The following is a 228,872-nucleotide window of genomic DNA, read 5'->3' on the forward strand; positions in this document are numbered from 1 at the left end:
CGCAGCTCCGTCGCGCCGGCGACTGAGCGGAAGGAGTTGCGGTCCGCCAGGTCGAGGGCACCGACCGAGGGTTCGGCGCCGGGCTGTGGCTCGTTGTGGCGAAACGCCTGTCGCAGCAGCTCCTCGTGGGTGCGCTGCTCTGGCGTCAGTTCGTCTTCAAGCAAAAAGCGATCTTTCCTGTGTGTTGAATCTGTCACTGTCATATCTACCCGATAGAACGCAGTATGGCCCAGGATTCTTCCCGACTAGGCCGATTGACTAGAATCTACGGCCATGAGCACAGCAGTGAGCACCGATCTTTCCGCACTCGGCTTGAGCTTTAACAAGTGGCAGGATGCGGTCGAAGCCGCGATTGCCACCGACCGCCTCGCAGTCGTCGGCGAGGTTCGCGGCGGCCAGCTGATTCAGTACACCGACCCGTCCGGCGCGCAGCTGAACATCCTGGCTGTGGAGCCGTTTGCCACGTTCGCGGGCTTTGAGTCGGTCACCAGCACCTACGCGCACATTACGCCGCTTAACGACGTTGTCGCGCTGGCCGATGTTGTCGATCCCCGCGGCAACGCCATGGCATCGCTGACGGTGAACCTCGCGCAGGAGCCGCTGCTTGTGGACGATCCCGCGCTCGAGTGGCAGGAACTCTCCGTCACGGCGCTGGGCTTGGCGGTTGACCGCTACGAATCCACCGACGCCTACCTGGCGCTGCACCCGGGCGCTGTGGTGGGCACCGTGGCATCCCCCGGCGCCGAGGCTGTAGCGACCGGCAGCGCCACCACCCCGGATGCGAGCGCTGAGTTTTCGGCCCGCGTGCTCGAGGCGGAGTACCGCACCTCCGCGCTGACCGGCCAGCGCTTCATCCACGTCTCCGTGGATGCCGCCTTCCCGTTCGACGTGTGCCTGCCGGACGGCGAGCTGCCCGCCCGCGATTCCGTGATCGCCGGCACCGCCGTGATGGCGGGCTCCATCCCGACGCCTTCCGGTGGCGGCTGTGGGGGCTGCGGCGGATCCTGCGGGTGCGGCGGCCACTAGACGTTACAAAGGCTTCCCGATGAACTCACCGAACAGGGATCTCTCCCGAGCGTTAATCGGCGCACTTGTGCTCGCTGCCGTTGTGCTGCTGGTGTTCACGCTCAAACTGCCGGGTCTTTTGCTGTCGGCACTGCTGATCATCGGGGCGATCTTGCTCGTGCGGCGCGTGCAGATTGACCCGGAGGTCATGGCCATCCGGTCGTCGCTGCAGTACGCGCGCGACGACATCGCTGAGGTGCTCGACGCCTACGAGCAGCTGCAGCACGGCGCGAGCGCATCCGACATTGCGGACCGCACCTTGCACTACCCCGCCCTGGCGAACCCGGATAATTCGGTGCCACAAGTCAACGAGTTTCTACTCCGCGCGTCTTCCGCCCGGCGCTTCTTAGAGCGCATCGACGGCTACCTGGAGTCCGCATCCACCGACAAGGCGCAGCTGGAGCGCATCCTCACTGTCGCCGACGAGCGCGCCTTCGAGCTACAGGAGGCCTGGGACGACGCACGCCGGGCCGCGAAAGAAATCGGCCCGGCGTAGGTCTTCAATTTTTCTCGGGTTCCCGAGGGCAGCTGTTGCTAGAACGGCAGCGTGATGCCCAGCTGCGGTGCGAAGGCAACCACACCGCCAGCAATCAGGCCGAGTGCAACCAGCACACCAGCGATAATGCCAATGATCTTGCCGGTGTCCTCGCTGGAGCCGTTGTTCTTGGCGTTGTCGGTGGCCTTGTCGCCGGCCTTGTCACCTGGCTTGGTCTGATCCGGCTTGGTCGTCTTCGCGGTCGGGAACTTAACATCGCGCTTGCCCCCATCAGCGCAGGCGGTTTGTGCGTCACCCATAGCGCGGGCGAATTCGTCCGCAAATGCTGGCCACTTCTGTCCAAATGGCGTCGCAGCAAAAGCTTTACGCGCCTGCGCCGCTTTGTCACCCGAAATTTCTAAAGCGTCGATGATATAACCGGGGAGATCTGGGGCGGAGACTGGCTCGCGACTTGCTTCAACCTTGCTGAAGATCAGATCGCCAAGCAAGTCGTCTTCGTCGATAACTTTTCGAAGGCTGGGGTGTACGGACAGCATCTTTGCTTCAAGATATGCCTCGTACGTGTATTGCTTATTGACATCATCAAAGCGGTTCTCTTCCTCAGTGGCCCGCAGCCCCAGCCGTGCATACTGAGCGTCGGCGGGTTCTTTCCCAGCTTCTATCACGCTGACGATCTCTCGAACCTCTGGTGCATTCGCCACCCGATCGCCTAACTCCTTGAAATCCGGGTATACAGATTCGACACTGGCGACGCCTGCTTCCGCAAGTGTAGTGACATTGAACGCTTCCATTTGCTGCTCGAGGTAGCGCTGCTCCGCGTCGGTGAGACGGACGGAACACGTCGCGTCATAGTCCTTGGGCCCAATCTGCGCCGCATCAGCAACCGGGGCGGTGATGAGAGATGCCGAGAGGCCAAGGGCTACAGCCGAGGCGAGAACTTTGCGTTGCATGGAAGACTCCTGTCCGAATGCTGGGAAAAACAACGGCAGTTGAATCATATGCCGACGTGTGACAAAAAGTTCTGGAACCGCGATAAATATTCATCGCGGCGCATTGTTCCGGGCAATAATCCGCGAACTTACAGCTCGTCCGCCAGCTCCCCGCGGTACACGATCGTGGACGGGCCGGTCATGGTGGCCTCGCCGTCGTCGAGCACGACCTCGATGGCCCCGCCCGGCACGTTCACGATCACGGAGCCGTTCTCGATGCCCGCGTCCGCAAGTGCTGCCTGCGCGGCAGCGACGGTACCGGTGCCGCAGGAGCGAGTCTCGCCCACGCCGCGCTCCCACACGCGCATGTGCACGCTGCCCTGATCAAGCTCGGTGAGTACTTCCACGTTGACACCCTTGGGGAAAAACTCCGGGTCGAACTCCGGTGCCACGAGCTCCATGTCCGCAAGATCCGAGGAGCTCATCCCCGGGATCACGCACGCCAGGTGCGGGTTGCCCACGTCCACGCCGATGCCCGCGAATTGCTGCTCGCCCATCGCCGCGGTGGACACACCGGTGACCTCAACGCGGCCCATGCCCACGGAGACAATCGCGTCGGCGCAATCGGCAGAGATCACCCGGATGTGCTTGACACCGGCGCGGGTGTCAACGTCGAACTCGGAGGCGTCTTCCAGCCCCTCGGCCACCAGCACGTGCGCGAACGCTCTGATGCCGTTGCCGCACATTTCTGCGATGGTGCCGTCGGCGTTGCGGTAATCCATAAACCACATGCCTTCGGCTCCCCCGCGGCGCACCACGCGCAACAACCCGTCGCCGCCGACGCCGGCGCGGCGGTCACAGAGGAACGCAACCTGCTCCGGGGTTACGTCGAGCTGGTCGTCTACGTCGATGAGGACAACGAAGTCGTTTTCGGTGGCGTGCGCTTTAAGAAATTTCACGTCAGCGAGTCTAACGCGGCGCCCACAACGTCATCGCCGGCAGCGTCCAGCCACACCGTGCGCGGGTCGCGGTTGAACCAGGAGCGCTGGCGGCGCACGTACCGGCGCGTGCCGGTGATCGTCTGCTCCACCGCCGCGGCCTCGGTGAGCTCGCCGTCCAGCAGCGCCAGCACCTGGGCGTAGCCGATGGCGCGCCCGGCGGTGGAGTCGCGCACGAGGCCGGCATCCACCAGGCCGCGTGTCTCGTCGATAAGCCCCTGCTCAAACATGAGCTTGGTGCGCAGCTCGATGCGCGGGTTGAGCCACTCGGCGTTGGTGCGCAGCCCCAGGATGCGCGTGCCCCAGCGCGGTGCCGCGTTCTTCGGCGGCTGCGAAGCCTGAAACGGTTTGCCGGTCAGCTCGATCACCTCAAGCGCGCGCACCGTGCGTCGCGGGTCTTTGTCCTCGATGATGCGCGCGGCGGCCGGGTCCACCTCGGCCAGCTCCGCGTGCAGCGCGTCCACCCCGATGTCGCTGAGACGGGCTTCATACTTCGCGCGCACGGTGGGGTCGGTGGGTGGGAACGACCAGGCGTCGATAAGCGATTGCACGTACAGCATCGATCCGCCCACCAGCACGGGCACCTTGCCGCGCGCCATGATCTTCTCCACCGTCGCCACCGCGAGCGCCTGGTACTCGGCCACCGAGGCGGTGCGGGTGACTTCCCAGATGTCCAGCAGGTGGTGCGGGATGCCCTCGCGCTCTGCCGCGGGAAGCTTCGCGGTGCCAATGTCCATGCCCTTATACAGCTGCATGGAGTCCACGTTGACCACTTCGCCGCCGAACTCGTGCGCCAGCGCGATGCCGAGCGCGGACTTGCCGCTGGCGGTCGGTCCCACTACTGCAATCGGTTTCATACGCTCCACTCCGCTACGTAGCGTCCCACGCCCAAGGTGTCGTCGTGGTCGATCAGCCGGGCCTCTCTCGGCCGGAGGGCTGCAAGTTCATGCCACAACGCAGGTTCGGGCAAATGCTTATCGACGACCTCCGGTTGCCCACCGCCTAGCCACCCGCACAGCCGCTCGTGGTACTCCGGCGCGCCGTCCACGAGCGCGAGCGGGGCGCGCGGGGTCAACCCCGCCGGGCCGTCGAGCACCACCACAGTCACCGCGTCCGGATCGGGGGTGCCGATTACGCCGCGGACCTCGCGCACCTCCGGATCCCCCAACGCGAAACGCGCGACCAGCTCACCCAAGTGATTGCCCGCGCGCACGGTGATTTCGGGCCCGCCCCAGGCAGCAAAGGACCCGGTGTGGGCGGTGCGCCAGCGATCGTCTAGCGAGCAGACGATGTCGATCGCCCTGCCGTCGGCGGTGCCTGCGAGTGCGCGGACGGCCTTGACAAGGCGTTGCGAAGCTTCGTCGCTAGGCGAAAGCGCGAGTGCCGGCGACCCCGGCACGATCCAGAGGTTGGGTCTCACGCGCACAACCCTACCCAGCGCCCCGTTTGCTCCCCGCAGGGCGTGAAGTGCCGGTAATATCGCACGCATTGCGCAAGGCAGCCGCGACGCGCGGCACAGTGCGGCCACACCACAGGCCGCGGAAAGGATGTCCACCATGACCGATTCGAACTCCACTCCGACCCCGGGCACCAAGGCGCCCTCGCCGGCCGCGATGGCGAAGAAGCCAGGGCCGCGCCCGAGAGCAGCGGCAAAGACCGTCACCCCGGCTCCCCTGCCGGCACGCGAGCCGTCGGATCCGTCCAAGTTCGGTCGCGTGGACGAAGACGGCAACGTTTTTCTCACCCGCGGCGGTCAGGAGCGCCAGATCGGCTCCTGGCAGGCGGGCACGCCCGAGGAGGGCCTGGCGCACTACGGCCAGCGCTACGACGACTTGGTCACCGAGGTGGAGCTCATCGAGACCCGACTGCGCGCCCACCCGGAAGACGCGGATTCGCTGCGCAAGTCCGCGGAAGCGCTCAAGGCTTCACTTACGGACGCTGCGGTAATCGGCGACATCGACGCTGTGGAGGCCCGCCTGGACAAGGCAATCGACGCCTCTGACACCGCGCGCGAGAAGGCGAAAGAGCAGAAGGCGCAGCGGCGCGAGCAGGCGATCGCCCGTAAGGAAGCGCTCGCCGCTGAAGCCGAGGACTTAGCCGAAAACTCCACCGAGTGGAAGGCCGCGGGCGACCGCATCCGCGCCATTTTGGAAGAGTGGCGCGGCATCCGCGGCATCGACCGCGCAACGGACGACGAGCTGTGGAAGCGCTACTCGCGCGCTCGCGACAGCTTCAACCGCCGCCGCGGCTCCCACTTCGCCGAGCTGGACCGCAACCGCGCCCAGGCCAGGAAAATCAAGGAAGAGCTGGTCGAGCGCGCCGAGGCGCTGAAGGACTCCACCGACTGGGGCCACACCGCCCGCGCATACCGCGATCTGATGACGGAGTGGAAGGCCGCCGGCCGCGCCCCGCGCGAGGTGGACGACAAGCTGTGGGAGCGCTTCCGCGCCGCCCAGGACCACTTCTTCGAGGCCCGCAACGCCATCAACGCCGAACGCGACCGCAAGTTCGAGGCCAACGCCGAAGCGAAGAACGCGCTGATTGCGGAGTACGACTCGCTCATCGACCCCGCGAAGGGCCTCGGCGCGGCGAAGGCGAAGCTGCGCGAGCTGCAGGACAAGTGGGACGAAATCGGCTTTGTTCCGCGCGGGCGTGTGCGCGAGTTCGAGGACAAGATCGGCCGCATCGAGCAGCGCGTGTCCGAGGCGGAGGATTCCCGCTGGCGCAAGACCGACCCGGCGCAGCAGGACAAGGTCAACCAGTTCCAGGTCAAGGCCGACGACTTTACCAAGCAGGCCGAGGCCGCCGAGGCCAAGGGCGATGCCACCAAGGCCGCCTCCCTGCGCGAGCAGGCGAAGCAGTGGCAGGAGTTCGCCGACGTCGCCGCCAAGGCCGTCAACGAGGGCTAGTAAGTTAGCGCGAGTGCTCCACCCCCACCTTTTCGTCCCCCGACCAGACCACGGCGACAATGCCGAGGCCGTGGTCGGGGGCTACGCCTTTTCCGCCACCCTGGCCATCCAGGACATCACCGGCCTTGCCACCTCCGGCGTGTCCGCCGCCCACATCGCCAAACGCCTCGAGCCCTCCGCCGAGTCCGAGGCGATGCTGTTCGGCCTGACCTCCTCGCAACACCTGCGACCGGTGACCGACTTGGGCTACCCGGAACTCTTCGCCGAGGACCTCGACTTCCTCGACGCCTGGCTGTTCGTTTCCCTGCCCCTGCTGGAGGATCGCGGAGTGATCGAAGCGAACTTCACGTTCGACTCCGAGCTCGCTCCCCTTCCGGGTGAGCCGGTCCCCGACGCACCGTGGGAAAGCGCACTAAAGCTTCTCGACGACCTGTCGGCCCGCCTTTCCCGCCCCACCCGCCAACTATGGGTGACCCACGCCCTCGACGTGGAGGAGCCGCCGCACGTGCGGGGCTACGGCTACACGCCGGCGTTCCGCGAAGATCAGGGCACGTTTTCCATCTCCGCGATACAGGGCCTGCCTCACGCCGTAGACGCCGAGTTCGCGGTCATCGAGGGACCGGGGTTCTTCTCGCGCCGCAAGGCAGGCGCGGACGAGGTGCAGCAGTTCTCCCGCCTGCTCACGGCGGCGTCGCGCGACTACCCCCGCGGCGAGCTGGTCATGGACACCATCGAGTGGGACCTTCAGCGCATCCGGGATGCCGGTGCAAGGTTGCAGGACCGCGGCGGCGCGCAGCTGACGGGCCTCGCCTACGTCGGCGGCGTGATCGTCGGGTTGTGCGAGGTGGTGCGCTTTCTCGCCGACGACGCGAAAGTATGCGAGCTGGGCCTGGTCTACGTACTGCCCGAGCACCGCGGCCGCGGCATCGGTTCGGCGCTGCTGCGCGCGTCGCTGACCCGCGCCAAAGAGATCTGGGAGGACCTAGAGACCGTCTACTGCTCCTACCCCGCCGACTCGCCCGCGGCGAACGCCATCATGCGCGGGCTTGACGCTGAGGTGGTTTCTACCACCACCGCGTGGCAGGAAAGTTAGGCAGTGCGCTCACCTGGTAAACGCCGATATCGGCGTTTACAGGGTGAGCTGCCACAAAAGCCCAGGTCGCGGATCGGCGGTCGAGCCAAATGCCGATATCGGCGTTTACAGGGTGACCCGCCCCGGCTTGATATCCGTTAGTCCGACGTCTTGCGGTGACGCTCTGCTGCGCGGGCACGGCGGTCGTCGATAAGCAAAGGGTTTTCCTGCTCCCTCGTCGCGGCGCGCTGCGCGAGCGCCACCTCGTCTTTGCCTTGCGCTTCGGCGCGCTTTTTGGCAACGGCTGCCTGTTCTTCGTTGCGCGAAAGGATCAGCGGGAACACCGTGAACACCACGATCACCACTGCAAGGACCACCAGGTAGTAGCCGGGCCCGCGGTTGATGCCGGAGGCGTTGGAGTTGCGCAGCCAGATGCCCAGCACCGAGTAGACCAGGGAGACGGTGGTGACCATCCACGCAGGAACCGCGAGCGCGAATCGCTGCGTGACCACGGCAAGAGTGGTCAGGATGCCCACGCCGACAAGCGAGATCCACGCGAAGACGTACTCCGTGATCGCGGTCTGGGCATCCTTCGCCGCGTCAGTTGCGGCGAGCACCTGCCACAGCGACGCCCCTCCCACGAACGGCAGGAACAGCGCCACCAGGTAGATGGCTACTGCGGCGGCGAGCACCCAGCGCTTCGTACCCATGTCCACGGTGGATGCGGCGTTCTTCTCCGCGCGGGCAAGGGATTCGGTGTTGGGCTGCGTCATGTCGCCCAACTGTAGCCCTAGCTCCCGTAGCAGGCGGAATCTGCCGGTGCGGCGGCGGGCTGGCCGATCGTCGGCAAGCCGAGGCCCACACCGATGGGCGCGGTGGTAGGCACTTCTCCCCTCGCGGAGTTGTCGCCGGCCTTGGTGCGTCGGTGGTGGTGGATGCCGGAGTCCCCGATCAGGTAGTGCGGCTTCGCCTCGGTGATGGTGACGGTGACAATATCGCCCGGGCGGACCTCGCCGTCGATGTTGCCCTCGAGCGCGAAGTGCACCAGGCGCCCGTCGCGAGCGCGGCCGGACATGCGCTGCGTGCGGTCGTTCTTGCGGCCGCCCTCCTGCACCAAAAGCTCCTGGCGCGTACCAACGAGCTTCGCGTTCTCCTCCGCACTGATGCGCTCCTGCAGCGCGTGGAGGCGCTCGAAGCGTTCCTGCACCACAGCCTTGGGGATCTGATCTTCCATCTCCGCTGCCGGGGTGCCGGGGCGCGGCGAGTACTGGAAGGTAAACGCGGAGGTGAAGCGGGCCTTTTCAACCACATCGAGAGTGGCCTGAAAGTCTTCTTCGGTTTCGCCCGGGAAGCCGACGATGATGTCGGTGGTGATCGCCGCGTGCGGCAGCTTCTCGCGCACCTCGTCCAAAATAGCCAGGAACTTCTTGGAGCGGTAGGACCGGCGCATGTCTTTGAGCACCTTGTCGGAGCCGGACTGCAGCGGCATGTGCAGCTGCGGGCACACGTTCGGGGTCTCCGCCATCGCGTCAATGACGTCGGACGTGAACTCCGCCGGGTGCGGGGAGGTGAAGCGCACACGTTCCAAACCTTCGATGTCGCCGCAGGCGCGCAGCAGTTTGGAGAATGCGGAGCGGTCGCGCTCCATGTCGTCGTCGACGAAGTTCACGCCGTAGGAGTTGACGTTCTGGCCCAGCAGCGTCACCTCGGACACCCCCTGGTCCACCAATGCCTTGACCTCGGCGAGGATCTCGCCCGGACGGCGGTCCACCTCCTTGCCGCGCAGGCTGGGCACGATGCAGAAGGTGCACGTGTTGTTGCAGCCCACAGAGATAGACACCCAGCCGGCGTACGCGGACTCGCGCTTCGCGGGGAGCACGGACGGGAAGACCTCGAGGGCCTCCACGATCTCCACCTGGGCTTCATCCTCCACACGCGCCCGGTCGAGCAATGCCGGCAGCGCGGAGATGTTGTGGGTGCCAAAAACAGCGTCGACCCACGGCGCCTTTTCAATGACGGTGTCGCGGTCCTTTTGCGCCAGGCACCCGCCGACCGCGATCTGCATACCGGGGTGCTCGGCCTTGACATTCTTCAGCTGTCCGAGCGAGCCGTAGAGGCGCTTATCGGCGTTCTCGCGCACCGCGCAGGTGTTGAAGACCACCAGGTCGGGCTGCTCGCCTGCACCGGCCGCGACGTAGCCCGCGTCTTCGAGCATGCCGGAAAGACGCTCGGAGTCGTGCACGTTCATCTGGCAACCGAACGTACGCACCTCGTAGGTGCGCGGATTGTTGTTTTGGGTGGTGCTCGCCGTAGTCACGGCGAGACAGTCTAACCAGATGGGCTACAACCGCGAAATGACGTCTGCCAGCCCGTCGATCTGCTCGAACGTGTGGGTGGCCATCACCGTCACCCGCAGCATCGCTGCACCCCGCGGGACGGTTGGCCAGCGGATCGCGGGCACGAAGTACCCGGCTTCGCGGAGTGTGGCGGACGCGTTGACTGCTTTGGTCTCGTCGCCGATTGGCACCGGGATAATCGGGCTGGCCCAGTCGCCCATCCCGAGGTGGCCCGCCAACCGACGGATGTTGCGGTGCAGCGCAGGCACCGGACTGTCCTGTCTCTCGAGCATGCTGATGGCCGCGGAAACCGCCGCGCACGTGGCCGGCGTGGACGAAGTGGAGTAGACGAAGGTGCGAGCTTTCTGCCGCAGCAACGCCGCGACCGGGGCGGAGGTAGCCACTGCCCCGCCCTCGACTCCGAGTGCCTTGGAGGAGGTGGCGACGAGGATGTCCGGATGTTCGTCGATAAGCGAAAAGTGCTCCGTGATGCCGCGGCCTCGAGCTCCTAGTGTGCCGGTGCCGTGCGCGTCGTCAACCATGAGCGCGGCGCCGCGGGCGCGACAGATGGTGAGCAGTTCCGGCACGGGCGCGAGGGTGCCGTCCATGGAAAACAGCCCGTCGGTGACCACGATTGCTTCTCCGGAGCGTTGTCGGAGCAGCTCGTCGACGTGCGCGGGATCGCAGTGGCGGTACACGCGCACCGTGGCACCTTGCGCCTTGGCCAAGCGGCAACCGTCGATGATGCTGGCGTGGTTGCGCTCGTCCGACAAGATCAACGTGTCCGAACCGGCGAGCGCCTGCAGCACACCGGCATTGGCCATGAACCCGGCGGAGAAAAACACGGCGTCGTCGTAGCCGAGGAAACGCGCGAAGTCGCGCTCAACCTGGGTGTGCAGTTTCGTGGTGCCTGTGGTCAGGCGCGATCCGCCGGAGCCCGCGCCGAACTGGTTGAGTGCGTCGGAGGCCGCTTCAGTCACGGCGGGGTGTTCGGCAAGCCCCAGGTAGTTCGAGGAGCTGAACAGGACGTACTCGTGCCCATCGATGGTGGCTACCGGGGTCTGGCCGGTGCCAAAGATTGCGGGGGTGCGCTCAAGGCCTTGGCTGCGCCAGTCCTCGCTGTGTTGCCTGGCGGCATTGTCGAGCCAGCTCATTCGGCCTCCCCAACCAGCACCGGGGTGTGCTCGAGGAAAGTGATCAGGTCTGCGGGCTCGTCGGTGTCCACGACGAACAGGCGGCCGCCGACCGGCGATCCGTCGGGCTTTATGTTGGGCACCCGCAGGTAGCCCAACTTTTTCGAGGCGACGTAGCCGGTGGTGTAGTCCGGATCGTCTGAGATGCACACCTCGGCCAGCACCGCCGGGTGGTGCGCCACTTTGGAGGCCAGCACAAGCGCATCGGTGACGCGGGTCTTGCCGGAGTGCGCCTCGGGGCGCTCGCCTGTAGCGATGGCGGCGTCCATGGAGGTGACCCGCACGCCGCGGGCATGATCCGGTTCGAGGCGCGCACCGGTTGGCGCGTGGAACAAAATGGCGCCCCGCATGTCGCGAACGGTGGTGAGCAGGTTCCACGCTTCGGCGGCGTGCGGGGTCAGCGGGACCAGGGCGTTGATGACGATGTCGCGGGCTTCGGCCGTGTCAGCGCAGCGCGCTTCTGCGATTGGCAACGCCGGGATGCGCTCGACCTCGCGGTCGATCGCGGTGACAGTCACGGTGATTGCATCCGGCTGTCCTTTGCCGTGGGTCATCGCGCGCTTGCTCATGGCGGCGCACACGTCCGGAACCTCATACTTCTCCACGATGCGCTCGGCGCCGGAGATGTGGGTGCCGTCCGCGCTGGATCGCATCTTCACGCTGAACAATGCCATGCGTACTAGTCTAGGAGACCGCCTTGAACACTGTTCAGTGTTTCGGACTACTCCTCACACTCGGCAATGCGCGCGTCCAGTTCTTCGCGCGCGATGCGCAGCGCCATCCCCTGGTTGAAGCCACGCCGGGCCAACGCGCCAACGACGCGGCGCAGGTGTTTGTCGTACTCGGCGCGGTCTGCCGGAGCTGCCTTGACCTTCCGCGCGGACTTTTCCGCCACAGCGCGGGCGGTGTGTTCTTCGTCTTCTTCAGAGATCTGCTCCAGTGCCGCGGCGCGGTCCGCCCCTGAAACGCCCTTGTCACGCAGCTCCATATCCAGCGCTCGGGTGGACTTGCCCCTGCGGGAGGCTCTTTGGCGCACCCACTCGTGAGCGAACTGCGCGTCGTTGAGGAGGCCGGAGCCTGCAAGGTCGTCGAGCACTTCGTCAACAAGCTGCGGCTCAAATTCCGCCCTGATCAGCCGGTCGCGGAGTTCCGTGCGGGAGCGCGCACGCTGATCCAGCAAACCGAGAGCGCGCTTACGAACCGGCGCTAGCGCCTCCTCGTGTTCCCGGTCGAAAAGACCGGTGCCCGGTTCGAAGGCATCGAGCGCCGCCTGGAGCCGGGCAATCTGGTCCGCGTCCGCCAACTACTTCTCCGCAGTTGCCGGCGCGGCAGCATCTTCCTCGTCGTCGAAGTCGATGTTCGGCACCACATCCACCGGCTCGTCCGTCAGCTCATCGGAAGCGTTGGCGTACTTACCCACGCCGAGCGCGCGGAAGATCTTGTCCTCGATCTCGTCGGCCAGATCCGGGTTCTCTTTGAGGAACATGCGGGCCTTTTCCTTGCCCTGGCCCAGCTGGTCGCCTTCGTAGGTGAACCAGGAGCCGGACTTCTTCACAATCCCGTTTTCCACGCCCATGTCGATAATGGAGCTCTCTCGCGAGATGCCCTCGCCGTACATGATGTCGAACTCGGCGATCTTGAACGGCGGGGAGACTTTGTTCTTCACAACCTTCATCTTGGTGCGGTTGCCGATGGAGTCCTGGCCGTCCTTCAGCGTCTGAATGCGACGGACATCGCAGCGCACGGACGCGTAGAACTTCAGGGCCTTACCGCCAGTGGTGGTCTCCGGGGAGCCGAACATCACGCCGATCTTCTCGCGCAGCTGGTTAATGAAGATGGCGGTGGTGCCGGAGTTGTACAGCGCACCGGTCATCTTGCGCAACGCCTGGGACATGAGGCGAGCCTGCAGGCCGACATGGCTATCGCCCATCTCGCCCTCAATCTCGGCCTTCGGTGTCAGTGCGGCCACCGAGTCAATCACGATCATGTCAATCGCGCCCGAGCGCACCAGCATGTCCGCGATTTCCAGCGCCTGCTCACCAGTGTCAGGCTGGGACACCAGCAGGTTGTCCGTGTCCACGCCGAGCTTGCGCGCGTAGTCCGGGTCGAGCGCGTGCTCCGCGTCGATAAACGCGGCGATGCCGCCGCCGCGCTGTGCCTCCGCGATCGCGTGCAGCGCCACGGTGGTCTTACCAGAAGACTCCGGCCCGTAGATCTCCACGATTCGTCCGCGCGGCCAACCACCGATGCCGAGCGCGACATCGATGGCGGTGTTGCCGGAAGAGATGGACTGGATCGGCGGGCGGTTCTCATCGCCCAAGCGCATGACAGCGCCCTTGCCGTAGTCCTTCTCAATCATTGCCAGCGCTGCATCGAGCGCATTCTTGCGGTCATTGCCGGCCGAAGCCGCGGACTTCTTCTTCGTTGCCATGTGGTGTTTCTACCTCCAAGTATTCGGCGGCGCTGGGCGCGTCGCGTGCACAGTTTCTTAGTTAGACGTATCGCTATACCGCTTCGGTTCCATTCAACGCGAAGAAATCTTTCCCAAGCGGAAAACACGGCACACTGTAGAACGCAACGGCGACACGCCAGAGAATACACGCAAACGTGTTCGAAATTCAAAGACACGCCGGGGTGGCGGAGCCGTCGATAAGCAACTGCCCTTCTACGTCCCCGGACGATCGACCCCGAGGCGGCGCTCCTCCGGGACATCGAACGCGTCGCAAAGTCCCCGCCACGCGTCGCGCGGGTCCACGCCGGCGTCGATGAGCTGCGCAGACGTCTGCTCAAACCCGGGCAACACCTGGGTCTGGATGATCCACTGCGCACGCTCCGAGCCGAACTCGTCCTGCACAAGCTGGTGAAACTCCGTCAAACGCATGCGCCCGACAGTACACGCCACCCACCCCGGTACACTCCCGCGCATGAAGAAAAACTCTACGGCGCAGGATATCGCGCTCATTGCGGTCTTCGCCGCCATCGTTATCGTGCTTGGCTTCGTGTCCATTCCCGTCGGCGCCGCCGGCGTGCCTATTGTGCTGCAGAACGCCGCCGTGATCCTCGCCGGGCTGGTGCTCGGGTGGCGCCGCGGCCTCTCCGCCGCCGCAATCTTCCTGCTGGTGGGCCTGGCGCTGCCGGTGCTCGCAGGCGGCCGCACGGTCATCTCCGCACTCGGTGGTCCGACCGTGGGCTACCTGGTCGGCTACCTTGTCTCCGCAGCCGTCGCCGGCGCGATCGCATACACCGCGCCGGCACGCTCGAACAAAACGGCGAACATCGGCATCCTCATCCTCGCCGGCTACCTGGCCCTGTTTTTCCAGTACCTCTGTGGCGTGTTCGGCCTGATGTGGCGCGCTGACATGAGCTTCGGCGCAGCCTGGGCGGCGCAGGTGCCGTTCCTGCTGCCGGACGCCGGCAAGGTCGCCCTCATGATCGCTATCGCGTTCGCGGTGCACCAGGCGTTCCCGGATCTGCGCGCGGCTCGCAAGTAAGCGCCATGCCCCTTATCGATTTCCGCGGCGCCGCTGTCGCTTACGACGGCGAGCAGGTCCTCGCACCGCTGACCGTGAGTCTGTCGGAGCAGCGCATCGGCATCATCGGCTCCAATGGTTCCGGCAAATCCACCACCGTGCGCCTGATCAACGGCTTGATCGAACCGACTTCGGGGCAGGTGCTTTACGACGGGCTCACGCCCGACAAACACGGCAGAGACATCCGCAAGCGCGTTGGTTTTGTCTTCTCCGACGCCGAATCCCAGATTGTCATGCCGCGCGTTTCCGACGACGTTGCATTTTCCCTGCGCCGCTTCAAGCTGCCACGCGAGGAGGTAAAGCGCCGCGTGGCAGACGCGCTCGAACGCTTCGATCTTGCCGATCGCGCCGAGAACTCCCCGCACACTCTCTCCGGCGGCGAGAAGCAGATGCTCGCGCTCGCGTCCGTGCTGGTGATCGAGCCGGACACGATCATCGCCGACGAGCCCACCACCCTGTTAGACCTGCGCAACCGCCGCCGCATCATGCGCGAGTTGATGTCGCTGGACCAGCAGCTGATCGTGGTCACGCACGACCTAGAGATGCTGCGCGGATTCGACCGCGTGCTCGTCATCGACGACGGTGCCTTGGCCTACGACGGCACGCCCGATGATGCGATTGCGTTCTATACCGACCTGATGGATGCGAAGCCGTGATCCGCGAACTCCCCTTAGGCGTCTACATCCCCGGCGACACGTGGCTGCACCGCATGGGAGCGGCGCTGAAGTTCGCGCTGCTGGTCGTTTTCATCATCGCCGTCACTGCCCTGCCCACCCAGCCGTGGCACTCTTTCGCCGCACTCGTGTTTGTGCTCGTGCTCTACGTGTGGGCGCGCATCCCCGCGCGCGTGGCGTGGCGCCAGCTCGTGCCGCTGCTGCCCGTGCTGCTGTTTCTGGGCGTGTTCATGGTGTGGCAAAACGGTGTGCAATCTGCGCTGACGCTGCTGATCGGCCTGCTCGCCACCATCGCCGCGGCGAACCTGCTCACCCTGACCACACCGGTGGAGGAACTGCTGGCGGCGCTGGACCAAGCGTTGGCCCCGTTCGGACGTACGGGTGAATTGATCTCCCTGACCATCGCGCTGACAATCCGGTTAATTCCGCTCACCCTCGCCACCGCGAACGAGGTCCTCGCGGCGCGCAAAGCCCGCGGCGTCGGCTTCTCCTTCAGCGCTTTTGGCATCCCGCTGGTCATCCGCTCCGTGCGCCGCGCCAAGATGATGGGCGAAGCACTCATGGCCCGCGGAGCCGTGGACTAGCTACACTGCCCCCTCCCCATATCCCAAATCCAGCTACTAAGACCCAGCTATTCGGCCCTGAGGGGCGAATAGCTGGATCCTGATAGCTGGAAACGCCTGGAAGAAGCCGTGGAAGGTTGCGCTCGCACTCTGCTATAGAACGACGCTCCGCCCGGCCCCTCCTACGAGGAACCGGGCGGAATGCGTTTAGCGGGCGTGTGCGGTGTTACTCCGTTTACTCCCCGCGCAGCTCGCGCATGCGCTGTGCGACAGCGTCGTCGGAGACATCGCCGCCGACCGGGTTCGAAGAACTAGCAGCACCACCCTGAGCAGCACCACCCTGAGCAGCCTTACCCTGCTCGATGGCCTGCTTCTTGCCGGAGGTCAGCTCCCCTGCCATCTCGGCGCGCAGCTGCTCCAGGCGGCCGTGGCCTGCCATCTGGATGCCGGCCTGCTCAACCTCAGCCATGCGGCCCTCGATGGAGTTCTGCGCGAGCTCGGCGGCGCCCAGGGCGTTGGCGTAGCGGCGCTCGATCTTGTCACGCACCTGATCCAGGTTCGGGCCGGAGGAGGTGATGGAGTTCATGGACTGCATGGTCTCCGAGACCTTCTCCTGCATCTTCGCCTGCTCCAGCTGGGACAGCAGCTTGGAGCGCTCCGCCACCTGCTGCTGCAGGTGCGCCGCGTTGCGCTCGACGGCCTGCTTCGCCTGGGCCGCCTGCTGCAGCGCCTGGTCGTGCAGCTGCTTGGTGTCCTCAACGCCGGACTCGGCGGTCACCAGCTGGGCCGCGAATGCCTCGGCAGCATTCTCGTACTCCTGCGCCTTCTGGGCGTTTCCCTCGCCGCGTGCCTTGTCGGCGAGCTGGAGCGCCTGGCGAGCGTTCGCCTGCAGCTTCTCAACGTCCTCCAGGCGACGGTTGAGCTGCATCTCCAGCTGGCGCTGGTTGCCAATCACGGCAGCCGCCTGCTGGGACAGTGCCTGGTGCTGACGCTGAGCGTCGTTAATGGCCTGCTCGATCTGGATCTTCGGGTCTGCGTTTTCTTCGATCTTGTTGTCGAAGAGCGCCATCAGGTAGTTCCAGAACTTGGTAAAGGGATTCGCCATGGCTAAAGCACCGTGACCTTTCTGTCAGTAGATTGCGTTAATCGCCAACCACTGTAGTCGCGGATTGCCAGCTACGCTTCCGCAGCAGCCGGCGTGGTGCGCTCCAGCTCTTCGGTGAAAGAGTGCAGCGACATGTTCGCCACAGCTTCCAGCAGAACCTCGGAGACCGTGGTGCCCAACGCCTCGCACAACGAGGCCAGCAGCTCCGAGGAAACTTCCTTGCGGCCGCGCTCCAACTCGGAGATGTAGCCGGAAGACACACGCGCTTCCTTCGCCAGCGCACGCAGCGTCACGCCTTTGTCGGCGCGGAATGCGCGCAGCGACATGCCGAGCGCCTCTCGGAACAACGGCTCGCGGGACGAAGCAGGGGCAACCTCGGCCGGGGCAAGCGGCAGGTTTACCGGGGTGTCGTAGAGCAAAGTAGTAGTGGTCATCAATTACTCCAACGACTCGCCGTTTAGTTTTGTTCCCGCACGCACTTCAGCGCTCCAACCAGCACGGCTTCCACCGCCAGGCGGCGGACTTCGTTGCGCTGCCCGGACAGCACACGCACGGGCACCGCAGCTCCTGGCATGAGCGCATACTGGCCGACAGACGGGTCGAGCAGCTCAGCCGCCTGTGACGAGGCAGTCCACTTCGGCCCCGCCAAACCAATCCACACGGTGCCGGCGGGCACACCGTCCTGGCTGTCGGGACCCGCCACACCAGTCAGCGCCACCGCCCAGTCGGACCCGCACACGCGCCGCGCCCCGCGCGCCATCTCGCGCGCAACAGTGGCAGAGACCACACCTTCGCGCTCGATCAGCTCCGCCGGCACATCCGCAAGCGCCGTCTTCAGCTCCGGCGAGTACGTCACCAGGCCCCCGACCAACACATCCGAGGCACCCGGCACATCAGCCAACGTCGCAGAGACCAGACCGGCAGTCAGCGACTCGCAAAAGGCGATGGTTTGGTGGCGGGCGCGGAGCTCGTCGATAAGCAATTGCGCAGTAGTCACTTGTTCACCTTTCCTGCGTCGACCAGATACTGCACGCCCGTGACCACGGTGACCGCGACCGCCAACAACATCACCACGAACGTCGGAGTGTCCATCCACGCGGGCAGCGGGCACAAGTACAACCCAACGGCGAGGGTTTGAAGCGCCGTCTTGAGCTTGCCGCCCTTCGACGCGGGCACCACCTTGCCGCGGCGCAGCATCACCATGCGCCACACGGTAATGCCCAGCTCACGGGCCACAATGACCACCGTCACCCACACCGGCAGCGTGCTGGCGATATTCAGGGTGACCAGCGCGGTGACCATCAGCGCCTTGTCCGCGATCGGGTCGGCAATTTTGCCGAAGTCCGTGACCAGCCCGCGGGCGCGCGCGATGTCGCCGTCGAGCTTGTCCGTGATCATGAGCGCAACGAACAACCCGAACGCCCACCACCAGCGCTCAGACAGCACCAGCCAGGCAAAAACGGGAATGAACAGGATCCTCAGCGAGGTCAAAATGTTCGGGAGGTTCCAATTCGACTGCTTGTCGGGTTGCATCACAACGTCCACCATACCCATGCGGCGCCACGCTCCTAGACTGCCCTTCATGAAGTATTTCGCAGCCACGTACATCTACGGCGAGCAAAAGCTTGTCGACGACACACGCCCCGCCCACCGCGAATTCATCTCCTCCCAGCTGTCGCTGGGCCGAATCGTCGGCTCCGGGCCGTTCGCGGGCGCCGAGCAGGCCCTGATCATCCTGCAGCTGCCGGACACCGCCACCGAGGAGGACGCGGCGACCATCCTGGACGGCGACCCCTACAACGTCGCCGGGGCCTTGGCCGCCCGCGAGATCCGGGAGTGGAACCCGGTGATGAATATCTTCAGCTAGGGGTTACCCCTTGCGGCCGCCACGGGCGACGTCGAGGTGCCCCGTGTCGCGCGAGCCAGTGGCGGTGTGGTCGCCCTTGCCGGAGGTGGCAGGGTCGTCGATCCACTCCACGTGGTGGCCTTCGCGGTCCACCTTGCGACGGTTGCCGTGATCGTCGTAATCGATGTGGTACTTGCCCTCCTCCGGATCCCGGCGACCGGCTTTCACCTCCGCGCGGTCCTTCATCAGCGACGCAATTGCGGTGACCGCAAGCGTGCCCACGATGACGAGCAGCGAGGCAACGGTGCCGACCTCCGGCACGTTCAAGCCCTCGCCGCCGTTGATGAACGGCAGGTTGTTCTCGTGCAGCGCGTGTAGCAGCAGCTTCACGCCGATGAAACCGAGGATGATGGCCAGGCCGTACGGCAGGTAGACCAGCTTGTCCAGCAGGCCGTTGAGCAGGAAGTACAGCTGACGCAGGCCAAGCAGCGCGAACGCATTGGCGGTGAACACCAGGAAGGATTCCTGCGTGATACCGAAAATCGCGGGAATGGAGTCGAAGGCGAACATCACGTCGATGAAACCGATGGACAGCAGCGCCACGAACAGCGGGGTGACGGCCTTCTTGCCGGCTTCCGTGGCGGACACCAGACGGTCCGAGTGGTACGACTTGGTCACCGGAATGACCTTGCGCAGCGTCTTGACCACGAACATGTCGTTCGGGTCCGGGTCTTCCTGGTCGGTGACTTCGTCGTAGACCAGCTTGATGGCGGTGTAGATGAGGAAAGCGGCGAAGATGTAGAACACCCACGCCCAGGCGGAGATGATCACAGCGCCAAGCAGAATGAATACGAGGCGGAACACCAGTGCCATGACAATGCCGATGAGCAGCACCTTCTGTTGGTACGCCCGAGGGATCTTGAACGAGCCCATGATTAGCGCGAACACGAAGAGGTTGTCGACACTCAGCGACAGCTCCGTGATGTAGCCGGTGAAGAACTGCAGCGCATGCTCACTATCCCACAGCCACCAGACGAGCCCTCCGAAGATCGCGGCCATAGTCATGTAGAACAGCGCCCAGCCGCCCGACTCTTTCATCGTCGGCTCGTGCGGGGTGCGCACGTGCGAGACGAAGTCGAAGACGAAAAATCCCAGGATCACCGCCGAGGTGATCAACCAAATGTACAAGGGCACATGCATAAGTAAGCCTCCGGTCAGCGTCACAAAATAGACCGGAGGTCTCCCCCACCGCCGTGGGCGGTCCGGACCGGGGCCATCACTTTACGACGGCACCGTGCTGACGATCCTGGACACTTCCGGGGTACTCCCCTCCAAGCGCGTTACACACTACACCACCCGGCCTACACAACGCGGCGCGGTGTGCCGACCCGCCGGTCTGCGCCGCTCCCGCGCCTCTCCGTGCCGCCCGCGCCTTTCGCGCAAATGCTTACCCCAGGATGCTTACCGCCCCAGGATGCTTACCGCCCGAGGATGCTTACTTCTAAACGCTTACTTGTCGAGATGTCCAGTGCTTCGGCAGGTGCACCACTCGATGGGTAAGCATCCTCGGGTAAGCATCTAGACCCGGTAAGCATCCTCGGGTAAGCATCTAGGGCGGTTATATGTCCGCAGCCTAGAACGCACCCCCGGTCGGGTTGTACGTTGCAGTGACAGTCCGGGTGTCGGCGTCGCCACCGGCATCGGAGCCATCCGCGCCGGAACCGTCCGCGTCACCGGCGCCGTCTTCAAGCTCGACGCCCTTCGGTGCTTCGGCGGGGTCTGCGCCCTTGATCATCCAGATGATGGTCTCCAGCTCCTCGGGCTTAACCAGCACGTCTCGGGCCTTGGAGCCTTCGGACGGTCCGACCACGCCGCGAGATTCCATCAGATCCATCAGGCGGCCGGCCTTGGCGAAGCCTATGCGCAGCTTGCGCTGCAGCATCGACGTTGAACCGAGTTGGGAGGTAACCACGAGCTCGACGGCCTCGAGCAGGTCGTCCATGTCCTTGCCGATGTCGTCATCGATGACCTTGGCTTCGGCCTGCTTATCCTCGGTGACACCCTCGACGTAGTCGGGCTCGTCCTGCTGCTCCTTCGCAGCCTCGACGACCGCCTGGATCTCCTCGTCGGAGACGAACGCGCCCTGGAGGCGCTGCGGCTTGCCGGCGCCCTGCGGGATGAACAGGCCGTCGCCCATGCCGATGAGCTTCTCGGCGCCGCCCTGGTCCAGAATGACGCGCGAGTCGGTCAGCGAGGACGTCGCAAAGGCAAGCCGCGACGGCACGTTTGTCTTGATCAGGCCGGTGACCACGTCCACGGACGGCCGCTGGGTCGCCAGCACCAGGTGGATGCCAGCCGCACGCGCCTTTTGGGTGATGCGCACGATGGATTCCTCGATCTCCTTCGGCGCCGTCATCATGAGGTCAGCCAGCTCGTCCACAACGCACACGATGAACGGGTACGGTCGCATCTCGCGCTCGGATCCCGGAGGTGCGGTCAGCTCGCCCGATTGGACCTTGCGGTTGAAGTCCTTGATGTGGCGCACGCGCGCGGACTTCATGTCCATGTAGCGCTGCTCCATCTCCTCCACCAGCCACTGCAGGGCAGCGGAGGCTTTCTTCGGCTGGGTGATGATCGGGGTGATCAGGTGCGGGATGCCCTCGTAGGGGGTCAGCTCCACCATCTTCGGGTCCACCAGGATCAGGCGGACTTCCTCCGGTGTGGCTCGCGTCAGAAGCGAGATCAGCATGGAGTTCACAAACGCGGACTTACCGGAGCCGGTGGAACCGGCCACCAGAAGGTGCGGCATCTTCTGGATCGAGGAGGCGATGAAGTCGCCCTCGATATCCTTGCCCAGTCCGATGAGCATCGGGTCGTCCTGCGAAGAGACCTTCGGCGAGTCCAGCACGTCGCGCAGCCGCACCATTTCGCGGTCTGCATTGGGAACCTCGATGCCCACGGCGGATTTGCCGGGGATCGGGGTGAGCAGGCGCACGTTGTCGGTGGCCACGGCGTAGGCGAGGTTGGATTGCAGGTTGGTGATCTTGGAGACCTTCACACCAGGCCCCAGCTCCACCTCGTAACGGGTCACTGTCGGTCCGCGGGAGAAGCCGGTGACCTGGGCGTTGACCTTGAATTCCTCGAAGACATCAGTGATCGCCTCGATCATGCGGTCGTTGGCCTCGGTGCGCGACTTCGGCGCGTTGCCTGCGAGCAGCAGTTCGGTCGACGGCAGGTTGTAGTCTCCCTGCGAGATCTTGCGTACCTGTTTCGGCGCGGCCTTTTCTGCTTCGGATTTCGGGGTGGTTGCGGGGATCTTGGAGGCGTCGATGCCGCTGCGCGCCGCGATCGCCTTGGCCATCTGCTCGCGCGAGCTGGCTACGGCGTCGGGGGCAGTTGCTTCTCGACGTCCACCCTCCGGAGCTTCCCGCTGCAGCACCTTCGTCTCGTTGACTGTCTCGTTGTCGCGCTGTGCTGGCTTCGCCTCAGCCGGTTGTGGTGCGGCCGACTTGGCCGATGCGGGCTTGGGGGCTGGTGCCGGAGCTTCCGCCGGGCGCGGGACCACGGCGGTCTCCGCAGTGTCGGCGGGCTCGGCCGCGGGCTGGTCAAAGCTGTCGTGGTCTTCGACCTCGTCGGCGAAGTCGAAGAGATCCAGCTCGTCATCGCCGTCGGCCGGGTAGCTCTCCATCGGGGTCGGGCGGCGCAGTGACGGGCGCCGAGCCGGGCGGTCCGGGCGGTCCGGGCGTGCAGCGTCGGCTGTGCGGCCACGCCCACGTCGAGAAGCTGCACGCGTCGCTGCCCCACCGGAGCCGCGATCGCGGGTGGCGCGGCGCTCGCGGCCTTCCGCGATGTCGTCCAAGTCGTCGGCGACGTGGCTGTACGGATCCAGGTCGTCGTCGGGCGTGTCCGTGTCGGACAGCATCCGAGTGACCAGGTCCTTGATGTAGTCGTACGCCTCGCGCACGGTGATTCCGGTGGTCTTCAGCGCACCGTAGACAATCACCAGGCCAAGCAGCGGGATTGCGACGAAAGAGGAGAATCCGGCTGCGAGCACCCCGCCGGTGAAGGCGCCAAGTGCGCCGCCGGCGAGTTTGCGCTCCTCCCACGCCGCAGGATTGCCGGAGAAGACGTGGATCAGGCCGAGCATGCCAATAGCGATGATGGAAAGGCCCAGCGTGACACGTGTGCGCACTGCGTCGGAGGCACGCACGTTGAGCATCAGTGCGATAGCGATGCCGACCAGGATCACCGGCAGGATCAGCGCACCCGCGCCGATGAGCCAGTGCGTGCCGGTGGAGATGACCTCTCCCACTGGGCCGGCCACGTCGAACCAGACCGAACCGCCGATGACTGCGGCGAGCCCAATGAGAAGCAAACCCCACGCGTCGGCGTGGGTCTCAAACGTGCTGTGGCCGCCGAAGCGGCTTTCCCGCCGCGGTTCGCGGTCTCGGCGATCGCCGTTCGCGGAGCTTTCGGTGCGCTCCTCTGGCATGTCCAGATCGTCCTCCCATTCCTCGTCCCAATCATCACGGCTGCGCCTGGGTCTGCGGGTGGCGGTGCCCTCGAAGTCGGACTCGTGCTTGTCGCGGCGAAAGAACGAGCCGACGCCACGGGCAGCTGCACCCAGCGAATGGCCGACGACTTTATACGCGGATCCCACGCGTTCGTCGGCGGTTTCTGCGGCCACGTTCGACGATGTCGGCGGGTGCGTCATGGACACCGGACCGCCATAGCGGGTGCCGCCTTCTGGGCGGCGCGTTGAAGACCGCGACGAGCGCGGCGCGGTGTTTTTGACAGACATGGGTGTAACTCTAACGCCTTAAGTCACATTTACACCTCACGCCACACCCGCGACGCGCAGTCAAGGGTCACATCTTGATATCGAAACCCTCGAACACCTCTACGGCACCAGTCAGTTCCACCTTGGCGGCGACGCGCCCGGACGCCCACAGCAAGAGCTCGCCGGGATCGCCCGACACGCGCAGCACGTTGTCTCCGCGCTCGGCAACCCCGGCCTTGTCGCCGATGGTCGCAGGCGGCATCGTCGGCGGAGTCAAGATCACAGGCACCGGCGCATTACGAAGCGTCAGCTTGGCAAAGCGCTTTGCCAGCGCAAACAGCTCCTCGTTGATGACTTGGGAGAACTCGCGAGGCTCAACCACTCCCCCACCCCGGCGCACGTCTTCGTGGTGAATGAAGTGCTCGGAGGTGTTCATTGCGGAGTTCAGCGGCTTGAGCCACACGGGCGGGCCAGCAGCCCACTCGCGCACGACATCTTCGTACGGGCGAGCTTTCTGCTTATCCGTCTCCTTCTCGGTGATGCCGGACAGCGCATCCACGAAGATTCCCGGGGCTGCCGCCGGCTTGAACTCCCGGATGAGCAGGTGCACTGCGAGGTCCCGGGTGGTCCAGCCTTCATTCAGCGTCGGCGCACCGGGGCCGACCTGAAGCAGCAATTTGGCGAGGCGTTCACGTTCCTTCTGCGCAAAAGACATGCACTCAAGCCTAGCTGGAAAGGTTCACTCCGGTGCCGCTGGAGAGCTGCAGTTCCAGGTTGTTGTAGCTCCTGATTAGCGGTGCGAACTGTTCGACCTTCGGGTCGAAGGTGATTACCTCTCCGAAACGGCCCCATCCGAGCTTTGTCGCCTGCTTGCCGTCCTTGTAGCACTCATTTCGTCCGCCCTTGGCATTCATGTGGCACATGACAGAGTCGCCCTCGAAGGCGCCCATCACGCGCACTCCCTGCACCTTGATGTTGCGGAAGTTCGGGTCACCGAAACGGATCACGTCGTAGAGTTTCCACGCGGATGCGTAGCCAGGCTCGTACGGCACCTCGGTGCCGGGCGGCAGGGGCCGGCCGCCGGTCCAGTCAACGTCGTCCTGTGCATGAGCGGTTGGTGCGAGTGTCACCGTGGCGGCAAGCAGTGCCGCGGCGGTTTTCGTTGCGATCTTCATGGGCCACATTGTGCACACCTGTCACAAAGGTTACTAGGGCGTGTTGCACGGTTGTTATGAAACCGTACGGTTTCCGGCTACATCTGGGAGGACCCTGACGGATCCTCAGTCACGACCTTGCCGTAGGTATCTCATACCTGTCGTATCGGAATACCCTGAAGACGCGTTAGCCCCCTCGGCTACCACGGGGTGGGCCGAAGGGGCGTCGTAAAGCAAATGCTTAGCGGGACTCGCGGGTGGACGCGATCTCGTCCTCGCTGGCGATGTGGTTGTCCGACGACATCGGCACCACAGTCGGCAGAATCACAGGCTGCCGCTTGTAGTTCTGCTCGATTGCGCGAGAGACCTTGCGGCGGATCTGCTGCACCATACGGAACGGATCGTTTTCGCCCTCGGCGGCCAGATCGCCCATGACGGCTTCAACGCCCTCGACGACTTTCTTGTTGAAGTCGCGGTCGTCGTCGCTGTAGCCCGTGGTGGACACCTGCGGTGCCTCCAGCAGGCGTCCGGTGCTGTCGTCGACCACGCAGGTGATGGACACAACGCCTCCGGACGCCAGCGAGGTGCGGTCCGCCAACACGTCCGGGTCCACGTCGCCCATGGTGGTGCCGTCAACGTAGAGCTGGCCCACCTGGTACTGACCGGCAACCTTAATGTTGCCTTTGTGCATGTCCACTACCACGCCGTTCTGGGCGAGCGCCGTGTTGTTCGGCTTGACGCCAGTGGAGATCGCCAGCTCCTTGTTGGCGCGCATGTGCCGCCACTCGCCGTGCACCGGCATCGCGTTGCGCGGACGCGCCGCGTTGTAGAGCGCGAGCAGCTCACCGGCATAGCCGTGGCCGGACGCGTGGACGTGCGCCTCAGCGTTGGTGATCACGTTCGCTCCGATCTGCGCGAGGTTGTTGATCACCGCGAACACTGCTTCCTCGTTGCCCGGAATGAGCGAGGACGAAAGGATAATCGTGTCACCGTCGTGGATGGTGATCTGGCGGTGCTCACGGCGGGACATGCGCGACAGCGCAGCCATCGGCTCACCCTGGGTGCCGGTAGTGATCAGCACCGTCTTGTGCGGCGCCATCTTCGCGGCTTCCTCGATCGGGATGATCGTGCCCTTCGGAGCCTTGAGCAGGTTCATCTTTTCCGCGATCTCCATGTTGCGCAGCATGGAACGGCCGTTGAAGGCGACCTTGCGGTTGTTGGACACAGCGGCATTGATAGCCATCTGCACGCGCGCCACGTTGGAGGCGAACGACGCGATGACCACACGCTGGCGGGCGTTGGACACCAAGCGTGTCAGCGTCTCCTCAATACCTGCCTCCGAGGCGGAGATGCCCGGAACGGTGGCGTTGGTGGAATCGCACATGAACAGGTCGATGCCCTCGTCACCGAGGCGGGCAAGCGCCGGGATGTCCGTCGGCTTGCCGTCGTATGGCGTCTGGTCCACCTTCACGTCGCCGGTCATCACAACGTGGCCCGCACCAGTCTTGATGGACACGCCCAAGCACTCCGGGATCGAGTGGTTGACGTGCCAGAAGCGCAGACGGAACGGGCCGACGGTGACCTCGGAATCCGTGTTCACGTCGTTGAGCTTCGGACGCTGGCGGTGCTCCTGCGTCTTCGCCTTGATCAGCGCGTTAGTGAACTTGGACGAGTAGATCGGAATATCGCTGCGCAGCTTGAGCAGCCACGGGATAGCGCCAATGTGGTCCTCGTGACCGTGCGTGACCACGAGTGCGTCGATCTTGTCCAGCTTGTTTTCAATCGGGCCGAAGTCCGGCAGCACGAGATCCACGCCCGGCTCGTCCGAATTCGGGAACAGCACGCCGCAGTCCACGATGAGCAAGCGGCCGTTGTACTCGAAGACCGTCATGTTGCGGCCGATTTCGGAAATGCCGCCGAGCGCGTAGATGCGAAGCGTGTCCTTCGCTGGCTTCGACGGTGCGGGCAGGCGCTTGGTCAGATCGGCGCCCTGCATCGACTTCATCGGGTTGCGGCGGCCGCCGCCCTGGCCCCCGCCGTTGCCGCCACGGCCACGGCGACGACGGTTGCGGTTGCTGCCACCGCCGTTGCCGTTGCCCTTATTGTTGTCGCGGTCTTCGCCACCACGGCCACCGCGGGCGTTGCCGCCACGGTTGTTGTTGCCGCCGTTGCCGTTATTGCCGTTGCCACCATCGCGGCCGCCACGGCCGTTGCCGCCGTTATTGCCGTTGTTTCCACCGTCGCGCTCAGCTGGCGCGTCATTGCCGCCGCCGTTTGCAGGAGCGTCGCTCGGTGCCTGGAATACCGGCTGCTGTTCGGTTGCCTCCGGCGGCCCAGCCTTACGCGTCACCTTGCGTGCGCGGTTGCGGGGTTCATTCATATTTATAGGACTCCAGCCTGTGTCATTTCTTCGCGGAGCCGCTCGACCTGCTCATCCGTCGCCGCAGCGACCGGCAGGCGCGGGTCTCCTACTTCGATGCCCTGCAGTCGCAGAGCTGCCTTTGCAAATGTCACGCCGCCCAGCGCGCCCTGTTGGCGCGCGAGCACGTTGAGTGTGTTGGCGTTGATTTCCCGTGCGCGGGCGAGATCGCCGGTCTCGTAAGTAGTCACTAGTTCACGCAGTGCCTTCGGTGCGGCATGCCCCACCACAGAGATCATTCCAGTCGCGCCGACGGCGAGCCACGGCAGGTTCAAGGGATCGTCACCCGAGTACCAGGCCAGCCCGGTCTCCTGGATCAGCGTGGACGCTTCAAGGAAGTCGCCCTTTGCGTCCTTCACCGCTTGGATCGTGTCCACTTCCGCAAGCTTGCGGATGGTGCCGGAATCGATCGGAATGCCGGAGCGGCCGGGGATGTCGTACAGGCAGACAGGAAGATCGGTCGCTTCCGCAACTGCACGGAAGTGCGCCTCCACCCCTGCCTGGGACGGCTTTGAGTAGTACGGCGTGACAACCAGCAGGCCGTCAGCGCCGGCCTCCGCGGCCGATTTCGCCATTGCCGCCGCATGGCGGGTGTCGTTGGACCCCGCGCCTGCGATGATGTGGGCTTTGTCCCCTACCTCTTCGCGCACTGCCTTGAGCAGCGCGACCTTCTCTTCGTCGGTGGTTGTCGGGGATTCGCCCGTTGTGCCTGCGAGCACTAGTGCGTCGATTCCTTGTTCTACCAAGTGGGCAGCGAGATCGCGGCCTGCCACAACGTCTAGTTCGCCGTCGGAATCAAACGGCGTGACCATTGCTACGCAGACGGAGCCGAAGATGTCGGCTCCCAGATCAGCTTTGAGAGATGTGCCCATGGCCCACTAGGATACCTGCCTCCCGGAAGCAATTGCTTATCGACGTTCCCCTTCGGCCAAATCGCCGAAAAGCAGCGGCGCCTCGCGCTGCATGACCTCGAGCACCGCAAGGGCGAGCTGCCGGATCTCTTCGTGCTGGAACCTGCCATTGTGCGCGGCGATGAATTTGCGCCATGCCCGGTAGGTGCCGGTGGCGACCAACTCAGTCGCGGCGGCGGCAGGCACAAGCGCGTCGGCTGCCTCGCGCGAGCGCTTGCGCCTTAAGAGCGCGTTTGGCTCGCCAGCCATCGCCTCCTCCAACGCGTGCAACAGCTCGCCGCGGACAAACTCCGCTTCCTCCACGGCAGCCTCAAACAGCCGTGTCAGCTCCTCGTCGGCGGCAATCGCGGCCGGTATCACCGCGCCGTTTGCCGCGCGCTCGCTGACCGCCAGGCCGTGCCCCCGGACCGCGGCGGCCGCGTCGCGCGAGATACCCCGGATATGCAAGGTGGCGCTGGCGTGTTCCAGCATGTGCGCGCGAGAATCGGCGAGGTCGTCGGCGTGGCGGCGAAGGAGGGCGGCCGGAGGTTCGTCGCTAAGCAAGGCGTAGGCAACCACACCCTCCCCTTTGGTGACGCCCTCTGCCACTGGGACCCGCAGTGCGGTGGCTGCGATGAGTTCAACCTGCATTTACAGCCCGAGGTAGGCGTCGAGGCCGATGGTCAGGCCCGGACGGTTCGCCACCTCGCGCACGCCGGTGAGCACGCCGGGGACGAAAGATTCGCGGCCGTAGGAGTCCTGGCGAATTGTCAGGGACTGCTCGGTGGTGCCGAAGATGACCTCTTCGTGCGCGACCATGCCCTTCATGCGCACCGCATGCACCGGAACGCCATCGATGCTCGCGCCGCGCGAGCCGTCGAGCGCCTGCTCGGTGGCATCCGGCATCTCAGTCAGGCCAGCTTCTTTACGCGCATCCGCGATCCCCTGAGCGGTCTTGACCGCCGTGCCGCTAGGCGCGTCGAGTTTGTTCGGGTGATGGAGCTCCACTACCTCCGCCGACTCGAAGAACGGCGCTGCCTGGCGGGCAAACGCCATAGTCAGCACCGCAGAGATGGCGAAGTTCGGAGCGATGAGTACTCCGACGCCCTCGTTTGCCGCGCACCAGTCGCGGACCTTCTGGTAGCGCTCGTCGTCGAAGCCGGTGGTGCCCACCACGCAGTGGATGCCGTTATTGATGCAGAACTCCAGGTTGTCCATCACCGCGTTCGGGGTGGTGAAGTCGACGATGACGTCCACGCCTTCATTCACCAGCACCTGCAGCGAATCGCCAGCACTCACCTTGGCGGCGAGCTGCAGGTCATCAGCCTTTTCCACACCGGCAACAACGGCGGAGCCGACCTTGCCGGCCGCTCCGAGCACTCCAACTTTGATCATGGGTGTCCTTTCTGTTTGTCTCCGGTGGCCATGGTAGCCCCGCTAGGGTGGGGCTATGACACTCCACAGCCGCAAGTTCAGCCCCACCCGCAGCCGAGCTCTTTGTGCAGCGCTCGCAGTGACCGCTCTGACCGTTGCGGGCTGCGGAGCCGAGACGGGAGACACGGAGCCGTCTGTAGAGCCCGAGACCAGATCAGTGACGACCTCCGCCGCGAGCTCCACTGCACCGGCGTCCACTTCCGCGGCCGCAGACAACACGACAGAGGCGGACACCAAGGACGTCTCCGCAGCGGCAGCCCCGGCAGGCGCACAGTCCGCCACCCAGTTCACCCTGGAAGACACCCACCTGCAGAACCCTGGCCACCCCGAGCTGCAGATCGAAGACGTCCGGGCCGGCTCCCACGAAGGCGTCGACCGCGTCGTGGTGGAGCTATCCGGCACCGGCATACCGAACGTGTTGGCCGGCTACACCGCCGACCCGCGCCAGCAGGCCTCCGGACTTCCGCTTGTGCCCGCCGGCAACGCGTACTTCGAGCTGATTATCCAAGGCGTGCCGTGGTCGATGGGCCTAAGCGATGCCGATTTGGCCAAGGCCGACCCCGCCGGAGTGGCGGCTGGCGGCATCCAGGAGATCGCCGACGGCGGAATCTTCGAAGCGGACGCCCAGTACATCGTGGGCCTTAACGCTCAGCGTCCGTACAACCTGTACCTGTTGGAGAACCCGACCCGCGTGGTCGTGGACTTTCAGAAGTAGGAGGCAACAGTGAGTCTGATTTCCTGGCTCGGACTCGTTTTCGTGGCGTTTCTTGCCATCGGCGGCATCGTGGCCCTGGGCAACACGGCCAAGGAAATCCACGAAAGCGACATGGACGAGGACTCCAAGCGCCGGTGGGGTTTCCTCATGGGGTTTTCGCCCCTGGCCGGGCTGTACGCCTACAAGAGGCGGAATGAACTGTTCGGCCACAGCGAGCGGCCAGCGGATGAGCACAGCGACAATCCGGAACGCAACCGCGGCTCCCGCTAGTTTCTAATTGCGGTCAGTGTGAACGACGGTGCGCGGAACTGCTGACTATGCAGACTCACAAGCTTTAGGGTTGCGTTGTTGAGCGCTACATTGTCCATGACCATGTCCGGCACAGCCACATTTGGCACCGGGCGCGCGTCCGGGATGCCGAGCTGCTGGAGGACAGCGCCGAGATCGCCATTTAAATCCACCGTGACGGGCACCGTCGGCACCCCGGCTACCACGGGCGTTGCGGTGATGCCCGTTACCTCGATACGCACAGGGCCTCGGGAGAGTCGTGTTTCAACTGGACCTGTTGTCAGGTTCCCAAGCCCCGGAAGCCCCGGCAGGTCCAAAGAGAGGTTTCGCGCAACAAGCTCGTCTCCAGTGAGGATGAGTGTGCACGTTGCCCTTCAGCTCCACGTGCTCCCCGCGCGGCAGTCTTTTTCACACTAATGCGCCCCATGGATTCACCTTTCCTGCACGGGAACTCGCGGGGCCGTCAAAGCGGAACTCCACTGATAATCCGCCAAACCCTACCACGGCGAATGCAGCCTAAGCTCGTCTCCATGCTCCCCAAACGGCTCAATGAAGCAGCACTGCCAACACCCTTCGTAGATGAACTGCTCGCACTCACCACCAACCACACCACCGGTTCGCTCGCCTCCGGAGACTGCACCGTGGTCCGTTCCCCCTTCGTTGAGGACGCCCTCGGCGCTGTCGGCAACGGCACAGAGGCGGATGTGGACGAAGCGTTCCGGATCGCCCGCTCTGCGCAAAAGGACTGGGCCGCGAAACCCGTGGCGGACCGCGTGAAGGTCATGGAGCAATTCCACAAGAGTGTTGTTAAACGCCAGGACCTGCTGGCGGATCTGGTGCAGCTGGAGACAGGAAAAGACCGCACCGCGGCGTTTGATGAGGTGCTGGACGTGCTCAACAACGCCCGCTACTACGCCAACAACGCAGCCGGTTTTCTGTCCACCAAGCGACGCGCCGGCGCATTTCCGGTGATCACCTCTACCAAGGAGCAGCGCTTCCCCAAGGGCGTGGTGGGCCAGATCAGCCCGTGGAACTACCCGCTCGCGCTTGGGGTCTCCGACGCTATCCCCGCACTGTTGGCTGGTAACGCCGTGGTGGCGAAGCCGGATTCCACCACCCCGTTTTCTGCCATCATCGCCAAGAAGTTACTCACAAACGCGGGCCTTCCGCACGACGTGTTCCAAATTGTCACCGGTTCCGGAAAGGTTGTCGGCCAGGCGATTGCCCAACAGTGCGACTACCTCATGTTCACCGGCTCCACCGCCACCGGCAAGCTCTTGGGCAAGGTTGTCGGCGAACGCCTCGTGGGCTACTCCGCCGAGCTGGGCGGCAAGAACCCGATGATCATCGCGCCGGACGCCGACATCGAAGCCCACATCGACACGATCGCCACCGCCTGCTTCTCCAATTCCGGCCAGCTGTGTGTCTCCATCGAGCGCATCTACGTGCCTGACGAGGTCTTCGACCGCTTCATCGGCGCGTTCAGCGAGGCCACCAAACGCATCAAACTGGGTTCAGGCCTGAATTGGAACTACCAGATGGGCTCGCTGATCAACCAGAACCAGTTGGACACCGTGCAACGGTTCGTCGATGACGCCGTGGCAAAGGGCGCGACCGTCGTCTCCGGCGGCACACCCCGCCCTGACCTTGGGCCGTTCTTCTTCGAGCCGACGGTGCTCACAGATGTCAGCGAGGACGCCGACCTGCTCACCCAAGAGGTCTTCGGCCCGGTCGTCTACGTCCAGCGCGTCGCAGACACCGAGGAGGCGATCCGCCTGGCCAACAGCACCAACTACGGCCTCAATGCCTCTGTCTTCGGCGCCCCGGATACAGCGTGGGAGATCGCCGAGCAGGTTCACGCAGGCGGCGTGACCATCAACGACGGCTACGCGGCGACCTGGGCATCCGTGTCCACCCCGCTCGGCGGCGTGAAGGAATCGGGCGTGGCCCGCCGCCACGGCCCCGAAGGGCTGACCAAGTACACCGAGGTCAAAAACATCTCCCAGCAGCGGATCATGCCCATGCGCGGCCCCAAACAGATGCCGCGCAGGTACTACGGCGAGCTCATGACTACTGCGCTCGATCTGGGCAAGAAGTTGCGGTTCTTGCCGTGACGTGAAGCGTCGACAAGCAAGAAAGCGGGTGCTCTCACCTCGAGAGCACCCGCTTTTCGACGATTACCTGACGGTTACTCGCCGTCCTCGACCGGAACCAACGAGATCTTGCCGCGGTTGTCGATGTCGCGGATCTCCACCTCGACCTTGTCGCCGACGTTGATGACGTCCTCGACGTTTTCCACGCGGGTGTTGCCGCCCAGGTTGGAGATGTGGATCAGGCCGTCAGTGCCCGGCATGATGGACACGAACGCGCCAAACGCCACGGTCTTGACCACGGTGCCGAGGTAGCGCTCGCCCACCTTCGGCATCTGCGGGTTGGCAATGGCGTTGATCTTCTCGATCGCGGCGTCCGCTGCCTCGCCGGATGCGGCGGAGACGAACACGGTGCCGTCGTCCTCGATGGAGATCTCGGCGCCGGTGTCCTCGGTGATCTGGTTGATGGTCTTGCCCTTCGGGCCGATGACCTCGCCGATCTTGGCCACGGGGACCTTCACGGTGGTGATCTTCGGAGCGAGCGAGTTCATCTCGTCCGGGCCCTCGATGACCTCTGCCATGGTGTCCAGGATGGCGTCGCGCGCGTCGCGGGCCTGGTTCAGGGCGTCTGCCAGCACCTTCGACGGGATGCCGTCGAGCTTGGTGTCCAGCTGCAACGCGGTGATGAACTCGCGGGTGCCGGCAACCTTGAAGTCCATGTCGCCGAACGCGTCCTCCGCACCGAGGATGTCGGTCAGCGCGACGTACTCGGTTTCACCGTTGACCTCGCCGGAGACCAGGCCCATGGCGATGCCGGCCACCGGGGCGGCCAGCGGCACACCCGCGTTGTACAGCGACAGCGTGGAGGCGCACACCGAGCCCATGGAGGTCGAGCCGTTGGAGCCCAGCGCTTCGGAGACCTGGCGGATGGTGTACGGGAAGTCCTCCCGCGACGGGATCACCGGCAACAGCGCGCGCTCCGCGAGTGCACCGTGGCCGATCTCGCGGCGCTTCGGGGAGCCGACGCGGCCGGTCTCGCCGGTGGAGTACGGCGGGAAGTTGTAGTGGTGGATGTAACGCTTGGAATCCTCCGGGTGCAAAGAATCCAGGTGCTGCTCCATCTTCAGCATGTCCAGGGTGGTCACGCCCAGGATCTGGGTCTCTCCGCGCTCGAACAGGGCGGAGCCGTGGGCGCGCGGGATGAGCTCGACCTCGACCTCGAGGTCGCGGATGTCGGTCACGCCGCGGCCGTCGATGCGGAAGCCCTCGGCGAGGATCTTCTCACGCACGATCTGCTTCATCAACGCGTTGTAGGCCGCGCGGATCTCCTTCGACGCCGCCGCGTACTCCTCGCGGTCATCATCGTCGATGTCGAAGTCCTCGAGGAGGCTGTCCTCGATGTCTTCCATGTACTCGTTGGTGGCCTCGTCGCGCTCGGCCTTGCCCTTGATAGTCAGCAGCTTGGCCAGCTTCTTGGACGCCTTCTTCTCCACGGCGTTGAAGACCTTGTCGGAGTACGCCGGGAAGAGCGGAAACTCCTTGGTCTCCTTGGCCATCTCGTCGGCCAGGCCGCGCTGGGCGCGGCACAGCGTCTCAACGAACGGCTTAGCGGCCTCGATGCCCTCGGCGACGGTGGACTCGGTTGGTGCTGGGTAGCCAGCCTCGATCTGCTTGACCACGTTCACGCCGGCGCCAGCCTCCACCATCATGATGGCGACGTCTTCTTCGGTCTTGCGGCCGCGCTTGCGCTCGACCATGCGGCCGGCGACAACCATCTCGAACAGGCAGCGCTCGTGCTGCTCGTGGTTCGGCAAGGCCACCCACTGACCCTCCGGGTGCTTGTCGTCTGCCAGCAGCGCCATGCGCACGCCGCCGACCGGGCCGGAAACCGGCAGGCCGGACAGCTGGGTCGCGGCGGATGCGCCGTTGATGGCAACAACGTCGTAGTACTCCTCCGGGTGCTGCGACATCACGGTGATGACAACCTGCACCTCGTTGCGCAGCCCCTTGACGAAGGTTGGGCGCAGCGGGCGGTCAATGAGACGGCAAGCCAAGATCGCCTGCGTGGAGGGGCGGCCCTCGCGGCGGAAGAAGGATCCCGGGATCTTGCCGGCGGCGTACATGCGCTCTTCCACGTCCACGGTCAGCGGGAAGAAGTCGAAGCCCTCGCGCGGCTGGTTGGATGCGGTGGTGGTGGCCAGCATCATCGTCTCGTCGTCGAGGTAGGTGGTCACGGAGCCGTCCGCTTGACGTGCCAGCTGCCCCGTTTCAAAACGAATGGTGCGCGAGCCGAAGTCGCCGTTGTCCAGGGTGGCTACTGCCTCGGTGATGCCGAACTCCTCGTCCACGTGGACGTCGTACGAGTTCTGTGGCGTGAATTTACTCAAAAGGATCCCTCTCCTTGAAGGTTCGTGGCGATCATCGGTGCCGCCTGGTCGTGTTTCTCATGCAACGGCCAATGATGATAACAAAAAATCGGCGCTGATCACGCCGAACCACCCCGGCGGCCCCGTGCGGATTTGTTCACGGCGCCGCAGCGGAGCAGTGAATTTGTTGCCTCGTAGTTGCCGAATTGTTCACTCTGCCCAGGTTGGGTGTTCGAATAGTGCGGGATCATTCATCGCGCCGTGAACAATTCTGCGCATGGCCGCCAACGAGGACCCAGCCCGGCTCACCCCAGCGCAACCCAGTTCAACGCCGCACGAAAAAACGCCCCACCACGTTGGGTGAGGCGTGCTTCCAGGCGCGTGATTAACGACGCAGGCCCAGGCGACCGATCAGGTCACGGTAGCGCTCGACGTTGTTCTCGCGCAGGTACTTCAGCAGACCGCGACGACGGCCGACGAGCAGCAGCAGGCCACGACGGGAGTGGTGGTCGTGCTGGTGGTCCTTGAGGTGCTCGGTCAGGTTGTTGATGCGCTCGGTGAGCAGCGCAACCTGTGCCTCCGGAGAGCCGGTGTCGGTCTCGTGCAGGCCGTAGTTCTTGAGGATCTCGCTCTTCTTCTCAGTGGACAGTGCCATGAGGTACTCCTTGGTTGTTTCAGTTCGCGTTCTACGGAAAAAGTCTTTGCTGCGCCGTGACTGCCGCGAACCACAGTCGAGTGGCGCAAGACCTCGCAAGAGGTTACACGACCGGGGTTGCCTGAGCCAAAACGCTCAACCGCTGCATGAACTCCTGCAAAAAGCCCGTCGTGTCTACTCGCACGGCCACTGCGGCGTGCTTGTCTGGGTCGTTGAGCCGGGCCTCGTCGCCGATGGTGCGCCCGCGCGTTTCGCCTTCCGTGTCCACCTTCATGTTGACGCCCAGCGTGTCCACCAGGCCCGGGTTGATCGCCGCCGCTACCGCCAGCGGGTCGTGCAGACCGCAACCGCCCAGGTGCGGCGAGGTGGTTTTGTATGCGTCGATGTAGTAGTTCGTGATGTCCGCCAAGAACGCGCCACCGGCTGTGCCCAGCTCGGCCCACTTCGTGGTCTCCGCAGTAGTCAGCAGCGTTTGGAGGGTCACGTCCAAGCCGATCATGGTGACGTTGCGCAGACTGCGGAACATCAGGTCGGTCGCCTCCGGGTCCTGGTGGATGTTCGCCTCCGACCACGCCGTGACGTTGCCCGGCACGGTCAGCGCACCGCCCATCATCACAATCTGCGCGCCGTCGCGGAACACGTTTGACACCTCGATCGCGGCGGCGATTGTGGTGGACGGGCCGGTGGGCACGATCACCAGTTCGTCGCCGTACTTGTGCACCGAATCAACCAAAAAATCCACCGCGGAAGTCTGCTCAACCTGGCGGGCGGCATCCGGGATCTCAACCTCGCCAATGCCGTTTTGGCCGTGGATGAACGCGGAGATCTCCTGGACTTCAAACGAGTCCTTGGCGCGCGCGTGGCCCGGGCCTTCGAACACTGGCACGTCCGTGCGGCCGAACAGCTCCAGAATTGCCAGGGTGTTGCGGACGGATTGCTCAACCACGACGTTACCGTAGGTGCAGGTCACGCCGATAAGTTCGACTTCCGGCGAGGCGAGCGCGTACGCGAGAGCCAGGGCATCGTCGATGCCGGTGTCCAAATCCAGGATCAGCTTGGGGGTCATGCCCCGAGAATATCGCGGGTGCGGGAAACGTCGCGGGACATGTGTTCCAAAAGCTCGTCCACGGAGTTGAACTTGAGCATGTCGCGGACTTTTTCCACGAATTCCACGCGCGCCATGCGCCCGTACAGGTCCGCGTCGCGGTCCAGCACGAAGGACTCCACGCTGCGTCGCGCGTCGCCGAACGTGGGGTTGGTGCCCACGGAAATCGCCGCAGGGTAGCGCACGCCGGGTTCCATGTCGCCGTCGATTTCGCCGTCGTCGATGATGGTCAGCCAGCCGGCGTACACGCCGTCCGCGGGCACTGCGGAGGTGTCTGAGGCGTACTGGTTCGCCGTGGGGTAGCCCAGCTCCCTGCCGCCGCGGCCCGCGCCGCGCTCAATCGGGGCGATGACGGAAAACGGCCGGCCCATGAAGTCTGTGGCCAGGGCGACGTCGCCGCCGGAAAGATGGTCGCGGATGGCAGTGGAACAAATCCGCACTTCGCCCTCGCCCAGCAGTTTGACGATGGTCACGTCCACGCCCGCCCGCTCCCCGAGCTGCGCCATGTCGGTGGCGGTGCCGGCGGCGTCGCGTCCGAAGGTGAAGTTCTCCCCCACCAGCACGTGCTTCGCGCCCAGGGTGGAAACCAACACGTCGTCCATGTACTCCGCAGGCGTCAGGCCGGCCAGTTCTTCACGGAAATCGATGACCACAAGCTCGTCCACGCCCAGGTCGGCGATGTGGCGGGCGCGCTCGTCGAGAGGCATCAGCGCCCGAGGCGCGCGCTCCGGAGCGAAAATGGTCACGGGGTGCGGGTCGAAGGTCATCACAACGCACGGCACGCCGAGTTCGCGAGCGGTGTCCACCGCTTTGGAAATGAGCAGCTGGTGGCCCCGGTGCACTCCGTCGAACACACCGATAGTGACTACCGTGCCGGTTTCCGCGAAGGAATCCGGCACACTCGAAAGCCCGCGCAGAATATCCACGGGGACTTAGGGTACGGCATAATCGCGAGACATGAACGATCCCCTCGCCACTTCCGGAATCGTCGTCGTGGACAAGCCCGCTGGCATGACCAGCCACGACGTTGTCGCACGCCTGCGCCGCTTCTTCGGCACCCGCAAAGTCGGCCACGCAGGCACGCTCGACCCCATGGCAACCGGTGTCCTGGTGGCGGGCATCGAGCGCGGCACGAAGCTTCTGGCCCACCTCGTGGCCGAGGACAAGGTGTACGAAACCACCATCCGCCTGGGCGCGTCGACGACAACGGATGATGCCGAAGGCGCAACCGTCGATACGCATGATGCTTCCGGGGTCACAGATGAGGCGATCCGCGCTGAGGTGGCAAAGCTGACCGGCACGATCATGCAGGTGCCGTCGAAGGTGTCCGCGATCAAGATCGACGGGCGGCGCGCGCATGAGCTCGTGCGCGCCGGCGAGGAGGTGGACATCCCCGCGCGCGAGGTGACCATCCACGCCTTCGACCTCGGCGAGATCCGCCGCGACGGCGAGTTCGTGGACGTCGACGCGCGCGTGCACTGCTCTTCCGGCACCTACATCCGCTCGCTCGGGCGCGACCTGGGTGCTGCCTTAGGTGTCGGGGGGCATTTGATTGCCTTACGACGCGCCCGTGTCGGCGCATTCTCCCTCACCGATGCACGCACCCTGGAGCAGCTCGAGAATTCCGCCGAGCTGTCGCTGAGCCTGGACGACGCCTTGATTCGCGTGTGGCCGGTCCTCAACGTGACAGCAGACGAATACGACGCCCTGGCCATGGGCAAGTGGCTGGAGCCGCGCGGGCTCAAGGGCGTCCACGCGGCGGTGGGTCCGGATGGGCGCGCGGTGGCGCTTGTGAAGGAGAAGGGCAAACGCCTCGCCACAGTGTTCGTCGCACGCCCCTCGACGCTGTAGGGGCCCGCCCTGCCCCGTCTTGCCCCGCCCTGCCCTGCCCTCGGTGCACAAACCCTGGGATCGAGAGCCTGGGTTCGCGCAAAAATCGGCGGATCCCTGGGTCTAGATCCCAGGGTTTGCGCGAGGAGGTGTCAGCCTTCGATCCTGCGCACGGGAGCTACCGCACGTAGGTGGCGGTGACCACGTAGTTGCAGCGCTCGATCCAGCGGCCCTCGAACAACGGCACTGGGGCGGGCCGCGCCAACAGCTGGGAGGTGAAGGACCCGTCGGTGCGCAGCTCGATTTCGGCCTCGTCGAAGTCCAGCCAGCGCCGGGTCATCGGATACCAGCACTTGTAGGTGGCTTCCTTGGCGCAAAACAGCAGCCGATCCGCCCAGGTGTAGCCGTCGGTCTGCAGTCTTTGCACCATCGCTATCTCGGTTTCGCTGGCGATGGAGCGCAGCACCCCGTCCGGAAGCGGCTCTGCCGGCTCCGCGTCCATGCCCATGGAGTGCACGTGGCGGGTGGAGGCAGCCACGGCTGCGCGGAGCCCGTCGGTATGCGTGAGAGAGCCGGTGAACCCCTCGGGCCACAGCGGCATGCCCCTTTCCCCTCGCAGGATGGCCCCGGCAGATTCCACGCCGAGTTCACGCAGCGCCTGGTGCGCGCACCAGCGAGCGTCGCCGAACTCGCCTTTGCGCACGTCCACGGCGGCGCTGACCTCATTACGCTCGTCGGGGTGCAGGTCCTCGTAGCGGGTCAGGTCGACGGTGTCGGTCGAGTCGTCGGCGAGGTAAAACACGCAACGTGCTTCGGGAGGGAACAGCGCAACGTCTTGCATCACTGCTCAACCTCCATGACCGGGTACGGGAACGGCTGCGCAGACGGGTGCTGCTCCCATTCGCGCGGATAGCCGAGAGACGCTTCGATGTGCTCTATTCCGTCGACAGTTGTCACCCCCGGCATGTGCAAGTGACCGTACACGACGGCCTTCGCGTTATAGCGCTGGGCCCAGGTTCGCGTGTGCCGGGTGCCGCACCACAGGGCGATGTCGGACCACTGCATGCGCTGTACCGGCTCCTGCACCAGCGGCCAGTGGTTGATCAGGATCGTGGGGCCGTTGATACGGGAGAGCCGCTTGGTGGTGTACGCCAGCCGGTCCCAGCACCAGGCGCGGATGTCCACGAAGGGGGCAATGGCGACCTCGTCGGTCATCACCACGTTGTTCTCGTGCGCGGCGGCAAGCGCCTCTTCCACGGTGAGGTCGCGGGCGCGGAACGAGTAGTCGTAGAGGGTGAACAGCGGGCAGATGGTCATCCCGCCGAAAACCGGGTAGCGGTCCTCGGGGGTGATCACGCCGATTGCCCGCATGGCCTGCACCAGCATCGTGTATTTCTCACGGCCCCGGTGCCTGTCCGCTGAGCGGCAGAACAGCTCGTGGTTGCCCGGCACCCACACCACGGTGTCGAAGCGTTTAGCCAAATTTTCCATCACTTGGATGATCAGCTCTGGCCGCTCGGCGACGTCGCCCGCCACGATGAGCCAGTCCGACGGGTCGGCCGGCTGGATTGCGTCGATCTTCGGGCCGTTGCGCTTCACCGCCGCGTGTAGGTCGCTGACGGCCCAGAGCGTGGTGGTCATTCCTCTTTCTTACCATCTACGCCAGACACGGCCCACCGCATTGAGCGGAACCTCCACACCACGCCAACCAATCGCGTGGCTACCTGAGCGAGTTGCCCGACCCAGATGCCGGTGAGGCCCCAGCCAAACACCCCGGCGGCCAGGATGATCGGCAGCGCCACCGCCAGCAGCGAAAACAGTGTGAGGTTGCGTAAGAACGCGGCGTCGGCGGCACCAAGCAGCACGCCGTCGAGGGCGAAGACAGCCCCGCCGACCAGGATCATTCCGATAAGCAGCAACCAGGGCACCCGCAGCGTATGAACGACCTCCGGGTCCGCCGTAAAGATACTCTGGATCGGCACAGCGAATAGCGCGAACACGGCGGACAGCGCCACCGCGAAGATCATGGAGTACTTCAGCGCCTGCAGCCCCACGGCACGGGCTTGCTGCGCGCCTCCGCGGCCCAGCGCGGAGCCGGTGAGCGTTTGCGCCGCGATTGCCAACGAGTCCAACACCAGTGTGAGAAAGTTCCACAGCTGCAGCATCAGCTGGTGCGCCGCCAGCGCCACCACTCCGATCCGGCCCGCGACCGCCGCGGCAGCCAAAAGCGAGACCTGGAACGACAGCGAGCGCAAGATCAGGTCCCGGCCCAGCACGAGCTGGCGTTTGATCACGCTCCAGCGCGGCGCCCAGCTTCCGTCGTACCTGGCGTTTTCGCGCGCCAGCACCACCACGAACAGCACGGCGGTAATCCCCATGCCGATCACGTTGGCAATTGCGGAACCGACCAGGCCGAAACGCCCCACTAGAATCGGCAGCAGGATCGCTCCCGGGATCAGCCCGCATAGCGTCAGGTAGAACGGCAGCTTCGTGTTTTGCACGCCGCGCATCCAGCCGTTACCGGCCATGATCGCAAGCGTTAACGGCACGGCGAAAACCGCCACGCGCATCCACTGGGCGGCCCGCACGCTCGTCGCATAGTCGTTGGCGAGCGCCTGGGCGAGGGGTTGTGCGAACAGCCCAACGATAATCGCCAGCAGCGTGCCGACGCCTAGCGCCACCCACGTGGCCTGCACCCCCTCCGCCACCGCTTTGTCGCGTTTGCCGGCGCCGAAAAAGCGCGAGCTGCGCGCAGTGGTGCCGTAGGACAAAAACGTCAGCTGGGTGGTCACCGTGGACTGGAGCGCCGCGCCCGCCGCAAGCGCGGCCAGCTGTGCGGTACCGAGCCTGCCCACCACTGCAGTATCGAGCAGCAAGTAGAGCGGGTTGGCGGCCAAGACGCCGAGCGCTGGCAGGGCGAGCATTAGGATCTCGCGGCCCATCGAACGTTGCTTTGCTGGTTGCCAGTTAGTCATCAGTTGCTTGCGGCTCCGGGAACGCGTCGAGAAGCTTGCGGATTACCTCGTTGCGGCTGCCGGTGGCGGAATATCCGGCGGCTGCCCAGTGGCCGCCGCCGCCCAGCTGCTTCGCCACGGCGGAGACATCCACCACAACCGAGCGCAGCGACATCGCCCATTGTTTCTTCGACTGCTCCTTGAGCACCACGCCGACATCCGTGCCTTCCAGCGAACGGGAGTAATCGATAATCGACTCAACCGCTGTCTGGCTCATGCGCGAGTGGATGCCCACCGGGATCGTCAGCACGGCCACGGACAGGCCCTTCGTGGGCACGATGTGGGTGTTCGCCAGCACCTCGCCCATCAGCTGCAAATCCACGGGCCCCATCGTGTCCATCAGGTCGAGCGCGATCTGGCGGGTGTTCAGTCCGTACTCCATGAGCTCAGCGGCGAAGGTGTGCATGCGCGGTGTGCCCCAGCGGAAGCTTCCCGTATCCGTGACCAAACCGGCGTATAGGCCGTAGGCAATGTCCGGGTCCAGCTCGACGTCGAGGCGGCCCAGCAGCTCGCGGACCATCACCGTGGTGGATTCACTGTCCACAATCAGGTTCATCCCGCCGAAGCCGGGGTTGGTGTTGTGGTGGTCGATCACGATGACCCGGGAGGGATCTTCCATGATCGCCGGCATGAGCGAGCCGGTGCGGTCCGCGGACGCGCAGTCCACGGTGACCACGAGGCCGTCGTCAGGCAGCGGCGCGCCGTACTGGATACGGTCCACACCTGGGATGGTGCGCATGTTCGCCGAGTGCGGAAGCGGCTGGCCAATATAGACCTCCACGTCCTTGCCCAGTTTCTCCAGGCCGAACGCCAGCGCGCAGGCGGAGCCGATCGCGTCCGCGTCCGGCTTGATGTGCGCAACCACCGAAATTTTCTCTGCTGCGCGCACACGGGAGGCGGCGGCCTCGAACTGCGCCGCCGCCTCCGGGAGGTATACCGGTGCCTGCTTAGACATCGTCACCTGTGCGCTTGTAGGGGTCGCTGTCGCCCGCCGGCTTCGCGTTCGCGCGCAGCTTTGCCAGTTCCTCGTCGCGGGCGCGGGCCCGGTTGAGCAGCTCCTCCATGTGGGCGGAGGACTCCGGGACGGTGTCGCGCTCGAAGGAAATGGTCGGAGTGAAACGCACACTGAGCTGATCGCCCACGATCTTGCGGATCTGGCCGCGGGCGCGGTGCAGCGCCTCGGCGGCCTGGTCGTAATCCGGATCGTCGTCGATGTTGCGGCCACGCACCGTGTAGTAAATGGTTGCGTCGTGCAGGTCGCCGGTGACGCGGGTGTCGGTGACGGTGACCAGTTCCAAGCGTGGATCTTTCACTTCCCGCTCGATGGCGGATGCGACGATCGTTTGAATCTGCTTTGCCAGGCGCTGTGCGCGAGGGTTGTCAGCCATGCTCAACTCCTTTGTCCGAAACTTTCAATAGTGTAACCCCCGCCCTGCGCAGGTTCGCGCGGAGCGGGGGTTGGCGTCGATAAGCAATTGCTTTACGACGGGGACGGCGCTGCAGTGCTAGTCGCGCGGCACCTCGACCATCTCGTAGGTCTGGATGATGTCGCCCGTCTGAATATCCGGGTAGGACAGCACCATGCCGCACTCGTAGCCCTTGGCAACCTCGTTGGCGTCGTCCTTCTCGCGGCGCAGCGACTCGATGGTCGCGTCCGGGGTGATGACGTTGCCGTCGCGGACCAGGCGCAGCTTCGCGCCGCGCTTGACCTTGCCTTCGGTGACCATGCAGCCGGCGATGAGGCCGACAGCGGATGCCTTGAAGATCTGGCGGATCTCCGCCTCGCCCAGATCGCGCTCCTCGTAGATCGGCTTGAGCATGCCCTTGAGCGCGCTCTCGACGTCCTCGATGGCCTGGTAGATCACCGAGTAGTAGCGGATCTCCACGCCCTCGGCGTTGGCCTCCTCGGTGGCCTTGCCGTCGGCGCGGACGTTGAAGCCGATGATGATCGCGTCCGACGCCGCCGCGAGGGTGACGTTGGTCTGGGTCACAGCACCGACACCGCGGTCGATGATGTTGACCTGCACCTCGTCGTCGACCTCGATCTTGAGCAGCGCCTCCTCCAGGGCTTCCACCGAACCGGCGTTGTCGCCCTTGAGGATGAGGTTGAGCTGGCTGCGCTCCTTGAGCGCCTGATCCAGATTCTCCAGGGACACGCGCTTCTTACGACGAGCCTGCATCGCCGCGCGCTGACGAGCATCACGCTGCGCAGCAATCTGGCGGGCAACGCGGTCGTCGTCGACCACGAGCAGGTTGTCGCCCGGGCCGGGGACACCGCTGAGGCCCTGGACTTGGACCGGGCGGGACGGGCCCGCCTCTTCCACGTCGTTGCCCCACTCGTCGACCATGCGGCGCACGCGGCCGAAGTTGCCGCCGACGACGATGGAGTCGCCGACACGCAGGGTGCCGCGCTGCACGATGACGGTGGAAACCGGGCCGCGGCCGCGGTCCAGGTAGGACTCGATGGCCACGCCCTGGGCGTCCATGTCCGGGTTCGCCGTCAGCTCGAGCGCCGCGTCCGCGGTCAGCAGCACAGCCTCGAGCAAATCGTCTATGCCGGTGCCCTGCTTCGCCGAGATGTCGATGAACATCGTGTCGCCGCCGTACTCTTCCGGCACCAGGCCGTACTCGGTGAGCTGACCGCGGATCTTGTCCGGCTGAGCCTCCGGCCTATCCACCTTGTTCACCGCCACCACGATCGGCAGCTCCGCCGCCTTGGCGTGGTTGATCGCCTCGACGGTCTGCGGCATCACGCCGTCGTCCGCCGCCACAACCAGGATGGCCAAGTCGGTGGACTTGGCGCCGCGGGCACGCATGGCAGTAAACGCCTCGTGGCCCGGAGTATCCAGGAACGTGATCTTTCGCGGCCGGTCCTCGAGGGTGACCTCGGTCTGGTACGCGCCGATGCCCTGCGTAATGCCGCCGGCCTCGCCGCGACCCACGTTTGCCTTGCGGATCGAGTCCAGAAGGCGGGTCTTACCGTGGTCGACGTGGCCCATGACGGAAACCACTGGCGGGCGGTGCTCAAGTGCCTCTTCGCCGCCTTCGTCCTCGCCGAACTGCAGGTCGAAGGACTCGAGCAGCTCGCGGTCCTCGTCCTCAGGCGAGACGATCTGCACCTCATAGTTGATCTCGGCGCCGAGCAACTGCAGCGTGTCCTCGGACACGGACTGCGTTGCCGTCACCATTTCACCGAGGTTGAACAGCGCCTGAACCAGCGACGACGCCTCGGTGTTGATCTTCTCCGCCAGGTCAGACAGGGTCGCGCCTTGGCGCAGGCGGACGGTCTTGCCGCCGCCGTCGGGGAGACGAACGCCACCGATGACGTTCGGCTTGTGCATCTCCTCGTATTCAGCCCTCTTCTGACCCTTGGACTTACGACGCTTGCCGGGCGCACCACCCGGACGTCCGAATGCACCGGCGGTGCCGCCGCGGCGACCACCGCGACCGCGGAATCCGCCACCCGGACCACCGAAACGGGGACCACCCGGTCCACCGCCACGACCACGGCCACCGCCACGGCCTCGACCGCCCGGGGCGGCCGCCTTCGACGGCATCTGTGTCGGGGACGGACCTGCAGGCATATCCGCCGGGGACGGGCGTGAGCCGCCGCCTTGGCGTGAGCCGCCGCCTTGGCGTGAGCCGCCGCCTTGGCGTGCGCCACCGGGGCGCGGGCCACCCTGACCCGGACCGGAACGGCCGCCACCCGGACGTCCACCACCCGGACGCGGCGGACGCTGTCCGCCACCGGTGTTGGAAGAGAACGGGTTGTTGGCCACACGCGGACGGCCCGGCTTCGGCACCGGACGCGGCATAGCGCCCGGCGTCGGAGCGCCGCCCTTTGCACCCGGCTTGGCAGCCGGCTTCGGTGCGGCCGGCTTGGGTGCGCCCGGCTTCGGCGCGCCAGGCTTTGCGCCCGGCTTCGGGGCACCCGGCTTCGGCGCGCCCGGCTTCGGCGCGCCCGGCTTCGGCGCGCCCGGCTTCGCTGCTGCGGGCTTCGGGGCACCCGGCTTCGGCGCGGACTGGCCACCCGCGGGCTTCGCGCCCGGCTTGGGGGCACCGGGGGCAGGCTTGTCGCCCGCCGGCTTCGACTGCGCGCCAGGCTTCGGGGTGGCAGGCTTCGGCGCCGTTGCCTTCGCACGGTTCTGGCCCGGCTTCTTCAGCGGCGGCTTCTTCGGCCCAGCCTCGCTCTTCTTCTCGTCGGCAGCGTCGTTGCCGCCGGTCTGCTTGGCGTAGTGCGCCTTCATTTTCTTCACGACGGGCGGCTCGATCGTCGACGACGCCGTCTTCACAAACTCACCCTGCTCCTTGAGCGTGGCAAGCAGTTCCTTACTTGTTACGCCGAGCTGTTTTGCCAACTCATGAACGCGTAGCTTTCCGGACACGTATCTCCTCTTCGTTGTTGCTAGGAGCAGTGCCCTTCCGGCTACCTGCCCCTAGACGTGGTCAGTGACATTCATCGCTGATGCTGCTTCATCGTTGCGTACTCATCAGTGTTCAGTCTTTCCTTTTTCGTCTGGGTCGTTTACCTCATCACAATTGCTTTGCGACGACGCAAGGTACGTACGTACATGACCTAGGTCCACCGCAGTGGACAGACGGAGCGCCCGCCCGAAGGCACGGCGTTGTTCCGCCAGCTCGACCGCATCCAACGAGGGCGTGATCCACGCTCCCCGGCCAGGAAGTTTCCTGGCCGGGTCCGCAAGCACACGCCCCGGCACGTCAGGGTCGGCGACAACCCGCAGCAGCTGGGTATCCGGCTGCGCGGTGCGGGTGGCGATGCAGGTTCGGGTGCGGATCGGCTGCTTGCGCGCAACACCCATCCGCGTCCCTTCCTTTCACGCCATCGTCGTCGCCGCACCTGATTGTGCGGACACAAAAGCCGTATAACACTGTACGCCAAAACCCGCTGGATCTATATTTCCAGCGGGTTTCCTGGTTACAGCGGTGTAATTTACTGCGAGCTACTCGGCCGCGTCTGCGTCGGAACGGATGTCGATCTTCCAGCCCGTCAGACGCGCAGCGAGGCGGGCGTTCTGCCCTTCCTTGCCGATGGCCAGCGACAGCTGGTAATCCGGTACGGTCACCCGGGCCGCCTGCGCCTCAAGGTCCAGCACTTCAACGGAAACCACCTTCGACGGGGCCAGGGAGTTGCCGACGTACTTGGCGGGGTCCTCGTCCCAGTCGATGATGTCGATCTTCTCACCGGCGAGCTCGGACATGATGTTGGTGACGCGAGCACCGCGCGGGCCAATGCAGGCACCCTTGGCGTTGACTCCCTTGACGGTGGCGCGCACCGCCACCTTGGACCGGTGGCCCGCCTCGCGGGCAATGCCGATGATCTCTACGGAGCCGTCCGCAACCTCCGGCACCTCGAGTGCGAACAGGCCGCGCACCAGCTCCGGGTGCGTGCGCGACAGGTTCACCTGCACGCGCTTGTCGCCCTTGTTCACGCCCACGACGTAGGCCTTGATGCGGTCGCCGTGCTTGAGATTTTCGCCCGGGATTTTCTCCGCCGGCAGCAGGATGCCGTCCTGCGGGTCTGCCTCGGTGCCCAGCTGGACAATGTTTAGGCCGCGGGCCTCCGCCTGCGCGTCGCGCTGGACGATGCCGGAGACCACTTGCCCCTCAAACCCGGAGTACTCGTCGTAGACCCGGCCGGCCTCCGCCTGACGGAGACGCCCCTTGATGGCGTCGCGCACGGCCACGGAGCCGATGCGGGAGAAGTTCACCGGAGTGTCGTCGTACTCGGAGACGACCTCCCCCTCGGCGTTCAGCTCACTGACAATGACGGCCACATCGCCGGTCTCGGTGTCGATGTCGACGCGCGCCTTGGAGCTGTCGTCCCCCTTGACACCTGCATCCCCCTCCTTGAACTCGCGGTAGGAAAACAGCAGCGCATTTGCGATAGTCGCCAGCAAATCCTCCATGGCGATGCCCTGCTGTTCCTCGATCGCCTTCAGCGCGTTCAAGTCGATATTCACTTGTGTTCCTTTCCTTCCGCCGCAGCGGCCTCAAGCTCTTCAAACGCCCGATCCGCCAGCTCTGACTCGGTCGCTGGCGGGGCATTGAACTCAATTTCTACCACTGCTCCCGACAATTCAGAAACCGGCGAAATACGAACCTCCTCCCCCTTTTTCGTCGCGTGCACCAACGCCACCAGAGTCTCGTTCGCGTCGAGCGGTCCCACGCGCCACTGCTCCCCGCCTACCTTGACCTTGCGGCCGCGGTTGCGGCGGAAGTGCCGCGCCTCGGTTAACGGCAGGTCCACGCCCGGGGTGGTCAACTCCAGGGTGTAGCCGGCGCCGAAGCTGACTTCGCCGCGTTCCTCGGCGTCGTCGAAAAGCGTAGAGAGCTCCTTCGACACCTCCTCGAGGTCGTCGAGCGTCGGATGCTCGTCCGAGTCCAGGGCGATGACCACCTGCGACTTCTTGCCCGCCTTGACCGTGCGGATCTTCTCAATGTCCATGCCGTAGGTGCGCGCAACCGGTTCAACCATGCGCTCGATTGCCTCGTTCGTGGGAAAAGCCATGCCGACCAACCTAGCGTGTAACGTGCAGCGCGTGAAGAAACTCCTCCTGCTGCCCGCCGCCGCGCTTTTGCTCACCAGCTGCACCGTGATGGACGTTGTGGGTCCGCGCGCGAACGGCGAAATCATGGCGCTGGCGAAGCAGGCCTCCGCCGACTGGTCCGGCGGGGACCCCGCACGGGAGCAGTGGCGCGAGATGCGCAAGAAGCAAAGCGAGGAGCTGAAAGGGGAAGCGCGCAGGCTGTGCGGCGTGGACGCTACCGGCAACACCCCCGCCTCCTGCGACGTGAGCTACGGCGACACGGACCTGCCCGCCACGGGTAACGCGGACGCGCTGCTCGGGCACACCGTCGCCGCCGCCGACAAGGTGCCGGCGGAGTCCGTGGACCTCATCGTCGCCCAGGCTATCGACGCACTAACGCTCTCCCCCGTCGACCTCGAGCCTGTCACCGAAACTGTTTCGAATACCGCCGATAAGGAAGCGGCCCGCGACATGCTCGCCCGCGAAAACGCCATGTACTACGGCCTCGGTGTTGCACTCGCCTACGCCGATTTTGATCTGCGCGAGCGCGTCGGCGAGCTGCGCGAGGCATCCCACGAGCGCACCGCGGCGCTCGCCCGCGTGCTGGGCCCTGTCGAAGGCGCGGCCGACGAGGCCCTCGTTCCGGCCGCCGGCTACGACTTTGCCGAGGGTTACGCCGAGCCTGCGAACGCAGAAGAGGCCGCCCAGCTGGTGAGCACCATGCAGGGCGACCTGGTCAAACAGTGGCGCTACACCGCCGCACACGCGGAGTCATCTACCTGGCGCGAGGACGCCATCAGGCTGGCCGCCCACGCGCAGCGGACGTAGGGCGCAAGCAACAACCCCGGGCTACCCCAAACGTTCCGCCACGAGCTCCTGGACCTTCGCCACGATTTGGTCGGCTGGGACCTCGAGCGTCTCGCCGCCGCGGATGCGCAGCTCCACGATGCCGTCGGCGAACGCGCGACCGAGGATGACAATGAACGGCATGCCCAAAAGCTCGGCGTCTTTGAATTTCACGCCCGGGGAGACCTTCGGGCGGTCGTCGAAAAGCACCTCGAGGCCCGCCTCGGACAGCTCGGCGGTGATCCGGTCGCCCGCCTCGAGTGCTGCGGCATCTTTGTTCGCCACTGCCACGTGCACCTGGAACGGGGCGATCTCCACGGGCCAGACCAGGCCCTTGTCGTCGTAACGCTGCTCCGCGATCACCGCGAGCATGCGGGAGATGCCGATGCCGTAGGAGCCCATGGTGGGCACTGCGCGCTTGCCGTTTTCGTCCAGGATCTGCACGTCCATGGCTTCGGTGTACTTGCGGCCGAGCTGGAAGATGTGGCCCAGCTCGATGCCGCGGGCGAGCTCCACGGTGCCGTTGCCGGACGGCGACGGGTCGCCCCCCTTGATCTCGGCGGCCTCGACGTAGCCGTCGACGGTGAAGTCGCGGCCCGCGACCAGGCCCACCACGTGCTTGCCCGGTGCGTCCGCGCCGGTGATCCAGCTCGTGCCGTCGACCACGCGCGGATCCGCCAGCACGCGCACGCCGTTGGACTGCAGCGCGCGCGGGCCGACGTAGCCCTTGACCAAGAAGTCGTGCTTGGCAAAGTCCTCATCGCTGGCCAGCTCAAACGTGGCCGGCTCCAGCGATGCCTCCAGGCGCTTCTCGTCCAGCTCGCGGTCGCCCGGGATGAGCACGCCGACGAGCTGTTCGCCGACCGGCTCGCCGTCTTCATCCAGCGCGCGCGGGTCGTTGACCTTCACCATCATGCATTTGAGGGTGTCGCAGGCTTCGGCGGAGTGGCCGTCGATAAGCACCCCCTGCCCCTTCGCCCACTCCACGAGCGCCGCAATCGTCTCGGAGGACGGGGTGTCGTGCTCGACCGCCTCCGGCAGGCCGTCGTACGCGCGCGGCTCCGGTGCGACGGTGGTCACGGCCTCCACGTTGGCCGCGTAATCGCCCGCGGTGGAGACGACGAAGGTGTCCTCGCCGTTGTCGGAGTACGCCAAAAACTCTTCGGACGCGGAGCCGCCCATCGCACCGGAGGTGGCCTTGCAGATCTCGTAGCGCAGCCCCACGCGGTCGAAGATGCGCTGGTAGGCGGCGCGGTGGTTGGCGTAGGACCGATCCAGCCCCTCGTCGGACATGTCAAAGGAGTAGCTGTCCTTCATCACAAACTCGCGCCCGCGCAGGATGCCGGCGCGGGGACGCGCCTCGTCGCGGTACTTCGTCTGAATCTGGTACAGCGTGACCGGGAAGTCCTTGTAAGAGGAGTACAGGTCCTTCACCGCCGTGGTGAACATCTCCTCGTGCGTGGGGCCGAGCAGCATGTCCGCGCCCTTGCGGTCCTTCAGGCGGAACAGATCGTCGCCGTATTCGGCCCAGCGGTTGGTGGCCTCGTACGGCTCGCGGGGAAGCAGTGCCGGGAAGAGCAGCTCCTGGCCGCCCATGGCGTCCATCTCCTCGCGGACCACGCCCTCGATCTTGCGCAGCGCGCGCAGGCCCAGCGGCAGCCAGGAGTACACGCCGGGGGCGGCGCGACGCACATAGCCTGCGCGCACCAGCAGCTTGTGGCTGGGCACTTCGGCATCGGCGGGATCTTCGCGCAGCGTGCGCAGGAACAGCGTGGACAGGCGTGTAATCATGGTTTGGCAGTTTACCGCTAGGGTTTTGCGCATGCTGATCGTCCTCCCGCCTTCTGAAACCAAAGCCCCCGGCGGCAACGACGCTGAGATGCAGCTGTCGTTCCCGTCGCTCGATCCGGTGCGCACTTTGCTTCTCGACGCTCTCTCGGCCACCGACGTCGACACCATGATGCGCGAGTTGAAAATCCCCGCCGGCAAGCGCGCGGAAGCCGAGGAGAACCTCGCGTTGCGCTCCGCGCCGGTGATGCCGGCGATCCAGCGCTACACCGGGGTGCTCTACGACGCACTCGATGCTGCTTCGCTCTCCACGGACGCGCTGTCGCGCCTGGCCGTGGGCTCCGCGCTGTTCGGTGTGGTGCGGGCGGGCGATCTGATCCCCCGCTACCGGGTTTCCGGCGGCTCCAAGCTCGGCGGGAAGACGATGAAGGCGTGGTGGGGCTCTGCCGTGACGAAGGTGTTGGCCGAGGAAGACTTCGTGGTGGACATGCGCTCCGGCGCCTACCAGCAGCTCGGGCCTGTGCCGGGAGCGCTGACCGTGCGGGTAGAGCAGTCCGCGACCGGCAAGGTGGTCAGCCACTTTAACAAGCAGTACAAAGGCGAGCTGGCCCGCGCGCTGGCGCCGCACGACGCCGCGTCCACTGAGGACGTCGCCGACATTGCCGCCTCTGCCGGCTTCGACGTCGCCCTCGACGGCACGCTGCTCACGATGCGGGTGTAGCCATGGCTTCCAACTACCGCCGCTACGGCCTGGCCGCGCTGATCTACGCCACCGGGTTCGCGTACGTGCTGCTGCGCTGGGACGCGATCCCCGACCCGGTGCCGATACACGTCGGCCCCACCGGCGAGGCGGACGGGTTTGCGCCAAAGACGCTGTTCAGCGCGACTGCGCCGATGATCATCGGCATCGTCGTCTCTGTGGTGATGCCGCTGTTACTGCCGCCGCGGACGTTTGCCCGACGCACCGTCGACGTTCCGGCCGAGGGCGCGTTGCCGTTTTCGGAGACGGCGGCCCGGCGCGTCGAGAAGCTTTGCGGCGCCTCCGCAGACGTCATCTCCAAAATGATCCTCGCGATGGCTGCACTGTTCGCGGTGATGAACATCTCCATGGTGGTGCCGGACGTGAAGCTGCCGTTTTGGCTGGAGATTGTGCTCTGGATCGGCTTCACCGTCTATGTAGTGGTGATCGCGGTGCGGATGACCTCTGCGAAGGACGGCATCGAACCGGACGCGGAGGAGCAGGTGCGCAACGAGAACCTGCGCTACCAGGGCGGCATGGGCACCTACTCTGCGCCGAACGACCCGATGGCCGTCGCGGTGCTGCCGTCGAACCCGGGCAAGATCGCGGTGAACACCGCGCACGCGCCGGGTAAACAGTATCTGCGCCGGGTAGTCGTTAGCGTGGTGGTGCTCGTGGCAGTAACCATGGCCATTGTGGTGACGATGTAACGGACGCGCGCCGCCACGGGGACTTTATCGATTTATCGGTTTATCGGCAGAGTGTGAATTATCGGTTTATCGGTTTCGGTATGCTGACCAGCGTTAACTCGCCGCCTTCTCCACCATCTCCGCTAACGCGAGAAGCCGGCGCACATCGGTCACAAACTCATCTTCTCTGAACAGCAAATCGACCGGAGACGGGCGAAGTAGCTTGACGCCTGCCTTCAGCAGGTTCTTTTCACGGCGACGTTCTTTCCGCAGCGTCTCGTCGGTTGGTTTGAACGTCACTCCGTCGTATTTGTAGTCGCCGTCTATCTCCGTGACGAACATCCCGCGGCGAAGATCCACCTCATAGCCGACGAACATGCCGTTGACGATCCAGTGCTCTGCCACCCGCTCGATCAGAATCGCTCTTCCGTAGGACTCGAACGGCGAGCGCGAGTTGTGCACCGCGAACTTCACTACTTTCCGCAGCGTGTCAATCCCTCGCACCCTGCCCAGCTTCTCCATCTCGGCCTCGACCATGTCCCTGTCCGCGTGGAACTTCAGTATCCAGTCCATGGCGACGAGCCCCTCCCTGAAGCCATGTCGCAGCGCGATTTCGAACGCCGTCGTCAGTTCATCCGTGGCACGCAGCGTGTCGAAGTGCCGGATTGTCGCTGACCGTCTCCTTGCCCGGTGATAGACCGTGTTCGCCGGCTGCTGTTTCTTCGGCGGCGCTTTGCCGTTTGGCAGGATGAGTTCCACTGGCTCGTTCGGGTCGGTCGTCACCACCCACATATCCAACGCTCGTGCTGCTGATCGCCCAGCCAGAGCCGCTTTCCTGGCAGCTTTTCCTGCAGCGATGGCCTGGATCCATCGCTTCTCAAAGAACGCGAGCTCATCAAAGTCGGCTCTCAGCATGCAGTGCTTCGATGACAGAATCACTGCACCTGTATTGTTCGTATACCGACGGCGTAACTTACGTACTATTTCTGTTTGTCTCCCCCGATCCATGCCGCGATCCTGACAGAGGTTCAAGCGAAAAGGAAGAGCGTTTGCTCTTCTGTGGACAACTCACCGGCGGAGTTATCCACAGCTGACGTTCTTGGGAACCTACCCGCCAAATGCCGATATCGGCATTTACCCTCCTGACCCGACCACGACCAGGGCTTTTGACACCGCATCAACGCTAAACGCCGATATCGGCATTTAGGGCAGCCCCGCCCGCCACTACCGCCCCGCGGGTACCGTCGCATCCATGACCACATCTTCCACCATCGACACCGCCCGCACCCTCCTCACCGACGCCTCGCACATCGAGGTCTTCACCGGCGCCGGCATGAGCGCGGACAGCGGCATCGCCACCTACCGCGACGCCCAGACCGGCCTGTGGGAGAACGTGGACCCGCAGGACATGGCGTCCATCGACGCGTGGCACAACGACCCGGACACCATGTTCGCCTGGTACCTCTGGCGCGCCCACCTCGCGCAGCAGGCGGAGCCGAACGCGGGCCACGTTGCCGTCGCTAAGTCGCCGAAGACGACGGTGACCACCCAAAACATCGACAACCTCCACGAACGCGCAGGCAGCAAAGAGGTTGTCCACCTGCACGGTTCGCTGTTCGACTTTCGCTGCTCGCTTTGCGACGAAAACTTCGCCCAGCCCATCGACCTCCCCAAAGAACCCGTGGAGGCAATCACTCCCCCGGCCTGCCCGGTCTGCGGTGGCTCCGTGCGCCCAGGGGTGGTCTGGTTCGGCGAGGCCCTGCCCCAGGCCGAGTGGAAAGAGGCGGAGCGCCGCATGCGCACCGCGGACGCGCTGGTGATCGTGGGCACGTCCGGGGTGGTCTACCCCGCCGCCGGCCTGCCGCTGATGGCGCACGTCCGCGAGATCCCCATCATCGAGGTCACCCCGATGCGCACGGACCTGTCCCACCTGGCCGACGTGGTCATCGAAGACACCGCCGCCAACGCACTGCCTGCCCTTTTGGGCTAGCGCGTAGCCCGGAGCACCGTGAAGGTTGTATTCCGCGCGACCTGCTCCACGGATGCGAATCTGCGCTCCACCTCGCCGCGGTAACGCAGGTGGGAGTTGTGCACCACATACAGCGCACCGCCGGGTGCGAGTAGGCGCACGGAGGCGTCAAGGAGGTGCTGCACGAGGGTGGCGTCGACGGTGGTGCCGTCGTGGAACGGCGGGTTCAGCGCAATCGTGTCGAAGGACGCATCCGGCAGGCGTGAGCCGGCGTCGTCCCACGTCGCCTCCAGCCCAATGGCGCGCGCGGAGAGTACCGCGTCTGCGTCCGCGTCCGTGGCCACGCCGCCCATCCCCCGGGTGACCGAGCCGTTGCCGCAGCCCAGATCGAGCAGGCGGCCAGGCTCAGCCGGCAGGCAGGAGCGAAGCAGCTCCCCGCCCCGGTCCGGCTTCGCGCCGGAGAAGACACCGCCGACGGCGACCAGGCCGTCGCCAAGCAATGGCGCATAGGCCACCTCCCGCGGGCCGGAGGCGACGAGGCAACGGAACTTGCCGCGGCCAAGCGAGGCTGCGACGTCGGTGAATGATTCGCCCAGCACCGTGTTCATGCTGCGTGCGAGGTGCTTGTTGTTCGCACCTAACACGACCCGCACGTCGTCGAAACCCGCGCCCGCGATGGAGCGCGCCAGGTAGTCGAGCCGGGCGAGCGACTTGGGCATCTCCCCGACCGCGACCGCGGAACCGGTTGCGCCGGCCAAGAACTCGTCGAGCCGCACATCACCGGCGATCTCGACGCCCATTGCCGACGCCTCTTGGCTTCGCGCGTAGTCCGAGTCCAAGAACAGCACCGGCGCGCCCGTCGCCACCGCGGCGCGGGTGAGGTCCAGCGTCGGGTCGTGGCAGATGAGCACCGCCTGCCGGTCCCCCTCCCCCAGACCCTGGGAACTAGAGCCTGTCATCGGCCGATTTTTGCCAGCCCCCAGGGTTTGGCTCCCAGGGTATGCAGAAGCGGCGGGCTCGACGGAGGCGACGCCCCCGAACGCCGTGTCCCCGAACGCGACGTCCCAGATCAAGCTATCCAGCGTGCGCAAGGCCTGCGACCTCCCCCACCACGTACACGGCCGGCGCCGCGACGCTCTCGGCCTCCATCACGTCGGCCAAGCTCGCCGCGGTGGCGAAGTACACCCGCTGCGCGTCCGTCTCGCCCTCCTGGATAACGGCGGAGGGCGTCGCACCATCCAAACCGGCCTCCACCAGCGCCGCCGTGATGGCGCGCACGTTGCGCACGCCCATCACCACCACGATCGTCCCGCCGACGCGAGCCAGCGCGCCCCAGTCCACCAGCGACTTTTCGTGTCCCGGAGATAGGTGCCCGGACACCACCGTGAACGCGTGGGTGACTCCGCGCTGGGTCACCGGCACCGAAGCGGCGGCCGGGACCGACACCGCCGAGGTCACGCCCGGCACCACCGAACACTCCAGCCCAGCGGAAGCGCACGCCTGCAGCTCCTCGAAGCCGCGCCCGAATACGTACGGGTCGCCACCTTTGAGCCGCACGACGTGCTTGCCGGCGCGCCCATAGGCAACCAGCATCTCGTTGATGCGCTCCTGCGCCACCTGCCTCGCGTACGGCAGCTTCGCCACGTCCACGACTTCCTTGCCGGTTAAGTCCAAAAAGCTCTCCAGCTCAGCGGCGGGGCCGAGGTGGTCGGCGAGGATGACGTCGGCAGCCTCGAGCGCGCGCAATCCGCGGATAGTCAGCAGATCCCACGCGCCTGGGCCGCCGCCTACGAGTGTGATGTGGCCGGTAGTCATAGCCAATCAGTTTAGGGTGGAGCCATGAATCACCCCCAGCTCGCCCACACGCTCGCAGATGCCTTGCCGGAGCTCGCGCACGCAGAGCCCGGCACGCAGTTTGAGAACCCGCAGCTTGTCGCGCTCAACGAGCCGCTTGCGAAGGAGCTCGGGCTCGATGTCGCGTGGCTCAAATCTGCCGACGGCCTGCAGTTTCTCTCCGGCGGATCCGGCGGCCACGCCATGGCGTACGCGGCGCATCAGTTCGGTCAATTCGTGCCATTGCTTGGCGACGGCCGCGCCCTGCTACTCGGCGACACCGCCGGCCATGAGATCCAGCTCAAAGGCTCCGGCTTGACCGCGTTTTCGCGCCCCGGCACGGACGGGGTGGGCGCGATCGGGCCGATGCTGCGTGAGCACCTCGTCTCCACGTTCATGCATGCGGTCGGCGTGCCCACCACCCGCTCGCTTGCGGTGCTGTCCACCGGCGGCACCGTGATCCGTCAAAACGGCGCGGTTCCGGGCGGCATCGTGGTGCGCGTGGCCAAGAGCCACCTGCGCGTGGGCACGGTGCAGTACGCGGCGACACAGTCGGAGGAGCTAACGCGGAAGGTCGTCACCGCCGCGGGCTTTGACACCGCCGAGGAGATGCTGCGCACCGTCACCCGCCGCCAGTTCGATCTGGTGGCGCACTGGATGCGCCTGGGCTTCGTCCACGGGGTAATGAACACCGACAATGTGGCGCTGTCGGGCGAGACCATCGACTACGGGCCGTGCGCGTTCACCGAGCGTTTCGACGGTACCGCGAGCTTCTCATCCATCGACAGGCAGGGGCGCTACGCGTTTGGCAACCAGCCAAACATCATCGCCTGGAACATGGCGCGGCTGGCGGAGGCGCTCTACCCGCTGCTCGGCGCGGAGAAGGTCGACGAGTACGTCAAAACCGTCCAACCAGCCTGGGACGAAGCGTGGGCGAAGTGGATTGGTAACGACCACGACGGGCTCAACGCCGCGGACGACATCACCACCTACAACCGCGAGCACGGCATCAACGGTGAGCCCGGCCCCATCTTCATCCCCCGCAACCAGATGCTGCAGGAGGCTATCGACGCCGCCGAGCTCCGCGGCGACTACACCGCGTACAACGAGCTGCTCGCCGCGGTGAGTGACCCGTACAACGAAAAAGCCGGGCCCGAATGGATGACCCGGCCTGAAGGGCAGCTGCCCTTTGTCACCTTCTGCGGCACGTAGGGAGCGCTACAGGGTGTTTTCGTCCGTGTCCAGCCCCAGCGTCTTCTGGGTCCACGCCCACTGCTCGTCGTAGGCGGCCTCGTCGCGCTTGAGGGACTTGCCGTAGGTGGGGAACATTTCGTGGAGCTTGTCGCCCCAGTCGATCATGTGCTCGCCGAAGCAGCGCTCCAGAAGCTCGATCATGGCGGCCGGGGTGATGGACGCACCCGGGGAGGCGCCGAGCACGCCGGCGATGGTGCCGTTCTGGTCGTTCACCAGGGCGGTGCCGAATTCGAGGGTGCCGAAGCGCGGGAACGCGGCCGGCTTGATCACCTGCACGCGCTGGCCAGCGACCACGACCTCCCAGTCCTTGCCGTCAGCTGCCGGGTAGTACTCGTGCAGCATGTCCACCTTGCCGTCGAAGTCGCGGAAGACCTCCTGCACCAGGTACTTCACCAGGCCGATGTTGGTGGCGGCCACGCCGAGGTAGGACGGGATGTTGTCCAGGCGGATGGACTTGAACAGGTCCAGGTAGGAGCCTTCCTTGAGGAACTTCGGGCTCCAGCCGCCGTAGGGGCCGAACAGGAGGGATTCCTTGCCGTCGACCACGCGCAGGTCCAGGTGCGGCACGGACATCGGCGGGGCGCCGACCTTGGCCTTGCCGTAGACCTTGGCCTTGTGCTGCTGCACCAGTTCCTGGTTGTCGGTCTTGAGCCACATGCCGGAGATCGGGAAGCCAGCGTAGCCGTGCACCTCAGGCACGCCTGCCTTGCGCAGCAGGTCAAGGGCGTAGCCGCCGGCACCGACGAAGACGAAGCGGGCGCGCACGACCTGCTTGTCGCCGGTGTGGACGTTTTTGACCGTGACCTTCCAGAAGTTGCCTTCACGCTTGATGTTGGTCACTTCGCGGCCGTAGCGGATCTCGGTGCCGTTGCGCTTCGCAGCATCGAGGAACTGCCCGGTCAGGGAACCGTAGTTGATGTCGGTGCCCGCGTTGGTCCAGGAGATGGCCACCGGCTCGGCGTCGAAGTCGCGGCCCTGGGACATCAGCGGCAGCTTCTCCGCGAAGGTTTCGCGGTCATCCGCGAACTGCATGTTAGGGAACATGTGGTTTGCGGAGAGCTTGTCGTAGCGCTTGCGCAGGTAGTTGATCTGGTCTTCGCCCTGTGCGAAAGACACGTGCGGCACGGGGTTGATGAAGGCGCGGGGATCCGTCAGCACACCGTTTTCCACCTGGTAGGACCAGAACTGGCGCGAGAGCTGGAACTTCTCGTTGATGTTCATCGCCTTGGAGACATCGATGCGTCCCTTTTTCTCGGGCGTGTAGTTCAGCTCGCACAGTGCGGAGTGGCCAGTACCGGCGTTGTTGAACGGGTAGGAGGACTCCTCGGCAGGACCGTCGAGCCGCTCGAAGATCATCTGGGACCAATCAGGCTCCAGCTCGTGCAGCATCGAGCACAGTGTCGCGCTCATGATGCCGGCGCCGACGTGCAGGATGTCCACCTCGTCCGCGTACTTTTTACCACCGTTGTCAGACATGCGTAGTCATCCTTTGATGTTTATCGACTTTTGGGAGTGGTGACCATATTACGTCCCCTTCATGCCCAAGGTGCAAAGGCTTGTCGACGACCAAAGATCCGAACCGTTCGCAGAAAAGTATCATCGGCCGCATGAGTGACACCGCGCATCAGCTTGATTGGCAACCCGACCCGCTCGGCGACGGATTCGAGCAGGCCGTCCTCCCCCAGGGCAAGGACCCGGACAGTAGAACCCGCGTGGATGCGGTGCTGGTGCGGGACGTGCGCGCGTCGCAAAGCAAAAGCCCCCAAAAGCCCGCGGTGCTGTGGGTGCACGGCATGTCCGACTACTTTTTCCAGACCCACGTCGCCGACGAGTTCGCGCGGCACGGGTACCCGTTTTACGCGCTGGACCTGCGGCGCTGCGGGCGCGCGCTAAGAAAGGATCAGCGCGCGCACTTCACCCTTGCCATGAGCCGGTATTTCCCCGAGCTCACGCAGGCGTTAGAGATCCTCGCCGCGGAGCACGGTTCGGTGGTGGTGCTGGCGCACTCCACAGGCGGATTGATCGTGCCGCTGTGGGCGGATCACCTGCGCCGCGACAAACCTGCGGAGCATAAGAGGCTTGCCGGCATCGTTTTGAACAGCCCGTGGTTGGACATGCAGTTCCCGAAGTGGCAGGTGGCCGCGCTCAAGCCACTGCTCAACTTCTTCGGCACGATGTTCCCGTCGCTGCCGCTGCTGCAGCGCGGGGAGGGCACCTACGGCAAGTCCATCCACAAGGACTTCCACGGCGAGTGGGAGTTCAATACGCAGTGGAAGCCGATTGACGGGCACCGCAAGTACTTGGGCTGGATCCGCGCGGTGATCAAGGGGCAGGAAAAGATCCACGCCGGGGACGTTGACACTGGCGTGCCGACGCTGACGCTGCGCTCTTCGCATTCCTATCTCGGCGAGGAGTACTCCCCCGCCGCCGACACTGCTGACACGGTGCTGGATGTTGACCAGATTCAGCGCTGGGCACCAACACTGTCGGGCACCGCAGACGTGCAGGTCATCGATGGTGCCCGGCACGACGTGTTCCTGTCCGAGCGCCACGCCCGCGAGGCCGCATTCAAAGCCGTATTTGGGTGGCTCGACGGCCAGGGTTTCGCCCAGTAACGTCGATACGCGAAATACACATATATATAGAGGAGAAGACCATGCCCGCTCACGGAAGCGATTTGCAGGACGCCACACGCTACGACCTGATCATTGTGGGAACGGGTTCAGGAAACTCCATTCTCACTCCCGACTTCGACGACAAAAACGTCGCGATTGTGGAGAAAGGCGCGTTCGGGGGCACATGCCTCAACGTCGGCTGCATCCCCACCAAGATGTACGTACTTGCCGCGGAGCAGGCGTACGCGGCGCGCGAGGCCGGAAAGCTCGGCATCGATCTCGAGTACAAGGGCGCGGACTGGCCCGGCATTGTCGAGCGCGTCTTTGACAACCGCATCGACCTGATCGCCAAGGGTGGTGAGGACTACCGCCGCAACGGCTGCCCCAACGCCACGGTCTACGACGTGGAAGCGCGCTTCGTCGGCCCCAAGACGCTATTGACCGGCCGCGGTGGGACCGAAGAGCTCATCACCGCCGACACGGTCATCCTCGCCGCCGGCGCCCGCCCGTTCATTCCGGAATGGGCACACGATGTCACCTTCCACACCAACGAGGACATCATGCGCCTTGAGCGCCAGCCGAAGTCGCTGACCATCGTCGGCGGCGGGTTCATCGCCATGGAGTTCGCGCACGTTTTTGATGCCCTCGGTACCGAGGTGACCATCATCAGCCGCTCACAATTGCTGCGACAGTTGGACCAGGACCTCGCGGAGCCGTTCAACACACTCGCCGACGAGCGCTACACCGTCCACATGGGCCGCACGGTCACCTCCGCTTCCGAGGACAGCGCGGGCGTCACGCTCACGCTCGACGACGGCACCACTGTCACCTCCGAGTCCCTCCTGATCGCCACGGGCCGCATCCCCAACAGCGACACCCTCGACGTCGCCGCTGCCGGGATCGAAACGCACGAAGACGGACGCGTCGCTGTCGACGAGTTCGGCCGCACCACCGCGAACGGTGTGTGGGCGCTCGGCGACCTGTCGTCGCCGTACCAGCTCAAGCACGTGGCCAACGCGGAGCAGCGTGCGGTGACCCACAACGTGCTTCGTGCCTGGGCGGGCGAAGACGATTCCGCGATGGTGCCGATGCCGCACGATCACGTCCCGTCGGCGATCTTCACCCATCCGCAGATCGCAACGGTGGGGATGACCGAACAGGAAGCGGTGGACGCGGGCCTCGACGTCACGGTGAAGGTGCAGAACTACGGCGACGTGGCCTACGGCTGGGGCCTGGAGGACTCCACCGGCGTGGTGAAACTGGTGGCGGACCGTAAAAGCGGCCAGCTTTTGGGCGCGCATTACATGGGCCCGCAAGCCTCCACTCTGATCCAGCAAATGGTTACCGTTCTCGCATACGGGCTGGATCTGAGGGACTTCCCGCGGTCCCAGTACTGGATCCACCCATCCCTTGCAGAGGTGACCGAAAACGCGATCCTCGGCCTCGACTTGACGTTCAAAGAAGTCTAAACCTTTACTTCACCCCCTCTTTCGGGGGACCACGTCAAAAGGCATGATCTTTTTGACACACCTGGCGAAAAGAGCACGTGAGAGATATTTGGATTAGCCCAATCTTTTCAGCTAACGTCAAGTTTTCCAACCTTTGGTTGAACTTTTGAAAATTTTTAAGCGCCAACTTGCATACGGCTGGAAGTCTTCGGCTATTGTCGGGGCAGACACCGGGACCGAGCCCACCGGGCTTGCTATCGGTCCTAGGAGCTCATGCCCCTGGGATTCTTTGAATTCCACCCGGACGTCGTGCAAGAACTATCAGAGAAGGATTTCGTTTCATGCGTAATTTCCGTAAGGCAGCCCTCGCCGGCGCAACCGCCGTCGCTGTGGCATTCGGCTCCACCGCAGTCGCAACCGCCGAGACCGTCAACCCGGACAACCAGCTTGGTGAGGCCACCGCTGGCGACAGCTCCCTGTCCTCCCGTATTGGCGCTGGCCTTGAGGGTGATCAGACCGCTTACGGCCCGGCCCTGTTCGGCTCCTCCCACGGCGAGGCCGAGGGCGAGACCGAAGCCTACGAGCAGCAGCCGGCATGGGCTAAGCTCTTCCACGCTCTCACGATCTTCACCGCTGTGTCCGCCCTCGTTGGCATGATCGTCGGCCCGGCGTACAACTTCGTCGTCCACGGCCCGTTCAACGTCTAATTGCGGTTTTCCGCGATCTAATCCCCCCATCACACCTGAAAGAAGGATTGCAATGCGTAACTTCCGCAACGCTGCTGTCGCAACCGCGACCGCGATCACTCTCGCCGCTTCCGGCACCTCCATCGCTCTGGCAGAGACCACCGATGCTGCAGACGCTTCCGACCGCAAGGTGACCCAGACTGGTGGCCAGTCCTCCGTGGCATTCCAGGGCACCAAGCAGGACGGCGACAAGAGCTTCGGCGAGGTCATCTCCGACGGCATTAAGGGCGAGGGCTCCTCCCAGTACGTCACCAAGGATGACGCTCAGACCCGCTTCGACATCCGCGACGCTGCTGGCAAGGAGAGCAACGTCGAGAACATGCCGCAGTGGGCACGTCTCTGGGTTGACGGCACCATCGTCGCTGGTATCGGCGCCATCGTCGGCCTGGTCATCGCTGGCATCAACTACGCTTCTTACAACGGCTGGATCCAGCTGCCGAACTTCAACTTCTAAGTTGAGCTTCGCCTGTAGGGCGTAAATGAAAGACCCGCTGCAGCCGTGCAGCGGGTTTTTCCTTTTCCCACAACAACCGAAAGCCCGGCGGAGCAGTGTGAGCTGTCCCGCCGGGCTTTATTGGTTTTCGGTCTTACTCCCCCAGCATGTGCTGCCCGGCGGCGACGTCGGAGTCCGGGATGGTGAGGATCTCGTTACCGTCCTCGGTGATCACGATGGTGTGCTCGAACTGGGCGGTGTATTCGCCGTCGATGTTCTGCACGGTCCAGCCGTCGTCCCACACACGGTACGGCAGCTCGCCCAGGTTGATCATGGGCTCGATGGTGAGCGTCATGCCCGGCTCCAGTATGTCCGTGTAGGCGTCGGAATCGTAGTGCAGCACCACCAGCCCGTTGTGGAAGGTGGTGCCCACTCCGTGGCCGGTGAAGTCCGTGACCACGTTGTAGCCGAAGCGCTTGGCGTAGGACTCGATCACGCGCCCGATCACGTTGATCTGGCGGCCGGGCTTTGCCGCCTTGATGCCGCGCATCGTCGCCTGGTAGGTCCTATCCACCAGGTCCGTGTGCTCCTGCGCCACCTCGCCGGCGAAGAACGTGGCGTTGGTGTCGCCGTGCACGCCGTTTTTGTAGGCGGTGACGTCGATGTTGACGATGTCGCCTTCCTGGATCACCGTGGTGTCAGGGATGCCGTGGCAGACAATTTCGTTCAGCGAGATGCAGCAGGACTTCGGGTACCCACGGTAGCCCAGCGTGGACGGGTAGGCACCGTGCTGAACCAGATAGTTGTGGACGATACCGTCGATCTCATCGGTGGTTTTGCCCGGGGCCACAGCGGCGCCGGCAAGCGCCAGAGCGTTCGCCGCGATCTTCGACGCTTCACGCATCGCCTCGATGGTCTCAGCGGTCTGGATCACCGGCTCGCCGACGTTTTCCTGAACTTCGTCCTTCCATGCGTACTCGGGGCGCTCAATGGTCTTTGGCACCTTGCGCTCTGGGGTGGGTTTTCCTGGGGTGAGTAGGCCTCGGTTATTCATGTCCCCAATGGTAGACCTGCGGTCAAACATGGCCTGAGCATCCCTCCGGGAGACTTACTCGGCGGGAGCGTCCAGGTTCAGCAGCATCCGGTCCGACAGTGCCACAGCGGCCTCAGAACCGCCGCCAAGCACCACCAGGGTGGCGAAGGCGATGTCATCGTCGGCCCGGTAGCCGGTGAACCACGAGTGGGAGCCGCCGTTGATCTCGGCCTCGCCGGTCTTGCCGCGGATATCGCCGCTCGCGGTGAACGCGCTCGCCGTGCCGCCAGGGCCGGTGACCGCAGCCATCATCTGACGCAGCTCCTCGGCCGCCTGCGGGTCCATTGGCGGGGCCTCTCCGCTCAGCTTCGTCTCCTCGCCCTCCACCAGGTACGGCACAGGCAACGAGCCGCGCGCGGCAGCGGCGGACACCAGCGCCATACCGAACGGGCTGGCCAGATCCAGGCCCTGGCCGTAGCCGGCCTCGGTGCGGTCCAGCGGCTCTTCGCCCTCCGGGATGGAGCCGGTGATGGTCTCCACACCGGGGATCTCCATGTCCACGCCCAGGCCAAACTGCTTGCCAACGTCCTGCAATTCGCCGGGCGCCAGTTTCGTGGAGATGTCCGCGAACGTGGTGTTGCACGAGCGCGCGAACGCGGTCTCCAACGGCACGGTGCCCATTCCGAAGCCCGCGTAGTTGGTTACGGTGCGCCCGTAGAGGTTCATGGTGCCGGGGCATGGCACCGGCGAAGCCGGAATAAGCCCCTGCTTTGTCAGCCCGGCAAAGGCGGTGAGGATCTTAAACGTCGAGCCTGGCGGGTACTGGCCCATCGTGGCCAGGTTGCCACCGGCATCCGCGGCCGGCGTCTGCGCAATGGCCAGGATTCCGCCTGTGGACGGCCGCATCGCCACGATCATGGCCTGCTGGCCGGCAACCGGCTCGAGCGCCATTTCCGCGGCACGCTGGATGCGGTGATCCAGGCTGATGTGCACCGCGGGAGCCGGAGCGGCGTCCTGGCGCTTGATCTCCTCGTAGGAGGCACCGTTTTCGTTGACCACATCGACGCTCCAGCCGCTATCGCCCTGTAGATCGTCTCGCACCAGCTCACCCACGCGCGCCATGATGTCGGGCGCAAACTCCGGCTGCGCATTGACCATCGCGGCCTCCTCGTTGAGCCGCACGCCGGGCTCACCGGCCAGTGCCGCCTCGAACGCGTCTTTTGCGGGCGCAGGCACCACTGCAACGGAGTATGTGCCGGAGGCGTCCTGCAGCTCCTTCGCTACCTCCTCCGCGTCACGCAGGGGCACGCCGCGATCCACCTCGTGGGCCTTGGCCAGCGCCGCGCTGATACCGGCTGCCGCCGCCCCGGCGCTGTGCATTTCCTCCGTGTCCACCAGCACGCGGTAGGCGGTGCCGGGCGTGAGCAGCTCCACCCCGTCGGAGGAGACCACGCTCGCCTGCGACGGGGCCACTGCGCGCAGCTCCAAGTGCTGGTTCGCCCCCAGTCGCGGGTGCAGCACGGACGGCTGCCAGCGCACGTTCCATTCGTTGCCGCTCTGCGTCAGCGTCATCTGTGCCTGATACGTCAAATCCCGCTCTCGAGGCAGGTCCCAGCGCAGCTCGTAGGTGGCTGTGGCCAGGTTGTCGTCCTGGTTGACGTCGATAAGCGATGCGCTCAGGCTTTCCGCCTGCAGCCCGCCCCACGTGTCGTTTAGGGAGGTTTCGGCGGCGGAGGCGTCGTCGATAAGCGACGAGTTCACCTCGCGCTTCTCCAGCGCGCTGAGAAAATCGGAGGCGGCGGGTTCGGCGTCGTTGGGGCGCGGGGTGCAACTGCTTATCGACGCCGCCAGCGCCACCACCGCAACCCCCGCGACACGGCGGCGCAGCATATTAGCGGGTGACCTTGACCTCGGCCTTAGCGCCCTCGACCTCCTCGAGGCCCTCCTCTTCGGCGATGCGCTGCGCGTAATCAATGAGCGTTTCCACGATCTTGGACTCCGGCACGGTCTCCACGACCTCGCCCTTGACAAAGATCTGGCCCTTGCCGTTGCCCGACGCCACACCGAGGTCGGCGTCGCGCGCCTCGCCCGGGCCGTTGACAACGCAGCCCATCACGGCAACGCGCAGCGGGAACTCCATGCCGTCCAGGCCAGCGGTGACCTCCTCGGCGAGTTTGTACACATCCACCTGGGCGCGGCCACAGGACGGGCAAGAGACGATCTCCAGCTTGCGCGGGCGCAGGTTCATCGCCTGCAGGATCTGATCGCCGACCTTGATCTCCTCCACCGGATCAGCGGACAGGGACACGCGGATGGTGTCGCCGATGCCCTGCGAGAGCAGCGCGCCGAAGGCCACGGAGGACTTGATCGTGCCCATGAATTTCGGGCCTGCCTCGGTCACGCCGAGGTGCAGCGGGTAATCGGTCTTCTCCGCCAGCTGGCGGTACGCCTCCACCATGAGCACCGGGTCGGAGTGTTTGACGGAAATGGCAATGTCGCCGTAGCCGTACTCCTCGAACAGGCCGGCCTCGTAGATTGCGGACTCCACCAGCGCTTCTGGGGTGGCCTTGCCGTACTTCTCCAGCAGGCGCTTGTCCAGGGAGCCGCCGTTGACGCCGATTCGGATCGGGATACCCGCGTCACCCGCAGCCTTGGCCACCTCCTTAACGCGGCCGTCGAACTCCTTGATGTTGCCCGGGTTCACGCGCACTGCCGCGCAGCCGGCGTCGATGGCCGCGAAGATGTACTTCGGCTGGAAGTGGATGTCCGCGATCACCGGGATCGGCGACTTCGCAGCAATGGCCGGCAGGGCTTCCGCGTCCACGGTCTTCGGGCAAGCCACTCGCACGATGTCGCAGCCCGCGGTGGTCAGCTGCGCGATCTGCTGAAGCGTGGCGTTGATGTCGTGCGTCTTCGTCGTGGTCATGGACTGCACAGAAATCGGGTGATCCGAACCGACGCCGACATCGCCCACCATCAGCTGACGGGTTGTGCGGCGCGGAGCCAAAGTCGGTGCCGGGCCTTCGGGCATGCCTAATCCGATGGGGGTGTTCATGGTGGCTAACTCTAGCACCGTCAGCCAAAAATTCGGACGGGGTTGACCACGTCCGCGGCCATGACCAACACACCGACGCCGAGCAGCAGCGCAGCCATGGCGTACGTCAAGGGCATGAGCTTTTCATAATTCGCGGGAGCGCCTGGGCCGAGGCCCCGGAGGCGTCGTAAAGCATCGCGAATCTTTTCGTACAGCACCACCGCAATGTGCCCGCCGTCCAGCGGCGGCAACGGCACGAGATTGAACAGCGCGAGGAAGAAGTTCAGGCTGGCCAGCATCATCCAGAACGCGGACCACATATCCTGCTCCACCAGCTCACCGCCGGTGCGCGAGGCACCGATGACACTGACCGGGCCTTCGATGTCGCGTTCCGCGCCGAAGATGGAGGCCACAACACCCGGGATCTTCGCCGGGAACGACGCGATGCCGCCCACCGTCGCGCGCAGCATTTGGCCGGTGAACCGGAAGGTCGCAGGCACCGCTTCTGCCGGGCCGTACTGCTTCACCGCGTCCGTGGGGGGCGCTGAGACGATGCCCACCGCCCCCTGGGTGACGCGCTCCCCAGTGGCCGGGTCGATGCGCTCAACCTCGGCGACAGGCACGTCGAGGGTGACGGTTTCTCCGCCGCGCAGCACCTCGAGGCGCACGGTTTCGCCAGGCTGCTTAGCGACGGCATCCCGCAACTGCCCGAATTGCTCAATCTCCTGCCCGTCAAGTGCCACCAGCGTGTCGCCAACCTGGACACCGGCCTCGCCCGCCGGGCCCGCACCGGAGCACTCCCCCAGCGTGTCAGCGTCCACCTGGTCGGCAACGCACACCGTCTTGCCCACTCGCGGGGTGAAGTCCGCGTCCGGATTCGGGATGCCGGAAAGCACCGCCACAAAGTAGGTGATGACAACGCCGATGAGCAGGTTCATCACAATGCCGCCGGCAAGCACCGCGATGCGCTGCCACGCCGGCTTATTCACCATCGCGTGCGGCTCCTCCTCTGGCGTGAGGGGATCCAACGCGGTCATGCCCGCGATGTCGCAGAACCCGCCGAACGGCAGCGCGGCAAGGCCGTACTCGGTGTTGCCCTTCGTGGTCGACCACACCGTGGGGCCAAACCCAATAAAATAGCGACGCACGCGCATACCAAAGGCGCGGGCGGTGAACATGTGCCCGGCCTCATGCAGCGCAATGGACGCAGCGATCGCCAGCGCGAACGCCAAAATGCCTAGCGCACCCACAGAACCCCTAGTGCGCTACTTGTGCGCGAAGCGCTCGACAACGGCCTCCGCACGCTCGCGGGCGCGGCTTTCGGTGCGCAGGACCGCGTTGACGTCCGCCGGTGCCTCCGCGAAATCATCCGCGTTTTCGAGGACCTCGGCGATGGTGTCCACAATGTGCGGGAACTTGATGCGGCCTGCCACGAACGCGTCGACGGCAACCTCGTTGGCTGCGTTGTAGATCGCCGGGTACGGCTCGCCCTTCTCAGCCGCTTGGCGTGCCAGCTTCACCGCCGGGAACGCTTCCTCATCCAACGGCTCGAAGGTCCACTCGAAGGATTGCGAGAAGTCCAGGGCAGGCTGCGCGTCCGGGATACGGTTTGGCCAATTCAGCGCGTGGGAGATTGGCAGCATCATCGACGGCGGGGACGCCTGGGCGATCGTGGCGCCGTCGGTGAACGTCACCATGGAGTGCACTATGGACTGCGGGTGGACCGTGACGTCGATGTTGTCCGGCTCGACGTCGAACAGCAGCGATGCCTCAATCAGCTCCAGGCCCTTGTTCACCATCGTCGCGGAGTTCAGCGAATTCATCGAGCCCATAGACCACGTCGGGTGGGCGACGGCCTGCTCGTAGGTGACGTCCATCAGCTCCTCGCGGGAATTGCCGCGGAATGGGCCACCGGAGGCGGTGAGCACGAAGCGGGCCACCTCCCCGCGGTCGCCGGAGCGCAGCGCCTGGGCCATCGCGGAGTGCTCCGAATCCACCGGGATAATCTGTCCGGGTTTTGCCGCCTCCAGCACGAAGCGGCCGCCAGCGACGAGCGACTCCTTGTTGGCCAGCGCTAGCGTCGCGCCGGACTTCAGCGCAGCGAGGGTCGCCGGCAGACCTGCAGAACCGACGAGCGCGTTGAGCACCAGGTCCGCCTCCTGCGACTCCACCAGAGCCGCAGCGCAGGCATCGCCGGTAATAACGAAGCCGCCGAGCGCCTTTGAAACCTTCTTGGCTCCTTCTAGATCACGCACGGCAACCTGGTCAGCGCTGAGGCCGAACTCGCGGGCTTGCTCAATAGCCCGGTCCGGGTTGGTTCCACCGGTGGCGATGCCGACCACGTTGAATTGATCTCTATGTTCGCGAATGACATCGATCGCCTGAGAACCGATAGAACCAGTCGAGCCCAAGATGATTACATTCTTCACACGCCTATTGTGACATGAATCAGCACATTGTGGCACCGTGCGGGCATAATCCCGTGGACTGTGGTGCGAAAGTTTGAACACATTGGGGGTGAGAAGTCCCCTTTGGTCAACCCAGTGTGCGATGATAGGCGCTGAAAGTTTTACCAATCTTGGCAACCGCTAACCAGGCTTTGAAGGAGCATTCCAGTGGCCCACGCGAAGGACAACGCACCCCAGGTGTACAACGGTGTTTCTGAGGCGGACGTTCCGTCTGCCCGTTTCGGCTGGAGCGCGTTCACGGACCGCACCATCCAGCTCGCCGGTTGGATCTCCGTTTTGTTCCTCATCGCCTACAACTTTGGCAACCACCAGGGCCACGTGGAGACCATCTGGCTCATCTCCCTGGCGGTGCTGCTGGCGCTCGGCCTGATCCTGCACGCTACCAAGCCGAAGCTGAGCCAGGTGCGCACCGTCACCTCCCACAACAAGCCGGTGGGCCACCAGGAGCCGGACTGGATGTACGACCAGGCCACCCTCTCCGGTGACGTATACGAGAACCTGTCCGACTCGCAGCTGCGCGCCCTGAACATCGAGCCGGGCCGCGTTGCCCACCTGCGCCCGGCACACGGCCAGGAGCGTGTGGTTGAGCGCACCGCCGCCCGCCCGGTCGACGCGCCGCACCAGCACGAGGACGTCGAGGTCATCACCGTCGAGTCCCGCGGCAAGCACGAGCGCATCTAAGCTTCTCGACGCCACCGTCACCGCCAGCCCCACCGCTGGCGGTTTTTTCGTGCCGTGAGTGCCCGCCCTGCACCCCACTCGCCACCTCCCCATTCCGCCTTGGCTCGAATCCGCAGACCCAGAGCAAGAGACCCCTAGTATGGCCCTATTTTGGGCATACTAGGGGTCCTGTACTGGGGGTCTGTACGCGGAGGCGTGCTCGGAAGGGTTGCGGCGTGGGCTGTAGCGCCGCAGGTAAACGCGAAAAGTGAGCTCGGCAGAAGCTAAGCGGCTAGCTGGCGTCCTCGTCGGCAGCGAGCTGGCCGCAGGCGGCGGCGATTTCCTGGCCCTTGGTGTCGCGAACGGTGCACGGCACGCCCTGGGCCGCTACCCGGCGGACGAACTCGTCCTGGCGGGCCTTCGGCGAGGCGTCCCACTTCGAGCCCGGGGTCGGGTTGAGCGGGATCACGTTGACGTGCACGCGCGAACCGAGCGCCGAGTGCAGCTTCTTGCCCAGCAGGTCCGCCCGCCAGTCGTGGTCGTTCATGTCGCGGATGAGCGCGTACTCGATGGACACGCGGCGGCCGGTCTCGTCCGCGTAGTAGCGGGTGGCGTCCAGCACTTCGGACACTGCGAAGCGGTTGTTGACGGGGACGAGTTCGTCGCGGAGCTCGTCGTCAGGCGTATGCAGGCTCACCGCCAGGGTGCAGGACAGCCCCTCGTCCGCGAGCATGCGGATCTGCGGGGCCAGCCCCACCGTGGAGACGGTGACGTTGCGCTGGGAAATGCCGAAGCCATCCGGGGACGGCTGGGTGATCTGGCGCACCGCCTCCACAACTCGCTTGTAGTTGGCCAGCGGCTCCCCCATGCCCATGAACACGATGTTGGACAAGCGCGAGCCCTCCGCGGCCATCATCGCGGCGGCGGCGCGCACCTGGTCCACGATCTCCGCCACGGACAGGTTGCGGTCCAGCCCGCCCTGGCCGGTGGCGCAGAAGGGGCAGGCCATGCCGCAGCCGGCCTGCGAGGAGATGCAAAGGGTTGCGCGGCCCGGGTAACGCATGAGGACGGACTCCAGCAGGGTGCCGTCGTGAAGCCGCCACAGCGTCTTCGTCGTGTCGCCTTCATCAGTCTCCACCGTGCGCACCGGAGAGAGCAGCGTAGGAAACAGCGCGTCCTTGACGGTCTGGCGCTGTGCCTCCGGCAGGTCCGTCATGGTTAGCGGGTCGGCTTCGAACTTGCCGTAGTAGTGGCGCGCGATCTGGTCGGCGCGGAACTTGGGCAGGCCGAGTTCCTTGAGCGCGTCGATGCGCTCGTCTTTGCTCAAGTCCGCGAAGTGCTTCGGCGGCATGCCGCGCTTCGGCGCGAGCAGCTGGATCTGGGGGAAATCGCTCATAGTGCGCCCCATCTTGGCACGTCGCGCGGCGAATTTCGAATCTGGCGCGGGCGGAAACCTACTGGTTCATCAACGTGATGGTGGTCAGCAGGATGTAGGTCGCCGCCGCGGCGGGCAGCATGCCGTCGAGCCGGTCCATGATGCCGCCGTGGCCCGGCAGCAGGTTGGACATGTCCTTGATGCCCAGCTCGCGCTTGAACTGGCTTTCCACCAAATCGCCCATGGTCCCGCAGATGACCAGGGCGATGCCGAGCACGATGCCCATCCACCACGGGCCGTGGATGAGAAAGTGCACCACCAGCACACCGGTGATGATGCCGGCGGTCATGGATCCGGCGAAGCCCTCCCAGGACTTGTTGGGGCTCACGGCCGGGGCCATCGGGTGGGAGCCGAACATCACTCCTGTGGCGTAGCCGCCGACGTCGTTGGCCACGACGCACAACATGAACGCCACGATGTACGCGGAGCCGTCCACCCCGGCCTCGGTGATCCGGGAGATCATGGCGGCGAATGTGCCGAACAGCGGGATCCACGCGAGCACGAAGATCGCCACTGCGGTGTCGCGCAGGTAGTTCTCGGGCTGGTGGTGCCTGCCCTGGTGGAACATGCCCCAGAACATCACCACCAGCACGGTGAAGGCGAATCCGGAGACCAGACCTGTGGTGCCGTAAGGCGCGGACAGCCAGAGCATGGCCTGGCCGAGGATGATCATCAGCGTGCGCGGCTGGACATAGCCGGCCTCTCTCAGACGCGTCATCACCTCCCACATGGCCAGCGCCACGGCGGCGGCAACCAGCGGGTACCAGGCGACGGGCCCGATCCACACCGCCGCGATCACCAACGCGCCGAGCACGACGCCCGTGGCGATCGCCGCGGGCAGGTCGCGCCCCGCCTTGTTCTTCGGCTTCGGGGCGCGGCTGGGCCAGCGGCTCGGGGTGGCCTCGGGTGCCTCCGGGGCATCGCTCACGGCCGCACCCATCTCGGTGGTTTCCGTCTGCGCCTTCGACACGTCGGCTTAGACCTCCAGCAGCTCGTTTTCCTTGCGCTGCACGATTTCGTCGATCTGACCGACGTAGTCCTGAGTGGTTTTGTCCAGCGACTTCTCAGCGGTGATGACCTCGTCCTCGCCCGCGTCGCCGTCCTTCTGGATCTTCTTCAGCGCTTCCATGCCCTGGCGGCGCACGTTGCGGATGGCGATCTTGCCGTCCTCGCCCTTCTGCTTGGCCTGCTTGACCAGCTCCTTGCGGCGCTCCTCTGTGAGCTGCGGGACGGACACGCGGATGACCTGGCCGTCGTCCGTCGGGTTCACGCCGAGGTCGGAGTTGCGGATGGCGGTTTCGATCTCGCCCATGGTGGACATGTCGTACGGCTTGATCAAAAGCATGCGCGGCTCCGGCACAGAGATGGTGGCCATCTGGTTGATCGGGGTGGGCGCACCGTAGAAGTCGGCCATCACGCCGTTGAACATGGCCGGGTTCGCGCGGCCGGTGCGGATGGTGGCCAGCTCGTTTCGGGTGTGTTCAACGGAGGCGGTCATGCGCTCTTCGGCGTCCAGCAAAACGTCATCAATCATGGTTTCTACCCCTATCGTTTCTCGGGTTTGCGTCCCCCTTAACTTACCAGCGCCAGCCGCGTGCCTAGACTGTCGCCATGCCGCACCCAGCCTTCACGTTCGTTGCGCCGCCCGGCGCCGCGCTCGCCGGCCCGCTCGGCGGGCGGCTTTCCGGCTGGAGCATTCCGATCAAAGACGGCACCGATGTCGCCGCCATGCCCACCACGCACGGCAACCCCGCACGCGCCTACACCGCGCAAGCGACAGACCCGTTCGCGCAGATGCTTATCGACGCCGGAGCGCGCGTCAGCGCCAAAACCCTCACCTCCGAGCTCGGCGCCACCTGCTACGCGGAACGCCCCGGTGTGCCCGTGCTGGAATCCCCCGCCTTCCCTGGCTGCACGCCCGGCGGTTCGTCCGCGGGCGCTGCGGTCGTGGTCGCGGACGAGACGGTGCGTGCGGCCCACGGGACCGACGCCGGCGGCTCGATCCGTGTGCCGGCCGCGGCCTGCGGGGTTGTGGGGTTAAAGCTCGCCAGCCACGACCTGTCCGCCCACGGGTTGTTCACCCGCAACGTCGGCGACCTGTTCACGGTGACGGGATGGGCGCCGCCAGCCCGGCGACGGCTGCGCATCGGCGTGCTCACCCGGGGCGTGTTCGCGGACCCTGAGGTGGCGGAGAGGCGCGGAGCTGACGTCGAGAAGCTTGCCGCAGCCCTCGGACGCGCCCACGATGTGGTGGAGATTTCCCCCTACGCCGAATCGCGCGAGACGTACGCGCACTTCAGCACCACCATCAAGCGCGCGTTCAAGGATGTGGATCCGCTGGACAGCGGCTACATCGCGTGGCTGAAAGATCAGGCGCACCGCCTACGCCCACAACACGTCGCCGCAGCGAACGCGCACACGAGCGGGTTGCCCGCGTTGCTCGCGGCGCAGTGGGGCGTGGATGCGGTGCTTTCCCCCACGATCGCTTTCGATCCGCCCCCGCTCGGCTACTTCCCCTCGCTCAGCCCAGAGGAGAGCTTCCACGCGCAAACCGAATGGTCGCCGTGGTGTTCGGTATTTAACATGCTGCGCACCCCCGCGATCGCGCTCGCGGGGGTGCATTTGGGCAGCCTGAAGCTCAGCGGCCCGGAGTTGCTCGGCCTTGCAGCACAGGCCGAGCTGTTGCGCGCTTAGGCCACCAGCGTGCCCACCTGCTCGCCGGAGACGGCGCGGGCGATGTTGCCCTCCTGCAGCAGGTTGAACACCAAGATGGGCATGTTGTTGTCCATGCAGAGGCTGAACGCGGTAGCGTCAGCGACCTTCAGGCCGTTTTCGATGACCTCGCGCGGGGAGATTTCGGAGTACAGCTTCGCGTCCGGGTTCTCGCGCGGATCGGAGTCGTACACGCCGTCAACGCCCTTGGCCATCAGCAGCACCTCGCAGCCGATCTCCAGCGCGCGCTGGGCGGCGGTGGTGTCGGTGGAGAAGTACGGCATACCCATGCCGGCGCCGAAGATGACCACGCGGCCCTTTTCCAGGTGTCGGGCGGCGCGCAGGGGCAGGTACGGCTCGGCGATCTGCGCCATGTTGATGGACGTTTGCACGCGGCAGTCCACGCCCATCTGCTGCAGAAAGTCCTGCAGCGCCAGGCAATTCATCACCGTGCCCAGCATGCCCATGTAGTCGGAGCGCGCGCGGTCCATGCCGCGCTGCTGCAGCTCGGCGCCGCGGAAGAAGTTGCCGCCGCCGATGACCACGGCGACCTCGGTGCCTGCGCGTGCCACGTCAGCGATCTGGCGCGCGACAGACTCGACCACGTCCGGGTCGATGCCGACTTTGCCTCCGCCGAACATTTCACCGCCCAACTTCAGCATCACTCGCTTGAAACCTGTGCGGCTGGGATTGAGGTCAGTCACCGAAATTCGCTCCTTCTGCGCGGCGGGTTGTTCAGATGTTCGCGAACGATTCTAGACGCGCTTTCGCGCGGGCACCGAAACGTGCGCTCCGGGCTGTGTGCGTGACGATGAAGCCCCGCAGACGCCACCGGCCCAACTGGGCGGAAGCGTCTGCGGGGCTTGCGAGTGCTCAGGTGAGCGGCTTACGCCTGGCCGACCTCGAAGCGGACGAAGTCCAGGACCTCGATGCCGCTCTCCTCGGCGAACTGCTTGACGGTCTTCTTGGAGTCAGCCAGGGACGGCTGATCCAGCAGGACAACGTCCTTGAAGAAGCCGCCCATGCGACCCTCGACGATCTTGGCGATGGCAGCTTCCGGCTTGCCCTCGTTGCGGGTGATCTCCTCCTGAACCGCGCGCTCCTTCTCAACGACATCGGCCGGGACGGACTCCTGGTTGAGGTAGCGGGCCTTCATCGCTGCGATCTGCAGAGCGACCTGGTGTGCGGCCTCAGCGTTGTCGCCGGTGTAGGACACGAGGACGCCAACTGCCGGCGGCAGGTCTGCAGCCTTCTGGTGCAGGTACTTAGCCGTCTGCTCGCCCTCGATGGTGGCGGCGCGGCGCAGCTCGAGCTTCTCGCCGATCTTGGCGGAGAGGCGCTCCAGGACGTCGTGCGCGGTCTCGCCCTTCACGTCTGCGTTTGCCAGCTCCTCCTGGGAGTTCGCCTTCGCTGCTGCTGCGGCGTCAGCGATCTGTGCGGCGATGTCCTTGAACTCCTGGTTCTTGGCCACGAAGTCGGTCTCGGAGTTGATCTCGACGATGGTGTTGCCGGAGATGGCGACCAGGCCCTCGAGGGCGTTGCGCTCTGCGCGCTTGCCCACATCCTTGGCGCCCTTGATGCGGAGGTTTTCGACGGCCTTATCGAAGTCGCCGCCGGTCTCCTCGAGTGCCTTCTTGCAGTCGAGCATGCCGGAACCGGTGGTCTCGCGGAGCTTCTTGACGTCAGCAGCAGTGTAGTTCGCCATAGTGGGCGATCCTCCTCGTGAATGTGTTGCTAAAAGTGTTCAAACCGTTTCAAGCGTAGCCGACAGTACTCGCTGTGGCACGGCTTGGAGCGGGGGGCGCACGCAAAACACCCCGCGCCCGCACTGTCCCCGGGCGTGATGCCGGCGGGCGTGAGCGGAACGCGGGGTGCGCGTGCAGGTGGCGTGAGCCGAAAAGCTTACGCCTGGGTTGCAGACTCGTCGCCGGACTCGTTCGTCTTGGCCTCAGCCTGCTCAGCCTGCTCAGCTGCGCGAACAGCGTGCGGCTGCTCAACCTCGGCGACCTCCTGCGGAGCCGCGGACTCAGCTGCGACGGCAGCCTTCGCTGCGTCAGCTGCGGAAACTTCCTCGGAAGAAGCAGCCTGAGCAGCTGCCTCAGCAGCCTCAGCTTGACGCTTCGCGTCGTTGTCGCCGGCTGCGTCGCGTGCGGAAGCGAGCTGGCGCTCCTCGCGCTGCTGCTTACCGGCGATGACAGCCTCGCCCACGATGTGGGTGAGCAGCTTCACGGCGCCGATAGCGTCGTCGTTGCCCGGGATCGGGAAGTTGACAACGTCCGGGTCGCAGTTGGTGTCCAGGATGGCAACCACCGGGATGCGCAGCTTCTGCGCCTCGTTGACGGCGATGTGCTCCTTGTTGGTGTCCACGATCCACAGCGCGGACGGCGCCTTGGTCATGTCGGCGATGCCGCCCAGCACACGCTCGAGCTTGATGCGTTCGCGGGTGAGCATGAGGACTTCCTTCTTGCCGCGGCCTGCGTAGCCGTCCTCGGCTGCGTCCATGGCCTGCAGTTCCTTCATGCGGCCGATGCGCTTGGACACGGTCTGGAAGTTGGTGAGCATGCCGCCCAGCCAGCGGTGCGTCACGTACGGCATGCCGACGCGCTGCGCCTCTTCCTGGATCGGCTCCTGTGCCTGCTTCTTGGTGCCGACGAACAGGATGGTGCCGCCGTGTGCGACGGTCTCCTTAACAAACTCGTATGCCTCATCGATGTAGGTCAGCGTCTGCTGCAGGTCGATGATGTAGATGCCGTTACGGTCGGTGAAGATGAAGCGGCGCATCTTCGGGTTCCAGCGACGCGTCTGGTGGCCGAAGTGCACACCGGCGTCGAGGAGTTCACGCATGGTTACAACTGCCATGGTTTTGTCTCCTTCGGAGAAAGTAGTTCGGTTAATTGCTTGTCTCACGTGCGGGTTTTTATCCCGCACCCTGGCACCGTGCTCGCCCTGCACCCTGAGAGAGGGACCGTCGCTGAGCAGGCATTATCCGGCGCGCGTAGTCAGCCCATAAAAGCTGCCCGTGCAACACTACCCGCCCGCGCCCACAAAACCTAATCTCAACTGCGTCTTCTGTGGATACCCTCGCGGCGGGCGGCGGGTTATCCACAGATTTTCGCAACCAGGCTAGTGTTCTTGCCCCCTGCGTGCTCGTATTCACGCATGCGCTTCTCGACGATCCTCCGGTCCGCCACCGCCCTTATCCTCGCCGCCGCCATCAGCGCCGCCCCGGCCGCCGCCTGGGTGGACCCGGCAGCCGGCACCCCGTACCCGGCCGCGGTGTCGCGCCCTGCTGACATCCCGGAGCAGAATTGGAAACCCGGCCACCGCGGCGTGGACTTACCCCTGCGCCTCGGCGCTGACGTGCTGGCCGCAGGCGACGGCGTTGTCGCCTTCGTGGGCGTGGTAGCCGGCACCCCGGTGATCTCCGTCGATCACGCAGGCGGGATCCGCACCACGTATCAGCCGGTGCGCTCCCCGCTTGCCGTCGGCGACAAAGTGCGCGAAGGCGAGCCGATTGGCACCCTCGCGCACGCCCCGGCGGGGTTTTCCGGATCCCACGACGGTTTGCACTGGGGTGCGCTGGTGGGCAAGGACACCTACATCGACCCGCTCACGCTGTTGGAAGCGCCGCGGATCCGGCTCAAACCCTTAGACGGCGCCACTACGCGCGCGGGTGCGCCTGGTCGTAGACGCGCTTGAGCCGCTGCGCGGAGACGTGTGTGTAGATCTGCGTGGTTTGCAGGCTGGTGTGGCCGAGCATCTCCTGCACCACGCGCAGATCCGCCCCACCTTCGAGCATGTGGGTGGCAGTGGTGTGGCGCAGCGTGTGCGGGCTGACATGTTCCACCCCGGCGCGCTGCCCGGCGCGCTCGACGATGCGGCGTACCTGGCGCTGGTCGATGCGCCCGCCGCGAGAGCCAACGAACATCGCCTGCGTGTCGGCTGCGAGTTCTGCGCGGCCGAACTCGAGCCACTCGGACACGGCGGCAGCGGCTTCGTCGCCGAACGGCACGACGCGCTGCTTGTTGCCCTTGCCGGTGACTTGAGCGAGACCGCGGGCAAGGTCCACGTCGCCGAGGTTTAACCCCGTCAGCTCCCCGACGCGGATGCCGGTGGCGTAGAGCAGCTCGAGCATGGCGCGGTCGCGCAAATACTCGGCCGGGTGTGCGTCGTCGGCCGTGCCCGCCTCCACGAGCTCCCCGGCGCGCTCGCCTTTGACCACCGTGGGCAGCGGGCGATTGACCTTGGGGGCCTTTAGCCGTGCCGCGGCGTCTGTGGCGATGTAGCCCTGACGGTAGGCCCAGGTGGAAAAGGCGCGGGCGGCGGCGGTGCGGCGTGCAAGCGTGGCCCGGCTTCTGCCAGCACTCATCGCGTCCGCGAGCCAGCGCCTCAGCGCGTCGAGGGTGAACGCGTCGAAGGTATCCACGTAACCCGCGAGCCCTCTAAGGTCCGCGACGTAACCCTTGACCGTGTTCGGGGAGCGGCCGAGGACAAGTTCGGCGTATTCGGCGAAATCCTCCACCGCCGCCTGCACTTGCCCCAACTGTTCACTCATGTCACGGCAGTGTACTCGCTTCCCTTAGTCGGGCTGCTCCACCCGCGACCACACCCGCTTGTCGCGCTCCACCAGCCCGCGCTTGGACAGGTCCATCAGGATGTGCACCGTCAGCGCGATGGACAGCCCCGCGTCCGCGGCCACCGCCTCGGCTTCTCTGCCGGTGCGGCCGGCGGGCGGCAGGGCGTCGTAAATGCGCAGCTCGTTGCGGGAGAGCTGTTGGGTCACACTCGGCGGGTACTGCATCTCCATCTGCTCCTCGGCGCTGTATTCGCCGACCGCGGAGAGCTGCTCGTGGATCTGCCCGGCGTTGAGCACCATTTCGGCCTCGTTGTTCTGGATGGCCAAGTTCGCGCCGAGGGATTGGGCGTCCGTGACCGGCCCGGGCACCGCCATGGCCGTGCGGTTGAACGCGTTGACCCACTTCAGGGTATTCAGCGCCCCGGATCGAAACGGCGCTTCCACCAGCACGGTGCCCAGTGTCAGGGCGGCCACGAGACGGTTTCTGGTGAGGAAGCGGTGCCTGTCCGGCGTGACAGCGGGCGGATATTCCGTCATCAACGCGCCACCTGTGGCCACCACCCGTTCGAAAAGTGCCTTGTTCGAACGCGGGTAGTGCTCGCCAGGCCCGCAGGCCGCCACCACCACAGTCGGGGTGTTGACGTCCATGGCGGTCGTGTGCGCGACCGTGTCGATGCCAAGCGCGCCGCCGGAGACAACCGTGTAGTTGTGCCCGCCCAGCCCGGCAACAAGATCCTTGCTGGCCATGTGCCCGTACTTGGTGGCGTGGCGCGTGCCCACCACACCGACGGACTGGGCGAACAGCCCTGCCAGGTTGGTGTTGCCCGCGACCCACAGCGCGTGCGGCGCAATGCCGTCCGGCTGGTGGCTGGTCTTACCCGCCGCTCCTGTCTGCTGGCGACCGAACGAGCACTGAATCGCCTCCGCCGGCCACTGCGGCGACTCCGGGGTAAGCAGCGTGTAGCCAAGGTCCGCGGCGAACTCAAGGTCCTCAGCCGGGCGGTCCCACGTGAAGCGGTTCTCGGTCTGCGAAAGCAGCCCGCCGATCCAGGTGGCGCGGGTGCGCACGCCCTCGGCGATCTCGTCCGCGCTCTTGCCCACACGCAACAGCGCCTGGATATGGTGCGACGGCCCCTCCACCACGCGTGAGAGGTAGGCCCAGGATTCCAACGAAGACATCTACGCCACCTCCTCGCGCTGCAGCTGGTGCTCGCGCATCTCCACGGCACGGCAAGCGTGGTGGATGTCCGGCTGGTCCATCTCTTCCAAGTCTGCCAGCGTCCAGGCCAGCTTTAAGCATTTGTCCACCCCGCGCTGCGTGATCTTGCCTTGGATCAGCTCTGCCTGCAGCATCGCCATCGCCGCCTCCTTGGCGGGAAAATGCCTGCGAATCAGGGTCGCGGGCACACGCCCGTTGACGTCCTCGTTGCAGCCCGCTTTCGCCCACCGGACCGCGGCGCGTTCGCGAGCGGCTGCCACACGCTCCGCGATGCTTATCGACGGCTCCGCGTCCCTCGGGCTGAGCACCGCCGCGTCGCCAGAGGTGGTCACGAACACGTCCAGTCGGTCCTTCAACGGGCCGGAGACGTTGCTTAAGTGGCGCGCCCGCTGCGGGGACTTGCACGAGCACTGCCCTTTCACCCGCTGGCACGCGCACGGGTTCGCCGCCAGCACCAGCTGGAAATCCGCCGGATAGACCACTTCCCTCCTCGCCCGTGTCAGCCGCACCTCGCGCTTTTCCAGCGGGATGCGCAGCGCGTCGAGCACCCCTGCCGGGATCTCCGAGGCCTCGTCCAGAAACAGCACCCCGCGGTGCGCCTGGCTGACCACACCGGGGGTTGGCGTGCCGCCTCCCCCGCCGATTAACGCCGCCCGGGTCAGCGACGGGTGCGGGGCGATAAACGGGCGCGTTGCCACTACCCCGCCGCCAGAGACCCCGGCCGCGGAATGGATGGCAGTGACCTCGACCATCTCCTGCACGTCCATCGGCGGCAGGATCGACGGGAGGCGCTCCGCCAGCATGGACTTGCCCGATCCCGGCGGGCCGATCATCATCACGTGGTGCCCGCCGGCCGCAGCCACCTCGAGCGCCTCGCGCTCCTCGGACATCCCCGCAAGGTCCTGGAAATCCGGCACCGCACGCTGCGGCGCGGCCGCTTCCGGCGCTGTGGCGCGCTCCAACTCTGCCTCGCCGGTGATCCACTGCCACACCTGCGCAAGCGAATCCGCCACCAGCACCTCGCGGCGGCCCAGCAGCGCCGCCTCCGCGGCGTTGGCTCTCGGCACAACCACGGTGCGGATCGGGTCTGCCGCGTCGAATGCTGCGATGAGCATCGGCAGCACGCCTTCGGCCCGTCGCAAAGTCCCGTCCAGCGCCAGCTCCCCGCAGAACATGGTGGATGCGAGCGTGCGCTCCACGCGGGGGTCCAGGCTGCCCAGCACCGCAAGCGCAATGGGCAGATCGAAGTGCGAGCCAGCCTTGGGCAGGTGCGCGGGCGAAAGCGACACCATGATCTTCGTGCGCGGCCACGGCAGCGCCGAATTCGAAATCGCGGTGCGGATCCGCTCGCGCGACTCTTTCACCGCCGCATCCCCCAGACCCACCATGTGCATGCCGGGCAAACCGGCGCCGACGTTGGCCTCCACCGTGACCAGGCGGGCGGCGACGCCTTCCACGGTCGCGCTCATCGTACTAGCAAGCGCCATCTTCCACCCCCGGGAACCGGCGCAGGATGTAGTCCTCGCCGTCGAAGACCACCTCGACCACGTCGAAGCGGATCGGGCGGTACTGGCCCTGCGCATGCTTGTCCAGCCACTGCGCCGCGCACCGGCGCATGGTGTTGAGCTTCTTCGTGGTCACCGCCTCCGCTGCACCAAAGGCGGTGCCGCGGCGGGATTTCACCTCCACGAAAACGACGGTGCCGTCCTCGTCCTCAACGACAGCGTCAATCTCACCGGCGCGCATCCGTTGCCGGTGCCCCAAGAGGGTGTAGCCCTCGTCCTCGTACCACCTGATCGCGGCGTGTTCTCCCGCCCTGCCCAGCTCCCACTGGTCCTGATAGTTCACCTGCACGGTGCCTCCCCGTTTCATAGAGTTGCCAAAAATGTTGGTCCTCTATCAGACGCAGAAGGCCCCGCCGCGGTTCCATGGCGCGGGCAGTTTTGTAAAACTCGGCGGCCGCACCGATGATTGCCAGTCACCCGCTATGCAGCTGCATAGCGGTGGGTGGTGGTCCCTCGCAAAAGTTTATATTCTGCCGAAGTCGGCCCTCAGCCACCCACACTTACCCTCGCCTAAACCGGAAACTGTTCACAACCACCTGACGCAAAGCGCGACACGCCGAGTTTTACAAACGGATCGCCGCGAGCACTATTCCGGGAAGGTCAGGTCCGGCTTGTCCAGCTCTTCGATATTGACGTCCTTGTACGTGATCACGCGCACGTAGCGCACAAAACGCACTGCGCGGTACATGTCCCACACCCACGCGTCCGACATCAGCACCTCGTAGTAGACGTCGCCGCCGTCGGTGTGCGGGATGAGCTTGACGCCGTTGGCCAGGTAAAACCGGCGCTCAGTTTCCACCACGTAGGAGAACTGGCTGGCCACGTCCCGGTACTCGCGGTAGAGGGAAAGCTCGACGTCAGCCTCGTAGTTGTCAAGATCCTCGGCGCTCATGCCTGCCCCTTCTTGCTGGACTGCCAATAGAAGTCGTCAGCGTCCCTGACGTTCGCATAACTATAACGGTGCTCAGGGCTCGCACCGTGGCGGCGCACCGCGTCCATGTGCACCTTTGTCGAATACCCCTTGTGGCCCTCCAAACCGTACTGGGGAAACGCTTGGGCCATCTCGCACACCAGCCGGTCCCGGCTCACCTTCGCCAGCACGCTGGCCGCGGCGATGCAGCGGGCCGTGTAGTCGCCTCCCACCACCGGCAGTTGGGGTGAAGGAAGTCCGGGGATACGGAAGGCGTCGATAAGCACGTAGCCCGGTGTAACCGAAAGCCCCGCGATGGCGCGGCGCGCGCCGTCAATGTTGGCGTGCTGGATCCCGCGGCGGTCGATCTCGGCCGCGGAGATATGCACCACCGAGTACGCCACCGCGGCGTTTTTCACCGCGTCGAAGAGCGCGTCGCGCTTGCGGGCGGTGAGTTTCTTGGAATCCGTCAGCTCCTCCAACGCCGGCTGCGGTGCTGTCGGCAGCACGCACGCAGCGATGGTGATGGGGCCGAAACATGCTCCGCGGCCGGCTTCGTCCACCCCCGCCACCGGGCCGAAGCCCGCCTTGTCTAAAGCGACCTCGTAGGTGCGCAGCTGCTTTAAGCGCCGCACGAGCCTACTGCTGGATGTCCGGGTCGCTCACGCCCTGCATGCGATTGATCGGGAACACCACAGCCTCGACCTTGCCGCGAATGTTTTCTTCCGGGATGGTGCCCTGGAACTGGTCGCCGATGTGCGCGCGCGAGTCCAGGGAGTTGGTGCGGTTATCGCCCATCATGAAGTAGTTGCCCTCCGGCACCGTCACAGGGCCGAAGAAGGGCCCGCCGCAAGCGTCGGAACCCGTGGATTCATCCACCGGGTAGAAGTTCGGCTGCAGGGTGTAGGACTGGTCGACCGGCTGGCCGTCCACCATGATCGCCGGGTCCCCCGCCTGGCAGGACACCGTCTGGCCACCGGTGGCAATGATGCGCTTGACCAGGGTGTTCTCGTCCTTCGGCACCAGCCCCACCCAGGAGCCGACCTCCTGCATCCCGCGGATAACCGGGTTGGAGGAACGGTTGGAGTCGAAGCCCGTGTTCCAGGAATCGGTGCCAGCGAAGACGATCACGTCGCCCGGCTCCGGGTCGGAGAAGTAGTAGCTGACCTTCTCCACGAAGATGCGGTCGCCGGAGCCGGATTCGCCGTGCAGCGTGGGCTCCATGGAGGCGGACGGGATGACGTAGAGGCGGCCGATAAACGTCTGGATCACAAACATGATCAGCAGCGTCAGCACCACCACGACCGGAATTTCCACGTACCAGGGAAGCTCCTTTTTCTCCTCTGGCTCGTCCGCGGCCGGCTGCTGCGCAACCGGGGCTGCGTCACGGCGCGGCTCGGCGGCGTAGGGGTTGTGGGGCTGTGCAGGCTGGGAAGCGGAAGGCTCGCCTGCGGATCCGTTCACGTTGGTCACTCGGGATACGTTAGCACCGCGGGAGTCGTCGACAAGCAAAGTGCCCCGCCCGAGCGAACTCGGACGGGGCACTGTGGCGCGCTGAAACTAGCGACGCTCCTTGATGCGGGCAGCCTTGCCGCGCAGGTTGCGCATGTAGTACAGCTTGGCGCGGCGAACGTCGCCCTTGCGCACAACCTCGATCTTCTCCAGGTTCGGGGAGTGCACCGGGAAGGTACGCTCAACCGCGATACCGAAGGAGACCTTACGCACGGTGAAGGTCTCGCGGATGCCGTCGCCCTGGCGGCGGACCACAAAGCCGGTGAAGACCTGCGTACGGGTCACAGAACCCTCGATAACCTTGACGTGGACGTCGAGGGTGTCGCCCGGGCGGAAGTCCGGGATGTCGTCGCGCAGCTGGCCTGCGTCGACAAGATCAATGATGCCGTTGCTCATGAAAGCAATCCTTTACGTGTTCGGACAGAGGACCCTGGCGGCACTTCCCCATCCGGGGCGCTCGGCCGGTTCATGTCGATTACAAGAACCTGCAGCATTTTACATATGTGCCGGTCACTTCCCAAATCCGGCCCGCTTCAGCGCATCGGCCATGGAGCCAGATGCTTCTCGACGTCCCTCCGGTTTACCCCGCTTCCGGCCGCGCTGCTTGCGCGGTTTCTTCTGCGCCGGCTGGCCCGGCTCGTCGTCAAGCCGCAAGCTCAGGCCGATGCGGTTGCGTGCGACGTCGACGTCCATGACCTTGACTTTCACTACCTCGCCGGAGCGCACCACCTCGTGCGGGTCCGAGACGAACTTGTGGCTCATCGCGGAGACATGGACCAGGCCGTCCTGGTGCACGCCCACGTCCACGAACGCGCCGAAAGCTGCGACGTTGGTCACCGTGCCCTCCAGGATCATGCCCGGTTTGAGGTCCTTGATCTCGTTGACGCCTTCCTTGAACTCGGCGGTCTTAAACTGCGGGCGCGGGTCGCGCCCAGGCTTGTCTAGCTCGGCGAGGATGTCGGTAACGGTGGGCACGCCGAACTGCTCGTCAGCAAAATCAGCCGGCGCGAGCTTGGTCAGCACGGCGGTATTGCCGATGAGCTGCTCGGTGCTCAGGCCCGTGGCCTGGGCGACGCGCTCGACCACCGGATATGCCTCCGGGTGCACCGCGGAGCTGTCCAACGGGTTGGTCCCGCCCTGGATGCGCAGGAAGCCGGCGGCCTGCTCGAACGCCTTCGGGCCCAGGCGCGGCACTTTGCCCAGCTCCTTGCGGGTGGTGAACCGGCCGTTTTCGTCACGGTAGGCCACGATGTTCTTCGCCACAGTGCCCGACAGGCCGGCAACGCGCTCGAGCAGCGGCGCCGACGCCGTGTTCACGTCCACGCCGACGGAGTTCACCGCGTCCTCCACCACCGCGTTCAGTGTCTGCGCGAGCGCGGTTTGGTTCACGTCGTGCTGGTACTGGCCCACGCCGATAGACTTCGGGTCCACCTTGACCAGCTCCGCCAACGGATCCTGCAGTCGGCGGGCAATGGACACAGCGGAGCGCAGGGAGACGTCCATGTCCGGGAACTCCTCCGCCGCGATCTGGCTGGCCGAGTACACCGACGCACCGGACTCGGACACCACCACCGGGGTGGGGCGCTTCCCGCCCGCCTGCGCGATCAGGTCCGCCACCTCGCCAGCGAGTTTCTCGGACTCGCGCGACGCCGTGCCGTTGCCCACGGCGATGAGCTCCACGCCGTGCTGCGCGGCCAGCGACGCCAGCTCAGTGCGCGAGGCGTCCCAGCGGTTCTGCGGCTGGTGCGGGTAGACGATCGTGGTGGCGAGTACCTTGCCGGTCTCGTCCACCACGGCGCACTTCACGCCGTTACGGTAGCCCGGATCCAGCGCCAGCGTTGCGCGCTGGCCGGCGGGCGCGGCGAGCAGCACGTCGCGCAGGTTGGTCTTGAACACTTCCAGCGCGCCCTCCTCCGCCTTCTCTTTCAAACGCATGCGGGTGTCCAGGTTCGCGGAGACCTGCAGCTTGGTGCGCCAACCCCAGCGCACCGCCTTTGCCAGCCACTCGGAGTCTTTCACCGGCAGGTCGAAGCGCTCGGCGATCATGCCTTCGTACACGGCCTCCTCGCCCGGGTCCATGTCGATGGTGAGCACGCCCTCGGCTTCGCCGCGCAGCAGCGCCAGGATCCGGTGGCTAGGTAGCTTCTCAAACGGCTCGGAGAACTCGAAGTAGTCCGCGAACTTCGCACCCTCGGTCTCCTTGCCCTCCACCACGGCGGAGCGCATGGTGCCCTGGCTATACACGCGGTCGCGCACCTCGCCGACTAAGTCCGCATCCGTGGCGAAGCGGTCCACCAGGATGGCGCGGGCGCCCTCGAGCGCGGACTTCGCATCCGGGAAACCCTCCGACAGGTAGGCCGCTGCAAGGGTTTCGGGGTTGGCCGAAGGGTCGTCGATAAGCTGCTGCTCCAACGCCTCAAGCCCAGCCTCGCGCGCGATGTCCGCCTTGGTCTTGCGGCGCTTCTTGTACGGCAGGTACAGGTCCTCCACGCGCGCTTTCGTGTCCGCGCTAAGGATCGCCTGCTTCAGCTCGTCGGTAAGTTTGCCCTGCTCGTCGATGTTTTCCAGCACCGCCGTTTTGCGCTCGGCGAGTTCGAGCAGGTAGGTGTTGCGCTCCTCGATGTGGCGCAGCTGCGCGTCATCGAGGCCGCCCGTGGCCTCCTTGCGGTAGCGGGCGATGAACGGGACGGTGTTGCCCTCGGCGAGCAGTTTCAGCGCCTGCTCGACCTGGTTGTCCCGCACATAGATTTCGTTCGCGATGGTGGCTGCGATTGATGTCATTCGGGCGAGTCTAGTCGCGGGCCTGTTGCGCCAGCGCTACAGCAGCACCTGCGCCAGCATTGAGCCCACCACACAGGAGGTGAACACCGAGATCGCGCCCGGGGTTGTGCGCGGCGAAGAACGTGTCCGCCATCCACGCCACGCCGAAGACCGAGAACACTGCCGTCAGGCCGGATTTTAACGCGGATGTCGGGGCGAGCACTGACGCGAGGAGGGGTCCTGTCTTACGCATGCAACGCACCCAAGTGTATTGCCCGATTGGTCAGACCTTTAAATTTCCAGAGGGTAATGTTGCCCACCAGATAAGTTAAACCTCTTTAGTCTGGCCGGACTGATAAGCCCCAGGTGGCAGCGCGTTTCCCACCGCCCGCGTGGCCTCCTCGAGCGCGAGCGCGGTGCGCCCGGCGACGGTGAGCGTATCCCCCTCCAGCGTGATCTCGGGGTCGCGGTAGCCAGCCTTCTTCAATGCCCTGCGCAATTGCTTGACGACGATCCGCGTCGCCCCGTCCACCCACACCGTCGTAAGCACGTCGCGTGCGTCCAACATGAACCGGTCGTCCTCGCTCAGATGAGTCTGCTCCAGCAGCTCAGGGCGGACCTCGCGCGTGCGCTTCAAGGACTGCTCCCTACGCCAGGCCTCCACCTTGGCGTGGTCGCCGGAGGTGAGCACCGCCGGCGCCTCAAGCCCGCGCCACACGCGCGGCTTGGTGTAGCTCGGGCCCTCGAGCAGACCGTCGGAGAAGCTGTCGTCCTCGTGGCTTTCGGTGTTGCCCAGCACGCCCGGGATCAGGCGCGTGACCGCTTCCGCAATGACCAAGACGGCAACCTCGCCGCCAATGAGCACATAGTCGCCGATGGAGACCTCGCGCACGCGGTAGCGCTTCTTCGCATCCTCGAAGACGCGCTGGTCGATGCCCTCGTAGCGCCCGCAAGCGAACACGATGTGCTCCTCGCGCGACCACGCCTGCGCGTCCTGCTGGGTGAAGGGCTTGCCCGCCGGGGTGGGCACGAGCAACAGCGGCTTGCTGCTGTCCTCGCCGCCTTCGTATGGACGGGGCGCGACCTCGTGGACGTCGTCGTGGCGCAGCTTGTCGTTGCGGTGCGCGGCGGCGGTGTCGAGGGATGTTCCGGGGCGGCCCTTGGCGACGTCGTCAAGCGCAGGCCCCCACACCTCCGGCTTCATCACCATGCCCGGTCCCCCGCCCAGCGGCGGGGCGTCCACGGATTTGTGGTTGCCGGTGGCCCAGTCGCGCAGGTCGTGTACGCCCACCGACAGGATCCCTTGCTCGATCGCCTTGCCCAGCAGCGCCTGGCGCAGCGGGTCGAGGTACTCGGGAAAGATGGTGACGACGTCGAGGCGCAGCTTAGACATCAAGCAAGCCCTCGGGCGGGGTGATGGTGAGGTAGCCCGCCTCCGTGTCGAGCTCCGGGACAAAGTCCATCACGAACGGGACCATGACGTCCTTGCCGTCGTAGTCGATCTCCAGGATCTTCCGGTTCGGCGCATCCATCACGCCGGTGACCTCGCCGACCTCTTCGCCCTCGTGCCGCACCTTCAAGCCAATAAGCTCGTGGTTGTAGTACTCGTCCGAGTCTTCTTCACGCTCGAGAGGCTCGGCGAAGAACTTCATGCCGCGCAAGCTGTCGGCGGCAGTGCGGTCCGGCACCTCCTCGAAGCTGACCAGCAGGCGCTTCTGGTGCGGGCGCACCGTCTTGACGGTCAACTCCCGCTCCTTGCCCGCCTGGCGGCCGGTCAGCACAGCGCCGACGACGATGTGCTCCTCCGACTCGTCCGCCAGCAACTCGACGGCAACCTCACCTTTCACGCCGTGGGACTTGACCACTCGGCCGATCTGCAGCTCCATGGGTGATTACGGTAGCAGGCCACGGGTTTGCCGAGCGTTCCTGGCTGCGCCACATCCCCCTGCGCCGCCTCCCTCTACGCCACCTCCGCAGACCCTGGGAGGCTCATCCTGGGAATGGCCAATTTTTGCGGGCGGGATCAAGCGGTTAATGCGCCACGATTGAATATTTGCTGGAGTATCTCACGTGGGGTTGCTCCGCCGAGGACTTGTCGTGGTGTGTCGTTGAGTTCGTCTTGTACCCAGGCGACGTGCTCGGGGGTTACTTCGGCGAAGTCGGTGCCCTTTTTGTAGAAGCGGCGGCGGATCTCACCGTTGGTGTTCTCGTTGGTCGGCCGCTGCCACGGCGCGTGCGGATCGCAAAAGTACACCTCGCAGCCGTCTTTGATGCGCACACGTGCGGTTTCAGCCATTTCCACGCCTTGATCCCAGGTGATGGTCTTGAGCTGTTCAGCGTTGAGGTCTTTGACCATCTGCTGGATCGTTTCAATCACCGTCATCGATGTGTGTTCGGTGGGCAGATGACCAAGCAGGGTGTAGCGGCTGGTGCGCTCCACCAGGGTAATCAGCGCGCTTTTGCCGCCGGTGCCGATAACAAGATCGCCTTCCCAGTGCCCGGGGATTGCCCGGTCGTCAGCCTCTGGGCTGCGCTTGGTGATTTCAGCACCTTTGATCCACGGCTTACCGGTGAGCACACCGGCATTACGGGGCCGGGCTTTTCGCCGCTTGCCGCCGCGGATGAGCACATCTTGGGTCTTCATCACCGCTTCAAGCTCGGCGCGCAAGCTGCCTTTGCCCTGGATGTACAAGGCACTGTAGATCGCTTCGTGGGAAATACGCATGCTTTCATCATCGGCGAAAGCATGCTGAAGCCACACACTGATGCGCCCGGGCGACCACCGGCGGGCAAGACACGTCACCACCACAGCACGAAGTGCCGGGTTGTCGTCAAGCTTGCGCACCTTCGGCCGGCACGCACGCGCCTTGGCGCCCAGGCCGGCTTGCCGGGCGTTGTAGTACACCGTGGCCTCACCGTCTTCGCCGACAACTTCCCACCCGTTGCGGGCGATTTCCCGGCTGATCACGCTGTGGTGGCGCCCCAGCAGCGTTGCGATCTGCCTGGCTGACATTCCCTGGCTGCACCCATGTTGGATCGTCAGGCGGTCTTCATACGACAGTCGGACCCCGCGGCCGACTTTCACACGGTCCTCGGCATAGTCGGCAGGCGCGTGGCCTGCTTGCGTTTTCATTGGTGCTGGCACGGAATCAACTTTGCTGTGTGCAGGTGGTTTTACCGTGCAAGCCTCCGGCGTGTCCGCGCGCTGTGACGCATCACGGTTTCCGCCCGCCTTCTCCTGGCGTGCTTGCTGCACCCAGCGATACACCGAATTGGCAGACCGGTCGAACGCCGCCGCGACCTTGTCAACCGGCTCACCAGCCAGCACCCGTGCGACCGCGTCAGCTTTCTGCTGCGGGGTGATGCGGGGCTTTTGCTGCAGTTCGGTGAGCACACCGACTTTCGCCAACCGCTGGTACAACGCCCCTGGTGACATGCCTAACGTCGCAGCCGCATCCGGTACCGACATACCTGAAGCCACCAGCGCCACCGCCTCGTCGATGAGTTGGTCACGTGCACGTGCCAACGCCTTCTTCGGTGGGAGTGCGCCTGCTTGCTTGACCCATTCATAAACCGTGGCCTCTGCCACACCGGCCTCACGTGCAATCTCGCCGACATCATCGCCTGCAACAAGCCGCGCCACAGAAGTAGCCTTCACATCTTTCGGAGTCCAACGACCAGCCACAACAACCTCCAAGTCGAGGTGGCGCATTCACCCACTGACAACTCCGCGCGAACCCAGGCTCTGGATCCCAGGGTATGCGTGCGGCCAGTCCGTCAAGCGGCTGGCTGGTGCGGGGCAAGGCGGGGTGGAACTCACCGAACCCCACCAACACGAAACCCCCGCTGCGCACGCGGTGTGTGCAACGGGGGGTTCGTCGAGAAGCGAAGAGTGCTTAGTTCTCCTCAGCTTCAGCGTCCTCGGAAGCCTCGGCTTCAGCGTCCTCGGCGGACTCGCCCTCAGCCTCAGCGGCCTCAGCCTCGGCAGCAGCGGCGGCCTCAGCGGCCTCCTTTGCCTCAGCCTCTTCCTTGGCCTTCTTGCGCTTCTCGGTGATGGCCTCAGCGGTCGGGCCGTTCTTGGCCTCCTCCAGAGCCTGGTTGAACAGGTCGAGCTTGGACGGCTTCTCCTCTGCGGTCTTGAGGGTGCCCTCAGCGCCGTCGAGGCCCTTGTGCTTCTGCCAGTCGCCGGTCACCTTCAGCAGTGCCATCACCGGCTCGGTCGGCTGCGCGCCGACACCCAGCCAGTACTGAGCGCGCTCGGAATCGATGCGGATGAGCGACGGCTCTTCCTTCGGGTGGTAGATGCCGATGTTCTCGATGACGGCACCGTCGCGACGGGTGCGGGCGTCAGCGATGACGACGCGGTACTGCGCGTTGCGGATCTTGCCAACGCGCTGCAGCTTGATCTTTACAGCCATGATGTACTTCCTTGTAGGTCACTGGGCAGTGCAGACACTCGCCACTTATCGACGAGCCGGTTCAACCCTTCTTATTTACCCTGCGCGTGCCTGGCCGGGCGACCTGCCTCGTTTAGTGCGAGGTACAAGACGGATCCGGCGCGTACGCAGTTATGGACTTGTCGTGCCTGGCGCGCATACACGCCGGACAGCCCGTGATACTTTACGCGCGCTATCCCCAGGTTCCAAAACACGCGTCCGGTTTTAGCGTTCCGCATCCGCGCGAGTCTGGTTCGGTCCCGCGCGTTGGGGGCGGTATTGTCCTTAACCGCTTGTGACGATACTCGGCGACGATAGACGGCACAGCGCAGCAAGGCACACGACAAGACGGGTTGGAGAAACGGTTGAGTACGACGGCAGGGCACCCACCACAGCCGACGAAAGGCTCCACCGCATACCGCGTCGACCTGGACGGGCTGCGCGGGTTCGCCATCGCGCTCGTGGTGCTCTTCCACGTGTTTGTCGGCCGCGTCTCCGGCGGCGTGGATGTTTTCCTGCTGCTATCCGGCTACTTCTTCCTCGGCGGGCAGCTGCGCTACGCGCTGCGCCCCAACCCGAACCTGAACCCGTGGTGGCCGTTGTGGCGCACCATCCGCAGGTTGGTGCCAGCGCTCGCGCTGGTGGTGGTCGTGGTCGTCGGCCTTGTTATGGCGTTCACCCCGGAGCTGATGGGCGTGGAGCTTTCCCGCCAGGTCACCGCGTCGATGCTGTACTTCCAAAACTGGGAGCTGATGGCGCAGAACGCGGATTACGCCGCAGCCAGCCAGGAGACCTCTCCCCTGCAGCACCTGTGGTCCATGTCGGTGCAGGGACAGTTCTATGTCTTCGGCATTCTCCTGGGCTGGATCATCGCCGTGGCCGTGACCAAGCTGCGGGCGAAGCCTGAACACGCCCGCCGCGCCGCCATTGCACTGCTTGCGGTGATCACCGTGGCGTCGTTCGCCTGGGCCTCCCGCTTCGGGCTGGAAGGCACCGGCGAGAACTACTACTCCACGTTCTCCCGCGCGTGGGAGCTCTCCCTCGGCGCGCTGCTCGCTTTCGTGCCGGCGCATCGGTTCCTGCCGCAGGCCACCGCGTGGCTGACCGCACTCTTGGGCGTAGCACTCATTGCCGTCACGGGCGTTATCGTGCCCACCTCGCTGGCCTTCCCCGGGCCCGTCGCCCTGATCCCGCTCACCGGCGCGGCGTTGGTGATTCTCTCCGGCAACGCCAACGGCGTGTCCAAGGTGCTCGCCTCCGCCCCAATGACCTGGCTGGGCAGCGTCGCCTACTCGCTGTACCTGTGGCACTGGCCGCTGTTGATCATCGTCACCGTCATCGGCGGCTACGCCACCCCGCCGGCCTGGCTGGGCGGACTGGTCATCCTGGTGTCGCTATGCCTGGCCCACGTCACCCACACGCTGGTAGAGGACCCGCTGCGCCAGCACCGCCCGCGCCCGCGTGGTAACGACGACCCGGTGGCGGCCGCGAGGGCGTCGCTACGCACCTTGCCCGGCGTCGCGCGTGCGGTGGGAGGCGTACTGGCCGCAGCGCTGTTCGCCGTCGCGCTGGCCGTGCAGCCGTACTGGGACAAGCGGGTGGACAGCGCAGAAAAAGCGCTCGACCCGGTGAACTACCCCGGTGCCCGCGCCATCCAGGGCGCACAGGTGCCGGATGTCAAGCCGCAGCCGGACCCGAGCCTCATCGCCGGCGTGTTCCCGCCCATCGGTCTCAACGACTGCATGATTTTCCTCCCAGAAGCCCCCGACGCCATGCCCGGCCCCGACTGCACCTACGGCGACCTGGAGGCGGATACCACGATCGTGCTCGCTGGCGGCTCCCACATCGAGCCGTTCATCGTCCCCCTGGACAAACTGGGCAAGGAACACCATTTCAAGGTCGCCACCTTCGTGCGCCAGGAGTGCCCGCTGGTGGTCGGCGGCCCGCTGAACCCCGCCAACGACATCGTCTCCCCCGAGTGCGCCGAGTGGGGCGAAAACGCGATGCAGGAGATCATCAACCTGCAGCCCGACCTGCTCGTTTCCACCTCCACCCGCCCCGCGGGCCACGCCGGCGACGGCCGCGTCTCCGCCGACTACGTGCCCGACGCCTACGCCAACCTCTGGCAGCGGCTTGCCGAGCTAGGCATCCCGTTCGTTGGCCTGCGCGACAACCCGTGGATGTTCACCCCCACCGGCGAGCCCATGGACCCGAACCTCTGCGTCGTCGCGGGCCACTCCGAACACGCCTGCTCCATGGCCGCGGACATGGTCTACGCCCCCAAGGACCCGGCGGCGTATTTCCTCGACGGCGGCTACGCCCAGTGGGAGATCGACACCGCCGGTTGGTACTGCGTTGACGGCCTTTGCCCGCCGCAGATCGGCAACGTGTACATCTACCGCGACCAGAACCACATCTCCAACGCCTACGCCGAGTCCCTGACCCCGGTGTTGTGGGAGCGTCTCGCGCCGATCTTCGAGGAGCTTTCGCTTCTCGACGCCCCTCCGGCCGCCCCGTAGCCCCCCCCCCCGTTGGCGGCTCCGTAGGCTGCCCCCGCTCGGCCCACCCACCGGCCGCCGCTTCCCCCGCCTGCTGACCGCCCCATTCCGTGGAACCAGCTAGTAGGAGCTCGATATTCGCCATTTTTCGCCGGGTAGCTGGGCCCTACTAGCTGGATCCGCGCCGACGACCTTGCCGGAATGCCTCCCCGGCCCGCCCTACAGAACCAGAGCGAGAAACCCCTAGTACGGCCGAAAACTGGCCATACTAGGGGTCCTCCGCTCGGGGTCTGCGGGGAGAGTGCCGCCGGTTGGCCCGCCTAAACAGACCGCACCACGCCGCCGACTAGAAAAACTTGCCCTTCTGCATGCGCTTCATCGCCTCGTTGAAGTCGAGGTTGTTCAGGTCCATGCCCTGCATGCCCGCCGGCAGCTGCTCCTGGAGCTTCTCCAGCTCCTTCGGGTCCGGCATCCCACCGGGCATCCCCGGCATGCCGCCACCCATGCCCGGCATGCCCGGCATCTTGGGCATGCCGCCTCCGCGCTTCGGTGGCTTACGCTTGCCGTTTTTACCCTTGCGGCCCTTCGGCTTCTTCTTCGTGGCGGAGCGGCCGCCGCCCATGCCAGGCATGCCCGGCATGCCGAACTGGCTGGCCATCTGCCCCATCATCTTCTTAGCCTCGAAGAAGCGGTCGACGAGCTGGTTGACGTCGGAGACTTTGACGCCGGAGCCGTTGGCGATGCGCTTGCGTCGAGAGGCATTGAGGATCTTCGGGTCCTGACGCTCCTCGGGTGTCATGCCGCGGATGATGGCCTGGATGCGGTCGAGTTGCTTCTCGTCGACCATGTCGGCCATCTGGTTCATCTGCTTGCCGCCCGGCATCATCTTCAGCAGGTTGCCAATCGGCCCCATGCGGCGGATCATCAGCAGCTGGTCCAGGAAGTCCTCCAGGGTCAGCTCGCCGGAGGTGAGCTTGTTGGCGGCGGCCTCGGCGTCCTGCTCGTTGTAGGTCGCCTCGGCCTGCTCGATAAGCGAGAGCAAATCGCCCATGCCGAGTATTCGGCTGGACATGCGCTCCGGGTGGAAGACGTCGAAGTCCTCGAGCTTCTCGCCGGTGGAGGCGTACAGGATCGGCTTGCCGGTGACTTCGCGGATGGACAGGGCTGCACCGCCGCGGGCGTCGCCGTCCAGCTTGGTCAGCACCACGCCGGTGAAGTCCACGCCCTGTGCGAACGCCTCGGCGGTTTTCACCGCGTCCTGGCCGATCATCGCGTCGATGACGAAGAGGACCTCGTCGGGGTTAACGGCGTCGCGGATGTTGCGCGCCTGGGTCATCAGCGTCTCGTCGATGCCGAGGCGGCCGGCGGTATCGATGATGACCACGTCGTTCTTCTGCTGCTTGGCGTGCTCGATGCCCTGCTGCGCCACCGCAACCGGGTCGCCGTGGGAGGTGCCCATCTCGTGCTCGTAGGAATCCAGGGAAGTGCCCGGGTCCGGGGCGAAGGTGGGCACGCCGGCGCGCTCGCCGACGATCTGCAGCTGCTGCACCGCGCCCGGGCGCTGCAGGTCGCAGGCCACCAGCATCGGGGTGTGGCCCTGCTTGGCCAGGTGGTTGGCCAGCTTGCCGGCCAGCGTGGTCTTACCGGCACCCTGCAGACCGGCGAGCATGATCACGGTCGGCGGGTTTTTCGCCATGTTGAGCCGACGCGTTTCGCCGCCGAGGATGTTGGTCAGCTCCTCGTCGACGATCTTGATCACCTGCTGCGCAGGGTTCAGCGCCGCGGACACATCTGCGCCTAGCGCACGCTCCTTGACGCGCTTGATAAACGCACGCACGACTGTGAGCGAGACGTCCGCCTCAAGCAGGGCGAGACGGATCTCGCGCGCGGTGGCGTTGATGTCTGCCTCGGTGAGCTTGCCCTTGCCGCGCAGGCCGCCGAGGGCTGATTGGAGGCGGTCGGACAGTGACTCGAACACGGTGTGCACGCTCCCTTGTGCTGCTAGCGGAAAATAATCCCCACAAGACTAGCGCGCGCCCCGGGCGATGGGCACATCGCTGTGTCATCGCCGGGGCGCGTGCGCGTCGATAGGCAAATGCTTAGCCGAGCAACGCGTCGACGAAGCTTTCCACCTCAAACGGCGCAAGATCGTCTGCGCCCTCGCCGAGGCCGACGAGCTTGACGGGCACACCGAGCTCCTCTTGCACCTGGAAGACGATGCCGCCCTTGGCGGTGCCGTCGAGTTTGGTCAGCACCACGCCGGTAATGTCCACGACCTCGCGGAACACGCGCGCCTGCATGATGCCGTTTTGGCCGACGGTGGCATCCAGCACCAGCAGGACCTCGTCGACGTTGCTCTTCTTTTCCACCACGCGCTTGACCTTGCCCAGCTGGTCCATCAGGCCTGTTGAGGTGTGCAGGCGACCAGCGGTGTCCACGAGCACGACGTCCGTGCCCTCGGCGACACCGGTGGCCACCGCGTCGAAGGCGACGGATGCCGGGTCCGCGCCCTCCTTGCCGCGCACGGTGGAGGCGCCGACGCGCTTGCCCCAGGTCTCCAGCTGGTCGGCCGCGGCCGCGCGGAAGGTATCCGCCGCGCCGAGCACCACGGAGTGGCCCATGGACACCAGCACGCGAGCGAGCTTGCCGGTGGTGGTGGTCTTGCCGGTGCCGTTGACGCCGACAACCAGGATCACGGCGGGTTTACCGTCGTTCGGCATGGCCTTAATCGAGCGGTCCATCTCAGGGCGCGCGGCCTCGATGAGCGTCTCTCGCAGCATCGCGCGGGCCTGATCCTCGGTCTCCACGCCGCGCTCTGCGATCTTCTCGCGCAGCGAGTCGGTGACCTTCATGGTCAGCTCAGCGCCGAGGTCCGCCATGATCAGTGTGTCCTCGACTTCCTCCCAGGCGTCCTCGTCGAGGTCGCCAGCGGTGAGGATGCCCAAAAGGCCCTGCCCGATCGCGTTCTGGGAGCGCGACAGGCGCCCACGCAGCTTGCCCATGCGGCCGGCGGCCGGCGCGATGTCGTCCAGCGGCTCCTCGGTCGGCGCCTCAACCACCACGGCGTCATCGGAGACCTCCGCGCCCTCCTGGCGCGCCTCGCCCACGCTCTCCTGCGCCGCTGCCGCAGCCGCCGCGGCCTCCTCGGCCTCAGCAGTCTGCTTATCGACGGGCTCCGCTTCGACCTCGTCAACCCGCTCCACGGGCTCAGCGGGTTCGACGGGCTGCTCCGGCTCTACTGGCTCGACCGGTTCGACGGGCTGCTCCGGCTCGACCGGTTCGACCGGCTGCTCCTCGGCGACTGGCTCCTCTACCGCCGGCTCTTCTACCGCCGGTTCCGTCGGAGTCTGCTCAACGGTTTCGGTGGGCACCTGCGGTTCGTCGTCACGCGAAATTGCGCGTTCGACAACGGTCTCTTCTTCTTCCTGCTTCGGTGGAACAAAGGCCGCGGCCGCTTCCGGCTTCGGCTGCGACTGGACCGCAGGCTTGTCGCGGCGGACCGGCTCCGGCTGCTTCGGCTGCGCGTCCGCTTGCGCAAAGTTGAAGCCGCCCTTGGCCTGGTAGTTGCCCGACTTCTCCTGCTGGGTCAGCTCCTTGGGCTCTTCGACCTCGTCAAAGGAGATGGTCTTCGATTCCCTGCGCTTCTTCCCGGCGACAATAACGCCGATGAGGATCAGCGCAATGACGATGACTGCGAGGACAATCCAAAACGCAGTGCTGTTGACTAAAGCATTGAGATCCATGCGCTCTAGTGTGCCAGCACCGCCGACATCACGCGGGCGCGGCCCCGGCGGGCTGCATACGCTGCGAAAGCACGCGGGTGACACCGTCACCGCGCATGGTCACGCCGTACAGTACGTTCGCGACGTCCATGGTGGGCTTCTGGTGGGTGATCACGATGAGCTGGGAATCCTGCCGCAGCTCCTCGAGCAGGGCGATGAGGCGGCGGAGGTTGACGTCGTCAAGTGCCGCCTCGACCTCGTCGAGCACGTAGAAGGGGCTGGGGCGCGCGCGGAAGATGGCCACCAGGAACGCGAGCGCGGTCAGGGACTTTTCACCGCCGGAAAGCAAGGACAGGCGCTTGACTCGCTTGCCCGGCGGGCGGGCCTCGATCTCGATGCCAGTGGTGAGCATGTCGTCCGGCTCGGTGAGCACGAGGCGCGCCTCGCCGCCCGGGAACAGGGTCTGGAACACACGCGGAAACTCCGCCTCGACGTCCGCCCAGGCGTCGGTGAACAGCTGCAGGATCTGCGCGTCCACATCCTCGATCACGCCGGTGAGGTCCTTGCGGGCCTGGATCACGTCGTCGAGCTGCGTGCTCAAAAACGTATAGCGCTCCTCCAGTGCCTTGAACTCCTCCAGCGCCAGCGGGTTGACCTTGCCCAGGGCGCGCAGGTCCTTCTCCGCCTGTTTGAGACGCTTCTGCTCGGCATCGCGGTCGAAGTCCTCGCCCGGGGTGTAGTCCGCGAGCAGGTCGGACACCGCGATGCCCAACGACGCGGTGATGTTGGACTCCGCCTCGTCTATGCGCACCTGCGCCTGCGAGCGCGCGATGTCGGACTGGTGCGCGTTGTCCGTCAGCCGCGCGAGTTGCTGGCGGGTGGCGCCCACCTGTTGACGCGCCTGCTGCACCTTGCCCTGCAGGGAGTTGAGCTGCGCGTTCAGCTCGTCGCGCTGGGCGGTGGCGCGGGCGAGCGCGTCTTCGATGCGGGCTGCCAAGTCGCGCGCATGCTTCTCGACGGCACCGGCCAGCTCCCCTTCCGCCCTCCGGCGAGCCATCGCCGCTTCATGGCGGGCCTTCGCCTGCCGCTCCTGCTCCGCCTGCCGGCGAAGCGCGTCGCCCTTGCCAGTCTCGGCTTCCGCACGCTGCTGCGCGGTGCGGGAGGCGAGCGTTGCCTCCATCTCCAAGGACTTGGCGTGGTTGAGTGCGTTTCTGGCCTGGTCGCGCTGCTCCGTCGACGGCTCCTCCGGCGACTCGGCGACGTCCGTGTCCACGCGGGTGAGGCGGTCGCGCGTCTCCTCCAACTCGGCCTTGCGCTGCGCCAAGCGCGCGTCCGCCTCGTTCGCACGCGCCGCGGCGCGCTCGTGCTCGGACTTGTTCACCTCGGCCTGCTTGACCAGGCGCGCGAGGTCGCGGCGCCAGGATTCCACTTCGGTGTCGTGCTCGCGCAGCGCCGCCTTGGCGGACGCGGCGCTCACGCGGGCCTCGTCGGCGGCGACGGTCGCGCCTTCCAGGGTGCCGGCGAGCTCCTCGAGAAGCTGCTGTGCCTCGGCCAATTCGGACTTCGCTGCCTCGATGCGGGCGGAGACCTCCACCGTGGAGGTCTGCCCCGTGCCGGCGGCGACCCAGCCTTCGCCCACGAGCACGCCTGCAGGCGTGACAGCCCGCAGGCGTGGATCCTGCTCTACCACGCTGCGCGCGGCGGCGAGATCGTCCGCCACCACCACGTCCGCGAGCAGGCGCGTGACCGGGCCGGTCACGGAGGGGTCAAGTGTGATGTGGTCGAGCAGCCAGTCCACCTCGCCGTCGGTGTCCAGGCGCCACGACGAACCGCCGCGCGCGTCCACCACCACGGTCCGCGCGGCCGACTCCAGCGCGCCGACCGCGTCGTCGGAGACTTCACCCGCCAGTGCCTCGGCGTGCTCACCGAGCGCGGCGGCAAGCGCGCGGTCCAGCCCAGGCTCCACGGTGACTAAGCCCGCAAGTGCCTTGAACCCGGAGAGCACGTCTTCTGCCGATCGCTTCGGCGCCTGCTCCGCCAGCGTGTCAATGCGCGACTGCAGCGTGGCCACCGCACGCTCGTGCTCGCGCTGCTTCGCCCGCAGCTGGTCCAGGCGCTTGTCCGCGGCGTCGGACTCGGTGTGGGCACGGGCGAATGCGTCGTCGAGAGGCGAGCGCTCCGCTGCAAAGCCCGCGATGCGCTCCTCGACGGACGCGACCTCCGCATCGGCCTCACGCGCGCGTTGTTTCGTCTCCGCGAGCGTCTCCTCTAAGCGGCGGACCTCATCCTCGGCCGCCTCGACGGCCGCTGCCTGGGACTCCTCCTGCGCGATCAGACGCACGACACCCTCGCGGCGGTCCGCGATCGCGCGCACCTGCGCCATGTGCTCGCGCTCGGCTGCGTCGAAGGCTTCCTGACGCTCGGCGACTTCCTCGCGGATGGTCTCGAGCTTCTCCGCGGCCTCCTCGGCGGCTTCGAGAGCCTCGGCGTAGCGCTCGTCCGCAAGCTGCGCCCGCGCCTCCAGGTCCTCCGGATCCTGGCCCGCATAGGGCGCGAACGAATCGGAACTGCGGGCGCGTTCCGACGCGATGCGCTGGGTCGCGCTCACCCGCTCAGCCAGCGTGGACAGCGCAAACCACAGCTGCTGCGCCTCCTGGGCCTGCGGCTGCAGCTCCTGCTGACGCGCCTCCACAGCCTCCTGCTCCTCCACCGCGGTCTCCAACGTCGCGGTGACGGTCTCCACCTGCTCCGCCAGCATTTCAGCGGCGCGCTCGGCGTCTGCGTACTTCTCGCGCAGCCGCACCACCTGGTCTCCGGCGAGCTTGAGTTTCGCGTCGCGCAACTCCGCCTGCACCGCCGCGCCCCGCTTGGCGGCCTCCGCCTGGCGGGCCAGGGGTTTGAGCTGCTTGCCCAGCTCGTCGGTGAGGTCGGTCAGGCGATCCAGGTTCGCCTGCATGCCGGAAAGCTTGCGCTGCGCCTTCTCCTTGCGGCGGCGGTGTTTGAGCACACCCGCAGCCTCTTCGATGAACGCGCGGCGCTCCTCGGGTCGCGAGTCCAGGATCTCGGAGAGCTTGCCCTGGCCGACGATGATGTGCATCTCGCGGCCGATACCGGAATCGGACAGTAGCTCCTGGATGTCCATCAGGCGCGCCTTGGAGCCGTTGATCTCGTACTCCGAGGCACCGTCGCGGAACATGCGGCGGGTAATGGCCACATCTGTGTAGTCGATGGGCAGGCGCTTGTCCGTGTTGTCGAAGGTGAGGGTGACCTCCGCGCGCCCCAACGGTTTGCGAGCGCCCGCGCCAGCGAAGATGACGTCTTCCATCTTCCCGCCGCGCAGGTTTTTCGCGCCCTGCTCGCCCATCACCCACGCGAGCGCATCCACCACGTTTGATTTGCCGGAGCCGTTCGGCCCCACCACGGCGCAGATGCCGGGCTCGAATTTCATCGTCGTCGCCGACGCGAAAGACTTGAATCCTTTGAGCGTCAGCGATTTCAGGTGCATTTTGTGGATGTTACCGCGCGTTGGCTAGCGCGCCTGCATGACCACGATGTAACCCCAACCATGCCCCGCCACGTAGCCGTGGGCCGCACCGATGCCCACCGCACGAGCGTTGGACAGCATGTTGCGGTTGTGCCCCGGCGAGGTGCGCCACTGCTCAAACGCCGCCTCCGGGCTGTGCGAGTTGAAAGCGATGTTTTCGTATACGTTCGCGTCCGAGTGGCGAAAGCTGTTGGTGCGGCTGAGCTCCTCGGCCCACGCCTGTGCCTGCGCGTCCAACTGGCCGCTTCGCAGCCACGGCAGGCGGCCGTTTTGGATGCGGTAGAAATTGATGTTGCGGTAGGTCTTCGCCCGCGATGGTTCCGCCACATCCCACGGCCGAGCGGGATCGTACTGCCGGTTAGGCAGGCTGCTCATAGACGCGAAGCTGGAGGATAAGTCCTGCGCTTGCGCGGGTGCCGGGACCGCTGCAAGTGCCACTGCCGCAGCGGTTGCCGCAATTCGCTTCTTCATCGTTCCTCAAACCCTTCCGCACCCTTCGGCTCCCCAAATTGGGCCTGGACGTGCTCCACACTCCCCGGGCGATCGGCACTCGAAGGCTGTTCTTCAAGAAGAGCTTTTAGCTTTGCGACGTCACCTTCGGCCCCCTCCGCAACCACCTCTACCCTGCCGTCAGAGAGGTTCTTGGCGTAGCCGGTGAGCCCCAGCTCGAGTGCGCGGGAGCGGGTCCACCAGCGAAACCCGACCCCTTGGACGGTGCCGCGGACGTGGGCGGTCATGCGTGTTGTTGCCATGCCGCCCAAGCGTAGCGCCCGATTAACGCCCGCGGTTGTCGTCGCGAAGCACGATGCGGTCCTCTTCGCTGCGGCGCGTCACCGGGTCCGAGCCGTCCCAGAACTCCACGTTCTTCAGCTCCGGCAGCATCTCGCGGTGGAACACCGGGTCGATGCCCTTGCGGCGCTGGTCGTTGAAGTTCTTCAGCAGCTTCAGTACCACTCCGCCGAGCGGGATGATCGCGACGATGTTGAAGATGGCCAGCAGGCCGGCCATGGTGTCGCCGAGCGCCCACACCAGCGGAACAGAGCCGAACGCGCCGAAGATGACAAACCCGATGACAACAATGCGGAAGACGTTGAGCGCTGATTTGGATTCGGTGAGGTACTCCAGGTTGGTCTGCGCGAGGTAGTAGTTGCCAATCACGGAGGAAAACGCCAGGAAGAACAGAATGGCCGTGATGGCGTGGGCGCTCCAGTCGCCCAAGGAATCAGCCAGCGCGGATTGGGTCAAGGAGACACCCTGCACATCGTCCATGCCGTAGGACACGGCCGGGCCGAGCAGCACGATAAAGGCGGTGATGGTGCACACGAGCAGCGTGTCAAAGTACACGCCGAGGGTTTGCACCAAGCCCTGCTTGACCGGGTGGGACACGGTTGCAGATGCGGCTGCGTTCGGGGCGGAGCCCATGCCGGCCTCGTTGGAGAACAGACCACGGCGCATGCCTTGGGTAAACGCGAGCCATACCCCGGCGCCGGCGACTTCCTTCAAGCCCAACGCATGGGTGACAATCAGCTCGAACATGGCGGGGATCTCGCGCCAGTTCACAACGAGAACCACCACGCCCATGATGATGTAGGCGCCGGCCATAAACGGCACGATCACCTGCGTCCACGATGCAATACGCGTCACGCCACCGAAGATGACCAGCGCGGTCAGGATCGCCAGCACGCCAGCGACCGCGGATTTGACCAGCGCGGAGTCGTTGCCCACGGAGGTTTCAATCGCCGCGGTGATGGAGTTGGTCTGGATGGCGTTGTAGACAAAGCCGTAGGTCAGCGCCAAAAAGGCCGAGAACAGCACGGCCAGTGGCCTCCAGCCCAGACCGCGCGTCATGTAGTAGGCGGGCCCGCCGTGGTAATTGCCTTCCGCGTCCTTGGTCTTCCACAGCTGCGCCAGCGTGGACTCCACAAACGCGGTGGCACCGCCGAGCAGTGCAAGCAGCCACATCCAGAACACCGAACCCGGCCCGCCGATGGAGATCGCCAGCGCCACGCCGGCGATGTTGCCGGTGCCCACGCGCGAGGCGGCGGAGATGGTAAACGCCTTGAACGCGGATACGCCACCGTATTCTTCGTCGAGGTCGCGGCCCTCGCGGTCCTTGCCCTTGGGCGTCTCGGCGACGGCCTTGAGCATGTCTGGGATGAGGCGAATTTGCACGAACAGGGTGCGGAATCCGAAGTAGACGCCGGCGGCGATGAGGAACACCGGGACGATGTTCCACAGCACGCCGTTGAGCGAATCTTCGACGAAGGTGGTGGCTGTTTCCATGGCGGGCAGTGTATCCGCAGGTTGCCCACATCACACAACTAGAGGCTTTTGAGCTACCCCTCCACCACTGGGGTGCACACCTCGCCGGGTTCAATCGCGCCGTGGGTGCCAAACTCGCGCTGCCAGTACAGCAGCGGGCAGTTCGTGTTCACATCCGTGTTCTCTACGTTCACCAGCACAAGTACGTGGTCGCCCGCAGCAATCATCTGCGCCACACGCCCGGCTACCCACGTGTGGTTGCCGGCCAGCTGCGGCGCGCCGTCGGCCATCTGCCACTCCACCCCCGCGAAGCGGTCCACGCCTTTGGACGCGAAGCGCCGCGCCAGCATGTTCTGCTCGGTGGAGAGCACATTAATGCCTATCGACGCCCCTTCGGCCAACAACGCCAACAGCGACGACCTTTGATCCAGCGAGACCAGCACCATCGGCGGATCCAGCGATAGCGACATGAAGGCGCTGACGGTGGTGCCGTGCGGGTCTGTCGCAGAACCGGTGGTCACGATCGCCACCGCGGCAGCCAGCTGGCTCATTGCGTCTTTGAATGCTGACTGATCAACCATGTCGCACCACCGTACTCGCGCGCTACAACACCTGGCATGCCGGGCAGAAGTAGCTGGAGCGGCCGCCGACCGCAACGCGCTCGATCGGGGTGCCGCAGCGGGCGCAGGGTTTGCCCGCCTGCCCGTAGGCGTTGAGTGAGCGGGAGAAATACCCGGACGCGCCGTTGACGTTGACGTACAGCGCATCGAAGCTGGTGCCTCCCTGCTCCAGCGAGCGGGCCATCACTTCGCGCGAGGCATCCAGCGCTGCCTCCGCGTCGCGCTGACGCATGGTCTTCGCGCTGCGCCAGGGCTTCAGGCGCGCGGCCCACATCGCTTCGTCGGCGTAGATGGATCCGATGCCGCTGACCACCTCCTGGTTCAGCAAAACGTTCTTCAGCGGCGACCTTCGGCGCCGCATCGCACGGGCAGTCTCCCGGATGTCGAAGTCGGGCTCGAACGGGTCGGGGGCGATGTGGAGAGCGGGGTGCGGGATGCCGTGCACAAGCTGTGTGTACTGCCAGAACCCGAAAGTGCGCTGGTCCACAAAATCCAGCTCCACCTCCCCCACGTCCGCGCGGATGCGCAGGTGCGGCGAGGTGACGGTGCCATGGTTTGCCACGAGCATCTGCCCGCTCATGCGCAAGTGCACGAGCAGCGCCGCGCCGTCGCTGAGCGTGAACCACATGTATTTGCCGCGCCGGCCAGTGCCAGTAATCGTGAGCCCCGGCAGCGTGGTCTCCAAGTCCACGGTGTTGCCGCGCGCGGCGCGGGGGTGCAGCACCTCTACCCGCTGAAACGTGCGGCCGACTACGTGCTGGTCCAGCCCGCGGCGCACCACCTCAACTTCGGGCAGCTCAGGCATTGCCGCGAACGGCCTCCGCAGCGTGGTCGCGCAGGTACAGCACCGCTTGGTGGGCCGCCTCCTGCTCCGCCAGCTTCTTGTTCGGTCCGGTGCCGGTGCCGCGGGCGACGCCGCCCACCAGCGCCTGCGCCGTAAACGTCTGGTTGTGCTCGGGGCCTTCTGCCTCGGAGACGTACTCCGCCACCGGCAGCTTCAGCTCCGCCAGGCGCACCTGCAGGTCCGTCTTCCAGTCGTGGTGCTTCTTGTTGACGGTGGCGGTGCGGAGCTTTTCGTCGAAAAGCTTGAGTATCACATCGCGCGCCGGCTCGAAGCCGTGCTGCAGGTAAATCGCGCCGAAGATCGCCTCGGTGGTGTCCGCGAGGATCGACTCCTTCTCGCGGCCGCCGGTGAGCTCTTCGCCTTTGCCGATGAGCACGTGCGCACCCAGGTCGATGTCCCGGGCGATGTCGGCCAGGCCGTAGCGCGAGACGATCGCCGCGCGCATCGGCGATAGGTCCGACTCCGGGCGCGAGGGGTACAGCTCGAACAGCTTGGTGGCCACAGACAGGCCCAGCACGGCGTCGCCGACGAACTCCAAGCGCTCGTTGTTGGGCAGGTGCCCGTGCTCGTTGGCGAAGGAGCGGTGGGTCAGCGCGAGCTTCAAGCTCTCGCGCTCGATGTCCACGCCGAGGTGCGCAATGAGCGGGGCGTGGTCGACGGCGTCGAACGCCTGCTCCCAAAGCTCGTCCGCGTTGCCCTTCTTCTTCGAGCGGCTCACAGGAACTTCTCCAGGCCGGCCCAGCGCGGGTCGACCAGGTTATTTTCCTCGCCCTCGACCGCGTCCGGGGCCGGCACGTCCGTGTCGCCCTCGCACTCCGGTTCGCAGGTGGGGTTGAACGGCCAGCTCATGCCGGCCTCGTCCACGAACGCCTGCTCCAGGTCCACGGTGCCGTCGACAACCTGGCGGATCTCGTCGCCCGAGCCCTGGTCCTCGTCTTCCTCACTGTCGCCGGTGATGAAGTCGTCGGAGGCGGAAAACACCTCGGAGATGCGCAGCGTCTCTGTCGGGGTGAGTTCCTTCAGGCAGCGCACACACTGGCCCTCAAGCTGCGCCGTGGCGGTGGCATCCACCATCACTCCGGAGCCCAGCGGGACCAGCGTCGCCTCAATTTCAACCTCGCGCCCTTCAGGGATCGCAATCATCTCGGGGCCGATGCGCGCCGGGGACGGGCCCGTCTGCGTCACAGTCTCTGGTGTGCCGTCGCCGCCAAGGACGTCGCTGACGTCGAATACGAAAGGGTTGGTAGACATAACGGCAACAGACTACCCGTTAGAACTCGTCGCGGCGGCCGCGAGCCGCCGCACCTGCGGCACCGGCACCGCGGCGCAGCGCGGAACGGTCGGAGGAGACGGTCTGTAGCACGCCCCGCAGCCCGTCTTCGAACTCTGCGAGCTTGGAGTCGACGTAGTCGTCGCACTCGGAGCGCAGGCGGTTGGACTCGGCGGTTGCCTCGTCCACCAGACGGTGCGCCTCCTCGTCGGCGCGGCGCATGACCTCGGACTCGGAGATCAGGCGCTTCTGCTCCGCCAGGCCCTTGTCCACGGTGCGCTGGTACTCGACGTTGCCGGAATCGACAATGTTGTCGGCCTCGCGCTGGGCGTTGGTGACGGTCATCTCGGCCACGTTCTGCGCCTGGGTGACCATCATGTTGGATTCTTCTTCCGCGTCGGTGACCAGGTTGGTCGCGCGCGCCTGCGCGTCAGAGAGCATCGACTCGGACTCGGAGTGCGCGTCGGAGACGATGCGGCGGGCATCCTCCTCGGCGTCGCCGACGAGCATGTCGGCGCGGTCCTGCGCCCCGCGCAGGATCTCGTCCTGCTTGTCCAGCACGTCCTGCGCATCGTCCAAGTCGACGGGCAGGGCGTTTCGGAGGTCGTCGAGAAGCCCGAGCATCTCGTTGCGGGGAACCATGCAATTAGAGGTCATAGGCACGCCGTAGGCCTGCTCCAGGGTTTGAACTAGCTCATCCAGGGCTTCAAAAACGCGGTACATGGTGCCTAAGCGTACCCGCTAGAGCGCTAAATCACGCCCTGAGCAAGCATCGCGTCGGCCACCTTTTTAAAACCGGCGATATTTGCGCCGATGACGTAGTCGCCAGCGCGGTCGTATTCCTCGGCGGTGCCCTTGGCCACCTTGAAAATGTTGGACATGATCTTTTGCAGGCGGTCGTCCGTGTAACCGAAGGACCAGGAGTCGCGCGAGGCGTTCTGCTGCATCTCCAAAGCGGAGGTGGCTACACCGCCGGCGTTAGCGGCCTTACCTGGGCCGAAGCAGACGCCGCGCTCACGAAAGACCTCGATCGCCTCGGCGGTAGACGGCATGTTCGCTCCCTCGGCGACGTAGCGCACACCATTGTCGACCAGGGTGCGCGCGTGGTCGCCACCCAGCTCGTTTTGCGTCGCGCACGGCAGCGCCACATCGGCCTCGAGGTCCCAGATGGAGCCGTCGGCGTGGAAGGTCGCGCCGGTGGTTTCCTCCGCGTACTCGGACACGCGCCCACGGCGCTTCTCCTTGATGTCCTGGACAAGCTCGATATCCACGCCATTGGGGGTCTCCACCCAGCCGGAGGAATCGGAGAAGCCGACAACGGTCGCGCCGAGTTCCTGCGCCTTCTGCATGGCGTAGATGGCAACATTGCCGGAGCCGGAGACGATCACCTTTGCGCCGTCGATGGATTCGTTGTTTGCCTTCATCATCTCGTTGGTGAAGTACACGCAGCCGTAGCCGGTGGCCTCTTTACGCACCAGTGAGCCGCCCCAGGTCAGCCCCTTGCCGGTGAGCACACCCGATTCGTGCTGGTCCACCAGGCGGCGGTACTGGCCAAACAGGTAGCCGATCTCACGGCCGCCCACGCCGATGTCGCCGGCGGGCACGTCGCGGTACTCGCCAATGTGGCGCCACAGCTCAGTCATGAAGGACTGGCAAAAGCGCATGATTTCCCCGTCGGAGCGGCCCTTCGGGTCGAAGTCGGAGCCGCCCTTGCCGCCACCGATGGGCAGGCCGGTCAGGGAATTTTTGAAGATCTGCTCAAAGCCGAGGAACTTGATAATGCCCAGGTTCACGCTCGGGTGGAAGCGCAAGCCCCCCTTGTAGGGGCCGAGCGCGGAGTTGAACTGGACGCGGAAGCCGCGGTTGACGCGCACATTGTTGTCGTCGTCCAGCCAGGGCACGCGGAAGATGATCTGGCGCTCTGGCTCGCAGAGGCGCTCGATCAGCCCGTAATCCGCGTAGTGCGGGTCTTTGCCCAGCACGATCTTCAGCGAATCCAGCACATCGGCCACTGCCTGGTGGAACTCCGGTTCGCCCGCATTGCGCTCCAGCAGCTTCTGGTAGTAGCCGGCAACTTCTTGATCAATCGCGCTCATTGGGCGTGGCCTCCGATATCTATAGCTATGCAGAATTGCGTACCGGACAAACTTTACAACACCGTTAGGCCGCTCGTCGCCGGCAGCTAGAATCTCCCCCATGGTTTCTCCGCTCGACGCAGTTCCCTCGCCCAAAATCGTTGTCGCTCCGGATTCGTTCAAGTCCACCGCAACAGCCGCCGAGGCCGCAGAATGGCTAGCCGAAGGCGTGCGCTCCGTCATCCGCGACGCGCACATCGTGCTCACCCCCATGGCGGACGGCGGCGAAGGAACCTCATCGCTGTTCGAGGGCGAGCGCATTTGCTTGCCGACGACTACCGCGGCCGGCCGCCTCACCGAAGCGGAGTACACCTTCCACGCCCCGAGCAAAACCGCCTACATCGACGTCGCTGCCGCCTCGGGTTTGCCTGCGGTGGACGAGCCGGTGCCGCTGACGGGCGACACGTACGGCACCGGCGTGCTCATCGCGGACGCGCAAACCCGCGGCGCTGAGCGCATCGTGCTGGGCCTCGGGGGCACCGCAACGATCGACGGTGGCACCGGCATCCTTGTCGCCCTCGGCGTCAACCCCCTGGACCAGGCCGGCTACCAGCTCAAGCCCGGCGGCGGCGCGTTAGAGCAGCTGGCTCACCTCGACACCGCGAAGGTCAACGTCCCCGCTGGCGCCGTGGAGTGGGTCCTGCTCACGGACACCACCGCGCCCGCCACCGGCCCGCAGGGCGCAGTGCACGTGTTCGGCCCGCAGAAGGGCGCAACTAGAGACAACGTCGAGGTGCTCGACCGGGGTCTGGCGCGTCTGTGCGAGGTCGCGGACGTGGACCCGGCAACCCCAGGCTTGGGCGCAGCGGGAGGCGTGGGCATCGGCATCACGTGGCTGTCCACCATGCTCCACGGGGACTCATCCCACGTGCACATCCTGCCCGGCGCGCGCGTGGTGGCGGACTCCAACGGGCTCGCGGAGCAGGTCGCAGACGCCGCGCTTGCAATCACCGGCGAGGGCCGCTTCGACGGGCAGACCGGCACCGGCAAGGTCGCCTCCGTCGTTGGCGAACTGGCCCGCGAGGCCGGCGCGGCGTTCGCGGTCGCCGCGGGGCGTTTCGACGAGCAGCCGGACGAAGGCACCATTGCGGTGACGCTGTCGGAGACTGACAGCGTGCGCGAGCAGCTCACCCAGGCCGGCGCGGAGATCGCCGTGGCCTACCTGAACACCTCCACGGTCCAGGGGTAGATCGACGGGGCCTCGAAGCGGTCCTGGTCCTCCAGCATCACCGGGTCGCGCGGCAGGTCCACCTTCGGTGTGAGGATGCGCGACAGGCCCATGGCGAGGCGGTTGAGGCTGTCCGCACCCTCGGGCGTGATGCTGTAGCGAAACACTTCTGCTTCCGCGGGGTCTTCGCCCCGGTCCCGCTCGTAGGTTTCAGCCAGCTGCGCGCGCACGGAGTCGTCGATAAGCACCTGCTCCATGTCCACCGTTGCCGCGGTGAGCTTCCCCCGGTGCACGAGGATGTCGAGTGCGCGCTGGAAGACCTCTTTGACCTCGCCGGCGACGGTGGGTGGGACGAGGACGTCGAATTGGATCACAGACATGTGCTCAAGGCTAACCGGTATGGTTGCGTGCATGTCTAACCCCGCCATGAACCCAGCGCACTCGTACCACGTGGCGCTGCGGACCATGGCGGACGGGACTTTAAAGCAGGTCAATCCGTTCTCCGGCACGGAGGTGTGGACGGTTCCAGGCCGCGGCAACAGGCCCCTCACCGCCACAGGCGCCCCACCTGAGCCCTTGGGTCCCGGCGCGCACACGGACACCTGCAATTTCTGCGAAGCGCGCAAACTGCGCACCCCGCCGGAGAAGTCGCGGCTGGTCGCCGACGGCGAGGGGTTTGCCATCCTGCGCGACGCCATGCCCGACGAGTTAGACAACACAGTCGCGGAGTTTCGGCGGGTGCCCAACCTGTTCGAGATCGTCTCCTACGACTACTGGCAGAAAAACTACGGCTACGAAATGCCCGTGGCGCGCCGCAGCCACATGGAGCGCTACCTGGCGGACCCCGCCGGGCGCGAGCATGTGCTGGAGATCGTGCGGACGCGGCTGGCCGCGGCCGGCCAGGATCCCGACAAGCCGGAAGACGAGCTGCTTGAGCTGGCCCCGGCCTACTTCGGCGGCGGCCACGACGTGATCATCGGCCGGCGCCACTTTGCCGATGGTGCAACGCGCACCGACCAGCTCGCCGGCTCCGGGTCGCTGACCCCGGAGGAGCACTACCGCTTCATCGCGTTCACCGTGGATTCGCTGCGCGACCTGGTGGAGCAGCACACCTACGCCCGCTACGTGGTGGTGTTCCAAAACTGGCTCTCGCCCGCCGGCGCCTCGTTCGAGCACCTGCACAAGCAGCTGGTGGCCATCGACGAGCGCGGCGTCAACGCCGAGACCGAAACGGCGAAGCTGCGCCAGAATTTGAACCTGTACAACGACTGGGGTGTCAACCACGCGTTTTACCAAAACCTGGTCATCGCGGAGAACGACCACGCCATCCTCACCGCCGGCGTGGGCCACCGCTACCCCACCATGACGGTGTACTCGAAGTCCCGCGCCAGCGAGCCGTGGGAGCACACGGACGAGGAGGTCCGCGCGGTCTCCGACCTGCTGCACGCAGCGCACGCCGCCACCGGCGGGCAGGTAGCCACAAACGAGGAGTGGCACTACCGCCCCGTGGACCTGGACGTGCCCATGCCGTGGCGTATCAACGTGAAATGGCGCATTTCCACCCTCGCCGGCTTCGAGGGCGGCACGCAGATTTACGTGAACACGCTGTCGCCGTTTGATATGCGCGATCGCGCCACGGCTGCACTTCGCACCTTGCGTAGCGACGGACACGTGGCCCCCTCCCTGCGCATAGCCGAGGAATGCACCCCGGCGCCCAATCTATTGCGATATAACCCAAATTTGGAGAGATGAATTTTGAGTAATATTTCCGAGATTTTGCGCTCCTACTCCGTGGACGAGGTGTGGCAGCGCCGCCTCTACGAACTGCTGCACGCCAACCCGGAGCTGTCCATGCAGGAGGAGGAAACCTACAGCCGCCTGATGATGGGGCTGTCGCGCTTCGACTGCGAGGTCATCGCCCCCATCGGCAAGTTCGGCATCTGCGCCGTCTTCGAAAATGGCGAGGGCCCGACCGTGATGCACCGCGCGGATTTCGACGGCTTGCCGGTGACCGAGCAGACCGGCGCGCCGTACGCATCCCACACGGTGGCCAAGACTGCCGACGGGCAGACCGTGGGCACCATGCACGCCTGCGGCCACGACATCCACACCACCGCACTGCTGAGCATGTGCGACTTTTTGGACAACACCCGCGAGCAGTGGTCCGGCACCTTTATCGCTTTGTTCCAGCCCGGCGAGGAGATCGGCGCCGGCGCCCAGGACATGGCCGACGGCGGCCTGACCGAGAAGGTGCCCGCCCCGGACGTGGTCTTCGGCCAACACGTCATGCCGGGCCGCGCCGGAGAGGTGATGTCCAAGCCGGGCCCGCAGTTCGCCGCCTGCGACTCCATCCGCATCAAAATCCCGGGCCGCGCCGCTCACGGCTCCATGCCGCACAACGCCATCGACCCCACCTACACCGCGGCGATGATCATTGCCCGCCTGCAGGCGATCGTGGGCCGCGAGGTAGACCCGGCGGACTTCGCCGTGGTCACCGTGGCCAGCATGCACGCCGGCACCACCAACAACATCATCCCGGGTGAGGCCGAGCTGGTGCTCAACTGCCGCTTCTACTCCGACCGGGTCAAGGCGAAGGTTTACTCCGCCATCAAGCGCGTGGTCCACGCCGAGGTGCTGGCCTCCGGCTCGCTGGAACAGGCCATGATCTCCTTTTTCGCCCACGGCGAGCTGCTGGACAACGACGAGGAAGTGTTCACCCGCGTGCGCGGGCAGTTCGACGGCGTCTTCGGCGACGCCTCCGTCACTGCCGACCCGAAGACCGTCTCCGAGGACTTCCCCGTCATCGGCCAGGCCTACGGCGCGCCGTACTTCTTCTGGCTCGTCGGGTGCACACCCCACGACGTGTGGGACAAGGCCGTGGAAGAAGACCGCGTCGGCGAGGACGTGCCCGTCAACCACATGTCCACCTTCCTGCCGGAGTACGAACCCACCATCGACGCCTCCACCCGCGCGGGACTGACCGCCGCGCTGAGCTACCTGGCCAAGTAGCGCGGCCGCGGTCACCTGCACACACCCGGCAGCGCCGGTACGCTCGGGAGACATGACTGCATCTCAGCCAGCATTCGAGCAGACCGTCGAGGGCCACGTCCGTAGCTTCTCCGGCCGCGCGCCGCAGGACTCCACGGTGAAGAAGTTCTGGACGGGCCTGTCCGCCGCCACTGTCGAGCAGATCGCCGACAACTGGGCGAAAACCCGCAACACGTACAAGACCACCCGCCGTGCGGCGTACTTCTCGGCGGAGTTCCTGGAGGGTCGGGCGCTGCTGAATAACCTGACTAACCTTGGGCTCGTCGATAAGGCGAAAGCAATTGCGGAGGACAACGGCTTCGAGCTTTCAGACGTGCTGGAGGCCGAGCACGATGCCGCCCTGGGCAACGGCGGCCTGGGGCGCCTGGCCGCCTGCTTCCTCGATTCCGCCGCCGAGCAGGACTTCCCGCTGACCGGCTACGGCCTGCTCTACCGCTACGGGCTGTTCCGCCAGGAGTTCGAGGACGGCTTCCAGCGCGAGCACCCGGACGCGTGGAAGGAGTCGTTCTACCCCTTCATCATCCGCCGCGGCTCCGAGCAGCGCATTGTGAAGTTCGACGACATGCACGTGCGCGCCATCCCGTACGACATGCCGATCACCGGCTACGGCACGGACAACGTGGGCACGCTGCGCCTGTGGGACGCCTCCCCGATCGCCGAGTTCGACTACGACGCGTTCAACTCCCAGCGCTTCGCCGACGCGATCCTTGAGCGCGAGGCAGTCCACGACATCACGCGCGTGCTCTACCCCAACGACTCCACCTACGCCGGCAAGCTGCTTCGCGTTCGCCAGCAGTACTTCTTCTGCTCCGCATCGCTGCAGGAACTCATCGACGACTACATCGCCGCCCACGGCGACGACCTGCGCAACTTCCACAAATACAACTCCATCCAGCTCAACGACACCCACCCGGTGCTGGGCATCCCGGAGCTGATGCGCCTGCTAATGGACGAGCACGGCCTCGGATGGGACGACGCCTGGGAGGTGACAACTCACACGTTCGCCTACACCAACCACACGGTGCTGCAGGAGGCGCTGGAGACGTGGGAGGAGTCCATCTTCAAGCAGCTGTTCTGGCGCATTTGGGAGATCGTGGAGGAAATCGACCGCCGCTACCGCCTGGACATGGAGTCCCGCGGCGTGGACGCGGACACGGCGCACCACTACTCCCCGGTGCACGACGGGCGCGTGCACATGGCGTGGATCGCCTGCTACGCCTCCTACTCCGTCAACGGCGTGGCGGCGCTACACACGGAGATCATCAAACGCGACACGCTCGGCTTCTGGCACGGCCTTTACCCGGAGCGCTTCAACAGCAAAACCAACGGTGTCACGCCGCGCCGCTGGCTGCGCATGTGCAACCCCCGCCTGTCCGCACTGCTGGATCGCCTCGCCGGTTCCGACGAGTGGGTCACCGACCTGGACAAACTCAAGGAGCTTCGCCCGCTTATGGACGACCCAAAGGTGCTCAGCGAACTCCGCGACATCAAGTCGGCGAACAAGCGCGACTTCGCGGAGTGGATCGCCGCCCGCCAGGGTGTGGAGATCGACCCGGACTCCATCTTTGATACACAGATCAAGCGCCTGCACGAGTACAAGCGCCAGCTGATGAACGCGCTGTACATCCTGGATTTGTACTTCCGCATCACGGTCGACGGCGAGCAGGACGTGCCGAAGCGCACCTTCATCTTCGGCGCGAAGGCCGCCCCCGGCTACGTCACCGCCAAGGGCATCATCAAGCTCATCAACACCATCGCGGAGCTTGTGAACAACGACCCGGATGCCTCGAAGTACATCCACGTGGTGTTCGTGGAGAACTACAACGTCTCGCCTGCAGAGCAGATCATTCCCGCCACCGACGTCTCCGAGCAGATCTCCACCGCCGGCAAAGAAGCTTCGGGCACGTCGAACATGAAGTTCATGATGAACGGCGCGCTCACCCTGGGCACCATGGACGGCGCGAACGTGGAGATCGTCGACGCTGTCGGCGAGGACAACGCCTACATCTTCGGCGCCCGCGAGGAGGAGCTGCCGGAGCTGAAGGCGCACTACAACCCGCGCCAGGTGGCCGAACAGACCCCGGGACTTATGCGCGCCCTCGACGCGCTCGTGGACGGCACGTTGGACGACCGCGGCACCGGCGCCTTCCACGACATCCGCGCCTCGCTTCTGGAGGACAACGGCTACGGCGAGCAGGACGTCTACTACGTCCTCGGCGATTTCGCCGCCTACCGCGAGGCCCGCGACCGCATGGCCGCGGACTACTACGCCGACCCGGACGGGTGGGCGCGCAAGTGCTGGATCAACATCTGCGAGTCCGGCCGCTTCTCCTCCGACCGCACGATCCGCGACTACGCCGAGGATGTGTGGAAGATCGAGCCCACCCCGATCAGCTAACTAGTCGCGCACCATGCGCTTCAAGGTGACGCTGTCACCCTCTATACGATCACGGCACAATGATTCTGCTCGTTGACAATTACGACTCATATACATTCAACCTCGCCCACCTGGTCGCGCAGGCCGCCGGCCACGAGCCCCTGGTGGTCCCCGCGGGCGAGCCCGCTGACCTTCCTCAGCGTGTGCGCGCCGGCGAGTTCAGCCACGTTGTCATCTCCCCCGGCCCCGGCACCCCGGAACGCGAGGAGGACTTCGGCGCGTCCCGGCGCGTCATCGAGGCAGCCGCCGACGCCGACATTCCGCTGCTCGGCGTGTGCTTGGGCCACCAGGGCTTGGCCATGCTGGCCGGTGCGGCCGTGACCCGCGCGCCTGAGCCGCGCCACGGGTTTGTCTCCACCGTCACCCATTCCGGCGAAGGCATCTTTGCCGGCATCCCGCAGGATTTTGAGGTGGTGCGCTACCACTCGCTTCACGTTGACAAGGTCCCCAGCATCACCGTCCACGCCCGCAGCGAGGACGGCGTCATCCAGGCGCTTAAGGTCGACGGGTTGAATCACTGGGGCGTGCAATTCCACCCCGAGTCGGTGCTCACCCAGCACGGCGCGGCGATCATGCGCAATTTTCTCGGCGGCTGGCGCCTGCTCCACCGCGAGGTGCCCGGCGTGCTCGACTGCCAGCGGGTATTCAACGCCATCAGGTGCGACGGCAACGACGCGTTCTTCCTCGACTCCGCCGACGCGCGCGGGCGTTTCTCCATCCTCGGCGACACCGCGGGAACGCTGTCGCGCTCCATGAGCTATTCGCTTGACGACGGCAACGTGCTCGACACCCTCGACGCCGAACTGTCCACCCCAGTTGTTGATGCGCCCGACCTGCCGTTTACCGGCGGGTGGATCGGGTACTTGGGCTACGAGTGCGCGCAGCTGACCATGCCGATCACGCTGCGCCACCACTCGCCCTACCCGGACGCGTACTTCGTGCGCCCGCAGTCATTCATCGTCTACGACCACCAGGCCGAAACCGCGCACCTGTGCGCCTTGGCGGGTGACGGCGATACCGGCTTGCTCGACCGGCTGGAGCAGGCATTGAAGGGGGCGGAGGGGGCCGGAGGGACGTCGATAGGCGAAGGCTCCTGGAGCAACCCGGACTACCTGGGCAGCATCGAGCGGGCGCAGGAGCTGCTGCGCGCGGGCGAGAGTTACGAGGTGTGCTTAACCGACACTTTCACCGCCGAAGCGACGGGCGATATCTACCCCAGCCTGCGCGAACACAACCCCGCGCCGTACGCCGCGCACCTGATCTTCGACGGCGTGGAGGTCGCCAGCGCCTCGCCCGAGCGGTTCCTCACCGTGCGCGGCCGCGAGGTGGAGGCCAAGCCGATCAAGGGCACCATCGCCGCCGACCAGGACCCCGCGCTGCTTGACGATGCCAAAACCCGCGCCGAAAACCTCATGATCGTGGACCTGCTCCGCAACGACCTCTCTCGCGTCTGCGACCCCGGCACCGTGCGCGTGCCCGGGCTGATGCAGGTGGAGTCGTACGCGACGGTGCACCAGTTGGTTTCCACCATCACCGGCCGCCTGTGTGAGGGCCGCACTGCCGTCGACGCGATTCGCGCGACGTTCCCGCCTGGCTCCATGACCGGCGCGCCGAAACTGCGCACCTGCGAAATCATCGACCGCTTAGAGACCTCCCCGCGCGGCGTCTACTCCGGCGCGCTGGGCTACTTCGGCTTCGACGGTCAGGCCGACTTGTCAGTGGTCATCCGCACCGCCGTGCGCGCAGGCAACAGTGTCACCGTGGGTGCGGGCGGCGCGATCGTGCTCGCCTCCGACCCCGATTCCGAACTCGTCGAGCGCAATCTCAAAGCCCAGTCCGTGCTGGGAGCATGGGATGCGTAGGTACGCCTGGCACGGCGACTTCGTCGAGTGCGACGTCCCCGACGGCCCCCTCGACGTCGCCGACTCTTGGCGCCACTCGAACGGCCGCACGAACGGGCTCGCGCTGCACCTGGAGCGTTTCGCCCGATCTGCTGGCCAGCTGCCCGAAGGATTCGTCGACGCAATGATGCCACTGCTGCGAGACGGCGAGCTGTTTCCCCGCATCGCGCTGTCGCAGGGGCTTTTGCTTCTCGACGTCCGCCCCGCCCCTCCCCCGCGCCCCACCACCTCACTGACCTACGCGCCTGCCCCGGACCCGCGCACCCGCCCCGAGGTGAAGGGGCCCGACTTCGCCGCATTTGCCGCATACCGTTCGCGGTACCAGGTGGAGGGGACGGACGACACGGTGATCGTCGATAGGCATGGCTCCATGCTGGAGACCACCACCGGCGCGCTGGTGATGTGGGACGGCGACACCCTGTGCGTTCCCGACGGAGTGTGGCTGCCGAGTATCACCCTGCACCAGGTTGTTTCGAGGGCTGAGCAGCTGGGCATGCGCGTGGAGCGGCGCCGGCTGTATCCCGACGCCGCCGCCGAGCACCCCCTGTGGTTCCTCAACTCTCTGCACGGCATCAGCCCGGTTCGCGAACTGCACGTCGGCGACACCGTGATCACTCCCCCGGCACACCCTTGTTTCGACGATTGGCGCGACTGGTGGTGGGGCGGCTTCACGGTCGAATGGCCCGGATGCTGAAAAAACTATGCAGCTGCATAGTGAGCGGGCCCACGGGGACTATGCAGCTGCATAGTCCCCACACCCAGCGACCTACGCCGACCGCTCGGCGAGCACCTTCCCGGTCGCGGTATCGCGCTCGGCCAGCTGCGCCGGGGTGCCGGTGGCGACGATCTGCCCGCCGTCGGCGCCAGCGCCCGGGCCCATCTCGATCACGCGGTCGGCCTGAGCGATTACGGAGAGGTCGTGCTCGACCACGATCACGGTCTGTCCCGCGTCGACCAGGCTGTTGAGTTCTTGCACCAGCAGAGCAACGTCGGCGGGGTGCAAACCTGTGGTCGGCTCGTCCAACAAGTACACGGTGTGGCCCCGGCGCGAGTTGCGGGAGCGCTGCAGCTCCGTGGCCAGCTTGATGCGTTGCGCCTCGCCGCCGGAAAGTTCTGGCGCGCCTTGGCCGAGGCGCAGGTAGCCCAGCCCCACCGCCTGCAGGGTTTCCACGGCGCGAAGGATCTTCGGCTCGTTAGCGAACACGTCCGCGGCTTCGTCGACGGTGAGCTCCAGCACCTCCGCGATGGTCAGGCCCTCCCACGTCACCTCGAGGGTCTCGTCGTTGTAGCGCGCGCCGCCGCAGTCGGGGCAGGTGGTGTACGACCCAGGCAGGAACACCAGTTCCACCTCGATCTTGCCTGCACCGCCGCAGGTCGGGCACTGCCCTTGCTTCACGTTGTAGGAAAAACGCGACACGGTCCACTTGCGCCGCTTCGCTTCGTCGGTGCCGGCGAACAGTTTGCGCACACCGTCGAAAAGCCCGGTGTAGGTGGCCAGCGTCGAGCGCGGCGTGCGCCCGATGGGCTTCTGGGTGATCTGCACGACTCGGCTCACCGCGTCGAAGCCTTCTTGCTTATCGACGCCCCACTCGCCGTCCTGCCCCACCTCGTCCTCCTCATCGACGACGGTGGATGCCGCCTCGCGCAGCACCCCGGCGAGCACGGTGCTCACCAGCGTGGACTTGCCGGAGCCGGACACGCCGGCCACGGCGGTGAACTGGCCCATCCCAAACGACACGTTCAATCCATCGATGGAGCGGGCCGAGACACCGGCCAAAGACAGTTCCCCGGTGGCGGACCGTGGGTCGTCGTTAAGCGATGGCGCCCGGTTCGCCAGCGCTTTCGCGGTGGGCGCGTCGCCGGTGTACTCGCTGGTGGGACCGGCATACACCACCTCGCCGCCGCGCTCGCCGGCGAGCGGGCCGACGTCCACGAGATAGTCGGTCTGGGCGACCAGTTCCATGTCGTGCTCGACCAAGAGCACGGAGTTACCGGCGTCGATGAAGCGGCGGCAGATGTCCAGCACCGCGCCGCGCTCGGCGGGGTGCAAGCCGGCGGACGGCTCGTCCAGCACGTACGCCACGCCGAACAGGCCGGAGCGCAGCTGGGCGGATAGGCGGATGCGCTGCAGCTCACCGGCGGACAGCGTCGGTGCGGGGCGGTCCAGGTTTAAGTGCGCAAGGCCCAAATCAAGCGCGGACTGCAGGGCGGGCAGGATCTGCTTGAGCAGCAGGTCCTCGGCCGAGCCCTCGGACGGTTCCTGCGCTGCCAGCACCTCGTAGACCTTATCCAGCGGCAGGGCGCCGAGCTCGTCGATAGGCATCCCTGCGTAGGTGACCTTGAGTGCCTCCGGGTTGAGGCGGCGACCGTGGCAGGTCTCGCACACGCGCGACTCCATGTAGGACAGCACGCGTTTGCGCAGGGTATCGGACTGGGTCTCGGCGAGCGTGTTGGTCAAATACGACGCCACCGAGCGCCACGTGCCTTTGTAGTTGCGCTGGATCTGGTCTTCGCCGCGCAGGGGCTTGACGGTGACCACGGGGCGCTCCTCGGTGAACAGGATCCACTCGCGGTCTTCCTTGGGCAGCTCCTGCCAGGGCGAATCCAGGTCGTAGCCCAGGGTGGCCAGGATGTCGTGGAAGTTTTTGCCGGCCCACGCGCCCGGCCAAGCCTGAATGGCCCCGTCCTCGATGGACAGCGTCGGGTCCGGCACCATGGATTCCTCGGTGGGCTCGTGCACCACGCCGGTGCCCTGGCACGTCGGGCACATGCCCTCGGGCGTGTTCGGGGAAAACGAGTCGGAGTACAGCCCCTCCGGGTTGCCGCCGGCGCGCGAGTACAGCAGGCGGATGCTGTTGGACAGCGCGGAGACGGTGCCCACGGTCGAGCGCGCGCCGCCGCCGGAGGTGGACTGCTCCAGCGCCACCGTCGGTGGCAGCCCCTCCACCGAGCCGACCTGCGGGTCAACCGCGGAGCCGATCAGGCGGCGGGCGAACGGCGCGACCGATTTGAGGTAGCGGCGCTGGCCCTCGCCGTGGATGGTGCCGAACGCGAGCGAGGACTTGCCGGAGCCGGACACTCCGGTCACCGCAACGAGTGTGCCGCGCGGGATGTCCACATCCACGTTGCGAAGGTTGTGCAGGTGGGCGTCGCGAACTTCGATTCCGGTTTCTGGCATGCCCACCAGCCTAACTACTTAGGGGTTGCGCGTGTCCTCGCCGAGTTGGTGGACGTGAATGGTGTTCGTCGTGCCCGCAACACCCGGCGGGGTGCCCGCGACAACGACCATGGTGTCGCCCTCCTTGTACTGCTCCATTGCCAAAAGCTGGCGGTCCACCACCTTGATCATGTCGTCGGTGCTGTGGACCTGCTCGCACAGGAACGTCTCCGCGCCCCACGTCATGGCCAGCTGCGAGCGCACCTGCTGCACCGGCGTGAACACCAGAAGCGGCAGGTCCGGGTGCAGGCGCGCCACGCGGCGTGCGGTGTCGCCGGAGGTGGTGAACGTGACAATCGCGCGTGCGTTGAGGCGGTCGGCGATGTCGTTGGCCGAGTAGGACACCACGCCGCGCTTCGTGCGCGGGATGTGGTTCAGCGGCGGCACGCTGCCCATGGTCTCGGCGGAGCGGACGATGCGGCTCATGGTGCGCACCACGTTGTGCGGATCGACGCCCACAGACGTCTCGCCCGAGAGCATGACGCCGTCCGCGCCGTCAAGCACCGCGTTGGCCACATCAGACGCCTCGGCGCGCGTCGGGCGCGAGTTCTCAATCATGGAGTCGAGCATCTGCGTAGCGACGATCACCGGCTTGGCATTCTCGCGCGCAATCTGGATCACGCGCTTCTGCACTGCCGGGACCTGCTCGAGCGGGATCTCCACGCCTAGGTCGCCGCGGGCGACCATCACTGCGTCGAACGCGAGGATGATGGATTCCAGCGCGTCCACAGCCTCGGGCTTTTCAAGCTTGGCGACGACAGGCACACGCCGGCCGACCTCATCCATGATCTCGTGGACCTGCTCCACATCCGCCGGAGAACGCACGAACGACAGGGCGATAATGTCCACGCCGAGCTCGAGCGCGAAGCGCAGATCAGCCTTGTCCTTCTCGCTCAGCGCCGGCACGGAGATGTCCATGCCCGGAAGCGAGACACCCTTGTTGTTGGACACCGGGCCGCCCTCGGTGACGCGGCAGACCACGTCGTTGCCGTCAACCTCGGTGCAGACCAGGCCAACTTTGCCGTCGTCCACGAGCAGGCGGTCACCCGGCTTCGCGTCCTGGGCGAGCTGCTTGTAGGTGGTGGACACGCGGTCGTGCGTGCCTTCGACGTCGTCCACGGTGATGCGGACAGTCTCGCCGGTTTCCCAGTAGGTCTTGCCGTCGCCTTCGAAGCGGCCGAGGCGGATCTTCGGCCCCTGCAGGTCCGCCAGGATGCCCACGGCGTGGCCGGTTTCGTCGGTGGCCTCGCGGACCCAGCGGTAGTTCTGCTCGTGGTCCGGGTAGTCGCCGTGCGAGAAGTTCAAACGCGCCACGTCCATGCCGTCGCGCACGAGTCCCAAAATCGCATCCTTGCTGGCTACAGCCGGGCCGAGGGTGCAGACGATCTTTGTCCTTCTATCCACGTGTACCAACCTCACCTTCGTAGGTGTCATTCGTGTTCTTCAGCGCCCCACGGTACTCCCGATCCTGGGAGTCTGCCGTGGGCGCTCGGTTGTACTCCGGGTCCACCTCCTCCGGGGTCTCCCTGCCCTTTTGCAGCATGAAGAAGACCACCACGGCGACGATGAACAAGATGGCGGACACCCACGTGTTCACGCGCAGGCCGAGGATCAGGTTTGCCTCGTCGCGGCGCATGAACTCGATGAAGAAGCGGCCCAGCGTGTAGCCGGCCACGTACAGCCAGAAGACACGGCCGTGGCCGAGGCGGAATCGGCGGTCCGCCCAGATGAGCACGAAAAACACCGCCACGTTCCAGATCAGCTCGTAGAGGAACGTCGGGTGCACGCTCGCGATCACCTCGCCGGTGGAGCGGCCCGTCAGCGGGGCGTACTGGCCGGCTTCATTGACGCGGTAGTAGATGTCCAGCGCCCACGGCACATTCGTCTCCGCACCGTAGAGCTCCTGGTTGAAGTAGTTGCCTAACCGGCCGATGCCCTGGGCGAGGATCACCGACGGCGCGATCGCGTCTGCAAGCGGCGCAATGGGCAGCCCCTTGCGCCGCATCATCACCCACACCGCCAAAGCGCCGAGCGCGACCGCGCCGATGATGCCTAGGCCACCTGCGGTGATGTTGAAGGTCTGCCAGGGGTTTTTGCCCTCGCCGAAGTACTTCTGGTGGTCCGTGATCACGTGGTACAGGCGCCCGCCGATGATGCCGGCGGGGATGATCACAATCGCCGCGTCCCACACCGTCTCCGGGTTGCCGCCGCGCGCTTTGTAGCGGCGCAGCGAGATCGCCATCGCGACGATGATGCCGGTGATGATGCACAGCGCGTAGGCGCGGATGGGGATGGGACCGAGGTACCACACGCCCTGCGGCGGCGACGGGATGTTAGCCAAGTTCAGCGTTTGCACGCCAAACAGTGTGCCATTTAGCGTCGCGACGGGCACGCGGGGTGCTGGCCTGCGGTGGCCAGCGAGCGCGTCGCCGAGAGCGCATCGCCGGCGGCCATGACGGCCTCCGCCGCGAGCACGGCGTCCGCGCCGCAGGAGGCTGCGTTGATCAGATCGCGCGGGGTGGACACGCCGCCCAGACTAATTTTGATTACCTCGCTGGGAAGACCGGGCGCGATCTCGGCGAAGGCGTTGCGGTTCAAATTGTTGGTGTCGAAAGTCCAGGAGTTCACCGCCACAACGGTCACGCCCGCGCGCAGTGCGCGGTCCGCCTCCTCCGGGGTGCGCACCTCCGCCACGGCGGCCATGCCGAGGGACTCGGCGCGGTCCAGCAGCGCCTCGAAGCGGGCCTGGTCCAAGATGCCCACCTGCAGCGGGATGGCGTCGGCGCCGTAGCAGCGGGCCTCGTGAATCTGGTACGGGTCCACGATCACGTCGCGGCACACCATCGGCAGTTCCACCGCTGCCCTGGCCTGGGCCATGTCCGCCAGGGAGCCGTCGAAACGCAACCGCTCCGTCTGGCACGCGATGAGGTGGGCTCCGCCGGCCTCGATGTTTTGCGCCAGCGCCTCGATGCTCAAATGCCCGGCGCCGGTGGGTCCGAAGACCGGAGAGTTGCGCTTGATCTCCACGATCACGCTGCAGCCATGACGCAAAAGCGCCGCCCGGGCGTCCCGGGTCGGCGCCATATCGCGCGAGCGCGCTTTGATCTCTTTGAAGGAAACGGCGGCCTCACGCTTGGCAACGTCGCGAAGCACACCAGCGACGACGTCGTCGAGTGTGCTCGGTGCCGGCATGGCTACCTCCCAGTTGCAAGGGGCCTGGCCTGTCACGGATAAGGCTAGCGGGTGGACTTCGAGGATCGGAAATCCGGTCCGCCCCCGCCGCCGCGCGGATCGGTCGGATCAATATCTGCGCTGATCGCGTCCCACAGCACGCGGCCGGACTGGGGGTCCTCCTCCAAGTCCTCGCGCACCTTCTCCCGGCGCACCGTTTCCTTCTCGTACTTGTTCTGCCGCGGCGAATCCTCGCCCGGCCGCGCGACCAGCAGCGCCCCGCCGGCCAGGCCGAGCACCGCCGCCACCAGCGCCAACCCGGGGCCGAACGCTTGCGTCGTAGTAGAGGTGATATCCGCCCACTGCGCAATCGCCGGCGCGGAATTGCCCTGCTGCGCCTCGTCCGCACCCGCCGTGAGCAGAGCGTGCACACGCTCCGGATCCGCCCCGCCAACCAGCAAACGCACCGCCGGCACCGCCAAGCCCACGGACGCCACTGCGCAGATGGCGCCGATGACGCGGCGGCCGAGACGTCGTAAAGCAAATGCCGCGACCATCCCTGCGAGCAGCAGCACGGCAATAGCACCGGTCTCCGTGGACCAGTCCGCACCGTTGACACTTGCCTCGCCGCCGCCGGAGATGTCTTCGACGAATTCCGCGCGCACCCAATCCATCCGCGAGCTGATCCAGGTCAGCGCGCCCGCGACACCAAGTGCGACCGCCCCTTTGCGGGCGGCCTTCTTGTCTGGTTGTGCAGCTGTAGTCATGCGTTAAGCCTCCTCGCCCGCATCATTTTGGACCGTTTGTAGCGCCTCCATCACCGCGGCGTGGGCTTTGGCGGTGCCCACCACAGCCCCAACCTTGCTGGGCTTCCACGGCGTGCCGTCGCCGGCGGTGGCCACCGCTCCCGCGCTGCGCGCCAGCAGGATGCCCGCGGAGTTATCCCACACGTGCGGCGAGAAACTCACCGCGGCCTGGTAGATACCTTGAGCCGCAAACGCAAGGTCGATGCCCACCGAGCCGGAAATCCGCGGACGCAGGTGCGCCCGGGCCAGCTCGCCGGCCAGGTTCAAACGCTGGCTGGTCGGCATGCGTCTGCGGTCGCGGGAGTGCAGGGAGCCGACGCCCACGTGCGGCGCGGACGTGGCCGCGCTCACCGGCGGCAGCGCCGCGCCGTTGAGGTGCACCGGCTCGCCGTCGATGGCTGTCATGCGCATCTCCAGCAGCGGCGCATCCACCACCGCCACCACCGGCTGCCGCTCCACCAGCAGGGAGACCAAGATCGCGCAGTTGGGGTTGCCAGTGGAATAGTTCGACGTACCGTCGATGGGGTCCACCACCCAGCAGGCGTGCTCGTCCAGTTCGCCGCCCTGCTCCTCACCGAACACGCCGATGCCGGTCGCGCCGGTGAGCTTATCGCGCAAAAGTTCCTCCACCGCCAGGTCCGCGGCGGTAGCGAAGTCGCCAGAGCCTTTGTGCAGGGCGGGCGCGGCGCCGAGTTCGTTGACGAAGATCTCACGGGCAGCGTCAACCGCCGCCTCCGCGGCCTGCAGGTGGCCCATCAGCTCCGTCATACCCGTCATCGCGCTACCCCAGCTGGGCGATCCAGTTTCGTAGCACGCCGGCACCAGCCTCGCCGGAGGCCTCGGGGTGGAAACGCGTCGCCCACAGTGGGCCGTTTTCCACCGCGGCGAGCACCTCGCCCGCCCAGCTCAGCTTGGGGTAGGCAATGAACTCGTCCTCTTGCAGCTCAAAGTTGCGGGCGCCGGTGGCAGCGTTGAACTCGAATTCCTGCGCACCGTCAAGCATCAGCGAACCCTGCGCAGGCGCAACCTCCGCTCGTTCAACGGGGGCATCTAGCTTCTCGACGCCTCCCGGCCACTCCCCGAACCCAGCCGCGCCATCCGCGCCGCGCTCGAACAGCGCGTCCATGGCGGCGCCAACCACAAGCACCGGGCGCGAACCGGCGAGGCGCTGCCCCACAACGCGGTCCGCCTGGGCTTTGTGCAGAGCACGCAGCGCCTCGGCGGCATCAACGGAGGCGGCAATAACAAGACCATCCGCGGCGACGGCATTCGCCGGGTCAGAGGTGACCTCCGCACCGACGCCTTCAGCCCGCAACGCAGCGTGCAGCGCCGTCACCGCGGGATCCGCGCCCGCAAACGGGTCGAACACCGCAACAGCGGCAGTTTTCGGGCTGGAGGTTGTCTCGCTCATAGGTGCGTAGTGTAGCCCCCGCGCTGCCTACTGGCGCTTGCGCGGGTAGGGCCGCGGCACCTGCACCGACTTCAGGCGCGCGGACAGGTTGTTGACTTCCACCACGCGGTGGCGGCCCAGCTGGCGGTCCAGCAGCGTAATTGCCAGGCCGATGGTGATCACGGCAGACGCGATGCCGAACACCGGGGCAAACGCCATCTGCGCCACCAACATGCCGTAGAACGTGGAGCCCAAGCCGGTGCCGCCGTCGAAGCCGATGTTCCAGATCGCGGAGGCCTCCGAGGTCTTGTGGCGCGGCAGGCGGTAGAACAGCATCGTCAGCGCCTCGTTTTGCACTCCGCCGAAGCCGGCGCCGTAGAACAGCGCGGCGATGAGCATGGTCCACGCGGGCAGCTCCATGGACAGGATCATGGCCATCAGCGCCACACCGACAGCGGCGATGATCTGGCACGGGATGACGACGGAGCCCGGGTAGCCGCGGCGGTCCATAATGCGGCCGGCGACGTAGCGCGCGACCATCGCAGCAAAGTTGAGGACGGCAAGCATCACGCCCGCCAGCGCAGCGCCCGATACCGGGTCGAGCTCGCGCATGGACACCGGCAGGAAGTTCGTGATCGCGCCGTATGCGGTAGTGACAAACATCAAGGCGAGCGCCGGCACGAGCGCGAGGTGCCACATGGGCACGCGCACGCTTTGCTGCGTTTCAGCGTCCGGGTCCGCCGGTGGGATGGGCGGGATAGCCAGGCAGGCCACCAGCGAAACCGCGCCGATGGAGGCGGCGATCACGTACACCGCGTCGTAGCCGATTTTGTCCACCAACGCCAGGCCGGACGGCAGCGCCACCATCTGCGCCAGGCCCACGACCATGCCGAAGATGCCGGTGGCGCTGCCCAGCAGGCGCAGCGGGACAAGCTCGGCGATGATGGCGGCTTCCGCCACGGACAGCGCACCGAAGCCGATGCCGCGGATCGCACTGACGGTCAACAGCGGCACGGCGTCCATGCCGAGCATGTAGCCGAACGCGGGGATGCCCAGCAGCAGCGAGGAGATGGCCAGCACCCAGCCGAAGCCGAACGTCTTCAGCGCCTTTGGGGTGAAAATTTGGGTGATCACGGTGGCGAACATGAACACGCCGGTGGAAAGCCCTGCCAGGGAGGCTGGCTGGCCAGCGTCGATCACGGCCGTGGGGACCACAGGCAGCAGCAACGCCCACGCCGCGAAGGCCGAGGCCACCGCAACGAGGACCGGGATCAGGCCCCGGGCGCGCCACACGTTGGTCAGCGATTCAACTTCCCCACGGGTCAGCGGCTGTTTGGACCATGCCATCTCACATCACCTCCATAAGCGCGAGGGCTGCGAAGAGCAGGGCCATGACAGCTAAAAGCGCAAGCACCGCGGTAAATGCACGGGGTGCTCCGCGTTGATAGCTGGACCAGACTCCGCCGACGAGAAGCCCCGCCACAAGGCTGAGCACCACCACCAAAATCGGATTCCCGACAGCGGACACCGCAAAGACCTCCTTCGCAACCAAGTCGATTCGGCCGTCATTGTAGACGCTGCGTAGGAATCCATGGATGCTGCCTTCACAGTGGGCGCTATGCTCGCTGTATGGGAAAGCACGCTGCACCGGCGGGCCCTCAGCGCCCCGGCGAGGTCACGCTCGAGCGCGTCGCTGCACTGCTGGAGGGCCTCGGCTTCGAACCGCTGGTGCGCCCGGACCGCGTGGTCATCGGTGCACACGCTTTCACCGTGGCCCTGTGGGTGGATTACTCGCGCCCAATGGCGCTGGTCATTGACACTGCGGAGCGCATCCCCACCGACTTCGAGCATGCGATGGCGCTCGCCCGCTTTATCAATACCTGGAACCACGACCGAGTTGGCCCGTGGGCGAGCTACCGTCTGATGGAGTCCGGGGATCTGTGCGCGCGCATGCGCCGCGGCGTGCACATCAAGCATGGGCTTAGCGACGATCAACTGGCCGCCGAATTGTTAGACACGCTCGAGCACGCGGCCGCGTTTTACCGGCGGTTGCGCGAACGATTCTTGGACGCGGGCCTGGACCAGCCCCTGCCGCCGCAGCTGATGCGCGCCCAGGACACCGAACTGCTGCTGGGCCGGCATCCCTTGCTGCGCCACTTGCCGCGCGGCGGGCGGCAGGAGGTGTCCACCGCACCGGAGCTCTACCGCGAAGTGGAAGGACCCGCAGGTGAGATCGCGCCGGTGGGCGTGAGCGATCTCACCGACGCGTTGGAGCAGCTGGAATTCCGCTACGGGGTCGGCGAGGACGACGTGATCGCCACCGGTGTCAACGGCGTGCCGTTTGCGCTGACTATCGAAGGCGAACCGGGACCGCGCTACGCCCGGGTGACAGGCATGTGGGACACCGGCCGCGACGCCCTCGACGCGTTCTTGCCGCTGTGGCTGGTGTGCAACGACGTCAACGAGCGCACGTGCGCCACGGCCGCTTACCTGCACGAATTCGACGGCACCGCCCACATGCACGCCGAGTCCACCATGCTCGTGGCTGAGGGCGCCGCACCCGAGCAGGTCAGCGAATTTGTCATCTCTGCGATGGCGGCGTGCTTGGCGGCCATCGACCACGTCAGCCAGCAGACGGCTGGCCAGTCAGTGGTGGATTGGCCCGGCAGAGGCGCTAACTAGCGCTCTTGCCTGGTGTAGGCCAAAAGGTTGGCGGTCCAGTACACCAGCACCGCCGCGAACGGGCCCGCTGCCCAGGCGACACCTGGTCGCACGGGCGGCACCATGGTCAACGTGTCGCCGTCCGTAAGCGCCTCGGGCGCCGGCAGGGGGTGCATAAGTCCCACGAACCAGCCGCCGAAGATGTAGAGCGCCACGGCGGCTACCGCGCTGACGATTCCGGCCCAGATCAGCCAGGCCACGGAGCCACGGACTTTCTCGCGCTTCGCGGCAACCAGCGCCACCACCGCCACCACAACACCGGCCAGGGTGGTCAGCAGAGCGAACGAGCCGAAGCCTGCGAATTCGGCGTTGACGGGGCTTTCCGCCTGGTCCACGCGCAGCCCGCCGCCTTCAACCACGCCGATGTACGCGGGCCGCACGAGCGCCCACATCCCACCGCCGAGGATGCCCAAAACGCAACCGAGCGCCAGGAGCCCAGCTCCGGCGCTCAGTGTGGATCTACGGTTTAGTTGCACAGCTTCCAGCGGCCGTCTTCCTTCTGGAAGATCATGGTCGAGGTTTCCTCGCCGTGCTCGCTCTTCGCGGTCAGGCTCGCCGACGCGCGGTCGCCGTCGATACGCACGTCATCCAGGCTGACCTCCGTCTCCGGCAGCTCGATGCCCTGGCCCTGCTCCTCGGCGAGGCGGCTGGCCTCCTGGACCTGCTCCAGGCTCATGCCCTGGCGCTCAAGCTCCTCGAGCATCGGCTCGGTCACGGCCTTGCACGAGTTCTCCAGGATGGTCGGGGTCCAGTCCGCAAACGATCCCGGGTTGAGCACGGCGCGGGCGGTATCTTCCAACTCCCGGCGGTCGTCCTCGCTGCCTTCCTCACCGTTGGCCAACGGCTCATTGGTGTTTTCCGGCATGCCGTTTTCAAACGGGTTGACCAGTGTCGGCGGCTGCTCCTCGCCACCCTGTGCCTGGTTGGACTTCTGCTTGTCGTCCGACTTGTCTTCCTTCTTCTTTTCCTTCTCGGAAGTCTTCGAAGTCTTCTCGGACTTTGCAGACTTCTCGGTCTTTTCAGACTTCGCGGACTTCTCCGCAGAGGCTTCCGTGGAAGAGTTCGCGGCGGACGCCTCAGGCGCCTCGGCGGCGGTGGACAGACCGCCGGAGGTTCCTTCATCGTCGGACCCGCACGCGGTGAGCGGGAGTACGAGGGCGAGCGCCGCCGTCGTCACTGCCAAGCCCTTCTTCGTTTGCAACTTCACGGTATACCTGTACCTCTCGTTGTCGGACCCGCCCGGAAATTCGGTGCGGGCTGGCACCCGCGACTGTGTTTTTCTGTGTTTTTCGGCATCAGCACATGCAGTCGCGGTGAAGATCCATTCAGAAATAGTACCAACTACTCACTGTTGCACTCGTTGGACATCTATATAAGCATTCTGGAGAGTTTCTGTGAGGACGCGTAGAGCCTTTTCGGCCGCAGGTGACCGTTGTGCGTCTATGTTGGAGGAATGCAATTAACCCGTGAGCGCATCACCGAAGCGGCGTTGGCCATCCTCGCCGAGTACGGGCTCGCGGACGTGTCCATGCGCCGGGTAGCCACCTCACTTTCGGTCGCGCCCGGAGCGTTGTACTGGCACATCTCCAACAAGCAGGAACTCATCGCCACCATGGCGGAAGAGATTGTGCAGGTGCTTATCAACGGCCCCCTGCCGGACCCCGCATGTCTGAGCCGAAAGCTGCGCGAAGCGCTGCTTGCCACCCGCGACGGCGCGGAGGTCGTCGTCGCGGCGGTGAGCCAGCCCAGCTCGCAAGTGCAAAAGGAGTTGGAAACCCGGTTCGCGGCGTCGGTCAGGGCGTGGCTGGGCGAAGCGGCGTCGGAAAGCAATGTGCGCATCGCCGCCAGAGGTTTGCTGCGACTGACCTTGGGCGACGCGGCGGTGCAGCAATCCGCCGCGCAGCTGGCGCAGGCCACTGGCGCGCCTGCGGAGTCGGACGGCGCAGGCGAGCACGCCGCGGCGGTGACCTTCCTGCTCGACGGCCTAAAGCGAAGTGTCTGAGGGGGCACTAAGCTGTGACCCCATGAGTGAGACCATCGTCTGGCCCGGTTCTTCTTACCCCCTGGGCTCCACTTTCGACGGCGCAGGCACGAACTTCGCACTGTTCTCCGGCGTCGCGGAGAAGGTGGAGCTTTGCCTTATCGACGACGACGGAGCGGAGACCCGCATCCCGCTGGAGGAAGTGGACAACCACGTCTGGCACGCCTACCTGCCCGGAGTGAGCCCGGGCCAGCGCTACGGCTACCGCGTGCACGGGCCGTGGGATCCGCACAACGGCAAACGCTGCGATCCGAGCAAGCTGCTGGTGGACCCGTACGCGCGCGCCTTCGACGGCGAATTCGACCAGCACTCCTCACTGTTGTCCTACGACATGCACGCCGACGAGCCGGGCACCGGCCGCAACGAGGAGGACTCGTTGGGCCACACGATGCTGTCCGTGGTGATCAACCCGTTCTTCGATTGGGGCGATGACCGTGCGCCGAAGATCCCGGAGGGCGAATCCGTCATCTACGAGTGCCACGTCAAGGGCATGACGCAAACCCACCCCGCCATCCCGGAGGACCTGCGCGGAACCTACGCCGGCATGTCGCACCCGGTGATGGTGGATTACCTCAAGGACCTGGGCGTCACCGCCATCGAGCTGTTGCCGGTGCACCAGTTTTTGCAGGACGACCGCCTGCGGGACCTAGGTCTGCGCAACTACTGGGGCTACAACACGTTCGGCTTTTTCGCCCCGGAGAACAACTACGCCTTTTCCACCGCGCCGGGTGACGCGGTGGCCGAGTTCAAGCAGATGGTGCGCACGTACCACGAGGCGGGCATCGAGGTCATCCTGGACGTGGTGTACAACCACACCGCCGAGGGCAACCACATGGGCCCAACCATCGCCTTCCGCGGGATCGATAACGAGGCGTACTACCGGCTGGTGGACGACGACAAGTTCCACTACATGGACTACACCGGCACCGGAAACTCGTTTAACGTGCGCTACCCGCACTCGCTGCAGCTGATCATGGATTCGCTGCGCTACTGGGTCACGGACATGCACGTGGACGGTTTCCGCTTCGACCTCGCTTCCACCCTGGCCCGCGAGTTTTCCGACGTGGACCGCCTGGCCACCTTCTTCGACCTGGTGCAGCAGGACCCTGTGGTCAGCCAGGTCAAGCTCATCGCCGAGCCGTGGGACGTGGGCGAAGGCGGCTACCAGGTGGGCAATTTCCCTGCGCTCTGGAGCGAGTGGAACGGCAAGTACCGCGACACCATGCGCGACTTCTGGCGCGGCGAGGACTCCACCCTCGGCGAGTTCGCCTCGCGGCTGACCGGTTCGTCGGACCTGTACCAGCACAACGGCCGGCGCCCCACCGCGTCTATTAACTTCATCACCGCCCATGACGGGTTCACCCTCAACGACCTGGTCAGCTACAACGACAAGCACAACGAGGCCAACGGCGAGGACAACCGCGACGGCGAGAGCCACAACCGCTCCTGGAACTGCGGTACGGAGGGCGAGACGGACGACCCGGAGGTGCTGGACCTGCGGGCGCGGCAGCGCCGCAACTTCCTGACCACCCTGCTGCTGTCCCAGGGCACCCCGATGCTCGCCCACGGCGACGAAATCGCGCGCACCCAGGGCGGCAACAACAACGTCTACTGCCAGGACAACGAGATCGCCTGGATGGACTGGTCCAGGCTCGAAGAAGCGTCGGACCTGCACGACTTCACCCGTCGGCTGATCGAGCTGCGCCGCGACCACCCGGTGTTCCGCCGCCGCCGCTTTCTCGCCGGCGGCGCGTTGGGTGACGAGGAGCACGGCCGCGAAATCGCGTGGTTGACACCCGAGTGCACGCTGATGACGCAGGACGATTGGAATACCCCGTTCGGGCGTGCTCTGATGGTGTTCTTGGACGGCGAAGCTATCGCCGAGCCGGACGCGCGCGGACAGCGCGTGGTGGACGATTCCTTCCTGTTGATGTTCAACGCCCACTACGAAGACATCGACTTCACGGTGCCGGACGCCGAATTCGGCGACGAGTGGGAGGTAGTCGTGGACACCACCGAGGCGCTCGGCGTGCGCGAAGACGCCGAGCCGGTCCAGCCCGGCGCGGCTGTGACCGTGGGCCAGCGTTCAACCGTGGTGCTGCGCCGCACCCAACCACCCGCAGGCGAAGGAAATTCGGAGGCCAGCCAGTAATGATCACCGCGCACGGCGCAACGTTGACCGTGACCAACGAGGCACTGACCCTCACTCCCACCGCACTCGCGGCCTCGTTGCGCGGCGGCAGCAACTCCCGCGAGGTGGCCATCGCCGACATCGCAGGCACAACCTCTGTTCCGGGCGACGCGTGGACCCGCCCGCATGTGGACATCGACACTGCCGGCGGCACTGTGACTGTCTGGTTCGCCCCCGGCGACGAGGAGGGCCCCGCCGAGCTTTGCAAGCTTCTCGACGACGCACAGCACGGCCATGCCCCTGCCACCGGCACCGTGGCCGGCGGCGCCGGCATCCCTGGCTTTTCCTTCGTCGGCTTCGACGTGGAGACCGCGAACCGCCGCTGGGGCTCGATTTGCCAGATCGGCCTGGTGAAGATCGTTGACGGCGAGGAGGTGGACCGCGCCTCGTGGCTGTGCAAGCCGCCGGTGTCTCTCGCGCAGTTCGAGGAGGGCAACGTGGCCATCCACGGCATCACCGAGCAGGACGTCGCCGACGCGCCGGATGTGTGCGACTGCATCCCGAAGATGGCCGAGTTCGTCGGCGATCTGCCTCTGGTGGCGCACAACGCCCAGTTCGACGCCTCCGCGCTGCGCGACGCCTGCCAGGCATCCGACGTCGAGGTGCCCCAGATGCTGTTCGCCTGCACCCTCGCCCAGGCGCGTGCCACCAAGCTGGACGTGGCCAACCACCGCCTGCCCACCCTGGCGGAGCACTTCGGCATCACGCTGGACAACCACCACGACGCCTGCGAGGACGCCGCGGCCTGCGCGGGCGTGATGGTGGGCCTGGCGCGCCAGGCCGGTCACACCGGCAGCCTGATGAGCTTCGTGCACGACTCCGGTTTCACGCTCGGCTCCATCGACGCCGCCCGCGTGACCCCGGTGCTGCGCGACCGCTCCGGCGCGGGCCGCGCGATGCAGGCGGAAAAGGCGGCCCAGGGCGGAGTGGCTGCCGCGGTTGCGGCATCGGCGGCACCGCAGGGCTCGAATCAAGCGGGCCCTGCCAAGCGGGCGCAGCACAATAAAGGTCCCCAGCGCCCCTGGCAGTCCGTGGCCACCCCGGACACCGTGCCGGAGCCGGACCCCGAGGCAGATCCGAACGCGCCACTGTACGGCGAACACGTCACGCTGACCGGCGAGTTTGAACCGCACGACAAGGGTGAGCTGTGGCAAAAGATCGCCGAGCAGGGCGCGCAGGTGGGCAAGAACGTGACAAAGAAGACCACCGTGCTGGTGGTGGGCGAATGGGCCACGATGACCTCGAAGGAAAAACGCGCTCGCGAGCTGAAGGACAAAGGCCAGGACATCCAGATCTGGCAGGCCGACCAGCTGCTAGAGGCGCTGGGGCTAAACGAGCAGCCACCGTTTTAGAAAAATCTTCGGCCTCTAGGGAACCGGGGCGGGTGCGGCTGCGTCTAATTAGCCATGCAGCTTCTCCAACACGCACCTGTTCCCGCCACGGCGATCACGTTGCGGCTTGCGCACGTGGACGGCGCGGCAACTCGCGCGCGCATCGCCGCCGGTTTTAGCACCTCCACCGCTTTTATCAGCCTCTCGCCTGGCTTGATGTGCGTCTTCGACTCGCCTGACTCCACCGGCCTTACCCACCAAGAGGTCGGCGCCGCGGGTGTGAGCGCCCATCAGCTGTGGAACGTCTCAGCAGAACAGCTGATATCCCGCGCGCAGCGCGACGACGGCGTGGAGTTCTTAGTACGTTGCCCCAGCGTCGCGCTGGACTGCGACGAGTTGCCGCGAGGCTTCGAGGTGGACGGACACGACTCCCCCGCCGCCTGGTGGCTTTCCCACCCACGCCCCTTTACCTTGCTGCACCGCCACTTCGAGGCCGTTCTGCGGCCGGAGACCGGGCTGGTCTACGCCACCCGCGACTGGCGCGAGCTATTCGTTTTCGACGCGGACGCCGACGAGGTGGCGCAGCACTTGCCCGGCGCGAATGTGCTGGCCTATTCCGTGGGGTTTCCCCTGCTGCGCCACGCAAAATCCAGCTAGGGTGTGGGGCGTGAAGCGCCCCATCACCTCCACGTACCGCCTGCAACTGCGCGGCCCGCATACGGACCCTCACGGCCGCGAGTTCGGCTTCGCCCAGGCCGCCGAGCTTGTGCCCTATCTGTCCGATCTCGGGGTCTCGCACCTCTACCTCTCCCCGATCTTCGCCGCCGCGCCGGAGTCCAACCACAACTACGACGTGATCGACCCGACCGTGGTCAACCCGGAACTCGGCGGCATTGACGGGCTGCGCAGGCTTGCCCGTGTGGCGCACGACGCCGGGTTGGGGCTGGTGGTGGATATCGTGCCTAACCACCTCGGCGTGGAAGTGCCGCGGCGCAACCGGTGGTGGTGGGACGTACTCAAGCACGGGCAGGATTCGAACTACGCGCACTTCTTCGACATCGACTGGGCCGAGGACAACGGCGCGGGCGGCAAAATCGCGCTGCCGGTCCTTGGCGCTCCTGGCGACACGGACGCGCTGAAGCTCGAACACCTCGATGGCGAGGACGTGCTTACCTACTACGACCACGTCTTCCCACTCGCCCCCGGCAGCTACACCGACCTCAATGACGACCCGACCGCCGTGCACGAGCGCCAGCACTACCGGCTGACGTACTGGCGCGACGGCATCATCTCCTACCGCCGCTTCTTCTCCATCAACGGCCTCGCCGGCGTGCGCCAGGAGGACGAAGACGTCTTCAACGCCACCCACTCCTGCCTGCGGGAACTTGTTGGCGAGGGGCTTATCGATGGCGTCCGCGTCGACCACCCCGACGGCCTGACCGACCCGTTCGGCTACCTCACCCGGCTGCGCGAGCTCATCGGGCCGGACACCTGGCTGATCGTGGAGAAGATCCTCGGCGTGGACGAGCCTTTGGATCCACGCCTGAACGTCGACGGAACCACCGGCTACGATGCCTTGCGCGAATTCGACGGCACGTTTGTCAACACCGACGCCGCCACCGCGCTGGGTGCGGTGGCGTTGCGCTTCAGCGGCACCACTTGGGACGCGCACGCTGTGGAAAAGGCCGAGTGGATGCTCAAAGCGCGCGTTGCGGAAGACGAGCTCGCTGCGGAGATCCGCAGGCTCGCCCGCGCGGTGCGCCACGACAGCCTCTCTTCCGCAGGCTCCCAGGTCAGCGACACGGCGCTCACCGAGGTGCTTGTGGAACTGGTTGCCGGCATGCCCGTCTACCGCGCTGACTACCGTTCGCTATCGAGAGTGACCGCGACGCTGATTGCGGAATTGGCCCAGAGCCCAATCGGGTTTGACGCGGCGGCGCTCGACCTTGTTGCGGCTGCCTTGGCCGCGCACGGCGAGGCGGCCCACCGCTTCGCCCAGGTCTGCGGAGCGGTGATGGCCAAAGGGGTGGAGGACACCCTGTTCTACCGCGCGTGCCGTCTGGTAGCACTGCAGGAAGTCGGCGGCGCACCCGGGCGATTCGGCGTCAGCCAGGCTGAATTCCACCTCCTGCAGGACGAGCGCAGCAGGTTATGGCCGCGCACCATGACAACGCTGACCACGCACGACACGAAACGCAGCGAAGACACCCGCGCCCGCATGATCGAGATCTCTGAGGTGCCGGGCGAATTCAGCCAGCTCGTCGACGACGTGTTCGCGCTCACCCCGCCGCCTGACACCGCCACTGGCCTGTTTCTGTTGCACAACGTGCTGGGCGCGTGGCCGCGTGACGGCCGCGCGGACGAAGCATTCACCCAGCGCCTGCAGTCGTACGCGGTCAAAGCTGTGCGTGAGGCGGACACGCTGACGAGCTGGTACGACAACGACCATGACTACGAGGCACAAGTGACCGAGTGGATTGCGCACCTCACGCATGGCCCCGCTACGCGCCTCGTCGCGGACTTCGCCCGCGACCTCGACCGCGGCGGCGTGGCGGTCTCCCTCGGCAGGAAACTGCTGCAACTAATCGGACCGGGCATCCCGGACACCTACCAGGGCACCGAGTTTTTGGACTTCTCGCTGGTGGACCCGGACAACCGCCGCTTCGTCGACTATCAGGCGCTTTGTGCTGGTGAGGGGGCACCGGAGGACGTCGATAAGCAACGTATTGTGCGCGCCGCCCTCACCTTGCGCCGCGAGCGCCCACAGCTCTTCCTCGACGGCGGTTACCGCGCGATCTTCGCCGCAGGCCCCGCGCGCGAGCACGTAGTGAGCATGGCTCGCACACTTCACGACGAACCGCAGGTCATCGCCGTAGCAACCCGCACCCCGCTCAGCTTGGAGCGCGCCGGAGGCTGGCGCGGCACCACCCTCACCCTTCCCGAAGGCACCTGGACCGACCAGCTCACCGGGCAGAAATATTCCGGCACTGTGGAAATGTCGCAGCTGTGCGCCGAACTACCTGCGGCGCTGTTGTCCATGTAAGCTATCCCGCCGTTATGAGCACAGCAAAGCATCCCGCGAAGCCGGAGAAACCCAGGAACAAGGCGATGGACGACACCATCGCCCGCCTCGGGTCGACCTACTTTGCCTGGATGCGCGAACACGACGACATCGCGACGGCGTTTCGGCACGCGCTGCACGAACTCATGCGCGACGCCGGCGTCAACTTCGACCGCGTGGACGCGCGCGTGAAGTCCTGGACCTCGCTGAAGGAAAAGGCCCGCAAGACGCGCGACGACGGCGAGATGGTCTACCCCGACCCGTGGCACGACATCAAAGACATCATCGGCGCGCGCATCACGGTGCTGCACTCCACCGAGATCCCGGCAGTCCAGCGCCTCCTCGCGGACCAGTTCGAGGTTTTGCGCAGCGTGGACAAGGCCGAAGAAACGCGCGTAGCCGGCGGCTTCGGTTACGGCTCGCACCACATGATCGTGCGGGTGCAGGAGCAATCCGAAGGCCTGGAAGAGTACGTCGGGCAGGTCTTCGAGGTGCAGATCCGCACCGTGCTGCAGCACGCCTGGGCCGAGTTCGAGCACGACATTCGGTACAAGCGCGCCACCGAGAACCTGGACCCACAGGTGGACCGGGCGTTCACCCTGGCGGCCGGCCTGATAGAGCTTGCGGACCAGCAGTTCGACCAGATCGCGTCGCTGGCAAACCCGGAGGACCCGGCAGACAAGGTCAACACCGATGTGGACGCGGAGATCTCCCCGGAGACCCTGCCGGGCATCCTTACCGTACTGCTGGGCAACCAGTTCCCGCTGTCGCGCGCGGGCGACTACCGCTTCTGCACGGAGCTTTTGCGCGCCCACGGCATGGAGCACGTCTCCGAGGTTGCGGAGCTGACCAACCCGGCGGACATCGAGGCGATCTCGAACTCGCTGTCCTACCCCTTCGTGCCGGGCCAAGTGCGCATCGTGGACGATTTGCTGCTCAACCGCTACGGCACCGAGCACATCGAGCGCACCTGGGACGCCGGCAACCGCCCGCAGGTACGGCGCAAACGGCTGACTAACCGTTTGCGGCTTTTGCGCGGCGAGTAGTTCAGTTGCGCCGGCCCATCAGCCGGTCGATCTCGCGTCGCTGTTTCTTCGTCGGCCTGCCTGTGCCGCGGTCGCGCACCGGCGGTGCTGCGAACAGCTCGCGCGGCGGGGGCGGCGGCGAGTGGTCGACGTAGCACGACCGGGCAACCGGCGCGCCGACGCGCTTGCTCACGGTCGCCGCCACCTCGAGGATGTATTCGCGGTGGTCCTTCCACACGCGCACCGCCTCGCCGGGGACGACCTGCTGGGCGGGTTTGACGGCCTTGCCGTCGATTTTCACGTGCCCGGCGCGCACCGCGTCCGCGGCTTGGCTGCGGGTTTTGAATATGCGCACGGCCCACAGCCAGGCGTCGATGCGCACCGCTGCCATGGTTGGCTGGGTCAAGCTAGTACTGGTCCTTGTGGTTGACGATTCGCTGGACCTTGTTCCAGTTGGTAAACCCGCCTGCAACAGCAACGACCAGGCCGAGGAACAAGATGGTCCAGGAACCGAAAATCAGGCCGAAGGCGATGCCTCCGGCAACGCCGCCGCCGGCCCACAGGACGGCGTTGCGGGAGTACTGGCGCACGGCGGCCTTGCGCTGTGCGATCGGGTCATTGGGGCGCGGCTGCATGGTCATGAGGTCTAAGTGTAGCGCCTTACACGCCGCGTTCGACCCAGCGGTAGCCGGCCTCTTTCATCTCGGCGCCGCCGTGAGTGGTGGCGGCCAACAGGGCGTCCACACGCTCGCGCTCCCCCGGCGTGAACGCCAGGGTGTAGGTGGCGGCGCGTCCGTACTCCACATCCACGATGTCGATGCCTGCGGTGCGCAGCTCCGACTCAATGCGCCCAGCTTCGGCGTGCGGGAAGTCCACGGTGCCCAGCTCGCGCACTTCGCGGGTGACGCGGGTGACGTGCTCGAGTGTGTCGGCCACGGACTCGGTGTATGCGCTGACCAACCCGCCGGTGCCGAGCTTGATACCGCCGAAGTAGCGGATCGCAACCGCCACCACGTCCTGCATGCCGGAGCCTTTAAGCACCTCCAACATGGGTTTGCCGGCTGTGCCGGAGGGCTCGCCGTCGTCGGATGAGCGCTCGATGGGCTGCGCTGCGTCCTGGTGCACAATGAACGCGGAGCAGTGGTGGCGCGCGTCCGGGTATTCTTCGCGGGCGGCGTTGATAACCTCGCGCGCCTCTTCCTCTGTGATTGCGCGGGCGATCCAGCCGATGAACCGGGAGCGTTTGGCTTCGAACTCGTGGGTGACCAGCTCATCTGCGGGGCGTACGTACGACTGCTCCATCGGTTTACCCCGCCACGATGTAGTCGTACTCGGGCGTGCCCGGCTCCAGGCGGCGGCAGTCGATCGCCGACTCATCCATCCGCCCCAACAGCGGAGCAAGGTCCTCGGCGCGTGCAAGCTCGATGCCCACGAGGGCTGCGCCTGTTTCGCGGTTGTTCTTTTTCAGGTACTCGAACAGCACGATGTCGTCTTCCTCGCCGAGGATGTCGTTGAGGAAGTGGCGCAGTTGGCCTGCCTCCTGCGGGAAGTTGACCAAAAAGTAGTGGCGCAGGCCGCGGTGCACCAGGGAGCGCTCCATCACCTCGGCGTAGCGCAGCACGTCGTTGTTGCCGCCGGAGATGATGCACACCACGGTCGAACCGGGCGAAAGTTCCGCCAGCCCCAGGCCCGCCACGGACAGCGCGCCGGCGGGCTCGGCGATGATGCCCTCGTTTTGGTACAGCCCGAGCATCTCGGTGCACACCGCGCCTTCGTCCGCGGCGTAGAGCTCGGTGGCGTCGCGGTGGGCGTTGAAAACCTGCCACGGGATGTCGCCGATGCGCTTTACCGCCGCGCCGTCCACGAACGGGTCGATGGCCTCCAGGGTGACGGGTCCGCCCGCATCGTGCGCCGCGCCTAACGATGCCGCACCTTTCGGCTCCACCCCAACCACCTTCGTCGCCGGAGACATGTCGGCCAGGTAGGACAGCACGCCGGAGATAAGCCCGCCGCCGCCCACCGGCACCAGCACGGTGTCCAGCTCTTTGCCCAGGCTGGCCAGCTGCGCCACGATTTCGGCGGCGACGGTGCCCTGGCCGACCACGGTGTCGCGGGAGTCGAACGGCTCGATCACCGTCGCACCGCGTGCCGCGGCGTCCGCGCGGGCGGCCTGCGCGGCCTCGTCGAACGTGTTGCCCGTGACCACAAGTTCGATGGCGTCGCCGCCGTGGACGCGGATGCGGTCGCGCTTCTGCTTCGGGGTGGGCTTGGGCACGAAGATCCTTCCCTGGATGCCCATCGCGCGGCAGGCGTAGGCCACGCCTTGGGCGTGGTTGCCGGCGGATGCCGCCACGACACCGGCGGCGCGGGCGTCTTCGCTCAGCCGGGAGATGCCGTAGTAGGCACCGCGGATCTTGTAGGAGCGCACGTCCTGCAGGTCCTCGCGTTTGAGGTAGACATCCACGCCGTACTGCTCCGACAGCCGCGGGCAGTACTGCAGTGGAGTCGGAGAAATCACCGATGAGATCCGGCCTTGCGCGAACCGGATGTCGGCTGCGCGGACTTCCTCGAAGTCGGAGTCGGACGTGTTCGGTGTGGCTGTGCGCATGGTTATCGAGTCTACAACTGCCCGTCTTGTTTACTCCCCCTTCACCTCACCGTAACTTCGCGCCCACCTTCAGGCTGTACACAAGAGCACGTACTCATTTTCAGTTCGTTTTTACAGCCCCCTGAAAGGTTCACCTATGTCCGGAAACCGCATCTCCCGCACCGGCCTCGCCGCCGGGTGCGCCACCGCCCTCACCCTCGGCCTTGTCTCCCCGGCAACCGCCGCCGTCGTTGCTGAGCCGGTGAAGGATCTTGCCGACGGTGCTACCGCCGACATCTCGGTGCTGGGTTCCTACGGCGCAGGCGCCTTTGACGATTCCGCCGCCGAGATTGTCGCCTTCCACGCCGATTCCAAGCGCATCCTCACCGTCAACGCGCTCTCCGGCAAGATCGACGTCCTCGACGCGGCTGACCCCTCCACACCCACCAAGGTCGGCGAGGTTTCCGGCGGAGAGAACACCACCATCAACTCCGTCGCTGTGCGTGCCGACGGCCTCGCGGTGGCCACCGTCGAGCCAGAGAACAAAACCGATGCCGGTGAACTGATCTTCTTCGACGCCGGCGCTGACACGCCCGGCACCGTGCTCGGCCGCGTGGGTGTCGGTGCCCTGCCGGACATGGTGACCATCACCCCGGAGGGCGATTACGCACTGGTGGCTAACGAAGGCGAGCCCGCTGAGGATTACTCGGTTGATCCGGAGGGCAGCGTAGCCGTCGTAAAGCTGCCTGATGCTCTAAAGGCCGCGACCCAGGCCGATGTGCGCACCGCTGACTTCACCGCGTTCGAGGGCACCTTGGCGGACAAGGGCGTGCACATCTACGGCCAGGTGGGCGCCTCCACCACCGAGGCACAGAACCTCGAGCCGGAATACATCGCAGTTTCAGGCGGCAAGGCGTACGTGACGCTGCAGGAAAACAACGCCGTCGCCGTGGTGGACATCGCCACCGCCACCGTCGAGGACGTGTGGCCACTGGGCTACACCGACCGCCGCGAGGTGCCAATGGACATCTCCGACAAGGACGACAAGATCGACCTCCGCACCGCACCGGTCAAGGGCATTCTGCAGCCGGATTCCATCGCCGCCTACGAGGTCGACGGCACGACCTACCTGGTCACGGCCAACGAGGGCGACGCGCGCGACTGGGATGCCTACTCCGAGGAGAAGCGCATCAAGAAGCTGGGCGGCAAGAAGGCGGCCCCGATCTGCGAGGGCTACGCGGGCATGACCGCCGGCGAAATCGAGGAATTCCAGGCCGACGAAAACGCGGGCCGGTTGAAGATCACCACCGCGTTCGGTTTGAACGAAGAGAAGGACTGCTACGAGGACCTTTACACCTACGGCGGCCGCAGCTTCTCTATCTTCACCGCCGACGGCAAGCGCGTGTTCGACTCCGGCGCCGAGTTCGAGGAGCTCACCGCGAAGCTTCTGCCGGAGCACTTCAACACCAACCACACGGAAAACGAGTTCGAGTCCCGCTCCGACGACAAGGGTCCGGAGCCCGAAGGTGTCACCGTCGGCGAGATCAACGGCCGCACTTACGCGTTCATCGGCTTCGAGCGACTCGGCGGCGTGATGGTCTACGACATCACCGATCCGGCGAAGCCGACCTACACCGCCTACATCAACAACCGCGACTTCTCCATCAATATGGAAGAACTTGCCGACGAGAGCGATGACGCCGTAAAGGCCGGGCTAGAGAAGGTTGGCGACTTGGGAGCTGAGGGCCTCACGTTCGTGTCGGAGAAGGACTCCCCGAACGGCGAGAACCTGCTGATCGTGGGCAACGAGGTCTCCGGCACCACCACCGTGTTTAAGGTGGACTCGCTTATCGAGGCACCCGCCAAGCCTACCGAGCCCGCGCAGCCGGGCCAGGACGCTGCCGGCAGCACCCTTTCTCACGGCGGTGTGATTGCGATCGCACTTGCTGCTGTGGCGCTGGCGATCGGCGCACTGGGCGCACTCGGCAACGTTGTGAACTCGGTGTTTGCCAAGTAACTCGGTGGCGGCGGACAACTGTTGTCCATGAAATAAACGCCACCGCTTCACTACATTTTTAACCATAAACCTGCTAGGTTCATCGGGGTGTCATGTAAGGCACAGCGCCTACATCGACAGTTTTGGATCTTTTACGAGGAGAATAAGAAAACAATGAAGCGTATTTCCACCGCAGCTGTGGCTGCCGCAACCGCTCTGTCCCTGGCCACCGTCCCGGCGATGGCTCAGGAGGCTGAGACCAACCAGACGGCATCTGACCAGCCGGCAACTGACCAGCCGGCAGGCCAGCAGGAGGGCGAGTCCGACCAGCAGGAGGGCGAGTCCGACCAGCAGGAGGGCGAGTCCGACCAGCAGGAGGGCGAGTCCGACCAGCCGGCCGACCAGGGCAAAACCAACCAGGGCAAAACCAACAAGTCCTCCGGCTCCTCCCAGGGCACCTTGGTGGGCGTCTTCTCCGGAACGCTCGGTGCTGTGCTGACCACCGCTCTGATCGTGTTCTCCGACCCGCGTGGCGCGAACAAGATCGTCGACATGGTCAACGCTCAGTTCGGCCTGGGTCTGCCGCACCTGCACACCCCGAAGGTTGAGCTGCCTAACTTCCAGCTCCCAAACCTTCCCTTCTAACCCACCCGCTCTCTTTCGCCTGAGGAAGGTCAATCAATGAAGTCCCGTTTCGTAGCCGTGTCCTTCGCGGCCACCGCAATTGCAGCTGGCTCCCTTGCGGGTGCCGCAGCCGCCGCCGAAGCTGATACTTCGACGACGACCACGTCCGCCTCTGCGGAGCCGACCACCACGGCAACGCAGGATTCCGCCCCGACCACCACGGCGTCCACCAAGACCAACGAGCCAGCCCCCACAAAGGAGGGTCCGGTAGTGGTCGAGCCGACCGGTACTACCACCACTCCGGCGACCACCGGCACCACCACCCCGGCTACCACCACTCCGTCCACCACCGGCAAGGAGAAGCCGACGGGCAGCAACGTCGCGACCGTCACTCCGACGGCGACCTACACCCCGCCGGCATGGCTGCAGCCTTCCTCCTACGAGGAGCAGGCGCTCGATATCATCGGCAAGATCTCGCTCTGGGTCACTGCACTCGCAGCGGCGATCAGCTCCCTCATGGTTGTCGTGGGCGCTGTCCCAGGGCTGAAGGAGAGCATCAAGAAGATGGCTAACAAGAAGTAAGGCCTGCTGCGTATACGCCAAGCCCCGTCCGGTGTGACCGGACGGGGCTTTCCGTTTGGTTTGGGGCCGAGCGCTAGCCCAAGATCCCGGCGCCGAGTGTCGCCTTGAGGTCACCCATCAAGCTAGCTGAGCGGTTCACGCGCAGGTGGTCACCCAGAATCATCAGCTGGCTGTGTTCTCCGTTGACCAGATTCAGGTAGACATCGGAATCGCCAGCGTTGTTCACCAGCACGCCTTTAAGCTTGGCGATGTTCTCCGCTGTGCACTGATCGGTGCGCATGGTCAACCGCAGCGGCAGCCCGGCACCGTTGCCGGGGCCAAGCTCCGGCACCTTCACGTCGTCGCCGAACAGGCTCATACGATCGTCGCGGATGGAAACATGCGCCTTGACCAGAATGATGTTGTCCTCCACGATCTGAGGCGCGACCAGTGCGTACACCTTGTTAAACAGCAGCACATCCACCTGTGCGCCGTGGTGGTCCTCGATGGTCACGATCGCCCACGGAGAGCCATCCTTCTTGGAAAAACGGCGGTCCACGGTGGAGATCAGCCCGCCGATGGTCACTTCTGCCCCGTTGCGCATTTCGCCGGAGAGGATGGTGGTCAGCTGGGTATCCGTCTGCGCGTCGATGGCCTCCTCGAAGCCGTCGAGCGGGTGGCCGGAGACGTACAGGCCGAGCATCTCACGTTCCAGTGCGAGCTTGTGTTTGCGGTCCCATTCGTCGTCAGGCACCTCGATGGTGAACGCGGAGTTGTCGGCGCCATCTTCCCCGCCGAAACCGGCGAAGAGGTCGAACTGCCCCTTGTCCGCCGCCTTCTTTGTGGCAAGAACGGAATCGACGGCGTCTTCCTGGATGAGCATGAGCCCCTTGCGCGGGTGCTCCAGCGAGTCGAATGCCCCGGCTTTAATCAGCGATTCTGTGATTCGCTTGTTGCAGGCCGCCAGCTCGATCTTGTCTAGGTAGTCCGAGAAGCTGGTGAAGGAGCCCTTTTCCTTCCTGGTTTTCTTGATGGACTCCACCACTTCCACGCCTACGTTTCGCACAGCGGCAAGCCCGTAGCGGATGTCTTCGCCAACAGCCATGAAGTTTTCTTCGGACTCGTTGATGTCCGGCTGCAGCACGCTAATGCCCAGGTGGCGGCAGTCCGACAGGTAGATCGCGGACTTATCTTTCTTGTCGCCCACAGAGGTCAGCAGTGCCGCCATGTACTCGGCGGCGTAGTTCGCCTTCATGTACGCCGTCCAGTAGGACACCAGCGCGTAGCCCGCGGCGTGGGACTTGTTAAACGCATACGAGGCGAACGGCTCGATCGTGCCCCACAGCGCATCCACGGCCTCCTTGGAGTAGCCGTTGGAAAACATGCCGGCGGAAAACGTCTCGTACTGCTTCGCCAGCACCTCCGGCTTTTTCTTACCCATGGCCTTGCGGAAGCCGTCTGCTTGGCCCGCCGTATAGTTCGCCACTTTCTGCGAGATGTTCATGATCTGCTCTTGGTAGACGATCAGGCCGTAGGTCTCATCCAGGATCTCCTTGAGCGGTTCTTCCAGCTCCGGGTGGATCGGCGTGATCGGCTTGCGCCCGTTCTTACGGTCGGCGTAATCCCAGTGGGCGTTCACACCCATCGGACCCGGGCGGTACAGCGCCAGCGAGGCGACAATATCGTTAAATCCGGTCGGTTTCATGCGCTTGAGCAGCTCCTGCATGCCGCCCGAGTCCAGCTGAAACACGCCTAGTGTGTCGCCGCGCGAGAGCAGCTCGTAGACCGCCTGGTTGTCGGTGTCGAGTGTCTCAAGGTCGATGGTTTCGCCGCGGTTTTTCTTCACGTTCTCCAGCGCGTCGCCCAACACCGTGAGGTTGCGCAGCCCCAGAAAATCCATCTTCAGTAGGCCGATGGCCTCGCACGCCGGATAGTCCCAGCCGGTGATGATCGCACCGTCCGCCGGACGTTTCCACATCGGAATGTGGGCCATCAGCGGCACCGACGCCATAATCACGGCACACGCGTGCACGCCTGCCTGCCTGACCACGCCTTCTAGGCCGCGGGCCGTCTCATAGATCTTGGCCACGTCCGGATCCGTCTCAATCAGCGAGCGGACCTCCGCAGCCTCGTTGTAGCGTTCATGCTCCGGGTCTGTGATACCGGATAGCGGAATGTCCTTCGCCATGACCGCCGGCGGCAGTGCGCCGTTGATGCGGTCCGCCATCTGAAAGCCGGGCTGGCCGAAGTTCACCTTGGCCGAGTCCTTAATCGCCTGCTTGGTCTTCACCGTGCCGAAGGTGATCACCTGGGCGATCTTGTCTTCGCCCCAGCGCTCTGCGGCGTAGGTGATCATTTCTCCGCGGCGGCGGTCATCGAAGTCGATATCGATATCCGGCGCGGACGGGCGCTCCGGGTTCAAGAATCGCTCGAAGAGCAGGCCGTGTTCCATCGGGTCAATGTTGGTGATCGTCAGCGCGTACGCTACCAGGGCGCCCGCCGCAGAACCACGGCCCGGTCCGACGCGGATGCCAATCTCACGGGCGTGCTTGATCAGCTCCGCCACGATAAGGAAGTAGGACGGGTAGCCCTTCATGTCGATGACGTCGATCTCGTAGCTCGCGCGCGTCAGGTATTCCTCCGGCACCTCTCCACCATCGAAACGCTCCTTTAGACCGCGCAATACCTCTTCGCGCAGCCAGGTCGTCGGGGTGTGACCTTCGGGCACGTCCGCGATCGGCATGCGGTCGTGCGGGTGCTCCTCCCACAGCTCGCCGTAGTCGCCCACGCGCTCCGCGATCCAAAGTGTGTTGTCGCAGCCGTCCGGCACCGTGGAATCCCACAGTTCACGCATCTGCTCTGCGGTTTTGATGTAGTAGCCGGAGCCGTCGAACTTAAAGCGGTCCGGATCAAGCAGCGTCTTGCCCGTCTGCACGCACAGCATCGCCTCGTGCGCCGGCGCCTGGGACTCGAGCACATAGTGGCAGTCGTTGGTCACCAGCGGCGGCAGGTCGAGCGTTTCACCGATGCGCAGCAGATCCTCGCGAACACGACGCTCGATGTGCAGGCCGTGGTCCATCAACTCCAGGAAATAGTTGTCCTTGCCGTAGATGTCCTGCCACATCGCAGCCGCCTCGAGCGCGGCGTCGTACTGGCCGAGGCGCAGGCGTGTCTGCACATCGCCCGACGGGCAGCCCGTAGTGGCGATGATGCCGTCCGCATGCTCGGCGATCAGCTCCGCGTCCATGCGCGGCCACTTGCCTAGCTGGCCCTCGTAGGACGCCAGCGACGACAGCTTGAACAGGTTACGCAGACCAGTCGCGTTTTCCGCCAACATCGTCTGGTGCAAGTACGCGCCGGAAGCGGAAACGTCGTCACGCTTCTGATCCGGGGTGCCCCAAAGCACGCGCTTTTTGTTGAAACGGGACTCCGGGGCCATGTACGCCTCGATGCCGATGATCGGCTTGACCCCGGCATCCACCATGCGGCGGTAGAACGCGTTCGAACCGAACATGTTGCCGTGGTCGGTCATGCCCACTGCAGGCATGCCCTGGCGCACAACTTCGTCGGCGAGCATGTCCACCTTCGCCATGCCGTCCAACATGGAGAACTCGGTGTGGTTATGCAGATGCACGAAGGAGGATTTTTTGGCCATGCGGGTCATCTTAGACGGCACGCCGACAGGCGCGAATCCCCTCGAAAACCGGTGCGGTTATTCGTACCGCAGCGCCTCGATAGGCTGCATCTTTGCTGCCTTCGAGGCGGGGTACGCGCCGAAGAACACACCTGTGGCAAGCGAGAACAGCAATGCGAAGATCACGGCACTGATCGGCGGCCATGTCATGTCCAGCACCGCGGAGCTGGCGATCATGCCGATCGCGCCGCCGAGGATCACACCGATGATGCCGCCGATGAGGCACACCAGCATCGCCTCGACGATGAACTGCACGCGGATATCGTTCTGCGTCGCTCCGAGCGCCTTGCGCACGCCGATCTCGCGGGTGCGCTCGGTCACCGTGATCAGCATGATGTTCATCACGCCGATACCGCCGACAAGCAGCGAGATGCCGCCAATGGCGGACAGCACCGTGGACAGGGTGCGGAAGATCGTGGTGAGACCTTCCAGTCCCGCGGAAATATCGAAGACCTCAGCCTCGTAGTTCTCGTTGCCCGTGTACTGGCGGTCAAGGTAGGACTGCAGGTCCCCACGGAACATCTCTGCGTCTTCATCGGCCGCGGAGCGCACGCTAAACGACGATGTCCAGCTCGCGTCCAGCCCAACCCGGTCCGACGCCGTGGCGGGAATGAAAATCTCGGCGGCGGCGGACGGGCCGAACGCCGGGGCCTTGTCCGCCCGTTCCAGCACGCCGACGATGGTGAACACGCTGGTGGTGCCGTCCACGTCCACGTCGAAGCGGGAGCCGAGGGCGGCGGCGGAATCGCCGTCGAAAAGCGCCTCCACAAGCTCCGGGGAAACCACCGCTACAGGGCGGCGGCCGTCGAGCATGTCCTGCGTGATGCCGCGGCCGTACTGCACATTCAAGCTGCGCATGTCGAGAGAGCCGGTAAGTGCGGGGTTGATGCCGACGGAGACAGAGTCGTCGCCCGTGGTGGCCTCGCCCTGGCCGGAGATGTCGATGTCGACGCCTTGGATCCGGTCACCGAAAGCGTCACTCAAATTATCGAGTTCCTCAAGGCTCATGCCGTCGCGCTCTTCGGTCGGCCCGGCCATGCCAAAGCCCGCGAACGGGTCGTCACCGCCCTCGCCCTCCTCCGGGCGTTCGTGCACCATGACCGGGTAAGTGGTGGTGCCGGCGTCCTCGAGGCCGCCCATAACGTCGTTTTCCAGGGCGCGGCCGAGCGTCATGATGATGATCACGGCCATGATGCCGATGATGATGCCCAACAGCGTCAGCAGCGAGCGCAGCTTGTTGGTGTTGAGGCTGGACACGGCCAGCCGCATGGATTCGCGGATGTTCATTTAGCTCGCTCCTCCCGGTGCTCGCACGCCGGCGATGCGGCCGTCCATCATTTCCACCACGCGCCCGGTCTCTTCGGCGAGCTCCGGGTTGTGGGTAATAAACACGATGGCCTTGCCTAGGTCCTGGTTCAACTCGTGGAACAGGTCCATCACCATGCGGCCGGTCTTGGAGTCCAGCGCGCCGGTGGGCTCGTCCGCGAGCAGCAAATTCGGGTCGTTGGCCAGGCTGCGCGCGATTGCCACGCGCTGCTTCTGGCCGCCGGAGAGCTCGTTCGGGTTGTGGTGCAGACGGTCGCCCATACCCATCCGGTCCAACAGCTCGGCGGCGCGCTCGTCACGCTCCTTGCGCTCCACGCCCGCGTACATCATGGGCATGGCCACGTTCTGCAACGCATCCATGCGGCCGATCAGGTTGAAATTCTGGAAAATGAAGCCGATGTTCTTGCTGCGGTAGGAGGCGAGTTCTTTGTCCTCCTTGGCGTACACCGGTTCGCCATTGAATGCGTAGGCCCCTTCGGTCGGCCGGTCCAGCATGCCAATCAAGTTCATCAATGTGGACTTGCCGCAGCCTGACGGGCCGACGATGGAGACGAACTCGCCCTGGTCGGCGTAGAAGTCCACTCCGTGCAGAACCGTCAGCTCGCTGGGTTCGCCCTCGTTGTAGGTTTTGACCACGTTGCGCATGTCGATGAGCAAGCCGGAATCGGCCATGCCATTGTGCTTCGAAGCTTGCGTCATCTACTGCTGCCCCTCGGCCGCACGACGGGTGCTGGTGACCGTCACCGTGGCCGTGGTGCGCTCTTTCTTCTCCCGCGCCTCGCGCACCTGGTCCGGGTTGAAGTTCGGGTCCGTGATCTCCACGTTCTCACCGACTCGGTCTTGGTACTCCTCCGGCCAGTTGATCACGATGTCGCCCGGCTTCAGCTCGCCGCTGGTGACTGCGATGTCCACGTCGTTGGATGCGCCGGTTTTCACAGAACGCTCCTCGACGGTGCCCGACGTCGCATCATCGCCGTCCGTGGCGAGCACGAGCACCTTCTTGTCGCTGTCCTCGCCGTAGACGGCGTCTAGCGGTACGTTCAGCGCGTCCTTCGCCTCGGCGGTGATGATTTCCGCGCGGGCGGAACCGCCGAGCAGCAGGCCTTCCTTGTCGCCGGTGACTTCGATCTCCACCGGGAACGTCACCTCGTTGGACTTGTTGTTGCCCTGCTGCGGCATACCTTGCATCGGGTTCTGGTTGCCGCTGGCAACGGAATCAGAGGCCGGCGCGATACGGGTGACGCGGCCCTTAAACGTCTTCTTGCCAGTCGCGGCGGTGGTGAACTCCACCCGGTCGCCTTCCTTGATATTGGGCACGTCTGATTCGCGCACGTCGGTGCGGATGACCAGGCGGGAATCGTCCGCGATGGTCAAAAGCTTGCCCTGCGGGATGTCACCTTCGCGCACGTCCACGCTGGTGACCAGTCCCGCCATCGGGGCGTAAATGGTGGATTCGCGCACTTGGTATTCCAGGGTGCCGTCACCGTCGCCGAGCTGGGCAGTTTCGGCCTGTCGAATCGCGGAATCCAACTGCGCCTGCAGCTGGTTGCCCTCCTGCGCGGCCGCGGACTGCGCCGCAGCCAGGGCCGCCTTCGCGTCCTGCAGCGCCGCGCTTGCTTCTTCGACGCTCATGCCCGGGCCCACGGCAGCGCCGCCACCAGCACCGCCAGCGCCAGCACCACCAGCAGCGCTTTCCCCCGTCAGCTGCGCCAGCTGTTCAGGGCTCAGCTCACCGGGCATGCCCGGCTGGCCCGGCTGGCCCGGCTGGCCCGGCTGGCCAGGCATGGCCGGGGCCTCCGGTGCCGCCGGGGCCTCCGGCGCAGCCGGTGGTGCCGGAGGCGCCGTCCTGATGCCGAGGTCCGAGGAAATTCCGCCGGCGACACGCTCGACGGCCGCGATGCCACGGTTGACAATGCGAGCGCCGCCGTTGGCGGCCACGGCAGCGTCGTACGCCGCCTGCGCCTGATTAACCTGCGCCTGGGCGGCGCGGATGGCCTCGTTAGTGCCGTTGTTCACGCTTTCCTGGTGGGCGTTAAGCGCCGCGCGGGCCTGATCCACCTGCGCTTGGGCGTCCGCCTGCGCGTTGGCCTGCTGCTTCTGCTGAATCTCCAGCTGGCGCTCCAGCTGCTCGGAGTTCATGGAGGCCAAGAACTGCTGCGGCTGCACGCGATCGCCGGCCTTGACGGCCACCTGCTCCACCTCGGACTGCACCGAGGTGGAGATGTTCACGGAACGGATCGGCTCAATGGTGCCGTTGACCACAACACTGTCGGACACGCCTTCGTTGGTGGCCACGGTGTAATCGCCGGGGTTCAGGCCAGCCCCCTCAGCGTTGTCGTCGTCGCCTCCGCCGAATCCGCACGCGCTGAGGAAAAGCGCGGAGGTTGTCACCAACGCAAGTCCTGCTCGGCTAAGACGCTTGTGTCCGGTTGATTTTTCGGTAGAGGAAGTCAAGAGCTCTCCTTGCCTAACGGTGCAAAACGGGCCTGCGTACAACTCCGCAAACTATACACCCCCGCGTGTTGCGGAAGCCGAGAGAGAAAACGCTCCCCACACCGCATCGGCTTGCAGCATTTCCACAGCAAGAACTGTCTCCGTGGCGTTAATCTGCTCCAGTTGTGTGCGCGGGGCAAACACCACTGCTCCGGCGATTGGAGATGCGGTGGCGGACCGGAGGACGTCGATACGCATTTTGCCTATCGACGCCTCCGGGACCACCACCGGAGCTACCCCCGGCACCACAAGCGCACTGACGCGCGGGGCGGGTGCAAGAGCTGCGGCGGCCTCGTCGGGACCGAGCGGCCGGGCGAACGTCACCAGCGCAAAGGACGATTCCTCATGGTCGAGGGTTGCTGCGGCGCGCTGGGCGTACTGCTGTGGGGTTTCCCCGTCCTCCGGGCCGAGCTGGTCGCCCTGCAGCACTGGTGGGGCGGGCGGGTTGGCCTCCCCCACCAGCCAGAATCCGGCGACCAGCGCAAGGACCACCGCGAGCGCGCGCATCTAGCCGTTCCGCACTTTATCCAGCGCGGCGCGCAGATCCTCCGGGTATTCGGAGGCGACCTCCATGTATTCGCCGGTGCGCGGGTGGGTAAAGCCCAGCTTGGTGGCGTGAAGCCACTGACGCTTCAGCCCCAGCTCCTTGGCCAGGTTCGGGTCCGAGCCGTACATGGGGTCGCCCACGCACGGGTGCCCCACAGACGACATGTGCACGCGGATCTGGTGGGTGCGCCCGGTTTCCAGATGGATGTCGAGCAGGCTCGCACGGCGGAATGCCTCGATGACGCTGTAGTGCGTCACGCTCTGACGGCCGTCCTGGGTCACGGCGAACTTCCAGCCTGCCGACGGGTGGCGCGCGATCGGCGCGTCGATGGTGCCCTCGATCGGGTCCGGCAGGCCCTGGACCAGCGCGTGGTAGGTCTTGTCCACCGTGCGCTCCTTGAAGGCGCGCTTGAGCACGGAATACGCGGGCACGCTGGCCGCCACGATCATCACGCCGGAGGTGCCCACGTCTAAGCGCTGCACAATGCCCTGGCGCTCCGGGGGCCCTGCGTCCGGCAAGGTGAAGCCCATCGCCTGCAACCCGCCGACCACGTCCGGGCCCTCCCAGCCCAGCGTCGGGTGCGCGGCCACGCCCACCGGCTTGTCCACGGCGATGACGTCCGCGTCCTGGTAGAGGATCTCCAGGCCCTCCACCAGCTCGGTCACTGGCTGCGGGGCGCGCTTCGGCTCGGGCAGGGTGACTTCCAGCATCGCGCCTGCGGTGACGCGGTCGGATTTCTGGGCGGCAGCTCCGTCGACAAGCACATCGCCCTCCGCCGCCATCTCGGAGGCGACGGAGCGGGACACGCCGAACAGTTTGGCAATCGCCGCGTCCACCCGCATGCCCTCAAGCCCCTCGGGCACGGGCAAAGCCCTGAACTCACCGCCCATCGTCGCCCCCGTTCAGCTCGCCCGTGAGCGCCGCGATGAAATACACCACCACGCCGACGGTAATCGCCGCATCGGCCAAGTTGAACACCGCGAAATTGCCCACAGAGATGTAGTCCACCACGTGCCCGAACCAGAAGCCCGGGTCCCGGAACAGCCGGTCGACCAGGTTACCCAGTGCCCCGCCCGCGATCATCGCGACGCCGAGCGCCTCCCACTTCGAGGACATGCGTGGTCCAAACCACAGCGCCCCCAGCACGAACGCCAGTTGAATCGCGGTGAACACCCAGGTGAGGTTCTCCCCCATGGAAAACGCCGCGCCGGAGTTGAACAGCAGGTAGAAGCGGAACCAGTCACCAATCACCGGCTGCGGCACGCCAGGCTCCAGCCAGTTCAGCATCAGCTGTTTGACGCCTTGGTCCACCGCGCCAATAGCGAGCATGACGGCCACCACCAGTCCGAGGTAACGGGGGGTGCGTTGTGCTGTCGTGTCCTGCTTCATCGCCAAACCACTTTAGCCGGTCGCACACGGCCTGTCTGTATTCCGCTGCGCGGGCCAGGTAGCTTGAGAAGGATGTTCCGCACCCTCCGCAGTATCGCCGCCGCAGCCACCCTCACCCTCGCGCTCACCGCCTGCTCCTCCGCCGAGGACGATCCGGTGGCAGGGGTGCCGGCATTTCCTCTCGACGCCCCTTCGGTCACTCTGGTCAACCCCGGCGAGAACCCGGAGGAAGTGCGCTACTCACCGGGCGAGGAGTGGGACACCGCCGTCGCCGTGTCCGCCGGCGTGGATCAGCACGTGGCCGCCGCTGGCGAAGCCGAGGTCGCGGACGCCCCCGCCGGCGGTAGCGTGAACAAAACCACCCTGCCGCTGACCGCGACGGCCGACGAGGCCCCCGCCCCGGGCGACGGCGAGGAGGACGCCGATTCCCGCATCGACTTCGTGGTCGGCTCTGGCAAGCACTCCGACTTGGGCATCGGTCAGGACGTCGCCGCTTCCGAGGGGTTCCGCATGAGCTGGCGTACCGACGACACCGGCCGCATCTCCACCCTGAAACTGCTTGCGCCCGCCGACGCGCCGCAGCGCGGCCTCCAGCTTGTCGAGCCCACCCTGATCACCCTGATCAACAACTCCGTCGTCTTCCCCGACGAGCCCATCGGCCCCGGCGCGACCTGGACCGTGGAAAGCCGTGTCGCGGGAGACACCTCGATGACGCGGACCACCACCTACACCCTGCTCTCCCGCGACGGCGACACGCTGACCCTGGACACGAAAGTTGAGGAGCGCCCCCAGAACAACACCCTCACTATCGACGGCCCCGGCGAGCTCGAGGGCGAAAGCGTGCAGGTAGATTCCTCCCGCACCACCTCCGAGGGCCAGATCGTGGTGGACCTTCAACGCCCGCTGCCAGTGTCGGGCCAGACCGCCTGGACCACCCGCCTGATCTATGGCGGAGACGACAAAGCGCGGGTGGTCCAAGACATCACCCGCGCTGTGGAGTTTGGCGTTTAGAGGGCCGGCGCCTCGGCCGGCGCTTCTTCCGGCGCCTGCTCTGCCGGCGCTTCTGCCGGCGCCTCGGGGGCAGCCGGCGCACCGGTCTTGCACATGTCCGGCACCTGCTCCGGGGCGAGGGTGTTGCTGACCAGGAAGCAGGCCCAGCTCTGGGAGATCTTCCACTGGCCGCCTTCGTTAATGAACTCCACGTCCTCCGCCAGCTGGGACTCCGCGTTCGGGCGGGTGAAGTTCACGGTGGCCAGCACCGAGTTGGCCGTGTAGCCCGGCAGCACCGGGTCGACCACCTGGAAGTTCGCGCCGGATTCCTGCTGCGATTGCGTCATCAGGTCGAACAGCTCCGGCGTGGTTTCGCCCCCCTGCACGGTGTTCGCACGCTCGGCGATGGGCAGGTTCGGGTCAGCAGCGCGCTGCAGCACAGCGTTGAGCTCTTCCGCCGTCGGCATTTCGGCCACCGGCGCGGCCTCGGAGGAGGCCGCCTGGGACGAGGCGGTGGTTTCGGTCGTGTCCGAATCCTCGGAGCAGGCCGTCAAGCTCAGTGCGAGGCTAGCGACAGCTGCGGCTGCGACAAGTTTCGGTGCTTTCACGTGTTCTCCTTGCGTAGCGTAAATCTCTTGCTTCACGTTACTGCACACCCGCAACTTTCTGGCACTCTGTGTGCATGAACGTGTTAGTCATCTCAACCGGCGGCACGATCGCCTCCACCACAAACGACCGTGGCGCGCTCGTGCCCACGCTCACCGGCGACGATCTCGTTGCCCGATGCGGCACCACGCGCCAGGTGCGCGCCATCGACGTGGCCAGCCTCGACTCCTCGTCCATGGACTTGGCTGAGATCGATCTGCTGCGCGAAACCGTGCGCACTTCGCTTCTCGACGACTCCGCCTCCCTTGTCATCACCCACGGCACCGACTCCATGGCCGAGACTGCCCTCGCGCTGGACCTCGTCCACGCCGGTCCCCGCCCCGTTGTGCTCACCGGCGCGATGCGCTCCGCCGACCACGCCCACCCCGACGGCCCCGCCAACCTGCGCGGCGCGATCGAGGTGGCCGCCACCCGGCGCGACTGCGGCGTCCTCGTCCATTTCGCGGGCGAAACCCTCCCGGCGCGCGGGTTGATGAAGACGCAAACCACCGCCGAGCACGCCTTCACCCTCACCAGCGGCACACCCCTGCCCCGCCCCATGGCGGTGTCTGCCGCGCCGCTGGCCGGGTTGAACATCCCCATCATCCGCGCGTGGGCAGGCGCCGACGACGCCCTCATCCGCGCACTCGGGCCTGTCGACGGGCTCGTCTTAGAAGCCCTCGGCTCCGGCAATGTGTCGGCGTGCATGGGCAGCGCCGTCGCAAAGCTGCTGCGCCGCGGGGTACCTGTGGTCGTCGCAACGTCGGTGCCCTACGGCGAGGTGTCGTTCGCCTACGGCGGCGCCGGCGGCGGCTCCACCCTCGGCGACCTGGGCGCGTTGCCCGCCGGCTACCTCAGCGCCGGGCAGGCCCGCATCGCGCTGGCCACCGCGCTGGCCACCGGTGTTAACCCGCGCTTACTGCTGTGAGAACCAGTCCTCCCATGCCAACGAATCCAGCGGGTCAGCTTGCTGGAGCTGCGGATCATCCGCGCGAAGGCTTTTGATCCTGCCCGGCCCCGTCGCCCGCGTTTCAAACCGCACCGTCACCCACCCCTTGCCGGCACCTTGGACCCAGCCGTGCCCGTAATCCGGGTGATAGACGTCCTGCGTCGCGCGCCACACGCCGCGCTCCGGAGCGGTCTCCTGGTGCACCTCCGTGTCGAAAGGCGTTTCGTGGTCGCTGACGCCGGTTTCGTAGTCTGCCGACACCGGCGAAGGCTTCACAATCGCCTGGTCCAACTCCGGAAACAGCACGTCCTGCAGCGTCTCCTCCAGGCCCGAGTATGACACTCCCACCAGCCGAATCGGGCCCACCTCGTCGGGGTAGCGCACGATCCGGAAAGCGGTGGCCAGCAGCGTCTCCGCGTCGTCGGTGGCGTACGGCAACGTCGCCGAGCGCGACTCAATGCGAAAGTCCGCCATCCGCAGCTTCACCGTCACCGTTCGCGCCCCGCGCCCATCCTTGCGCAACCTGCGGTGCGACTCTGCAGCCGCCCGTTCCAACGCCGCGTCCACCTCCGGCGGGGTGGTCAAGTCTTGCGGGTACGTGTGCTCCGATGAGATCTGCTTCGACTCCGCCCTTGGCGCCACCGGCCGCTCATCCACCCCGCGCGCCAACCACCACAGCTGCCTGCCCACAGCGCCTCCGATGGCGATGTCCAGCTCTTTCTCGCTGAGGTTCGCTAGGTCCCCGATCGTTTCAATCCCGGCACTGAGCAACTTCGACTCAGTCACAGGTCCCACTCCCCACAGCTCGCTGACCGGCATCGGGTGGAGGATCTCTAGCTGCCGGTCGTGCGGAATGACAAACACACCGTCCGGCTTCGCCCGACCCGAGCCGATCTTGGCGTACTGCTTTCCCGGACCCGCGCCGATCGAACTGGGCAGGCCTGTCTCTTCCTTGATCGCCGCCCGCAGCTCGTTCGCCCATTGCTCCACGTCTTCCGGGCTCGCCCCGACCAAATCTTCCGGCTCCATGAACGCCTCGTCGATGGACAGCTGCTCCACCACGTCCACGTACCTGCCGATGATCTCGAACACCCGGCGCGACGCGACCGCGTAAACCGGCCTGCGAGGCGCCACCAGCACCGCTTTCGAACCCACCAGCCGCGCGGCCCGGTGCGTCGGCATCGCCGAGTGCGCCCCGTACTTGCGCGCCTCGTAGCTGGCGCCTGCGACCACGCCGCGGCCGGACACTCCCGCCACCAACACGGGGCGTCCTTTGAGCGTCGGGCGGGTCAGCTGCTCGCACGACGCGTAGAACGCATCCATGTCGATGTGCAGCACCCAACGGTTCATGCCCACCACTGTGCACCACCGGTAGCACCATGTTCCAATCCGATCACACGGCGAACGAATCCCCGGTGACGTACTCCATTCGCCTCGGCAGCGACCTGTTGCGCGAGACGAACCTGGCACCGTTTTTGAACGTGAAGAACAGGTCAGCCCCTTGGCGCTCGATGGTGACCACTCCGTGGCTCACCTGAGAGTGGCAGCTCGAGCACAACGGGATCAGATTGTCTAAATCAGTCATGCCTCCGTGCTCCCACTCCTTAATGTGGTGCATTTCTATGAAGCGCCTATGCGAACATCCAGGCATAGCGCATTGATACCCCCAGATCGCCAACAGTGCCTGCACTTGGCCGTCGGTGGCGAACCGGCGCGAACGGCCGACGCGGATCGTCAGTCCCGTGTCATCCAGCAAGTGCAAACGCACCATCGCATTTGCAAGGTAGCTGCGCACATCCTCAGAACAGGCTGAGCGGTTTTCCGGCATCCAACATTGACCGAACTGGTTGACCATGAGGTTGACCTGCACGCCGGGACTGCGAAGCGGACTCTTTGGGTTCGCGCGAACCATATCGACCATGGCCAACAACGCCGCGTAAACGTCTTGCTTTTCTGGAGGCCCGTACCGCGACACCGAACGCACGATGTCATCCATGGTGATCTTCGTGCGCTTTCGCGGAGCGCGGTCTTGCTCTGATGGGACGGCGTCTTCGGCGGCAACTGCGTCGTCGATAAGCTTCTGCACCTTCTCCGGATCCTGCAGATCATCTGGGTCCACATCCTCGAGACCGAAACTGGCAAGCTGAGCCACCTTTAACGCGGTCAGGAGCTTTTGGCCAGCTACCGCCGGAAGCCGCGCCTCGAAGGCAAGCATGCCGTCGTCGCACTCGCGGGCGCGGGCATACGGCTCAGTCGGGTCCTTCTCTTTGGGCCTTGCCCCGGCAAGCACAAGCTGGAGATCAGCAAACGACATGCTCAACGCGAGTTGGACGTATTGCTCCTCGTTGCACTCCTCCAAATACTGGAGCAGGAAGCGGACTGTCGAATACGGCATCACCCCCGATTCGAATGCGTCGAACAAGAGCCTGAACTTTCTCAGCCCTCGCGCCACGCGCACGTACTCGAATGCCGTGGCCTGCGGGAGGTTGAGCTCGCTGCGCAACCACGTTGCCGTCGACTTCTCCCCGTACTTTTCCGCAAGCTCCTGTTCGTCGAACTGCCCCACCGCATCGAGCATCCGCGCCCGGTGGTGGTTCGCCGACAATTGATTGCACTTGATCTGATCCTCGAGCACCTCTGCCGACAGGTCACTCGTTCGATCTTCTGTCCGTTCGTCCACCGCAATTGTCATGGTTGATCCCCTTACTCATGAACATTGACACCTTTATAGAACGCTCATGTGTTCGAGTCAAGGGTTTTGCAGAAAATGTCCATTGAAGTGGACAACACACACGGTTTCACGAGTCCGGGGATCGAACATAAAACCCATTCGCTATGCCGCTGCATAGTTGGTGCCACCCCAGTATTGGCACGAGAAACTATGCAGCTGCATAGTCAGCAACCCACACGAACGCCCCCAAAAACTATGCAGCTGCATAGTGGGTGCCACCCCAATATTGGCAAGAAAAACTATGCAGCCGCATAGTGCGAATCATCGAACGACGGTGCAACGCCCCCGCTGAGCAGCCAAAAAAGGGGCCCCACTCTGCACGAGTGAGACCCCAGCCCGAAAGAACCTAGCTGTTCTTACGAACAGTGGTGGTCACGCCATCGATGACGTCGTGTCCCTCGACCGGCTCGGTGACCACGTCGAAGGATGTCGCCAGGGTTTCGGCGGCGATGTGGTCGGCGTGGGTGCGGGCCCACTCCTCCTTCTCCGCAGGCACGGCCAGCACCACAGCGATGCGGTCGGAAACGTCGAAGCCCTCGCGCTTGCGGGCATCCTGCAGACCGCGGATCACGTCGGCAGCCCAGCCCTCAGCCTCGAGTTCCTCGGTGACCTCGGTGTCGAGGACGACCAGGCCAACGGTGCCGTCGGCGTCGACACGCGCGGTGCTCTCCGGGTTCTCCGCCACCAGACGCTCGGTGTAAAGCTCCGGGGTGAGCACGATGTCGCCGTCGACCACCACATCGTCTCCGCGGCGCTCGTAGTTGCCGGCCTTGACGTTCTTGATGGCGCGCTGCACGTCCCTACCCAGCGACGGGCCAGCCACCTTGGCGTTAACCACGACTTCGAAGGATCCGGCCGCGTCGACGTCGTCAGTCAAAGCGACGTCCTTCACGTTCACCTCGTCGCGGATGGTGGAGCGGAACGCCTCAAGCTTGGCCGAATCCGGCAGGGCGACGGTGAGCTTCGGCAGCGGCAAGCGGTTGCGCAGCTTGTTCGCCTTGCGCACTGACGACGCCGCAGAGCACACCGCACGGGTCGCATCCATGGCGGCGACCAGCTCGGCATCCGCCGGCAACTCGGAGGCATGCGGGTAGTCCGTCAGGTGCACCGAACGGCCGCCGGTGAGCCCGCGCCAGATGACCTCGGAGACGTACGGCAAAAGCGGCGCCACCGCACGGGAGACGACCTCCAGCACCGTGTAGAGCGTATTAAACGCCTCGGGATGCGCCTCCTGCCCCTCCCAGAAACGGTCGCGGGAGCGGCGCACGTACCAGTTGGTCAGCGTGTCGGCGAAGCGACGCACCACGTCGCAGGCGTCGGCGATGCGGGTGTCGTCGAGCGCCTCGCCCACAGCTGCCACCATGTCGTGCGTCTTGGCCAGGATGTAGCGGTCGAGCACGTTGTCCGAATCCACAGACCACTGGGCGTCCGAGGACGAGTACAGCTGCAGGAACGTGTACGCGTTCCAGATCGGCAGCAGCGCCTGGCGCACGCCCTCGCGGATGCCCTGCTCGGTGACGATCAGGTTGCCACCTCGCAGGATCGGCGAGGACATGAGGAACCAGCGCATCGCGTCGGAGCCGTCGCGGTCGAAGACCTCCATCACGTTCGGGTAGTTGCCCTTGGACTTGGACATCTTCTGCCCGTCCGAGCCCAACACGATGCCGTGAGCGACGACCTTCTTGTACGCCACACGGTCGAATAGTGCGGTGGACAGCACGTGCTGCACGTAGAACCAGCCGCGGGTCTGCCCGGAGTACTCCACAATGAAGTCCGCGGGTTGGCGGGTGTCGAACTCCTCGCGATTCTCAAACGGGTAGTGGTATTGCGCGAACGGCATTGAGCCGGATTCGAACCAGCAGTCCAACACGTCCGGCACGCGGCGCATCATGGACTTGCCGGTCGGGTCGTCCGGGTTCGGGCGCACCAGCTCGTCGATGTGCGGGCGGTGCAGGGACTTCGGGCGGGTGCCGAAGTCGCGCTCCAGCTCATCCAGGGAGCCGTAGACGTCCACGCGCGGGTAGTCCGGGTTGTCGGAAACCCACGCCGGCACAGGCGAGCCCCAGTAGCGGGTGCGCGAGATGTTCCAATCGCGCGCGCCTTCCAGCCACTTGCCAAACTGGCCGTCGCGGATGTGCGACGGGATCCACTCGATTTCCTGGTTCAGCTCCACCATCCGGTCGCGGATGTCGGTGACCTTCACAAACCACGCCGGCAGCGCCATGTAGATCAGCGGCTCGCCGGAGCGCCAGGAGTGCGGGTAGGAGTGCACGATGGTCTGGTCGCGCACGACGCGGCCCTTGGCGCGCAGGTCGCGGATGATGTCGCGGTTCGCGTCGAAAACGAGCTTGCCCTCGTATTCCGGCACGAGCGAGGTGAACTTGCCGTCGGCGTCGACGGGGATGGCCAGGTCGATGCCGTACTCCTGGCAGGTGAGCATGTCGTCCTCACCGAAGGCGGGTGCCTGGTGCACCACGCCGGTGCCGTCTTCGGTGGTCACGTAGTCCGCGTTGAGGATCATGAACGCGTTGTCGTGGTCGCGGAAATAGTCGAAGACTGGCTCGTACTCCAGGCCCTCCAGTTGCGCGCCCTCAAAGGTAGCCACTACCTCGTACTCACCGAGCTCCTTCGCAAAGGCGCCCAGCAGGGTCGAGGCAAGAAGCAATTGCTTATCGACGAACCCTGCGGCCCCATCCGCACCGACCTTGACCAACGAGTACTCCACCTCGGGATGGACAGCCAGAGCCAGGTTGGACGGCAGGGTCCACGGGGTCGTGGTCCAGGCGATGGCTGCGGCATCGTGAAGCTCAGGGTGCTCCGCCCACGTCTTTTCCGCCGCGTAGCCTGCGCGCCCACCGGTGAACGGCATAGTGACGGTGACGGTGGGGTCCTGGCGGTCGCGGTAGGAATCGTCCAGGCGGGTCTCCTGGTTCGACAGCGGAGTGTGCTCGGCCCACGAGTACGGCAGAACGCGGAAGCCCTGGTAGATCAAGCCCTTGTCGTAGAGCTCCTTGAACGCCCACATGACGGACTCCATGTACTCCGGGTCCATGGTCTTGTAGCCGTTTTCGAAATCCACCCAGCGGGCTTGGCGGGTGACGTAGTCCTCCCACTCGCCCGCGTAGTGCATGACGGACTTGGCGCAGTACTCGTTGAACTTCTCCAGACCCATGTCCTCGATCTGGGCCTTATCGGTGATGCCGAGCTGCTTTTCCGCCTCAAGCTCTGCGGGCAGGCCGTGGCAATCCCAGCCGAACACGCGCGGCACGTGGTAACCGTACATTGTGCGGAAACGCGGCACGATGTCCTTGACATAGCCGGTGAGGAGATGGCCGTAGTGAGGCATGCCGTTGGCGAACGGCGGGCCGTCGTTGAACACGTACTCCTCGCAGCCCTCGCGCTGATCCAGGGACGCCTTGAACGTGCCGTCCGTGTTCCAATAATCGAGGACGACTCGTTCCATCTCCGGGAAGCGGTCGCTGCCGCCGGTCATGTCCACTTTGGGGTAAACGTTGCCAACCATGACATCACTCCTTCAGCCGTGCAGGGACGCATTGCTGCGCGGTACCACCCTGCTTGGGGCGCGCGATGCGCCCCCACTTCATTGCGGTGAAGGAAGTTACGTCTTCCGTGTGTGACGTCCGGTTCTATTAAGCACAAGCCGTTCTTCCGGATACGCTCCCCGGTGATGGCCGGATCATTGCGTGTTACGAGTAACGCCCAGCATCCTACAGGGATGCTGGGCGTTTGTGAAGATCCTGGAACTACTTCTCGTTCGGCGCGGTGGTGGTGCGCGACTCCAGCTCTTCCAGCTGGGACTCCAGCAGCGTCTTCAGGCGCGTGCGGTACTCGCGCTCGAAGGTGCGCAGCTCCGCGATGCGGTTCTCCAGCGCGGTCTGCTGCTGCTTCACCGTGTTCATGATTTCGGTGTGCTTGCGCTCGGCGTCAGCCTTGAGCTTGTTCGCCTGCTCCTCAGCCTGGCGGATCTGCGCCTCAGCACGAGAGTGCGCCTCGTTGGTGGTCTCCTCGGCCTTCTTCTGCGCGTCGGTGACCAGCTGCTTGGAGCGGGTCTCCGCGTCCTGCAGCTGGGTGCGGGAACGGGTCTGCGCGTCCTCGATCTGCTTCTTGGACTTGGACTCGGCCTCGGCGATCTCGCGCTCTGCAGCGGCACGAGCGTCGGCCAGCATGGAGGAAGCCTCCGCCTGCGCGTCGCTGGTCAGGCGGTCTGCCATCTCCTGCGCGAGGCCGAGCACCTTGGCCGCCTGCACGTGGGTGTCAGCGGAAACGTCGCCGCGGGCCGGCTGGGATACGGCAGCGGCCGGAGCGGTCGCCTGCTTCGGAGCCTTCGCGGCCTCCTCAGCCTGCTTGCGGACCTTGGCGGCCTCGTCCTTGGCGGAGCGGGCCTCAGCTTCAGCCTTCTCCTGCGCCTGCTTCGCGGAACGCAGCTGCGCCTCGAAGTCAGCGCGGACCTTCTGCTCCACCTCGCGGCGGATGGCAGCCTCGTCGACCTTCGCGGAATCATCGGAACGCTTCACCGGCGCTGCAGCAACTGCGTCCGTGCCGCCTTCCTCGAGACGGGAACGCAGCTCGTCGTTCTCATCCTGCAGCTGTGCAAGCGTGTCCTCGACGAGGTCGAGGAACTGGTCGACCTCGTCCTCGTTGTAGCCTCGCTTGCCAATCGGCGGCTTGCTGAAAGCGACATTGTGCACGTCAGCTGGTGTCAGCGGCATTTGCGTTCCCTTCGATAATCGTGTGAGTACTCGCTAGCGCGAAGCATTATTTGCTGAATTGTAACGGTTTCGCTCGACGAGTGTAGCCCAGCCTAGCTGTAAAGCCGGGTTAAAGCTCAAGTAAAGCTACCGCAGTGCCGGATTAATCAGCACGGCGCCGACGAGCATTTGGATGAGCATGAGGATGAAAAACAGGACAATGACACTCACATCCAGGCCCACCCCGCTACCGCCGAGCTTTAGCGGCGGGATAAGTTTGCGCAGCGCATTCACTGGCGGGTCCGTCATCCGGAAGATGGGCTCGGCCACCATGATGAACCAGTGCGGCGGGTCGAACTGCTTGGAAAACGCCTGCACCATCTCGATGATGATGCGCACAATAACCAAAAGCGAGTACAGCCCCACAAGGGCGTAGATGATTGCTCCGAAAAGTGCCACGCCGAACCACCCTACCGGTTAGCGCAAGCCAGCAGCACGCTTGAGGTCGTCTTTCTCCAGGTTTGCGTTCTCCGGCACGATGGCGAACATCCGCTTGCGCGTCTCAACGCCGCGGGAGAGGTTGTGCATGCTACCGCGCAGCGCGAAGCACAGGCCAGCGGCGAAGTCCACAATGCGCTTCGCGTCGGCGGTGTCCAGGTCGGTCAGGTCCATGACCACAGCGTCGCCGTCGCGGAACGGCTCGCCGATCTCCTTGGCGTCGTTGTAGTTGCGCGGCGCTGCGGTCACGATATGCGGAGTGGAGCGGTAGCTCGGGCGCACAGCGTCGCGGCCGTAATCGCGGGGGGTGGGGCGGTCCATGCGGGACGGACGCTCGGCGCGCGGGGTGCGGTCATACGCGGTAGAACCGGCGGAGTTTGAGTTGTACTGCGGGTCGTCGTAGTACGCGTCGTCCTCGGCGTTTTCCACGGGGCCGAGGCCGAAAAAGTCTTTAGCACTGTCGAAGAAGGACATGCGGGCGGCTCCTTTTATGGGGGTGATTCGCGGTGGATTTCAGACTACGGGCCGGGGCCCGAGCAGCGCTGTTCCGACACGCACGATATCGGATCCGCAAGCGATAGCGTCGGCGAAATCACCGCTCATACCTGCGGAAAGTCTAAAGTTTCGGTTGAGCTTGGCGGCGTAGTCGTCCGTCAACGACCGCGCCTGAGCAAACACCTCGCGCGGCTGCGAATCCAGCGGCGGCACGACCATGAAACCGGCCATTTCAAGGTGCTCGGATTCCTCCACCGCTTCCACGATTGCGGGCACGTCGTCGAGGTGTGCGCCGCCGCGGGCAGAGTCGCCGTCGTAAGACAGCTGCACCATGCACGGCAGGATCTCGCCCGTGCGGTCGCCGCGCTCGAGCGCGAGCGCCATGCCTCGCTCGAGCCCGTGGGCCAACTTCAGCGAATCCAGCGAGTGCACTTCGGAGGCCCAGCGCGCCACCGAGTTGGCCTTCTTGGATTGAATCTGGCCGATCATGGCGATGCCGCAGCGGCCTTCAAGTTCGGCCGCCTTGTCGCGGGCCTCCTGCTCGCGGTTCTCCCCCACCAGCGCTATGCCGAGCGAGGCGAGCTCTTCGATGCGCTCTACCGGGCGGAACTTCGTCACCGGCAGAATCGCCACGCTGCCTTCTTCGCGGCCGGCGGCACGCTCCGCGTCGCGGATCTGTTGGCGGACAGTGTCGAGGTTTTTTGCGAGATCAGACATTAGGCATCCAAATTACGCCAGCCTGCCGCCCGGTTACACCTTCTCGCCGGTGGGAGAAGAAATCCTTGTCGGTGATGGTGTCGCGCGGGTCCGCGTCGATGTGGGTCACGCCCAGGCTGAGCAGCTGGCGCACCAGCCCGGCGCGCACGTCGATGCCTGGTGTGCCCTTCTTTGTGCGGGTGCGGGAGCCGGGCAAATGCTTCTCGACGTCCAAAGCCATCCCCTCCGGGACCTCGTACGACTCTCCGGCTGCGGCCGGCCCCAGCAGTACTTGGATGCGCGAGGGCTCGGCGCCGAGTTCCACCATCGCCTCGACGGTGTTTTTCGCGATCCCGTTGCGCGCGCCCATGCGCCCGGCGTGCGCCGCGCCGATGACGCCGGCGGTGTGGTCGGACAGCAAAACCGGAGTGCAATCCGCCACAAGCACGCACAGCGCCAGGTCCTTTTGCCTGGTGACAAGGGCGTCGGTGGCTTCCACGGGGGCGGCCGAAGGTCCGTCGACAAGCGTGACGGTGTTGGTGTGCAGCTGCTCCATCCACACGAAGCGCTCCTCGGGCAGGCCGAGCACTTCAGCGAGCCGGGCGCGATTCGCGGCGACGTCGGCGGTGTCGTCGCCGACGTGGGCGCCGAGGTTGAACGAGTCGTAGGGGGCAGCAGAAACCCCGCCCGCACGGGAAGTGAACACCATGCGGACGGGGCGAGTGGAAAGATCTGGCATGTCTGCCAGCTTAACTAGCGCATGAAGTCCGGCACATCGACGTCGTCGAAACCGCCGTCAAAGCCGCCATCGCGAGGCTCGCGGGGCTCGCGAGGCTCGCGGTCGCGCTCGGTGAACAGGCCGCTGCGGGTGGACGGCTCGTAGCGGTGGCGCGGCTGGTACTCCTCCTTCTTGGCCGGCTCAGCCTCGACGACCTTGGTGGAGGTCTGCTCCGGCTGCGGCGCTTCCTGTTCCACCGGTTCAGCCGTGCGGGCGTTGGCCTTCTCGTCGAAACCGGTGGCGATGATGGTCACGCGGACCTCGTCGCCCAGGTTGTCGTCGATAATGGTGCCGAAGATGATGTTGGCGTCCTCGTCGGCCTTTTCCTCCACGATGGAGGCTGCGTTGTTGACCTCCATCAGGCCCAGGTCGGAGCCGCCGGCGACGGAGATGAGCACGCCCTTGGCGCCCTCCATGGTGGTTTCCAGCAGCGGGGAGTTGATGGCCTGCTCGGTAGCCGTCATCACGCGGTTGTCGCCGCGGGCGGAACCGACGCCCATCAGCGCGGAGCCGGCGTCGGCCATGACGGAGCGCACGTCCGCGAAGTCGACATTGATCATGCCCGGGATGGTGATGAGGTTGGTGATGCCCTGAACACCGTTGTAGAGCACCTCATCCGCCGCACGGAAAGCCTCCATCATGGAAAGCTCGGCGTCGCCCAGCTGCAGCAGGCGGTCGTTCGGGATGACGATGACGGTGTCGCAGACTTCCTTGAGGTTCTCGATGCCCTCGAGCGCCTGCCTGGTGCGGCGCTTGCCTTCGAAGGTGAACGGGCGGGTGACCACGCCGATAGTCAGCGCGCCCATCTTCTTGGCAATGCCGGCGACCACCGGGGCGGCGCCGGTGCCAGTGCCGCCACCCTCGCCGGCGGTGACGAAGACCATGTCGGAGCCCTTCAGGGACTCCTCGATCTCTTGCTTGTGGTCCTCGGCAGAAGTGCGGCCTACCTCAGGGTTCGCGCCCGCGCCGAGGCCGCGGGTGGCCTCGCGCCCGATGTCGAGCTTCGTGTCGGCATCGGTGAACAGCAGTGCCTGGGAGTCCGTGTTGATGGCAACGAACTCAACGCCCTTGAGGCCTTCCTCGATCATGCGGTTGACGGCGTTGACGCCGCCGCCGCCGACACCGACGACGCGGATCATGGCGAGGTAGTTGGCGGGAGAGGTCATAGTGGTGGTCTCGCCTTTCACAAGTTGGTTTTTGAAGTTGCTTCCCATCTTGTGCGAAACTGCGCGGTTTTTTGTTTTCTGGGTCGGCGTGTCACAACCCTAAACCTGTACTTTAGGGTTGTGACCTGCGGTTTTAGCGCGAAGTGACCAGTTCCGGGTTGGAAATGTTGAATGTTTTTCCGTCCAACTGCAGCACCGTCTCAAGCGCAAGTGCCTTGTTCCGGTTGTCTTCGGACGCACCCCACGTAACTGTCCGGTCGCCGTCGAGCTTGAGCACGAAACTGTGGTCCCCGTCGCGGGTCAGTTCGCGGACCTGTGGGCGGGCCACATCCGTGATCGCGGAGGCGACCTCCACCGCCTTGGGCAGCTGCTCTTCGCCGATATCGACGAGCTGCACTGCCCCCACCGGCGGCTGAGCAACGACGAAATCCTTGCCCTCGCTGTTGATCAGGTGCGGCTCGCCACCCTGGTCGATCCAGGCCACTGGGGTGTGCTCCACCACCGTGACATCCACCGCGTTGGGCCAGTTGCGCTTCACCGTCACCGAGTCCACCCACGGGTTGGTGGCCACGTCCTGGGCGGCCCTGCGCACATCCACCCGCCCCATCGGGGTGCCCGTCTCAACGCCGGAAAGCGACGTCACCTCCTCGGCGGGCAGGTTCACCGCCCCCTCGACGTTGACGTCGTCGACGGGCATGGCCGGGGTAAACGGCAGCGCCGCCACAACCGCGAGCACAAGTGCGACGCAGCCGGCGACAATCGCGATGGCGCGGCGCGACATCCTATGCCTCCTGCAGGGCGGCGAGGATCTCGTCCGCAAGCATGGTCACGCTGCCCGCACCCATGGTCAGCACCAGGTCGCCGGGTTTTACTAGCGACGCCACGGTCGCGGGCGCCGCCGAGAAGTCCGGCTCCAGATGCACCGGCACGGTCATCTTCTCGGCGATGATCCGGGAGTTCACGCCCTCCACCGGCGTTTCACGGGCGGCGAAAATGTCCAGAAGCACGCATTCGTCGCTCAGCGAAAGTGCATCGGCGAACTCTTCGGCGAATTCCTGGGTGCGCGAGTACAGGTGGGGCTGGAAGCAGACCACCACGCGGGCGTCACTCCCCTCGGCCTCAACCTTGTCGCGCGCAGCCGTGAGCACGGCGTCGACTTCCGTCGGGTGGTGGGCGTAGTCGTCGTAGACGCGGGTTCCGCCCACCTCGCCTTTGAACTCGAAACGGCGGCGCACGCCTGTGAACTCGCTCAGGCCTTGGGCGAGTTTCTCCGGGTCGGCGCCCACGAGCGCGCCGGCAAGCAGGGCGGCGGCGGAGTTGAGCACCATGTGGCGGCCCGGAATCGCCAGCGTGTACATCACGTCGCCGGAGATGCGGTCGGTGCGAAGCTGCGCCTCGACCACGGTGTGCTCGCCCTCCTGGCGCTCGTTGGTAACCACGGCGCCTGCCGGGATCTTCGGGTGGCGCGCGGCTGCCTCCGCGGTGCCGTATCCGGTAACCGTCAGACCGCGCTCCAGGGCGCGTTCGCCGCAGGAGGCTGCGTTGTCGTCGTCGAGGCAGACAACCACGTGCTTGGCGATGTCCGCGAAGTCATCGAAAACCTGGAAATACTTCTCGCGGGTGCCGTAGAAATCCAAGTGGTCCGGTTCGATGTTGGTGATCACCGCGACGTCCGGCGAGTAGCGCAGCAGCGAGGCGTCGGACTCGTCGGCCTCCGCCACGAACACGTCGCCGTGGCCGTGGTGCGCGTTGGTGCCGGCCCGGTTGAGCTGACCGCCGATGGCAAACGAGGGGCCCTCCCCCGCCGCCTGCAGCGCCACCACCGCCATCGAAGTCGTGGACGTCTTGCCGTGCGTGCCCGCGAGGAGCAGCTGGGTCGATCCCTCCATCAACTCCGCGAGCAGGTCGGAGCGGCGCAGCAGAGGAATGCCTTCACGTTTGGCGCGCACCAGCTCCGGGTTGTCCTGCGGGATGGCGGCGAAGCTGGTCACCACCGCGGTGGGCAACTCGCCGGACAGCTCCAGGTTGGCCTCTGCGTGGCCGAGCGCGACCCTGGCGCCCTTGGCTTTCAGCGCGCGCACCGGGCGGGAGTCCTTGGCGTCGGAACCGGTCACGGTGGCGCCGCGGTCTAACAGGATGTGCGCCACGCCGGACATGCCGGACCCGCCGATGCCGATGAGGTGGACGCGGGAGAGATCTGTCATTTTGTGTCCTTTCCAGCAGCCGCTGCGATGCGCGCGGCAAGGTCCTCGGCAACACTGCCAGCGCCCGAATCCTTCAGCGCCGCGCGCATCGTCGCGCGTGCCTCTGGTTCAACCAGGGGCAGCAGCTTATCGACGAGCACGTCGCCGCTCAGCGCCGCATCGTCGATACGCAGGGCCGCCCCGGCGTCCACAAGGTGGGCGGAGTTGAGCCCCTGCTCGCCGTTGCCGTGTGGCAGGGGGATGTAAATGGCGGGGATGCCGGCAGCGGAGTTTTCCGCGACCGTCATCGCGCCGGAGCGGCACACAACCACATCGGCGACGGCGTAGGCGGCCTCCATGTCATCGATGTAGGGCACGGCCGTGTAGTGGTCGTGGGTTGCGGGCGCGTCGTTTTTGCGGCCGTAGGCGTGCAGGATCTGAAACCCCGCGCCGGTGAGCCGCTCGACGGCGTCTGCCAGTGCAGCGTTGATGCTCACCGCGCCTTGGGAGCCGCCAGTGACCAGAATGGTCGGGCGGCCCTCCTGAAGGTTCCACGTGCGCAGGCCCCGCTCGCGCTTCGCGCCGTCCGGGTCCACGCCCACGCCGGGGCGCACCGGCACGCCGACGACCTCGCCGTCCATGCCTGAATTCGGCACCGCGTTGAACCCGGTGCCGCCAATTTTGACGCCCAACTTGTTGGCCATGCCAGCCAGCGCGTTGGTTTCCAGCACGAAAAACGGCAGTCCGAGTTGTTTGGCGGCCAGGTACGCCGGGCCGGAAACGTAGCCGCCGGTGCCGAAGACGGCGGCGGCACCGCAGCGCTTCATCGCCTGCTTGGCTTGGCGCACACTGCGCGCCAGCTTGAACGGCACGGAGGCGAGCTTCCACGGCTTTTTGCGCGGGATCGGCACTGGGTCGATCAGGGAGAGCTCGAATCCGCGGGCCGGCACGATGGTGGTTTCAAGGCCGCGTTCGGTGCCGAGGGCGACAACGTTGGCCCCGTAGGCGTCGCGAAGCACCTCGGCGACTGCGAGGGCGGGCTCGATATGGCCCGCGGTGCCGCCGCCTGCGATGACGACGCTGAAGTTCTGGGAAGTCATAGCTCTCCTAACGGCGCGGGGTCCGGCGGTGCGGGGGCCTATGGTAGGCCGCGGCGACCGGCTGGGTCACCGGCGTGCCGTAGCGCTCGCGGCGCGGTACGGCGGTTGGCGCCTGGCGACGCTGTTTGAGCGCGCGAGGCTCGGCGATGAAGAAGATGCGGTCGAACACGGGGCGACCGTAGTTCTGCATGGACGAGATCGCGTCCGGCTCGTGGCGCGCCACGGACGCCAACACACCCATCGCACCGAGGGTGAACACAGCCGAGGAACCGCCGGCGGACAGCATCGGCAGCTGGATGCCGGTGACCGGCAGAAGGCCCACGACGTAGCCCATGTTGATGAATGCCTGGGAGACCACCGCCGCGGTCAGCGAGGCGGCCATGAGCGTCTGGTACTGCGTCTGGGCACGCAGCGCTGTGCGCATGCCGAAGAAGCCGAGTAGCGCGAACAACGCGATCACCAGGGCGCCGCCCCACAGGCCGAGCTCCTCGCCGATGACGGCGAAGATGAAGTCGTTGCGCGCCTCCGGCAAGTAGAACCACTTCGCGCGGGACTGGCCCAGGCCGACGCCGAAGATGTGGCCGTCCGCCAGAGAGAGGAAGCCCTGGTGGGACTGGAACGCGACACCCCGGGTGTCGTCGAAGTGGCCGCGCAGCGCGTCGAAGTAGACGTGGAAGCGGTCGGAGCGGAAGCTACCGGAGAGGAAAATCACCACCAGCGCCACAATGCCCGAGGCGGCCACCACGCCGACGGCCTTCAAGGACACACCCGCAAACAGCAGGATGAACGCCACCACGACGGCGAAAGACAGCGCCATGCCCATATCGCCCTGCATGGCAATCAGCAGCACGCAGAGCAGGGAAACAGAGATAAACGCGGCAAACCCGTTGTCCGGGACGAACAGGCGGCGGGGGTCCTTGTTGGACAGGATCTTCGCGCCCCACATGGCGATGGCCACGCGGGCGAACTCGGACGGCTGCAGTCGCAGCGGGCCGGCGACCAGCCAGGACTGCGAGCCCACCTCGGCACGGCCGGTGCCCAGCGGCGTGAGCACGGCGATGAGCAGCAGGACAGCGATGACCATCAGCCAATTGCTCAAGCTCCGCAGCCGCTCGGGCGGGGTCTTCAGCGCCGTCCAGAAAGCGATCATGCCGAGGATGACCATCACAAACTGGCGCACGGCCAAAGACCACACGCTGGCACTGGCGGCGAACGAGGTCGCCATAGAGGAGCTCATCACCATGACCACGCCGAGGCCGGCGAGGAAGAGCACGATGCTGCGAATCATGGTGTAGTCGATCAACGGCCGGGAGTCGAGCGCCTCCTGAATGCGCCTGACCCCTGCGCTGAGCTTCGATGGGGCGTCCGGCCGTGGTGCGCGTTGCCGGGGTGCGCGTTGAACCGTCATGCTGCCCTTTCGATTGGAACCGCGGAGGAAAACCTCAACCTTTAGTTGAGCTTACTTGTTGTGCGGGTTCCAGTGTCGCATTGCAGCGGCCGCGAATGCGTCGCCACGCGCAGACATGCCGGAAAACATGTCCAAGCTCGCCGCCGCGGGCGCCAAAAGCACGGTGTCGCCCGGCTGCGCCTGCGCGGCCGCCCACGCGACGACCTCGTCCATCGCCTGCGACGGGTCCTGCGCGTCGGAGACGAACACGGGCACCTCCGGCGCCACCTGCTGAAGCGAGGTGCGGATCAGCTCCCGGTCCACGCCCAGAAGCGCCACCGCACGGAACTGCTCGGCGTGGGCCTTGACCACAGCGTCCACGGACGCGCCTTTGAGCTGCCCGCCTGCGACCCACACCACGGTGCCCGCGCCGGTAAGCGCCGAATCCGCCGCGTGCGGGTTGGTGGCCTTGGAGTTGTCCACCCAGTCCACCCCGCCACCGGAGTGCACGAGCGCGCCGCGGTGGCCCGCCACCTGGTATGCGTCCAGCGCGCGCTGGATGTGCTCGGGCGTGGCCCCCTGCGTCAGTGCTACCGCGGTGGCGGCCAGCGCGTCCAGCACTCCGGCGGCACCGGCGGGCTCGATGCCGTCAGCCGATGCGACATCCACCGTCGCACCGCCAAGCTTTGCGACGATGCGTCCGCCAACCACACCAACCTGACCGTCCGCCGGCACGCCGAGCGTGAACCCGACGATGTCGTTGCGTCCCATGTCGGCGGCGATCCGCGCCACCTCGGTGTCGTCGACGCCCGCCACCGCAACAGGCGCCTTGAGCACCTTCGCTTTGGCCGCGGCGTACTCGGCGAAACTGCCGTGCCAGTCGATGTGGTCGTCCGCTAAGTTCAGCAGCACGCCCGCATCCGGCACCAGCTGGGAGGACCAGTGCAATTGGAAGCTGGAAAGCTCCGCCACCAGCACATCCAGACGCTCGGGCGCGAGCATCGCCTCCCCCACCGCGACGCCGATGTTGCCGCAGGCGCCGGCTCGCAGGCCGGTGTCCTTGCCGGCCTCAATCATCATCTGCGCGAGCATGCCGGTTGTGGTGGTTTTGCCGTTGGTGCCGGTGACCACCAGCCATGTGCGGGGCTTGCCGAAGACTCCGGCGCGGTCCAGCCGGAAACACAGTTCGACGTCGCCGATGACGTCGATGCCGGCGGATGCGGCGTCGACAAGCAAGGGCGTATCCGGCCGCCACCCGGGCGAGGTGACCACAAGCCCGACCTCATGGAAGCGAGCGCGCGCTTCATCGCCGGTGCAGGCGTCGTAGCCGGCAGCCGCGGCGCGGGCGCGGCCGGCATCACTGTCGTCCACGACGGTGAAGCGGGCGCCGGCGTGCTCGAGAAGCTGCGCCGCCCCAAGGCCAGACACCCCGGCGCCAGCGACCAGGGTGTAGTCCGGCAGAATCGGCTGCGTCACAGGTTCGCCCCGTTCAGCCACTCGCCGTAGAACACAGCCAGGCCGAGCATGAAGGCCATGGCGGAGATGATCCAGAACCGCACCACGACGGTGGTTTCGTGCCAGCCGCCGCTTTCAAAGTGGTGGTGGAACGGCGCCATGCGGAACACGCGCTTGCCGGTGGACTTAAACGACGCCACCTGAATGACCACCGAGAGTGCCTCGAGCACGAACAGCGCACCGATGATGATCATCAGCAGCTCCGTGCGCGAGCCCACGGACAGGCCAGCGACCAGGCCGCCAAGCGCGAGCGAGCCGGTATCGCCCATGAAGATTTTCGCTGGGGCGGCATTCCACCAGAGAAAACCCACGCAGGCGCCGAAGCCTGCGGACGCCAAGATGGCCAAATCCAGCGGGTCGCGGACGCTGTAGCAGCCGGCGGCCGCCACGGACTCGCACGAATTGCGGAACTGCCAGAAGGTGATGCCCACGTACGCCGCCATCACCAGCGCGGTGGTGCCGGAGGCGAGCCCGTCCAGGCCGTCGGTGAGGTTCACCGCGTTCGACCACGCGGCCAGCAGAATGTAGATGAAAATGAGGAAGAAGATCGTGCCGATCGTCCCGCCGCCGAAGGTCAGATCGATCGTTTCAATATCGCGCACGAAGCTTAAAAACTGCGAGCCCGGGGTCAGCCCGTTCTCGTCCGGGAAGCGCAGGATAAGCCAGCCGAAGATGAGCGAGATGGCCAGCTGCGCCACCAGCTTCGCGGTCTTATTCAGGCCCAGGTTGCGCGACATGAACAGCTTGATGCCGTCGTCCGCGAAGCCGACCAGGCCCAGGGACAGGGTGAGAAACAGCACGATCAGACCGGTGGCGGTGAACGCTGCGTGGCCTGTGACCAGGGCAACGAGGCTGCCGCCGAGGTAGCCCATGGTGATGCCGACGAGGATAGCGATGCCGCCCATCGTCGGGGTGCCGCGTTTGCGGGCATGGGACGCCGGACCATCCTCGCGGATCTCCTGGCCCATGGCCCGCCGGTTAAAGTACCGGATGAGCGCAGGGGTGAGGAATATCGAAACCAAAAAGCTGATGATTCCGGCGCAGATAACTTGAACCATGGAAGTTGTACCTTGCTATTTCTCTACGTCGAGTGTCTACCTAAGCGTATGCCCTCGAAGGAGCGCCTCCGCCACCACCCATAGCCGGGCGGCGTTGGAAGCCTTGACCAGCACAACATCCCGGTCGTCGCGCTCGCGCCAATTGTCCTCCCCTGCTGGCGCGGACGACAACAGCTCGCGCACGGCCTGCGCGGCTTCGTCGGTGTCGGTGACGGCGGTGGTGTGGATGCCTCTGTCCCCGGCACGCTGAGTCAGCGCTGCCATCGCGTCGGACTTGCCGACGGCCACAAGGTGCGTCACCCGGTAGCGCGCCAACTCGTCCGCGAGCAGCGCATGCTCCTGCGTGGCGCCCGCGCCAAGCTCGCTCATCTCGCCGAGCACGGCCACCGAGCGCACGCCCGGGCGGGCAGCGGCGGTATAGCCCAGCGCAGCGATGGCCGCGCGCATGGATTCGGGGTTGGCGTTGTAGGCGTCGTTGATCACGGTCACGCCGTCGGCGCGCGTGTTGACGTCCATGCGGTTGACGGACACCGAACTCGCCGCGGAAAGCGCCTCGGCCACGGTGGCTGCGTCCATGCCCAGCTCCGTGCCCACGGCCGCCGCGGCGAGCGCGTTGCCCACCTGGTGCGCGCCGAACACGCCAAGCGTGACGCGCTGCGGCTGCTCGTTCGGGGTGTGCATAGTAAAGGACGCGCGAGCAACCGCGTCGAGCTCGACGCCCGTAGCGTAGTAGTCTGCGGCCGTGTTGCCGGATTTGGAGAAGGTGACCACGCGCGCGTCCGTGCGGTCGGCCATGCCGGCGACGAGCTCGTCGTCCGCGTTGAGCACTGCGACGCCGGTGTCAGGCAGCGCCTCCACCAGCTCCCCCTTCGCCTTTGCGATGTTTTCGCGGGAGCCGAACTCGCCGATGTGCGCGGAGCCGACGTTGAGCACCACGCCGATCTTCGGCGGCGCGATGGCGGCCAGATGCGCGATGTGGCCGACGCCGCGCGCCGACATCTCCGCGACCAGAAAGTCTGTGTCTTCGGTGCAGCGCAGCACCGTGTACGGGTGGCCGATCTCGTTGTTGAAGCTGCCCGGGGGCGCCACCGTCTCGCCGGCGCGCGAGAGCACAGCCGCGATGAGGTCCTTCGTCGACGTCTTGCCCGCAGACCCCGTCACACCGACGATGGTCAGCCCGTGCGCGGCCGTCAGCTCTCGCGCGACAGCGGACGCCAGCTTGGACATGCCGGCCACCACGCCCGCCGCGGAGCCGTCCGGGTCGTTCGCCGCCAGGTCCGAGTTGTCGCCTTCGCGGGGCGGCAGCTTCTCGACGATCACCGAAGGCCTGCCCACCTCCCTCGTCGTCAACGACGCGGCGGCGCCGGCCTCGGCGGCCTTGTCCACGAAGTCGTGCCCGTCCACGCGCGCGCCCGGGAAGGCGACGAAGAGCCCGCCGGGGCCGATTTTGCGCGAATCGAACTCCACAAACCCGGTGACGTGCGTGTCCGGGTCTGCTTCCGGGCTCAAGCGCCCGCCGGTGATCTCGGCGATGCGCGCCAGCGTCATGTCGATCATGCTCGAGATTGCCTTTCTGTGATTGCCCTGCGCATCTCTTCGCGGTCGTCGAAGTGCAGTTTCTCGGTGCCTACGAGCTGGCCGACTTCGTGGCCCTTGCCCACCACGATCACGGCGTCGCCTGGTTGCGCCCACTCGACGAGCGCGTCGATGGCCTTGCCGCGGGGGCTGACTTCGACAATTTCAGCGTCCGCGTCGGCTTCGCGCGCGCCAGCGAGCACTGCGGCGCGGATGGCGGCGGGATCCTCGGTGCGCGGGTTATCGTCGGTGACCACCACGAAGTCTGCGCTCTTGGCGGCCTCGGCCCCCATCAGAGGGCGTTTGGAGGAATCCCGGTCGCCGCCCGCGCCGACGGCCACGCCGATGCGGCCTTCAACCTGTCCGCGCAGGGTAGCCAGCACCGCGCCGATGGCGGCCGGCTTGTGGGCGTAGTCCACGACGGCGACGAAGGGCTGCCCTTCGTCGATACGCTCCATGCGCCCCGGCACTGCCGCTTGCTCCAGGCCGTGCAAAAACGGTGCAAGTTCCACACCAGCGGTTGTCGCGACCGCCGCTGCGAGTGCCGCGTTGGCCACGTTGAACGCGCCGGGCATAGGCAGGGTGAACTCGTAAGTGTCGTCGGCGGTGAGCTGGATGCGTTGGCGGCCTTGGTCGTCGATACGCACAAGTTCCGCGGTCACATCAGCGTCGCCCGTCGTGGCGACGGTGACCGGCGCCTCGGCGAGCTCGGCCATGCGCTGGCCCCACTCGTCATCGACGCAGACGACGCTGCGCTTGGCGCGCATCTCGCTGTCCGGTTCGAAGAACAGCGCCTTCGCCTGGAAGTAATCCTCCATGGTCGGGTGGAAATCCAGATGGTCCTGCGAGAGGTTCGTAAACGCCGCGACGTCGAAGTCCGAACCGGTGACGCGGCCCAGCATCAGCGCGTGGGAGGAGACCTCCATGACCACGTGCGTGACGCCCTCATCACGCATCTGCGCGAAAAGCCGCTGCAGCATCGGCGCCTCGGGCGTGGTCAGTTCCGTGGCCACGTCGCGGCCCATGATCTTCGTGCCGGTGGTGCCGATCAGCCCCACCTTGCAGCGGGCAGCGGTCAGCCCCTTTTCCAGCATGTACGTGGTGGTGGTTTTGCCGGAGGTGCCGGTCACACCGAGGAGCGTGAAGCTTTGCGACGGCTGCCCGTACACCTCAGCCGCCACATGCCCCAAGATGGCCCGCACGTCATCGACCACTAGCACCGGGCGGTGGTCGGCCGTCTGCTGGATAATCGCCAGGCCGGCCTCGTCGGTAAGTATGGCTCCCGCGGCGGAGTCGAACGCGTAAGTCGCGCCGTGCACCCGGGTGCCGGGCAGCGCGGCGAACAGGCCACCGGGCTCGACGTTCTGCGAATCCAGGCCCACGAACGTCACCGGCGCATCCGAGCTCGGCGGGTTAACAATGCGCGCGCCAGCGATGTCGGCGAGTTGCTGCAAGCTTGTCATGTTTTTCAAACCTCCATCTGTCTACTGGCCCTGCAACGGGTACGGCTCCGCCGGCGGGCTCAGCGGCACGTTCTCACGGTTGAGCAACCATCCCGAAATCTGCTTGAAAATCGGGGCTGCGGACTGCCCACCGTTGCCGCCCTCGAGCACGCCGCGCTGTGGCTCGTCCAGCATGATGGCGACGACGAAGCGCGGGTCGTCCGCGGGTGCGACACCGGCGAAGGTGATCCAGTAGGCGCTGTTGGAATACGCGCCGGTGTCCGGATTGACCTTCTGTGCGGTGCCGGTCTTGCCGGAGAACTGGTAGCCCTCCAGATTGTTGCCCTGGGCAGTTCCGTTGTTGACACCTGCCGGGTCCTCCTGGAACGCGGCGCGGAACATATCCAGTGTGGTGTGCGCGGCCTCCTCGCTGATCACGCGGGTGCGCTGCGGTTCCTCCTGCGGGATCTCTTCGCCGTCCGGGCCGGTGATCTTGTGGATGATGCGCGGCTCGATCCGCTCGCCCTCATTCGCGATGGTCTGGAACACCCCGGCCATTTGCAGCGTGGTCCAGCTCATGCCCTGGCCGATGGGCAGGTTGGCAAACGTGCCGCCGGACCACTGTTCCAGCACAGGAAGCAGGCCCGCGGACTCGTTGGGCAGCTCAATGCCGGTGCCCTGGCCGATGCCGAAGCGGTTCAGGTAATCCCAAAACCTCTCCTCCCCCAGGCGCTGGGCCAGCTGGAGCGTGCCCACGTTGGAGGACTTACCGAAGATACCCGCGGTGGTGTACGGCACCACGCCGTGATCCCACGCGTCGCGCACCGTAATGCCCGCCATGTCGATGGAGCCCGGGACTTGGTGCACCTCGAACGGGTCGGTCAGCCCCTGGTCAATTGCCGCGGCTGCGGTGATCACCTTTGCCACGGAGCCGGGTTCGAAGGGGTGCGACACGCTCGGGTTTTCAAAGTCCTTGCCCTGCTTCACCTGCTGGTCCACGTTGCCGTTCGGGTTGATCGTGTCGGTGTTGGCCATCGCCAGCACTTCGCCCGTGTGGGTGTCCAGGACCACCGCCTGGGCTTCCTTCGCCAGTGAGTTGGCCTTGGCCTGTTCCAGGGTCTGCTGGACGTAGGTCTGCAGGTCCAGGTCGATAGTCAGCTCGATCTGCGCACCGCCGACGGCCGGAACGACGTCGCGAAGCGAGCCCGGAATCGACTGGCCGTTCGCGGACACGTCCTCGGTGGAACGGCCGTCGATGCCTGTCAGGTCCGCGTCGCGGGAGGCTTCCATGCCGAACTGCCCCTGGCCGTCCATGGAGACCTTGCCAATGATGTTCTCGCCGACCGCGCCATTCGGGTACTGGCGGATGTCCTGGTGGTCCGCCGCGATGCCGTGGAATGCCTCCGCGACGGTTGCGGCCACGTCCGGGTCGACGTTGCGCACCAGCACCTCGTAGCTGGAGTCCGCATGCAACTTGTCCAGGATCTCCTTGGCGCTGACCTGGCCGACCTTAGTGGTCGGATCGCCGGTGGCGGTGTTCGCTGGGGCGTCACGCACCACTTCTCCGTCGCCGATCATCCCCGGGATCTCGTTCGCCATGGTGCGCAGCACGTCCTCGACGCGTGCGTCCACCTGGGCTGCAATCTCCTCCGCGGACAGCCCGTCTACACGCATCTCCAGTTCCTGCTGCTCTTTGAGCTCCCTGCGCAGTTGCACGGGGGACACGGTCAGGGAGCGGGCTTGCATGGTGTAGGCCATCTTGTTGCCGTCGCGGTCTAAGATCTCGCCACGGCGCGCACGGTCCACGTAGGTGCGGCTGCGCTGGTCGTTAGCTTGCTCACGTAGTTCGTCGCCGATAATCACCTGCACCCAGAACAGGCGGCCAATGAGCAGGGCTGCCACCGCCAAAAAAGCGATGCCGAGCCAGTACACACGCTTACCCGTAATCTGCTTCTGTGAAGCCTGCGCAGGATTCGTCCCCTTTTTCTCTGGCTTTACCTGCGCATTCGCGCTAGTGCGTGGCACTGCTCACCTCCCTGTCCACTGACTGGTACCCGCCGTTAACGTCGACAACCATCATGCCCCGCCCCCGGGCAGATACCTAGGTGCGCCACGCCAGCTGTCAGGGCCGGGCCGCAACGTTTGCCTGGTACGGCGCAAGACTGTCAATGCGCGGTGCGTTCGCGGTGCGGCCCGGGCGCTGCGTCAGCGCATCCTCGAGCTCCTTCGTCGCGCGGTCGTCGGAGGATGCGCGGGAAGCCGGGCGGCCATCGCCGTTGACGTCCACCAGCTTGGAGGCGGACTCCGGGTTATACGGGCGCTGCTCCTCAGCGTGGCCCTCTTCATTGACCGCTACAACACCCGGCTCGCCAGCGAGCACCATGCCCATGGAATCCGCGCGCTGCGCAAGAGCTGCCGAGGAACGGCGGTCCTCCAGATCCCGGTTGAGGGACTCGACCTCGTCGACCAGCTGCTGCTCCTTGGCCTGCAGCTTCTGGATTGCGAAGGTCTGCGTGGTGGCGATGCCGGAGAGGATCATCGCCGCGGCGATGCCGATGACCAGCAGCGGCAACGCGATCTGGGACAGCGAAGAGAACTTCGAGCGCACCCGTGTGGTGGCCACGCGGCGTCCGCGGACGGACACCACCTGGTTGGACCCCAAACGGCCGCGGGACCGCGGGTGCTCCACATGTGGCTTCACGCCAGGCATGGTGCGGCGGGCTGTGCGGGTCTGGTTACGTGTCAGCGTTGCCGATCGCGTTGCTCGTGCGGCCATGGTGTCCGTCCTTTGTCGGGCTTAGAGGGTGGGTTGGGATGGGCTGAGTTTTTCAATGCAACGCACCCTCACGGGCGCGGCGCGGGGGTTGCGTTCGATTTCGTCTGCCGGGGCCTTCTCCGCGCCGCGGGTGACGGTACGGAACTCCGGTTCGGTGCCCGGCAGATCCATCGGCAGGCCAGCCGGGGTCTTCGATGTGGTGAGCTCGTTGAACGCGGCTTTGACAATCTTGTCTTCCAGGGACTGGTAGCTCATGAACACCGCACGCCCGCCGACACCAAGCAGGTTGGTGATCACGGGCACGACGTTTTCCACCGCCTCGAGCTCGCGGTTGACCTCGATGCGCAGCGCCTGAAATGTGCGCTTGGCGGGGTGGCCGCCGGTGCGGCGGGTCGCCGCCGGGATGGTGGCGTACAGCAGCTCCACCAAACGCGCGGCGCGGTCGAACGGCTCGCGGTCACGCTCTGCGATGACGGCGGATGCGATCTTGCCGGCGAAACGTTCGTCGCCATACGTCTTCAAAATCCGGGCCAGATCGCCGTGGCTGTAGGTATTGAGCACCTCGGCCGCGGTAATGCCCTGCGTTTGGTCCATGCGCATATCCAGCGGGGCGTCGCCGCGGTAGGAAAAGCCACGTTCCTGCTGGTCCAGCTGCATAGAGGACACCCCTAGGTCGAACAAGGCGCCCGCGATGCCGTGCTCGCGGGCGGTGTCGAAGATCTCGCCGGTGTTGTTCGCCACCACCTCGTCGACATGGTCGAAGCGGGACTGCACTGCGGTGAAGCGATCTTTGAAAGGCGCCAAACGTTCCGACGCCTGACGCAACGCGTTCGGATCCCTGTCCACACCGATCACGCGGGCGTTCGGGAACACGTTGAGGAAGTGCTCTGTGTGGCCTCCGGCGCCGAGCGTGCCGTCGATAAGCACTGCATTTGCCCCGAACGCCTCGACGCTGGGCGCGAGCAGTTCAGCCATGCGGTCGCGCATGACGGGGACGTGACCGTGCGGGTCGTCAGCGAGCGTGAAGTCCGCCATGCCATGCCCTCCGTGTCCCTCGTAGTGTCCCTAGCTCGTGCGGTGTGTAAGCGTTATCAGCGCGGGGAGCGCATAGGGCCCTGCCCGGGGCGGCTGTTCTGATGTCGGGGAAGTACACCAGAACGCTTCTCGCCCCGGACAGAGTCCGTACACGCTCTCCGTAGTCGATGCCTGCTGCCGGGTAGTCAGCCCTACAGCAGACCGGAGAGAATGTCGTCGTCATCCGCCGCGGAGAACGCGGCTTCAGTCTCTTCTTGATACTTGTTCCAGGACTCGAGGTCCCAGATCTCGAGAAAATCCACCGAACCGATGACCACGCACTCCTTGGAAAGGTTCGCGTAATCGCGGTGCGCCGGAGACAGGGTGATTCGCCCAGACCCGTCGGGCGTTTGCTCATCCGCGCTGGCGGCCAGGTTGCGGATAAATGCGCGCGCCTTGGGGTTTGTGCGGGATGCCGCTGCGGCCTTGCGGGCGCGGCCGGCGAACTCATCGCGCGGGTAGACCGCTAACGAGTGATCCTGCCCCTTGGTCACCATCAGCCCGTCCGCGAGGTCCTCACGGAACTTCGCGGGGAGCGTTAAGCGACCTTTGTCGTCGAGCTTGGGAGTGTAGGTTCCCAGAAACATCCGGCGACCTACCTTCCTTCGCTTTCAGACGTTGGCTGTGAAATTTTCTCGGCTTCGTTCCGTACCGCGCACGTAGTCAAGATGCGCACCACGTCACTCCGCTGGGCCCCACTTTAACCCACTTTCCCCCACAAACGCCACACCTCGGCGATTATTTGTTCTGGCGTGTCCTGTTGTCGCAGTTCAAAGGATACTTTTCGCTGTGGGGAGTTTACCCGTAATGTCGCACACCATCACTCACACATGCCACTTAAAACATCGTTATCCCCACACATCACGCGCTAAATGAGACGCTGATTCCCCACTTTCGACGCATATGGGGCGCCAGTGGGGAGAAGTGGGGGATTTAGGGAAAGCACGAAAAAACGCCTTCCCGCTCTAACGGAAAGGCGTTGTCTGTGTGCGAAGCTTAAACCTTACTGACGGTCCTCAAAGCGCCGACGGAAGCTCTCCTCCATGCTTGCGCTGCGCTGGGTGCGCGGCTTCGCTGGCCGCGACGCACGGGCAGACGAGGACGGCTGGTGCGTCGGAGTACGCAGGGCCATGATGCCGCCGAAGAGCATGACGGCGAAGCCGATGATGCTCAGCACAATCGTCCAGGTGCTCAGGCTCGCCAGTGCTACGCCGCCGAGCAGCAGCACGAGACCTAAGACAATCAGCGCGACGCTGCGCATGGTCAATTGGCCGGTCTTGGGTGCGGAACCGAAGCCAGATTCAGTCACGACACTGCTGCCGAACTTCGGGTCGTCCGCGAAGAGAGACTGCTCAATTTCGCGCAACGCCCGCATTTCCTGCTCAGATAGAGACACTGCTCACTCTCCAGATACCGATGGCGGACTGACATTATCCGTATAACGGCCATGGTACGCAGATTGTTCCCGTGCCCCACATCCATCCCGTTAAGCGACCATCGGCATCTCCCCTGCCCGGGTAGACAGATAGAACTCCTCCGCATCCGAGAGCAGCCGGTGCACCACAGCCGCACCTGGATCAGTTTCAATGCCGGACGCCACCCTGCCGCGTTGCGTCGAATAGCGCTTGAACACAGTGGCCCAATGCGCCCCATCCTCACCCGTGAGCGCCAGTTTGTCCCACGCGCTTGTGGGAAGGCGCTTGCGCTTGCGCACGATCGGCGAGCTCACATTACGCGCCCCGGCAACCCGCAGCGCCGCACGATAAGCGTTTTCCATTGCCACGTCGTGGCGGCCCGCCTCGAAGTCATCGTGCGCCAGACCAATCAGTTCCTCGGCGGCCGCCAGGAATTGGTCGGCCTTACTTACACGCGCGCCCCGCCCGTACACTGCGCCGGTTGTTGCTGAAACTACGCTTCCCATCATTGTGTCCTCCTGCGGAAACATCGCTTTTGTCTAAGTGATGGGGTCACCCTAAAACACCCGTTCGACACCACCCGACGCCCATGGGAACACTCGTTCGAATCAATCTGTGGGTTCTTTCCACGCCGAGCACCCGCAAGTGATTCCATAGAGGGGTGACTGCAACCATCCAGCGCCTCACGGCAGCCGAGTTCCTCATGCTCACCCCAACACTCGTAGACATCTATATAGAGGCCATGGGGTACCCGAGGACCATGCGCCGACAACGCATCCAGGTGTGGAAGGGCGAGGTGCGCTCCCCCGGATTCACCGCGGTCGCAGCGATCGATACAGGCCAAGTCGTGGGCATCGCCTACGGCTTCATCGGCACCCGCGAGCGCTGGTGGGACCGTCAGCTCGTGCGCGCGATGCACGCCAACGGCGGGATCACAGACCAGGACCGGGACATGCTGCGCAGTTACTTCGAAGTCGCCGAGGTGCACGTCTCCCCCGCACTGCAAGGCAAGGGCCTGGGCTCCCGCCTGCTCACGGAACTGCTACGGGAGGCACCGACACGCTGGGCGCTGCTGTCCACGCCGGAAATTGCAGGCGAGGCGAACAACGCTTTCGCTCTCTACCGCAAATTCGGGTTCACGGACGTGGCGCGCAATTTTCTCTACGAGGGGGATAAACGCCCTTTCGCCATCCTCGCCCTCGAACTGCCCAACCGCACTGAGTAGTGTTGCGGGAAGAGGAAAGATTTCAGGCACAAGGAGCGTGGGCGTGACAGATCTTGGGCTCAAGGACGTACCGGCACAGGTAGGTCAGCACCTGGAAGCGTTTTTCAACGAGCGCGCAGCTGCTATCGAGACCATTGGTGAGCCTGTCGCCCAGGCGGTCAGCCACCTGCGGCGCTTCGTCCTCGGCGGCGGCAAGCGTGTGCGCCCCACCTACGGCTGGGCAGGCTTCGTCGGCGCGGGTGGCTTACACGGCACCGAGGACCCCGAGGCGGTGCTTCGTGCGGTGAGCTCGCTGGAGCTGATTCAGGCGTGTGCGCTGGTGCACGACGACATCATCGACGCCTCCGACACCCGGCGCGGCAACCCCACGGTGCACCGCGCGATCGAGGCGGAGCACCGCAGCGAGGGCCTGCTCGGCTCCGCAGAGGAGTACGGCATAAACGCCGCGATTTTGCTCGGCGACCTCGCCCTTGCCTGGGCCGAAGACATGTGGCGCTACTCCGGCGTCTCCCAGGACGCGCTCGCTCGCGCCGCGGAGCCGTGGGTGGGCATGCGCACCGAGGTCATCGGCGGCCAGTTGCTGGACACCATGCTTGAAAGCCTGGGCAGTGAGTCGGTGGAGATGGCCAATCGCGTCAACCGGTTCAAAACCGCGGCCTACACGATCGAGCGCCCACTCCACCTGGGTGCGGCGCTTGCGGGTGCGGGCGAGCCGCTAATCCGCGCATTCCGCGGCTACGGCCGTGACATCGGCATCGCCTTCCAGCTCCGGGACGACCTGCTCGGCGTGTTCGGCGACCCAGCGGTCACCGGCAAACCAGCAGGCGACGACATCCGTGAGGGCAAGCGCACGGAGCTGTTCGCTACCGCCCTTGAGCTGCTCGACCAAGCCAACCCGGCCGCCGCGCAGGAACTGCGCGACGGGATTGGGAATACGGAGGATGAGGCGGAGCTGCGTCGATTAGCAGAGCTCATTCGCTCCAGCGGCGCAGAAGACGCGGTGGAGGCGCGCATTGAAGAACTCACCGCCTCCGGCCTGGGCTTTTTGGACGGCGCTGGCATCGACGACGCCACCGTGGAAGCGCTCACCGGGCTCGCGCACAAGGCCACCGACCGGCGGATGTGATGCGTCCGCAGAGTTTGGGCGTAGCCGCCTGCGCGCTGATTGCCGTGGGGTCCTTCGGCGCCGGCGCGACCCGCTACCGCGGCGGCCTGCTGCGCGCCGCCGGCCTCGAGCACCTGTCCTACGGCCACGGCCGCGCGCTGATGGACTTGCTGCTCACCGCCGGCATTTTCGGCCTGGTACTGGCGTGGGTGCTGCTGTGGAAGACCCGCCCCGGCCTGGCGCAGGTGCGCCGCAGCGTGTGCTGGTGGGCGGGCATCCTCGCGGTGTCTGCGCCGATCCTGTCGCGCGACGTGTACTCATACCTCATGCAGGGCGCGATGCTTCGCGACGGCTACGACCCCTATTCCGAAGGCGCCGCCGTCAACCCGGGCCCGTACCTATGGGAGGTCTCCCACGACTGGCGCAACACCACCACCCCGTACGGGCCGCTCCACCTTGGTATGGGCAAGGCAGTGACGTGGCTGGTCGGCGAGAACGTCACGTTAGGCCTGGTGGTCTACCGGCTGTTCTCGTTGGCCGGGTTCGCGCTGATCATGTGGGCCCTGCCGCGCATTGCCAAGCAAGTCGGCGGCGACCCCGCGCTCGCTTTGTGGCTGGGCGCGGCCAACCCGGTGATGCTGCTGCACCTCATCGGCGGCATGCACAACGAGGCCGTCATGGTCGGTCTGGTCAGCGTGGGGCTGTTGTGGTGCCTGCGCAGCCGCTGGTGCACCCCCGGCATCGCGCTGATCGCGCTGGCGGTGTCGCTGAAAGCCACCGCGGCGGTGGCCCTGCCGTTCGTGGTGTGGCTGATGGTCAAGCGCCGCAGCGCAACCACCCTCGGCGCCGCCGGCATGCTTGTGGCCTGCGGCGCGTGGGCGCTCGCCGTCAACGTCGCGGTGATCCAGCTGGTCACATGGGCGTCCGGCACCACCTGGGGGTGGCTCGAAGAGATCACCGGCAACTCGAAGGTGATCAATCCGCTCGCCGGCCCCACCCTCGCCGCCGAACTCATCACGCCGGTGCTCCAGCTTTTCGACGACACGTTCCGCTACAACACCGCCCTCACCTGGACCCGCACGATCTTCTCCGCGCTCATGCTCGTGGGCCTGGCTGTCGTGTGGTGGATCTTCCGCCCCCGCCGCGGCGAGGACTACGAACGCCGCGCCGTCGCCGGTACCACCGCCGCCTACGCCGTGGCGTTTGCCACCAACGCGGTGACGCTGCCCTGGTACTACGCCTCCGTCATCTCGCTGGCTGGCACGTTTAAGCCGCCGGCTTGGGTGGTGCGGGTGACCGTCGGGGCGTCGATAGTCGTGGCACTGGCGTTCAAGGGCAGCGGCAACCACCGCCTCTACGACATGTGGTTTCTCGCCCTCGCGGCGATCGCCGCCGTGGTGGCGGTGGAGTGGCTGTTCCGGGATCCGCCTAAAACGCCATCGCCTGCGCGCGGCGGATCACTTCGCGCGCCTTTTGGCCGTGCAGCGCGTCCACAGGACGCCCCGGCAGAGACTCATCCGGCGTGAACAGGAACGCGAGGATCTCGTCGGCGTCGTAGCCGCCGTCGGAAAGCACGGTGATCGCGCCGGAGACGAACTTGCTCAAGCCGTCCTCGCCGAGCAGGCGCGCCGGCACGACCTTCTTGCCGTCCTGGACATAGTGCACCAGCTTCTTCGCGCCGATGTAGTCGTGCACCTTGGTCACCGGCACGCCCAGCCTCTCGGCGACATCCGGGAACGGCAGCAGGGTTTCGTCGATAAGCAATGGCTCAAGATTCGTTTGTGCGCTCACGGTCCGCGATTCTACTCTGGTGCACATGGCAACCTTGCGCGCAGGCACGACTCTGGACGGGCGTTACGTTGTCGACCGCCCAATCGCACGCGGTGGCATGGCAACCGTCTACCGCTGCGTCGACGCACGCCTCGGGCGCGAAGTGGCGGCGAAAGTCATGCTCGAGCAATACGTGCACGACGAAGTTTTCCGCGAACGCTTCCGCCGCGAAGCACGCGCAATGGCCCAGCTCAGCCACCCAAACCTAGTCAACGTCTACGACTTCTCCGCATCCGGCGGGGAAGTATTTTTGATCATGGAACTGATCACCGGCGGCACCCTGCGCGAACTACTCGCCGAACGCGGCCCCATGCCCCCGCACGCCGCCGCGTCCGTGATGCGCGGCATGCTCACCGGCCTCGCTGTCGCGCACGCGAAAGGCATGGTCCACCGCGACATCAAACCGGACAACGTACTCATCGACGCCTCCAGCCGCGTCAAACTCTCCGACTTCGGCCTCGTGCGCGCCGCCGCCGAAACCACCCAATCCACCGACCAAATCGTCGGCACCGTCGCCTACCTCTCGCCCGAACAAGTCGACGGCGGCGCACTGACCGCAGCCTCCGACGTCTACTCCGCCGGCATCGTGCTCTTCGAGCTACTCACCGGCCGCACCCCCTTCGGCGGCGATACTCCCCTGGCCCACGCGTACGCCCGGTTGCGTTCCGATGTGCCCGCGCCGTCGTCGCTGATCGCGGGGGTGCCAAAGCTTTTCGACGAGCTCGTGGCCACCGCCACCGCCCGCAACCCGCAAGACAGGTTCCACGACGCCGCAGAATTTTTGGCGGCGCTGGACGACGTGGCCAGCGAGCTGCGACTGCCCGCCTACACCGTGCCCGCCCCACGCAACTCTGCCGCGCACCGAGCCGCCGAACACCCGACCAATTTTGGGCTGGCTGCAGGGGTTGGCGGTGCTAGCGGTACCCCGAGTGCTCCGGGCACTCAGAGCGCCGCCCACCAGCGCCTTTTCCCCGGCGACGACGCCCCCACCCGCGTCTCCCCCTCTCCCGCCAGGCCCGCCCAGCCAGCACCCGGCCCGGCGCGCGGCCAATGGCCCGCGGCTGGTCCCGTACCTGGCCCGGCCGCAGGTCCCACACCTGTTCAGAGACCTGCTCCGAGGCAGATCTCGCCCAACAACCCGGATGTTCCTTCCACCCGCGAGCCCGCTTCCCAGCGTCCCGTCGTTAAGCCAGTGTCGAACCGTTCCCCATTCGCCGTGGCTCTTTACACCGTGTTCGTGATAATCGCGATCATCGCCGTGGCGCTGGGGGCTTGGTGGTTCGGCTCCGGCATGTACGGCGAAATCCCCGAGATCATCGTGCCCCAGGCATAGCCGGGCGACTTCCACTATGCAGCTACATAGTGTTAATGGGTGCGGACCAACTATTGGTGCCAGCTGAATTGTCCGCAATGCGGAGACCGCAAGCGCCCCTTCGGCCCGGGAACGGGCCCGAACCCCGGAAAGTGGACACGGGGACTTAATCGCGATGCGATAGTACGTGTCGCGGCTTCGAAGGCGAAATCTAGAGGGGGCTAACTGTAATTGGCCTTACAGCGACTCCATATCTATAGGCTATGCGAAGTTTCCATAGCCAGAAATGGTGCTCACCCATAAGAACGCTGTTACGACGAAAGCCGCGGCGAATGTGAAGGCAAAAGCACGCCATGATCGGTCGCTAAGCCGATCCTTTTTCAACATGTAGACAGACATGGCTAATACACCCAACGCCACCAATGAAGGTAGAGGTAGCCCATAGAAGACGAAAGGTATTGGAAGCCATGTGGACAGGAGCACTCCGCCGTAAAGGGTTGCGATGCCCAAGACAATTCCAAAAAGTATTCCCGGAATGATCGTTCTTTCTTTCACAACAAATTCCTTAGGTGTAGACCAACTATTGGCACCCACCAATCAGTCCGCAATGCGGACCCCGCGACAAGCACCCAACCACTATGCAGCTGCATAGTGCTACTGGGTACGAACCAATTATTGGTGCCAGCTGAATTGTCCACAAAGTGAAGTCCGCAAGCGCCCCTTCGGCCCGGGAACCTCGGCTTCTCGTAAGATCTGACGACCGCCTGACATTTCCGCAGATCGCGGAACGCCAAACTCGGCAAAATGTCAACTTTTGCGAGAGCGGCCACCCAACCACTATGCAGCTGCATAGTGTTACTGGGTGTGGACCAATTATTGGCCCCAGCTGAATTGTCCGCAATGCAGAGACCGCAAGCGACCCGCACGAATGGAAGACGACGCCGCGGGCGCCGTCAACAACTAATAGCGCAGCATCTCCGCGACAAGGAAGGACAGCTCGAGGGCCTGCTCGGTGTTGAGTCGGGGGTCGCAGGCAGACTCGTAGCGGCCCGGCAGGTCGACATCGGTGATGTCCTGGGCACCACCGAGGCATTCGGTGACGTTCTCGCCGGTGAGCTCGATGTGGATGCCGCCCGGGTGGGTGCCCAGTTCGCGGTGGACCTCGAAGAAGCCCTGCACCTCGTCGATGATTTTGTCGAAGTGGCGGGTCTTGTAGCCGTTCGAGGAGGTGAAGGTGTTGCCGTGCATCGGGTCGGACTGCCAGACCACTTTGTGGCCGGAAGCCTCGACGGCCTTGACGATGCCCGGTAGCACCTCGCGGACCTTGTCCTGGCCCATGCGGATAACCATGGTCAACCGGCCCGGCACGCGTTCCGGATCGAGCTTATCGGCGTAGGCGACGGCCTCCTCGGGCGTGGTGGTCGGGCCGAGCTTGATGCCAATCGGATTAGAGATCAGGGCGGCGAAGTTGACGTGGAAGTCGTCGATGCCGCGGGTGCGCTCGCCGATCCAGAGCTGGTGGGCGGACAGGTCGTAGAGCCTGGTGTCGCCGTTGGAGTCGGTAGCCAGGCGCAGCATGGCGCGCTCGTAGTCCACCAGCAGCGCCTCGTGGGAGGCGTAGACGTTGGAGGTGCGCAGGTTGTCGTCGCGCACGCCGCAGGCGTCCATGAAGGCCAGAGACCGGGAGATCTCGCGGCCGAGCGCTTCGTAGCGAGCCCCCGCTGGGGAGTTGGTCACGAACTCGCGGTTCCAGTCGTTGATGTTGTGCAGGTCGGCGGTGCCGGACGCGGTCAGGGCGCGGACCAGGTTCATCGCCGCGGAGGAGTTGGCGTAGGCGCGGACCATGCGGGCCGGGTCGTGACGGCGGGCCTCCTCGGTGGGCTCAACGCCGTTGACGATGTCCCCGCGGTAGTTGGGCAGGCCGTTGGCGTCCAGGTCTGAGGAGCGCGGCTTGGCGTACTGGCCGGCGATGCGGGCCAGTTTCACCACCGGCATCGACGCGCCGTAGGTCAGCACCGCGGCCATCTGCAGCAGGGTGCGAACGTTGGCGCGGATGTGGGGCTCGGTGTTGGACTCGAAGGTCTCTGCGCAATCGCCGCCCTGCAGCATGAACGCCTTGCCGTTGGCGACGTCCGCTAGTTGGGTCTTCAGCTCCTCCACCTCGGGGCCGAGCACAACAGGCGGCACAGACTCGAGGATCTTGCGCACATACTGCGCCTGGTTGGGGTCCCAGGAGGGTTGCTGCTTCGCGTCGCGGGAGAGTGCGTCCTGGAACTGCTCATTCAGGTCGCCCGGCAGCGGGGGCAGGTCCGGCAGTACGTCTTTAGGGATGTCGATTGTCCAACTCACCCATTTAGTAGTAGCACGAATCCCCTCGCACTACAACCGTTTTCACCTGCAATTTCCCAATATACGAAGAACGTATCTCACTGTTTGGACACGGAGCCGGAGGCGTCGATAGGCAATGCCTCCATGCACACGCGGAATTTACGCAGGTTGTGGCGCGCATCCACGAGCGCGTCGTGGTTGCCGTCCGGCACCTTGGGCAGACGCGGGCGCCCCGCCATCTGCCAATACTGCTTGAGCTCGCGCGTGTAGCGCGGCAGGTCCTTTGGCAAGCCGGCCATATCGCCCCAGAGCTGGGCGAACACGACGTGATCGTAGGCGCCGACCCAGGCCCACAGCTCCGGCTTGCCGCGGCCGGCGGTGAGGAACTCGTGGGCCTCGTCGCGAATCTGCTGCAGCGGCTTCCACGCCGAGTGCGAGGCGCGCGGCAGCTTGTTCAGCACGTTCTCCCGCACCCATTCGTTGGCGTTGGAGGCGTTGAACTCCGTGCTCACGGCGTAATATTCGCGTCCGTCTTCGGCGACGATGCCGATGGAGACGAGCTCGATGGTGGAGCCGTCCTCGATAAATTCAGTGTCGTAGAAATACCGCATCTACTTGCGCTGCTCCGACCGGATGTCGTCGAGAAGCTCGCGTCTCGACGGCCCCTTCGGCCCGCCGCCGCGGCGGGGCCAAAACATCACCGCGGCCACCGCCAGCACGGCAAGAGGCCCGGCCAGCTTCGGGTACCAGCCGGCCTCGGAGGCGACCAGGTAGATCGCCACCACAACCGCCACCAGCGCAAAACGGATAATCAGTGGTTTATTCACGGGCGTGCCTCCTCCGGGTACTCCCCCGTCTCAGCCAAGGACTTTTTCACGTCCGAGGCGTAGACATCCACATAGTCCTCCCCCACCATGTCCGCGAGGCGGCGCATGCAGTAATCCGTGAACGGGCGCATTACCTCGCGCGAGTCGGGGTCGAAGCCGTTTTCGGCGGCCCAGGCGTGCGGGTGGATCTGCTCAGAAACCTTGATGCGCACCTTCACCGGCCGCGGGACTGTCGTGCCAATCGGGTTCGCTTTACCGGAGCCGATCATGCCGATGAGCACGATCGGTGCGCCGGTGGCCATGGCCACGCGCGCCATGCCGGTGCGGCCCTTGTACACGCGCCCGTCCGGGGAGCGGGTGCCCTCCGGGTAGATGCCGAACAGGTCGCCTTTGTCCAGCACGCTTTCCGCCGCGGTCTGCATCGCGGCGCCGGCGTCCTTGGCGCCGCGGTCCACGGGAATTTGGCCGACCGAGGAGAAGAAGAATTTCTGGATGCGCCCGGACAGACCCGTACCGGTGAAGTACTCCTTCTTCGCGGGGAAGGCGATTTGGCGCCGCACCATCAGCGGCAGGTAGAACGAGTCCAGCACGGCCTGGTGGTTGGACGCCAAAATCGCGGCGCCTTCACTGGGGATGTTCTCCGCGCCCTCGATGGTGGGTCGGTTCCACACCAGCAGCGGCGGCCCGAGAAGAACCTTGAACAGGGAATACCACTTGTTGTTCATCGTTTACTCGCCTTCTACAGCAGTTCACGGGCCAGATCAGCGACCCCGATCATACCCGCCCGGGACCCCAGCTCAGCGCACAGGATCTCCGGTTGCGGGCGGTATCCGGCTCCGACGATGTTGGCGGCCATGGACGCGCGGGCGTCGTCCAGGTACAGGTCCGCGTCTTCGCTCACACCGCCGCCGAGGACGATGTGCGCGGGGTCCAGCACATCGGCGACGATTGCTAGCCCTCGGCCCAGCCAGGTGGAGAAGCTGTCCAGGGCGGCTTGCCCCAGGGGGTCGCCGGCGCGGGCTGCGGCCATGATGTCGTGTCCGCTCGCTCGCTTCTCGACGACCGCCCGGTACACCACCGAATCCCGAAAACTCCCCTTGGTGGCGATTTCAATCGCACAGTCCACCAGCGACGTGCCCGAGGCGTAGCGTTCCAAGCACCCCTGCTTGCCGCAGGAGCACACACGTCCGCCGGGCACGACGGTGATGTGGCCGAACTCGGGCGCGGTACCGAACGCGCCGCGGTAGATCTCACCGTGGTGCATCAGTGTCGCACCGATACCGGTGCCGACGGCAAAGAACACCCAGGTATCCAGCTCGCGGCCCGCGCCGTAGCGGTACTCGCCCCAGGCCGCGGAGTTCGCGTCGTGCTCCAGGCGAACCGGCAGGCCCAGCGCCTGCTCGAGATCACGGCGCACAGGTTGGTCGTCGCGCCAGGCCAGGTGCGGCGCGAAGCGCACGATCTCGCAGTCCGGGTCCAAAAATCCCGCCACGGCCACACCTACTGCACCGATGTCGTGGGATGCGCGCAGCTCGTCGACCATCTTCACGATCGTGCGGGTAAGCCCCTCCGTGTCATGCGGCGTATGGGTGCCGATCGAATCGACGATCACCCCGTCAACGTCCACCACTGCTGCGCGTGCGTTCGTGCCGCCAATGTCGAATCCGACGGTCATCGGTGAGTGAGCAACCATGGAAACGCAGTCTAGTCCCGCCGCGTTTCAGCGCCGCATAGCGCAGCCAGCCGCGCCCCGAGCACGTCCCAGGAGAAGTGCTCGGACACATGCGCGCGTCCGGCGCGGCCCATGAGTGTGCGCCTTTGGTCGTCGAGAAGCAGCTGCGAAATCGCCCTGGCGACGGCACCGGCGTCGCTGCCGTCAACCACCACCCCAGTTTCCGCGGTGACTGTCTCGGGCGCGCCACCGGACTCGCCCGCGACGACGGGCACGCCGCACGCCTGCGCCTCCAGGTAGACGATGCCCAAGCCCTCGACGTCGAGACCGCCCAGGCGGGTGCGCGCGGGCATGGCGAACACGTCCGCGGCCGCGACGATGTCGCGCAACCGCTCCCCCGGCACCGCGCCCGTGAATGCGACGCCCTCGCCCGCCATCGCCCGCAACTTCCGCCCGTACGGCCCGGAGCCGACGATGACCAACCGGGCGCCTTTTGCCTGTCGACGAACCTCCGGCCATCCCCGAATCAGCACATCTTGCCCTTTCCTGGCCACCAGCCGCGAGGAGCAGACCACCAGCGGGTCGTCGCCGACCCCGAGACTCTGGCGAGTGGCGGCGCGCTGAGACGCGCTGGCGGGGCGGAAGAACTCGGTGTCGACGCCGGACGGCAACGCCACAAACCGGGGTCGAGTGCCGAGTGCCGTCAGCCGACACCGGGTGTAGTCGGAGATGTAGGTGACAGTGTCAGCGCTGTGGCCGATGATGCTCAAGACCCGGCGGGCGACGGGCAGCATGCCCCAGCCGACTTCGTGGCCGTGAGTGGTGGCGATGACGTTGGTGGCTCCCGCGCGCTTCGCGGCTGCGCCCATCAGCGCCAGCGGTGCCGCGGCACCGAACCACACCGTTGCAATACCGTGCACGCGGATCAGGCGCTGCACCTCCCGCGCCGTGGCCGGGGTGGGAAGCATGACGCGGCGCGGCCAGCGAACGACCGTGTAGGGCACGGAGGCATCCCACTGGTGTGCAGCCTCGGCGTCCTGCGTGGAGGCGAACACCACGAGGTTTTCCGGGCCCACACGGTTTGCAAGCTCGGCGGCGAAGTCCCGCAGATACGACTGAATCCCGCCCACGGTGGGCGGGAAGTCGTTGGTGACCAGCAGCGTCCTAATAGCGGACTGCACCTTGGACCGGCATGGAGTTCAGCGGCACCACCTGGATCGGGATGCCGTAGTCCGAGGAATGGACCACCATGCCGTTGCCGACGTACATGCCGACGTGCGTCACACCCGGGTAGTAGCCGATGATGTCGCCGGGCTGCAGGGCGTCCATGGACACCGGGGTGCCGCCTGCGAGCTGCGCCTGCGAGGTGCGCGGGATGCCAATGCCGTTTTGGGCGTAGGCCCACACCATCAGACCCGAGCAGTCGAACGCGTCCGGGCCGGCAGAGCCCCAGCCGTACGGCTTGCCCAACTGCGCCATGGCAGCGCCGACGATGCCGGAGTCCACGCCCGGAAGGGACGCGGAGTCCACCGGGTTGTCCTTGTTCATCCAACGCTGGCGGTCCGCCTCGCTCAGGCTGTCCACGCGGCGCTCGATGTCGGCGACGCGCAGCTCGAGCTCCTCGCGCTCCCCCTCGAGCTGCTTGCGCTTGCCGTCCAGCTCGTTGCGGGCGTGCTGCGCCTCAGCCACCGCCATGCTGGCCACGCTTGCGCGCTCGCCGGCAGCACGGTTGGCGTCCTCCAGCTCCGTCAGCGCACGCTGCGAGTTGCGCCCGAGAGCAGCCAGGTATGCCGAGCGGTCGATCGCCTCCTGCGGGTTGCCGGAATCCAGGGTGGTCAAAATAGCGTCGGACTTCGGGATGCGGTAGCGGGACTGCGCGATGTCGCCGACATTCTTGCGCTGCGCATCGGAGACGCCGCGCAGAGACTCCAGCTGCGACTTGGCCTCAGCCGCGCGCGCATTCGCCGACCGCAGCTTCGCCTCGGACTGGGCGATCTCGTCTTCCAGTTCCTTGATCTCCTCTGATTTCGCCGTAGCGTCGTGGGAGACGGACTCCATTTCCTCAATCAACGCGTCAACGTCGTCCGCGTGCGCAATGGGAGCCACCGTTGTGGCGATGACGGCACCAGCGACGGCGGCCGCAAAAACAGCGCGGGGGCGGTTGGAGTGCAGCGAGTGTTTACCCACGTTGGACACCTCTTTAGATTTCGGCGAGACCGAACAAACTATAGCTGCTCCGGAGGCCGCAGCCAAGCAAAATGCTCAACGTGTGATTTGAGTGATCACTGAGGTAAAAGAGAAAAAATGCCCCGTCCGCGTGATGCGGGACGGGGCAAAAAGTCTGCTGTTAGAAGCGGACCACAGAGTGGATCGGCATCATGTGCAGATCGCGGTAGCCGACAGGGATACCGGAGTTCAGTGCGTCGATGATCTGGCCGTTGCCGGCGTAGATAGCGACGTGGGACGCGCCACCGTAGTAGGCAACGATGTCACCCGGCTGAATATCGCTCAGAGCGACCTGCTGGCCGGCGGCGGCCTGAGCCTGGGAGGTACGCGGAATGGACTTGCCAGCCTGAGCGTAAACCCAGGAGGTGAAGCCGGAGCAGTCGAAGGCGTTCGGGCCGGCAGCGCCGTAGACGTACGGGGAGCCGATCTTGGACTGCGCGATGGAAACGATGCGCTCGCCAGCGGACGGCTCCGGAGCCGGCGCTGGAGCGGCAACCGGTGCGGAGTAGGTCTGCTGGACCGGAGCCGGAGCCGGAGCTGCCGGGCGGACCTGCTGCTCAACGTTTGCGAGGAACTGGCTGAATCCCGGAACGTTAGCGACGCCCGGCATTGCCTTCACGGAAGCGATAGCGTTCTGAACGTTGCCGCTTGCAGGTGCACCTGCGAGCGACGGGATCCAGGCGTCGATGCCCGGAATGGAAGTGATACCCGGGACATTCTCAATGCCCGGAACCTGGGCGGAAACCGGAGTGGTGGGAACACGGACCTCTGCTGCGGAGGATGCGGCCGGCGCGACCAGTGCAGCGCCTGCTGCGACGGCTACGGTAGCCGCTGCTGCGCGTGCTGCGGTGTTGTTCTGGCGACGGTGCTTTGCCACGATAGTTTTCTCCATATCTTCTCTTCGCCAACCGGGTTAGCTGTCGGGCGGGGTGCTGAGAAATGGCCCTGCGCCCCAAGGAAGCATTTGACTCCCCTTTGGTTCCCCGGTCCCCGTGGCGCGCGTTCCGCGGGTGCGGATCGCCGCTTCGGGTTACGGCTCATATGTTGTTTTTCGGTACATGCTGCCAACGGCTGTTGTCGCAATGTCTCGAACAGGTTACGAAACGGCAACAACGGTGTCCACCCGCCACGCCGTTACAGTTCCGTTACCAAGAAAAAATGCGTGTGACGCGTCCGCATCTCAGCTTTTTTCATCTGACACTCAGTCACCCCAAAATGCCCCATTTACCCATATTGCGCTGCATGTTCACACCGTCACGACGCCGAACATACCGGCGCCCGCAACTTGCACGCTGCCACAACCTGAAAATCTCTGTGGTCTTTGTCACATGCCCTTGTTTACGGGTTTGTAATCAAGAAAAAGCCCCTTCCCCGAAGCCGGGAAAGGGGCTAAATCGCGACCGCTAAGGCGTTATATCTACTCCGCGTTCTCGTTGGTGGCGTCGCGGTCGGAGCGGTCCTTCGTGGCCTCGAGCGCGCGCAGCGTCTCGACGGCCTCGTGGTGCTTCTGCTCCTCTGCGTCGCGCACACGCTCGGTGACACCGAGCTCTGCCGGGGAGAACTTGCCGATGGTGTCGGAGTCCGCGAAGCCGAGCTGGTTCATCTGCTTCGGCACGCGGGCGCCGGCGTAGTCCAGCGGCACCGGGTGGCCGTGCTCGTCCACCGGACCCAGCGGCTGGTGGATCTCCACGAACGCACCGTTAGGCAGGCGCTTGATCACGCCGGTCTCGATGCCGTGCTCCAGTACCTCACGGTCGGAGCGCTGCAGACCGATGCATAGGCGGTACGTGATGAAGAAGGCCAGCGGCGGCAGCACGATCAGGCCGATGCGGCCGACCCAGGTCATCGCGTTGAGCGAGATCTCGAAGAAGTGCGCCACGTGGTCGTTACCACCGGAGATTGTCAGCAGCAGGAAGAAGGTCAGGCCCATGACGCCGACACCGGTACGTACAGGAACGTCACGCGGACGCTGCAGCAGGTTGTGGTGGGCGGTGTCGCCGGTGACCTTCTGCTCGATGAACGGGTAGGTGATCAGCAGGACAACCATCAGGCCACAGAGCAGTGCCACCCAGAATGCACCCGGGATGGTGTAGTTGCCCAGGTAGAGCTCCCACGCCGGCATGACACGGGCAGCGCCGTCAGTCCACAGCATGTAGATGTCCGGCTGGGAACCTGAGGAGACCTGCGACGGGTTGTACGGTCCGATGTTCCAGATGCCGTTGATTGTGGTCAGACCAGCCATTGCGGCCAGGACCGCGAACACGACCATCATGTAGCCGATTGCCTCGGTGGCGAACACCGGCATGATGCGCACGCCGACAACGTTGTTCTCGGTGCGGCCCGGGCCCGGGAACTGGGTGTGCTTCTGGAACCAGACAAGTGCGAGGTGAGCTGCAACCAGGGCGAGGATGATGCCCGGCAGGATCAGCACGTGGAGGATGTAGAAGCGGTCCAGCATCAGGTCCGACGGGAAGTCGCCGCCGAAGATAGCCCAGTGAATCCAGGTGCCGATGATCGGCAGGCCCAAGATGATGGCGGACATGATTCGCAGGCCGACGCCGGAGAGCAGGTCGTCCGGCAGGGAGTAACCCATGAAGCCCTCGATCATGCCCAGCAGCACGAGGGTGACACCGATGAGCCAGTTGGCCTCACGCGGGCGACGGAACGCGCCGGTGAAGAACACGCGCATCATGTGGGCGAACATCGCCATCATGAACATCAATGCGGCCCAGTGGTGCATCTGGCGGACAAACAGGCCGCCACGCACGTCGAAGGAAATATCCAGCGCGGTTGCGTATGCGCGGGACATCTCGACGCCGTTGAGCGGCAGGTACGCACCGTCGTAGATGACCTTTGTAATAGAAGGGTCAAAGAACAGTGCCAGGTAAACACCGGTCAGCAGCAAGATGATGAAGCTGTACAGCGCCATCTCGCCGAGCATGAAGGACCAGTGGGTCGGGAAGACCTTGTTCAGCTGCGGGCGCAGGACGCCCGAGATTGTGTAGCGCGAATCAACGTTGTCCGCGACTTGCTCAAGTTTAGTGCTCATTAGGACTGACGCTCCCAGAATGCCGGGCCGACGGGCTCAATGAAGTTCCCGTTGGCGATGAGGTAACCGTCTTCGTCAACAGTCACAGGCAGCTGCGGCAGTGCACGAGCGGCCGGGCCGAAGACCGGCTTGCCGTACTGCAGAGCATCGAACTGCGACTGGTGGCACGGGCACAGGATGCGGTTGGTCTGAGCCTCGTAGAGCGAGGTCGGGCAACCGATGTGCGTGCAGATCTTGGAGTAGGCGTAGTAGTCGCCGTAGTGGAAGTCCTCCTGGCCCTCACGCTCGATCGCCTTCTTCGCGTCCTGAGAACGAAGACGAATGAGCATGACAGAGTTGCGCGGACCGTGGAGGGAGTGCATGTGGTGCTCGTAGACATCGCGCTCAGGGTCGTAGTCTTTGCCGTCGTTGACGTCCTCCGGGTAGAGCGGGAACACCGTCTCCATGGCACCGGCCGGAAGATCCTCCGGGCGCATACGCACCAGGCGGGACACACCAGCGGTGGTGTAGTGGGAACCCGTCTGGCCCTCGTGCAGCTCGGCGATAGCGCCGGTGTCGCGGCCGAGGTAGACCTTCACGCCCTTGTCCTGAATGGTCCAACCGTGGGTCCACAGGGTGCCGTCGCCGTGGTAGTCCAGCTCGTGGCGGACCTTCCACGGGTTCTTAATCATGCCGCCGAGCGGAGCGATGACCATCAGACCGGCGAGAACACCCGCGGTGCCCAGCAGACCCTTCAGCGCCGAGCGGCGGCCCAGCGTCGAGGTCTCCCACGCGTCGTTCAACAGCGCGGTAGTGGTGCGGCGGTCCAACTCGCTGGAGCGGCCGTCGTGGCGACGCTGCACCGCGATCTCTTCGGGCACGAACTTCTTCACGTATTGGATGATGGCGACGCCGAGGCCGCAGAACGCCAGCGCGGCGGTCAGGCCGAGCAGCGGCGTGTAGAGGGTGTAGATAAACAGGCCCTCATCGCCGTGGAACTTCGGCTCCCACGGCCAGAACAGGTAAACGCCGAGGAAGGCCAACGCCGAGATGATCGAGATGGTCAGCCAGATACCAATGCCGGTGGCAGCGGACTTCTCGCGCGGGTCGCCCTCGACCGGGAAGCGCTCCTTGCGGTACGCCACCGTGACGTCGTCGAGCTCGGTGCCCAGGGCGGCCAGCTCCGCATTGCTCATGCGGTCCAGCTCTTCCTTCGTGTAATTCTTCTTCACATCACTCATGAGCGAGATCCAATCCACATAGCAGCGGCAGCGACCAGGGTCACGCCGATGATCCACATCGCCATACCTTCAGAAACCGGGCCGAGGCCACCGAGGGCGTAGCCGCCCGGGGACGGGGTTTCCTTGGTGGACTTGATGAAGGCGATGATGTCCTTCTTCTCGTCAGCGGAGAGCTGACGGTCAGAGAACTTCGGCATGTTCTGCGGGCCGGTGAGCATGGCCTGGTAGATCTCCTGCTCGTTGGCCGGATCAAGCGTCGGCGCGTACTTACCGGACGACAGTGCGCCGCCGCGGCCGGTGAAGTTGTGGCAGGACGCGCAGTTCAGGCGGAACAGCTCGCCGCCGCGGGCGACGTCTGCTTCCTGGATGTTGCCGTCGTAGTCCTTGCCACGCAGCTCTTCCATGGCCAGCGAGCCGTCCTCGTTGTACACCAGCTCCGGGCCGCCGCCGTTCGCCGCAACGTAGGCGGCGAGGGCGAGAGCCTGCTCTTCGGTGTAGCGCGGACGCTTGCGTTCAGCCTGAGCGTCGTTGGACATCATCGGCATACGGCCGGAATTGACCTGGAAGTACACGGCGCCTTCGCCGGTACCGATGAGCGACGGACCACGGTCCTCGACGCCCTGCAGGTTCGCGCCGTGGCAGGTGATGCAAGCGACGTCGTAGAGGTCCTTGCCCTCCTGGATCAGTGCCTGGTCATCACGGGCCGCCGTTGCCACCTGTGAGTTCGGGGTGAGCGCGGATGCGAGCAGACCCGCACCGGTCAACCCCAGCGTCAGGGCTGCTGCGCCAGCGAGCGTGCGCTGCGTCTTGCGTCCCTGGCGCTTCTTCTTGGGTGTGTTTTCCATTGTGTTCCCTTTATCGACTTTTCAGAATTTTTCCGCTCCCCCAGGCAATCGCCTGGAGGCGCACTACTGAACGATGTAGATGGTGATGAACACGCCGACCCAGATGGCATCGACGAAGTGCCAGTAGTAGGAAACTGCCATCGCGGCGGTTGCCTGAGCCGGGGTGAACTTCGACTTGGCAACGCGCAGCAGCACCACGATGAACGCGATGATGCCGGCGGTCACGTGGGCCATGTGGAAGCCGGTGATGATGTACACCACCGAACCGAAGACGGAGGACTGCGGCGTTACGCCGGCCATGACCATCTCGGTCCACTCAAAGGCCACCAGGCCGAGGAAGATGACGCCTAGCACAACGGTCACGGTGAACCACTTGCGCAGGCCGAACACGTCACCCCTCTCGGCGGCGAACACACCGAACTGGGAGGTGAAGGAGGACGCGATCAGCACGACGGTGATAATTCCGCCGAACAGAATGTTGAGGTGATCGGTCTGAGTGCTCCAGTCACCGTTGGCGAGGCCGTTTGCGCGCGACGTGAAGTACATCGCGAACAAACCGGCAAAGAACATGAGCTCTTGGGCGAGGAACGCAATCGTGCCCACGCTGACCATGTTCGGACGGTTCAGCGCTGGGACGCGATTCTGCGGCGTCGCCATATCTTGGTTTGTCATTGCGGTCGTCACGGGTGTGATTATCCCCTATTTCGTCCTGATATTCATCTCACTCACCCCCGAAATTTTCCTGTGAACCTGTGCGCCACCAGCGTCTTTTGCATACACACGTATGACGGAAAAACTTTTTTATTTTTTCGGGAACTTTTCTGCCCCAAATCCGACTAGATCAATGCTGGTCATCGCGTCAGGCGGCGATCCCCCTCCCCCACCGAGAGATTTCGGCCCGCATTTTCGCGCATTTTTCCGCGGGCGGTGAAGTTCCCAAGTGTGCCTGATCTCACACCCTCTGTGGTCCGACTCGGCGGGCTAAATGGGGGACAAACTTTCGGATGATCGGAACCTAAACTGCACCATAACGACAGAAAAATCCCCCGTCGCGACCGTTCGCGGCGGGGGAGTTTTTCTTCAGCGTCTAGTGCTTCTCACGCGGAATACCGTACTGCAGGCTCAGCATGGCGGTGGCCCAAATCAGGAACACTGCACCAAGGGCGAGCAGCCACAGCTGCCAGAAGGCAATGCCCAGGCCGAGCACGCAGATGGCGACGGACATCGTGAACGGCCAGATGGAGCTCGGGGAGAAGAAGCCGAGCACGCCGGCGCCGTCTTCGATCTCCGCCTCTTCCCAGTCCTCCGGGACGATATCCATGCGACGCTCGGTGATGTCGAGGTAGCCGGCGAGCATGAAGGACATGACAGCAGCCAGCACGAGACCAACAGCGCCGACCCACTCCACACCGAAGAGGTACGCGTCCTCACCGATCCAAGCGGTGGCGAGGATGTAGAACACGGCCATCAAAGCAAGGAAGGTGCCGATGGCGTAGAAAACCTTTGATCCAGTTCCCATGGCTTCGCTCTCTCTTTCTTAAACGTTCGCGTTCGGGTCGACAGAGTTGTTGCCGTCGCGGGTGTCAGTGCGGCCCGAGACGAACGGACGGGTGGAGGTGGCGTACGGGTCCTCACCGATGGACTTCAGCGCCTCGGAGTTCGGGGCACCCGGGTTGTCCCGGCGGAACTGGATGTACTGCTCGAACTTCTCCGGGCTCACAGCGCGGACCTCGAAGTTCATCATTGCGTGGTAGGTACCGCACATCTCAGCACAGCGGCCGACGAAGGCGCCCTCTTCCTCAATGCGCTCAATCTGGAACGCGCGCTGCTGTTGGTTGTTCTCCGGGTGCGCGTAGACGTCGCGCTTGAACAGGAACTCCGGAACCCAGAACGCGTGGTTCACGTCGCCGGACGCGAGGCGGAACTCAATCGCCGTGTCGGTCGGCAGCACCAGCACCGGCACCTCTTCGGTGGAGCCGATGGTCTCGATCTCGTTGAAGTTGAGGTAGGACTGGTCGCCCATGGACGTGCCGTGGATCGGGTTCGCGTTGTGCATGTCCTCCGGATCGAACTTGGTCTCCTCGGCGAGCGCCTGACGTTCGGCATCCAGACCGTCGTAGTCCTGGCCGTCCGCGGTCAGGTCGCCGGCAACGTTGGCGTAGCCGAACTTCCAGTTCCACTGGTAGCCGGTGACGTCGACGGTCACCTTCGGATCCTTGTCCAGGGCGGTGGTCTTCGTCTGCGCCTGAACGGTGAAGAAGAACAGCACCATGACGATGATGATCGGCAGGACGGTCAGCCCCAGCTCGAGGCCGATGTTGTACTGCGTCTGGCGCGGGAACTCGCCGGCGCCGCTCTTCGCGCGGGCCTTAGAGTTCCAGCGGACGATGGCCATGATGAACAGCCCCCACATGATGATGCCGATAATCCAGGCGGCAACCCAGGTCCAGACCCAGAAGTTGTACATCTGGGTGCCCTCAGGGGTGACTGGGTCCGGCCAGCCCATGTCGAGGATGTTTGCGACCGCCTCCGGCGCAGCGACGTCACAGCCAGCGAGCCCGAAGCTGCCGAGCAGGAGTGCTGCCGCGACGCCGGCCTTCTTGGCGAAACCGCGGTTTACTTCCTTATCCACGTGTGTCTGCCTTCCTGTCCACACTAAAAACACTGAATGTTCATGTTCGTGACAGAACATTCCTACGGGGCCAGAATAGTTCATCCGGCCTGGCCCATCGGAATCTTGAAAGTGGAGGCTGCGGTGGGGGCCGGAGGTTCGTCGATAAGCAAGTGCTTAGCGACGATAACGCTTCGCTAAGCAAACGAGACCGCGAAAAAGTTCATCCTTAAGTTGGCCCCCTTATGGGGCACGGCGAAAGTTGGGCGGTTCCGGTTCACGAAAACGGGGTGCAAAACCTTATTGTTGAGGGGACTTCCCGCCGCGTGAAAACGGCGCACCTTATATATACGGAGAGGTTTGAGTATGTGTGGCCTTCTTGCCCTTCTAACCGCGGACGCAAACGCAGCCAAGTTCGTTGATTCTGTCGAGCGCGCCCTGCCGTGCATGTACCACCGCGGCCCGGACGCGGCCGGCACCTGGAACGACGACTCGGCCGTGTTCGGGTTTAACCGCTTGGCCATCATCGACCTCGAGCACTCCCACCAGCCGCTGCGTTGGGGCCCAGCAGACAACCCGGAGCGTTACGCGCTGACCTTCAACGGCGAGATCTACAACTACATTGAGCTGCGCGAAGAACTGCAGGCCGCCGGCCACACCTTCAACACGTCCGGCGACGGCGAGCCGATCGTGGTGGGCTTCCACCACTGGGGCGCGAACGTTGTGGAGCACCTGCGCGGCATGTTCGCGTTTGTCATCTGGGACACCGAGACGCAGACGATGTTCGCGGCGCGCGACCAGTTCGGCATCAAGCCGCTGTTCTACGCCACCACCGATAAGGGCACGGTCTTCGCCTCCGAGAAGAAGTCCATCCTGGAGATGGCGCCGGAGCTCGGTCTAGGCCTGGATCTTGACCGTCGTGCGATCGAGCACTACGTGGACCTGCAGTACGTGCCCGAGCCGGAGAGCCTCCACAAGGAGATCCGCCGCGTCGAGTCCGGCTGCACCGTCACCTTGAAGCCGGGCGGAAAGGTGCACTCGGACCGCTACTTCAAGCCGCACTTCAAATCCCAGCCAGTGCCGAAGGGCAAGGAGCAGGACCTCTACGACCGCATCGCGCATGCACTTGAGAATTCGGTGGAAAAGCACATGCGTGCCGACGTCACCGTTGGCTCCTTCCTCTCCGGCGGCATCGACTCCACCGCGATTGCCGCCCTGGCGAAGCGCCACAACCCGAACCTGCTCACCTTCACCACCGGTTTTGAGCGCGAGGGCTACTCCGAGGTGGACGTGGCCGCCGAGTCCGCCGAGGCGATCGGCGTGGAGCACATCGTGAAGATTGTCTCCCCGGAGGAGTACGCCAACGCCATTCCGAAGATCATGTGGTACCTGGACGACCCGGTGGCGGACCCGTCCCTGGTGCCGCTGTTCTTCGTGGCGCAGGAGGCCCGCAAGCACGTCAAGGTGGTGCTCTCCGGCGAGGGCGCCGACGAGCTGTTCGGCGGCTACACCATTTACAAGGAGCCGCTGTCGCTCGCGCCGTTTGAGAAGCTGCCGGGTGCACTGAACAAGGGCCTGAACCGTTTGAGCCGCGTGCTGCCGGAGGGCATGAAGGGCAAGAGCCTACTCGAGCGCGGCACCACCCCGATCGAGGACCGCTACTACGGCAACGCCCGCTCCTTCAACTTCGATCAGCTCAGCCGCGTGCTGCCGTGGGCGAAGCGCGAATGGGACCACCGCGAGGTCACCGCCCCGATCTACGCCGCCTCCACCGAGATGGACCCGGTGGCGCGCATGCAGAACCTGGACCTGTTTACCTGGATGCGCGGCGACATCCTGGTCAAGGCCGACAAGATGAACATGGCCAACTCGCTGGAGCTGCGCGTTCCCTTCCTGGACAAAGAAGTCTTCGAGGTCGCCCAGACCATCCCGTTTGACCAGAAGATCGCCAACGGCACCACCAAGTACGCCCTGCGCAAGGCGATGGAGCAGATCGTGCCGCCGCACGTTTTGCACCGCAAGAAGCTGGGCTTCCCGGTGCCGATGCGCCACTGGCTGGCGGGCGACGAACTCTACGGCTGGGCGCAGGACACCATCCGCGAATCCCAGACCGACGACATCTTCGCCAAGGACCAAGTCCTGGAGATGCTCAAGGAGCACCGCGACGGTGTCTCCGACCACTCCCGCCGCCTGTGGACGGTGCTGGCGTTCATGGTCTGGCACGGCATCTTTGTCGAGCACCGCATCGACCCGCAGATCGAGCACAAGGACTACCCGGTCCAGCTCTAGGTAGTGCCTGCACTACCTCAAACGTAGAGCCAGGGGTGTTGTGCTGCGCCCTGCGCGCCGGTTGGATGAGATGCATGTCAAAAGCACGCAAAGTTCTTCTCACGGTCGGCGGCCTGATGGTCGCGCTCATTCTCGCAGCGGCTACCGTCTTGTACGTCTACGGTCCCGCTGCCACCGCCATGTACACCGGCACCGCTCGGTTCTTTGGCACGGACACCCCGAAGCGCTACACCTCTACGGTGCTCGACCTCGCCGGCCAGGGCATCTACGCGGATTCTGCGGAGTTTGCGGAGGCCAGCGCGGCCGCTCGAGAGGAAGCGAAGCATGCGGAGACGCTCGAGGACATCCGTCCCGCACTCAACAAAGCGGTCCACGCCGCCGGAGGCAAGCACTCCAAACTGATCGCACCGGTCACTGGCGACGATGACGAGGTTGCTGAAACGGAGGCCGCCAGCGTAGCGGTCAGAAACGGCGTCGCGGTTGCGACAGTGCCTGGAATCGACCGTCACGCTGACCTCCAGGCATATGCGGACACCCTCACCAGCGGCCTGATCCAAGCCCGGGATGATGGGGCTTGTGGGGCTATCGTGGACCTGCGCGGTAACTACGGTGGCGATATGGGGCCGATGCTCGCAGGGCTCTCGCCTCTACTTCCAGACGGTGAGGTACTCGAATTTGTCACAGCCGGCGGCTCGATGCCGGTCAGCGTCAGTGGTAACGCGGTCAACGGCGGAGGAAGCGCTGTGGAAACCGCGGGTGGCAAATGGGACGCGCCTACCGCTGTGCTTGTAGACGAACACACCGCCTCGTCCGGTGAAGCAACGATGTTGTCGTTCCGCGGCTTGGAACGCTCACGCAGCTTCGGTGCACCGACGGCCGGCTATGCCTCGGCCAACATGGTCTACGACTTTCCCGACGGAAGCAGCCTGATGCTCACCATTGCGAAGGACCGCGCCCGGACCGGCGAAACGTTCGCGGAGGATCCCATCCGTCCCGATGCTGGGGGTGGTGAAGCAGACGCGCTGGCGTGGCTCGCCGAGGAGCATGGCTGCCGGTAGGACACGAAAAAGCTCCGCACTGTTTCACGGTGCGGAGCTTTAGTCGTCGATAAGCAGGAAGTGCTTAGTTGAAGCTGTCGCCGCAGGCGCAGGCGGAACCGGCGTTCGGGTTATCGATGGTGAAGCCCTGCTGCTCGATGGTGTCCGCGAAATCGATGGTGGCACCCATGAGGTACGGCACGCTCATCTTGTCCACGACCAGGCGCACGCCGCCGACCTCGTCGGCCTTGTCGCCGTCCAGGTCACGGTCGTCGAAGTAGAGCTGGTAGCGCAGGCCAGCGCAGCCGCCCGGCTGGACAGCGATACGCAGGGAAAGGTCGTTGCGACCCTCCTGGTCAAGCAGCGCCTTCGCCTTCGCTGCGGCGGCCTCGGTCAGGTTCACGCCGGTGGTAGAGGTAGGGGCAGTCATTGCAGTCTCCTTCGTGCGTCGACTTCAAGCTTCGATGTGGAGTGGCGCCCATGCTACGCGCCACTGGCTACAGACTGTGCAACCGCCCGCCCCGCCGGTCTATTCCACTTGGGCTCGCGCGCCTTGTAGCCTAAAGAGCGTGAAACTTCCCTGGCAGAAATCCGAGCACAACGCCGACGCAGCGGGCGCGGCGGGCTCCACGAAGGTTGAAATGCCCGACGCGAAGCCTGAAGCAGAGCAGGCGGAGAAGAAGCTCCCCAAGGGCTACACCCCGCCGAAGGGCCGCCCGACACCGAAGCGCATCGACCAAGAGATCAAGCGCGGCGTGGTGCGCGACCCCAACGCCGCCACCCCGGCGCAGATCCGTCAGCGCGAAAAAGAGCTGAAGAAGACCATGTCCAAAGAGGAGTGGAAAGCGCACAAGAAAAAGGTGCGGGAGGAAAACCGCGCCCGCAACCGCGAAATCCAGGCCCGCATGGACGCCGGCGACGAGCGTTACCTCACCGAACGCGACCGCGGCGAAGTGCGCGGGTACGTGCGCGACTGGGTGGACTCCAAGCGCTTCTTCAACAACTACGTCATGCCGGCGGCGCTCGTGCTGCTGCTGATCATGCTGATTGGCACCTGGTTGCCGCGCGTGTCCGCCGTGCTGTCGCTGCTCAGCCTGCTGTTCATGCTGACCATCTTCATCGAGGGTGTCATCATCGGCATCCGCGCCAACCGCGCGGTGCGCGAGAAGTTCCCGCAGGCCGACACCGGCTTCGGCCTGGGCATGTACGCCTTCTCCCGCGCCACCCAGCCGCGCAACTGGCGCACCCCGAAGCCGCGCGTGGCCGTAGGAGAAAAGGTCTAGGCCATGCAGTTTCCGCCGGTTGAAGCCCCGAAGCAGTCCCACGGCCACGCCGTCGCCGACGCGTTGGCGGGCTCTGCCGCAGGGCTGGCGCTGGGCAGGCTCGGCTCGCTGGCGTCCTGGACCGCCTCCGTGCAAGGCAAGGACATCCCCGCCCCGTTCGTCCGCCCGCGCGTTGTGGTCGTGGCGGGCAAGCACGGCGTCGCCGCGCGCGAGGTGTCCGCGTGGACGCAGGACGCGGGAGACGCCCAGGCGCAGCAGCTGCGCGCAGGCGGCGGCCCGGCCCACGCCGCGGCGCGGCTGACGGGTGCGACGGTGCGGTTCATCGACGACTACCTCGACGCCCCCACCGGCGCCATCGACGTGGAGGCCGCCACCTCCCCCGAGGTGTTCGACGCCGCGCTTGCCGCCGGTGCGGAGGTGGCCGACAACGAGATCGATTCGGGCGCGGACCTGCTCATCCCCGGCGACATCGGGGTGGGCAACACCACCGTCGCGGCGGCCGTCTACGGCGTGTTCACCCGCACTGAGCCGGTCAAGGCCATCGGCCGCGGCTCCGGCATCAACGACAAGGTGTGGAAGGTCAAAGTCGCCGCCGTGCGCGACGCGATGTTCCGCGTGCGCGGCTTCCGCGAAGACACCGAGCGCGTCTGCGCCGAACTCACCGGCCCGGACTTCGCCTTCCTGGTGGGCCTGATCGCCCAATCGGCAGCGCGGCGCACCCCCGTGCTCATCGGCGAGGCATACCCCACCCTCGCCGCCTACGTGGCCGAGCGCCTCGCCCCCGGCACGAAGGACTGGCTCATCGCTGGCCAGTCCACCGCGGAACCGGCCCACGCCGGCTGCCTGGAGGCGCTCGGCCTCACGCCGGTGTTGGCGCTGGAGATGAAAACGGGCCAGGGCGCAGGGGCCCTGGCCGCGCTCGGACAGCTCAACCTCGCCGCGGAGTTGGCGGGTGAGGTGCTGGCCGAAGGGGCGTCGACAAGCAATTAGCCCTCAATGAGCACGGTGTTCCAGCCGTGGGTGTCCTCCACCTCGCCGGTCTGGATGCCGCGCAGGCGCTCGCGCATGGCCATGGTGATCTCTCCGGCCTCGTTGTTGTTCACCGTGAATTCGCCCTCGTTGGATTTCACGGTGCCGACCGGGGTGATCACGGCTGCGGTGCCGCACGCCATGGTCTCGGTGATGGTGCCGTCCTCCACACCGGAGCGCCACTGTTCGACGGTGATCCGGCGCTCCTCCGCCTCATAACCTAGGTCCTTCGCCACCTGCAGCAGCGACTTGCGGGTAATGCCCGGCAGCAGCGAACCAGTCAGCTCAGGGGTGATGATCTTCGCGTCCTCGCCGGAGCCCTCGACGAACATGAGGTTCATGCCGCCCATCTCCTCGATGTACTTGCGCTCAATCGCGTCGAGCCAGACCACCTGGTCGCAGCCCTTCTCCGCAGCCTGCTGCTGCGCGAGCAGGGACGCGGCGTAGTTGCCGGCGAACTTCGCGTCGCCGGTGCCGCCGGGAGCGGCGCGAACGTAATCCTCGGAGATCCACACGCTGACCGGCTTGACGCCGCCGGAGAAGTACGCGCCGGCCGGGGAAGCGATGATGTAGAAGCTGTAGCTTGTCGACGGCTTCACGCCCAGCGTCTTTTCCGTACCGATCATGAACGGGCGCAGGTAGAGCGACGCCTCGCCGCCGGCCTCCGGGACCCAGTCGGAATCAATGTCCACGATCTGGCGCACCGCCTCCAGGAAGACCTCCTCCGGCAGCCTTGGCATCGCCATGCGCTCGGCGGAGTTGTTCAGGCGCTTCGCGTTCTGCTCCGGGCGGAACGCGGTGATGCTGCCGTCAGAGTGGCGGTATGCCTTCAGGCCCTCGAAGATGGCCTGACCGTAGTGGAACACGTTGGAGGCGGGGTCCAGCGAGACCGGCTCATAAGCGCGCACCTGCGCGTTGTGCCAGCCTTCGTCCTCGGTCCACTCGATGGAGACCATGTGGTCCGTGAACTCCTGGCCAAACGCTGGGTCTGCCAGGATCTTCGCGCGCTCCGCGTCGGGGGTGGGATTCTCAGTGGGGGTGATTGTGAATTCGATCTCAGACATATGGCCCAGGGTACTCCCTATTTCAGTACGCTCCCAGGGTGTAATTGCCCGCACAACGAAAGGACATCCATGGCCTTCGAGATCAGCCTCCCTGCCCGCGGCACGACGGTGCGCACAACCCTCAGCGAAAGCGCTCCGTCCGGCGCGGCGCTGCTCGTCCCCGTCGCCCACGGCGAGGACGGCATCGAGGTTCCCGTCACCGCACTCGCCCCGAAGGGCCTGCTGGAGGCGCTGGTTGCGGTCGGCGCCAAGGGCACCGAGGGCGAGGTGACGCGCCTGCTTATCGACGACCACCTGGTCACCGCATTCGGCCTCGGCGACGCCTCCGAGATCGACGACGAAGCTGTCCGTCGCGGCGTGGGTGCGGCCGCTCGCGCCTTGAACGACGTGGAGCGCGCCGCCATCTCCGCCGAGTTCGGCGTCGCGCCTGTGGTGGAGGGCCTGCTGCTGGGCGGCTACACCTACACCGGCCTGAAGTCCCAGGCCGAGGTCCAAGACGACGAGAACTCCGATGCCGAGACGCCGCAGACCACCGAGGTCACCGTCGTCGGCGCCGACGAGGCCGAGTACAACGCCGCGGTGATTGTCGCCGAGTCCGTGAACCTGGCCCGCGACCTGGTCAACACCCCTGCGAACTACCTCTACCCCGAGTCCTACGCGTCCGTCATGGGCGAGGTCGCCTCGACAGCCGGCCTGGACATCGAGGTGCTGGACGACACCGCGCTGGAAGAGCAGGGCTTCGGCGGCATCCTGTCCGTAGGTCGCGGCTCCTCGCGCCCGCCGCGCCTGGTGCACCTGACCTGGGCACCGTCAGATGCATCGACGAAGGTCGGCCTGGTGGGCAAGGGCATCACTTTCGACACCGGCGGTATCTCGCTCAAGCCCGGCTCCGGCATGGAGGACATGATCTCCGATATGGGCGGCTCCGCGGCACAGCTCGCCGTCATCGCCGCGTCCGCGCGCCTTAAGCTGCCGGTGCGCATAGACGCCTGGCTGCCCCTGGCGGAGAACATGCCGTCCGGCACCGCCACCCGCCCGGGCGACGTGATCACCCACTACGGCGGCATTACCAGCGAGGTCATTAACACCGACGCCGAGGGACGCCTCGTGCTTGCCGACGCCGTCGCCCGCGCCTGCGAGGACGACCCCGCCTACCTCATCGAAACGGCGACGCTCACCGGCGCGCAGTTGGTGGCGCTGGGCAACCGCACCGCAGGCGTGATGGGCTCCGATGAGCTGCGCGACCTCATCGCCGAGACCGGCCGTGGCGTGGGCGAGCAGGCCTGGGCCATGCCGCTACTGGAGGAACAGGAGGACGAACTGAAGTCCCCCATCGCCGACATCCGCAACACTCACAACGCGCGTACCGGCGGCATGTTGTTCGCCGGCCTGTACCTGTCTCGCTTCGTGCCGGAAGACATCGAGTGGGCGCACATCGACATCGCCGGCCCCGCCTGGAACGGCGGCGCCCCCTACGGATACACCCCGAAACGTGCCACTGGCGCGCCTGTGCGGACGATTGTGGAGACGTTGTCGCGCCTCGTCGATAAGCAATAGCGCTCTCGCAAAACTTTACATGCGCGCCCGACAATAAGCCCCTGACCTGCAGGTTAAGATCTGCTAGTTCGGGGCTCGCTTTGTGTCAGATTTTGCGAGTTTCGTTTACTGGCCGTAGGGGTTCTCGCCGCGCTCGAACCGGGCGCGGCGCTGCTTTTGCTCCTCGCGTTTGCGCAGGATGCGCTCCTGCTCGATTTTCCGACGCATACGGTCGGGGTAGCCGGTCTCCTCGACGTCGTAGAGCATGATGCCCAGCATGTCGGCCACCTGGTCGATGCCCTTGGGCCCGCCGATGCGGCGGCGGGTGTAGTTGCCTTTTTCGTCCACGAGGACGACGGACATCTCGTTGACCATCGTTTCCGGCTCGACAAAGCCCTCCACGTACGCACGGCCTGTGACCCAGTCGCGCAGGTACTGCGCATCGTCCGGACGGATCGTCTCCCCCGGCGCGCGGGGTGGTTTAAACGTCGTGGACTTCTTGCCTTTGCCGAACAGGTTGAACACGTCCCACATCATACGGTGCGCCTCGGGCAGGAAAGGTCACCCCTTGGGCAACGTGCGGGGCCTGTTACAGGTACGCTTTGTGCCTGTATAGCTTCCAACGTTTCAATGAGGAGACTTAAGAAATGGCGCACTCAGTTGAGATGCCCGAGCTGGGCGAATCGGTCACCGAAGGCACGATCACCACGTGGCTGAAGGAAGTCGGCGACACGGTCGAGGTGGACGAGCCGCTGCTCGAGGTCTCCACCGACAAGGTCGACACCGAGATCCCGTCCCCGGTTGCAGGCGTGATCCTGGAGATCAAGGCCGACGAGGACGACACCGTTGAGATCGGCGACGTGATCGCCATCATCGGCGACGAGGGCGAGGAAGCAGACTCCTCCTCCGAAAAGAAGGAAGAGAAAGCCGAGGCTGAGGAGCCGGCCGAGGAGAAGGCTGAGGCGCCGAAGAAGGAAGAGAAGCCCGCCAAGAAGGCTTCCGGCGACGCTACCGACGTGGAGATGCCGGAGCTGGGCGAGTCCGTCACCGAGGGCACCATCACCACCTGGCTGAAGGAAGTCGGCGACGAGGTTGAGGTCGACGAGCCGCTGCTCGAGGTCTCCACCGACAAGGTCGACACCGAGATCCCGTCCCCGGTCGCAGGCACCCTGATCGAGATCCTGGCCGAGGAGGATGACACCGTCGAGGTCGGCGATGTCATCGCCCGCGTCGGCGACGCTGATGCCGCTGCAGCTTCCGACGACGCCGACGATGCTGATGACGCCGACGAGGCCGACGCAGAGGAACCGAAGGAAGAGGCCAAGGAAGAGAAGAAGGCCGAGCCGAAGAAGAAGTCTTCCGGCGGCGCAGGCACCAAGGTTGAGATGCCGGAGCTGGGCGAGTCCGTCACCGAGGGCACCATCACCACCTGGCTGAAGGAAGTCGGCGACATGGTCGAGGTGGACGAGCCGCTGCTCGAGGTCTCCACCGACAAGGTCGACACCGAGATCCCGTCCCCGGTTGAGGGCACCATCCTGGAGATCCTCGCCGAGGAGGACGACACCGTCGAGGTCGGCGATGTCATCGTGATCATCGGCGATGCCGACGCCTCCGTCGAGGAAAACGACGCCGACGAGGCTGAAGAGGCTGAGGAGCCGGCCGAGGAGAAGGCTGAAGAGAAGCCGGAGCCGAAGAAGGAAGAGCCGAAGGCCGAGAAGGCTGAGAAGGCTGAGTCCAAGAACGCTTCCGCGAAGGTGAACAACGGCGGCAACGTCCCGTACGTCACCCCGCTGGTGCGCAAGCTCGCCGACAAGCACGGCGTTGACCTGAACTCGGTTGAGGGCACCGGTGTCGGCGGCCGCATCCGCAAGCAGGACGTCCTGGCAGCTGCCGAAGGCGGCAAGGCCGAGGGCAACGCAGCTGCTGCGGCGAAGGGCGACGAGAAGGCGGCTCCGAAGGGCCCGCGCGCCAACTGGTCCACCAAGTCCGTGGATCCGGCGAAGGCGGAACTCATCGGCACCACCCAGCGTGTGAACCGCATCCGCGAGATCACCGCCGCGAAGATGGTGGAGTCCCTGCAGACCACCGCGCAGCTGACCCACGTGCAGGAAATCGACGTGACTCGCGTTGCGGAGCTGCGTAAGAAGGTCAAGCCGGCATTCGTCGAGAAGCATGGCGCAAACATCACCTACCTCGCCTTCTTCATCAAGGCCACGGCAGAGGCGCTGGTCTCCCACCCGAACGTCAACGCGTCCTACGACGCTGACGCGAAGGAGATCATCTACCACTCCGACGTCAACATCGGCATCGCCGTGGATACCCCGATGGGTCTGCTGGTGCCGGTGATCAAGAAGGCGCAGGACATGAACCTGGCCGACATCGCGAAGGCGATCACCGACCTGGCGTCCCGCGCGCGCGACAAGAAGCTGCGTCCGGACGACCTGTCGGGTGCAACCTTCACCGTGACCAACATCGGTTCCGAGGGCGCGCTGCTGGACACCCCGGTGCTGACCCCGCCTCAGGCCGGCATCCTGGGCACCGCCGCGATTGAGAAGCGCCCGGTCATCGTGACCGAGGACGGCATCGACTCCATCGCAATCCGCCAGATGTGCTACCTGCCGTTCACCTACGATCACCAGCTGATCGACGGTGCGGACGCGGGCCGTTTCGTCACCACCATCAAGGACCGCATCGAGGAGGGCGATTTCGAGGCTGACCTCGACATCTAACCCCTGAACGCGCTGAACCCGGCACCGTTTTTCGGTGCCGGGTTTCGTCCTTTTTGGCATACAGTGGTGGCATGCCTGACACGTTCAAATCATTTCGTAACGCCACCGACCACTTCATGCGGTAGGCCCTCGGCGGCCTTGTCGCCGCGCACCCGTGCGCGCAGTGGCACGACGAGGGCTTCGTGGGGCTTTTGCTTGACGACGCCACCAAAGGCGAACAACGAGTAGCCGTCATCTCCGGCGGCGGGTCCGGCCACGAACCGATGCACGCCGGTTTTATCGGCTCCGGCATGCTGGATGCGGCCTGCCCGGGCCTGTTGTTCACCTCCCCCAACGCGGTGCAGATCGGAGCGGCCACCGAGTGGGCGGACCGCGGCAAAGGCGTGGTGCACGTGGTGAAGAACTACACCGGCGACGTGATGAACTTCACCATGGCGGCGAACCACGCCGGCGTCGAGGTGGCGCAGGTGCTGGTGGACGACGACGTGGCAACCGAGATCGACAACGACGATTCGCCAGGCCGCCGCGGCACCGGAGCGACCGTGATCGTGGAGAAGATCGCCGGCGCGGCCGCCGCGCGCGGCTCTCGTGGAGGAGCTGCTGGACGGCATCCTCGGCTCGCTTGGCAACCCCAGCGGCGACGTGATGCTCTTCGTCAACAGCCTCGGCGGCACGAGCCAACTGGAGCAGGACTTGATCTTCGACGAGGCGCTCAAGCAGCTGACGGACCGCGGGCTGAAGGTGCGCCGCGGCATGCGCGGCACGCTGGTGACCTCGCTGAACATGGCGGGCATCTCGCTCACGCTCACCGTGCTCGACGACGAGCTCATCGAGCTCATCGACGCCGAAACGTCCGCCCACGCCTGGCCCGGCACCGTCAACGACCCGGAGTATGCCGAGGCGATCCTGGTGGACAACGAGACCCAGCCGGACAGCGGCGAGGAAAACGCGTGGCTGACCCGCTTTGTCGAGCGTCTCGCCGCCAGCTACGACGACCTGACTGCCCTTGACCGCGAGGCCGGCGACGGCGACTTCGGCCAGAATATGGAGGCGGCCTTAGGTGACGTCGTCACGCCTGTGCGTGGCACCGACGCGGACGTGCTGAACTTTTTCGCGCACCGCATGCTGGTGCGCGGTGACGTGGCTGTTCGGTGAAGCGGGTGTGGACGAGTTCTAAAACGGGCTTTCAGCGGCTGAGAAACAGCTAAGCTGTCGCGTGGTTATCACAACCCGATTTTTCAAGGAGCCCTCTTTTGGATTACATCTCCCGTCATATCGGCCCAGACCAGGCAGAACAGCGGAAAATGCTGGATGCGCTGGGCTACGATTCCATCGATGCGCTGATCACCGCGGCGGTGCCCTCCGGCATCCTGGCGCAGCAGCCGCTCGACCTGCCGGAGGCGTTGACGGAGTACGAGGCCCAGGACCGCTTGCGCGAACTCGCAGACAAGAACACTGTGCTGCGCGCGTTTTACGGTCAGGGCTTCTCCTCCACCCTGACCCCGCCCGTGATCCGCCGCGGTGTGGTGGAGGATGCCGGCTGGTACACGGCCTACACGCCGTACCAGGCCGAGATTTCGCAGGGCCGCCTCGAGGCGCTGCTGAACTTCCAGACCATGGTGCAAGATCTCACCGGTTTGGGCATCGCAAACGCATCGCTTCTCGACGAAGCATCCGCCGCCGCCGAGGCAGTCGGGCTGATGTCCCGCGTGGTGAAGAAGGGCCGCCGGGTGCTTCTGGATTCGCGTCTGCACCCGCAGGTGATCACAGTCGCCTCCGAGCGCGCCCGCGCGATCGACCTGGAGGTCGAGGTGGCCAACCTGGCCGAGGGCGTGGTCGGCGAGGACCTCGTCGGCGCGGTGTTTGCCTACCCGGGCACCGAGGGCGACATCGTGGACCCGCGCCCGGTGATCGAAGCGATCCACGAGCGCGGCGGCCTGGTCGCCGTCGACGCCGACATCCTGGCCCTGACGCTTCTGGAGTCCCCCGGCGAGTTCGGCGCGGACATCGCAATCGGCAACACCCAGCGCTTCGGCGTGCCGCTGTTCTACGGCGGCCCGCACGCGGCCTACATGGCGGTGCGCGAGAAGCTGCAGCGCCAGATGCCGGGCCGCCTGGTGGGCGTGTCCAAGGACACGGAGGGCTACCCCGCATACCGCCTGGCGCTGCAGACCCGCGAGCAGCACATCCGCCGCGAGCGCGCCACCTCCAACATCTGCACCGCCCAGGCGCTTCTGGCGGTGACCGCGTCCATGTACGCCGTCTACCACGGCCCTGAGGGATTGAAGGACATCGCGCGCGCGGTCCACCAGCGCGCCGCGGACTTCGCGGCGTCGCTCGAGGCCGCCGGCCTGAACGTCAAGCACGCCGAGTTCTTCGACACGGTGGCGGTTGAGGTTGCGGGGGCACCGGAGGTCGTCGCAAAGCTAGCGGATGCTGGGTACCTGGTCCGCGCAATCGACGAGACCACCGTCGGCGTGTCCTTCGGCGAAGACACCACCGACGCCGACGTCGAGGCGCTGCTGGCAGGCTTCGGCGCTTCCGTCGCCGAGGGCACCGCGCGCATCCCCGCGGCGCTGGAGCGCACCACCGAGTTCCTCACCCACGAGACGTTCAACCGCATCCACTCCGAGACGCAGATGATGCGCTACATCCGCACGCTCGGCGACAAGGACCTGGCGCTGGACCGCACGATGATCCCGCTGGGCTCGTGCACCATGAAGCTCAACCCCACCGCCGGCCTGGAGGCGATCACCTGGCCGGGGTTCGCCAACGTGCACCCCTACACCCCCGACGAGTACACCGAGGGGTGGCACGAGCTTATCGACGAAATACGCGCCTGGCTGGTGGCGATCACCGGGTATGCAGAGGTGTCGGTGCAGCCGAACTCCGGCGCGACCGGCGAGCTGGCCGGCCTTCTGGCCATCCGCGCGTACCACGTGGCCAACGGCGACGCTGAGCGCGACATCTGCCTCATCCCGGCCTCCGCGCACGGCACGAACGCGGCGTCGGCGACGCTGGCGAACCTGCGCGTCGTGGTGGTCAAAACCGCGGACGACGGCTCCATCGACCTGGCGGACCTGGATGCGAAGCTGGACAAGCACGCCGACTCCGTGGCCGCGATCATGCTCACCTACCCCTCCACGCACGGCGTGTACGAGGAGGACGTGCGCGTGGTCTGCGACAAGGTGCACGCGGCCGGCGGGCAGGTCTACATCGACGGCGCGAACATGAACGCGTTGACCGGCATCGCCCGCCCGGGCGACTTCGGCGGCGACGTCAGTCACCTGAATCTGCACAAGACGTTCACCATCCCGCACGGCGGCGGCGGCCCGGGCGTGGGCCCGATCGGCGTGGGCGAGCACCTGATCCCGTTCCTGCCCGGCGACCCGACCGCGGCCGACGGCAAGGGCGGGGCGCCGGTGACCTCCACCCTGTACGGCTCGGCGGGTGTGCTGCCGATTTCGTGGTCCTACATCGCCATGTCCGGTGCCGCCGGCCTGCGCAGCGCCACCGAGCACGCCGTGTTGGGCGCGAACTACATCGCGCGCGAGCTGAACGATTCCTACCCGGTGCTCTACACCGGCAACGACGGCCTGGTCGGCCACGAGTGCATCCTGGACCTGCGCGAACTTACCGACGCCTCCGGGGTCACCGCGGCGGATGTGGCCAAGCGCCTGATCGACTACGGCTTCCACGCCCCCACCCTCGCCTTCCCCGTCGCGGGCACGCTGATGGTGGAGCCGACCGAGTCCGAGGACTTGGCCGAGCTGGACCGCTTCGTCGAGGCGATGCGCGCCATCCGCGCCGAGATCCAGGAGATCATCGACGGCGAAGTGGAGTACGAAAACTCCGTCGTGCACAACGCGCCGTACACCGCCGAGAGCGTGATCCGCTCCGAGTGGCCGTACGAGTTCACGCGCGAAAAAGCCGCATACCCGGTGGATTCGCTGGTGCACGGAAAGTACTTCCCGCCGGTGCGGCGTATCGACGAAGCCTTCGGCGACCGCAACTTCCAATGCTCCTGCCCGCCGCCGGAAGCCTTCGACACCGAAACCGAATCCTAAGGAGGAACACACATGCCACAGACCCCGCTGCACGCCACGCACGAAAAGCTCGGTGCGAGCTTCACCGATTTCGGCGGCTGGGAGATGCCGCTGAAGTACGGCTCGGAGCTGGAGGAGCACCGCGCGGTACGCACCGACGTGGGCATTTTCGACCTGTCCCACATGGGCGAGATCACCATCCAGGGCCCCGATGCCGCCGCGTTTTTGGATTACGCGCTGATCTCCAACTTCTCCGCGCTCAAGGACGGCAAGGCGAAGTACTCCATGATCGTCGCCGAGGACGGCGGCATCATCGATGACCTGATCACCTACCGCTTCAGCGAGAACCACTTCATGGTCGTGCCCAACGCTGCGAACACCAACGCGGTGTGGGCGGCGTTTGAGGCGCGCCAGGGCGACTTCGAGGTTCAGCTCACCAACAATTCCGAGGCATTCGCGCTGGTTGCGGTCCAGGGCCCGCGTGCGATCGAGGTGTTGGAGCCTTTGCTTAGCGACGACGCCTCCGCCCTTTCCTACTACTCCGGCGCGTGGATGACCCTCGACGGCGTTGAAACGTTCGTCGCCCGCACCGGCTACACCGGCGAGGACGGCTTCGAGCTGTTCTGCACCCGCGAGGACGCGCAGAAGGTTTGGGACGCCGTCATCGATCAAGGCACCCCGTGCGGCCTGGCGGCGCGCGACTCGCTGCGCCTGGAGGCATCCATGCCGCTGTACGGCCACGAGCTGACCGCCGAGATCACCCCGGTGGAGGCCGGCATGGGCCGCGCGTTTGCCAAAAAGGAAGCGGACTTCGTGGGCAAGAACGCTTTGCTCGGCCGCGAGCCGAGCGTGGTCATCGCCGGGTTGACCTCCGAGCAGCGCCGCGCCGCCCGCGAGGGCGCTGAGGTCTTCCTCGCAGGCTCGGACGACAAGATCGGCGTGGTCACCTCCGGCCAGCCGTCGCCGACGCTGGGCCACCCGGTCGCGCTCGCGCACCTGGATCCGGCGCATGCTGAGGAAGGCACGGACGTGGACATCGACATCCGCGGCCGCCGCTACCCGTTTACTATTGCACCGACCCCGTTTTACTCCCGAAAGGACGCATAACCATGGAGCTGAAGCAGGACTTCTACTACTCCGAGGATCACGAGTGGATCAACGCCACCCCGGACGAGGCCGCCGGTAAGACCGTGCGCGTGGGCATCACCCACGTCGCTGCTGACCGCCTCGGCGAGGTTGTCTTCGCGGAGCTCCCGCAGGTGGGCGACACCGTCACCGCCGGCGAGACCTGCGGCGAGATCGAGTCCACCAAGTCCGTCTCCGACCTGTACTCCCCGGTCACCGGCACGGTCACCGCGGTCAACGAGGACATCGACGGCGCCTACGAGGCCATCAACAACGACCCGTACGGCGAGGGCTGGCTCTTCGAGGTGGAGGTCGAGGAAGTCGGTCCGCTGATGACCGCCGACGAGTACGCCTCCTCCAACGGCGTGTAGTTCCGGCCGGGGACTACGGTTGGAGGGCATGACTGCCCCGCGCGATCCGTTCTTCCCCGCCGACAAATCCATCCGAGCCTCAGCCTCGCCCATTGATGTGCGCGAGCTGGGGCTCGTGGACTATCAGGAGGCCTGGGACCTCCAAGCAGACATTGCTTCTCGACGGGCCAAGGGCGAACTGCCCGATACAGTGCTAGTCCTCCAGCACCCCTCCACCTTCACCGCCGGCAAGCGCACGCAGCCGAAGGACATGCCCGACCCCGCCTACCCCGTGCCGGTGGTGCCGGTGGACCGCGGCGGGCGCATCACCTGGCACGGCGAGGGCCAGCTGGTGGTCTACCCCATCATCAAGCTCGCGGAGCCGGTGGACGTGGTCGACTACGTGCGCCGCTTAGAGGAGGCGCTCATCCAGGTCGTGCGCGACGCGGGCGTGACCACGGCGGGCCGGGTCGACGGTCGCTCCGGGGTCTGGGTGCCGGAGGAGACGAAGGCGGTGGCCCCGGAGGCGTCGTCACGCGAGCGCAAAATTGCCGCCCTGGGCATCCGCATCACCCGCGGCGTGACCATGCACGGCCTCGCCTTGAACTGCAACAACACCCTCGAGCACTACGAGCACATCGTCGCCTGCGGCATCGACGACGCGGATGTGACCACCCTGTCACTCGAGCTCGGCCGCGACATCACCCCGGCCGATATGGCCGCCCCGATGGTGCGCGAGCTGGAGCGGGCGCTGTCCGGCGAGCTGGTCGTGGCGGACCACACGTTTGCCACCCGACCGGACCCCTCGAAGGGTTTGACACGGAAGGTACGGTAAATAGCGTGACTGTAGCACCAGAAGGCCGCAAGCTCTTGCGCGTTGAGGCGCGCAATTCCGAAACACCGATTGAGAAGAAGCCGCGGTGGATCCGCAACTCCGTCAAGACCGGTCCCGAATACGAGGACATGAAACAAAAGGTCAAGGGCGCGGGCCTGCACACCGTGTGCCAAGAGGCGGGCTGCCCCAACATCCACGAGTGCTGGGAATCGCGTGAGGCGACCTTCCTCATCGGCGGGTCCCGCTGCTCGCGCCGCTGCGACTTCTGCGATATCGCCTCCGGCCGCCCGGACCCGCTGGACCGCGACGAGCCGCGCCGCGTGGCAGAAGAGGTGCAGAACCTCAAGCTGAACTACTCCACCATCACCGGTGTCACCCGCGACGACCTCGATGACGAGGGCGCCTGGCTCTACGCCGAGGTCGTGCGCAAGATCCACGAGCTCAACCCGCACACCGGCGTGGAGAATCTCACCCCGGACTTCTCCGGCAAGCCGGACCTGCTCCAAGAGGTCTTCGAGGCCCGCCCCGAGGTCTTCGCGCACAACGTGGAGACCGTCCCGCGCATCTTCCGCCGCATCCGCCCTGCGTTCCGCTACGAGCGCTCCCTCGATGTCATCCGCCAGGCCCGCGACTTCGGTCTGATCACCAAGTCCAACCTGATCCTGGGCATGGGCGAGACCCGCGAGGAAGTCCTCGAGGCGCTGCACGACCTGGTGGACGCAGGCTGCGACATCATCACGATTACCCAGTACCTGCGCCCCGGCCCGACCTACCACCCGATCGACCGCTGGGTGAAGCCGGAGGAGTTCATCGAGTACCGCGACGCCGCCTACGAAATGGGCTTCGGCGCCGTCATGTCCGGCCCGCTGGTGCGCTCCTCCTACCGCGCCGGCAAGCTCTACGTCGAGGCGATGGCGCACCGTGGTCTCGAGCTGCCGGAGAACCTGAAGCACCTGGCGGAGACGTCGCAAGGCGACACTGCGCAAGAAGCCTCCACCCTGCTGGAGAAGTACGGCGCATCCGCCGACCACCCAGTGGAGACCCGCTAGGGTCTTTGGCCCGCGTCTTAGCTGTGGCATACAGTTATGTCCATGGCTAAGACGCAGGACAAGGAAGCGGCGAAAGCCGCCAAGAAAGAACAGCGCGCCGCGAAGCGCGCCAAGGGCAAAGCAACGCGGACGCAGCTCAAGCAGGCGTTTGACCTCCAGCGCAAGCGCGACAAAGCGCTCATCCCCATCATGCTCGCCTGCGTGCTGGGCGGCGGGCTGCTGTTCTTCCTCCTCGGCCTGTGGTGGGGCGCGAAGTGGTTCTGGCTGATCATGGGCCTGATCCTCGGCGCCGTGCTGGCGATGTTCATCTTCTCCCGCCGTCTGGAAAAGTCCATGTACGACGAGGTCGGCGACACCCCCGGCGCCGCAGGCTGGACGCTGGAGAACATGCGCAACACGATGGGCATCGTGTGGCAGACCAAAACCGGCGTGCAGGCCAACACCCACATGGACACCGTGCACCGCGTCGTGGGCAACCCGGGCGTCGTGCTCGTCGGCGAAGGCAACCCGAACCGCCTGAAGTCCCTGATGAGCAAAGAGCACAAACGCGTGGAACGCTTGCTTGCGGGCGTGCCCGTCTACGAGGTCTACGCCGGCGAGGGAGAAGGCCAGGTGCGCAACCGCGACCTGCAGAAGCACCTGCTCAAACTGCCGAAGAACTACCAGAAGAACGAGGTGTACAGCCTCGCCGCAAAGCTCGAGGCGATGGATTCCCGCGGCCACGGCGTCCAGGCCGCCGGCCTGCCGGGCGGCCCGCTGCCGAAGCAGGCCCAGAACATGGCGGGCATGAACCGCAAGATGCGCCGCATGCAGGAGCGCAAGGGCGGAAAGTGATCGAACCCAACCCCGGCATGGACGCCGAAGCGAACACCTGTCTTCGCTTCGGCGTCTTGTTGTTGTCTGCCGGCGCGTCCGGCTACCGCGTGATCCGCGCGGTGAAGCGCTGCGCCCGCTCGGTGGGCTTCGACGACGCCGACGTCATCGTCGGCTTCAACACCATCAGCTGCACGTTCCACCGTGGCCAGCAGTTCCGCACCGCCGTGTCCGACGTGCCGCTGCCGGGTGTGAACGCCTCGCGCATCGAGGCGCTGGAGACCGCGGCGCACTCACTTCTGCAGAGCTACCGCACGCCCGAGGTCATCGATGCCATGCTCGACGAGATCGACCGCATCCCGTCTCCACGCTGGGGCCTTTGCCTATCGACGTTCGCCGCCGGACTCGCCTGCGCCGGATTCGCAGTACTGAACCAGTTCGGGCTCGCCACCGCTGCGCTGGTGTGCCTGGCGGCGATGCTGGGCCAGCTCGTGCGGGCGTTTTTGCACAAGGCGCACTTCAACCTGATCGGCATCACGATGGCGGCGTCGTTCGTCGCCTCGTCGGCGTTCTTGCTGCTTGACCGGGTGCTGCCGCTTGCCAGCGTGGTCTCCCCCGGCTTCATCGCCGCGGTGCTGTTTCTCATCCCCGGCTTCCCGCTGTTTACCTCGTTTGTGGACCTCGCCCGCTTCGACTTCACCGCCGGCATCCCGAGGCTGTTTTTCGCCCTCGAGATCATCGTGGTGATCATGCTGACCGTCTCCGTGGTGGCGATGCTCTCCGGCACCCCGGAGCTGCCGTCGGCGGCGGTGCCGACGTCGGCGGAGTTCATGGTCGCCGGGGCACTGGCCAGCTTCGTCAGTGTGGGCTGCTTTGCATTGCTGTTCAATTCGTCGAGACGCATGGCGCTCATCGCCGCCACGCTCGGGATGGCAGCCAACGTAGCACGGCTCGCCCTGCTTGCGGACGGGGTGCGCTCGTATCTGGCCGCCTTCATCGCCGCCCTGATCATCGGCGTCGCCGGCGGGCTTTTGGGCCGGGTGGCGAAGGTGCCCCGCACCACCGTGACCATCCCGGCGGCGGTGGTGATGATCCCTGGCCCCGTCATCTACGCCGCGGTGCACAACTTCGCCGAGGGCGACATTCTCAACGCGCTTTCGAAGTTCACCGAGGTGTCGTTCGTGGTGCTGTTCATCGCCGGCGGGCTCGCCGTGGCGCGCATGCTCACTGACCCGAACTGGGCGATGTACCGCTACATCGACTTCGACCACGAACTCGTCGGCGAGGAACGCCCCATCAACAACTAGGTGCGGATCACCGTCGTGGTGGTGGCGCGATCGTGCATGCCGCGCCCGTTGGCGTCCACAAGCGCCGCCGGCAGCACAAAACCGGTGAGGATTGTGCGCACCGCCGCGCGCCACAGCCCCACCGAGGCCTCCTTGTCCACGCGCGCCACACCCATGCCCAGCGCCGCCATGCCCGGAGTGCGGGAGAACAACCAGCCGCACACGATGCCCAAAACGATCCACAGCAGGTACGTCGCGGTGTAGCGGTCCCCCAACGCCGACGTGTTCGCCGTGATCAGCGACGCAGCCACCGCGCACAACGCCCAGTCAATGAACACCCCGCCCATGCGGCGCAGCACCGACGCCTGCGAGCCCGTCCCCTCCTTAGGCATCCCGAGATACTGCCCCGGGTACTCAGGCAAGGTGTCCTCGCCGGAGAATTGGTTCGGGATTTCGGGGCCGTCGTGCCAGTTTTGTCGTCGAGAAGCAGCCATGCCTTCCGAGCGTAGTGTCACGCGCGCGTAGACTTGAAACCGCTATGTCCTACACACAACGAGGAGTACCACCCGTGTCCTTCGACAACATCGAAGATGTCAAAAAATTCGTCGCTGACGAGGAGGTGGAATTCGTCGACGTACGCTTCACCGACGTGCCCGGCATCGAGCACCACTTCTCCATCCCGGCGTCGATGTTCGACGAAGACGTGATGGAAGAAGGCCTCGCCTTCGACGGCTCCTCCATCCGCGGCTTCACCACCATCGAAGAATCCGACATGACCCTCATGCCGGACCTCGCCACCGCCAAGCTCGACCAATTCCGCGGCTCCAAGACCCTGAACGTGAAGTTCTTCGTCAACGACCCGTTCACCCACGAGCCGTTCTCCCGCGACCCGCGCAACGTGGCCAAGAAAGCCGAGGAATACCTCAAGTCCACCGGCATCGCCGACACCTGCTCCATCGGCGCCGAAGCCGAGTTCTACCTGTTCGACTCCATCCGCTACGAAGTGGAGGGCCACTCCGCGTTCTACGAAATCGACGCCGAAGAAGGCTGGTGGAACCGCGGCAACGAAGTCGAAGCCGACGGCTCGCCGAACCTCGGCTACAAGAACCGCTGGAAGGGCGGCTACTTCCCCGTCGCCCCGCACGACAAGACCGTCGAAGTGCGCGACGCGATGGTGCGCAACCTCGCCGCCGCCGGCTTCGACATCGAGCGCTTCCACCGCGAAGTGGGCAACGGCGGCCAGCAGGAAATCAACTACCGCTTCAACACTCTGCTGCACGCGGCCGACGACCTGCAGGACTTCAAGTACATCATCAAGAACACCGCCACGCTGTACGACAAGACCGTGACGTTCATGCCCAAGCCGCTCGCCGGCGACAACGGCTCCGGCATGCACGCCCACCAGTCGCTGTGGAAGGACGGCGAACCGCTGTTCTACGACGAGTCCGGCTACGGCGGCCTGTCCGACATCGCCCGCTGGTACATCGGCGGACTGCTCGAGCACGCCGGCGCGGTGCTGGCGTTTACCAACCCGACGCTGAACTCCTACCACCGCCTCGTGCCGGGCTTCGAGGCACCGATCAACCTCGTGTACTCCCAGCGCAACCGCTCCGCCGCGATCCGCATCCCGATCACCGGCGCGAACCCGAAGGCCAAGCGCATCGAGTTCCGCGCTCCGGACCCGTCAGGCAACCCGTACCTCGGTTTCGCGGCGATGCTCATGGCCGGCATCGACGGCATCAAAAACCGCATCGAGCCGCACGCCCCGGTGGACAAAGACCTCTACGAGCTGCCGCCGGAGGAGGCCAAGGACATCCCGCAGGCACCGACCTCGCTGGAAGCCGCGCTCAAGGCGCTGGAGGCGGACCACGACTTCCTCACCGAGGGCGACGTGTTCACCGACGACCTCATCGAGACCTACATCAAGCTCAAGTACGACAACGAGATCACCCCGGTGCGCCTGCGTCCTACCCCGCAGGAGTTCGAGATGTACTTCGACTGCTAGGTTTGCATAGCCTGACCTGCGCTAAGTCAGGCCGAACTTCCTTGCGGGGGTGATCCGGCCGGGCGATGATTGGATCATGACTGATCTGATGAACCGCCCCCACCCCGACTGCCCCGCGGATTGTCCGGGTACGGCGGAACGGGGCGTCGATAGGCAGGAGCCCGGCACCGGCGAGCGGCTGAACCGCCTGCGTGCCGCGGTGTTGGGCGCGAACGACGGCATCGTCTCCACCGCCGCCGTTGTCGTCGGCGTGGCGGGCGCGACGTCCGACCAGACCACGATCGCGATGTCCGGCCTGGCCGCGGTGATCGGCGGCGCGGTGTCGATGGCGTTGGGCGAGTACGTCTCGGTCTCCTCGCAGCGCGACTCCGAGCGGGCCATGGGGCTCGCCAAGGAGATGCAGGTCAACCCGTGGTCCGCGGCCATTGCGTCATTCCTGTCGTTCTTGCTCGGCGCCGCACTGCCCTTTGCGACGGCGCTGCTCGCCCCCGCATCCTGGCGCATCGCCGCGATCTTCGTGCTGACCCTGGTGGCACTTGCGTTGACGGGCGCGCTGTCCGCGAAACTCGGCGAGGCCCCGGTCGCACGCTCGGTGGCCCGCATCGTGGTCGGCGGCACCATGGCGCTGGCGGCCACGTTCGCCATCGGCTCGCTGTTCGGGGCGAACGTGGGGTAGCCGCGTTGGCGGGCAACACCTCGCAGGTAAACCGTGAACTTCGCGACAACTGGCGGGCCGGATGAGCACCTTTGCCAAAAAGGGATTACCATGCGCTGAGTGACTGACAAGTTCCGCCAACTGCCACCGCCCGGCCCCGCGTGGGGCGGCAGCCTCATGGGCACCTCAATCGTGTCGCGACTGCTCGTGGAGATGGACCACCAGTTCTTCTCCGCCGTCTTCGCCGCGATCGCGTGCTTCATCCTCGTTGTGCTCGTCTTCGGGTTCGCGCGCTACCGCCACCCCAGCTTCGAGCGCACCACCATGGCGGAATGGTCGATGTTCTTCATCGGCATCCTCGCGCTCGGCGCGGCGCTTTCCGGGCTTACCGACGAGGGCGTCTACCGCCTCATCGGCTTCTGGATCGGCGCCCCCGTCACCGCAATCACCTGGGCCATCCAGCTCACCCGCTTCGACGGCGCGCCGAAGTTCACCTGGGGCCTGCCGTTGGTCGGCCCGATGATTTCCGCGTCGGTGGCAGGCTGGCTCGCCCGCGACTACGGGCAGTTCTACCACGTGCTCGGAACCGTGTTCTTCCTGATGTCCCTGTTCACCGCGGTGCCGACCTTTGCCCGCGTGTACTGGGCGGCGTGGCACGGCAAGGTGGACCTTTCGGGGCCGCTGTCGGCGACAGCTTGGGTGCCCCTGGGTGTGATCGGACAATCCACCACGGCGATGCAGATTCTCTACCCGGGCAAGGTTTCGATCTACTACGGCTACGTCGCGCTCGTGTTGGCCATCCCGCTGGGCATCTGGGCGATGTGGAACTTCTACCCCAATGTCGCGCGCTGGGTGGAGTACACACCTGCCTGGTGGGCGTGCACCTTCCCACCCGGCACGGTGAGCATGGGCGGACACCAGGTGGCGCTTGTCAACGGCTCGCACTGGCTCGACGTGGTGGCGCTGACCCTCCCGTTCTTGCTCATCGTGCACTGGTCGCTCTGCTCCGGCCGCTTCCTCAGCTGGGTGCTAGAGGGGCGACGCTAAAAACGGCATGCCGGTATGCCCCGCCGCGGGTGGGGCGGGGTGTGTGGTGGTTAGTCGAAGAGCAGCTCCATCGCGCCTGGGGTGGTCATGGGGACTTGTGTGCCGTTGGGGGCGATCCAGTGGATGCGGGCGTTGGGGTTGTCGATGTAGCCGAACGGGCCGTTTTTGTTGTCGGCGTTGACCCCGTTGTGGAAGGGGCAGAGTTCGGCGAGGTTGTCCATGTTGGTCATCCCGCCGTAGCGCCATGCGTTGATGTGGTGTGTTTGGGTGGTTTCGGCGGAGTGTTTGCAGTCGGGAAACGCACAGGCCGGGCAGAGCAGCTTCGACATGGTCTTTTGTTTGGGGTTGGCGCAGCGCTTTGCGTGGTAGAGGTTGACGGGGCCTTCTTGGGGGTGGAACGCGGCGACTTCGAGGATGTCGCCGAATTCGTGCTCCATGTATTCGGCACCGGTCATGGTGGTGCCGTCGGTGCAGATCAGCGTGACCTCATCGCCGGTGCCGGATTGGATGCGGGCCCAGTCGGCGATCGGCACCAGGATGATCGGGCGGAAGTTCGCCTTCGGTATGCCTTTGCCGTCGCGCAGGATGCTGATAAGCGTGTGGGCCATTTGGGCGGCGGCTGGGTCGTCGGCGTCGATGAGTTTGCGCAGCAGGTGCTCAAGATCGGCCAGGTCGCGCTCGTTGTAGGTCAGGATCATGGTGCGCATGCCCGCCTTCGAGCGGCTAAACCTGCACGAGGGTGGGGCGGGTTTGACGGGTTGTTTGATCAACCGTTTGATGCGCTTGGTTAAGGCCCGATACGAGCCGCGGTGGCGCACCAAATCCAACCGGATGCGCCAGCGTTCCGCGGCTCCTTCGACGGCGAGGAGCTTTTTCTCGATGTGCACGAGCTGGTCGACCGGCAGACCATGAGCAGCCTCGAGTGCGTCGCGTTGTTTGCGGGTGAACTGGGTCGGCCCAAAGTAGGTGTGGTGCACCCGCGCCAAATCGCGCACCCGGCCGGTGGACAGGCCGGCGGCCATAGCTATGTCGCGGTCGAAGTCGGCGAGCACACCCACGCCTGCGGAAACAAAGTCGGTGAAGTTCATGGCCCAGAAGCTAAGGCAGCGCAACCCCCAAAACTAGACCCGCGGCGAATTGTGGATAACTCAACCTGTGAAATTCACAATCCGCAGGTTAGCGCGCCAAATTTAAATCGACGTCCACCCCGTTGACGCGCCCGCGGGAGGTGAACTGCCACACCGTGGGCTCTGGGAAGCCGAGGGGGCGCGGCCAGTCCCCCAGCTCCGGCAACGCAGCAACGTCCACGACTGGGTTGGTGCCCCACTGCGCCAGCCACAGCGCGCCGAACTCGGATACAGAAGCAAACAGCATGTGCCGGCGCCAGTACCAGGCGCTCGTGTAGATCCCCGCCACTTCGACGCCAGCGGAGGTGAAGGCGTGGTGGGCGGAGTGGACGTCGAGAAGCGAAAGCCCCGCGGGGGACTCGACGTCGAGCCACATAGGCAGGCGGCGATCCCCTAAAACCTCGAGCGCAGCGGCAACTTGCGAGGCGATGGACGTGCCTTCGGACGGAGCGCGCAGGAAGTGGTACGCCGCCGTCGTGTGCGGGGCGAACGACGAAAACGCCGCGTCCTGGTAGGTGCCGTCGGTGGTGCGGGCGATGACGAAGTCGAAGCCGGAAACGTCCAGCCCAGCCTGGTGCTCGGAAACGTCGAGCCCCAGCCTCACCGCTTGGTCAGCCCCATGCGCGGCGCGAAGCTGCCTGGGTGGCGGCGCTGCGAGGCGGCGTCCGCGATGGCCAGGCGCCACTTCGGGTCGCGCACCGGCATCTGGGAGATGGGGAACCAGCCGGCCTCGGTGTTTTCGTCGTCGCCGACAACAGGATCCACGGTGGGGTCAAGCGGCTCGCAGCGCAACTGCACCGTCATATAGCTGGCCTTGTCCCCGTTCGCGTGGGTGACCGGCCCGTGCGCGCCGACACCCAAAATCGCGGCGGCGGTCACGCGCACGCCGGTTTCCTCCAGCACCTCGCGCACCGCCGTGACGTGTGGCTCTTCGCCCGGGTCCGCGATGCCGGTCACGGGGGTCCACTCGCCGTTGTCGGCGCGGCGCACCAGCAGCACTTCGGGGACGGCCCACGGGGAGGCAACGGTGGCGTCGCGAAGCACGACGGCGCACACGGCCGGCACCCACATCAGGTCGGTGCCGATTTTCTTGCGGGTTTCCACGATGAACTCCGGGATAGGCATGGTGGCAAGTGTACAATCCCCAGAATTATGAGCACCGCCGTTTCCGACACGCAGCCCTGGGTCAGACGCGTCCCCGCTCCCCTGTTCGTCGCGGTGTACGGCGCGCTGGTCATCCTGGTGATTTTCGGTGCGGCGATGGCGGCGAGCCGCACCACGGCGAGCACCCCGGCGGACGCGGAGTTGCCGCAGCCGGAGCGCCCGTTCAACCCGGCGCCGGCGGATCCATCCAACGTCGCGGCGAGTATTCGCCCCCACCTGATCGAGAACGTGCGCGTGGGTGAGACGAACACAGGCGCGATGATGCGCGGCGACGTCGTGGTCGGCGCGCTGGACGACTCCACTGAGATCGCGGGCCACCTGTCGCGTCTTTTGGAGCAGAATTGTTTGGACACGGTGACGTTGACGTCGAAAAGTGGTATGCGCTTTAACTTCTGGGGCTTTTGCTTCTCGACGCTCCCTCCGGAGACCCTCGCCCAGTTCATCGATTTCGGCGTGGCTGAGGGCGCCGATTCCGTGTCATTTTCCGACTACGCGTCGCACAACCACTTCCGCGTAATCACCCTGAACTGGATGGATGCGGATGACGCCGACGCGCTGTCCGAGCGCTGGCTGGACGTAGAGCGCCCCGACGAGATCGACCGCGTGACGTTCAACGGCTACACCGACGACGAAGTCGTGGTGGTGGACAACGACCAGGAAACTG

At 65.5% G+C, this 228,872-nt stretch carries 214 protein-coding genes, 5 pseudogenes and 1 riboswitch (2 of these 220 running past the window's edge); of the genes and pseudogenes, 67 read left to right on the forward strand and 152 right to left on the reverse strand.

Features of this window, described 5'->3' with window-relative positions; translation table 11 throughout:
* Positions 1-203: the 5' portion of a GTPase HflX gene (hflX, locus tag CAFEA_RS06770; protein ID WP_082855599.1), read on the reverse strand. The gene continues 1,333 nt to the left of window position 1, outside the view; the window shows 203 of its 1,536 coding nt (coding positions 1-203); it begins with the start codon at positions 201-203; the stop codon falls past the left edge of the window.
* 70 nt (positions 204-273) lie between these two features.
* Here hflX and CAFEA_RS06775 point away from each other — a divergent pair, with 70 nt between their 5' ends.
* Together CAFEA_RS06775 and CAFEA_RS06780 are read left to right on the forward strand one after the other, a co-directional pair.
* Positions 274-1,026, forward strand: coding sequence for a hypothetical protein (locus CAFEA_RS06775; protein WP_063936830.1), 753 nt, complete (start codon positions 274-276; stop codon positions 1,024-1,026).
* Between the two features lie 19 nt (positions 1,027-1,045).
* Positions 1,046-1,561, forward strand: coding sequence for a hypothetical protein (locus tag CAFEA_RS06780; protein ID WP_063936831.1), 516 nt, complete (start codon positions 1,046-1,048; stop codon positions 1,559-1,561).
* 38 nt (positions 1,562-1,599) lie between these two features.
* On the opposite strand, the gene CAFEA_RS06785 is transcribed toward CAFEA_RS06780, so the two are convergent.
* The 4 genes from CAFEA_RS06785 to CAFEA_RS06800 form a co-directional block, all read right to left on the reverse strand.
* Positions 1,600-2,559, reverse strand: coding sequence for a hypothetical protein (locus tag CAFEA_RS06785; RefSeq protein ID WP_143313198.1), 960 nt, complete (start codon positions 2,557-2,559; stop codon positions 1,600-1,602).
* An 80-nt stretch (positions 2,560-2,639) separates the two neighbouring features.
* The gene (gene dapF, locus CAFEA_RS06790; RefSeq protein ID WP_063936833.1) at positions 2,640-3,449 is read right to left on the reverse strand and encodes a diaminopimelate epimerase; all 810 of its coding nucleotides are present in this window, start codon (positions 3,447-3,449) and stop codon (positions 2,640-2,642) included.
* A complete protein-coding gene (gene miaA / locus CAFEA_RS06795; protein ID WP_063936834.1) occupies positions 3,446-4,345 on the reverse strand; it encodes a tRNA (adenosine(37)-N6)-dimethylallyltransferase MiaA in 900 nt (299 codons plus the stop codon). Before miaA ends, dapF begins: the two co-directional genes overlap by 4 nt.
* Positions 4,342-4,908 carry a hypothetical protein gene (locus CAFEA_RS06800; RefSeq protein WP_063936835.1) on the reverse strand — a complete coding sequence of 189 codons (567 nt, stop codon included), beginning with the start codon at positions 4,906-4,908 and terminating at the stop codon, positions 4,342-4,344. Before CAFEA_RS06800 ends, miaA begins: the two co-directional genes overlap by 4 nt.
* Before the next feature lie 127 nt (positions 4,909-5,035).
* Here CAFEA_RS06800 and CAFEA_RS06805 point away from each other — a divergent pair, with 127 nt between their 5' ends.
* Positions 5,036-6,397: a DUF349 domain-containing protein gene (locus CAFEA_RS06805; RefSeq protein ID WP_082855600.1), complete on the forward strand. Its 1,362-nt coding sequence runs from the start codon at positions 5,036-5,038 to the stop codon at positions 6,395-6,397.
* A 13-nt stretch (positions 6,398-6,410) separates the two neighbouring features.
* A complete protein-coding gene (locus CAFEA_RS06810; protein WP_063936837.1) occupies positions 6,411-7,490 on the forward strand; it encodes a GNAT family N-acetyltransferase in 1,080 nt (359 codons plus the stop codon).
* A gap of 137 nt (positions 7,491-7,627) precedes the next feature.
* On the opposite strand, the gene CAFEA_RS06815 is transcribed toward CAFEA_RS06810, so the two are convergent.
* The 7 genes from CAFEA_RS06815 to CAFEA_RS06845 all read right to left on the reverse strand — a co-directional run bounded on the left by CAFEA_RS06815 (position 7,628) and on the right by CAFEA_RS06845 (position 13,879).
* A complete protein-coding gene (locus CAFEA_RS06815; protein ID WP_063936838.1) occupies positions 7,628-8,242 on the reverse strand; it encodes an Rv2732c family membrane protein in 615 nt (204 codons plus the stop codon).
* Between the two features lie 17 nt (positions 8,243-8,259).
* A complete protein-coding gene (gene miaB / locus CAFEA_RS06820; RefSeq protein WP_076589899.1) occupies positions 8,260-9,786 on the reverse strand; it encodes a tRNA (N6-isopentenyl adenosine(37)-C2)-methylthiotransferase MiaB in 1,527 nt (508 codons plus the stop codon).
* Positions 9,787-9,810: 24 nt separating this feature from the next.
* Positions 9,811-10,959, reverse strand: a complete 1,149-nt coding sequence (locus CAFEA_RS06825) for an aminotransferase class I/II-fold pyridoxal phosphate-dependent enzyme (RefSeq protein WP_063936840.1) — start codon at positions 10,957-10,959, stop codon at positions 9,811-9,813.
* Positions 10,956-11,672 (reverse strand): 6-carboxyhexanoate--CoA ligase, encoded by a 717-nt coding sequence (locus CAFEA_RS06830; protein WP_063936841.1) that lies wholly within the window; start codon positions 11,670-11,672, stop codon positions 10,956-10,958. Before CAFEA_RS06830 ends, CAFEA_RS06825 begins: the two co-directional genes overlap by 4 nt.
* 47 nt (positions 11,673-11,719) lie before the next feature.
* The gene (recX, locus tag CAFEA_RS06835) at positions 11,720-12,301 is read right to left on the reverse strand and encodes a recombination regulator RecX (protein ID WP_063936842.1); all 582 of its coding nucleotides are present in this window, start codon (positions 12,299-12,301) and stop codon (positions 11,720-11,722) included.
* A complete protein-coding gene (gene recA / locus CAFEA_RS06840; RefSeq protein ID WP_034998736.1) occupies positions 12,302-13,429 on the reverse strand; it encodes a recombinase RecA in 1,128 nt (375 codons plus the stop codon).
* A 234-nt stretch (positions 13,430-13,663) separates the two neighbouring features.
* The gene (locus CAFEA_RS06845) at positions 13,664-13,879 is read right to left on the reverse strand and encodes a DUF3046 domain-containing protein (RefSeq protein ID WP_063936922.1); all 216 of its coding nucleotides are present in this window, start codon (positions 13,877-13,879) and stop codon (positions 13,664-13,666) included.
* A 43-nt stretch (positions 13,880-13,922) separates the two neighbouring features.
* Here CAFEA_RS06845 and CAFEA_RS06850 point away from each other — a divergent pair, with 43 nt between their 5' ends.
* The 3 genes from CAFEA_RS06850 to CAFEA_RS06860 are packed head-to-tail and all read left to right on the forward strand — an operon-like array spanning position 13,923 to position 15,786.
* Positions 13,923-14,489 (forward strand): biotin transporter BioY, encoded by a 567-nt coding sequence (locus CAFEA_RS06850; RefSeq protein WP_063936843.1) that lies wholly within the window; start codon positions 13,923-13,925, stop codon positions 14,487-14,489.
* Positions 14,490-14,494: 5 nt separating this feature from the next.
* Positions 14,495-15,184: an energy-coupling factor ABC transporter ATP-binding protein gene (locus CAFEA_RS06855; RefSeq protein WP_063936844.1), complete on the forward strand. Its 690-nt coding sequence runs from the start codon at positions 14,495-14,497 to the stop codon at positions 15,182-15,184.
* Positions 15,181-15,786, forward strand: a complete 606-nt coding sequence (locus CAFEA_RS06860; protein ID WP_172796699.1) for an energy-coupling factor transporter transmembrane component T family protein — start codon at positions 15,181-15,183, stop codon at positions 15,784-15,786. Before CAFEA_RS06855 ends, CAFEA_RS06860 begins: the two co-directional genes overlap by 4 nt.
* 214 nt (positions 15,787-16,000) lie before the next feature.
* Here the strand turns inward: CAFEA_RS06860 and CAFEA_RS06865 are convergent, their stop codons facing one another.
* The 4 genes from CAFEA_RS06865 to pgsA all read right to left on the reverse strand — a co-directional run bounded on the left by CAFEA_RS06865 (position 16,001) and on the right by pgsA (position 18,403).
* Positions 16,001-16,870: a PspA/IM30 family protein gene (locus CAFEA_RS06865; protein WP_063936845.1), complete on the reverse strand. Its 870-nt coding sequence runs from the start codon at positions 16,868-16,870 to the stop codon at positions 16,001-16,003.
* 71 nt (positions 16,871-16,941) lie between these two features.
* Complete coding sequence (locus tag CAFEA_RS06870) at positions 16,942-17,304, reverse strand: helix-turn-helix domain-containing protein (protein ID WP_063936846.1); 363 nt, start codon at positions 17,302-17,304, stop codon at positions 16,942-16,944.
* Between the two features lie 23 nt (positions 17,305-17,327).
* On the reverse strand, positions 17,328-17,867 hold the full coding sequence (locus tag CAFEA_RS06875) for a CinA family protein (RefSeq protein WP_063936847.1): 540 nt from the start codon (positions 17,865-17,867) through the stop codon (positions 17,328-17,330).
* On the reverse strand, positions 17,864-18,403 hold the full coding sequence (pgsA, locus tag CAFEA_RS06880) for a CDP-diacylglycerol--glycerol-3-phosphate 3-phosphatidyltransferase (protein WP_082855613.1): 540 nt from the start codon (positions 18,401-18,403) through the stop codon (positions 17,864-17,866). Before pgsA ends, CAFEA_RS06875 begins: the two co-directional genes overlap by 4 nt.
* Before the next feature lie 49 nt (positions 18,404-18,452).
* On the opposite strand from pgsA, the gene CAFEA_RS06885 reads away from it, so the two are divergent.
* The gene (locus CAFEA_RS06885) at positions 18,453-18,737 is read left to right on the forward strand and encodes a YciI family protein (RefSeq protein ID WP_063936849.1); all 285 of its coding nucleotides are present in this window, start codon (positions 18,453-18,455) and stop codon (positions 18,735-18,737) included.
* Positions 18,738-18,740: 3 nt separating this feature from the next.
* Here the strand turns inward: CAFEA_RS06885 and CAFEA_RS06890 are convergent, their stop codons facing one another.
* The 8 genes from CAFEA_RS06890 to dapB form a co-directional block, all read right to left on the reverse strand.
* Positions 18,741-19,916 (reverse strand): TerC family protein, encoded by a 1,176-nt coding sequence (locus CAFEA_RS06890; RefSeq protein ID WP_063936850.1) that lies wholly within the window; start codon positions 19,914-19,916, stop codon positions 18,741-18,743.
* 433 nt (positions 19,917-20,349) lie between these two features.
* Positions 20,350-23,517 carry a DNA translocase FtsK gene (locus CAFEA_RS06895; RefSeq protein ID WP_063936851.1) on the reverse strand — a complete coding sequence of 1,056 codons (3,168 nt, stop codon included), beginning with the start codon at positions 23,515-23,517 and terminating at the stop codon, positions 20,350-20,352.
* Positions 23,518-23,584: 67 nt separating this feature from the next.
* A complete protein-coding gene (locus CAFEA_RS06900; protein WP_063936852.1) occupies positions 23,585-24,211 on the reverse strand; it encodes a TIGR03085 family metal-binding protein in 627 nt (208 codons plus the stop codon).
* Positions 24,212-24,221: 10 nt separating this feature from the next.
* Complete coding sequence (locus tag CAFEA_RS06905; RefSeq protein WP_126857105.1) at positions 24,222-24,671, reverse strand: hypothetical protein; 450 nt, start codon at positions 24,669-24,671, stop codon at positions 24,222-24,224.
* Positions 24,672-24,891: 220 nt separating this feature from the next.
* A complete protein-coding gene (locus tag CAFEA_RS06910; protein WP_063936854.1) occupies positions 24,892-27,030 on the reverse strand; it encodes a ribonuclease J in 2,139 nt (712 codons plus the stop codon).
* Between the two features lie 2 nt (positions 27,031-27,032).
* The gene (dapA, locus tag CAFEA_RS06915) at positions 27,033-27,941 is read right to left on the reverse strand and encodes a 4-hydroxy-tetrahydrodipicolinate synthase (RefSeq protein WP_063936855.1); all 909 of its coding nucleotides are present in this window, start codon (positions 27,939-27,941) and stop codon (positions 27,033-27,035) included.
* Positions 27,942-27,977: 36 nt separating this feature from the next.
* A complete protein-coding gene (locus CAFEA_RS06920; protein WP_063936856.1) occupies positions 27,978-28,610 on the reverse strand; it encodes an FAD-dependent thymidylate synthase in 633 nt (210 codons plus the stop codon).
* The gene (gene dapB, locus CAFEA_RS06925) at positions 28,611-29,354 is read right to left on the reverse strand and encodes a 4-hydroxy-tetrahydrodipicolinate reductase (RefSeq protein WP_063936857.1); all 744 of its coding nucleotides are present in this window, start codon (positions 29,352-29,354) and stop codon (positions 28,611-28,613) included.
* A 55-nt stretch (positions 29,355-29,409) separates the two neighbouring features.
* Between dapB and CAFEA_RS06930 the strand changes: the two genes are divergently transcribed.
* Together CAFEA_RS06930 and CAFEA_RS06935 are read left to right on the forward strand one after the other, a co-directional pair.
* Positions 29,410-30,108, forward strand: a complete 699-nt coding sequence (locus CAFEA_RS06930; RefSeq protein WP_156490093.1) for an AMIN-like domain-containing (lipo)protein — start codon at positions 29,410-29,412, stop codon at positions 30,106-30,108.
* Between the two features lie 9 nt (positions 30,109-30,117).
* Positions 30,118-30,378: a hypothetical protein gene (locus CAFEA_RS06935; protein WP_063936859.1), complete on the forward strand. Its 261-nt coding sequence runs from the start codon at positions 30,118-30,120 to the stop codon at positions 30,376-30,378.
* Here CAFEA_RS06935 and CAFEA_RS06940 read toward each other — a convergent pair.
* Positions 30,375-30,638: a hypothetical protein gene (locus tag CAFEA_RS06940; RefSeq protein WP_063936860.1), complete on the reverse strand. Its 264-nt coding sequence runs from the start codon at positions 30,636-30,638 to the stop codon at positions 30,375-30,377. The two genes, CAFEA_RS06935 and CAFEA_RS06940, sit on opposite strands and share 4 nt — an antisense overlap.
* Before the next feature lie 288 nt (positions 30,639-30,926).
* Here CAFEA_RS06940 and CAFEA_RS06945 point away from each other — a divergent pair, with 288 nt between their 5' ends.
* Positions 30,927-32,510, forward strand: a complete 1,584-nt coding sequence (locus CAFEA_RS06945; protein ID WP_063936924.1) for a succinic semialdehyde dehydrogenase — start codon at positions 30,927-30,929, stop codon at positions 32,508-32,510.
* Between the two features lie 74 nt (positions 32,511-32,584).
* Here CAFEA_RS06945 and CAFEA_RS06950 read toward each other — a convergent pair whose 3' ends face one another.
* The 4 genes from CAFEA_RS06950 to CAFEA_RS06965 form a co-directional block, all read right to left on the reverse strand.
* Complete coding sequence (locus CAFEA_RS06950; protein WP_063936861.1) at positions 32,585-34,873, reverse strand: polyribonucleotide nucleotidyltransferase; 2,289 nt, start codon at positions 34,871-34,873, stop codon at positions 32,585-32,587.
* A gap of 364 nt (positions 34,874-35,237) precedes the next feature.
* The gene (rpsO, locus tag CAFEA_RS06955) at positions 35,238-35,507 is read right to left on the reverse strand and encodes a 30S ribosomal protein S15 (protein WP_034998704.1); all 270 of its coding nucleotides are present in this window, start codon (positions 35,505-35,507) and stop codon (positions 35,238-35,240) included.
* Between the two features lie 103 nt (positions 35,508-35,610).
* Positions 35,611-36,573, reverse strand: coding sequence for a nucleoside hydrolase (locus CAFEA_RS06960; protein WP_063936862.1), 963 nt, complete (start codon positions 36,571-36,573; stop codon positions 35,611-35,613).
* Positions 36,570-37,538, reverse strand: coding sequence for a bifunctional riboflavin kinase/FAD synthetase (locus CAFEA_RS06965; RefSeq protein ID WP_063936863.1), 969 nt, complete (start codon positions 37,536-37,538; stop codon positions 36,570-36,572). The genes CAFEA_RS06960 and CAFEA_RS06965 overlap by 4 nt, the downstream gene beginning before the upstream one ends.
* Positions 37,539-37,569: 31 nt before the next feature.
* On the opposite strand from CAFEA_RS06965, the gene truB reads away from it, so the two are divergent.
* Entirely contained in the window at positions 37,570-38,463 is an 894-nt protein-coding gene (gene truB / locus CAFEA_RS06970) for a tRNA pseudouridine(55) synthase TruB (protein WP_063936864.1), read from the forward strand.
* A 157-nt stretch (positions 38,464-38,620) separates the two neighbouring features.
* On the opposite strand, the gene CAFEA_RS06975 is transcribed toward truB, so the two are convergent.
* The 6 genes from CAFEA_RS06975 to infB all read right to left on the reverse strand — a co-directional run bounded on the left by CAFEA_RS06975 (position 38,621) and on the right by infB (position 45,040).
* Entirely contained in the window at positions 38,621-39,283 is a 663-nt protein-coding gene (locus CAFEA_RS06975; protein WP_063936865.1) for a 4'-phosphopantetheinyl transferase family protein, read from the reverse strand.
* On the reverse strand, positions 39,283-40,083 hold the full coding sequence (locus CAFEA_RS06980) for a metallophosphoesterase family protein (protein WP_063936866.1): 801 nt from the start codon (positions 40,081-40,083) through the stop codon (positions 39,283-39,285). The genes CAFEA_RS06975 and CAFEA_RS06980 overlap by 1 nt, the downstream gene beginning before the upstream one ends.
* A complete protein-coding gene (locus CAFEA_RS06985; RefSeq protein ID WP_082855602.1) occupies positions 40,080-41,417 on the reverse strand; it encodes an MATE family efflux transporter in 1,338 nt (445 codons plus the stop codon). Before CAFEA_RS06985 ends, CAFEA_RS06980 begins: the two co-directional genes overlap by 4 nt.
* Complete coding sequence (locus CAFEA_RS06990; RefSeq protein ID WP_063936868.1) at positions 41,410-42,411, reverse strand: DHH family phosphoesterase; 1,002 nt, start codon at positions 42,409-42,411, stop codon at positions 41,410-41,412. Before CAFEA_RS06990 ends, CAFEA_RS06985 begins: the two co-directional genes overlap by 8 nt.
* Positions 42,404-42,844, reverse strand: coding sequence for a 30S ribosome-binding factor RbfA (rbfA, locus tag CAFEA_RS06995; RefSeq protein ID WP_063936869.1), 441 nt, complete (start codon positions 42,842-42,844; stop codon positions 42,404-42,406). The genes CAFEA_RS06990 and rbfA overlap by 8 nt, the downstream gene beginning before the upstream one ends.
* Positions 42,845-42,961: 117 nt before the next feature.
* The gene (infB, locus tag CAFEA_RS07000) at positions 42,962-45,040 is read right to left on the reverse strand and encodes a translation initiation factor IF-2 (protein ID WP_350308266.1); all 2,079 of its coding nucleotides are present in this window, start codon (positions 45,038-45,040) and stop codon (positions 42,962-42,964) included.
* 66 nt (positions 45,041-45,106) lie between these two features.
* Here infB and CAFEA_RS11315 point away from each other — a divergent pair.
* Positions 45,107-45,424: pseudogene (locus CAFEA_RS11315) on the forward strand (hypothetical protein); the annotation flags it as partial.
* Positions 45,425-45,748: 324 nt separating this feature from the next.
* Here CAFEA_RS11315 and CAFEA_RS11320 read toward each other — a convergent pair.
* The 4 genes and pseudogenes from CAFEA_RS11320 to rimP all read right to left on the reverse strand — a co-directional run.
* A pseudogene (locus CAFEA_RS11320) lies at positions 45,749-45,841 on the reverse strand (translation initiation factor IF-2 N-terminal domain-containing protein); the annotation flags it as partial.
* Positions 45,842-45,946: 105 nt separating this feature from the next.
* Positions 45,947-46,279, reverse strand: a complete 333-nt coding sequence (locus tag CAFEA_RS07005) for a YlxR family protein (RefSeq protein ID WP_063936871.1) — start codon at positions 46,277-46,279, stop codon at positions 45,947-45,949.
* Positions 46,280-46,420: 141 nt separating this feature from the next.
* Entirely contained in the window at positions 46,421-47,440 is a 1,020-nt protein-coding gene (gene nusA, locus CAFEA_RS07010; protein WP_063936872.1) for a transcription termination factor NusA, read from the reverse strand.
* Positions 47,437-47,988: a ribosome maturation factor RimP gene (rimP, locus tag CAFEA_RS07015; protein ID WP_063936925.1), complete on the reverse strand. Its 552-nt coding sequence runs from the start codon at positions 47,986-47,988 to the stop codon at positions 47,437-47,439. The genes nusA and rimP overlap by 4 nt, the downstream gene beginning before the upstream one ends.
* Positions 47,989-48,019: 31 nt before the next feature.
* On the opposite strand from rimP, the gene CAFEA_RS07020 reads away from it, so the two are divergent.
* Positions 48,020-48,835: a hypothetical protein gene (locus CAFEA_RS07020; RefSeq protein ID WP_172796700.1), complete on the forward strand. Its 816-nt coding sequence runs from the start codon at positions 48,020-48,022 to the stop codon at positions 48,833-48,835.
* 21 nt (positions 48,836-48,856) lie between these two features.
* Here the strand turns inward: CAFEA_RS07020 and CAFEA_RS07025 are convergent, their stop codons facing one another.
* Positions 48,857-50,644: a proline--tRNA ligase gene (locus tag CAFEA_RS07025; RefSeq protein ID WP_063936927.1), complete on the reverse strand. Its 1,788-nt coding sequence runs from the start codon at positions 50,642-50,644 to the stop codon at positions 48,857-48,859.
* A gap of 31 nt (positions 50,645-50,675) precedes the next feature.
* Here CAFEA_RS07025 and CAFEA_RS07030 point away from each other — a divergent pair, with 31 nt between their 5' ends.
* Together CAFEA_RS07030 and CAFEA_RS07035 are read left to right on the forward strand one after the other, a co-directional pair.
* Positions 50,676-51,362: a YaaA family protein gene (locus tag CAFEA_RS07030; RefSeq protein WP_063936873.1), complete on the forward strand. Its 687-nt coding sequence runs from the start codon at positions 50,676-50,678 to the stop codon at positions 51,360-51,362.
* A 2-nt stretch (positions 51,363-51,364) separates the two neighbouring features.
* Positions 51,365-52,090, forward strand: coding sequence for a DUF1648 domain-containing protein (locus tag CAFEA_RS07035; RefSeq protein WP_063936874.1), 726 nt, complete (start codon positions 51,365-51,367; stop codon positions 52,088-52,090).
* A gap of 93 nt (positions 52,091-52,183) precedes the next feature.
* Here the strand turns inward: CAFEA_RS07035 and CAFEA_RS07040 are convergent, their stop codons facing one another.
* The gene (locus CAFEA_RS07040; protein WP_051106365.1) at positions 52,184-52,984 is read right to left on the reverse strand and encodes a hypothetical protein; all 801 of its coding nucleotides are present in this window, start codon (positions 52,982-52,984) and stop codon (positions 52,184-52,186) included.
* Between the two features lie 337 nt (positions 52,985-53,321).
* Between CAFEA_RS07040 and CAFEA_RS07045 the strand changes: the two genes are divergently transcribed.
* Positions 53,322-54,059, forward strand: a complete 738-nt coding sequence (locus tag CAFEA_RS07045; protein WP_063936875.1) for an NAD-dependent deacylase — start codon at positions 53,322-53,324, stop codon at positions 54,057-54,059.
* Here the strand turns inward: CAFEA_RS07045 and CAFEA_RS07050 are convergent.
* Positions 54,056-54,997 (reverse strand): class I SAM-dependent methyltransferase, encoded by a 942-nt coding sequence (locus tag CAFEA_RS07050; protein WP_063936928.1) that lies wholly within the window; start codon positions 54,995-54,997, stop codon positions 54,056-54,058. The genes CAFEA_RS07045 and CAFEA_RS07050 overlap by 4 nt on opposite strands.
* Positions 54,998-55,112: 115 nt before the next feature.
* Entirely contained in the window at positions 55,113-55,853 is a 741-nt protein-coding gene (cobA, locus tag CAFEA_RS07055; RefSeq protein WP_063936876.1) for a uroporphyrinogen-III C-methyltransferase, read from the reverse strand.
* 24 nt (positions 55,854-55,877) lie between these two features.
* Between cobA and CAFEA_RS07060 the strand changes: the two genes are divergently transcribed.
* Complete coding sequence (locus tag CAFEA_RS07060) at positions 55,878-57,083, forward strand: protein adenylyltransferase SelO family protein (protein ID WP_063936877.1); 1,206 nt, start codon at positions 55,878-55,880, stop codon at positions 57,081-57,083.
* Positions 57,084-57,089: 6 nt separating this feature from the next.
* Here CAFEA_RS07060 and mqo read toward each other — a convergent pair whose 3' ends face one another.
* Positions 57,090-58,601 (reverse strand): malate dehydrogenase (quinone), encoded by a 1,512-nt coding sequence (mqo, locus tag CAFEA_RS07065; RefSeq protein ID WP_063936878.1) that lies wholly within the window; start codon positions 58,599-58,601, stop codon positions 57,090-57,092.
* A gap of 131 nt (positions 58,602-58,732) precedes the next feature.
* Between mqo and CAFEA_RS07070 the strand changes: the two genes are divergently transcribed.
* From CAFEA_RS07070 to CAFEA_RS07085, 4 genes are all read left to right on the forward strand, one after another.
* Positions 58,733-59,740, forward strand: coding sequence for an alpha/beta hydrolase (locus CAFEA_RS07070; RefSeq protein WP_063936929.1), 1,008 nt, complete (start codon positions 58,733-58,735; stop codon positions 59,738-59,740).
* A 41-nt stretch (positions 59,741-59,781) separates the two neighbouring features.
* The gene (mtr, locus tag CAFEA_RS07075; protein WP_063936879.1) at positions 59,782-61,209 is read left to right on the forward strand and encodes a mycothione reductase; all 1,428 of its coding nucleotides are present in this window, start codon (positions 59,782-59,784) and stop codon (positions 61,207-61,209) included.
* Positions 61,210-61,529: 320 nt separating this feature from the next.
* On the forward strand, positions 61,530-61,895 hold the full coding sequence (locus tag CAFEA_RS07080) for a hypothetical protein (protein ID WP_063936880.1): 366 nt from the start codon (positions 61,530-61,532) through the stop codon (positions 61,893-61,895).
* A 52-nt stretch (positions 61,896-61,947) separates the two neighbouring features.
* On the forward strand, positions 61,948-62,388 hold the full coding sequence (locus CAFEA_RS07085) for a hypothetical protein (protein ID WP_063936881.1): 441 nt from the start codon (positions 61,948-61,950) through the stop codon (positions 62,386-62,388).
* A 133-nt stretch (positions 62,389-62,521) separates the two neighbouring features.
* Here the strand turns inward: CAFEA_RS07085 and map are convergent, their stop codons facing one another.
* The 5 genes from map to dxr are packed head-to-tail and all read right to left on the reverse strand — an operon-like array spanning position 62,522 to position 68,863.
* On the reverse strand, positions 62,522-63,421 hold the full coding sequence (map, locus tag CAFEA_RS07090; RefSeq protein WP_063936930.1) for a type I methionyl aminopeptidase: 900 nt from the start codon (positions 63,419-63,421) through the stop codon (positions 62,522-62,524).
* A gap of 54 nt (positions 63,422-63,475) precedes the next feature.
* Entirely contained in the window at positions 63,476-65,290 is a 1,815-nt protein-coding gene (locus CAFEA_RS07095) for a penicillin-binding transpeptidase domain-containing protein (RefSeq protein ID WP_063936882.1), read from the reverse strand.
* Between the two features lies 1 nt (position 65,291).
* Positions 65,292-66,455 carry a flavodoxin-dependent (E)-4-hydroxy-3-methylbut-2-enyl-diphosphate synthase gene (gene ispG / locus CAFEA_RS07100; RefSeq protein WP_034998673.1) on the reverse strand — a complete coding sequence of 388 codons (1,164 nt, stop codon included), beginning with the start codon at positions 66,453-66,455 and terminating at the stop codon, positions 65,292-65,294.
* Positions 66,456-66,475: 20 nt separating this feature from the next.
* Positions 66,476-67,684, reverse strand: coding sequence for a M50 family metallopeptidase (locus tag CAFEA_RS07105; protein ID WP_063936883.1), 1,209 nt, complete (start codon positions 67,682-67,684; stop codon positions 66,476-66,478).
* A 15-nt stretch (positions 67,685-67,699) separates the two neighbouring features.
* Positions 67,700-68,863 (reverse strand): 1-deoxy-D-xylulose-5-phosphate reductoisomerase, encoded by a 1,164-nt coding sequence (gene dxr, locus CAFEA_RS07110; RefSeq protein WP_063936884.1) that lies wholly within the window; start codon positions 68,861-68,863, stop codon positions 67,700-67,702.
* Between the two features lie 186 nt (positions 68,864-69,049).
* Here dxr and CAFEA_RS07115 point away from each other — a divergent pair, with 186 nt between their 5' ends.
* Positions 69,050-69,583: a DUF2631 domain-containing protein gene (locus tag CAFEA_RS07115; protein WP_082855604.1), complete on the forward strand. Its 534-nt coding sequence runs from the start codon at positions 69,050-69,052 to the stop codon at positions 69,581-69,583.
* 271 nt (positions 69,584-69,854) lie between these two features.
* On the opposite strand, the gene rlmN is transcribed toward CAFEA_RS07115, so the two are convergent.
* Genes rlmN through frr form a run of 3 tightly spaced genes read right to left on the reverse strand, consistent with a single transcriptional unit; the run spans position 69,855 to position 72,531 of the window.
* A complete protein-coding gene (gene rlmN / locus CAFEA_RS07120; RefSeq protein WP_076589900.1) occupies positions 69,855-70,958 on the reverse strand; it encodes a dual-specificity RNA methyltransferase RlmN in 1,104 nt (367 codons plus the stop codon).
* Positions 70,959-71,016: 58 nt separating this feature from the next.
* Positions 71,017-71,967: a phosphatidate cytidylyltransferase gene (locus tag CAFEA_RS07125; RefSeq protein WP_253704881.1), complete on the reverse strand. Its 951-nt coding sequence runs from the start codon at positions 71,965-71,967 to the stop codon at positions 71,017-71,019.
* Between the two features lie 6 nt (positions 71,968-71,973).
* Entirely contained in the window at positions 71,974-72,531 is a 558-nt protein-coding gene (frr, locus tag CAFEA_RS07130; RefSeq protein ID WP_034998666.1) for a ribosome recycling factor, read from the reverse strand.
* Positions 72,532-72,608: 77 nt separating this feature from the next.
* Between frr and CAFEA_RS07135 the strand changes: the two genes are divergently transcribed.
* On the forward strand, positions 72,609-73,691 hold the full coding sequence (locus CAFEA_RS07135) for an amidase family protein (RefSeq protein WP_063936886.1): 1,083 nt from the start codon (positions 72,609-72,611) through the stop codon (positions 73,689-73,691).
* Here the strand turns inward: CAFEA_RS07135 and pyrH are convergent.
* The 3 genes from pyrH to rpsB all read right to left on the reverse strand — a co-directional run bounded on the left by pyrH (position 73,688) and on the right by rpsB (position 76,568).
* Positions 73,688-74,371, reverse strand: a complete 684-nt coding sequence (pyrH, locus tag CAFEA_RS07140) for a UMP kinase (RefSeq protein ID WP_063936932.1) — start codon at positions 74,369-74,371, stop codon at positions 73,688-73,690. The genes CAFEA_RS07135 and pyrH overlap by 4 nt on opposite strands.
* Positions 74,372-74,595: 224 nt before the next feature.
* Positions 74,596-75,414 (reverse strand): translation elongation factor Ts, encoded by an 819-nt coding sequence (gene tsf, locus CAFEA_RS07145; RefSeq protein ID WP_063936887.1) that lies wholly within the window; start codon positions 75,412-75,414, stop codon positions 74,596-74,598.
* Between the two features lie 197 nt (positions 75,415-75,611).
* Complete coding sequence (gene rpsB, locus CAFEA_RS07150) at positions 75,612-76,568, reverse strand: 30S ribosomal protein S2 (protein ID WP_063936888.1); 957 nt, start codon at positions 76,566-76,568, stop codon at positions 75,612-75,614.
* Between the two features lie 300 nt (positions 76,569-76,868).
* Between rpsB and CAFEA_RS07155 the strand changes: the two genes are divergently transcribed.
* Positions 76,869-77,408: a M23 family metallopeptidase gene (locus tag CAFEA_RS07155; protein ID WP_063936889.1), complete on the forward strand. Its 540-nt coding sequence runs from the start codon at positions 76,869-76,871 to the stop codon at positions 77,406-77,408.
* Here the strand turns inward: CAFEA_RS07155 and CAFEA_RS07160 are convergent.
* The 15 genes and pseudogenes from CAFEA_RS07160 to rpsP form a co-directional block, all read right to left on the reverse strand.
* Positions 77,371-78,264 carry a tyrosine recombinase XerC gene (locus CAFEA_RS07160; RefSeq protein ID WP_063936890.1) on the reverse strand — a complete coding sequence of 298 codons (894 nt, stop codon included), beginning with the start codon at positions 78,262-78,264 and terminating at the stop codon, positions 77,371-77,373. The genes CAFEA_RS07155 and CAFEA_RS07160 overlap by 38 nt on opposite strands.
* A 24-nt stretch (positions 78,265-78,288) precedes the next feature.
* Positions 78,289-79,464 (reverse strand): DNA-processing protein DprA, encoded by a 1,176-nt coding sequence (locus CAFEA_RS07165; RefSeq protein ID WP_063936891.1) that lies wholly within the window; start codon positions 79,462-79,464, stop codon positions 78,289-78,291.
* On the reverse strand, positions 79,465-80,991 hold the full coding sequence (locus CAFEA_RS07170) for a YifB family Mg chelatase-like AAA ATPase (RefSeq protein ID WP_063936892.1): 1,527 nt from the start codon (positions 80,989-80,991) through the stop codon (positions 79,465-79,467). It lies immediately after the preceding gene.
* Positions 80,978-81,358, reverse strand: coding sequence for a YraN family protein (locus CAFEA_RS07175; RefSeq protein WP_238635235.1), 381 nt, complete (start codon positions 81,356-81,358; stop codon positions 80,978-80,980). Before CAFEA_RS07175 ends, CAFEA_RS07170 begins: the two co-directional genes overlap by 14 nt.
* A 297-nt stretch (positions 81,359-81,655) precedes the next feature.
* The gene (locus CAFEA_RS07180) at positions 81,656-81,961 is read right to left on the reverse strand and encodes a DUF2469 domain-containing protein (RefSeq protein ID WP_034998651.1); all 306 of its coding nucleotides are present in this window, start codon (positions 81,959-81,961) and stop codon (positions 81,656-81,658) included.
* Positions 81,958-82,614, reverse strand: a complete 657-nt coding sequence (locus tag CAFEA_RS07185; RefSeq protein ID WP_063936893.1) for a ribonuclease HII — start codon at positions 82,612-82,614, stop codon at positions 81,958-81,960. The genes CAFEA_RS07180 and CAFEA_RS07185 overlap by 4 nt, the downstream gene beginning before the upstream one ends.
* Positions 82,615-82,618: 4 nt before the next feature.
* Positions 82,619-83,296, reverse strand: a complete 678-nt coding sequence (gene lepB / locus CAFEA_RS07190) for a signal peptidase I (protein ID WP_238635244.1) — start codon at positions 83,294-83,296, stop codon at positions 82,619-82,621.
* A 243-nt stretch (positions 83,297-83,539) separates the two neighbouring features.
* Complete coding sequence (rplS, locus tag CAFEA_RS07195) at positions 83,540-83,887, reverse strand: 50S ribosomal protein L19 (protein ID WP_034998646.1); 348 nt, start codon at positions 83,885-83,887, stop codon at positions 83,540-83,542.
* A 114-nt stretch (positions 83,888-84,001) separates the two neighbouring features.
* Complete coding sequence (locus CAFEA_RS07200) at positions 84,002-86,272, reverse strand: Tex family protein (protein WP_063936894.1); 2,271 nt, start codon at positions 86,270-86,272, stop codon at positions 84,002-84,004.
* A 106-nt stretch (positions 86,273-86,378) separates the two neighbouring features.
* Positions 86,379-86,513 (reverse strand): annotated as a pseudogene (locus CAFEA_RS11385) (anaerobic C4-dicarboxylate transporter family protein); the annotation flags it as partial.
* Positions 86,514-86,579: 66 nt separating this feature from the next.
* Positions 86,580-87,635 carry a tRNA (guanosine(37)-N1)-methyltransferase TrmD gene (trmD, locus tag CAFEA_RS07210; protein ID WP_063936934.1) on the reverse strand — a complete coding sequence of 352 codons (1,056 nt, stop codon included), beginning with the start codon at positions 87,633-87,635 and terminating at the stop codon, positions 86,580-86,582.
* A 1-nt stretch (position 87,636) separates the two neighbouring features.
* Entirely contained in the window at positions 87,637-88,137 is a 501-nt protein-coding gene (gene rimM / locus CAFEA_RS07215; RefSeq protein WP_063936896.1) for a ribosome maturation factor RimM, read from the reverse strand.
* A 137-nt stretch (positions 88,138-88,274) separates the two neighbouring features.
* Entirely contained in the window at positions 88,275-89,384 is a 1,110-nt protein-coding gene (locus tag CAFEA_RS07220; protein WP_290183926.1) for an IS30 family transposase, read from the reverse strand.
* Positions 89,385-89,477: 93 nt separating this feature from the next.
* Positions 89,478-89,963: pseudogene (locus CAFEA_RS11325) on the reverse strand (transposase); the annotation flags it as partial.
* A gap of 184 nt (positions 89,964-90,147) precedes the next feature.
* Positions 90,148-90,669, reverse strand: coding sequence for a 30S ribosomal protein S16 (gene rpsP / locus CAFEA_RS07230; protein ID WP_063938757.1), 522 nt, complete (start codon positions 90,667-90,669; stop codon positions 90,148-90,150).
* 383 nt (positions 90,670-91,052) lie between these two features.
* On the opposite strand from rpsP, the gene CAFEA_RS07235 reads away from it, so the two are divergent.
* The gene (locus CAFEA_RS07235; protein WP_063938758.1) at positions 91,053-93,206 is read left to right on the forward strand and encodes an acyltransferase family protein; all 2,154 of its coding nucleotides are present in this window, start codon (positions 91,053-91,055) and stop codon (positions 93,204-93,206) included.
* 325 nt (positions 93,207-93,531) lie between these two features.
* Here the strand turns inward: CAFEA_RS07235 and ffh are convergent, their stop codons facing one another.
* The 12 genes from ffh to gdhA all read right to left on the reverse strand — a co-directional run bounded on the left by ffh (position 93,532) and on the right by gdhA (position 107,543).
* Complete coding sequence (gene ffh, locus CAFEA_RS07240; RefSeq protein ID WP_063938847.1) at positions 93,532-95,163, reverse strand: signal recognition particle protein; 1,632 nt, start codon at positions 95,161-95,163, stop codon at positions 93,532-93,534.
* Between the two features lie 121 nt (positions 95,164-95,284).
* Positions 95,285-96,928, reverse strand: coding sequence for a signal recognition particle-docking protein FtsY (ftsY, locus tag CAFEA_RS07245; protein WP_063938759.1), 1,644 nt, complete (start codon positions 96,926-96,928; stop codon positions 95,285-95,287).
* Positions 96,929-96,956: 28 nt separating this feature from the next.
* Positions 96,957-100,412, reverse strand: coding sequence for a chromosome segregation protein SMC (smc, locus tag CAFEA_RS07250; RefSeq protein WP_063938760.1), 3,456 nt, complete (start codon positions 100,410-100,412; stop codon positions 96,957-96,959).
* A 24-nt stretch (positions 100,413-100,436) separates the two neighbouring features.
* Positions 100,437-100,922, reverse strand: a complete 486-nt coding sequence (locus tag CAFEA_RS07255) for a CAP domain-containing protein (RefSeq protein ID WP_063938761.1) — start codon at positions 100,920-100,922, stop codon at positions 100,437-100,439.
* Positions 100,919-101,203 carry an acylphosphatase gene (locus CAFEA_RS07260; RefSeq protein WP_063938762.1) on the reverse strand — a complete coding sequence of 95 codons (285 nt, stop codon included), beginning with the start codon at positions 101,201-101,203 and terminating at the stop codon, positions 100,919-100,921. The genes CAFEA_RS07255 and CAFEA_RS07260 overlap by 4 nt, the downstream gene beginning before the upstream one ends.
* Before the next feature lie 22 nt (positions 101,204-101,225).
* A complete protein-coding gene (locus tag CAFEA_RS07265; protein ID WP_063938763.1) occupies positions 101,226-102,734 on the reverse strand; it encodes an alanine/glycine:cation symporter family protein in 1,509 nt (502 codons plus the stop codon).
* Positions 102,735-102,787: 53 nt separating this feature from the next.
* Positions 102,788-103,294, reverse strand: coding sequence for a flavin reductase family protein (locus CAFEA_RS07270; RefSeq protein WP_063938764.1), 507 nt, complete (start codon positions 103,292-103,294; stop codon positions 102,788-102,790).
* A 22-nt stretch (positions 103,295-103,316) separates the two neighbouring features.
* On the reverse strand, positions 103,317-104,138 hold the full coding sequence (gene mutM, locus CAFEA_RS07275; protein ID WP_063938765.1) for a bifunctional DNA-formamidopyrimidine glycosylase/DNA-(apurinic or apyrimidinic site) lyase: 822 nt from the start codon (positions 104,136-104,138) through the stop codon (positions 103,317-103,319).
* Complete coding sequence (gene rnc / locus CAFEA_RS07280; RefSeq protein WP_063938766.1) at positions 104,131-104,895, reverse strand: ribonuclease III; 765 nt, start codon at positions 104,893-104,895, stop codon at positions 104,131-104,133. Before rnc ends, mutM begins: the two co-directional genes overlap by 8 nt.
* The gene (locus CAFEA_RS07285; protein WP_063938767.1) at positions 104,892-105,428 is read right to left on the reverse strand and encodes a YceD family protein; all 537 of its coding nucleotides are present in this window, start codon (positions 105,426-105,428) and stop codon (positions 104,892-104,894) included. Before CAFEA_RS07285 ends, rnc begins: the two co-directional genes overlap by 4 nt.
* Positions 105,429-105,447: 19 nt before the next feature.
* Positions 105,448-106,170, reverse strand: coding sequence for a DivIVA domain-containing protein (locus CAFEA_RS07290; RefSeq protein WP_034998622.1), 723 nt, complete (start codon positions 106,168-106,170; stop codon positions 105,448-105,450).
* Between the two features lie 26 nt (positions 106,171-106,196).
* On the reverse strand, positions 106,197-107,543 hold the full coding sequence (gene gdhA / locus CAFEA_RS07295; protein ID WP_034998621.1) for an NADP-specific glutamate dehydrogenase: 1,347 nt from the start codon (positions 107,541-107,543) through the stop codon (positions 106,197-106,199).
* A gap of 100 nt (positions 107,544-107,643) precedes the next feature.
* Between gdhA and CAFEA_RS07300 the strand changes: the two genes are divergently transcribed.
* On the forward strand, positions 107,644-108,771 hold the full coding sequence (locus CAFEA_RS07300) for a glycerate kinase family protein (RefSeq protein ID WP_063938768.1): 1,128 nt from the start codon (positions 107,644-107,646) through the stop codon (positions 108,769-108,771).
* Here the strand turns inward: CAFEA_RS07300 and CAFEA_RS07305 are convergent.
* Entirely contained in the window at positions 108,741-109,130 is a 390-nt protein-coding gene (locus tag CAFEA_RS07305) for a hypothetical protein (RefSeq protein WP_034998619.1), read from the reverse strand. The two genes, CAFEA_RS07300 and CAFEA_RS07305, sit on opposite strands and share 31 nt — an antisense overlap.
* A 31-nt stretch (positions 109,131-109,161) precedes the next feature.
* Between CAFEA_RS07305 and CAFEA_RS07310 the strand changes: the two genes are divergently transcribed.
* Genes CAFEA_RS07310 through CAFEA_RS07330 form a run of 5 tightly spaced genes read left to right on the forward strand, consistent with a single transcriptional unit; the run spans position 109,162 to position 116,830 of the window.
* Positions 109,162-110,502, forward strand: coding sequence for a DUF4921 family protein (locus CAFEA_RS07310; RefSeq protein ID WP_253705023.1), 1,341 nt, complete (start codon positions 109,162-109,164; stop codon positions 110,500-110,502).
* 3 nt (positions 110,503-110,505) lie between these two features.
* The gene (locus CAFEA_RS07315) at positions 110,506-111,759 is read left to right on the forward strand and encodes an amidohydrolase (protein WP_063938769.1); all 1,254 of its coding nucleotides are present in this window, start codon (positions 110,506-110,508) and stop codon (positions 111,757-111,759) included.
* Between the two features lie 52 nt (positions 111,760-111,811).
* Positions 111,812-114,196 carry a glycogen/starch/alpha-glucan phosphorylase gene (locus tag CAFEA_RS07320; protein WP_034998615.1) on the forward strand — a complete coding sequence of 795 codons (2,385 nt, stop codon included), beginning with the start codon at positions 111,812-111,814 and terminating at the stop codon, positions 114,194-114,196.
* Positions 114,197-114,255: 59 nt separating this feature from the next.
* A complete protein-coding gene (locus tag CAFEA_RS07325) occupies positions 114,256-116,097 on the forward strand; it encodes a chorismate-binding protein (protein ID WP_063938770.1) in 1,842 nt (613 codons plus the stop codon).
* The gene (locus tag CAFEA_RS07330; protein WP_063938771.1) at positions 116,090-116,830 is read left to right on the forward strand and encodes an aminotransferase class IV; all 741 of its coding nucleotides are present in this window, start codon (positions 116,090-116,092) and stop codon (positions 116,828-116,830) included. Before CAFEA_RS07325 ends, CAFEA_RS07330 begins: the two co-directional genes overlap by 8 nt.
* A 72-nt stretch (positions 116,831-116,902) precedes the next feature.
* Here CAFEA_RS07330 and CAFEA_RS07335 read toward each other — a convergent pair whose 3' ends face one another.
* The 9 genes from CAFEA_RS07335 to CAFEA_RS07375 are packed head-to-tail and all read right to left on the reverse strand — an operon-like array spanning position 116,903 to position 126,248.
* Positions 116,903-119,314 carry an excinuclease ABC subunit UvrA gene (locus CAFEA_RS07335; RefSeq protein ID WP_063938772.1) on the reverse strand — a complete coding sequence of 804 codons (2,412 nt, stop codon included), beginning with the start codon at positions 119,312-119,314 and terminating at the stop codon, positions 116,903-116,905.
* Between the two features lie 18 nt (positions 119,315-119,332).
* Complete coding sequence (gene pyk / locus CAFEA_RS07340) at positions 119,333-120,757, reverse strand: pyruvate kinase (protein WP_034998608.1); 1,425 nt, start codon at positions 120,755-120,757, stop codon at positions 119,333-119,335.
* Entirely contained in the window at positions 120,750-121,700 is a 951-nt protein-coding gene (lgt, locus tag CAFEA_RS07345) for a prolipoprotein diacylglyceryl transferase (protein WP_063938849.1), read from the reverse strand. The genes pyk and lgt overlap by 8 nt, the downstream gene beginning before the upstream one ends.
* Positions 121,701-121,726: 26 nt before the next feature.
* The gene (locus tag CAFEA_RS07350) at positions 121,727-122,545 is read right to left on the reverse strand and encodes an indole-3-glycerol phosphate synthase TrpC (protein ID WP_063938773.1); all 819 of its coding nucleotides are present in this window, start codon (positions 122,543-122,545) and stop codon (positions 121,727-121,729) included.
* 44 nt (positions 122,546-122,589) lie between these two features.
* Positions 122,590-123,291 carry a TIGR02234 family membrane protein gene (locus tag CAFEA_RS07355; protein WP_063938774.1) on the reverse strand — a complete coding sequence of 234 codons (702 nt, stop codon included), beginning with the start codon at positions 123,289-123,291 and terminating at the stop codon, positions 122,590-122,592.
* A gap of 3 nt (positions 123,292-123,294) precedes the next feature.
* The gene (locus CAFEA_RS07360) at positions 123,295-124,107 is read right to left on the reverse strand and encodes an inositol monophosphatase family protein (RefSeq protein ID WP_350308264.1); all 813 of its coding nucleotides are present in this window, start codon (positions 124,105-124,107) and stop codon (positions 123,295-123,297) included.
* 4 nt (positions 124,108-124,111) lie between these two features.
* Positions 124,112-124,741 carry a type 1 glutamine amidotransferase family protein gene (locus CAFEA_RS07365; protein ID WP_253705025.1) on the reverse strand — a complete coding sequence of 210 codons (630 nt, stop codon included), beginning with the start codon at positions 124,739-124,741 and terminating at the stop codon, positions 124,112-124,114.
* Between the two features lie 27 nt (positions 124,742-124,768).
* Entirely contained in the window at positions 124,769-126,067 is a 1,299-nt protein-coding gene (locus CAFEA_RS07370) for an MFS transporter (RefSeq protein ID WP_051106356.1), read from the reverse strand.
* 1 nt (position 126,068) lies between these two features.
* The gene (locus CAFEA_RS07375) at positions 126,069-126,248 is read right to left on the reverse strand and encodes a hypothetical protein (RefSeq protein WP_051106355.1); all 180 of its coding nucleotides are present in this window, start codon (positions 126,246-126,248) and stop codon (positions 126,069-126,071) included.
* Between the two features lie 101 nt (positions 126,249-126,349).
* Here CAFEA_RS07375 and CAFEA_RS07380 point away from each other — a divergent pair, with 101 nt between their 5' ends.
* On the forward strand, positions 126,350-127,402 hold the full coding sequence (locus CAFEA_RS07380) for a YbjN domain-containing protein (protein ID WP_063938776.1): 1,053 nt from the start codon (positions 126,350-126,352) through the stop codon (positions 127,400-127,402).
* Here CAFEA_RS07380 and CAFEA_RS07385 read toward each other — a convergent pair.
* Complete coding sequence (locus tag CAFEA_RS07385; protein ID WP_063938777.1) at positions 127,399-127,854, reverse strand: hypothetical protein; 456 nt, start codon at positions 127,852-127,854, stop codon at positions 127,399-127,401. The two genes, CAFEA_RS07380 and CAFEA_RS07385, sit on opposite strands and share 4 nt — an antisense overlap.
* Positions 127,855-127,907: 53 nt before the next feature.
* Positions 127,908-128,648, reverse strand: coding sequence for a hypothetical protein (locus tag CAFEA_RS07390; RefSeq protein WP_034998590.1), 741 nt, complete (start codon positions 128,646-128,648; stop codon positions 127,908-127,910).
* Between the two features lie 246 nt (positions 128,649-128,894).
* Here CAFEA_RS07390 and CAFEA_RS07395 point away from each other — a divergent pair, with 246 nt between their 5' ends.
* Genes CAFEA_RS07395 through CAFEA_RS07420 form a run of 6 tightly spaced genes read left to right on the forward strand, consistent with a single transcriptional unit; the run spans position 128,895 to position 137,111 of the window.
* Positions 128,895-129,443 (forward strand): TetR family transcriptional regulator, encoded by a 549-nt coding sequence (locus CAFEA_RS07395; protein ID WP_063938778.1) that lies wholly within the window; start codon positions 128,895-128,897, stop codon positions 129,441-129,443.
* Positions 129,444-129,465: 22 nt separating this feature from the next.
* Positions 129,466-131,634 (forward strand): glycogen debranching protein GlgX, encoded by a 2,169-nt coding sequence (gene glgX / locus CAFEA_RS07400; protein ID WP_063938779.1) that lies wholly within the window; start codon positions 129,466-129,468, stop codon positions 131,632-131,634.
* On the forward strand, positions 131,634-133,025 hold the full coding sequence (locus CAFEA_RS07405) for an exonuclease domain-containing protein (RefSeq protein WP_063938780.1): 1,392 nt from the start codon (positions 131,634-131,636) through the stop codon (positions 133,023-133,025). The genes glgX and CAFEA_RS07405 overlap by 1 nt, the downstream gene beginning before the upstream one ends.
* A gap of 54 nt (positions 133,026-133,079) precedes the next feature.
* Positions 133,080-133,661 (forward strand): hypothetical protein, encoded by a 582-nt coding sequence (locus CAFEA_RS07410; RefSeq protein ID WP_063938781.1) that lies wholly within the window; start codon positions 133,080-133,082, stop codon positions 133,659-133,661.
* Between the two features lie 10 nt (positions 133,662-133,671).
* Positions 133,672-136,047, forward strand: coding sequence for a malto-oligosyltrehalose synthase (gene treY / locus CAFEA_RS07415; protein WP_063938782.1), 2,376 nt, complete (start codon positions 133,672-133,674; stop codon positions 136,045-136,047).
* A gap of 14 nt (positions 136,048-136,061) precedes the next feature.
* A complete protein-coding gene (locus tag CAFEA_RS07420; protein WP_394326892.1) occupies positions 136,062-137,111 on the forward strand; it encodes a GTP pyrophosphokinase in 1,050 nt (349 codons plus the stop codon).
* A 1-nt stretch (position 137,112) separates the two neighbouring features.
* Here the strand turns inward: CAFEA_RS07420 and CAFEA_RS07425 are convergent, their stop codons facing one another.
* Genes CAFEA_RS07425 through ilvA form a run of 4 tightly spaced genes read right to left on the reverse strand, consistent with a single transcriptional unit; the run spans position 137,113 to position 139,698 of the window.
* Positions 137,113-137,481 (reverse strand): RNA-binding S4 domain-containing protein, encoded by a 369-nt coding sequence (locus CAFEA_RS07425; RefSeq protein ID WP_063938851.1) that lies wholly within the window; start codon positions 137,479-137,481, stop codon positions 137,113-137,115.
* Between the two features lie 16 nt (positions 137,482-137,497).
* A complete protein-coding gene (locus CAFEA_RS07430; RefSeq protein ID WP_034998578.1) occupies positions 137,498-137,731 on the reverse strand; it encodes a hypothetical protein in 234 nt (77 codons plus the stop codon).
* A 19-nt stretch (positions 137,732-137,750) separates the two neighbouring features.
* Positions 137,751-138,392, reverse strand: coding sequence for a YigZ family protein (locus tag CAFEA_RS07435; RefSeq protein ID WP_063938783.1), 642 nt, complete (start codon positions 138,390-138,392; stop codon positions 137,751-137,753).
* A gap of 4 nt (positions 138,393-138,396) precedes the next feature.
* Positions 138,397-139,698, reverse strand: coding sequence for a threonine ammonia-lyase IlvA (ilvA, locus tag CAFEA_RS07440; RefSeq protein ID WP_063938784.1), 1,302 nt, complete (start codon positions 139,696-139,698; stop codon positions 138,397-138,399).
* Positions 139,699-139,834: 136 nt separating this feature from the next.
* Here ilvA and CAFEA_RS07445 point away from each other — a divergent pair, with 136 nt between their 5' ends.
* From CAFEA_RS07445 to CAFEA_RS07455, 3 genes are all read left to right on the forward strand, one after another.
* Positions 139,835-141,694, forward strand: coding sequence for a choice-of-anchor I family protein (locus CAFEA_RS07445; protein WP_200803035.1), 1,860 nt, complete (start codon positions 139,835-139,837; stop codon positions 141,692-141,694).
* 153 nt (positions 141,695-141,847) lie between these two features.
* Complete coding sequence (locus tag CAFEA_RS07450) at positions 141,848-142,318, forward strand: hypothetical protein (protein ID WP_063938785.1); 471 nt, start codon at positions 141,848-141,850, stop codon at positions 142,316-142,318.
* 36 nt (positions 142,319-142,354) lie between these two features.
* A complete protein-coding gene (locus CAFEA_RS07455) occupies positions 142,355-142,879 on the forward strand; it encodes a hypothetical protein (RefSeq protein WP_063938786.1) in 525 nt (174 codons plus the stop codon).
* Between the two features lie 73 nt (positions 142,880-142,952).
* Here the strand turns inward: CAFEA_RS07455 and dnaE are convergent, their stop codons facing one another.
* From dnaE to lspA, 7 genes are all read right to left on the reverse strand, one after another.
* Positions 142,953-146,513: a DNA polymerase III subunit alpha gene (gene dnaE, locus CAFEA_RS07460; RefSeq protein WP_063938853.1), complete on the reverse strand. Its 3,561-nt coding sequence runs from the start codon at positions 146,511-146,513 to the stop codon at positions 142,953-142,955.
* A 57-nt stretch (positions 146,514-146,570) separates the two neighbouring features.
* The gene (locus CAFEA_RS07465) at positions 146,571-147,839 is read right to left on the reverse strand and encodes an ABC transporter permease (RefSeq protein WP_063938787.1); all 1,269 of its coding nucleotides are present in this window, start codon (positions 147,837-147,839) and stop codon (positions 146,571-146,573) included.
* The gene (locus CAFEA_RS07470; protein WP_394326893.1) at positions 147,840-148,577 is read right to left on the reverse strand and encodes an ABC transporter ATP-binding protein; all 738 of its coding nucleotides are present in this window, start codon (positions 148,575-148,577) and stop codon (positions 147,840-147,842) included.
* The gene (locus CAFEA_RS07475; RefSeq protein WP_063938788.1) at positions 148,578-150,269 is read right to left on the reverse strand and encodes an efflux RND transporter periplasmic adaptor subunit; all 1,692 of its coding nucleotides are present in this window, start codon (positions 150,267-150,269) and stop codon (positions 148,578-148,580) included.
* Positions 150,270-150,383: 114 nt separating this feature from the next.
* The gene (locus tag CAFEA_RS07480; RefSeq protein ID WP_051106352.1) at positions 150,384-150,878 is read right to left on the reverse strand and encodes a hypothetical protein; all 495 of its coding nucleotides are present in this window, start codon (positions 150,876-150,878) and stop codon (positions 150,384-150,386) included.
* Positions 150,879-151,808, reverse strand: a complete 930-nt coding sequence (locus tag CAFEA_RS07485; RefSeq protein WP_063938789.1) for an RluA family pseudouridine synthase — start codon at positions 151,806-151,808, stop codon at positions 150,879-150,881.
* A complete protein-coding gene (lspA, locus tag CAFEA_RS07490; RefSeq protein ID WP_063938790.1) occupies positions 151,798-152,307 on the reverse strand; it encodes a signal peptidase II in 510 nt (169 codons plus the stop codon). The genes CAFEA_RS07485 and lspA overlap by 11 nt, the downstream gene beginning before the upstream one ends.
* 72 nt (positions 152,308-152,379) lie before the next feature.
* Here lspA and CAFEA_RS07495 point away from each other — a divergent pair, with 72 nt between their 5' ends.
* A complete protein-coding gene (locus CAFEA_RS07495; protein WP_063938791.1) occupies positions 152,380-153,318 on the forward strand; it encodes a DUF6263 family protein in 939 nt (312 codons plus the stop codon).
* On the opposite strand, the gene CAFEA_RS07500 is transcribed toward CAFEA_RS07495, so the two are convergent.
* On the reverse strand, positions 153,315-153,905 hold the full coding sequence (locus CAFEA_RS07500) for a WKL family lipoprotein (protein WP_063938792.1): 591 nt from the start codon (positions 153,903-153,905) through the stop codon (positions 153,315-153,317). The genes CAFEA_RS07495 and CAFEA_RS07500 overlap by 4 nt on opposite strands.
* Positions 153,906-153,979: 74 nt before the next feature.
* Here CAFEA_RS07500 and CAFEA_RS07505 point away from each other — a divergent pair, with 74 nt between their 5' ends.
* The gene (locus CAFEA_RS07505) at positions 153,980-154,870 is read left to right on the forward strand and encodes an asparaginase (protein WP_063938793.1); all 891 of its coding nucleotides are present in this window, start codon (positions 153,980-153,982) and stop codon (positions 154,868-154,870) included.
* On the opposite strand, the gene CAFEA_RS07510 is transcribed toward CAFEA_RS07505, so the two are convergent.
* The 23 genes from CAFEA_RS07510 to CAFEA_RS07620 form a co-directional block, all read right to left on the reverse strand.
* Positions 154,859-156,241: a DNA polymerase IV gene (locus CAFEA_RS07510; protein ID WP_063938855.1), complete on the reverse strand. Its 1,383-nt coding sequence runs from the start codon at positions 156,239-156,241 to the stop codon at positions 154,859-154,861. The two genes, CAFEA_RS07505 and CAFEA_RS07510, sit on opposite strands and share 12 nt — an antisense overlap.
* Before the next feature lie 43 nt (positions 156,242-156,284).
* Positions 156,285-157,583 carry an HNH endonuclease signature motif containing protein gene (locus CAFEA_RS07515; protein WP_063938794.1) on the reverse strand — a complete coding sequence of 433 codons (1,299 nt, stop codon included), beginning with the start codon at positions 157,581-157,583 and terminating at the stop codon, positions 156,285-156,287.
* A 385-nt stretch (positions 157,584-157,968) separates the two neighbouring features.
* Positions 157,969-161,145 carry an isoleucine--tRNA ligase gene (gene ileS, locus CAFEA_RS07520; protein ID WP_063938795.1) on the reverse strand — a complete coding sequence of 1,059 codons (3,177 nt, stop codon included), beginning with the start codon at positions 161,143-161,145 and terminating at the stop codon, positions 157,969-157,971.
* Between the two features lie 241 nt (positions 161,146-161,386).
* Entirely contained in the window at positions 161,387-162,352 is a 966-nt protein-coding gene (locus CAFEA_RS07525) for a DivIVA domain-containing protein (RefSeq protein ID WP_063938796.1), read from the reverse strand.
* A 126-nt stretch (positions 162,353-162,478) separates the two neighbouring features.
* Positions 162,479-162,790 (reverse strand): YggT family protein, encoded by a 312-nt coding sequence (locus tag CAFEA_RS07530; RefSeq protein WP_034998551.1) that lies wholly within the window; start codon positions 162,788-162,790, stop codon positions 162,479-162,481.
* Between the two features lie 18 nt (positions 162,791-162,808).
* A complete protein-coding gene (locus CAFEA_RS07535; RefSeq protein WP_034998550.1) occupies positions 162,809-163,303 on the reverse strand; it encodes a cell division protein SepF in 495 nt (164 codons plus the stop codon).
* Between the two features lie 39 nt (positions 163,304-163,342).
* A complete protein-coding gene (locus tag CAFEA_RS07540; RefSeq protein WP_063938797.1) occupies positions 163,343-164,041 on the reverse strand; it encodes a YggS family pyridoxal phosphate-dependent enzyme in 699 nt (232 codons plus the stop codon).
* Positions 164,034-164,759, reverse strand: coding sequence for a peptidoglycan editing factor PgeF (pgeF, locus tag CAFEA_RS07545; protein WP_063938798.1), 726 nt, complete (start codon positions 164,757-164,759; stop codon positions 164,034-164,036). Before pgeF ends, CAFEA_RS07540 begins: the two co-directional genes overlap by 8 nt.
* Before the next feature lie 14 nt (positions 164,760-164,773).
* Positions 164,774-165,964: a cell division protein FtsZ gene (gene ftsZ / locus CAFEA_RS07550; RefSeq protein WP_063938856.1), complete on the reverse strand. Its 1,191-nt coding sequence runs from the start codon at positions 165,962-165,964 to the stop codon at positions 164,774-164,776.
* A 133-nt stretch (positions 165,965-166,097) separates the two neighbouring features.
* Positions 166,098-166,745, reverse strand: a complete 648-nt coding sequence (locus CAFEA_RS07555) for a cell division protein FtsQ/DivIB (protein ID WP_034998543.1) — start codon at positions 166,743-166,745, stop codon at positions 166,098-166,100.
* A 1-nt stretch (position 166,746) separates the two neighbouring features.
* Positions 166,747-168,168 carry a UDP-N-acetylmuramate--L-alanine ligase gene (gene murC / locus CAFEA_RS07560; protein WP_063938799.1) on the reverse strand — a complete coding sequence of 474 codons (1,422 nt, stop codon included), beginning with the start codon at positions 168,166-168,168 and terminating at the stop codon, positions 166,747-166,749.
* Positions 168,165-169,247 carry an undecaprenyldiphospho-muramoylpentapeptide beta-N-acetylglucosaminyltransferase gene (murG, locus tag CAFEA_RS07565; RefSeq protein WP_063938800.1) on the reverse strand — a complete coding sequence of 361 codons (1,083 nt, stop codon included), beginning with the start codon at positions 169,245-169,247 and terminating at the stop codon, positions 168,165-168,167. Before murG ends, murC begins: the two co-directional genes overlap by 4 nt.
* A gap of 7 nt (positions 169,248-169,254) precedes the next feature.
* Entirely contained in the window at positions 169,255-170,655 is a 1,401-nt protein-coding gene (locus CAFEA_RS07570) for an FtsW/RodA/SpoVE family cell cycle protein (RefSeq protein WP_082855746.1), read from the reverse strand.
* 51 nt (positions 170,656-170,706) lie between these two features.
* Positions 170,707-172,110: a UDP-N-acetylmuramoyl-L-alanine--D-glutamate ligase gene (gene murD / locus CAFEA_RS07575; RefSeq protein WP_172796743.1), complete on the reverse strand. Its 1,404-nt coding sequence runs from the start codon at positions 172,108-172,110 to the stop codon at positions 170,707-170,709.
* Positions 172,107-173,207, reverse strand: a complete 1,101-nt coding sequence (gene mraY / locus CAFEA_RS07580; protein WP_034998536.1) for a phospho-N-acetylmuramoyl-pentapeptide-transferase — start codon at positions 173,205-173,207, stop codon at positions 172,107-172,109. The genes murD and mraY overlap by 4 nt, the downstream gene beginning before the upstream one ends.
* Before the next feature lie 36 nt (positions 173,208-173,243).
* Positions 173,244-174,764: a UDP-N-acetylmuramoyl-tripeptide--D-alanyl-D-alanine ligase gene (locus tag CAFEA_RS07585; protein ID WP_063938803.1), complete on the reverse strand. Its 1,521-nt coding sequence runs from the start codon at positions 174,762-174,764 to the stop codon at positions 173,244-173,246.
* A complete protein-coding gene (locus CAFEA_RS07590; protein ID WP_063938804.1) occupies positions 174,761-176,245 on the reverse strand; it encodes a UDP-N-acetylmuramoyl-L-alanyl-D-glutamate--2,6-diaminopimelate ligase in 1,485 nt (494 codons plus the stop codon). The genes CAFEA_RS07585 and CAFEA_RS07590 overlap by 4 nt, the downstream gene beginning before the upstream one ends.
* Positions 176,246-176,266: 21 nt before the next feature.
* Positions 176,267-178,249, reverse strand: coding sequence for a peptidoglycan D,D-transpeptidase FtsI family protein (locus tag CAFEA_RS07595; RefSeq protein ID WP_082855747.1), 1,983 nt, complete (start codon positions 178,247-178,249; stop codon positions 176,267-176,269).
* A gap of 97 nt (positions 178,250-178,346) precedes the next feature.
* Positions 178,347-179,000, reverse strand: a complete 654-nt coding sequence (gene ftsL, locus CAFEA_RS07600) for a cell division protein FtsL (protein ID WP_143313162.1) — start codon at positions 178,998-179,000, stop codon at positions 178,347-178,349.
* 21 nt (positions 179,001-179,021) lie between these two features.
* Positions 179,022-180,035 (reverse strand): 16S rRNA (cytosine(1402)-N(4))-methyltransferase RsmH, encoded by a 1,014-nt coding sequence (gene rsmH, locus CAFEA_RS07605; protein WP_063938806.1) that lies wholly within the window; start codon positions 180,033-180,035, stop codon positions 179,022-179,024.
* Between the two features lie 191 nt (positions 180,036-180,226).
* On the reverse strand, positions 180,227-180,661 hold the full coding sequence (mraZ, locus tag CAFEA_RS07610; protein ID WP_063938807.1) for a division/cell wall cluster transcriptional repressor MraZ: 435 nt from the start codon (positions 180,659-180,661) through the stop codon (positions 180,227-180,229).
* A 416-nt stretch (positions 180,662-181,077) separates the two neighbouring features.
* Positions 181,078-181,470 carry a DUF3040 domain-containing protein gene (locus CAFEA_RS07615; protein WP_063938808.1) on the reverse strand — a complete coding sequence of 131 codons (393 nt, stop codon included), beginning with the start codon at positions 181,468-181,470 and terminating at the stop codon, positions 181,078-181,080.
* 90 nt (positions 181,471-181,560) lie between these two features.
* Positions 181,561-181,998, reverse strand: a complete 438-nt coding sequence (locus CAFEA_RS07620) for an SAV_6107 family HEPN domain-containing protein (RefSeq protein WP_253705027.1) — start codon at positions 181,996-181,998, stop codon at positions 181,561-181,563.
* A 152-nt stretch (positions 181,999-182,150) separates the two neighbouring features.
* On the opposite strand from CAFEA_RS07620, the gene CAFEA_RS07625 reads away from it, so the two are divergent.
* Genes CAFEA_RS07625 through CAFEA_RS07635 form a run of 3 tightly spaced genes read left to right on the forward strand, consistent with a single transcriptional unit; the run spans position 182,151 to position 185,345 of the window.
* Complete coding sequence (locus tag CAFEA_RS07625) at positions 182,151-182,714, forward strand: GNAT family N-acetyltransferase (protein ID WP_063938809.1); 564 nt, start codon at positions 182,151-182,153, stop codon at positions 182,712-182,714.
* Positions 182,715-182,757: 43 nt separating this feature from the next.
* A complete protein-coding gene (locus tag CAFEA_RS07630; RefSeq protein ID WP_286131500.1) occupies positions 182,758-183,840 on the forward strand; it encodes a polyprenyl synthetase family protein in 1,083 nt (360 codons plus the stop codon).
* Complete coding sequence (locus CAFEA_RS07635) at positions 183,840-185,345, forward strand: alpha-(1->6)-mannopyranosyltransferase A (RefSeq protein WP_063938811.1); 1,506 nt, start codon at positions 183,840-183,842, stop codon at positions 185,343-185,345. The genes CAFEA_RS07630 and CAFEA_RS07635 overlap by 1 nt, the downstream gene beginning before the upstream one ends.
* Here CAFEA_RS07635 and CAFEA_RS07640 read toward each other — a convergent pair.
* Complete coding sequence (locus tag CAFEA_RS07640; protein ID WP_063938812.1) at positions 185,248-185,610, reverse strand: Rv2175c family DNA-binding protein; 363 nt, start codon at positions 185,608-185,610, stop codon at positions 185,248-185,250. The genes CAFEA_RS07635 and CAFEA_RS07640 overlap by 98 nt on opposite strands.
* A 25-nt stretch (positions 185,611-185,635) precedes the next feature.
* Here CAFEA_RS07640 and CAFEA_RS07645 point away from each other — a divergent pair, with 25 nt between their 5' ends.
* Positions 185,636-186,982 carry a protein kinase domain-containing protein gene (locus CAFEA_RS07645; protein WP_063938813.1) on the forward strand — a complete coding sequence of 449 codons (1,347 nt, stop codon included), beginning with the start codon at positions 185,636-185,638 and terminating at the stop codon, positions 186,980-186,982.
* 240 nt (positions 186,983-187,222) lie between these two features.
* On the opposite strand, the gene CAFEA_RS07650 is transcribed toward CAFEA_RS07645, so the two are convergent.
* The 15 genes from CAFEA_RS07650 to ctaC all read right to left on the reverse strand — a co-directional run bounded on the left by CAFEA_RS07650 (position 187,223) and on the right by ctaC (position 201,760).
* Positions 187,223-187,516 (reverse strand): hypothetical protein, encoded by a 294-nt coding sequence (locus CAFEA_RS07650; protein WP_126857000.1) that lies wholly within the window; start codon positions 187,514-187,516, stop codon positions 187,223-187,225.
* Between the two features lie 405 nt (positions 187,517-187,921).
* Positions 187,922-189,310, reverse strand: coding sequence for a class II 3-deoxy-7-phosphoheptulonate synthase (locus CAFEA_RS07655; RefSeq protein ID WP_063938814.1), 1,389 nt, complete (start codon positions 189,308-189,310; stop codon positions 187,922-187,924).
* A 77-nt stretch (positions 189,311-189,387) separates the two neighbouring features.
* A complete protein-coding gene (locus CAFEA_RS07660; RefSeq protein WP_063938815.1) occupies positions 189,388-189,900 on the reverse strand; it encodes a polyadenylate-specific 3'-exoribonuclease AS in 513 nt (170 codons plus the stop codon).
* Positions 189,901-190,116, reverse strand: coding sequence for a hypothetical protein (locus CAFEA_RS07665; RefSeq protein WP_034998511.1), 216 nt, complete (start codon positions 190,114-190,116; stop codon positions 189,901-189,903). It abuts the gene before it with no gap.
* Positions 190,113-190,841 carry a lysophospholipid acyltransferase family protein gene (locus CAFEA_RS07670; RefSeq protein WP_063938816.1) on the reverse strand — a complete coding sequence of 243 codons (729 nt, stop codon included), beginning with the start codon at positions 190,839-190,841 and terminating at the stop codon, positions 190,113-190,115. Before CAFEA_RS07670 ends, CAFEA_RS07665 begins: the two co-directional genes overlap by 4 nt.
* A gap of 14 nt (positions 190,842-190,855) precedes the next feature.
* Complete coding sequence (locus tag CAFEA_RS07675) at positions 190,856-191,809, reverse strand: ROK family protein (RefSeq protein WP_063938817.1); 954 nt, start codon at positions 191,807-191,809, stop codon at positions 190,856-190,858.
* Between the two features lie 11 nt (positions 191,810-191,820).
* Complete coding sequence (locus CAFEA_RS07680) at positions 191,821-192,969, reverse strand: glycosyltransferase family 4 protein (RefSeq protein WP_216635705.1); 1,149 nt, start codon at positions 192,967-192,969, stop codon at positions 191,821-191,823.
* The gene (locus tag CAFEA_RS07685; protein WP_253705028.1) at positions 192,953-193,975 is read right to left on the reverse strand and encodes a C40 family peptidase; all 1,023 of its coding nucleotides are present in this window, start codon (positions 193,973-193,975) and stop codon (positions 192,953-192,955) included. Before CAFEA_RS07685 ends, CAFEA_RS07680 begins: the two co-directional genes overlap by 17 nt.
* 160 nt (positions 193,976-194,135) lie before the next feature.
* Positions 194,136-194,891, reverse strand: coding sequence for a C40 family peptidase (locus tag CAFEA_RS07690; RefSeq protein WP_063938861.1), 756 nt, complete (start codon positions 194,889-194,891; stop codon positions 194,136-194,138).
* Between the two features lie 10 nt (positions 194,892-194,901).
* Positions 194,902-195,033: riboswitch (cyclic di-AMP (ydaO/yuaA leader) on the reverse strand.
* 398 nt (positions 195,034-195,431) lie between these two features.
* Positions 195,432-197,063: a cytochrome bc1 complex cytochrome b subunit gene (gene qcrB / locus CAFEA_RS07695; RefSeq protein WP_063938818.1), complete on the reverse strand. Its 1,632-nt coding sequence runs from the start codon at positions 197,061-197,063 to the stop codon at positions 195,432-195,434.
* The gene (gene qcrA, locus CAFEA_RS07700; protein WP_034998503.1) at positions 197,063-198,283 is read right to left on the reverse strand and encodes a cytochrome bc1 complex Rieske iron-sulfur subunit; all 1,221 of its coding nucleotides are present in this window, start codon (positions 198,281-198,283) and stop codon (positions 197,063-197,065) included. The genes qcrB and qcrA overlap by 1 nt, the downstream gene beginning before the upstream one ends.
* The gene (gene qcrC, locus CAFEA_RS07705) at positions 198,280-199,128 is read right to left on the reverse strand and encodes a cytochrome bc1 complex diheme cytochrome c subunit (protein WP_063938819.1); all 849 of its coding nucleotides are present in this window, start codon (positions 199,126-199,128) and stop codon (positions 198,280-198,282) included. The genes qcrA and qcrC overlap by 4 nt, the downstream gene beginning before the upstream one ends.
* 63 nt (positions 199,129-199,191) lie before the next feature.
* Positions 199,192-199,812 (reverse strand): aa3-type cytochrome oxidase subunit III, encoded by a 621-nt coding sequence (gene ctaE / locus CAFEA_RS07710; protein ID WP_172796744.1) that lies wholly within the window; start codon positions 199,810-199,812, stop codon positions 199,192-199,194.
* 403 nt (positions 199,813-200,215) lie between these two features.
* Positions 200,216-200,647 (reverse strand): aa3-type cytochrome oxidase subunit IV, encoded by a 432-nt coding sequence (gene ctaF, locus CAFEA_RS07715; protein ID WP_063938821.1) that lies wholly within the window; start codon positions 200,645-200,647, stop codon positions 200,216-200,218.
* 18 nt (positions 200,648-200,665) lie between these two features.
* Positions 200,666-201,760 (reverse strand): aa3-type cytochrome oxidase subunit II, encoded by a 1,095-nt coding sequence (gene ctaC / locus CAFEA_RS07720; protein WP_034998495.1) that lies wholly within the window; start codon positions 201,758-201,760, stop codon positions 200,666-200,668.
* Between the two features lie 345 nt (positions 201,761-202,105).
* Here ctaC and asnB point away from each other — a divergent pair, with 345 nt between their 5' ends.
* Positions 202,106-204,028 carry an asparagine synthase (glutamine-hydrolyzing) gene (gene asnB / locus CAFEA_RS07725; protein ID WP_063938822.1) on the forward strand — a complete coding sequence of 641 codons (1,923 nt, stop codon included), beginning with the start codon at positions 202,106-202,108 and terminating at the stop codon, positions 204,026-204,028.
* A gap of 74 nt (positions 204,029-204,102) precedes the next feature.
* Positions 204,103-205,086, forward strand: coding sequence for a S41 family peptidase (locus CAFEA_RS07730; RefSeq protein ID WP_034998491.1), 984 nt, complete (start codon positions 204,103-204,105; stop codon positions 205,084-205,086).
* Positions 205,087-205,150: 64 nt separating this feature from the next.
* Here CAFEA_RS07730 and CAFEA_RS07735 read toward each other — a convergent pair whose 3' ends face one another.
* Positions 205,151-205,495: a HesB/IscA family protein gene (locus tag CAFEA_RS07735; RefSeq protein WP_034998489.1), complete on the reverse strand. Its 345-nt coding sequence runs from the start codon at positions 205,493-205,495 to the stop codon at positions 205,151-205,153.
* Between the two features lie 139 nt (positions 205,496-205,634).
* Here CAFEA_RS07735 and CAFEA_RS07740 point away from each other — a divergent pair, with 139 nt between their 5' ends.
* Both CAFEA_RS07740 and CAFEA_RS07745 read left to right on the forward strand, forming a co-directional pair.
* Complete coding sequence (locus tag CAFEA_RS07740) at positions 205,635-206,348, forward strand: DUF3043 domain-containing protein (RefSeq protein WP_063938823.1); 714 nt, start codon at positions 205,635-205,637, stop codon at positions 206,346-206,348.
* 3 nt (positions 206,349-206,351) lie between these two features.
* The gene (locus CAFEA_RS07745) at positions 206,352-207,338 is read left to right on the forward strand and encodes a nicotinate-nucleotide--dimethylbenzimidazole phosphoribosyltransferase (RefSeq protein WP_063938824.1); all 987 of its coding nucleotides are present in this window, start codon (positions 206,352-206,354) and stop codon (positions 207,336-207,338) included.
* On the opposite strand, the gene CAFEA_RS07750 is transcribed toward CAFEA_RS07745, so the two are convergent.
* Positions 207,335-208,441: a branched-chain amino acid aminotransferase gene (locus tag CAFEA_RS07750; RefSeq protein WP_063938825.1), complete on the reverse strand. Its 1,107-nt coding sequence runs from the start codon at positions 208,439-208,441 to the stop codon at positions 207,335-207,337. The genes CAFEA_RS07745 and CAFEA_RS07750 overlap by 4 nt on opposite strands.
* Positions 208,442-208,510: 69 nt before the next feature.
* On the opposite strand from CAFEA_RS07750, the gene CAFEA_RS07755 reads away from it, so the two are divergent.
* The gene (locus tag CAFEA_RS07755) at positions 208,511-209,998 is read left to right on the forward strand and encodes a leucyl aminopeptidase (protein ID WP_063938826.1); all 1,488 of its coding nucleotides are present in this window, start codon (positions 208,511-208,513) and stop codon (positions 209,996-209,998) included.
* A gap of 105 nt (positions 209,999-210,103) precedes the next feature.
* On the opposite strand, the gene CAFEA_RS07760 is transcribed toward CAFEA_RS07755, so the two are convergent.
* Positions 210,104-210,502 (reverse strand): hypothetical protein, encoded by a 399-nt coding sequence (locus CAFEA_RS07760; RefSeq protein ID WP_063938863.1) that lies wholly within the window; start codon positions 210,500-210,502, stop codon positions 210,104-210,106.
* A gap of 122 nt (positions 210,503-210,624) precedes the next feature.
* Here CAFEA_RS07760 and sucB point away from each other — a divergent pair, with 122 nt between their 5' ends.
* From sucB to CAFEA_RS07810, 10 genes and pseudogenes are all read left to right on the forward strand, one after another.
* A complete protein-coding gene (gene sucB, locus CAFEA_RS07765; RefSeq protein WP_063938827.1) occupies positions 210,625-212,706 on the forward strand; it encodes a 2-oxoglutarate dehydrogenase, E2 component, dihydrolipoamide succinyltransferase in 2,082 nt (693 codons plus the stop codon).
* 182 nt (positions 212,707-212,888) lie between these two features.
* Positions 212,889-213,219, forward strand: a pseudogene (locus CAFEA_RS07770) (dihydroxyacetone kinase subunit DhaK); the annotation flags it as partial.
* A 75-nt stretch (positions 213,220-213,294) separates the two neighbouring features.
* Complete coding sequence (locus CAFEA_RS07775) at positions 213,295-213,861, forward strand: dihydroxyacetone kinase subunit DhaK (protein ID WP_063938828.1); 567 nt, start codon at positions 213,295-213,297, stop codon at positions 213,859-213,861.
* Positions 213,862-213,959: 98 nt separating this feature from the next.
* A complete protein-coding gene (gcvP, locus tag CAFEA_RS07780; protein ID WP_063938829.1) occupies positions 213,960-216,773 on the forward strand; it encodes an aminomethyl-transferring glycine dehydrogenase in 2,814 nt (937 codons plus the stop codon).
* A gap of 12 nt (positions 216,774-216,785) precedes the next feature.
* Positions 216,786-217,859, forward strand: a complete 1,074-nt coding sequence (gcvT, locus tag CAFEA_RS07785; protein ID WP_063938830.1) for a glycine cleavage system aminomethyltransferase GcvT — start codon at positions 216,786-216,788, stop codon at positions 217,857-217,859.
* Between the two features lie 2 nt (positions 217,860-217,861).
* Positions 217,862-218,248, forward strand: coding sequence for a glycine cleavage system protein GcvH (gene gcvH, locus CAFEA_RS07790; protein WP_034998480.1), 387 nt, complete (start codon positions 217,862-217,864; stop codon positions 218,246-218,248).
* Between the two features lie 28 nt (positions 218,249-218,276).
* A complete protein-coding gene (gene lipB, locus CAFEA_RS07795; protein WP_063938831.1) occupies positions 218,277-219,062 on the forward strand; it encodes a lipoyl(octanoyl) transferase LipB in 786 nt (261 codons plus the stop codon).
* 5 nt (positions 219,063-219,067) lie between these two features.
* A complete protein-coding gene (gene lipA / locus CAFEA_RS07800) occupies positions 219,068-220,111 on the forward strand; it encodes a lipoyl synthase (protein ID WP_063938832.1) in 1,044 nt (347 codons plus the stop codon).
* Between the two features lie 42 nt (positions 220,112-220,153).
* Positions 220,154-220,945, forward strand: coding sequence for a DUF4191 domain-containing protein (locus CAFEA_RS07805; RefSeq protein ID WP_063938864.1), 792 nt, complete (start codon positions 220,154-220,156; stop codon positions 220,943-220,945).
* Positions 220,942-222,231 (forward strand): threonine/serine exporter family protein, encoded by a 1,290-nt coding sequence (locus CAFEA_RS07810; protein ID WP_082855748.1) that lies wholly within the window; start codon positions 220,942-220,944, stop codon positions 222,229-222,231. Before CAFEA_RS07805 ends, CAFEA_RS07810 begins: the two co-directional genes overlap by 4 nt.
* Here the strand turns inward: CAFEA_RS07810 and CAFEA_RS07815 are convergent.
* Positions 222,228-222,704, reverse strand: a complete 477-nt coding sequence (locus CAFEA_RS07815; RefSeq protein ID WP_034998474.1) for an RDD family protein — start codon at positions 222,702-222,704, stop codon at positions 222,228-222,230. The genes CAFEA_RS07810 and CAFEA_RS07815 overlap by 4 nt on opposite strands.
* Positions 222,705-222,748: 44 nt before the next feature.
* Between CAFEA_RS07815 and glnA the strand changes: the two genes are divergently transcribed.
* The 3 genes from glnA (at position 222,749) to CAFEA_RS07830 (ending at position 225,917) form a co-directional block, all read left to right on the forward strand.
* Positions 222,749-224,215, forward strand: a complete 1,467-nt coding sequence (glnA, locus tag CAFEA_RS07820) for a type I glutamate--ammonia ligase (RefSeq protein ID WP_394326894.1) — start codon at positions 222,749-222,751, stop codon at positions 224,213-224,215.
* 76 nt (positions 224,216-224,291) lie between these two features.
* A complete protein-coding gene (locus CAFEA_RS07825; protein ID WP_082855749.1) occupies positions 224,292-224,891 on the forward strand; it encodes a VIT1/CCC1 transporter family protein in 600 nt (199 codons plus the stop codon).
* A 99-nt stretch (positions 224,892-224,990) separates the two neighbouring features.
* Positions 224,991-225,917: a TDT family transporter gene (locus tag CAFEA_RS07830; RefSeq protein ID WP_076589872.1), complete on the forward strand. Its 927-nt coding sequence runs from the start codon at positions 224,991-224,993 to the stop codon at positions 225,915-225,917.
* A gap of 50 nt (positions 225,918-225,967) precedes the next feature.
* Here CAFEA_RS07830 and CAFEA_RS07835 read toward each other — a convergent pair whose 3' ends face one another.
* The 3 genes from CAFEA_RS07835 to CAFEA_RS07845 all read right to left on the reverse strand — a co-directional run bounded on the left by CAFEA_RS07835 (position 225,968) and on the right by CAFEA_RS07845 (position 228,169).
* A complete protein-coding gene (locus CAFEA_RS07835) occupies positions 225,968-227,005 on the reverse strand; it encodes an HNH endonuclease signature motif containing protein (protein ID WP_063938834.1) in 1,038 nt (345 codons plus the stop codon).
* Between the two features lie 88 nt (positions 227,006-227,093).
* On the reverse strand, positions 227,094-227,648 hold the full coding sequence (locus CAFEA_RS07840) for a GH25 family lysozyme (RefSeq protein ID WP_063938835.1): 555 nt from the start codon (positions 227,646-227,648) through the stop codon (positions 227,094-227,096).
* Positions 227,645-228,169 carry an NUDIX hydrolase gene (locus CAFEA_RS07845; protein WP_063938836.1) on the reverse strand — a complete coding sequence of 175 codons (525 nt, stop codon included), beginning with the start codon at positions 228,167-228,169 and terminating at the stop codon, positions 227,645-227,647. Before CAFEA_RS07845 ends, CAFEA_RS07840 begins: the two co-directional genes overlap by 4 nt.
* Before the next feature lie 27 nt (positions 228,170-228,196).
* Between CAFEA_RS07845 and CAFEA_RS07850 the strand changes: the two genes are divergently transcribed.
* Positions 228,197-228,872, forward strand: the 5' portion of a protein-coding gene (locus tag CAFEA_RS07850) for a hypothetical protein (protein ID WP_063938837.1). The gene runs 59 nt beyond the window's last position; 676 of the gene's 735 nt are visible here — the first part of the coding sequence; the start codon lies at positions 228,197-228,199; its stop codon lies off the right edge, out of view.

The sequence above is a fragment of the Corynebacterium afermentans subsp. afermentans genome, assembly GCF_030408355.1.
GTDB classification, from domain to species: domain Bacteria; phylum Actinomycetota; class Actinomycetes; order Mycobacteriales; family Mycobacteriaceae; genus Corynebacterium; species Corynebacterium afermentans.

Bases quoted from the DNA above. Each gene is read 5' to 3' on its own strand.
- CAFEA_RS06945 (WP_063936924.1), top strand. From the start codon at position 30,927: ATGCTCCCCAAACGGCTCAATGAAGCAGCACTGCCAACACCCTTCGTA.
- CAFEA_RS06975 (WP_063936865.1), bottom strand. From the start codon at position 39,283: ATGCAAGACGTTGCGCTGTTCCCTCCCGAAGCACGTTGCGTGTTTTAC.
- rpsO (WP_034998704.1), bottom strand. From the start codon at position 35,507: ATGGCACTGTCCACTGAGAAGAAGAGCGAGATCCTCAAGAACTACGGC.
- ileS (WP_063938795.1), bottom strand. From the start codon at position 161,145: ATGGTTGGCAACGTTTACCCCAAAGTGGACATGACCGGCGGCAGCGAC.
- qcrB (WP_063938818.1), bottom strand. From the start codon at position 197,063: ATGAGCACTAAACTTGAGCAAGTCGCGGACAACGTTGATTCGCGCTAC.
- CAFEA_RS06830 (WP_063936841.1), bottom strand. From the start codon at position 11,672: ATGGCATTGTTCAGCGTGAAGATGCGATCCAGCGCGGACGGCACCCAC.
- CAFEA_RS07745 (WP_063938824.1), top strand. From the start codon at position 206,352: ATGCAGTTTCCGCCGGTTGAAGCCCCGAAGCAGTCCCACGGCCACGCC.
- rlmN (WP_076589900.1), bottom strand. From the start codon at position 70,958: ATGAGCGATTTCCCCCAGATCCAGCTGCTCGCGCCGAAGCGCGGCATG.
- CAFEA_RS07285 (WP_063938767.1), bottom strand. From the start codon at position 105,428: ATGTCTACCAACCCTTTCGTATTCGACGTCAGCGACGTCCTTGGCGGC.
- CAFEA_RS07260 (WP_063938762.1), bottom strand. From the start codon at position 101,203: ATGGCAACAACACGCATGACCGCCCACGTCCGCGGCACCGTCCAAGGG.
- CAFEA_RS07080 (WP_063936880.1), top strand. From the start codon at position 61,530: ATGCGTAATTTCCGTAAGGCAGCCCTCGCCGGCGCAACCGCCGTCGCT.
- CAFEA_RS07425 (WP_063938851.1), bottom strand. From the start codon at position 137,481: ATGGCAGCGGTGCGCATCGACGCCTGGCTGTGGGCCGTGCGCATATTC.
- dapB (WP_063936857.1), bottom strand. From the start codon at position 29,354: ATGATCAAAGTTGGAGTGCTCGGAGCGGCCGGCAAGGTCGGCTCCGCC.
- ispG (WP_034998673.1), bottom strand. From the start codon at position 66,455: ATGAACACCCCCATCGGATTAGGCATGCCCGAAGGCCCGGCACCGACT.
- CAFEA_RS07380 (WP_063938776.1), top strand. From the start codon at position 126,350: ATGGGAAAGCACGCTGCACCGGCGGGCCCTCAGCGCCCCGGCGAGGTC.
- CAFEA_RS06920 (WP_063936856.1), bottom strand. From the start codon at position 28,610: ATGCAGGTTGAACTCATCGCAGCCACCGCACTGCGGGTCCCAGTGGCA.
- CAFEA_RS07455 (WP_063938786.1), top strand. From the start codon at position 142,355: ATGAAGTCCCGTTTCGTAGCCGTGTCCTTCGCGGCCACCGCAATTGCA.
- rimP (WP_063936925.1), bottom strand. From the start codon at position 47,988: ATGGCTTTTCCCACGAACGAGGCAATCGAGCGCATGGTTGAACCGGTT.
- CAFEA_RS06890 (WP_063936850.1), bottom strand. From the start codon at position 19,916: ATGCATGTGCCCTTGTACATTTGGTTGATCACCTCGGCGGTGATCCTG.
- CAFEA_RS06895 (WP_063936851.1), bottom strand. From the start codon at position 23,517: ATGTCTGTCAAAAACACCGCGCCGCGCTCGTCGCGGTCTTCAACGCGC.
- CAFEA_RS07040 (WP_051106365.1), bottom strand. From the start codon at position 52,984: ATGCTGAGAGCCGACTTTGATGAGCTCGCGTTCTTTGAGAAGCGATGG.
- map (WP_063936930.1), bottom strand. From the start codon at position 63,421: ATGAATAACCGAGGCCTACTCACCCCAGGAAAACCCACCCCAGAGCGC.
- CAFEA_RS06825 (WP_063936840.1), bottom strand. From the start codon at position 10,959: ATGAGCTGGCTCGACAATGCCGCCAGGCAACACAGCGAGGACTGGCGC.
- CAFEA_RS06870 (WP_063936846.1), bottom strand. From the start codon at position 17,304: ATGACCACTACTACTTTGCTCTACGACACCCCGGTAAACCTGCCGCTT.
- recA (WP_034998736.1), bottom strand. From the start codon at position 13,429: ATGGCAACGAAGAAGAAGTCCGCGGCTTCGGCCGGCAATGACCGCAAG.
- CAFEA_RS07835 (WP_063938834.1), bottom strand. From the start codon at position 227,005: ATGAACTTCACCGACTTTGTTTCCGCAGGCGTGGGTGTGCTCGCCGAC.
- CAFEA_RS07360 (WP_350308264.1), bottom strand. From the start codon at position 124,107: ATGACGGGTATGACGGAGCTGATGGGCCACCTGCAGGCCGCGGAGGCG.
- CAFEA_RS06900 (WP_063936852.1), bottom strand. From the start codon at position 24,211: ATGTCTTTTGCGCAGAAGGAACGTGAACGCCTCGCCAAATTGCTGCTT.
- CAFEA_RS07540 (WP_063938797.1), bottom strand. From the start codon at position 164,041: ATGTCTGATCTCGCAAAAAACCTCGACACTGTCCGCCAACAGATCCGC.
- CAFEA_RS07025 (WP_063936927.1), bottom strand. From the start codon at position 50,644: ATGATTACACGCCTGTCCACGCTGTTCCTGCGCACGCTGCGCGAAGAT.
- cobA (WP_063936876.1), bottom strand. From the start codon at position 55,853: ATGACTACCGGCCACATCACACTCGTAGGCGGCGGCCCAGGCGCGTGG.
- CAFEA_RS07265 (WP_063938763.1), bottom strand. From the start codon at position 102,734: ATGGAAACAGCCACCACCTTCGTCGAAGATTCGCTCAACGGCGTGCTG.
- CAFEA_RS06850 (WP_063936843.1), top strand. From the start codon at position 13,923: ATGAAGAAAAACTCTACGGCGCAGGATATCGCGCTCATTGCGGTCTTC.
- dapA (WP_063936855.1), bottom strand. From the start codon at position 27,941: ATGGGCACATCTCTCAAAGCTGATCTGGGAGCCGACATCTTCGGCTCC.
- CAFEA_RS06805 (WP_082855600.1), top strand. From the start codon at position 5,036: ATGTCCACCATGACCGATTCGAACTCCACTCCGACCCCGGGCACCAAG.
- CAFEA_RS06910 (WP_063936854.1), bottom strand. From the start codon at position 27,030: ATGAATGAACCCCGCAACCGCGCACGCAAGGTGACGCGTAAGGCTGGG.
- CAFEA_RS07450 (WP_063938785.1), top strand. From the start codon at position 141,848: ATGAAGCGTATTTCCACCGCAGCTGTGGCTGCCGCAACCGCTCTGTCC.
- CAFEA_RS07170 (WP_063936892.1), bottom strand. From the start codon at position 80,991: ATGGCGCTTGCTAGTACGATGAGCGCGACCGTGGAAGGCGTCGCCGCC.
- qcrA (WP_034998503.1), bottom strand. From the start codon at position 198,283: ATGAGTGATGTGAAGAAGAATTACACGAAGGAAGAGCTGGACCGCATG.
- CAFEA_RS07445 (WP_200803035.1), top strand. From the start codon at position 139,835: ATGTCCGGAAACCGCATCTCCCGCACCGGCCTCGCCGCCGGGTGCGCC.
- CAFEA_RS07485 (WP_063938789.1), bottom strand. From the start codon at position 151,808: ATGGGCGGTGAGTTCAGGGCTTTGCCCGTGCCCGAGGGGCTTGAGGGC.
- CAFEA_RS07585 (WP_063938803.1), bottom strand. From the start codon at position 174,764: ATGATCGACATGACGCTGGCGCGCATCGCCGAGATCACCGGCGGGCGC.
- CAFEA_RS07735 (WP_034998489.1), bottom strand. From the start codon at position 205,495: ATGACTGCCCCTACCTCTACCACCGGCGTGAACCTGACCGAGGCCGCC.
- CAFEA_RS07370 (WP_051106356.1), bottom strand. From the start codon at position 126,067: ATGGCATGGTCCAAACAGCCGCTGACCCGTGGGGAAGTTGAATCGCTG.
- glnA (WP_394326894.1), top strand. From the start codon at position 222,749: ATGTCCTACACACAACGAGGAGTACCACCCGTGTCCTTCGACAACATC.
- mraY (WP_034998536.1), bottom strand. From the start codon at position 173,207: ATGGTTCAAGTTATCTGCGCCGGAATCATCAGCTTTTTGGTTTCGATA.
- CAFEA_RS06775 (WP_063936830.1), top strand. From the start codon at position 274: ATGAGCACAGCAGTGAGCACCGATCTTTCCGCACTCGGCTTGAGCTTT.
- CAFEA_RS07645 (WP_063938813.1), top strand. From the start codon at position 185,636: ATGGCAACCTTGCGCGCAGGCACGACTCTGGACGGGCGTTACGTTGTC.
- CAFEA_RS07570 (WP_082855746.1), bottom strand. From the start codon at position 170,655: ATGACGGTTCAACGCGCACCCCGGCAACGCGCACCACGGCCGGACGCC.
- CAFEA_RS07410 (WP_063938781.1), top strand. From the start codon at position 133,080: ATGCAGCTTCTCCAACACGCACCTGTTCCCGCCACGGCGATCACGTTG.
- frr (WP_034998666.1), bottom strand. From the start codon at position 72,531: ATGATTGATGACGTTTTGCTGGACGCCGAAGAGCGCATGACCGCCTCC.
- CAFEA_RS06930 (WP_156490093.1), top strand. From the start codon at position 29,410: ATGACACTCCACAGCCGCAAGTTCAGCCCCACCCGCAGCCGAGCTCTT.
- sucB (WP_063938827.1), top strand. From the start codon at position 210,625: ATGGCGCACTCAGTTGAGATGCCCGAGCTGGGCGAATCGGTCACCGAA.
- ftsY (WP_063938759.1), bottom strand. From the start codon at position 96,928: ATGGATCTCAATGCTTTAGTCAACAGCACTGCGTTTTGGATTGTCCTC.
- murG (WP_063938800.1), bottom strand. From the start codon at position 169,247: ATGACTTCCCAGAACTTCAGCGTCGTCATCGCAGGCGGCGGCACCGCG.
- ftsL (WP_143313162.1), bottom strand. From the start codon at position 179,000: ATGGCCGCACGAGCAACGCGATCGGCAACGCTGACACGTAACCAGACC.
- CAFEA_RS07220 (WP_290183926.1), bottom strand. From the start codon at position 89,384: ATGAAAACGCAAGCAGGCCACGCGCCTGCCGACTATGCCGAGGACCGT.
- CAFEA_RS07310 (WP_253705023.1), top strand. From the start codon at position 109,162: ATGTCTAACCCCGCCATGAACCCAGCGCACTCGTACCACGTGGCGCTG.
- tsf (WP_063936887.1), bottom strand. From the start codon at position 75,414: ATGGCGAACTACACTGCTGCTGACGTCAAGAAGCTCCGCGAGACCACC.
- CAFEA_RS06885 (WP_063936849.1), top strand. From the start codon at position 18,453: ATGAAGTATTTCGCAGCCACGTACATCTACGGCGAGCAAAAGCTTGTC.
- ctaF (WP_063938821.1), bottom strand. From the start codon at position 200,647: ATGGGAACTGGATCAAAGGTTTTCTACGCCATCGGCACCTTCCTTGCT.
- CAFEA_RS07095 (WP_063936882.1), bottom strand. From the start codon at position 65,290: ATGCTGCGCCGCCGTGTCGCGGGGGTTGCGGTGGTGGCGCTGGCGGCG.
- CAFEA_RS07675 (WP_063938817.1), bottom strand. From the start codon at position 191,809: ATGGTTGCTCACTCACCGATGACCGTCGGATTCGACATTGGCGGCACG.
- miaA (WP_063936834.1), bottom strand. From the start codon at position 4,345: ATGAAACCGATTGCAGTAGTGGGACCGACCGCCAGCGGCAAGTCCGCG.
- CAFEA_RS07815 (WP_034998474.1), bottom strand. From the start codon at position 222,704: ATGGCTGCTTCTCGACGACAAAACTGGCACGACGGCCCCGAAATCCCG.
- CAFEA_RS07255 (WP_063938761.1), bottom strand. From the start codon at position 100,922: ATGAAGAAGCGAATTGCGGCAACCGCTGCGGCAGTGGCACTTGCAGCG.
- CAFEA_RS07660 (WP_063938815.1), bottom strand. From the start codon at position 189,900: ATGCGGTATTTCTACGACACTGAATTTATCGAGGACGGCTCCACCATC.
- CAFEA_RS07730 (WP_034998491.1), top strand. From the start codon at position 204,103: ATGTCAAAAGCACGCAAAGTTCTTCTCACGGTCGGCGGCCTGATGGTC.
- CAFEA_RS07495 (WP_063938791.1), top strand. From the start codon at position 152,380: ATGTTCCGCACCCTCCGCAGTATCGCCGCCGCAGCCACCCTCACCCTC.
- gcvH (WP_034998480.1), top strand. From the start codon at position 217,862: ATGGAGCTGAAGCAGGACTTCTACTACTCCGAGGATCACGAGTGGATC.
- CAFEA_RS07070 (WP_063936929.1), top strand. From the start codon at position 58,733: ATGAGTGACACCGCGCATCAGCTTGATTGGCAACCCGACCCGCTCGGC.
- CAFEA_RS07355 (WP_063938774.1), bottom strand. From the start codon at position 123,291: ATGACTACAGCTGCACAACCAGACAAGAAGGCCGCCCGCAAAGGGGCG.
- mutM (WP_063938765.1), bottom strand. From the start codon at position 104,138: ATGCCTGAGCTGCCCGAAGTTGAGGTGGTGCGCCGCGGGCTGGACCAG.
- CAFEA_RS07160 (WP_063936890.1), bottom strand. From the start codon at position 78,264: ATGAGTGAACAGTTGGGGCAAGTGCAGGCGGCGGTGGAGGATTTCGCC.
- CAFEA_RS07320 (WP_034998615.1), top strand. From the start codon at position 111,812: ATGACTGCATCTCAGCCAGCATTCGAGCAGACCGTCGAGGGCCACGTC.
- CAFEA_RS07330 (WP_063938771.1), top strand. From the start codon at position 116,090: ATGCGTAGGTACGCCTGGCACGGCGACTTCGTCGAGTGCGACGTCCCC.
- CAFEA_RS07430 (WP_034998578.1), bottom strand. From the start codon at position 137,731: ATGACCATGCAGCCGCGCCCCAATGACCCGATCGCACAGCGCAAGGCC.
- CAFEA_RS07270 (WP_063938764.1), bottom strand. From the start codon at position 103,294: ATGGTTGATCAGTCAGCATTCAAAGACGCAATGAGCCAGCTGGCTGCC.
- CAFEA_RS07405 (WP_063938780.1), top strand. From the start codon at position 131,634: ATGATCACCGCGCACGGCGCAACGTTGACCGTGACCAACGAGGCACTG.
- ftsZ (WP_063938856.1), bottom strand. From the start codon at position 165,964: ATGACCTCTCCCGCCAACTACCTCGCCATGATCCGCGTCGTCGGTGTC.
- CAFEA_RS07135 (WP_063936886.1), top strand. From the start codon at position 72,609: ATGCCGCACCCAGCCTTCACGTTCGTTGCGCCGCCCGGCGCCGCGCTC.
- CAFEA_RS07805 (WP_063938864.1), top strand. From the start codon at position 220,154: ATGGCTAAGACGCAGGACAAGGAAGCGGCGAAAGCCGCCAAGAAAGAA.
- ilvA (WP_063938784.1), bottom strand. From the start codon at position 139,698: ATGCGCACAGCCACACCGAACACGTCCGACTCCGACTTCGAGGAAGTC.
- CAFEA_RS07750 (WP_063938825.1), bottom strand. From the start codon at position 208,441: ATGTCTGAGATCGAATTCACAATCACCCCCACTGAGAATCCCACCCCC.
- CAFEA_RS07525 (WP_063938796.1), bottom strand. From the start codon at position 162,352: ATGCCGCTGACACCAGCTGACGTGCACAATGTCGCTTTCAGCAAGCCG.
- CAFEA_RS07350 (WP_063938773.1), bottom strand. From the start codon at position 122,545: ATGCCGGCACCGAGCACACTCGACGACGTCGTCGCTGGTGTGCTTCGC.
- CAFEA_RS07635 (WP_063938811.1), top strand. From the start codon at position 183,840: ATGCGTCCGCAGAGTTTGGGCGTAGCCGCCTGCGCGCTGATTGCCGTG.
- CAFEA_RS06960 (WP_063936862.1), bottom strand. From the start codon at position 36,573: ATGACCCCCAAGCTGATCCTGGATTTGGACACCGGCATCGACGATGCC.
- qcrC (WP_063938819.1), bottom strand. From the start codon at position 199,128: ATGGAAAACACACCCAAGAAGAAGCGCCAGGGACGCAAGACGCAGCGC.
- rsmH (WP_063938806.1), bottom strand. From the start codon at position 180,035: ATGGCGGACTTCACGCTCGCTGACGACCCGCACGGTCACGTCCCCGTC.
- CAFEA_RS07050 (WP_063936928.1), bottom strand. From the start codon at position 54,997: ATGACAGGCTCTAGTTCCCAGGGTCTGGGGGAGGGGGACCGGCAGGCG.
- CAFEA_RS07515 (WP_063938794.1), bottom strand. From the start codon at position 157,583: ATGACAATTGCGGTGGACGAACGGACAGAAGATCGAACGAGTGACCTG.
- CAFEA_RS07845 (WP_063938836.1), bottom strand. From the start codon at position 228,169: ATGCCTATCCCGGAGTTCATCGTGGAAACCCGCAAGAAAATCGGCACC.
- gcvT (WP_063938830.1), top strand. From the start codon at position 216,786: ATGCCACAGACCCCGCTGCACGCCACGCACGAAAAGCTCGGTGCGAGC.
- pyrH (WP_063936932.1), bottom strand. From the start codon at position 74,371: ATGCTGAAGTTGGGCGGTGAAATGTTCGGCGGAGGCAAAGTCGGCATC.
- CAFEA_RS06990 (WP_063936868.1), bottom strand. From the start codon at position 42,411: ATGTCTAAGCAGGCACCGGTATACCTCCCGGAGGCGGCGGCGCAGTTC.
- CAFEA_RS06785 (WP_143313198.1), bottom strand. From the start codon at position 2,559: ATGATTCAACTGCCGTTGTTTTTCCCAGCATTCGGACAGGAGTCTTCC.
- CAFEA_RS07035 (WP_063936874.1), top strand. From the start codon at position 51,365: ATGGCTTCCAACTACCGCCGCTACGGCCTGGCCGCGCTGATCTACGCC.
- CAFEA_RS06815 (WP_063936838.1), bottom strand. From the start codon at position 8,242: ATGACGCAGCCCAACACCGAATCCCTTGCCCGCGCGGAGAAGAACGCC.
- CAFEA_RS06845 (WP_063936922.1), bottom strand. From the start codon at position 13,879: ATGCGTTTGACGGAGTTTCACCAGCTTGTGCAGGACGAGTTCGGCTCG.
- glgX (WP_063938779.1), top strand. From the start codon at position 129,466: ATGAGTGAGACCATCGTCTGGCCCGGTTCTTCTTACCCCCTGGGCTCC.
- truB (WP_063936864.1), top strand. From the start codon at position 37,570: ATGAACGATCCCCTCGCCACTTCCGGAATCGTCGTCGTGGACAAGCCC.
- pgsA (WP_082855613.1), bottom strand. From the start codon at position 18,403: ATGCAACCCGACAAGCAGTCGAATTGGAACCTCCCGAACATTTTGACC.
- rimM (WP_063936896.1), bottom strand. From the start codon at position 88,137: ATGGAGCTGCAGATCGGCCGAGTGGTCAAGTCCCACGGCGTGAAAGGT.
- smc (WP_063938760.1), bottom strand. From the start codon at position 100,412: ATGCACCTGAAATCGCTGACGCTCAAAGGATTCAAGTCTTTCGCGTCG.
- rbfA (WP_063936869.1), bottom strand. From the start codon at position 42,844: ATGGCTGACAACCCTCGCGCACAGCGCCTGGCAAAGCAGATTCAAACG.
- CAFEA_RS07365 (WP_253705025.1), bottom strand. From the start codon at position 124,741: ATGAGCGAGACAACCTCCAGCCCGAAAACTGCCGCTGTTGCGGTGTTC.
- CAFEA_RS07395 (WP_063938778.1), top strand. From the start codon at position 128,895: ATGCAATTAACCCGTGAGCGCATCACCGAAGCGGCGTTGGCCATCCTC.
- lipB (WP_063938831.1), top strand. From the start codon at position 218,277: ATGACTGCCCCGCGCGATCCGTTCTTCCCCGCCGACAAATCCATCCGA.
- CAFEA_RS07005 (WP_063936871.1), bottom strand. From the start codon at position 46,279: ATGGGTGTTGCGCGCAAGCAGCCGATCCGCACCCGAACCTGCATCGCC.
- CAFEA_RS07335 (WP_063938772.1), bottom strand. From the start codon at position 119,314: ATGCCAGAAACCGGAATCGAAGTTCGCGACGCCCACCTGCACAACCTT.
- CAFEA_RS06980 (WP_063936866.1), bottom strand. From the start codon at position 40,083: ATGACCACCACGCTCTGGGCCGTCAGCGACCTACACGCGGCGGTGAAG.
- CAFEA_RS07200 (WP_063936894.1), bottom strand. From the start codon at position 86,272: ATGACATCAATCGCAGCCACCATCGCGAACGAAATCTATGTGCGGGAC.
- CAFEA_RS06985 (WP_082855602.1), bottom strand. From the start codon at position 41,417: ATGACTAACTGGCAACCAGCAAAGCAACGTTCGATGGGCCGCGAGATC.
- CAFEA_RS07555 (WP_034998543.1), bottom strand. From the start codon at position 166,745: ATGTCGCGCCGCGCCATCGCGATTGTCGCCGGCTGCGTCGCACTTGTG.
- CAFEA_RS07060 (WP_063936877.1), top strand. From the start codon at position 55,878: ATGAATCACCCCCAGCTCGCCCACACGCTCGCAGATGCCTTGCCGGAG.
- dnaE (WP_063938853.1), bottom strand. From the start codon at position 146,513: ATGGCCAAAAAATCCTCCTTCGTGCATCTGCATAACCACACCGAGTTC.
- mraZ (WP_063938807.1), bottom strand. From the start codon at position 180,661: ATGTTTCTGGGAACCTACACTCCCAAGCTCGACGACAAAGGTCGCTTA.
- CAFEA_RS07085 (WP_063936881.1), top strand. From the start codon at position 61,948: ATGCGTAACTTCCGCAACGCTGCTGTCGCAACCGCGACCGCGATCACT.
- CAFEA_RS07505 (WP_063938793.1), top strand. From the start codon at position 153,980: ATGAACGTGTTAGTCATCTCAACCGGCGGCACGATCGCCTCCACCACA.
- asnB (WP_063938822.1), top strand. From the start codon at position 202,106: ATGTGTGGCCTTCTTGCCCTTCTAACCGCGGACGCAAACGCAGCCAAG.
- CAFEA_RS07825 (WP_082855749.1), top strand. From the start codon at position 224,292: ATGACTGATCTGATGAACCGCCCCCACCCCGACTGCCCCGCGGATTGT.
- CAFEA_RS07180 (WP_034998651.1), bottom strand. From the start codon at position 81,961: ATGAGCGCCGAGGATCTTGACAACTACGAGGCTGACGTCGAGCTTTCC.
- mtr (WP_063936879.1), top strand. From the start codon at position 59,782: ATGCCCGCTCACGGAAGCGATTTGCAGGACGCCACACGCTACGACCTG.
- CAFEA_RS07465 (WP_063938787.1), bottom strand. From the start codon at position 147,839: ATGAACATCCGCGAATCCATGCGGCTGGCCGTGTCCAGCCTCAACACC.
- murC (WP_063938799.1), bottom strand. From the start codon at position 168,168: ATGACAGATCTCTCCCGCGTCCACCTCATCGGCATCGGCGGGTCCGGC.
- CAFEA_RS07300 (WP_063938768.1), top strand. From the start codon at position 107,644: ATGGTTTCTCCGCTCGACGCAGTTCCCTCGCCCAAAATCGTTGTCGCT.
- CAFEA_RS07470 (WP_394326893.1), bottom strand. From the start codon at position 148,577: ATGACGCAAGCTTCGAAGCACAATGGCATGGCCGATTCCGGCTTGCTC.
- rpsP (WP_063938757.1), bottom strand. From the start codon at position 90,669: ATGGCTGTAAAGATCAAGCTGCAGCGCGTTGGCAAGATCCGCAACGCG.
- pgeF (WP_063938798.1), bottom strand. From the start codon at position 164,759: ATGCCAGATCTTTCCACTCGCCCCGTCCGCATGGTGTTCACTTCCCGT.
- CAFEA_RS07325 (WP_063938770.1), top strand. From the start codon at position 114,256: ATGATTCTGCTCGTTGACAATTACGACTCATATACATTCAACCTCGCC.
- CAFEA_RS07290 (WP_034998622.1), bottom strand. From the start codon at position 106,170: ATGTACCGCGTTTTTGAAGCCCTGGATGAGCTAGTTCAAACCCTGGAG.
- gdhA (WP_034998621.1), bottom strand. From the start codon at position 107,543: ATGAGCGCGATTGATCAAGAAGTTGCCGGCTACTACCAGAAGCTGCTG.
- CAFEA_RS07620 (WP_253705027.1), bottom strand. From the start codon at position 181,998: ATGATGGGAAGCGTAGTTTCAGCAACAACCGGCGCAGTGTACGGGCGG.
- CAFEA_RS07155 (WP_063936889.1), top strand. From the start codon at position 76,869: ATGCGCTTCTCGACGATCCTCCGGTCCGCCACCGCCCTTATCCTCGCC.
- CAFEA_RS07755 (WP_063938826.1), top strand. From the start codon at position 208,511: ATGGCCTTCGAGATCAGCCTCCCTGCCCGCGGCACGACGGTGCGCACA.
- CAFEA_RS07670 (WP_063938816.1), bottom strand. From the start codon at position 190,841: ATGAACAACAAGTGGTATTCCCTGTTCAAGGTTCTTCTCGGGCCGCCG.
- CAFEA_RS07535 (WP_034998550.1), bottom strand. From the start codon at position 163,303: ATGTCCTTCTTCGACAGTGCTAAAGACTTTTTCGGCCTCGGCCCCGTG.
- CAFEA_RS07480 (WP_051106352.1), bottom strand. From the start codon at position 150,878: ATGCGCGCGCTCGCGGTGGTCCTTGCGCTGGTCGCCGGATTCTGGCTG.
- infB (WP_350308266.1), bottom strand. From the start codon at position 45,040: ATGCCTGCAGGTCCGTCCCCGACACAGATGCCGTCGAAGGCGGCCGCC.
- CAFEA_RS07305 (WP_034998619.1), bottom strand. From the start codon at position 109,130: ATGTCTGTGATCCAATTCGACGTCCTCGTCCCACCCACCGTCGCCGGC.
- CAFEA_RS07420 (WP_394326892.1), top strand. From the start codon at position 136,062: ATGAGCACAGCAAAGCATCCCGCGAAGCCGGAGAAACCCAGGAACAAG.
- rpsB (WP_063936888.1), bottom strand. From the start codon at position 76,568: ATGGCAGTTGTAACCATGCGTGAACTCCTCGACGCCGGTGTGCACTTC.
- mqo (WP_063936878.1), bottom strand. From the start codon at position 58,601: ATGTCTGACAACGGTGGTAAAAAGTACGCGGACGAGGTGGACATCCTG.
- CAFEA_RS07165 (WP_063936891.1), bottom strand. From the start codon at position 79,464: ATGTCTTCGTTGGAATCCTGGGCCTACCTCTCACGCGTGGTGGAGGGG.
- CAFEA_RS07045 (WP_063936875.1), top strand. From the start codon at position 53,322: ATGACCACATCTTCCACCATCGACACCGCCCGCACCCTCCTCACCGAC.
- CAFEA_RS07510 (WP_063938855.1), bottom strand. From the start codon at position 156,241: ATGAACCGTTGGGTGCTGCACATCGACATGGATGCGTTCTACGCGTCG.
- rplS (WP_034998646.1), bottom strand. From the start codon at position 83,887: ATGAGCAACGGCATCATTGATCTTGTCGACGCAGGCCAGCTGCGCGAC.
- CAFEA_RS06780 (WP_063936831.1), top strand. From the start codon at position 1,046: ATGAACTCACCGAACAGGGATCTCTCCCGAGCGTTAATCGGCGCACTT.
- CAFEA_RS06865 (WP_063936845.1), bottom strand. From the start codon at position 16,870: ATGGCGAATCCCTTTACCAAGTTCTGGAACTACCTGATGGCGCTCTTC.
- CAFEA_RS07435 (WP_063938783.1), bottom strand. From the start codon at position 138,392: ATGGAGCAGTCGTACGTACGCCCCGCAGATGAGCTGGTCACCCACGAG.
- CAFEA_RS07590 (WP_063938804.1), bottom strand. From the start codon at position 176,245: ATGACAAGCTTGCAGCAACTCGCCGACATCGCTGGCGCGCGCATTGTT.
- CAFEA_RS07030 (WP_063936873.1), top strand. From the start codon at position 50,676: ATGCTGATCGTCCTCCCGCCTTCTGAAACCAAAGCCCCCGGCGGCAAC.
- CAFEA_RS06855 (WP_063936844.1), top strand. From the start codon at position 14,495: ATGCCCCTTATCGATTTCCGCGGCGCCGCTGTCGCTTACGACGGCGAG.
- lspA (WP_063938790.1), bottom strand. From the start codon at position 152,307: ATGAAGCAGGACACGACAGCACAACGCACCCCCCGTTACCTCGGACTG.
- CAFEA_RS06905 (WP_126857105.1), bottom strand. From the start codon at position 24,671: ATGAAGATCGCAACGAAAACCGCCGCGGCACTGCTTGCCGCCACGGTG.